The following is a 227765-nucleotide window of genomic DNA, read 5'->3' as shown; positions in this document are numbered from 1 at the left end:
GCACCGCCTACGCCCTGGTCACCCTGGCCAGTGGCTTCGCCATGCTGCGCCTCGGCCCCAGCATCGACTGGGTGGCGCCGCGTCGCTTCGCCCTGGCCGTCCTCCTGGTGCTGCTCGCCGGCATCCTGTTGCTGACGCTGTCCCCCGGGTGGCTGGTCGGGCTACTGGGACTGGGCCTGGTGCGCCTGTGCGGCCAGGGCATGATGAGCCACCTGGGCAATACCCTGGCGGGACGCGAGTTCAGCGTCCTGCGTGGCCGCGCCCTGGGGCTCGCCGGGCTGGGGTTGATGCTCGGCGAGACCCTGCTGCCGCCGCTGGTGGCCACCCTGCTGGTGTGGCTGGGCTGGCGCGAGCTGTGGTGGAGCCTGGCCGCGGGGGTCGCCCTGGCGTGGCTGCTGATGCTGGGTGGCGCTCGCTGGCCGTCGGCACCGCGCTCGCGGCGGGACCGGCAGGCGACCCGCGATGGTCCGCGGCCCTTCCGCGAGGCGCGCTTCTGGCGCTTGCTGCCGCTGCTGATGGTCCTGCCGATCACCATGACCGGGCTATTCATCTATCAGGCGTACCTGACCGAGTCCATGGGCAGCACGCTGGCCATCTACTCCCTGGCCCTGACCGGCATGGGGCTCGCCAAGCTACCCGGGGCGCTGCTCGGCGGCCACTGGGTCGACCGGCTGGGGCCGGTGCGCCTGGCGCGCCTCTACCTGATGCCCTTCGCCCTGGCCCTGCTGCTGGCCATCACCCTGGGGGGCCATCTGGCGGTGTGGGTCCTGATGATGGGGGGTGGCCTGGCGATGGGCGCCCAGGAGTCCATTGCCACCAGCCTGCTGGTGCGGCTCTGGGGCGCCGAGCACCTGGGCCGGGTGCGTGCCACCCTGAGCGCGGCCATGGTGTTCTCCACCGGGATCGCCCCGGCGGTGCTGGGGGTGGCGCTCGACCTGGGCGCCTCCTTCCCCCTGGTACTGGCGGGCATGCTGGCGCTGCTGGTCGGCAGCTGGTGGCTGGCCCAGGGTGTGCTGGCCAGCCCCGAGGCACAGGGACATAGCCCTAGACCTCATGGCGTGTAATGCAAGCCATGAGGTCAAAATATCATGTCTAGACATCCGGGGATGGGGGCGTCGTCCCCGTGGGCCGGTGTCGGTCGAGCCAGCCGGCCAGCAGCCGATCCAGCGACAGGCGCCCTGGGCCGCGCAGCAGCAGGGTCAGCAGGCTGGCCGCCCAGAGGCCATGGGTGACCCAGGCATCGGGGTAGACGAAGGTCTGGATCACCAGCGTCATGGCCAGCAGCCCCGTGGCCGCCAGGCGGGTGGCCAGTCCGGCCCACAGCAGCAGCGACAGGCTGAGCTCGGCGATCGTGGCCAGGTAGGCCGCGAGCACCGGCGGCAGCAGTGGCAGGGCATACTCGTGCTCGAACAGGAAGAAGGTACTCGCGCTGATCGAGAATCCCTCGACCTTGGTCAGGGCCGAGAGGAAGAAGACGCTGCCCAGGACGAGGCGCATCAGCAGGGCCACCAGGTCGAAGGGAACCCGGTCCAGGGTCGGCTCCAGACGGTGGTAGTAGAGTGCCGGGATAAGCAGCAGGACCTTCATGGGGAGTCCTCCGCGGTGGTGATGGCCGGTGTGCCCAGCGCGCCCAGGCCGATCAGGGTGCCGAGGGCCTCGCCGGCGGCCGCCTCGCCCCCGCCCTCGGCCTCGGTGGTGGTCAGCAGCGCCTCACCCAGGAGACTGGCCCCGTCCAGGAGCCCGTAGAGGCGCCGGACGGGCGGCGAGACAGGCGTCAGGTTGGCCTGACCCTGCAGGCGCACCGCCAGCCAGGGCCAGTCGCCGGCCTCGCCGGGGGGAACGGGAACGTCGTCATCCTCGAGGCACCGCCAGAGCGCGGCCACATCGTGGCGGCAGCTCACCAGGCGGGTCGCGGGCCGTGGCGCCAGGATCAGTCCCTCCGGGTCCGGATGACCGGCCAGGTCCTCGGCGGTGACGGGGGCCACCTCACGGGCATGGCTGACGTCCAGCCGGGCCCGTTCGAGGCGGCAGATGTCGCCGACATAGCGGTAGTCGGCCAATGGCGGCAGGCGCTCCAGGAAGTCGGCGAAGCCCCGGCCGTAGTGCATCAGTCGCGGGTCGGTCGGGGGATGGTCGCGGGCATAGTCGCCGGCCGCGGCGGCGAAGTAGCGCACGCCGAGCAGGGTCCGGGTATGCGGGAAGGCCGTGGCCAGGGCCTCGATCAGGCTCTGGCGGATGTTGTTGCGGTAGACATCGACGCCATCGGCTCGGCCGAGCTCGGTGCCCGTCTCGCTCCCGGGCTGGCGCATGGCGGCGATGAAGCGCCGTTGCCATTCGGCGAGGGTCTCCATGGGGCTCTCCTGATCGTCTAATCGTCGACGGCCGCGCAGGCCGCGGCGTCTCGATAGGCCCGGGCCCGTTCGACCTCCTCGAGCCAGCGGGGCAGGCTCGGGACCCGGGTGTCCCACTCGATCAGGGTCGGGAGCCGAGGCACCCGCTGGCCGAGCCGGGCATACAGGGACCAGACCGCATCGCACACCGGACTGCCGTGATCATCGATGCGCAGCGGCGGGTCCACGGCCGTGTCGAGGCTGTGGCCGGCCAGGTGACACTCGCCGATGGCCTGCCACGGCAGGGCCGCCAGGTAGGCCTCGAGGTCGCGGCCGAGGTTGTGGGCGCTGATGTAGGCATTGTTGAGGTCGAGGAGCAGCCCGCAGCCGGTGCGGTCCACCAGCGCGGCGAGGAAGTCGGCCTCGTCGAGGGTGTTCATCTCCAGGCTCACGTAGAGGCTGGGGTTCTCGATCAGCAGGCGACGGCCCAGGGCCTGCTGCACGATGTCGACGTTGCGGGCGACCAGCGCCAGGCTTTCCTCGGTGAGCGGCAGCGGCAGCAGGTCGTTGTAGTAGTCGCCTTCCAGACGGCTCCAGGCCAGGTGCTCGGAGACCAGGGCGGGATCCAGTTCCTCCACCAGCCGGACGAGCCGCGCCAGGTGGGAGGCATCGGGGCGCTCGGCGCTGCCCAGCGACAGGCCCACGCCATGCACCGAGAGCGGATAGGCCTCGGCGATGGCGGCGAGCCGCTCGCGAACCGGCCCCCCGGCACCCATGTAGTTCTCGGCATGCAACTCCAGGAAGTCCACCGGCTGCGGGGAGGCCAGCAGCGCCTCGGCATGCTGGTGCTTGAGGCCGATGCCCACGGTGCCGGAAGCAAGGGGAAGTGGCATGGCGGTCTCCTCGACGGGGCCCGCCAACCGGCGGGCCGGCGGGCGGGTGAAGCCTCAGGGGCGGTCGATCTCGGTCAGGCTGCCGTTGCCGTGGGGCGTCTCGATGCTGGTGCAGGTGCCTTCCGGGACCAGCTTCCAGGCATTGCCCTGGTAGTCCACGGTGGAGGTGCCGGCGCAGGTGGTGCCCGGTCCCGCCTTGCAGTCGTTCTGGCCGGCGAGAGCCACGCCATAGCACTTCTCCATCGCTTCCGAGTCGCCGGCGGCCTGGGCGGCGGCCATGGTGCCGGCCTGGGCCAGGGCGGTGGTGAGGACGGCGGCCATCATGGTGGAACGCTTCATGGTCTTTCTCCTGTGGGTCATCATGGCGGTGGTGCCACCGCGCATCGAGGCGATGCGTCGATATGCCTTGATCAGTCGAGGCGGGTGACGAATGCTTACAGGTAAGGGCGAGAACGTATTCCGGGTGTGCCTGCCCGTGCCGCACTCCCTGCCCATGGAGCCGAAGATGAACCATCCCGACCTGAACATGGCGACCGTCACCGCACGGCTGATGGCGATGCGTGACGCCCTGCGCGAGGAAAGCGCCGACAGTCGCGATGCCCGCGAGACCGTGATGCTGGATCAGTCCTCGGTGGGGCGGTTGTCGCGCATGGATGCCCTCCAGGGCCAGGCGATGGCCAAGGCCGAGGAGGAGCGCCGTCAGCTGACCCTGACGCGCATCGCCTCGGCCCTGGCGCGGATCGAGCGGGGCGAGTACGGAGCATGCATCGCCTGTGGCGAGTGGATCGCGGCCCGGCGCCTGGAGGGAGATCCCGTGGTGTTGAAGTGTATCGATTGTGCCGAATAGTTTGGCGACATCGGCTGCTTTATCCTTCTATGCCAGGGTATCATCTGGATTTTCCCGTTTTCTGTCAGGAGATATATCGATGACCATTAAGCGCCATGACACCAAGGCCCGCATGAGCCGCGCCGTGATCCACAACGGCGTGGCCTACCTGTGCGGCCAGGTCGCCGGCCCCGAGGCCCGTCAGGGCGACATCACCGAGCAGACCGAGAGCATGCTGGCCCGGCTCGACGCCCTGCTCGAGGAGATCGGCTCGGATCGCGAGCACCTGCTCACCGCCACCCTCTACCTCAAGGAAGGCCACGACTTCGCGGCCATGAACGCCGTCTGGGATGCCTGGGTGCCGGAAGACCATGCCCCGGCACGCACCTGCGTCTGTGCGCCGATGCCCGCCGACGAGCTCCGGGTGGAGATCACCGTCACGGCCTTGGTAAAGGGCGGCTAGCTAGCCGGCCCCTTGGCAAGCCGGGGGATCAGATGAGGCTAGCCGCCGTCAGAGGCGTCAGCGACAGCGCCGCTGGTGCGACTATCCGCAGATCCGTGGCATGGGTGCAGAGGCTCAGGGTCCAGTCGTCGTCCTGCCATTGCCAGGCGCGGGGCCCCTGTTCGGCGGTCAGTGTCTCCAGGCGAGTGGCGAGCACCGCGGCCGGCGGCCGCTCGGCGAGACTCGCCAGCTTGAAGAGTGCCTCGTGGAGGGTCCAGGCCCGGTAGAAGGCCGCCGGCGGATCCTCGGCGGCGAGGATGGCCCGACGCACCTCGGGCTCGGGCAGTCGGGCGACCAGCGCCGCCAGGCGCCTGGCATGGCGGGTCCGGGCATGCTCCAGGTCGAGGCCGACGGGACAGTCGGCGAGCCCCGCCACGACCCGGTCGTCGCGATGGCTCAGGGCCGCGTGAAGGCCGGTCGGCAGGGCGGGGTGGCATGGCGGCCCCGAGCCCCGGGGCGACCAGCCGTGCACCGGGCAGTCCAGGCCGCGGCGCCGTGCCAGGCGGCTGAGCAGCTCGCGCCCTCGCCGCGAGGGCGCGTCGCGGTCCCGGCCGGGAGACACCCGCGCTATCACCAGGTGCAGCGTCGGCGCCTCGCGGGGACTCAGCACAGGCCGCCGTTCACGGCGAACACCTGGCGGGTGATGTAGCCCGCCTCGCCGGAGCACAGGAAGCTCACCAGGGCGGCGACCTCGTCGGGGCTGCCGGCCCGGCGCATGGGAATCTGGCCGAGGGTCGCCGCATCCAGCCGCTCCTCGGCCATGCCGGTGTCGATCAGCCCGGGCGCCACGCAGTTCACGGTGATCCCGCGGCTGGCCAGTTCCACGGCCAGGGCCTTGGCCGCGCCGATCAGGCCGGCCTTGGCGGCGCTGTAGTTGACCTGGCCACGGTTGCCCATCAGCCCCGAAACCGACGACATCACCACGATCCGGCCCGGGGCCCGGCGCCGCACCAGCGGCAGGACCAGCGGCTTGACCACGTTGTGGAAGCCGTCGAGGTGGGTGTGCAGAACGCTGTCCCAGGCCTCGTCGGTCATGGCCGCGAAGGTGGCGTCGGCGGCGATCCCGGCGTTGCACACCAGGCCGTAGTAGGCGCCGTGGGCCGCGACGTCGTCCTCCAGGACGCGGCGCGCGGTCTCGCGGTCGGCGACATCGAAGCACAGCAGGCGGGCCCGGCCGCCCGCCCGGCGCACCTGCGCCACCACGGCCTCGGCGTCGGCCGAGGGGCGGCGGGCGTGCACCACCACGTCGAAGCCGTCGCGAGCCAGGCGCAGGGCGATGGCGCGGCCGATGCCGCGGCTGGAGCCGGTAATCAGGATGCTGTCGTTCATGGTGCCTCGTCAGGGGCGGGGCGCGACCCGCGTCGATGGGGTTCGAAGACCTGCAGCCGCCCCTCGGCCAGCGGCTCCCCGGCCGGGTCCAGCACGCGGCCGTGGAACTCGGCGAGGCCATTGTCGGCGCGGAAGTCGAGGGCCACCTCGACCCTGACCCGGCACTCCAGGGCGAAGTGGCCGGCCGGGCAGGCATAGCGACGGCTGCCGACCAGAAAGCCGACCGCCGGGGCCTCGCCGCGGCGCGCCGCCTCGACGCCGGCCCAGGCCGCGACGGCCTGGGCCAGCCACTCGAGGCCCACCCAGCCGGGGATGCCCCGGGGCGTGGCGAAGGGATCGTCGGGCCCGGGGCAAGCCTCGGCGGCGAGGAAACCATCGTCCAGCGCCACCAGCCGCTCGAGCAGGCACATGCCCTGGCGGTGGGGCACGAAGGGCGCGATGGGGCAGGGCAAGTCGGGGAGGTCGGGCATGTCAGTCGTGGCGTCCCAGCAGCAGGGCGGCGTTGTTGCCGCCGAAGGCGAACGAATTGCTCAGGGCCAGGCGTGGCCCGGCGGCGCCGGCGCTGGTCACCAGCGGCAGCGCGGGCAGGTCGGCATCGTAGTGGCCGTCGTAGACGTGGCGCGGCAGGAAGCCGGCGTCGAGGGCCAGCCAGCAGAAGGCCGCCTCCAGGGCGCCGGCGGCGCCCAGGGTATGGCCGGTGAGGGCCTTGGTCGAGCTACAGGCCGGCGGGTGGGGGAACAGCGCGGCGATGGCCGCCGCCTCCATGCGGTCGTTATGCGGGGTCCCGGTGCCGTGGAGGTTGAGGTAGTCGACCTCCTCGGGGCGCCGCCCGGCCTGGGCCAGCGCCTCGCGCATGGCCGCCAGGGCGCCGCCACCGTCGGGCCGCGGCGCCGAGACATGGTAGGCGTCGGCGCTCTCCCCGCTGCCCTCGAGCTGGATGCCGCCCGTGGCGGCCTCGACCACGAACAGGGCCGCCGCCTCCCCCAGGTGGATGCCGTCGCGGTGGCGCGAGAAGGGCTCGCAGGGCCGGTCGCTGACGGCCTCGAGGCTGGCGAAGCCGTTGACGGTGAGCCGGCACAGGCTGTCGGCGCCTCCGGCGATCACCGCGTCGCACTCGCCGGCGAGCAGCAGCCGACGGGCACTGGCCAGGGCCCGGGCCCCGGAGCTGCAGGCGGTGGACAGGGCATAAGCCGGTCCGGCCAGGCCCAGCCGGTCGGCGACGAAGCGTGCCGGCGAGCCCAGCTCCTGCCGGGCATAGCGGAAGCTGTCGGGCAGCGGCCCCTTGCCCGCCCGGGCCAGGGCGGCCTCGGTTTCGGCGATGCCGGAGGTGCTGGTGCCGATCACCACCCCGATGCGGGCTGGGTCATGGGCGGCGAGCACTCGGCGCAGCGGCGCCTCGAGGCGCGCCAGGGCGGCGGCCAGCAGGCGGTTGTTGCGGCTGCGATGCTCCATGGGCCAGTCGTCCGTCGCCGGGAGCGGGTCCACGACGCGGCCCAGCGGCAGCGGCCGGCCCGGGGTGTAGGCGTCGTCGGTGGTCAGCCCCCGGCGCCCCTCGGCCAGCGCCACGCGGATCTCGGCGGGCTCGCTCCCCAGGCTGCAGACGATGGCCGGCGGCGACAGCCGACAGGGCTGCCGTGGCGGGCAGGGGCGTGGACTCATGGCGGGGTATCCTCCAGGGGGGCGATGGTCAGACGGTACTCACCCTGGCGGTCATCCAGCAAGACCCGTTCCGCGTCTCCCAGCCGGGGATCGGCCGGCCGGATCCGCGCGACGAGGGTGCCGTGATGGCGGATCTCGCGGCTGTCGTCGACCCGCTGCGCCGACCAGGGGGAGCCGGCGAAGGCCCGCTGCAGGGCCTCCAGGGGCCACAGGCACCATTCCAGGCGAGCGGCTAGCCAGTCGGCCGGGACCGGCAGCGGGGCCTGCCCGGGGACGGCCGCGTCGCCGCTCTCGTAACGGCTGCCGCGGGCGTCCCGCACCAGGGTGGCCAGGCGCTGGCCGTAGGGGGTGAGCAGCACGGCGCGCAGCCGGTCCGCCTCCAGGCTGATCACCGTGATCAGCGTCCGGGCCTGCTGCGGCTGGGCGTCGGGCGTCAGGGTCAGGCGCCGCTGGATGGGCCCCATGGCGGGCATCGCCGCGAACGCCGGCGAGGGCGGCGGGGAGGGTCGCAGCGCGGCGCAGCCGACCAGCAGCAGGGTCAGCAGCAGCGCCGGCAGCAGTCCCGACGGCGCCTTCACGGGGCTCCCCCGGCAGACGGTCGCCGGTGACCGCAGTGGCGTGCCAGGGCATCCAGGCGCCGCCGCGGTGCCCTGACGAAGGGGTTGTCGCGATCCCAGGCATAGCCGGCCAGCACCCCGCTGATCTGGCTGCGCAGCGAGTCGGGCTGGCGGGGATGGAAGATGATCGCCGGCAGGCGGCCGTCGTACCAGGCCTCGACGAAGGCCCGGAAGGTGGTGATGCCGCGGCGCAGCGGGGTCTCGAAGGCCTCCGCCCAGTCCACCGCCTCGCCGTCCAGCTGGCGGGCGACCAGGGGCGCGGCCATCAGCGCCGAGCGCAGGGCGATGGTGACGCCCGAGGAGAACACCGGGTCGAGGAACTCCCCGGCATTGCCGAGCACGGCGTAGCCGGGGCCATGGAGTCGGCTGGCCGCCGCGGCATAGCCCTGGAGCTCGCCCAGCGGGCGGCGACGCCGCGCGTCCTGGAGCAGGTCCCGCAGGCGGGGCTCGGCGTCCAGCAGTGCCTGCCAGCGCGCCTCGGGCGTGTCGCCGTGGCGGGCCAGGGCCGCGGGGGCGCCGACCACGCCCAGCGAGGCGCGGCCGGCGCTGAAGGGGATCAGCCAGTACCAGATGCCGGCCTCCCGGGGGTGGATCGCGATCAGGATCTTGTCGCGGTCGAAGGCCGGGTCGCGGATGCCATCGGTGAGGTGGGTGAACAGCGCCAGGCGCGGGGCCAGCCGGGGCGGGCGGGCGAGTCCCAGGGCGCGGGCGATGACCCGCCCCGGGCCGCTGGCATCGAGCAGGAAGCGGGCCGTCAGGACCCGGCCCCGGCCGTGCTCGTCGACCCGGGTGAGACGCGGCCGACGGCGGTCCGGGTGGACCGCGGTGACCGTCACGCCGAACTCGACCTCGGCGCCCTGCTCGGCGGCGGCGCGGATCAGTCGCCGGTCGAAGTCGGCGCGTTCGACCTGGTAGGTGTGGCGCCAGCCGGGGCCCTGCCGGTCGCGGAAGTCGACGGTGGCCTCCCGTCCCCGCCAGGTGAAAGCGGCACCGTCCTTGGTCTGGTAGCCGCCGCGTTGGACGCTGTCGAGCAGGCCGGCCCGGGCGAGGTCCTCCATGCACGCCGGCAGCAGGCTCTCGCCCAGGCAGAAGCGCGGGAAATGGTCGCGCTCCAGCACCCGCACCCGGTAGCCTGCGCGGGCCAGCCAGGCGGCGGCCGCCGCCCCGGCGGGGCCGGCGCCGATGATCAGCACGTCCGCGTCGGTGTCAGGGTGTCTCGACATGGGCGGTCTCCATTGGCGAGGCCTCGGCCCCGGGGGCGGCCCAGCGTACCAGCCCCCACACCAGGGCCAGGCCGATCAGGCAGGACAGCCCCAGGTAGTGCAGGGCGGGGGTGGCGCTGAAGGCCAGCAGCCCGAAGGCCAGCAGGCTGGTCAGGGTGGACAGGCTGATGGCCAGCCAGGTGGCCATCCGGCCCTCGGCCTCGGCGCCGAAGATGCCGGCGTCCAGGCCGATGCCCAGCACCAGCAGCAGGCCGAGCTGGCTGAACACGTTCAGCGGGATCCCGGCCAGGGCATAGACCCCGAGGACCCCCAGCACGCCCCCCAGCGGGGGCGTCAGTACCCGCCAGGTGTCTCCACGATAGCGCCAGGCGAGGCCCAGTGCGAGCAGTGCCAGGGCGCCGCCGAGCCAGCCGGCGATCTGGCCGCGCAGCTCGCCGAGCAGCCGGCCCAGGCGGGCGGCGCGGTCCACGTAGGTGACGCCCGGTCGGGCGTCGGCCAGGGCCCGCAGGCGGGCATCCAGCGTCTCGCCAGCGGCACCGGCGGGCAGGTCGGTCAGCAGGAGCAGGGCGGTCACGCCGTCGGCGGTCTCGCCGAGCCACAGGCGCCGCTGGTGACGTCCCGCCGGGGACGCCAGCCAGGCCTCGACGCCCAGCACCGGCACGGCCTCGAGTCGGGCGCGGGCCCTGTCCAGGGTCCGCGGCGGCAGGCCCGCCCGCGCCACCAGCTCGGCCAGCGGCTCGCCATAGAGCCGCCGCACCCGCTTGAGGTCGGCGGCCTGGCGAGCCGGCGAGGGCACGCTGTCGGCGAGGTTGTGGACGGCGAAGTCGGCGCCCTGGTCGCGCCAGCGGTCCAGGATCGCGCCGAGGCGCTCGAGGCGCTCGAGCAGGCGCGGCTCGTCGGCGGCGGTGACCAGCAGGTAGCGGCGGCCGGTGTCGCGGCCCAGCAGCCCCTGGAGGGCGCGCTCCTCGTCCAGCAGGTCGGCCGGCGAGGGGTTGAGCAGGGCCAGGCTGTCGTCGGTGTCGAGTCGCCAGGTGACCAGTCCGACGACCAGCAGCAGGCCGACCAGCGCCAGGCGCGGCGAGAGTCCGCCCCGGGGGCCGGTGCGGTGCCACCAGCCTTGCGCCAGGCGCGCGGTGGTAGGGGACGCGGCGAGGCGCAGGCGGGGTAGCCACAGCACCACGGTGAGCCAGGCGCCGGCCAGCCCCAGGGCGGCGAATACCGCCATCTGGCGCAGGCCCGGCATGGGTGTCAGGGCCTGCGCCAGGTAGGCCACCAGGCTGGAGGCCAGGCCGAGGCCCAGGGCCGGCAGAAGGGGCGACAGCCGGAAGTCCCGGCCCTGGACCGCGCGACGGCACTGCAGGTGCAGGGCGTAGTCGATGGCGATGCCGATCAGGCTGGCGCCGAAGGCCAGGGTCAGCAGGTGCAGCCGTCCGAACAGCAACAGGGTCAGCGGCAGGGCCAGCAGCAGCCCCGTCGCCAGCGGCAGCAGCATCTGGGCGATGGCCCGCGGCGAGCGGAACACGGCCAACAGCACGCCGAGCAGGCCGGCCAGGGCACCCAGGCCGATGGTGGTGATCTCGCTGCGCGCCTGGCGGGCGCCGGCGGCGGCGTGGAAGACCAGCCCCGAGCGGCGCAGCCTCGCCTCGGGATGGTCGGCCCGGAAGGCCTCCAGGGCGGTGGTCAGCGAGCGCTGGGCGGCCAGGTCGTAGGGCGAGGCGGCGAGGTGACCGACCAGCAGGGCCTGGGGCCGGCCGCCGTCGCTCACCGCCAGCAGGCCGTCACGGGCCTGGACCGGGCTGGTGTCGCGGGCCGCCAGCCAGCGGTCCAGCAGGCCGAAGGGGTCGGCGACCGGGTCCGCGGGGGCGGCCGGGGAGAACAGCGCGCGAAGGGCCGGTGCCACCAGGGCCTGGCCACCGTCGGCGTCGATCGCCCGGCGCACCTCCGTGGTGAGCAGGCGGTAGCGGGCCGCGCCGAGGCGCTCGCCGGGGGCCCGGTCGGCCAGGTCGCTGGCCCGCCAGTCGAGGCGGGCGAGCAGTGGGCTCTCGCCGCCGGCGGCCTGCAGGGCTGCGGCCAGGTCCGCGGCCGCCTCCGACAGCGACGGCGCGTCGAGCAGCAGCACGAAGCGCTCGGCGAAGGCCTGGCCCAACTGATCGTCTGCCCGCTCGATCAGCGGCGTGCGGCGATCCTCCGGCAGCATCGCGGTGAGCCGAGTGTCGGCGGGCAGGCCGTCGCGCAGCAGCCACGCCAGCAGCAGGGCGCAGCCCAGCAGCAGACCCCCCCAGAGGGCGGCCAGCAGGCGCCATCGGGCGTCAGGGGGCGGCATCGCCGGCCTCCGCGGCTCGCTGGTCGAAGAGGCGTACCCGTAGCCGGTCGCCGTTGGCCGCGTCCAGCGCCAGCCGCTCCAGGTAGCGGCCGCCGTGCAGGCGGATCTCGTCGATGCGCTGGCGCAGGGCCGCCTGGCGCGGTCGCAGGGTGACCCGCCAGGCGTCGGCGTCGCCGCTCAGGGTCAGGGTGAAGCGTTCCTCGAGGGCCGGCCAGTGGCCCTGCAGCAGGTCGAGGAACAGGGCGGCGGCCTGGGCCTGGCGGCGGTCGTCCGCGCCCACCTCGGGCGGCGATGCGGCCGAGAACTCGAGGCGCTCCTCGACCGGCGTCTCGAGGGTCCACACCACCCGGACGTCGCGCTCGTAACGGAAGTGGCCGGTACTCTCCAACTGGCTGTCGAGGTCGGCCAGGTAACGGGTCTGGACGAAGCGGCCCTCCAGGCCGGGCGTGGCCTCGAGCCGGCGTTGCAGGTCCTCGAGCCCGAAGGCCAGGGCCGTGGCGGGCAGCAGGCACAGCAGCAGGGCGAGCAGGCGGGTCATGGGCGGTCTCCCTGAGGGGCCCCGGCGGGGCCAGGCGGTCATTCCGGGTAGAGGTGCCGGGCGAGGCGGGGCAGGCGCCGGCACAGCCGGCGCAGCTCCGCCTCCAGGGCCCGGTCCTCGCTGAGAAAGGGTACCAGGCGTCGCAAGCGCTCCTGCCAGGCGGCCAGGGCCGGGGGCGGCGCGCAGGCGTCCCGTTCGCGGCGCAGGTCCAGGGCCTGGCCCGCGGCGTGCATCACCCCGGCGACGACCTGTTCGGTCAGGGTGATCACGCGCAGGGCGTCGCGGGCGGCGATGGTGCCCATGCTGACCTTGTCCTGGTTATGGCACTCCGTGGAGCGCGAGAACACGCTGGCCGGCATGGTCAGCTTGAGGGCCTCCGCCGTCCAGGCCGAGACGCCGATCTGCAGCGCCTTGTAGCCATGGTTGAGGGCCAGCCGGTCGGCGGTGGCGCCGCTGAGGTTGGCGGGTAGCCCATGGTTGTAGCGGGGGTCCACGAGCAGCGCGAGCTGGCGGTCGAGCAGGTCGGCCAGGTTGGCCACCAGGGGCTTCAGGGCATCCATGGCGAAGGCCACGTGGCCGCCGTAGAAGTGGCCGCCATGCAGCACCTTGCCGGCCTCGGCGTCGATCAGCGGGTTGTCGTTGGCGCTGTTGAGCTCGCGCTCGAGCTGGTCGTGCAGCCAGGGCAGGGCATCCTCGAGCACGCCGATGACATGGGGGGCACAGCGCGTCGAGTAGCGGTCCTGGAGGCGCGAGGGGTTGCGCGGGGTGACACCGGCGGCGGTCCCGTGGCTCAGGTCGTCGCGCAGGCGCGCGGCGATGCGCTGCTGGCCCGGGTGCGGCTTGGCCGCGAAGAGGTCGGCATCGAAATGGTAGGGGTTGCCGTCGAGGGCCCAGACGCTCATGGCGGTGATGCGGCTGGCCAGGCGCGACAGCCGTTCGGCGCGGCCCCAGGCCAGGGCGGCCAGGGCGGTCATCACCGCGGTGCCGTTCATCAGCGCAAGACCTTCCTTGGGCCGCAGCCGGTAGGGGGCCAGACCCCGCTCGGCGAAGGCGTCGGCGGTGGCCCGACGGCGGCCTCCATCGAACACCTCGCGCTCGCCGCAGAGCACCGCGGCGAGGTAGGACAGCGGGGTGAGGTCGCCGCTGGCGCCCACCGAGCCCTCGGCGGGAATCACCGGGATCACGTCGTGCTCGAGCAGCCAGGCCAGCCGCTCGAGCAGCGCCAGGCTGACCCCCGAGACCCCGCGGCACAGGGACACCAGGCGCACCAGCACCACGGCCCGGGCGGCCTCCACCTCGAGCACCTCGCCCAGACCGCAGCCGTGGAAGGTGTAGAGGTGGCGGGGCAGCTCCTCGTGCAGTTCGGCGGGAACGGCCCGGGTGCAGGCGTCACCGAAGCCGGTGGTGACGCCGTAGATCACCCCGTCCTCCGCCAGCAGCCGGTCGAGGAAGGCGGGGCCGGCGGCGATGCGCTCCCGGAAGGCCGGGGCATCGGAGAGCCGGACCCGGCACCGGCGGTGGGCCACGGCCTCGACGGCCGCGAGCTCGACGTCACGGCCGTCGAGGACCAGGGGCGGAAGGGTTGCATCAGTCATGGGCGTGCCAGAAGGGGAAGAAGTTGAACCATTGCAGGGGATGCTGCCGGCACTGGGCGGCGAGCCAGTCGACATAGCGTTGCATGGCCTGTGGGTACCAGGCCTCGCGCGCTCGGCGGTCGAGCCGCGTGGTGTCGTCGAAGGCGCTGAAGGCGATCCGGTAGGCGGGCCCCTCGCGCAGGCAGCTCAGGGTGTAGACCGGGCAGCGCAGCAGGGCCGCCAGCCGGAACGGGCCCTCCGGGAAGGGGGCCGGCCGGCCCAGGAAGGGCAGGCGACGGGTGCGGCCCCGCTCGGCGAGGGGGATGCGGTCGGCGGCGATGACCACGAAGCCGCCGGCCTGGATGCGCGCCGCCAGCTGCATGGCGGTGGCCGGCGAGATATCGCTGACCTCGACGATGTCCGGGCCTTGCCGGCCCGTGGAGCGGGCCAGCAGGCGGTTGAACTTGCGCGAGTTGCGGGTATGCATCAACTGGGTCACATGGAAGTCCGGTCGGCGCTGGCCCAGGGCGCTGCAGATCTCCAGGTTGCCCAGGTGGGAGACCAGGATCAGCCCGCCCCGGCCGCCGCGGATGGCGGTGTCCAGTCGCGCCTGGTCCTCGGGCGCGATGCACACCGCCGGCGGCAGGCCGCTCCAGGCGTCGACCTTGTCCATCAGCGCCTGGCCGAAGGCCATGAAGTGGCGCAGGCCCAGCAGGCGCGGATGGCGGGGCGGGTGCCCGGCGTGCCCCGGCCAGATGCGGGCCAGGTACTCCCGGGAGGCGCGGCGCGGCAGCGGGTGGCTGAGGTAGTAGTAGAGCACCACCGGGCCCAGCACCAGGCGGAACGGCAGCCGGCCCAGGTGGCGGCGGATCCAGACCATGGCATGCATCCCGGCCAGGGTGCCGCGCTCCTGGATGTGTGCCCAGTGGGTGGTCGTCATGGCGGCGGCCCTCCCGCGCGCCGGCCCCCGACCAGGCGCGGCAGCCGGCGCAGCATGCCGAGCAGCAGGCGCGCATGCATGCCGGCCAGCAGCAGGTTGTCCCGCCACAGCGCATAGTGGGACACGCCGTCCAGCGGGTAGTGCACGCGGACCGGCAGGTTGGCCACCGGCCCGCCGGCCCACAGCCAGCGCACCGGCAGCTCGGTATCGAACTGCATGCGGTCGCCGCAGTCGTGGCGGGCCACCAGTCGGTTGGTGGCCGCCACCGGGAACAGCTTCACCCCGCACATGGTGTCGCGCAGTGACAGCGACAGGGTGCTGAGCCAGACCAGCACATGGGTGGCGTAGCGGCAGTAGAAGCGGTGGCGGGGCACGCTGTCGTCGAAACGAGGATAGCCGAGGCGCAGCTCGCCGGGGGCCTCGGCCAGGCCCGCGAGGAAGGGCGGCAGGTCCTCGGGGGCATGCTGTCCATCGGCGTCCACCTGCAGGGCATGGGTGAAGCCCCGGCGTTGGGCCTCGCACAGCCCGGCCTTGACCGCGGCGCCCTTGCCGCGGTTCTGCGGCAGGCGCAGCAGGAGGGTGTCCGGCTCCCCGGCCAGGCGATCGAGTTCGGCCGCACAGTCCGCGTCGCTGCCGTCGTCCACCAGCAGCAGCGGGACGCCCAGCGGGCGCACGCCGGCACAGGTGGCGCCGATGGCCGCGCCATGGTTGTACACGGGGATCAGCACACAGGGGCGAATCGCCTGCTCAGCCGCCATGACCGACCTCCCCCTGGGCGAGCCGCACCCGGCCGCGGGCATGGCAGCCGCGCCGGCCGGTCAGCGTGAAGGCCAGGCGCAGTCCCTCGGGGGTGGCGTCGAGGGCCAGCTCGAGGGTGGCCCGTTCCCCGGGCAGCAGCGGCTGGGGGAAGCGCAGCCGGGCCAGGTCGCGGAAGTCGCCGGCCAGGGCCAGGTGCTCCTCGGCCATGGCCACCGCCCACTGCACCAGCACCACGCCCGGCACCACCGGCTGGTCGGGGAAGTGACCGGCCAGATAGCACAGCCGCTCGGGCACCTCCAGGGTCACCCGGCAGCGCCCCGGACCCTCCGCCTCGACGCCGAGCCAGCGGGGGCGGCGCGGGTCGTCGAGGTCGCGGAACAGGCGGGCCACTTCGGCCGAGCCCAGCTTGCTCTGGGCATTGGTGGGCCAGGTCGCGACGAAGCGCCAGTGGCGGGGCATCAGCGAGGCGGGATAGGCGGCGGCCAGATCGTCGCGCAGCGCGGCCACCCGGGCGCGCCGCGCGTCGCGACACCAGGGCAGCGCCGAGGGGGCGAGCTGGAGCACGGCCCCCAGGCGATGGGGTCGCCCCGGCAGCGGCAGGGCATGGACCCGCAGGACGTCCGGGTGGCGGGCGAGGCGACGCTCCATGCCGGTGAGCGAGAGCCGCTTGCCGCCCACCTTGACGATGCGGTCGGCCCGCCCCAGCAGGCGGAAGCCCGCCGGCCCGGACGCGATGCGATCCGCCTGGGGCTGCCAGCCGTCGGTCTCGAGAAAGGGGGAGCGCAACCACAGGCCGCCCTGATCATCGGCGCGCACCTCGACGCCGGGCAGGGGCGTCCAGGTCTCGCCGCGATGCTGGTCGCGCCAGGCGATGCCGCCGGTCTCGGAACTGCCGTAGACCTCCTCGACCGGCGCGCAGAGCACCCGGCGGGCGTGGGCGCTGGCCGCGGCGGACAGGGGCGCGCCCGAGGAGTGGACCCGGGCCAGCCGGCCGGCCGCGGCCGGCGGGAGGGCCGTCTCGGGCAGGCGCTCCAGGGGCGGCGGCGCGCTGACCAGCACCGCGCCCGGCGGGGCCCCCGGCGCGTCGGCCAGGCGGCCCAGCCAGGCGCCGAGTGTCTCGGGGGTCCGGCAGGCGGCGCTGGCCAGGGGCGCGCCCTCGCAGAGCGGGCGCAGGATGCCGAACAGCAGGCCGTAGATGTGCTGGTGGCTGACCTGGCTGATCACCAGGCGCCCCTCGAGGGGCCACAGCCGGGCATGGGCCGCCAGCTCGGCGTCGAGCTGGGCGAAGGTCTTGTCGATGCGCCGTGATTCGCCGGTCGACCCCGAGGTGTAGAGCGACAGGGCCCGCCGCGTCGGGTCCACCGATCCCCAGCGGGGCGGGGACGGCGCGGGGTCGGCGACGAGGCCACCGGGGATGTCGCCGAGGGCGGCGCGGCACCGGGAGGAGAGGGTCTGGAGGGTCTCGGGGCGGTCGTCGGCGGGCAGCACGGCGCTGTCGCCGCGCGCCCACAGGGCGATCAGCGCGGCCGCGAAGTCCTGGGGGCTCCGGCAATGCAGCAGCCACTGCTGGCCGGGGGCGGCCAGGCTGTCCAGCCGACGCTGCCAGGCCCCGATGCGACCGTGCAGCTCGGCCCAGGCGATGGGGCGGCCGGCAGCGGCGTCCCAGGCGGCCATCCGCGACGGGGCGACATGGCGCCAGGGCTGGCTCGTCAAGGGGGCGTCACTGAGGGGCCGAGCGGGGTTAGGCACGATGGCGTTTCCTGACACGTTGGCGGGTGCACCACTCGGCGGCGAACAGCGCGATGCCGAGGGCGTAGGCGATGGCTCCATTGTACAGGGTCCAGAGGGCGAGGTCGGCGGCCAGCGCCGTCCACAGCGCCAGGCCGCCGTTGACCAGGAAGAAGCCACACCATATCCCCGTCACGCGCCGGGTATAGCGGACCCCGGCGGCGGAGAGGTGGGGCTCCTGGCGACGGGCGAGACGCTCGACCACGCAGGGGGGCGGCGCAGCGAGGTGGCGAACACCCCCAGCAGCACGGCGTTCACCGCCACCGGCCAGGCCCTGACGCCGAGTTCCGCCCGGCCCAGGGCGATCACCGCCAGGATGGCGAGGCAGAGGGCCAGCGCCCAGCGGCGATGGGCGGCGGGCAGTCGCCAGGCGGCCAGCAGGGCGACCAGCCCCAGCAGGGGGGCGGCTCCCAGGCGGGGCAGCAGGACGAGTACCAGCAACGGCCAGGCCAGCAGGCCGGCGACGGCCAGGGGCGTGGCGAAGGACGGGAGGCGCGAGCGGGACATCGCCGGGAAGGACCGCCGGCCTCAGTTGTCGCGCCGTGCCTCGACCAGGGCGGCCAGGCTTCGCAGGCTGGCGAAGTGGCGGCGGGCCTCCTCGCTCTCGGCCTCGAGCTGGATGCCATAGGTCTTCTGCAGCGCCAGGCCCAGCTCGAGGGCGTCGATGGAGTCCAGGCCCAGGCCCTCGACGAACAGGGGCTCGTCGGGGGCGATATCCTCCGGAGTGGTGTCCTCGAGCTCCAGGGTCTCGATGATCAGCTGCTTGAGTTCGTGTTCCAGTGCGGTCGACATGGGCGGCTCCTTCGTCCGGGAATGGGGGAGGGCGAGACGGGTCAGGGGGCCAGCCGCCAGCTCAGGCGGCGGCCGGGGCAGCACAGCGGGGCCTCGCCCAGCAGCCAGCGGATGACGTCCGTGGGCTGCGGGGCGCGGCAGGGCGCGGCGGCAGTCAGGGGCTCGGGGGTGATGACGCGGCCCGTGGCGGTGCCCAGCCGCATGGCCACCGCGGCCAGCTCGACCTCGGCGGTGCCCGCCCCGCGGAAGCGCTCCGGCACGGGGACGTCGCTGAAGACCACGACGACCGAGCGCTCGCCGGCGGCCAGGTAGCCGCGGGCCTCGCTGAACAGGGCGGCCAGTTCGGCTCCCGAGGCCGCCAGGGCCTGCTGGGGGCGCCGATTGCCCGAGGCGATCGAGTGGACGCCGAGGATGGCATTGTGCACCGAGAGGCCGAAGCGGGTGGGCGAGACCGGCTGGCCGTCGGTGAGCGCCTCGAGCATCTGCAGGGTCCGCTCCCCGTCACCATGGCGCGAGGCATGCACCAGCACCCGGCTGGCCTCCGGGTCCAGCGCGTCGAGCATGTCGCTGACCGCGCGGCCGGGAAGGTTCAGGCGGCGACGCAGCATTGCCGGCACGGCCTTGCCGGCCGGGTGCGCCTCACCCGACAGGCGGGGCTCGTCCGGGCGGGCCTGGCCGGGCCACCAGGCGCGCCACTCCTCCAGAGTCAAAGGCGGTGGGGTCATCGCGGCTCCCTGTCTTGTTCGGCCCGTCTGGGCCGGGAGGTCCTCGTCTACTGTGACCGCCGCAGGGGCCGGATGACTCCGCCCGCGATGCGAGCGGAGGCCCGAGACGCCGGTCTCACTCCCCGCTGCCGGCGGGGAAGCGGGTCGGCTTCAGGCTGTCCTTGATCTTCTTCAGGTGGGGCAGGAAGTCCTCGCCGCGGCGCAGCGTCACGCCGGTGGCCAGGACATCGATCAGCGCCAGCTGGATCATCCGCGAGGTCATCGGCATATAGTGTTCGGTGTCCTCCGGGGCGGTCACCGCCAGGGTCTCGGTGCACTCGTCGGCGAGCGGCGAGTCGGGGGCGGTGATGCCGAGCACGACGGCGCCATTTTCCCGGGCCAGGCGGGCGATGTCCACCAGCTCGCGGGTGCGGCCGGTGTAGGACAGGATCACCACCACGTCGCCGGTGTGGCAGGCGGCGGCGACCATGCGCTGCATCAGCACGTCGATGTAGGCCGACACCGGGATATTGAAGCGGAAGAACTTGTGCAGGGCGTCCTGGGCCACGGCCCCGGAGGCACCCAGCCCGAAGAAGTGCAGCTGCTTGGCCTGGGTCAGGTAGTCGACGACCCGCTCGACCCGGGCGGGATCCACCTCGCGACTGGCGAGGTCGAGGGCGGCGATGGTGGCGCCGAAGATCTTGCCGGTATAGTCGCCGGCGGCGTCGCCGGGCTCCACCGCCTGGCTGACGTAGGGCGTGCCGCCGGCCAGGCTCTGAGCCAGCTTGATCTTGAAGTCCGGATAGCCCTTGGCATCGAAGCTGCGGCAGAAACGGTTCACGGTGGGCTCGCTGACCGAGGCGGCATGCGCCAGACTGGCGATGCTCATGCTGGTGGCGGTACCGGGGTCGGCGAGGATGACGTCGGCGACCTTGCGTTCGGAACGGTTGAGCTCATCGAGTCGGCGGCGGATGCGGTCCAGCAGATCGTGACTGACCATGAGCGAGTGTGTCTCCCTGACGGCGGGGCGCCTCGGGCGCCACCGGTTGAGCCTAGATAGATGTGGTGATTTAACTACATGATGGGGCGCATCCTAGCGCGACCCGAGGGGGTCAAGCCACAGTCGTCGGTAGAGGGCTTGGCATTTAGTAGTAATTTTACAAAATATTTTGGATGCTGGCGCCTCGTTGCGCTAGAATTTTGCTAAGTTAACCAAATGGGGGCGGACATGAGCCAACACAAGCGGCCCGGCGAGGCCCGGACCTCCGGTGATATCGACACGGCAATCGATCTCGCCCTGTTCGGCGCACTCGGCGACCTCTCGCAGCGCAAGCTGTATCCCGCGCTCTACCAGCTCGACCGGGAGGGGCTGCTCGACGAGGGCACTCGCCTGCTCGGCGTGGCGCGTCAGGAAGTCGACGCCGAGGGCTTCCGCAGCAAGGTGGAGACGGCGCTCAAGCGCTACGTCAAGGCGGAGGAGATGGACCGCGCGGTGGTCAAGCGCTTCCTGGCACGCCTCGACTACTGCCAGCTGGATGCCACCCGGCCGGAGGGCTATGCGGCCATCCGCGAGTGGCGACAGGCCGGCAGCGCCCGCCCCCTGGTCGTCTACCTGGCGGTCGGCGCCAGCCTCTACGGCGATATCTGTCGCCACCTGGAGGCCAGCGGCAGCCTCGACGAGCGCAGCCGGGTGGTCGTGGAGAAGCCCATCGGCTTCGACCTGGCCTCCAGCCAGGAGGTCAACGACGCCATCGGCGCCGTCTTCCCCGAGTCGCGGATCTATCGCATCGACCACTACCTGGGCAAGGAGACGGTCCAGAACCTGATCGCGCTGCGCTTCGCCAACCCGCTGTTCGGCACCCAGTGGAACCAGAACCACATCTCGCACGTGGAGATCACCGTGGCCGAGAAGGTCGGCATCGAGGGGCGCTGGGGCTACTTCGACAAGGCCGGCCAGCTGCGCGACATGGTCCAGAACCACCTGCTGCAGCTGGTCTGCCTGATCGCCATGGACCCGCCCGCCAACCTCGACGCCGACGCCATCCGCGACGAGAAGGTCAAGGTGCTCAAGGCGCTCAAGCCCTTCACCGACGAGATGCTGGGCCGCGACGTGGTGCGGGGCCAGTACATCGCCGGCACCACCGACGGGGCGAGCGTGCCGGGCTACCTCGATGAAGACGACGCCAACACCGAAAGCAACACCGAGACCTTCGTGGCGATGAAGACCGGGGTGTCCAACTGGCGTTGGGCGGGGGTGCCGTTCTACCTGCGCACCGGCAAGCGCATGCCGGCCAAGATGTCGCAGATCGTCATCCACTTCCGCCAGCAGCCCCACTACATCTTCGATCCCGACCAGCGCGCCCTGGCGGCCAACAAGCTGGTGATCCGCCTGCAGCCCGAGGAGGGCATCGCGCTGGAGGTGTTGACCAAGGACAGCGGCCTGGACAAGGGCATGCGCCTGCGCAAGGGGCCGCTGCACCTGGACTTCAACAGCGCCTTCGCCAAGTCGCGCATCCCCGATGCCTACGAGCGACTGCTGCTCGAGGTCATGAAGGGCCAGCAGTACCTCTTCGTGCGCCGCGACGAGGTGGAGCACGCCTGGCAATGGTGTGACAGCCTGATCGCCGCCTGGCAGGACGACCAGGCCCCGCGGCGCTATCCTGCCGGTTCCTGGGGGCCGGTGGCCTCGATCGCCATGATCACCCAGGATGGCCGCAGTTGGTACGAGGACTATTGAGATGAGCGATACCCCCATTCCCCGGGAGGCCCTGGCCCGGCAGCTCGCCGAGGCCGTGGCCGAGGCCCTGAGAAGCGACCTGGCCCAGCGCGAGCGGGCCCTGCTGGTGGTGTCCGGCGGCTCGACCCCGGTGCCCTTCTTCCATGCCCTGGCGGCCATGGCGCTGCCCTGGTCGCGCATCGACGTGACCCTGGCCGACGAGCGCTGGGTGGCCGAGACGGCCGACGACAGCAACGCCCGCCTGGTGCGCGAGCACCTGCTCCGGGGCGCCGCCGCCGAGGCCCGCTTCGTGCCGTTGACCAGCGACGCCGCGACTCCCGAGGAGGGGGCGGCCGAGGTGGGCCGGCGCATCGCCGCCCTGGCCTGGCCGGCCAGCGTGGTGATCCTCGGCATGGGCGGCGATGGCCACACGGCCTCGCTGTTCCCGGACAGCCGGGAGCTCGACCTGGCGCTGTCCACCGACGAGCCGGTGGTGGCGGTGCGCACGCCGAGCCAGCCCCAGCCGCGCATCACCCTGAGCGCCGATCGCCTCCACCAGGCCTTCCGCCACTTCCTGCACATCACCGGCGAGGAGAAGCGCGCGGTCCTCGGCCGGGCACTGGCCGGCGACGATACCCGAGCGCTGCCGATCCGCGCCTTCCTGGCCAGCCCCCTGAGCATCCACTGGGCGCCCTGAGCCGCCGACGGACCCGATTCCTGGAGCCACGACATGACCATCGAGAAACAGCTGCCGTCCACCCGTATCACCGAGATCGACAGCATCTGCCTGAAGGCCGAGGTGATCCCGGTCCTGGCGATCCAGCGCGTGGAAGACGCCGTGCCCCTGGCCACCGCCCTGGTCGAGGGCGGCCTCAGCGTGCTGGAGGTCACCCTGCGCACCGACTGCGCCCTGGAGGCCACCCGGCGCATCAAGGAGGCCCTGCCTCATGCCAGCGTCGGCATCGGCACCGTGCTGACCCCGGCCCAGTACCGCCAGGCCGAGCAGGTCGGCGCCGACTTCGTGGTGACCCCGGGCACCACCGAGGCCCTCTACCGCTACGGCGTGAGCAGCCCGGTGCCGATGCTGCCCGGCGTGGCCACGGTGTCGGAGCTGATGATCGGCTGGCAGTTCGGCTATCGCCGCTTCAAGTTCTTCCCCGCCGAGGCCAGCGGCGGCGTCAAGGCGCTCAAGGCCTTCGCCGGCCCGATTCCCGAGGCGCGCTTCTGTCCCACCGGCGGCATCGGTCTGGACAACGCCGACGACTACCTGGCGCTCGGCAACGTGATGTGCGTCGGGGGCTCCTGGCTGACGCCCAAGTCCCTGGTCGAGGCCGAGGACTGGAAGGCCATCCGCCAGCTGGCCCGGGAGGCCGCGGAGCGCTTCCACCACTGAATCACGAGTGAGTCTCTCTCGACAGCCAGTCGCTGTCCTTGCGCCCCGGCCACCCTGGCCGGGGCTTTTTTATCGACATGAGGCAGGAAGTGGCGGCATCGGTGTCCGCTCCGCCTCGACCAGAACCCCCTCACGAGGAATGATCATGACCAACGGCGTTGACGCCTCGCCGAGCCTGCGCTGTCCGGCGCTGCACTTCACGCCTCCCCAGGGCTGGATGAACGACCCCAACGGCTTGGTGTATTTCGCAGGCGAGTATCACCTGTGCTACCAGTACTACCCGGATGATCGGGTCTGGGGCCCCATGCATTGGGGACACGCGGTCAGCTCCGATCTGGTGCATTGGCAGCATCGGCCGGTGGCGTTGGCACCCGACGCCCAGGGAATGTGCTTCTCGGGCAGTGCCATCGTCGACTGGCACGACAACAGCGGCTTGTTCGGCGGCGAACCGGGGTTGCTGGCGTTCTACACCGTGCATCGCGAGACGGCGGGGAATCCCGACGACTACGTTCAGGAACAGTGTCTGGCCTACAGCCGCGACAGCGGGCGGAGCTGGCAGAAGTACCCGGGCAACCCGATCCTTCCCAACCCCGGCCTTCGGGACTTCCGCGACCCCAAGGTGGTCTGGCACGCCCCCTCTCGGCGCTGGGTCATGGCCCTGGCCTGCGGCCAGGTCATACGCTTCTATCTCTCCGACGACCTCCTCGACTGGCGGCTGGCCAGTGAGTTCGGGGACGGTCAGGGGGCACATACCGAGGGCCCCTGGGAATGTCCCGACCTCTTCGAACTGCCCGTCGAAGGCGCGGCGGAGGGTGAGCCCGCGACGCGCTGGGTGCTGGTGGTGGGCGTAGGCGCCGGTGAACAGGACGATTTCGGTTCCTTTACCCAGTACTTCGTCGGTCACTTCGACGGCGAGCGCTTCCATAACGAGAACCCCGCCGACGGCGTGCTGATGATGGACGAGGGGCGTGACTTCTATGCCGTCCAGACCTGGTCGGACGTACCTGACAGCGATGGTCGTCGCCTGGCCATCGCCTGGCTCAATAACTGGCTCTATGCCAACCGGATTCCCGAAGCAGGCTGGCGGGGCACCATGAGCTTCCCCCGCGAGCTCTCCCTCGAGGAGACCGGAGAGGGCATTCGGCTTCGCCAGGCCTTTGCCGCCGAACTTGGCGCGGCCGGCAGGCTGAGCCCTTGGCTGATGGCGAATTCGGCCGACGCACTGACGGTAGGTAACAACGTACTGATAGAGCAGGGCCCTTCGGCGGGCCATGGGTGGCTATCCCTGCAGATGGCCCCGGGCACCATCCTCGAGCTCGACCTTCAGCAAGCTGGCCATATGCTCTTGCGGATCACCCATGACGGTTCGACGTTGCAACTCGAACACTGGCGTGAAGGCCGCAACGGTGACCCCGACTTCGATCGCCGCTTTCCCCATCATCTGACCAGACAACTGATGGCCGGGACGGAGATCGAGCTGGAGTGGCTGGTCGACCGAGGCTCACTGGAACTACTGGTCGATGGCGGTCGGTATGCCTCGACCCATCTAGGTGTCACCGACCCTTGCCTCCAACCGGTGGTGGTACGGCTCGTGGCGGGGAGCGCACGGCTGACGGATGGTCGCTACCATGGCGTCATCGATCCCCTGGAGTAAGCGCATCGCGTCTGCCGGGCCTCCTGCCGGGAGTCTTCGAGCCGCTGCGTGGCGAAGCGACACGCAGCGACCGGAGGCCAGCGGTGGGCTCCCCGGCCCTGTCGCACCGCGCCGTGCTCGTCGTTGGCGTTACGGCCTCTCGGCCCCTTGCCGGCGAAGCGGGAGCGGGGCTCGTCGAGGCCTCAAGTCGATTGCTCTTCCCGGGCTTTCGGATCACTCTTGCCGTTCGGCTGGCTGCCCTCATGCGGGGGTTCTTCCTGGGTCTCGTGCCGCTGAGCGGAGAAGTGAACGCGGACCAGCTCGAGCAGGCCCTGGGTGGAGCCGTCGAAGTCCTGGCTGTGCTCGTCGATGCGCTCGCTGATCTCGCCGGCGATGCGCTTGCCGAGCTGCACGCCCCACTGGTCGAAGGAGTTGATGTTCCAGATCACCCCCTGGACGAACACCTTGTGCTCGTAGAGCGCGATCAGCGCGCCGAGGTTCTTCGGCGTCAGCTCGTCGAGCAGCAGGGTGCTGGAGGGGCGGTTGCCCGGGCAACTGTAGGGGTCGAGGTCGCTGCCGCCCTGGCTGCCCTCCATGAAGGCGTTGGCCTGGGCCAGCATGTTGGTGAGCAGGGCGAAGTGGTGGTCCTCCACCCCGGGCTCGGGCTTCAAGGAGGCGATGAAGTCGATGGGCACGTAGCGGGTGCCCTGGTGGAGCAGCTGGAAGAAGGCGTGCTGGCCGTTGGAGCCGGTCTGGCCCCAGACGATGGGCCCGGTCTTGTAGTCCACCGGGCGGCCGAAGATGTCCACCGACTTGCCGTTGGACTCCATGTCGAGCTGCTGGAGGAAGGCCGGCAGCTGATGCAGGGCCTGGTCGTAGGGCACGATGGCCTGGGTCTCGGCGCCCTGGAAGTTGATGTACCAGATGCCGATCAGCGCCATCAGCACCGGCATGTTGGCGGCGTTGGGCGCGGTCAGGAAGTGCTGGTCCATGGCATAGGCGCCCTCCAGCATCTCCATGAAGCCGTCGAAGCCGATGGCCAGGGCGATGGGCAGGCCGATCGACGACCACATGGAATAGCGCCCCCCGACCCAGGCCCAGAACTCGAAGACGTTCTCCTCGCGGATGCCGAAGGCCATGGCCGCCTGGCGGTTGGTGGAGGCGGCGACGAAGTGGGCGCCGACGTCGGCGTCCTCGCCGGCCTGTTCCAGGAACCAGCGCCGCGCGGTCTTGGCGTTGAGCAGCGTCTCCTGGGTGGAGAAGGTCTTGGTGGAGACGATGAACAGGGTGGTGGCCGGGTCGAGGCGCGACAGCACCTTCTGGATATGGGTGCCGTCGACGTTGGAGACGAAGTGGAAGTTGAGCTCGGGATGGCGGTACTTGAGCAGCGCTCGGCAGGCCATGTTGGGGCCGAGGTCGGAGCCGCCGATGCCGATGTTGACGACGTCCCTGATGCGCTGGCCGCTGTGGCCCTTCCATTCGCCGCTGCGCACCGCCTCGGAGAAGCGCTGGATCTGCTCGCGGGTGCGATGGATCTCGGGCATCACGTCCTGGCCGTCGACCATCAGCGGGCCCTCGCCGAGGTTGCGCAGGGCGGTGTGCAGCACCGGGCGATCCTCGGTGACGTTGATGATGTCGCCGGAGAACATCTGGGCGCGGCGCTGGACCAGGGCCGAGTGGTCGGCGAGCTCGAGGAGCGTGTCGAGCACGGCATCGGAGATGAGGTGCTTGGAGTAGTCGAGGAAGAGCCCGCCGACGCGCAGGCTCATCTTGTCGAAGCGCCGGGGGTCGGCGGCGAAGTAGTCGTGGATGCGGTCGCCGGCGGTGTCGGCCTGCAGGCGCGTCAGCGCCTGCCAGGTGATGCTGCGGGTGAGCTGGAACATGGGATTCTCCTCCGGGGACGGGCGACTCAGGCGCTGGCCTCGACCGCGACCGGCTGGTCGCCGCGCTTGAGCGCGGCATAGCCCAGGCCGGTGATCAGGGCGCCGGCGACGATGGCCGCCAGGTACCACAGTACCGGGGTGATGGCGTTGGGGATCAGCAGCACGAAGATGCCGCCGTGGGGGGCCATCAGCTTGGCGCCGACCAGCATGGACAGGGCCCCGGTCACGGCACCGCCGACCATGCTGGCGGGGATCACTCGCAGCGGGTCCTTGGCGGCGAAGGGAATGGCCCCCTCGGTGATGAAGCAGCAGCCCAGCACCAGGGAGGCCTTGCCGGCCTCGCGCTCAGGCTCGGAGAACTTCGCCTTGGCCACCAGGCTGGCGATGCCCATGCCGATGGCCGGCACCATGCCGGCGGCCATGATCGCCGCCATGGGGGCGTAGGTCTCCGAGGCCAGCAGGCCCACGCCGAAGGTGTAGGCCGCCTTGTTGACCGGCCCGCCGAGATCGAAGCACATCATGGCGCCGAGCAGGATGCCCAGCAGCACGGCATTGGCGGAGCCCATGTTCTCGAGGAAGGTGGTCAGGGCGGAGAGCAGGGCGGCGACCGGCTCGCCGACGATATAGATCATCGTGAGGCCGGTGACCAGGCTGGCCAGCAGCGGAATGATCAGGATCGGCTTGAGCGACTCGACGCTGGCCGGCAGCTTGACGTAGCGGGTCACCGCCTTGGCGGCGTAGCCGGCCAGGAAGCCGGCGAGGATCCCGCCGATGAAGCCGGCGCCGATGTTCGAGGCCAGCATGCCGCCGATCATCCCCGGCGCGATCCCCGGCCGGTCGGCGATGGAGTAGGCAATGTAGCCGGCCAGCACCGGGATCATCAGGGCGAAGGCGGTGCCGCCGCCGATCTCCATCAGCGCCGCGGCCAGCGTCCCTTCCTCCTTGAAGGCCTCGATGCCGAACACGAAGGACAGCGCGATCAGCAGGCCCCCGGCGACCACCATGGGCAGCATGAAGGACACCCCGGTCAGCAGGTGCTTGTAGACGCCCTTCTCCTTGACGCTCTTCTTGCGCTCGCCCTCGCCGGCCCCGCCGCTGGCGGCATCCTCGACCTCGGCCTCGGCCAGCGCCGCCTCGATGGTCGGGCGCGGCTTCTTGAGGGCGTTGCCGGTGGAGGTGCGGTAGACCCGCTTGCCGGCGAAGCGGGTGGGATCGACCTCGATGTCGCAGGCCAGGATCACCACGTCGGCGTCGCGGATCTCGTCGTCGCTGAGCTGGTCCTGGGCACCCACCGAGCCCTGGGTCTCCACGCGGATCGCGTGGCCCAGGGCCCTGCCGGCCTCGGCCAGCGCCTCCGCGGCCATGAAGGTGTGCGCCACCCCGGTCGGGCAGGCGGTGACGGCGACGATGCGGCGGCCGGCGCCGGCCTTGGCGGCGACCGGCGCTTCGGGCTGCGGGGCATAGGGCCGGGCCTCGCGCTCGGCGCGCTCGAGGAAGGCCTTGGGATCGGGCAGGGCCTGGTCGATGGGCGCCCGGTAGAGCCGCTTGCCTTCGAAGCGCTGTGGCGCGGGCACCTGGTCGGCGGCGACCACCACCAGGTCGGCGGCGGCGATGGCCTCGGCATCGGCCGGCTGGACGGGCTCGAGCTCGCCGTGCATTTCCACGTGGGTCTGCCAGCCGAGGCGGCCGGCGGCCTGCTCGAGGCGCCGGGCGGCGAGGAAGGTGGTGGCCATGCCGCTGGGGCAGGCGGTGATGATGATGGCGTTCATGCGAGGGCTCCCCCCGCGTCGAGGCCGGCGAGGCGGTGGACGCGGGTCTGTTGTTGGAGTTGCGGGAAATCCGTGGCGCGGGCGTCGCCCACGCCGACATGACGGACGGATTCGGCGGAAAGCGCGGTGGCCAGCCGCAGCACCGGCTCGGGGGCCAGGCCTTCGAGCACGCCGTGCAGCATGGCGGCCACCAGGGTGTCGCCGGCGCCCACCGTGCTGGCGACCGCCAGGCGCGGGGGCAGGGCCTGCCAGGCGCCGCGGCGGCTGATCCACAGCACCCCGTCCGGGCCGGCGGAGATCAGGGCCTCCTCGATCCCGGCGGCGTGGAGCCGGCGGGCGGCCTCGAGGCGTGCCGCCTCGCTGGTCAGGTCGCGGCCGGCCCAGGCCGCCAGCTCGTGCTCGTTGGGCTTGACCGCGGTGGGGCCGGCGGCGATGGCGGCCGCGAGGGCCTCGCCGCTGGTGTCGACCCACACCGGCAGGTCGGCCCCGCGCAGCCGGGTGACCAGCTCGGCCAGGTCCGCGGGGCCGACCCCCGGCGGCAGGCTGCCGGCCACCACCACGGCCGCAGGGCGCCGCCGGGGATCGCCGGCCAGGTCCTCGAGCCAGGCGAGCAGGCGCTGCCAGGCCTCGGCGTCGATGGCGGCCCCGGGGCCGTTGATGTCGGTGACGCGGCCGTCGGCCTCGGCGAGCTTGGCGTTGATGCGGGTCTCGCCGGGCACCCGCAGGAAGGCGTCCTCCACGCCCAGCGCCTCGAAGGCCCGCAGGAAGGGGCCGTCGTTGTCGGCGCCGAGGAAGCCCGAGACGCACACCTCGTGGCCGAGCGCGACCAGCACCCGGGCCACGTTGACCCCCTTGCCGGCGGCGGTCAGGTGAGTCTCGTGGGTCCGGTTGACCTCGCCGGGCACCAACCGTGGCAGCGCCACCGAGAGGTCCAGGGCCGGGTTCAGGGTCAGGGTCAGGATGCGGGCCATCAGCGGGCCTCCAGGGCGTCGCGTGCCGCCTCGCTGGTGGCCTGGGTCAGGGCGAGCTCGGCCTGGGCCCGGGCCTCTTCGAGGTCGAACTCGCGCAGGCGGGCCTTGACCAGCGGCACCTGGCGGGCGCTGACCGACAGCTCGTCGACGCCGAGGCCGACCAGCACCGGCACGGCGGTGGCGTCGGAGGCCAGCTCGCCGCACACCCCGACCCACTTGCCCTGGGCATGGGCGGCGACCACGGTCATCTCGATCAGCCGCAGCACCGCCGGATGCAGGCCGTCGGCCTGGGCGGAGAGCTCGGGGTGGTCGCGGTCGATGGCCAGGGTGTACTGGGTCAGGTCGTTGGTGCCCACCGAGAAGAAGTCGACCTCGGCGGCCAGGCTGGGGGCCAGCAGGGCGCAGGAGGGCACCTCGATCATCACCCCCAGCTGCAGGTCGGTGGTGCGCTCGCCCGCGGGGATCGCCTCCAGCAGGCGGTCGACGATGGCGCGCACGGCGCGGAACTCGGCGATGTCCTTGACCATCGGCAGCATGATGCGCAGCGGCTGGCCGACGGCGGCCATCAGCAGCGCCTTCAACTGGGTCTCCAGCACCTCGGGGCGGGTCAGCGCCAGGCGGATGCCGCGCAGGCCGAGGAAGGGGTTGGCCTCCTGGGGCACCGGCCAGTAGGGCAGCGGCTTGTCGCCGCCCACGTCGAGGGTGCGGGCCACCAGCGGGCGACCGTCCAGGGCGTCGAGGGCCTCGCGGTACTCGCCGATCTGGGTCTCCAGGTCCGGGACCTGGGCATGGGCCATGAACAGGAACTCGGTGCGCAGCAGGCCGATGCCCTCGGCGCCGCGCTCCACGGCATCGGCGGCGTGGGCGGTGTTGCCCAGGTTGGCGGCCACCTCGACCCGGTGCCCGCAGCGGGTGCGCGCCTCCGCGAAGCGGGCCTCCCAGGCCTCGGCCTCGCGGCGCTGCCGGTCGGCCAGGCGTTGCTCGGCGGTGCGGCGGCGCGCGTCGCCGGGGGCGGGGGTGACGCGACCGCGCTCGCCGTCGAGGATCAGCTCGGTGCCGTTGTCCAGGGTCATCACCCGGGGACCGGCGCCCACCACGGCGGGGATGCCGAGCGCCCGGGCGAGGATGGCGCTGTGGGCGGTGGCCCCGCCGCGGGCGGTGAGCAGGCCGCGCACCCGGCTGGTGTCGAGGCGGGCCACGTCGGAGGGGCCGATGTCATCGGTCACCAGGATATAGGGATGGGCCGGCGGCTCGGGCAACTCGACCCGGCAGAGGATGCCCAGCACCCGGCGGCCCACATCGCGCAGGTCGGCGGCACGCTCGGCGAGCAGGCGGTCGGCGAGCCTCTCCTGGGCGCGGGCCGCGGTGTCGATGGCCTCCCACCAGGCGGCCTCGGCGGAGGCGCCCTCGGCGATGCCCTCCCGGGCGGCCTGGTGCAGTTCCGGGTCGCCGAGCATCTCCTCGTGCATGGAGAGGATCTGTGCCACCTCGCCGCCGCGCGCCTGCTGGACCAGCGCCTCGAGCTGCTCTTCCCCCTCGCGGATCGCCGCGTCGAGGCGGCGGTTCTCGGCGGCGGGCTCGGCGGCGCGGGCCGGGTAGTCGAAGTGCGGCGTGGTCAGCACGAAGGCCGGGGCGATGGCCAGGCCCGGCGACGCCGCCACCGCGGGGTGGGCCTGGTCGGCCGGCAGCGGCTCCGGCGCCGGCGCGTCCTCGTCCGGGGCGACGGCCTCGCGGCTCGCGTCGAAGGGCATGACCTGCTCGCCGAGGCCGCCTTCCACGGCCCGACAGAGCGCCTCCAGGGCGGCGTCGGCTCCCTCGCCCTCGGCGGAGAAGGCCAGTTGCTGGCCGCGCCGGGCGCCGAGGTTGATGATCTTGGTCAGGCTGGTCGCGGAGACGGCCTCGCCACCGCCCTCGGCCAGGCGGACGCGGATCGCGATGCCCTGGGCGCGGGCCTCCTGGACCAGCTGCTTGGCCGGACGGGCATGCAGGCCGTGGGCGTTGAGCACTCGGGCGAGGCGGCTGCTGGCGGTGGCGGACTCGCCGGCGAGGCGCGCCAGCAGGGTGGCGGCATCGGCCTCGTGCAGCGTGCCGCCCGCCTCGCTCTCGAGCAGCGCGAGGATCCGCTCCAGCAGGCCGCGATGGGCCTCGCCCTGGGCGGCCAGGCAGAAGACGCCGGCGACCTCGCCCGCGTCCGTTGCCAGGGCCGTGGCCGGGGTGGCCAGCGACAGCGCCGGCACCTCGACGCCGCGATCGCTGGTCGCCAGCCACAGGCCCTGGCCGAGGGAGCGCGGCGAGGTCTCGGCCAGGGCGGCCACGAACTCGCTGGTCACGCAGCCGGCCTGGCGCAGCCGGGCGGCGCCGGCCAGGGCCAGCTCCTGGTGGTCGCGGGCGGGGAAGCCCAGGCAGAGGGTCTCGGCGTCGAGGCGGGCCTCGACCACCGCCTTCGACAGCAGGCCGGCGACCTCGGCCGGCGTGTCGGCCTCGGCCAGGCGCTCGGCCATGCCGTCCTTGTCCAGCACGTGGGTCAGCTGGCGCAGGATATCCAGGTGTTCGTCGCTCTGGGCGGCGATGGTCACCAGCACGTGGACCCGGTTGCCGTCGTGCCACTCGAGTCCGGCGGGGAACTGCAGCACCCGGACGCCGGTGGCGCGGACATGGCTGCGGCTCTCCGCGGTGCCGTGGGGGATGGCGATGGCGTTGCCGAGGAAGGTGGAGGACTGGGCCTCCCGGTCATAGAGACCATCCCGATAGGCGGGGGCCACCAGCCCTGCCGCGTGCAGTGATTCGGCGGCCTGGTCCAGCGCGGCGCGCCAGTTCTCTGCCTGGCAGCCGAGCAGGATGTCGTCCTGGCTGAGCGTCAACATGGGCGTCTCCGGTTCGTCGAGGGTGCGACGCCGGGGCAATCCTGGGCCCGAAGGGCGTTGCAATCGCGTTTCACTCTAGTCGAGCTCCCTTTGGTGAATCGTGTCACCTGTGCTTAACTGCATGCTGGATCGATTCATCTTGCTTGGCAAGGTCGATCGTCTACGACTTTGGCAGGGGGCAGGCGGGCGGCGGTCCGGCGTAGAATCCCCCCAACATCGCAAGGGGTAGACCATGACACTCGCCGAAATCGCTCGTCTGGCCGGAGTCTCGCGGACCACGGCCAGTTATGTCATCAACGGCCAGGCCGGGGAACGCCGCATCAGCCGGGAAACGGTCGACAGGGTCATGGCGGTGGTGCGCCAGCACCGCTACCGGGTCGATCCCCAGGCGGCGGCGCTGCGGCGCGGCTCCAGCCGCACCCTAGGCCTGATCATTCCCGACCTGGAGAACGCCACCTATGCGCGGCTGGCCAAGCTCATGGAGCGCGGCGCCCGTGAGCAGGGCTACCAGTTGCTGATCGCGGGGTCCGACGACCGCCCCGAGGCCGAACGCGACCTGGCCCTGGCGCTGCGGGCCCAGCGTTGCGAGGTGCTGATCATCGCCAGTTGCCTGTCGATGGAGGATCCCTTCTACGCCGAGCTGCAGGCGGAGGGGTTGCCGGTGGTAGCCGTCGACCGGGGCTTCGACCCGCGCCGCTTCGCCAGCGTGGTCAGCAACGATGCCGAGGCCGCCGACCAGTTGACCCGGTCGGTGCTGGACGCCTCGGTGTCGCGCATCGCCTGGCTGGATGCGGTGCCCTGGCTATCGATCAGCCAGGAGCGCCGCGCCGGCTTCCAGCAGGCCCTCGACGGTCGCGAGCGGGAGGTGATCATGCTGGGCGGGGAGCGCTACGACCGCGCCGAGGGCGCACGGCTGATGCGCGAGCTGCTCGACGAGCACGGTGCGCCGGACGCCCTGGTCACGGCCTCCTACTCGCTGCTCGACGGGGTCCTGGACACCCTGCTGGAGGCCGGGGGGCTGCCGCCCGGGCTGCGCCTGGCCACCTTCGGCGACAGCCGGCTGCTCGACTTCCTGCCGTTGCCGGTCAACTCGGCGGTGCAGGATCACGTGCGCATCGCGGCGGCGACCCTGCGCTGTGCCCTGGCGGCCTCGCGAGGCGACTACCACCCCGGGCGGGAGGTCATCCCGCGCAGCCTGAAGCGGCGCCCGGCCTGAGCCGGGCGTCGGGCCTCAGGCGACGCTAGCGGCGAGGTCGTCGCGGGTGGGCAGGGCGACGTAGGCGCCGGGGCGGGTGACGGCATGGGCGCCGCAGCGGCAGGCGAAGGCCAGCGCCGCCTCGAGGCGATCGCTGTCGCGGTGCCAGCCCTCCTCGAAGCCGTGCTCGGAAAGGCCGGCCAGCAGCCCGCCGATAAAGGCGTCGCCGCCGGCCGTGGTGTCCACCGGCTCCACCGCCGGCGGGGTGACGGCCAGCGACAGCCCGGCGCCCAGGGCGCGCACGTCGCCGCCGCCGTCGGTGATCACGGCGAGCTTGACCCCCGCCGCCAGGCGTTCGGCCAGCCAGTTCGCCTCGGGGTGGTCGCCGCGCAGGAAGTCGAGCTCTTCCCGGGACAGCTTGAGCAGGTCGGCGGCGTCGAGCAGCCGGGTGACCAGGGCGGGGTCCGCGCGGCCCTCGGCCCAGAGATTGTGGCGCAGGTTGGCGTCGACGCTGACCAGGCAGCCGGCCCGGGCGGCCATTTCCGCCATGGCCAGGGTGGTGTCGGCGATGGCCGGCTCGGTGAGGCTGTTGCTGCACAGGTGCAGGATCGCCGGTTCGGCGAAGATCCCCGCCGGCAGGTGCTCGAGCCGGTAGAGCAGGTCGGCGGCGGGCGGCCGGTAGAAGTCGAAGGTCCGCTCGCCGTCGGCATCCCGCGAGACGAAGGCCAGCGCCGTGCGCGCCTCGCGGGTCCGCGCCACCCCGGAGAGGTCGACGCCCTGGGCGGCCAGCTCCACGGCCAGGAAGTCGCCGAAGTGGTCGTCGCCCAGCATGCCCAGGAAGCGGCTGGGCGCCCCCAGGCGCGCGCAGGCCACGGCGACGTTGGCGGGGGCCCCGCCGGCGTAGGGGGTGAAGGTCTCCGGGGTTCCGTCGTCGGCGTCCCCCAGGCGGCTGGAGAGCATGTCGACGAGGGCTTCACCGAAGGCGATTACGGGCAGCATGGTCGTGGTTCCTCATGATAAGTGGGCGGGCTCAGGCCACCTCGTGGCCGCGGGCGGACTCGAGCAGGGCGAACCAGCTGGGGCGATCCAGCGCCAGGTCGGCGTCCCGGCACAGCGTCGCGATGCGCTCGGGCTTGAGGCTGCCGATCACCGGCAGGGGGCGGCCGGGCAGGGCACGCACCCAGGCCAGTGCCAGCCCGGCGGGGCTGACCCCGAAGGCCTCGGCCTGGGACAGCAGCAGGGAACGCGCCGGCCCGGTCAGTACCCGGCCACCGCCCAGCGGCGACCAGGCCATCGGTGCCTGGCCGTCGCCGATCAAGGCATCGTAGCGGCCGTCGAACAGCGGCGCGGCATGATCCAGCGAGAGCTGCAGCTGGTGGGCGACCAGGCGATGCGACATGGCCGCCTGCAGCCGGCGCCAGGCCTCGGGCAGGAAGTTCGAGACCCCGGCGGCGCCGAGCTTGCCGGCGGCGATGGCCTCGTCCAGGGCGCGGCCGGTGGCCTCGGCGTCCATCAGCGGGTCGGGGCGATGAAGCAGGAAGTGGTCCAGCCGCTCCACCCCGAGGCGGGCCAGGGCGTCGTCGATGGCCCGGGTCACGTAGGCCGGCGAGCTGTCGTAGTGCTTGACGGCGAACGGCGAGGCATCGCGCGCGGGCACGACGATGGTGGCCTTGGACACCACTCGCACCCGGCGGGCGAGGCCGGGGCGGGCACGCAGGGCCTGGCCGAAAAGTTGCTCGCCGGCCCGGTCGCCGTAGATGTCGGCGTGGTCGAACCAGCACAGGCCCTGGTCGAGACGGGCCTCGATCCAGTCGGCCAGTACCTCGGGGGCGTGCAGTGCCGGTGACTCGTGCAGGGCCATCATGCCCAGGGCGAAGGGCACGTCGAAGGTCGTGGAGGCGTCGCTCATGCATCACTCGCCAGGGAAAGGGTGGTGCCCAGCAGGTGCTGGGCGCCGGGGACCAGCCACACCGGGTCGAGCCGGGTGTTGGCCGACTCGATGCACAGGAAGTGCCGGCCCGCCTCGGCGGAGGTGTCGTCGGGCAGGGCGTCGCCGGGATGCCAGACCACCGCCGAGTCGCTGCCCTGGCGGGCGACGCGCAGCCGGCGTCGGCCGTCGGCGAGGACCAGCTCGGCATTGCTGTGATAGATGCGGTCCAGGCCGCCGCGCACCCCCAGCTCGCCCTGCTGCTCGCACTCGGCGAAGTCGGCCAGCTTGTCCAGGTAGCGGGCGCCGGCCAGCCCCTCCACGCGACAGGCGTGGGCCTCGGCCACCGCCAGGTAGCTGTGCAGGGCGCCGGTGATCTTCACCGGGGTCTCGCCCACGTGCTCGGTGATCAGCTCGACGTGCAGGCGCTGGGCGTTGGCCTGGATCACCGCTCGGGGGACCAGTTGGGAGTGCAGCCGCTCGACCGGGGAGAGGTGCAGCTCCAGCCCCTCCTCGTGCTCGTCCACGGCCTCGAGGCGCCAGTCGGCCTTGCGCGCCGGGCCGTGCATGGGGCCGGAGCGGTCCGGCGACTCGTCGGCGGTGCGCTCGTCGGCGAACCACGGCCAGCACAGCGGGATGCCGCCCCGGATGGCCCCGGGCAGGGCCTGGGGGGTGGGCGTGACCCACAGCCAGCCGCCGGGGACCAGGCCTTCCGGGGACTGGGTGGCGCCGGCCGCCGGGGCCGGCAGGAAGTGCAGGACCTGGGCGCCCTGGAGCGATACGGCGAGCTCGCCCCAGGGTTCCCTGGCCAGCCAGACCTCGCGGCCGGCCCAGTCGACACGGCGCTGGCCATCGGTGGCGTCCAGCAGGGCGCGCAGGGATGCGGGTATCATTCGACCTCCTCCGTCGAGCTACTCGACCTCTTCATTGTGCAGGGCCTCGGCGGCGCCCAGCAGACCCGTCCAGGGGGCGGTCACCACCTGGACGGGGATATTGCCGGTGTAGGCGCTCATGCGGCCCTTGGCGGCGAAGGCCTCGAGGAAGCGGCTCTCCGGCAGCCAGTCGAGCAGGCGCGGCAGGATGCCGCCGCACAGGTAGACCCCGCCCCGGGCGCCGAGGGTGAGCGCGGCATCGCCGCTGACGTCGCCGAGAATCTTCAGGAAACGCAGCAGGGTATCACGGGCCACGCCGTCGCCGCTGCCGGCCGCCTCGGTGACCTCGGCGGGAGTGGCGTAGCGTGGTGGTGCGCCCTTCAGTGAGCAGTGGGCGAGGTAGAGGTCCAGCAGGCCCTGGCCGCACAGCAGCCGCTCCACCGAGATCCGGCCGTAGCGGTTGCGGAAGTGGCGCAGCAGGTTCTGCTCGCGCTCGTCGGTGGGGGCGAAGGTCACGTGGCCGCCCTCGGTGGGCAGCGGGATCCAGGCGTGCCGGCCGGGAAAGACCCCGGCCACGCCGAGGCCGGTGCCGGGGCCGATCACCAGGCGGGCGGCATGGGGCGCCGCCTCGCCGGCCTGGACGGACACCAGCTGGTCGGCGACGACGTGGGGCACCCCCAGTGCCTGGGCCATGAAGTCGTTGATGATCTTGAACAGCCGCAGGTCCAGGGCCTGCTGGACCTCGGTCCGGGTGAAATCCCAGTGGTTGTTGGTCATCGTCACCCGCTCGCCGTGGACCGGGCAGGCGAAGGCCAGGCAGGCCTCCCGGGGGGCGTCGTCGCCGACGGCGCCGACCCGCGTCAGGTAGTCGCGGATCGCCGCCACCGGGCCGTCGTAATCGGCGCAGGGCAGGCTCTGGATGTCGTGGGGGTCGACGGCGCCCGGCGTCACCAGCGCGAGGCGCGCGTTGGTGCCACCGATATCGCCGATCAGGGCAGGTCGGGTCATGGGTTCGTCTCACGTGTTCCTTGGGGCGCCCGCGGGGGCGCTGCCAGGGGGCCTACCAGGGGTATCGCAGATAGCAGGATCGCTCGGGGCTGAAGCGTCGGCCGGCCCCGGGGTGCCGGACCATTGAGGAGGCGCTGTGAACCCCTCCCTGGGCGCTACCGACGCCCTGCGGCGCTCTCGCATCCTGCGCCGCTTGCAGGGCCGGTGCTGGCCATCCCTGGCCAGCCCGTTCGGAGCCGTGCTCCTCACCCCTGGCGTAGGCCCCCCTCTTCGACTTGTCCCCGGCGCCCCTCGCTATAGGCAACTGCGATATCCCTGTTCTGGCAGTGGCTCAGGCGTCTAGGTCATGGATTAGGCCGGCCTGGCGGGCCAGGTCGTCGGCCTCGAAGCCGCCGAAGACCCCGGCGCCTTCCTCGCCGCGCATCGCCAGGTGGCGGAAGCCGGCGAACAGCTCGCGGCCCAGGCCGACGTGATAGTGATCCAGTTCGGCGACGTATCGTGCGCGATCGGCCCAGGCGTGAGCATCCACCTTGGCCTCCAGGGTGCCGGCGTTGGCGTCCAGGCGCACCACGTCGCCGTCGCGCAGCTTGGCCAGGGGGCCGCCGTCCAGCGCCTCGGGGCTCATGTGGATGGCCGCCGGCACCTTGCCGGAGGCACCGGACATGCGCCCGTCGGTGACGAGGGCCACCTTGTAGCCGCGATCCTGCAGCACGCCGAGGTAGGGGGTCAGCTTGTGCAGCTCGGGCATGCCGTTGGCCTTGGGGCCCTGGAAGCGCACCACGGCGATGACGTCGCGATCCAGCTCGCCGGCCTCGAAGGCGGCCTTCATCTCGTTCTGGTCCTCGAAGAGCTTGACCGGAGCCTCCACCACGCGATGCTCCTCGGCCACCGCCGAGACCTTGATCACGCCGCGGCCCAGGTTGCCGTCGAGCACGGTGAGCCCGCCGGTGGCGGCGAACGGCGCCGCCACGCCACGCAGCACCTCGGTATCGAGGCTCTCCTGGGGGCCCTCGCGCCACACCAGCTTGCCGTCCTCGAGGAAGGGCTCCTGGGTGTAGGCGGTCATGTCGGTACCGAACACCGTGGGGATGTCGCCGTGGATCAGCCCGGCGTCGAGCAGCTCGCGGATCAGGTAGGCCATGCCGCCGGCGGCCTGGAAGTGGTTGATGTCGGCCTGGCCGTTGGGATAGACCTGCATCAGGCTGGGGGTCACCGCGGAGAGGTCGGTGAAGTCCTCCCAGGTCAGGGTGATGCCCGCCGCGGCGGCCATGGCCACCAGGTGCATGGTGTGGTTGGTGGAGCCGCCGGAGGCCAGCAGGCCCACCACGGCGTTGACGATGGCGCGCTCGTCGATCTGCTTGTAGAAGGGACGGTAGTCGCCGCCCGGCTCGGTGTTGCGGACCGCCTGCTCGGTGGCGAAGCGGGTCAGCGCCTCGCGCATCTCGGTGCCCGGGTTGACGAAGGAGGTGCCCGGCAGGTGCAGCCCCATCATCTCCATCATCAGCTGGTTGGAGTTGGCGGTGCCGTAGAAGGTGCAGGTGCCGGGGCTGTGGTAGGACTCGGATTCGGCCTCCAGCAGGTCCTCGCGGCTCGCCTTGCCCTCGGCGAACAGCTGGCGGATGCGCGCCTTCTCCTTGTTGGGCAGGCCGCTGGGCATGGGGCCGGCGGGCACGAACATGGCCGGCAGGTGGCCGAAGCGTGCCGCGGCGATGAACAGCCCCGGGACGATCTTGTCGCACACGCCCAGGTAGAGGGCGGCGTCGAACATGTTGTGGGACAGCCCCACGGCGGTGGCCATGGCGATCACGTCCCGGGAGAACAGCGACAGCTCCATGCCCGGCTGCCCCTGGGTGACGCCGTCGCACATGGCGGGCACGCCGCCGGCGAACTGGGCGGTGGAGCCCATGGCGCGGGCAGCGGCCTTGATGGTCTCCGGGAAGGTCTCCAGCGGCTGGTGGGCCGAGAGCATGTCGTTGTAGGAGGAGATGATGCCCAGGTTCGCCGAGTTCATCAGCTTCAGCGAATTCTTGTCCTCGCTGCCGCAGGCGGCGAAGCCGTGGGCCAGGTTGCCGCAGGAGAGCTCGGCGCGATGCACGCCGCGCTTGTGCTGGTCGGCCATGCGCTCCTCGTAGAGCGCGCGGCGCTCGGCGCTGCGCTCACGGATGCGCTGGGTGACCTGCTGGACGGTGGCGTTGAGTGGCGTGGAAGCTTGAGCCATGGGGCACCTCGGCAAGGGAAAGGATGTTTCTAGTAAGTTTAACAAACTTACCGCCGAATGATCGCGGTTTGTAGCCCTGTGCGGCTATAGTTGTAATTATTTTACTTACCCTAGGCCTCGGCGACGCGACGCCAGTGACCGGCAGGCGGGGTGGCAGGGCGGCAGGGGGTCTGGGCACAATGTAGGCGTTCTGCCGGCATCTTGTCAGCCGGCCCCAGCCGGGAGCCTCCATGAGCCGACTGCGTCTCACCGAGCTGCCCGCCATCGAGGCGGTGGCCGCCGCATCCTGGAACGCCCTGGTGGGCGACGATCACCCCTTCCTGCGCCACGAGTTCCTGCACGCCCTGGAGGCCAGCGGTGCGGTGAGCCCGGCCTCCGGCTGGGTGCCCCGCCACCTGACCCTGTGGCGAGGCGAGACCCTGGTGGGGCTGTTACCGCACTACCACAAGCTCCACTCCTTCGGCGAGTACGTGTTCGACTGGGCCTGGGCCGAGGCCTGGGAGCGGGCCGGCGGACGCTACTATCCCAAGGGGTTGAGTGCGATCCCCTTCACGCCCGCCCCGGGGCCGCGCCTGGCGCTGGCCGCGGACGTCGATCCGCTGGCGGCCCGGCGGCGGCTGGCCGAGGCCTGGGAGACGGGCGAGCTGTCGAGCTGGCACCTGCTGTTCGCCGAGCCGGACGAGGTGGCCGCCTGGCAGGCGGCCTGTCCCGAGCTGATCCCGCGCCACGGCGTGCAGTTCCAGTGGCGGGACCGGGGCTACGGCGACTTCGCGGGTTTCCTCGCCGCCCTGACCTCGAAGCGGCGCAAGGCCATCCGCCGCGAGCGCCGCCGGGTCGCCGAGCAGGGGCTGACCCTGCATCGCCTGGAAGGCGAGGCGATCGGCGACGCCGACCTGGCGCACTTCTTCCGTTGCTACCAGCTCACCTACCGGGAGCGCGGCCGGCACGGCTACCTCAACGCGGAGTTCTTCGCCCGGCTGCGCCGCGCCCTGCCCGAGGCGCTGGTGCTGGTCCAGGCGCGCCTCGAGGGCGCGCCGGTGGCGGCGGCGCTCTGCCTGCAGGGTCGCCGGACCCTGTACGGCCGCTACTGGGGCAGCGAGGTCCTGGCCGACGGCCTGCACTTCGAGGCCTGCTACTACCAGGGCATCGAGCACTGCCTGGCCCGCGGCCTGACCCTCTTCGACCCCGGCACCCAGGGCGAGCACAAGCTGACCCGCGGCTTCGCGCCGCGCCGGCTGACCTCGCTCCACCATATCGCCGACCCCCGCCTGCGCGCCGGGGTGGCACGCTTCTGCGCCGAGGAGCGCGGGCATGTCGAGGCCTATGTCGCGGCTACCCGGGCCGCCCTGCCGTTTCGCGCCACGCCCTGAGCGGGGTGGCGCCGGGCCTCGCCGCGAGGCGAGGGCGCATTCCAGGCGGTTTCGTGGATGAGGCCGGCGGGGGAAGATGGCATACTAGCCGCCATCGAAGACCTGGTGACGGATCCGCCGCATGCTCAAATGGTTGGCCATCGTGCTCATCGCCCTGGTGGCGCTGCTGCAGTATCGCCTGTGGCTAGGTGAAAGCGGCCTGCGCGAGCTGGCCGAGGTGCGCCAGCGGGTCGCTGACCTGGAGGCCGAGAACGCCCCCCTGCGGGCGCGCAACGCCCGGCTCGCCGCCGAGGTGGTCGACCTCAAGACCGGGCTGGATGCCATCGAGGAGCGGGCGCGCAGCGACGTCGGCATGGTGCGCCGCGACGAGCAGTTCTTCTGGGTGCCCGATGCCGGGGGAGGGCAGGCGCCTTGAGCGAGACGCCCTGGCTGGTGGTGCCCGCAGCGGGGCAGGGGCGGCGCATGGGCGCGGACCGCCCCAAGCAGTACCTGCCCCTGGCCGGGGCACCGGTATTGGCCCGCACCCTTGAGCGCCTCCACCGGGCCTTTCCCCGGGCCCGGTTGTGCCTGTGCCTGGATCCCGAGGATGAGCGTTTCGATCCAGCCTGGGTGCCCTTCGCCGACTGGCGGCGGGTCCCCGGAGGCGTCGAGCGGGCCGACTCGGTGGCCAATGCCCTGCTGGCCATCGCCGGGGACGCCGCCGACGAGGACCCGGTGCTGGTGCACGACGTGGCGCGGCCCTGCGTGACCGTCGACGACCTGCGCCGTCTCCACGCGGCGGTGGTCGAGGACGCGGTGGGGGCGCTGCTGGCCGCCCCGGTGGCCGACACCATGAAGCGTGACGACGGCGCCGGCCGGGTCCGCGGCACCGAGCCCCGGGCGGGCCTGTGGCATGCCCAGACGCCCCAGGGGTTTCCCTATGGGCTGCTGCGTCGGGCTCTGGTCGCGGCCGCCGAGCGCGGGGTCGCCGTGACCGACGAGGCCGCGGCGGTGGAGGCCCTGGGCATGGCGCCACGCCTGGTCAGCGCCCGCCGCGACAACCTCAAGATCACCCATCCCGAGGACCTGGTCCTGGCCGAGCTGATCCTCGCCGCCCAGGCCGCTGCCTCTTCCGTTGACCCGGAACCACGCTGAGAGGGGACATACCACATGATGCGAATCGGCCACGGTTTCGATGTGCACCGCTTCGGCGAGGGCGACCACCTGATGATCGGGGGCGTCGCCATCCCCTTCGGCCATGGCTTCATTGCCCACTCCGACGGCGATGTGCTGTTGCACGCGATCTGCGACGCCCTGCTCGGGGCCTGCGCCCTGGGCGACATCGGTCGCCACTTCCCGGATACCGACCCGGCCTGGGCCGGTGCCGACAGCCGAGCCCTGTTGCGCCGGGTGGTGGGGCTGGTCAGTGACGCCGGCTACCGGATCGGCAACCTCGACGCCACGGTGATCGCCCAGGCGCCGCGGCTGGCGGGGCATGTCGCGGCCATGACCGAGAACCTCGTCGCGGACCTGAGCGTGGCCAACGGTGCGGTCAACGTCAAGGCTACCACCACCGAGCGGCTGGGCTTCACCGGTCGCGGCGAAGGCGTCGCCGCCGAAGCGGTGGTGCTGCTGGTCGCCCGGGATACGGCCCATGGCTGAGGCGATCCACTGGCCGCCGCACTGGCCCCGGGTGCTCGACGCCCGCTTCGGGGCGCCGCGCCCGGCCGCCTATCGTGCCCGTCCGGAGGACTTCCGGGTGGAGGAATGCCTCGGTTTCGCCCCCGAGGGGCAGGGCGAGCACCTCTGGCTGTGGGTGGAGAAGCGCGACCTGACCACCGCCATGGTCGCCAAGCAGCTGGCTCGGGCCTGCGAGGTCGCACCACGGCAGGTCGGCTATGCGGGGATGAAGGACCGCGTGGCGGTGACTCGCCAGTGGTTCTCGGTGCACCTGGCCGGTCGCGAGGCACCCGACGACCTGGCGGCGCGGCTGGCGGAGATGCCCCTCGAGCTGCTTCAGGTCACCCGGCACCCGCGCAAGCTCAAGCGCGGCGTGCACCGCGCCAATCGCTTCCGCCTGCGCCTGACCGGCGAGGCCCTGGCCGACCCGGACCTGCCCGCGCGCTGGGACTGGCTGTGCCGCCATGGCGTGCCCAACTACTTCGGCCCCCAGCGCTTCGGCCCCGACGGGCGCAACCTGCAGCGCGCGGTGAGCGTGCTGGCGCGGGGCTGGCGCAAGCGCGATGACCGCGACGGCATGCTGCTCTCGGCGGCGCGCAGCTACCTGTTCAACACCCTGCTCGCCGGGCGCATCGTCGACGGCAGCTGGGCGACTCCCCTGTCGGGGGAGGCGGTGATCCTCGACGGCTCGAGCAGCCAGTTCGTCGCCGAGACCCTCGACGCCAGCCTGGTCGAGCGCGCCGAGCGGCTCGACCTCCATCCCAGCGGCGTGCTCTGGGGCCAGGGGCGTTCGGTGGCCCGGGGCGAGTCGCTGGCCCGGGAGCAGGCCCTGGCCGAGGCCTGCCCCGCGCTCTGCGCGGGGCTCGAGCGGGCCGGCGTGCGCCTGGCGCGCCGGGCGTTGCGCCTGCGCCTGGAGGCCCCGCGACTCGAGCCCGGCGAGGACGAGGTCTGGCTGTCCTTCACCCTGCCGCGGGGCGCCTTCGCCACGGCGGTGCTGCGCGAGCTGGTCGCCCACCCGACCCTGAATTTTCAATCGCCCCCGCGGGGGCCAGAGCAAGGAGCCGCGGATGCGTCGACTGCTGCTGTCCAATGACGACGGGGTCCATGCCCCGGGCCTGCGGGCCCTGCATGATGCCCTCTCTGCCCATGCCCGACTGCGCGTGGTGGCCCCGGACCGCGACAAGAGCGGGGCCAGCAATTCGCTGACCCTGACCCGGCCGCTGGCCCTGAGTGCCCTGGAGAACGGCTTCTACAGCGTCGACGGCACCCCGGCGGACTGCGTCTACCTGGGGGTCAACGGGGTCTGGGAGGAGCGTCCCGACCTGGTGATCTCCGGGATCAACCACGGCGGCAACCTGGGCGATGACGTGCTGTATTCCGGTACCGTGGCCGCGGCCATGGAAGGGCGCAACCTGGGCATGACCGCCATCGCCATGTCGCTGGTGGGCAATCGCCACTTCGACACCGCCGGGCGCGTGGCGGCGAGCCTGGTCGGTGCCGCCGACCAGCTGTCGCTGCCGCCGCGCAGCCTGCTCAACGTCAACGTGCCGGACCTGCCCTGGTCGGAGCTGCGCGGCTTCCGGGTGACCCGGCTCGGCTACCGGGGGCCGGCGGCCCGGCCGCTGGAGATGCGGGACCCGCGGGGGCGCAAGCGCTACTGGATCGCGCCGGTGGGCGAGAACGCCGACGATGGCCCCGATACCGATTTCGCCGCCGTGGAGGCCGGCTTCGTCTCCATTACCCCGCTGCAGACCGACCTGACCCGGCATGCGGCCCGTGACGACGTGCAGGACTGGCTGGATGCGCTCACCTGATCTCCGGGGTGTCGGCATGACATCCCAACGCACCCGCGACCGGATGGCCGAGCGCCTGGCCCGCCAGGGCATCGGCGACCATCGCGTGCTGGAGGTGATGGCCCGCGAGCCACGCCACCTCTTCCTCGACGAGGCCCTGTCCCACCGGGCCTACGAGGACACCTCGCTGCCCATCGGCCATGGCCAGACCCTGTCCCAGCCGTGGATCGTGGCCCGCATGACGGAGCTGGTGATCCAGGAGGCGCCGGGACGGGTGCTGGAGATCGGCACCGGCTCGGGCTACCAGACCCTGGTGCTGTCGCGGCTGGTCACGGAACTCTGGTCGGTGGAGCGGATCAATGCCCTGCACCGTCGTGCCGGGGAGCGGCTGCGGCTGCTCGGGGTGCGCAATGCCTGCCTGCGGCTGGCCGACGGCGGCCACGGATGGCCCGAGGCGGCCCCCTTCGCGGTCATCCTGCTCACCGCCTGTGCCAGTGAGCTGCCGATGCCGCTGCTCGCCCAGCTGGCCGACGGCGGCGTGCTCATCGCTCCCGTGGCGGGCAAGGCCGGCAGCCAGTGGCTGATGCGGGTGCGGCGCCGCGGGGACCAATTCGAGAAACAGCGGCTGGAGCCGGTGCGCTTCGTGCCGCTGCTGGAAGGAGTCATTCGTTGAAGCGTCATCTTGGACTCGTGCTCAAGGGGGCCGGCATGGGCGCCGCCGATGCGGTGCCGGGCGTCTCCGGCGGCACCATCGCCTTCATCACCGGCATCTACGAGGAACTGATCCACACCGTCAAGCAGTTCGGCCCGAGCGCCCTGGGCGCCTGGCGGCGTGGTGGCCTGGCGGGGCTGGCGAGCCACCTCAACCTGGTGTTCCTGCTGCCGCTGCTGGCCGGCATCGCCGTCAGCCTGGTGAGCGTCGCCCACCTGGTGGTGTGGCTGATGGAGGCCCAGCCGCGCCTGCTCGACGGCTTCTTCTTCGGCCTGGTGGCCTCCTCGGCGCTGGTCGTCGGCCGCCATCCCGCCGATTGGCGCTGGTGGCACGTGCTGCCCCTGGTGGCCGGTCTGCTGCTGGCCTATGGCCTGCCGTCCCTGATGCCCCTGGTGGCACGGATCGGCAGCCCCGACCTGGTGCTGGTGGTGGGCGGTGCCATCGCCATCAGTGCGCTGCTGCTGCCGGGGGTCTCCGGCAGCTTCCTGCTGCTGAGCATGGGGCTCTACGGCACCGTGATGGAGGCCATCCGCGGCTTCGACCTGGCGCTGATCGCGACCTTCGGCGGAGGCTGCCTGATCGGCCTGTTCGTCTTCTCGCGGGTGCTGTCCTGGTTGCTGGATCATTTCCACACCGCCACCCTGCAGCTGTTGCTGGGGTTCATCCTCGGCTCGCTGCCGATGCTCTGGCCCTGGCGGGAGCTGGTACGCTACCAGCTCGCCCCGGGTGGCCAGATGATTCCCCTCGATTACCGTTACCTGACCCCGGGCGACTTCAGCGCGGTGACCGGCGAGCCCGCCCAGCTGACAGCCGTGGTGGCCCTGATGCTGACCGGTGCCGCCCTGGTGTGGCTGGTCGGTCGAGCCAATCGCGACGCCGGCGCGCCGGCGCGCCCTGGCGCACTCAAGGACAAGGAGGAAGGCTCCGATGCATAAGGTATTGCTGATTTCCGGGCTGGCCCTGACGCTGGCCGGCTGCGCCGCGTCCCAGCAGCAGGCGCAACCGGTCCGGGTCCAGGATCTGTCCACCGAGCGGGCGACATCCACCCCCGCGGAATATACCGTCCAGGCCGGTGACACCCTCTATGGCATCGCCTGGCGCCACGACATGGACTATCGCGACCTGGCCCGGCTGAACGAGATCGGCCCGCCCTACCGTCTCCAGCCCGGCCAGACCCTGGTGCTGGGCGGCGAGGGCACTGCCGAGGGCGAGGCCGCCGGCACGGCCGGCAGCGCCGGCGCCGTGGCCACCGGACTCGGCGCCAGCGAGGGCGCTGCCGAGGGCGCTGACGAGTCCCTGGACTGGCTGCTGCCCGATGCCCCCGACGACGCCTCGACCGATGCCGGTGGCCAGGCCGCGGTGAGCGGGGAGGCGAGCGTGCAGGCGCCGGCCGAGGCAGGCGGCGACGCCGAGGGCAGCGAAGGGCCCGGGCCGGTCTACGACCCTGAGAGCCCCGGCGCCGACGGGACCCTGAGCGAGGCCGACCGGGCCGAGCGTCGCGACCGGGAGGCTGCGGCGTCGGCCGAGACGACCAGCGACGGCGACGCGCAGCCGGCCGAGGAGGCCACCTCGCAGGACGCGGCACCGGCCGCCGAGGCTGATGCGGGTGCCAGCGTGGCCGGCGAGCCGGAGGCGCCGGCCAGCGAGCCGCGCCGTTACACGCCGGTGGAGGAGGTGCCCTGGCAGTGGCCCGTCGAGGGCGAGGTCGTCGGCACGTTCGGCGAGGGGGGCAGTATCACCGCCGGCATTGATATCGACGGTCAAAAGGGGCAACCTGTCAAGGCAGCCGGTCCCGGCATCGTGGTCTACGCCGGCAGCGGCGTCAGGGGCTACGGCAACCTGATCCTCCTCAAGCACAACGACCAGTTCCTGAGCGCCTATGCCCACAACGACAGCCTGAGGGTGAAGGAGAATGACGTGGTCGAGGCCGGTGAGGTGATCGCCACCATGGGAGACAGCGACGCCGAGGATGTCCGGTTGCACTTCGAGGTGCGCAAGGGCGGCCAGCCGCAGGACCCCTTGGAGTTCTTGCCGAAGCGTTGAATGGATGTGGCGCACAATGACACTTTGCAACGCAAGAGCAGCATACAATTACAAATCTTAACATCGATCGTTGGGGGGCATGATCCGGTGCCCCGTCGCAAACATGGGGTAGCAATCGATGAGCATGCTTGAACGGGACCTTCAGGACGTGGATCTGGACACGGCCGCCGAATCGGACGAGGCCGCCGAGGAGGTCGAGTTGGAGGCGGGCGCGGCCGACGACAGCGACGAGGCCTTCGAGAAGGCGCTGAGCAAGGAAGATCGGCACTACCATCACAGCCTGGACGCCACCCAGATCTACCTCAACGAGATCGGCTTCTCGCCGCTGCTGACGCCCGAAGAGGAGGTTCACTTCGGGCGCCTGGCCCGCAAGGGGGATCCCGCCGGGCGGTCGCGCATGATCGAGTCCAACCTGCGCCTGGTGGTCAAGATCGCGCGACGTTACCTCAACCGCGGCCTGACCCTGCTCGACCTGATCGAGGAGGGCAACCTCGGCCTGATCCGCGCGGTGGAGAAATTCGATCCCGAGCGCGGCTTCCGCTTCTCGACCTACGCCACCTGGTGGATCCGCCAGACCATCGAGCGGGCGCTGATGAACCAGACCCGCACCATCCGTCTGCCCATCCACGTGGTCAAGGAACTCAACATCTACCTGCGGGCGGCCCGCGAGCTGACCCAGAAGCTCGACCACGAGGCCACCGCCGAGGAGATCGCCGACTACCTCGACAAGCCCGTGGAAACCGTCAAGAAGATGATGGGCCTCAACGAGCGGGTCTCCTCGGTGGATTACCCGGTGGGCAGCGAGAGCGACAAGCCGCTGATCGAGACGCTGACCGACGACAACGACCTGGGGCCGGAGTCGACCCTGGTGGACGGTGACGTCAAGCAGCATGTCGACGACTGGCTGGCCGAGCTCACCGACAAGCAGCGCGAGGTGGTGGTGCGCCGCTTCGGCCTGCGCGGGCACGAGGCCTCGACCCTGGAGCAGGTGGGCGAGGAGATCGGCCTGACCCGCGAGCGGGTCCGCCAGATCCAGGTCGAGGCGCTGAAGAAACTCAGGCGCATGCTCGACAAGCAGGGGCTGGACCTGGACGCCATCTTCGAGTAGCGAGGCGTCCCAGCGACGATCACGGAAAGCCAGGACCGCGTCCTGGCTTTCCGCATATAAGGGCGATGCTTTATCTATTCATCGCCTTTTCTGCAGATTTAATATCTGCTTTTTGACAGAATTTTAGCGTATCACGCCATGAAATGGCGATGAATCTGGAGAATAATAGCTGGCCTAGCTTTCCCAGACGATCCTTCCCGGAGTGCCCCATGGCCCGTCCCCTGCGTGCCGATATCGACCTCGACGCCCTGCGCCACAACTACCGCCTGGCCCGTGACCTGGCCCCCCACAGCCAGGCGATGGCGGTGCTCAAGGCCGATGCCTACGGCCACGGCCTGGTGCGCTGCGCCCGGGCCCTGGAGGGGCTCGCGCCGGCCTTTGCCGTGGCCTGCCTCGAGGAAGCGCTGGCACTGCGCGAGGGCGGGATCGAGGCGCCGGTCGTGCTCCTGGAGGGCATCTTCGCGGCCGAGGAGCTGGCGCTGGTCGAGGCCCAGGGGCTGTGGATGGCCGTGCACAGCGACTGGCAGGTGGACGCCCTGCTGGCGTATCGTCCGGCCCGGCCGATCCCGGTCTGGGTCAAGGTGGATTCCGGCATGCATCGCCTGGGCTTTCCCCCCGAGCGCCTGGCCGAGGTCTGGGCGCGGCTCGCCGCGGCCCCCGAGCAGGTCCGTGACCTGCACCTGATGAGCCACTTCGCCACCGCTGACGCCGAGGACGCCGACTACTTCCGCCGGCAGTCGGCGCTGCTCGAGTCCCTCGCCGCCGACCTCGGGGCGCCCACCTGCCTGGCCAACTCCCCGGCGACCCTGGCGCGGCCGGAGAGTCATGGCGCCTGGAACCGTCCCGGGGTCATGCTGTATGGCAGCGACCCGTTGGAGACCCCCAATGCGGCCAGTCGGCGGCTGGCCCCGGTGATGACCCTGCGCTCCGAGATCATCGCCGTGCGCGAGCTGCCCGCGGGCGAGCCGGTGGGGTACGGCGGGCGCTGGTGGACGCCGCGGCCCTCGCGCATCGGCGTGGTGGCCTGCGGCTATGGCGATGGCTACGATCGCCATGCCGTGGACGGCACGCCGGTGCTGGTCGAGGGGCGGCGTACCGGGCTTGCCGGCAAGGTCTCCATGGACATGCTGACCGTGGATCTCACCGATATCCCCGAGGCCGATATCGGCAGCGAGGTGGTGCTGTGGGGGCGCGCCGGCGACGGCAGCGTGCTGTCGGTGGACGAGGTGGCCCGCCACTGCGACACCATCAGCTACACCCTGCTCACCGGGGTGCTGCCGCGGGTCCCCAGGCGGTATCATGGCGGTCAGTCGGGGACAGACCCCGATTGAGAGCCAGCCGATCAGGAGTCTTGCCATGGATAGGAGTCGTCAATGGGGGTCTGTCCCCCAATGAGCCGGCCCAACTTCGCCCATCCCCGCTACTGGTCCACCTGGCTGGCCATTGCCGCCATGCATTTCGGCGCCTGGCTGCCCTGGCGTCTCAAGCTGTGGGTGGGCAAGGCGATCGGCCTGGCCGCCTGGCGGTTCGCCAGGCGGCGTCGGCATATCACCGAGACCAATATCCGGCTGTGTTTCCCGGAGCTCGACGCCGACCGGCAGGCCGCGCTGGTGCGCGAGAGCTTCATCGCCAACGGCATCGGCCTGCTCGAGACGGCCACCGGCTGGTGTCGCGATCCCGAGCACCTGCGCCATCGGGTGACCTTCCAGGGCCAGGAACACATGGCCCGGGCCCAGGGACAGGGCCGGGGAGTGCTGATCATCGGCATCCACTTCTCCACCCTGGACCTGGGCGGTGCCCTGCATTCCCTGTTCTTCCCCGCCGACGCGGTCTATCGGCCCCACGACAACCCGCTGTTCGAACGCTTCATGACCCGGGCCCGCAGCCGGATCTTCGGCCGCGCCATCGATCGTCATGACCTGCGCGGCGTGGTACGCCGGCTCAAGGCGGGCCACAACGTCTGGTACTCGCCGGACCAGGACTTCGGCCGCGATGCCAGCGTGTTCGCGCCCTTCTTCGGCATCGAGGCGGCGACCGTCAAGCTCACCGCCAAGATTGCCCGCATGACCGGGGCCCCGGTCATGCCGCTGATCTTCCATCGCAACCCGGATGATCGCACCTACATCCTGGAGTACCTGCCGCCCCTGGCGGACTTCCCCTCCGGCGACGAGGTGGCCGACGCGACCCGCGTCAACGCCGTCATCGAGGCCGCCATCCGCCGCCATCCCGAGCAGTACCTGTGGCTGCATCGCCGCTTCAAGACCCGGCCCAAAGGCGAGCCGAGACTCTACTCGCGATAGTCGAGGTAGTCAGGAAGCTCGAGGCGATGCTCGCCGCCGTTCAGTCGCGCGCTGATGAAGTCGCGATCCAGCCGATGGTGGGCGGCGTCGGCCAGGGTGCCGATGATTCGGTCGGCATAGGCCTGCAGCAACCGTCGCTCCGCGCCTTCGGCATACAGGGAGAGACTCTTCAATGCCTTGAGCAGGCTCAGGCCGATGGTCACATCGTCCTGCCCGTAATGCAGGATCGGCGTGAATACCCGGTAGATCAGGCTCTCGAAGCTTTCCGCCGGCCAGGTGACGCGTACTCGGTTGTGCTGATCCACCATGGCGTTGCAGGGATCGAAATCCAGCCGACGCCGCAGCAGGTCGGTCAGCTGATTGATGCACAGGCGGGCGGTGCCCGGGTCGTTGATCCCGGGCGACAGCGCCTTGACCGCCATCTCCATCAGCTGTGTCAGGCCGTGCACGTGGATGTCCTCGATCGATTCGCCCTCGCCATACAGCAGATGCGCCAGCAACTCGTCAGCACAGGCGCGGTCGGGTTCGGCAGGCGCATCGACGTACAGCAGCGGGAAGTCGGCCAGGGTGAAGTCCCCCGGGGAGAAATTCAGATGAATTACCCCATCGATGCTGGCGGCAAGCTCGGCGAGCTCGGCAAAGTTGGCGTTCTGGATGAATCCGGTCTGGCGTGAGCGAATCTCGAAACGGTGACACGACGCGGGTGCCGCCGCAGGTAGCGTGTCGGCCACCCGCCTGTAGCTAGGCGATTGCTGACGATGTTTCAGGCTGGCCAGCGAACGGCTCGTGGCCAGATGCAGGCCGGCGACCACCGAGTTGACCTGAACCGTCTGGGAGGCCTTGTGAATGAAGTAGACGAACAGGGCCAGGCAGTGGATGACCATGGCCACTCCCAGATAGGCGGCAAGCGAGCGCCATGTGCCGGGAGAGCCGCTGTTTTCCGGCACCATCAGGAGCATAAGGATGAACAGGATGGTACCCAGATAGTTGCCCAGCACCCATTGATGGTGGCGCTCGGTCACCAGGCCGAAGACCAGTTTGTGGGAAAACTGGCCACCGGCCTGGGAGAGCACCGACATCACCATCGAGAAGCTGAACACCACCAGCGATATCATGCCGGCGATCAGCGTCGAGAGCAGCGTGCGCAAGGTGTCTTTGTCGTTGAAGCGCACGAAGTCTAGCCAGCCGGGCATCGAAATGAATCCTTCGTGCGGCACCACCGCAAGCAATCCCACCAGGAAATAGCCCAGCGCCAGCAGGCTGGGCAGGTAGGCGATACTCTGGCGAAACGCCTTGGTGACCTGCAGCGGGTAGTGGAGCAGAGCGATCATCGAGACATCCTTGCAAGGCGACACGAGCGAGGGTGGACGGAATAGACAGCACCAACCAGCAAGCAAAAGCCCCGCCTGTAAAGACAACAGACGGGGCTAATGCATCAGCATGGCCAGCGAGCCATCAGGCGTCGATACGCTTGTACTTCATGCGGTGTGGGGTGTCGTCGCCCACCCGCTTCCTGTGGTCCGCCTCGTACTCGGTGTAGTTGCCCTCGAAGAACACCACCCGGGAGTCGCCCTCGAAGCCGAGGATGTGGGTGGCGATGCGGTCCAGGAACCAGCGGTCGTGGGAGATCACCAGGGCGCAGCCGGGGAAGGCCAGCAGGGCCTCCTCGAGGGCGCGCAGGGTCTCGATGTCCAGGTCGTTGGAGGGCTCGTCGAGCAGCAGCACGTTGGCGCCCTGCTTGAGGGTCTGGGCCAGTTGCAGGCGGCCACGCTCGCCGCCGGACAGGTCCGACAGGCGCTTCTGCTGGTCGTTGCCCTTGAAGTTGAAGCGGCCCACGTAGGCCCGCGACGACACCTCGTAGCCGTTGATGTTGAGGATGTCCTGGCCGCCGGAGACCGCCTCCCAGACCGTCTGCTTGTCGTCCAGGGCATCGCGCAGCTGCTCGACGTAGGCGATGTCGACGGTCTCGCCCTTGACCACCTCGCCGGCATCGGGCTGCTCGGTGCCGTTGATCAGCTTGAACAGCGTCGACTTGCCGGCGCCGTTACCGCCGACGATGCCGACGATGGCCCCCGGCGGCACGGTGAAGCTGAGGTCCTCGTAGAGCAGCTTGTCATCGAAGCGCTTGGACACGCCGTGGAACTCGATGACCTTGTCTCCCAGGCGCGGACCGGGCGGGATATAGATCTCGTTGGTCTCGTTGCGCTTCTGGAAGTCGCCGGACTGCATCTCCTCGAAGCGATTGAGGCGCGCCTTGCTCTTGGCCTGGCGGCCCTTGGCGTTGCTGCGTACCCATTCGAGCTCGTGCTTGATGGCCTTCTGGCGCGAGGCCTCCTGCTTGGCCTCCCGTTCCAGGCGCTTCTCCTTGGCCTCGAGCCACTGGGAGTAGTTGCCCTCGAAGGGGATGCCCTCGCCGCGGTCGAGCTCGAGGATCCAGCCGGCCACGTTGTCGAGGAAGTAGCGGTCGTGGGTGATGGCCACCACGGTGCCGCTGTAGTCGTGCAGGAAGCGCTCCAGCCAGGCCACGGACTCGGCGTCCAGGTGGTTGGTGGGCTCGTCCAGCAGCAGCATGTCGGGGCTGGAGAGCAGCAGGCGGCACAGCGCCACGCGGCGGCGCTCGCCACCGGAGAGGTGGCTCACCTGGGCCTCCCAGGGCGGCAGGCGCAGGGCCTCGGCGGCGACTTCCAGCTTGCGCTCCAGGTTGTGGGCGTCGGCGGCCTCGATGATGTTCTCGAGCCTGGCCTGCTCGCTGGCCAGGGCGTCGAAGTCGGCGTCCGGCTCGGCATAGGCGGCATAGACGCCGTCGAGCTTCTCCTGGGCCTCCTTGATGGCGCCCAGCGCCTCCTCCACGGTCTCGCGGACGTTCTTGGCGTCGTCGAGCTCGGGTTCCTGGGGCAGGTAGCCGACATTGATGTCCGGCATCGGGCGGGCCTCGCCCTCGAACTCGGTGTCCACCCCGGCCATGATCCGCAGCAGGGTCGACTTGCCGGCGCCGTTGAGGCCCAGCACGCCGATCTTGGCACCCGGGAAGAAGGACAGCGAGATGTCCTTGAGGATCTGCTTCTTGGGGGGCACGACCTTGCCCACCCGATTCATGGTGTAGACGTAAGATCCTGTTGCGCCTGTCTTGTTACCTTTAGACAATGGAATTTCCTCTAAGATTTTGATATTAATGGAATTATGTGTTTTCCCCGTTGGGAAGCATTGTAACTTAATGTTTGAAGAGAATCAATAAAGTGCTAGTTAAAATAGTGTAACGTTTCAAGGGGAGCTCATGGAATTATCAATCAAAGAAAGCAAGCTGGATAATGAGACCAGAGTCAAGCTGTTGCTTCAAGACTCTGTGCCGGTTTACTGGCCTTGCCTATACGTCCTCAAAAAAATGCGGGTTCGGTCGCCCAATACTCAACAGCGTTTTCTCAGTGATCTGCTAGTTTTCTTTGCTTGGTTAAAGTCTGAGAACATCGACCTTGAGGCGCGTTTGATGCAGCGGCCTAAGCCTAAGTACCTGAGCGAATCCGAGTTGGCAAGGTTTTCCAATCAAACGCATTGGACAAAAGATACGCTGAATAAATTGTTTAGTGGCATCCGCCTCCACCGTACAGCGTATCGACAAGTGGGCGCGCCTCAGGCTGAATCCCGTTTGATAACTGCCAAGAATTACCTTTCTTTCCTCTATGAGGCGTTGGGCCATCCAGATGATCGTCTCATCCAAGTCTCCTGGATGGTAAAACGGATTGATCTCATTATTAAAGAGTCTAGACCTGCTTGGAAGCGAAGGCCGATGGAGCCTAAAGGTATGACGCTTGAACAGGAAGAAGAGATGTTGAATAAGTTGCACCCTGATTCAGTTGAGAGCCCATGGCCGAAGTCTGAGGCCCTCCGATTGCGTAATTACCTGATCGTGCTGCTTCTCTTCAGTCTAGGTATCCGGCGGAGTGAGATGCTGGGTATTAAGTTGGCTGATATTGACTACCGTCATAACCGTATTAAGATTGCTCACCGCCCAAATGACCCGGATGATCCGCGTGCATCAGAACCGGGTGTTAAGACAAATGAGCGCAAGCTCCCAGCTCCTGAGCCACTCATGGCGATGATCAATCGGTACATTGAGAAACATCGGAACTATAAACGAGCCAAAACCCATCCCTACTTGTTGCTAGCACATGGCAAGGGAGAAGGGGCGCCGCTCTCGATCAAGTCTGTCGACGCAGTTTTTAATACCGCGAAGAAGAAGTTTCCTGTGCTGAAGGGAGTCACGCCCCATACGCTACGGCATCACGACGTTTATAGAACTGTTAAGACGGTTGCTGATCAGACCAAGGATCTTCCAATTGAGGATAGAATGCAGAAGGAGCGTCGAGTGCTCACTTACAAATACGGGTGGTCAGATACCTCTTACATGCCCAACCTTTACGGTCAAAAATACTACCAAGAAGAGGCTGATAAAGCGATGGAGGCGCGAAACGAGAAACTACTACATAGCAGCTCGCCAGGAAATAATGAGGGCGAAAAGTGATATTAACGACCCCGACTAAAAACAACATTGACGTGTGGCTGCACCAGGAGATGATAGCGATGGGCGGCGGTGCATTCAAACCTGCAGACGATTGGTGGCGACCTGATCCGACCGCTCAGTCAGCTAATATCGCAGAAGCGAAGTTCGCTGTACCAGAGGCGATGCGTTCGTGGCTTGCTGCAGCGTTAGCGTATTACGCCAAGGACAATTCGGCCAGAACCTTAAAGCAACTGGCATATGTACTCGGTCGGTGTGCTGATTTGGGTGTGGATGTGCTGGACGAAGCTGATGCCATCGCTATTCGCAATAGACTTGGTAAATCCGAATTTTCTGTATTGCGTGTATTTCTTAAGCGGTGGCGGGAAGAATATTTGCTCGCCGTCTGCCCGAGTGAACAGGTCATCAAGGCTCTCTATGCACTAAAGCCAAAAAATACCAGCGGACCTTGCCCGGTAGAAAGTATGAACCCAGTAAAGGGACCTTTCACAGTGCGGGAGACACAGGCTCTGTTTGATTGGTCAAATGATGCTTATGCCAATGGTCGAATTTCTATCGAGAGATTTTTGTACATCCGCCTTTTGATCGCTACAGGCGCTCGTAGTCGTCAGTTACAGCAATTGGTGTTTGGGGATCTCCATAATGCTAGCGAGGGTCCGTTGCTGCGGATTCCAAAGGCCAAGCAGAAGGGTTTTGAATACCGCAATAGCTTTCAAACGTGTAAGTTGGCCAAAGACCTGTACAGTTTGCTTGTTAGTTACCAAAGCCTTACACTTAACTGTTTGCAGGCCGATCGACCAGGAGTGGACTGGGAAAAGGCATTGCCTCACGTACCTATTTTTCGGTCGAAAGGCAAAAAGTTTGTACACACCGTGATCATTAACGACCCTGACCTTCACCTCCTCGAAGCCGGTCCACAGGAAAAATTCCACAAGCACGATGGTTCAATGAAGGCACTCCTTTATGGGCTTGAAACTGATCCGGCGTTTCCAATCTCAGAGCGCACAGGTGAACGAATACACTTGGGACCACACCGATTTCGATACACGCTTGGAACAGATATGAGTCGGATGGGATTTAGCCAGCATACTGTCGCCCTTGCACTCGGTCACAAGTCGATTCGCAGTGTTTCTAGGTATATCAAAGTATCACCTGAGATGGGTAAGCGAATCGATGACAAGATGAAGAAGGAATTGTCGCTGGTTGTTAACGCCTTTAAAGGAAAATTAGTTGAGAGTGCGGCTGAAGCAGTCAATGGTTCTTACCCCAACAAGACAATTCGTGGTCAATCGAGTGGTATTGCCACATGCGGTGCATCAGGGGGCTGCCACTTAGACGCCCCTGTGGCGTGCTATACGTGCTCGAAGTTTCAACCGTGGATCGAGGGACCCCATGAGGAAGTCCTAGAGCGCCTAAAACTACGGCAACAGAGAGCAATTGATGCAGCTGGTCAGGACAGTAACGTGGCAATGAGTTTTGATGGTCCTATCCTCGCCGTGATGCAGGTTATTCATCAAGTAAATGCTAAAAGAAAAAATAGAAAGGGGGAAAATAATGAATAATGTTGTCCCTTTCGTTCCGAAGGCAGGGCTCGCGGCAAAAGCGGCATTGCGTGAATTTGTTTACTGGGCAAAATCGCAAATCCACTTGTACGATGAACCCCTTGATCCTGTCCAATGGGAGGCAGAGAGTTGGCATCGCTGGGGCCTGAAGAATACTGCGTGCTCGAGGCTTGGGAAGAGGTCAGAGACACTTCACCCTGAATTTATTGATTATGTAAAAGCGATGCTGTTCGATGAAAGGGCCGTCAGGCTCAGGAAGGATAGCTATCTATTAAATGCATTACGTTGCCTTGAAATAGCCCTTCTTGATATCATTGGTAAAGCCGATGTAACTTCTGCCAATTCTTCGGTATTTGATAGGGCATGTGCTATTTCACAGGACTATAATTCGCTTGGCACGGCTTACAAAACTTCGCTGCAACTTAGGCGTATTCATGGTCATCTTCAATCATCAGGTATGGTAGCTAAGCCTTTCATCTGGGACCCACAGATAAAGGAGCCTGCACAAACTCTTAAAAAAAATGCAGAAGATGCGAGAAAGAAACTTCCGAGTGAAGCATCACTGATCGCACTTGGAGAGATTTTTCACAGCAAACCTGGGTTGCCGCTAGATATCATGACCACCTCGGCCGTGGCAATTATGCTCTCCCAGCCTTCTCGTGTTGGAGAGCTTAAATATGTTAAAAAAGATTGTTTCTTCTCTGAGAAAGATTCTCAAGGTCGTAAGCAGTTGTACATGCTTTGGCACTCAAATAAAGGTTTTGGACCAAACAAAAAGCCAATACCAGATAGTATGGTTGATATCTGTAAAGAGGCGGTGAGTCGTGTTGTTGAGATCACCCAAGAGGCACGTGACTACGCCAAGTGGTTGGAAGAGAATCCAGAGTCATTTCCACCCCATGCAGGTGTACCAAATAGAAACATTGATGAACCGCTATCCTTGCAAGAAGTATGCGATTCCTTAATGCTTTCAACAAAAAACCATCCCCCAAGAAATGTATTTAAGAATTTCTTAAATAAGATCATTGCCAGTAAAGTGATATCAGCCAAAGCCCAGAGAGTCGCGCAAGGGCTTCTCGCCGGCTATGATACCAGCAAAGGTACTCGACTTTACGTGAATGGAAGGCTGGCTGGTTTCGAGTTCAACGATACATGGGTAGTTACCCTTCGAACACTCAATGTGTTGGTGCGAGAAAAGTACCTTTCTAAGCACTTCCCCTATACAGATGCCAAGAGGGTTGTCAAATGGAGAGATGCTTTATTCTGCTTCAGAACGGGGGCCTTTACAGCGGCTCAAGATCATCCGCAAAAGCCCTTCGGTCTCATAGGATGTTGTAGTCACCGACTGAATACACAGCTCTCAGGAAGTCAAAAAAATACGCAATCTATTTTTAATCGCCACGGCTATGTAGATGTGAAGGTCAACAGCCATGCGTTTCGCCATCTACTTAACACAGGGGCTCAGTGTTCAGGCTTGTCACAAGAACTGATAGCGCGTTGGTCGGGTCGCATTGATGTTACACAGAACAGGGTCTACAATCACATGTCGATTGAGGAAAAGACCGCTGAGGTAGAGACGTTTACGCCGCAGCTTTCGGCTACAAACGTTCAACTTCTAGCCTCACTCAAGACAAATGCCCCGATCAGCATGAGAGACCTTGGAGATGAGAGTGATCGAATTGTCCATATCACTGAGTTTGGGGTCTGTATACATGACTACGCCCAAGAGCCCTGCGCTAAGTTTAATAATTGTCTGACCTGTGGGGAACATGTGTGCGTGAAGGGTGATGAGACAAAGCTGGCGAACCTAAAAGATGAGAGAGAGCATCTACGAATAAGCCTTGTGGCTTTCCGTAATGAGGCTGATAGTGGCACATATGGTGCCAACACCTGGCTTCAAACCACAATGGAGAAAATGGAACGTTGTGAACAATTGATCCGAGTGTTGGAGGACCCCGATATTGAGGATGGAGCGATTATTAGAGGGGTTGAAAATGGGTGGACGTCAGGTCGTAATGCATTAGCGATGCGAGACGAGTTGGTTGAAGAAAATGCTAACTTCATCGAAACTGATTCTGCGGACGACAAAGTGGATGAGCTGGAACGACTTTTGGGACTGGGAGACTAATCATGGCAAGGCTGTCTGTGGAAGACGTTGCACGTATTGAGGCGATGATACGTGACTGGCGAAGTAGTAAGTTGACGTGGCAACTTGTCATTATAGCATGCAAAAATGAGCTGGGCATAGAGACCACTCGAAAAACTCTACTGACTCGTGATGGCATCAAGACTGCGATGCGTTTGCGAAAAGCGGAGCTGAAAGTCCCGTCTCAAGCAACACGCCAGTTCACTGACATTGATAGGGCGAATGATCGAATTGCTCGCCTAACACAGCGGGTAGCGGAGCTAGAGAAAGCGCAGGAAGCCCTGATCGATCAGTTTGCCCGTTGGGCATACAATGCCGACGCGCACGGGTTAAACGAAGCTGTTTTAAATCAGCCCATTCCTAAGCCTCACCGCTAATAGCGCTCAATACTATGTGTCTCTTATCTCAAGAGCTGCCTCCAAATGACTTTAATCTCCTCTACTTTTTGCTACAACTCCGACCTCATCGGTGGCTCGGTGATGTTCCGCGAAAGCCGCCTCGTGGCGGAGCTGCTGCTGGCACGAGTCGACGACGTGGCCTGGAAGGCAGCCGTTTTTGATGAGAATTGGCTCCAAAAGGTGCAGCCGGCCACAGCTAAGCGCATGGCCTAGGCATCCGCAAGCGCCTGAGAGACTTCCTCGCCGTTCTGGCAGGTGCTATGCGAGGGGGATCCGCAACTGTCCACCGAGGTGGGGTTCTGCGCGGCGCTGGCCCGCAACTTGCTGCTGGTGGAGTTCTTAAAGACGGTGGTCGCCGATACCTTCGCGACGCAGGCCGAGTGGCTTGAGCCCTACCAGTGGGACGACTTCCTGGCCGACCGCGCCTTACCCGATTCGGTCATTGCCGGCTGGACTGCCCCCTCTAGACGAAAGATGGCGCAGGTAGTCTTTCGTATGCTATCCGAAGTAGGCTTGCTTGAGAGTGCCCTCAGCCCCAGGCTGAGATCACTCATGCTGCGGTCCGAGGTGGTGGATCTGTGGGAGCGGCATCACTTGATTCGGCTGTTGGACTGCCTGAGTGCCCTGGGCCCGCGGTGATCCGCAAGGTGTACGGGGTGGCGGTAGCGTGCCTGAGAGTCCGCCATCGTCAGCACAGGCCGGGGCACGTAGAATGGCAGCGAGGGGGATCGGCGGCGTCAGCAAGGTGCTGGAGCATGACTTCCACCTATATGTGGTCGACCTGCAGAACGCCGACGTGCTGCGTGACCTCGCCCAGGCCAGCCTGGTGCCCTTCTCGTCAGGGCTGCTGGGAAAGCCCACTCAGAGCCAGATGGTGGAGCTGGAGGATAGAGGCTAGCTAGCCCGTGGAGAGCTTGGCCGAGTGCCTGCAGCTGGCCTTCGACACCGGCGGCAAGCGCGTCACCCTGCCCATAGTCAGCGGCGTGGACATCCCGACCATCCCCGCGAGCTATGCACCAACTTCCACACCAGCTTCTACACAGAGCCGGTTGATGCGGTGGTTAATGCGCTGGGGGTGGAGTGAGCGCAGCACCGCTGCCAGGAAACTCCTGAGAAGAGGACACACCGATGACCATGCCATGCGAGCGGACGCGCGCAGTGATTCAGGCCAGAGAGTTTCTGTTGGAGCTCAGCCAGGACGTTTCCCTCCCCGAGTCCCTCCGCTGGGAGGCCAAGCGGTTGCTGCGGCATTACCCCTCGCGGAGAGAGATGCTCGGCGCTGGCCAACTGGAGGAGCACCTTACCGAGGGGACGATATTCCAACCCCCGAGCTGATCCAGAGCCCCCTCAGCCAGGCCATCACCCGCGACGGCCACACCCTGAAAGTCGATATCTACCGCCTGGAAGACGAAACCGAGTGGCTGCTGGAAGTCGTCAACAAGTATGGCACTTCCCATGTCTGGGACGACCGCTTCGCTACTGATCAGGCTGCCCTGGATGCGGTACATGCCACCATCGATGAGGAAGGCATCGGCGCCTTCCTGGACTGATCCCGACACCTGGCAGAAGAGAGCCCGCAGATTGAGCCGCTCCATAGGCTACCCTGATACCCAACGCACGAATACAGGTAGCCACTCCATGACACAGCCAACACATCACCCTACAGACCCTTTGGAGCGGATCTTCGCCTATCGGGCCATCGACCTCCGCGACCGCTTCCCCCAGCCCCTGGAGACCTTCCGCGAGGCGCTGGAGTGCTTGCAGAGCGACCGCTCCTACATGGCCGCCATGAGTGGCGAGATAATCGCCTACCTGCGTGGGGGCTACTCCTTGACTGTTCCGGACCACTTTTTCCTGCGCCGCAGCTCTGGTATCGATGCCTCACTCGTGCCGCCAGAAGAAAACGACGCTGTATGTGAGGAGGTTGAAGCCTGGCTCCGAACTACACTCGCCGCTCACGAGAAAGACCTGCCCGAGGCAGTCCCATTGGAAGACCGTCCCTACTCGCTCGATCAGCTCCTACAACAGTGCGATCTTCAAGCCCCAGAGCTCGGAGAGCTTAAGGAGTGGCATGATGCGCCTGACGTCGGACGCGAGATTCTGGATGGACCTAGCGAGATAGATATCTGGAAAGCCGCTGAGAGATTGCTTGAGGGCCGAGAAGGTGCCGAACGCTGGATGACTAGTCCAGAAATTGCTCTTCGAGGCCGCACGCCAGCAGACGTAATGGTTGAAGAGCCTCAACAAGTTTATGACCTGATCATGCGACTGGAGTATGGGGTGTGTACGTGAGGGCAAGTCCGTTAACGACCGGGGTGGTCATCACTCAGTAGCTTGGCACATCGCCAGCTCATGAGAAATCGCCATTAATGACGGACAACACTCGGCCTATTGCATACCGCGCTGCAGTAGGGTCAACGGTAGCGGTCTCAATCAGAGAACGCTCATCAAACAGTGGCATACGACGGCGGATCCACTCACGACACATTCGTGGTCCATACAAAATCCCCAGGTAGTAATGTAGGCGCGTTAGCTCCAGGATGCGCTCGCGCTGCTCGACCGAGAGCGGGGGGAAGGGCATACTGCCCAGGAGTGCGATTACCTCGGCATCGCTCAGTCGCCAATCATCCGAGATTTCCGCCAAGAGCATCATAAAGGCACGATCGGCTGTATCGTCGAGATCCACAACGGGCGTGAATGGGGCATCGAACCGACGAACGCTGCCCTTAAGGGCTTTAAGTGGATCGCTGCGCTTCTTCCTCGGGGCCTTCATGCCTCCTTGAGTCGCGGAAAGATGTAGGAATCACGTTGCTCAGCTCTATGAAGCTTTGGCTACAAAGTATACACGCAATTGTAGCCGCTTACGTAGCGATGCATCGGAAAAACTCACTTGAGCGACCATAACTTTGATACGGGAAGTATATGGGTGGTTCATATGGAAGCAGTGGCCGATGCAGTCTGCTTAACCAGAAAAGTCGCGGCCCTGACCTTACCGGTACAACTTCATCTCCATTGCAGAATTGCTCATTTCGAATTCCGAAAGAATCATATGAGAGAATTTTTATCGTATTGCCGATAAAAAAACTATTTAGCCTATGCTGATGATGGGGTGCGACAGCTATCGACCCAGGCTGTGTGAAAACGTGGTGGCCGCTATACTTTGCCGAGGTCCGCTGAGGAAATGGCGATGAAGCGATTCGTGGTAGGAGAGGCCCGAGACCAAGGCACTTTGTTTCCTGCACTTTTGGATGACTTCATCGCAGAAGATAACCCGGTCCGTGCCATTGAGGCATTCGTTGAGGGGCTCGACCTCAGAGGCCTTGGTTTCAAGGGTGTCGATCCGCACGCAACGGGGCGGCCAGCCTACCATCCCGCTGTTCTTCTGAAACTCTACATCTACGGCTACCTCAATCGCCTCCAGTCAAGTCGCCGCCTGGAGCGTGAGACGCAGCGCAACGTCGAGCTGATGTGGCTGACTGAGCGCCTGACACCGGACTTCAAGACGATCGCGGATTTCCGCAAGGATAATGGCGAGGCCATTCGTCGGGTCTGTCGAGAGTTCATCGTGCTTTGCCGACGCCTGGAGCTTTTCTCCCAAGCTATCGTGGCCATCGACGGTAGCAAGTTCAAGGCCGTGAACAACCGTGACCGTAATTTCACAGCGGCCAAGATGAAGCGGCGCCTTGAGCAGATCGAAGAAAGCTTCGAACGATACCTCACCCAGCTTGACGCAGCCGATCGCGAGGAGCCTGCACTGGCAGAGGCCAAGACCGCACACCTGAAGGAGAAAATCAGAAAGCTGAGGGAAGAAACCTCACGATTACAGTCGGTTGAGGTGGAGCGGCTACGGTCTCCCGATCAGCAAACTTCCTTGACGGACCCGGATGCTCGGTCCATGGCCACCAGTGGCAGAGGGACAGGGGTTGTGGGATACAACGTGCAGGCCGCTGTTGATAGCCAGCACCATTTGATTGTGGCCCACGAGGTGACCAACATCGGCCATGATCGTAGTCAGTTGGCCAACATGGCCAAGCAAGCTCGTGAGGCCACTGGCATCAAGGAGCTCGAAGTCGTAGCCGACAGGGGCTACTACAAGGGCGAGGAAATTCTGGCCTGCCACAAGGAACGCATCACTACCTATCTACCCAAGCCAGTGACATCGCCAAGCCAGGCCAAGGGGCTTTTTGCTAAAGACGCTTTTCGCTACTCCTCTGAAAGCAATGAATATATCTGTCCTGCGGGGCAGAGACTAATATGGCGGTTTCAAACTGAGGAAAAGGGGCAGACGCTGCATTGCTACTGGAGCTCGGCATGTGGAAGCTGCTCCATAAAGGAGAAATGTACGACTGGAAAGGAGAGGAGGATCAAACGTTGGGAGCACGAAGATGTGCTTGAAGCAGCGCAGTCACGCCTCGATTGGCATCCAGAAATGATGCGTCTAAGGCGACAAACGGTAGAGCATCCGTTCGGGACGTTGAAGGCTTGGATGGGATCGACGCATTTCCTGACAAGGCGGCTTAAAAATGTGAGCACGGAAATGAGTCTTCATGTGTTGGCTTACAATCTGAAGCGTGTCATGAGCATCTTGGGTGTCAACGAGTTAATGCGGGCTGCACGGGCGTAATCAGCCCGTTTTCCCTATGTTTTCAAGGGGTGTAAAACGCGACAGTGGTGCTTTTGGTGATGCAATCATTCCGATATGTCGCGACAGCATTAGACAGCCATCATCGAAGCAGTGGCTCAGAAAGGCTCACCGGGCAGCTGAGGGGGGCGATTTTTGATTCAGACAAGCTTTTTTCTGTTTTCACACGGCCTGGACCCAAAGCTGACGTGCCGACAAAGGTGGCCAGCACATTCATCGATGTGACGCGGTATGTATGATGATTGGTGTTATACAGCTAAGCTATACTTGATATTTCGATTTTTCAGTGGGTTAGTGAGAAAACGACGTGCGAGATAAAAGTGTTGCGCGCTTACGCGTTAAAGTTGACATGCGTGCGTGGAATCTGATGCCTTTTAAGTTACAAATAGGAGTTCAAGTGATGCAGGAAGCATGGATAAACGAGATAGAGGGCGTTGGGCAGGCTGAGATTAATGAGGTCCGCGGGATCAAGGAATGCAATGGCGTATTCATTCCTTCTTCATTTGGAAAGCTGATGGCCGCGGAACTTGAAGGTGGAGCACGCTTTAAGGGCATTGTTATTGAAAACGGCCAAAAAACACTTCGCGAATTCCCTATCATAATAACAAAACTTACTTCAGACCACTCGGGACAACGTGCCATCTTTAAAGCAACAGGTAACCCTAGTAGTGAGTGATAAACTTAACAAGCAACGGCAGCAAGGCACACCTGGTGCAGGTAGCGCATCGCGGACCGCTGCATATGGACGTTGGGCATAAGAATATGGCAGATACGCTAATACCACTGACCACGGAGATGCACGATGAAACTTTAGAACAAATGGAACTGTTCCGACTAAAGTTTCGAGAGCTCTGGAAAAATTGGGAGTCATTAAAGAATCAGGGGGTTGTGCTTGGCGGCGGATTTACAAAGCATGGAGATGGTAAGGTGTCGGGACAAGGGTGCGGCGTCGAAGTGCACCGGTTAAAGGGTTTCTACTTGGATTTCCGTTTCTTTTGGGGTCAGAAGGAGACCACGGAATATTTCAAGATATCCTCGCTTCTTGGTAAGCACTGTACAGATGGCCGGCTGCATAAGTGCCTTAAGTGCAACAAAGAGCAGTGGAGAAATGCGGGGTTCCTGCATGAATGGCACGGCATCAAGTCAGACGAAATGATAGATGTCTTGTTCAATGGAGAATTATTCCATAGCAACCCTTCCAAACGTGAACGGATGCGGCAGATTCAAATATTGATGAGCAATGATCTTGCGCATCTTTGTTTAGTGCATAGTCTGTATGATCGGATGTGTGTAATAAGAAACATTAACTGGATCATTCAGCCATTGGCTGCTGACTGCCAGATGGTCCGAGTTCCAGCGGAGTATGCCCAACGAAACCATGCAGCCGACGCTCATGCCTCGAGCGAATGATGGTGAACATTTTTGTAGAATGCGATGAAGGTCCGCTCTGCAGAATGAGGAATGTTAGTCTATGCTGATAAATAGAATTCGGCAGCTGGCGACCCAAAGCAGGCATTGTGAAACTCATAAGATTAAGGCAGTCAGGGTAAGTTGTTGTAATTAATAAGTCGTTCGGGGTGGCTGGTAATTGAGTATTTCAAATGCTGCCCAAGCAAAGCAAGTGTAAGTATCTGTCAGTTAGGAAAATCAATCTGCCTAGTTGCTAGTCAGTGTTGGGTTTGAAGTAGGTTTTTTCGCGACGATTAAAAGAAAAATAAAGGTAAGTCCATAAAAAGTTAAATTGTAAGAAAATATTTTAAGAGGCTGGTTGTGAATATCCAGGGAACAGCATTAGAAGATAAGTTGTGGGGCGCTCTTAGGCTATGCCAGCAGGAGAGTGTGAAGACGGCATTTGGTTATCTTTCAAAACCAAAATCTGAAAAGTCATGTTTGCTGAGCCTTCCTACCGGTGCCGGTAAAAGTGGTGTTATAGCCACCATCTCACATTTTTCTGAAAATAACAGCATCCTAGTTCTTTGTCATAGAAGAGCTGTTTGTGATCAATTGTACAGAGAAATCAAGAAGGGTTTTTTTGACAAAATATGGCCAGATCATAGCTTGGTGTTGAAGGAAGTTTTCAATAAAGTGGATGACACATCAAAAAATGGTATTTATGTGTCAACCTTCCAAAAGCTTCAAACCATGTCGGATGAGAAGTTCGAGGCACTAAAAAGAAATATTGATGTGCTAGTGGTTGATGAAGGACATTCTGAGCCTTCTCCCGTTTGGAGTCATATCTCCAGAAGTCTTGAAAAATATAAGATTATTATCACGGCAACACCTTACCGAAATGACCTATTTCAATTCGATATCGATCCAAAGTCGAGTTATATATTTACCTTTAAAAAGGCGTTGAATGATGGCGTCCTACGAGACCCAGTGTTCTCTACGATTAATGAGGCTCAAGTTTTAGATGCTGTTTCTCAAAGGTTAGTCGATCAAAAAGGTACAGTATGTATTGTTAAGTGTGATACGGGTGCAGAAGTTGAACGATACTATGGGTTGTTGAGTCGGAAGTTTAAAACGCTGGCCATACATGATTCTTTTAAGGGGGGTGATAATGAAAACCTGAAATCTTCAGTTCCAAGAAAGGTTGCAGAGCAAGACTGGCAGGTTCTTGTCCATCAAAGGAAGTTAGATGAAGGAGTCGATATACCACACGCTAAAACCTTGGTTTTAACCTATCCCGTATCTAGCGGAAGGGAACTTGTTCAAACTGTTGGTAGAGTCGTTCGTATTTATGATAACTATATTCCTAATGTCATTGAGATTGACACTGGCTCGAACGAAAAGTTGTGGAATAATTATCGTAAATTTGATGAGTCCATCGCGGATAGAAAATCATCTCATAAGTTTCTTAAGTCATTAAACACAGCGTCATTGATTGATAGTTATTTAGAGGCTTTTCCGGAATATAGCTATTTCGATTCCTCCTTCAAGAAGAGGTTTAATCTTAAGGAGTTTGACCCGGAAAGCTCCTTGAATATTCCACTGGCTTCGGTATGTTTTGTAAAAAAAAGCAGTGAGTTTACCTTGCCGGCCATGATGGATGAAATGTATTGGCAATACACAAAGGAAGGTGATCTGGTTGAAAGGAGAGAGGATTGTTGTGGTGCGGAAATATTGCTCTCAGTGAGCTTTAATAATTCAAAGCTTTTAAAATACGAGTTGTTTTTTCAGCCTTCATTTGAGGTTTTGGTAGTAAGAGAGCTTGATGATTTGGTTGCCATATATGATAGCAGGAGCCAAAAATATAGCTATAGAAAAGAGCTGGGTTTAGGGGCCGCTGTGAATGTTGATGAGCTTCTTAAGATGGCAAGTAGAGAGGAGCGTACTAGAACAAAAGAAGCTCATACTATTGCGATAACAAGCGCAGAAACAAAACCTGCAGGCATGTCAATGAAAAGTGGTGATTTGGAAAAAACCATTACTGATCAAGCGCATTCCACTTATGCATTCACTACACTTAAAGTGGATAATATAGGGCAAGATAATAAAAGAAGGAGTAGTTACTATTTGGGTATGGGGTCGGGGAGGGTTTCAGATCAGAAGGTTAGAAACTTTTCTTTGCCAAGGCTCATGGAGTGGATAGATGATGCTCATAAAGTAATGAATTCTACTAGAGCTTTAAAGAGCAGCTTTCTTAATTCTTTTTCTAAGCCTGTATACGAAATTCCTGAAAATGATCCAGTGTCAATACTGTTTGATTTTTCTCATTTTGATACAGATGTTGAGGTTTTTTCGGGTTCAAGTCAATATTCAATAGGTCCTGGGTTTCAGTATGCTGAGTATAATGGTGGGGTTGATCTAATTGGGTCTGGGGATCGTTATTTGGTTTTTTATGATGAAAAGGAAGAGCGGCTTAAATTTGAAGGTAATGAGTCTGTTGTCTGCCCTCAATATCAAAAATCATGGCTTGAGATTTTAAATGGAGTAAAAATAAAGGCTCTGTATCCCAATGGCTTGACCTATGCTGATGGGAATTTCTTTAGGGTGAGACTTCCTTCTCAGTTGGATGGGAAAATATCTGAAACTAAACTAGGTGGGGCGCTGATACCGCTCAGCGAGTTGAGTTCTTCCAATCTAAGTGAAAAGGATTCTGGTAACGTCCAAAGTGATGAGTTCAGCCAATATTCTATCTTTTACTTTATTGATAAATTGAAGTTTGTTAGTAGTGTTGGGTTTAGTCCCGATAATTGTGGGCCATTTTATCAATACATACCAAATGTGGATTTGATTCTCTGTTCTGACATGGGGGTCGAACACTCAGATTTTGTTCTTTCATCTTCAGATAAGTTAGTGTTTGTTCACGTTAAATGTGGAGATTCAGAGAATCCAGGGTCGGCTGCTGGTTCTATTGCTGAAGTTGGTGGGCAAGCAATTAAGAATATTGAGCATGCGGTGTCGCATGATTTAGAACTGAAGCCGGGGAATTATACTAATCTCCTAAGTCACTGGCCGACCGTGAATAGCAATCCTTTTCTTCAAGAAAGGGTTCGGCTCTATGATAGGAAGAGGTTTGATAACCCTCAAGATGATCAGAATGTTAGAGAGGGAAAGGTGGCTGAAGTGCAAAAGTGTATTGCCAGTCGACGGCGGTCATCAGCTGTAAGAAAAGAAATTTGGATTGTTGTTGGTAATGGGTTTTCAAAAAAACACTTTGTTCAACAGTTTGAGGGTGGAAGCCCAGCAGCACCAACTTCATTGCAGGCCTATCAGTTGCTGGATAGCTGGATGTCAACAGCTGCAGGCTTAGATATTGAAGTAAAGTTTTTTGTTTCACCTTAGGGTATGGGAAGTAGAGCTGGGCAGAAGGATTGCTGTTTGAAACATATCCACTGCTGATCGTGAGCGAACATCAAACTTGGGTTAAATATTAAATAGGGGAGCCGATGCCTATCAACTCCCCAACCCACTCACCCGCATCACCCGCCGCTGCGCCGCGTCCATCAACTGGCCGCGGCCGGTTTCCACCAGCGTCAGCCAGTGGCGGGGCGGGTGATGCCGGTGTAGACCAGCTCCCGGGTGAGGATGGGGTTCGGCGCGTCGGGCAGCACCAGGGCGGCGTGGGTGAACTCCGAGCCCTGGGACTTGTGCACCGTCATCGCGTGCACCGTCTCCACTGATTGCAGGCGCGAGGGCAGTACCCACTTGATGCGCTCGCTGCCGTCGCTGGCGGGGAAGGCCATCCGCAGCAGGCTGCCCCTGTCATCGTGTGAGGCAGGCGAGGGATACATCGGGCCTGTCCCCGAGGTAGCTTCTAAGCTATCAGGGCGTCTTCATGACTGGCAGAGCCGCCAATGAACGATAACCGCTACAGGATCAGGGTGATGCGTCGCGAAGAGGTGGACCTCGCGATGGAATGGGCCGCACAGGAAGGCTGGAATCCCGGGCTTCACGATGCCGACTGCTATTTTGCCGCCGACCCGAAGGGTTTCCTCATCGGCCTGCTGGGCGATGAGCCCATCGCCACCCTCTCTGTGATCAAATACGACGACGCCTTCGGTTTTCTCGGCTTCTATATCGTCAAGCCGGAATACCGCGGGCAAGGGTATGGGCTTCAACTCTGGAAGGCGGGCATCGACTATCTCCAAGGCCACAACATAGGCCTTGATGGCGTCGTCGATCAGCAGGAAAACTACCGGAAATCCGGTTTCACGCTGGCCTATCGCAACATCCGCTACGAGGGAACGGGGGGCGGCAAGGCTCCCCGGCAGGCGGGCATTGTCGAGCTATCTAGCCTGCCTTTCGAGACCCTTGCCGCCTATGACCGGCCCTTTTTCCCTGCCAACAGGGAACAGTTCACACGCGCCTGGATTAGCCAGCCTGATGGTCATGCGCTTGGCGTGATGCAGGATGACAGGCTGGCTGGTTATGGGGTCATCCGGCAATGCCGGAACGGGTACAAGGTCGGCCCCCTGTTGGCGGACAGCCCGGCATTGGCCGAGTCGCTTTTTCTCGCCTTGAAGGCCCACACGAAGCCATCGGACCCCGTTTTTCTTGATGTGCCAGCCGTCAACCCAGCGGCGGTGGCATTGGCCGAGAAGCATGGCATGAGGGTGTCGTTTGAAACCGCCCGAATGTACCGAGGGGAGATCCCCGACCTGCCGTTAGCTCGCCTCTTTGGCGTGGCGTCTTTTGAAATCGGGTGAGCGCGTTGGCGCGGCTTCCAACCTTCCCGAGCAAGAGGGGGCCTTCAGACCCCCAGCCCACTCACCCGTATCACTCGCCGCAGCGCCGCGTCCATCAGCTGGCCGCGGCCGGTTTCCACCAGCGTTAGCCAGTGGCGGGCGTGGGTGATGCCGGTGTAGACCAGCTCCCGGGTGAGGATGGGGTTCGGCGTGTCGGGCAGCACCAAAGCGGCGTGGGTGAACTCCGAGCCCTGGGACTTGTGCACCGTCATCGCGTGAGAATAATTGGTGCCTGTCCCCGATTGTCCCGTGTCCCCGATTGTCCCGTGAGAATAATTGGTGCCTGTCCCCGATTGTCCCCGATTGTCCGAAAAGGGTGATCTATGGAAACAGCATGTGGATCAAGCGGCTGCATATTACGATAATGCTGGCGGTTTGAATAAGAACCCTCTTACAGTATCAAGGGCTCTAGAGAGTTCCTGGGATTCTGGCCTTTGGTCTGAAGCACTGCAGGATCTTGTAGATGAAATGCTATCAACTTAGGCCAGTAAGCTAACAGTCGGCTGCACTGCGACCGATTTTCCGCCGCTTCGCGGCCCCAAACCGGCGCGTGAGGCGGGCATTATACATCAGGAAAATCTCAATAGCCGCTCTTGGCCGAATGGGAAGCTTTAGCCTACGCTGATGGGAAAGGTGCGGCATCTGACGACCCAAAGCTGACATGGAAGAAAATGCTGCTGACTCGTTCATTGGTGTTATGCATTCGGCGCGATAATCAGTGTGTAAAGGAAATATGAAGAAAGTCGACGAGCGAAACGACAAAAAAATCAAGAGAATTCTGTCGGAAAATCCTCACCTTTCCTATGCTGAAGCCACTCGCGTACTTTTGATGAGGAAGGAAGAGCGCCGTAAAAATAAGCTCGCTAGTGCGCGCACGAAGAAGAATGCTAAAAATGGGAAAAAAGGTACTAAGAGAGATGCGATGTATCAGGTGTTAGGTGGTGGTTTTGAAACAAATCGGCGAAAACATTAAATGGCAGCTTATATCCCACATAACCAAGCGCAGCACTACGCTGCCTACGGACGCTCGCAAGCTCGCGCCGGTGTGCGCGGCGTTATAGGTAATTCTCTATGGATATGAAAATGTTCCAAGAGGAAATTGAAAAGCTAGGAAAGCTAAAGGGGAGCCATGCCTCTTTCTTTAATTGGCATAGAAATGAGAGTCTGTCCCCGAATATGTGTCTGCCGCGCGACGGCGCTTCTGAAGCCGGGTCTCATGGGTCTCATGGGTTTCAGAGCTTGAAGAAATATTTGTGTCTACTTTTGATCAGTAATAGGAATTAGCAGTGGCTTATTACGATTTTAAAAACCTTAGCTTTGCTGATTTTGAGGACCTATCTCGTGATTTAATTGGTAAAGAGCTAGGTGTGAGGTTTGAAGCATTCTCCGAAGGCCCAGATGGCGGAATGGATGGGCGGCACTCTAAAGGCTCAAATCTAACAGTCCTACAGGCAAAACATTATTCAAGTTCTCCGTTCTCGACCTTGAAAAGTAGGATGAGGCGTGAGAGGGAGGCAATTAACAAGCTAAATGCCTCTAGGTACATTTTGGTTACCTCTCACCCTTTATCTCCAATGAAGAAGACTAAATTAGTAGAGGCTTTAGGTGAAGATAATATTGCTGAAAGTGATATTTTTGGTCCAGAGGATTTAAACGCATTAATAAGAAAATTCCCAGATGTAGAAAAGTCACACATAAAGTTATGGTTAGCGAGTGCCTCGGTACTCGAACAAATCATTCATTCAGCTTCTCACGTTTATAACAACCTAACTATAGGAGAAATAGAGGATAAGCTAAAAGTTTATGCACCTAACCCAAGTTTAGGTGAGGGGCAGAAGATACTTGAGAGAAACCATGTTCTCATTATTTCTGGACCTCCCGGTGTAGGTAAAACAACTTTGGCCGAAATGCTTTCATTTGCTTATATTTCTGAGGGTTGGGAGCTAAAAGCCATTCGTTTTCTTGATGATGGATTTTCATCAATAGATGATGCTAAAAAGCAAATATTTATTTTCGATGATTTTCTAGGCCGGGTGGCATTAAATAAACATGCCCTTTCACAAAAGGATTCAGATTTATATAAGTTTTTAACCCGAATTAGAAAATCAGCAAATGCAAGATTTGTCCTCACAACTAGAGCATACATATTTGAAGAAGCTAGGCGTAGCTCTGAGCATTTGGCAAGCCCAGTACTTGATATAAGCAAATATACACTTGATGTTGGGATTTATACTCGCCATATTAAAGCTAGAATTCTATACAATCATCTAGTGGTTTCTCAAGTGCCCAGGCAATACATATCAGCTCTTCTTAGGGATGGGGTGATTAAAAAAGTAGTCGATCATAAAAACTATAATCCAAGAATTATTGAGTGGATGACAGATGAAACAAGATTTGTAGATATTGCTCCAGACGAATACCCCAAATATTTTCTTGATGCGTTAGATAATCCTCAGCGACTGTGGGATACGGCTTTTCGAGACCATCTTACCAAACGATGCCAACACCTCCTTTTAGCTTTGTTTTTCTGCTCTGAATACGGGGTTTCTACTGACGATTTAGAAGCGGTGTATAACGGTCTGCACGCTCGCTTGTCTATGAAGTATGGAGAATCTTACGGCCCAAAAGACTTTGAGGAATCATTAAAAATATTGGAAGGTAGTTTTATTTCCATCAGCAATAGAAAAGTTTCGTTTATTAACCCTTCGCTTAAGGACTATTTGTCAGAATATTTAATGGATCCAACTTTAATATCTGAATTTCCACCTTGTGCTGTACGTACCGATTGGGCCAGTGCTTTATGGTCATTTGGAAAGAAATTACTTAATAGTGGTGAGTATCAACTAACAACATATTCCATCTCTTTTAGGGATGTAGCAAAAATGTTTTTAGAACTTCCTGTGTGGAAGCGGGAAGAAACAAGTATTGGCTACAGCATAAGTATAGCAGGCCTTTCTAATACGGATAGAATCCTATTATTGCTGGAATGGTGGCAGGTAACAAAATGCCAGGAATTTTCGAGCTATGCGTTATTTTTATCTTATAACCCAGTTGACGGCTTAAGTCCATGGAGAGATGGGGATGAAGCTGTAGAGCTTATATACAAACTAAGGGATGGTGATTATTATAAAGAACTTTCTTGTGCGGATGAATTGGCTGATGCTTTAGAATCCTCTTTCAAGTTAATGCTTGAACAATCCCTGGCTTCTGATGACTTAGAAAGAATATCTGACACAATTGATGAATGGGGATGCCACTTGAGCGCTGACGTGAACGATGTGTTCTTAGAGTTAATACAAAGGGAGTTTGACGATGTGTCCGAGATTGTTTCAGATATTGATTCTGAATCAACATTGCAAGATCACATTGAGATGCTTAAAAAGCTAGGAGAACGAAGAGGGATTGAGGGTTCAGATATCGATAAGGCAATCGAGGTTGTAGATTCACGCATTTTAGAAGTTCAAGAGGAAGAGGCGGAGTTAGAGGCCCATGCCCCGACATTGGGCAATAGAAAAGAAGGTTTGTATCAATTTGATGATGCAGCACTTCTTAATCTATTTAAGCCTTTATTAGATGTGGAGTAATAATTTCCGCTTTTGGCTGCATCCTTAACTTCAGGCTATACCAGATAGGTCTGGTGCAGCAACTGACGACCCAAAGCTGACATAATCACAACTATAGAGGAGGTCGATTGAGTGCCGTTTCAAACGCTTTCCCTCAAGCTACAACACTGCTACGGAATCCAAAGTTTGGATGAGATTCTTGAAGCAGACAAGAACGGGACGTTCGCCATTTATGCAGCGAACGGCACGATGAAGACATCGCTTTCAAGGACGTTCCAAGACCTTGCATCCGGAAGACTCCCGTCTGATGAAATGTACCCGGATCGGGAAACGATTTGCGAGGTTAGAACTGAGTCAGGAACCTCACTTGATGCCGACCAGATTGTTGTGATACCGCCCTACACGGAATCATTTGGCCAGACGGCAAGGGTGTCGACCCTCCTCGTCAATCCGCAGCTTCGAGATCGGTATCAGACTATTGAGGTCGACCTGGCCGAAAAGGTCGAGTGCTTCATTAAGGACATGCAATCCACCTGTGGAAAACGGAAGGGGGTTGAGGAAGAAATCTCAAGCACCTTCATGGGGGGGAAGACGAATGCCCTGCTTGATGCCCTCTGTAGAGTCAAGGATGAAGTCGGCGAGTCTGATGACGCCCCGTTCTCGGAGATTCCATACTCTGACTTGTTCAACGACAAGGTGAAGGAGCTACTCGGAAAAACCGAAGTCCAAGAGCTCTTGAAGGATTATGTGGCTAGACTCAACACCTTGCTGGATGAATCCCAGTTCTTCAGTCGGGATACTTTTTCGTACTACGGTGCGGAGCAAGTGGCGTTCGCTCTGGACAAGCATGGTTTCTTTGAAGCGAACCATGCAGTTGAATTACGTTCCGAAACGGCTGAGGGCGAACCTACGACGCGGATTGCGTCAAAGGAGGACCTTGCGCAACTAGTGCAAGCCGAGAAGGATAGAATTTCCGATGACGAAGGCCTTAAGCAAAAGTATGACCGTATCGGAAAACTTCTGGAGGCAAATGACCAGGTCAGAAAATTCAAGGCCTGCCTCGATTGCCACCCCGAGATTGTTCCGATGCTGGCCAACTATCAACAGTTGAAGCAAGAAGTTTGGCTCTCATACTTTGTCGCGAACAAGGACTCCTTCCAGGCGCTGGTAAATGCCTACGAAGCGGCCAGAGTCGAACGAACCGAGATTCAAGAACAGGCCAAGCAGGAGCAAACGCAATGGGAATACGTTATTGATGTTTTTAATCAGCGATTCTCCGTTCCTTTCCGTCTAGAAGCGAAGAACCGCGTGGATCTCGTGCTTGGCAAAGTCAATGCTATGGAGCTGGGTTTCAAGTTCCAAGAGGCTGCAGCGGCGCCGGTCGACGTTGAGCGTGATGTGCTTCTGAAGGCATTGAGTCAGGGGGAGCGACGAGCAATGTATCTCCTAGATGTGTTGTTCGAAGTGGAAGCTCGGCGCAAGGAAAACATGCCGACCCTATTCGTCTTCGATGACGTTGCCGATTCGTTTGATTACAAGAATAAGTATGCCATCGTTCGCTACTTGGAAGAAATCAGAGAATGGTCTGAAGCCAGGGCAATCATTCTTACGCACAATTTTGACTTTTTGCGGTCCGTGAACGGAAGCGTTGTGGCTAGGAGCCGCTGCAAGATCGCTATGAAGGGAAGCGATGGAATCCGCCTCGCGCAAATCGAGGGGTTGAACAACATCTTCGTTAAGGATTGGAAAGTGCACTTCGAAGAAGACGCACTGAAGCGCCTCGCATCAATCCCTTTTATGCGAAATCTAGTCGAATACACGAGCGGCGAGGGAAGTGAGAATTATGCACTTCTCACGGCGCTTCTGCATTGGAAAGACGGGACAGACAAAGTAATCAATGCGCAATTGGATAACGTCTACAATGAATTATTTGACGCGGACGTTGCGTGGCCAGAGCCGAACAAACCCGTATGGGGCCTCATCCTAGAAACGGCGGATTATTGCATAGGGGCCGGCGAGGGAATGAACTTCCCCAACAAGGTGGTCTTGGCCATGGCATGCCGACTCTTAGCTGACAAGCACATGCTCGCGGTTCTTGGGGAAAACCAGGGGATCAACCTCGACAGGAACCAGACACGGCGCTTGTTCAACGCGTTTCGAGACGAGCATGGTGTGACCCACGAATCCTATGATCCCTTGCATAGGACAGTCCTAATCACGCCAGAGCATCTACACCTGAACGCCTTCATGTATGAGCCACTGATCGACATTGCCGAAGACGACCTGCGCCAGCTGTACCGTGATCTCAAGGACTTGGATGTTTGATTGGCTGCACGAATGCGATCCGAGTCCTCTGCGATGGGCTACTGGCAGTCCAACCCTAGGGAGGGTATGCGTTTCCGCTAACAAATCGCTCAACAGGACCTCGTGTCGCTCAGCGCGTTATCTCAACCGTCAGCTGCCACAAATCGTCTGCTTATGGCCGAAACTAGCTATCCGTAAGTAATTGGGTGCGTGTATTTTTTCAGACAAGCGGGGTAAAGTAGAATGTCCCTAAGGTATTTGTGCGTCTAAGTGAACGCACCTGAGAACAGCTTAATTTCATTCAACTATGCGAGGTCACAGGTGTCGAGCTACTTCAAATACAAGCCTCTGAATTTGGATGCGGCTGGGAGGTTAGACGAAAGGTCTATCCAGAATGTAATTGAGCCAATTGCGGAAAGTTACTTCTACCTTCCGGCAAGGACGCTGCTCAATGATCCAAATGAAGGGATTTTTAACAATCAACTTCAGGATGGTATTAATACCTTTCTTCAAAGTGTGACAGCATTCGGAGAACGTGCCGAGTTATCAAGGTCTCTATATGACGCAGCTCGACAAATTGTGCAATCTACAGACAATAGCGGTGTTTTTTCCCTATCGAAGAACCCTGTTGACGAGCTTATGTGGTCTCACTACGGTAATAGTCATTGCGGTCTTGTAATTGAATATGATCTTGACCTTCTCAAGCGGTTCGCACCTAAAGGTCACATACACTGCTTCGATGTTTGCTACAAGGAACATCCGCCAACCTTAGATCTGAGGTGCCTGCTACAAAATGCTGATGAAGTTGTAAGAGCGATGCTTGGGCACAAGTCGCCCCGTTGGTGTAATGAGGAGGAGTTTCGCGTTCTTCTGGATAACCTTAATGGTCAAGTCCCTCACGACTTTCGAGCTGTAAGAAGTATTACTTTTGGCCTAAACGTAAGTGGAGAAGTTAGAGCGAAAATCTACGAGATGACCAAGAAACGGGTGCCTAAATTCTTTGAAGTCATTCGGGTTCATGGGTCTTATCGGTTTGAGAAAAAATTACTGGAAGAATTTTCGGGAAACAATCCTACCATAAAAAACCCTTCCATTGACTGGAGTAGGTGCTTTGAAAAAGTAGATCAGGAATACAAAGAAAAAGCCATTAGAATAGCCCAGGAAATAGTGAGCAGTGATCCGCACTTCAAAGAGTTAATCCTAGCTGAGCTTTCAACGGTAGACCCCTCTCAGGCAGTTGTGCAATACGAGGTTGAGCACAGTATGGAGCTATCGCCGTGCTCAAAGTATACCAATGAATATTTCCCCTTGTGGAAGTACACCCTATATTCGTTGAGGCCTGAGCGCGGGCCCTTGGATGACGAGACACTGTAATTCAGAGGTCCAGATCATGGATACCGTATAACCGGGTCGTGCAACCGGCCGCCTTCGGCGGCGGCTGACGGCCCGGTCCATTATATATCAGGGTGTTCTCAACGTCCGTTCTTGGCCGAGAGCAGTACCCTCACTTCGGCACAGTGATTAAGTGATGTGCATCACCATTCGGAGTATAGATGGCAGGGAGACGGTCGTCAGAGTGGAGATGATGAACCGTGACCTATCCTAAGATAATGGAATACGTAGCCCAGAAGGTACAGGCATGAGACACGCAACCACACACGATTCCACAAACCCTGCCTTGGCCAGGGTCGGCCTTAAGACTGCCGTGTTAATTCTAGAAAAGTGGGGTGCGGCCAACGAGCAGGGATCCGCTATCCTGGGTATCGATTTGGATACCTACGTCAGGGTAGCAGAGCAGGATGTCGTTGGAGATATCTGCCTCGAAGAGGAGCAGCTGACCCGCATCAGTATGATTTTGAACCTTCATGCCACGCTGCGAGTGGTGTTCGATAATCCCCACAATTGCTACGGTTTCATGGGAATGGCCAATCACAATGGCTTTTTCAATGGCCGTTCCCCATTGGAGGTCATGGCCCAGGGGGATTTTCGTTCACTCGATGAGACCTATCGGCGCATCCTAGCCATGCCGGGTTCCTGGTAGGCAAACGGAAATCATCAACCTGGGTTGTCGAGATTGCATGGGCAGTAGTGGCGATATGTCGTAGTGATTCCCCCGCCATAGCTGCACTGGATATAGTGCAGCCATCAGGAGGATTAGGATGAGCGACGACAACCCGATCAAGTAATGGACTGCCAAGCGTAAGGCCGCCGTGGCCCTTGACGAGGTGTCCATGGGCTGGGAATGGCTGGGGGAGCCCAACGAAGGACGCTGCCACCTGTTCATGAACTTCGAGGTGTACCCCCTGGCCGATCCCTCTTGGCAATGTTGAGTATTCCACCAGTATTGATCAAGAAGCTACGAAACGCATTGGCGGAAAAGGATTATCATGTTTTATCGGAAATCCGATAATTGCCGCTAATCGATGCTTCGCATCGGCCACCAGATGGCCACTTCTAGTCCTCGATGAGAGGAGAGCCTGGTGCCAGGTTGCTTTGCTCGTCGGTAAGGAAAGCTTCGCCTCAGGCTCTGCCCGTGCTGGCCGGTGGATCTACGAGGACGAGCCTCTCGGGGCAGAGGGATGAGCCGCATATGCCCCCTTGTAGCTCACGACATGAGCGAATAATACCCGTATTTCGACACAATCCACATAGCTAGGGGCCGATAGCAGCTGCCACGTGAATATTGCTCCAGCTCGGCCTGGTTCACCGGCTCGTCCTTTTCGCTGGACCCCGCTTCGTTCAGGGCTGTCTCGGTGGCACTGGTCCTGCGCTTTCCCCGTCGGCACACTCGCGCTCGCGCCAAGGTCGGCTCGTGCCTCTCCCGGCGTGAGCGCTGCCCAGCCGTCCAGCGCTCACCCATAGTTGCTTCAGCGAGCCTCCTCCCCTTGATGCCATCCGCCGTGCCGATAGCCCTATGCCAGCCATGTCGAGCCCCGGCCGCTTTGCTATCGTGTGGGTGATGCATGGCCAGGAGGGCGAGGCATGCGGAATCCCAGGCAGAAGTGGAAGGCCTATCAGCTGCACGAGTGGGGCTGGTCGCTGGAGGAGATTGCCACTGCCTTCCAGGTGAAGCCTGACACAGCGGCGAGTTGGATCGACCATGGACCGGAGGCCTACCGCGAACTCCACCCCTGGCACGAGGGGCTGCCCACCCGGTTGGCGAACTACCTCAAGGCCATGGGGCTGCATTCCCGCGAGGAAGTGCAGCACGCTTTCCAGCGTGGGCAACTCTATGCGGGTGTCGAGAACGGGCTGGGGGAGATGAGGTACCGGGAGATCATCGACTGGCTGGGAGCCGATGAGTCACCCTCGCACTGGCAAGCGCCGCCGCCGCTCGTGCTCGACCTGTCGCCGCGGGCGCACCAGGTGCTCCGCTACCTGGCCCGGCGCCGCGGCGTATCGCGGGATGACATCATCGAGCGCCTGGTGCTGGAGGCTGCCGGCGACCTGGAAGACTGATCAGCCGGACACTGCGGCCAACCACGCCTTGCCCTCCGAACTCCCCTCACAGAACGAGCGATACACCTCCCCCAACGGAAACACCAGATGATCACCGACTTTCGAGGGGGCATCACATCGGCAGAACAGGATGGTTTCGGCGCCATCCCGATCATAGGCATCGAGCTTACCCAGCTTGCCGTTCCTCTTACTCTGTTCGAGCGTGTGGTAGGTGACTTGGGCAACCACCGGCTGGCCTGTGGGCGAGAGGCCGAAGATGTCGACATCCGGCATGGTGCGACCGATCGGGGCGAGTGTGGATTGCAACACTGGCAGCCCTGCCTCGGCGGCGGCCGACGTCCGCAAGAACTCCATGCACATCACTTCCTGAAGGTCGGGCGTCAGGCTGTCCACGCCTCCAGAGGACTCCCCTTCGAGAAGGGCTTGCACGCGCTTGTTTATCTTGTGCCATTGGCAGATCGTTCCCTGACGAGGTTGAACCGTCGACAGCGGCAGGCTCTCTGTGGCGGAGAGATTGATCACCTTGTCGAGCCGAATCACCTTGAGCACAGCTTCGCGACCCTGGAGACTGTGCTTCTTCCCCCACGTCCCTCGCAGTAGTTGGATCTGACTGCCGGGCCGGACGACGCCAAGCTTGGCGCCAGGTATGCCACGGTAGGTAGAGTAGACATAGCCGCCCTCATCCCCGAGGTTCTTCAAGATGGACAGGCTGCTCCGGCCACTGCTGACGTAGTCCTCAGGGTCGAGACTGGCGTTATCTTCTTCGAGTAGGCTGCCATGCCGGTCGTGGGGGTAATGGATTCCGGCATACTGCTCATCCCACATATGCTTGAGCATTGCCTGGTCGATATCGAGTTCAGAGCTGTGGCGGATGAAATAGGTCTTCATGTGTTTCCCTGTGCGGCCCATCGGAGTTCCCTGGTCCGCCAATCATGGCACATGTATATTTCGCTTATATAGTAACCGGCCTTGGGAATTCGGTTGTGTGGTCGAAGAGGAGAGACGGCATGTGCGGACGCTTCGCCCTGTTCAGCCGGCCACCGGCCGTGTCACGGTGGCTCGGCCTGCCTGAGCCTGAGGCGGCCTGGCAGCCCCGCTACAACATCTCCCCCGGCACCTGGATCGCCGGAATCTGCCGCCCCGAGCCCGACGCCGAGCCGCGCTTCGACCGCCTGTGGTGGGGCTACCGGCCCCACTGGGCCGGCCAGAGTGGCCCGGAGCCGATCAACGCCCGTGCCGAGCGGCTGGACACGTCGAAGTACTTCCGCGGCGCCTTCCACAAACACCGCTGCCTGATCCCCGCCGATGGCTGGTACGAGTGGAAGCCGGCGGAGGGCGGCAAGCAACCGTATTTCCTTTGTCGCGAGGACCGGCAGCCGCTGTTTCTGGGCGCGATCTGGGAGCGCTATGCGGATGAGACGGCCTGCTGCGCGATCATCACCGAGCCCGCTCGCGGCATCGCCCGTGACATCCACGATCGCATGCCCCTGGTGCTCGATGACGACAGCCTCGCCGCCTGGCTCGACCCGGCGTTGACCGAGCGCGAGGCCATCCGCTCGGCGGTGCACCATCTCGACGCCGGGACGCTCACAGTCTGGCCGGTGTCGACCCGCGTGAACCGTGTCGCCCACGAGGGTGCCGATCTCATCGAGCCCGTGACCCTCTAGCGCATCGACGGCCTCTTGGCATGCCCGACACGAGAGACAACCTGCCCCCCGTCTCGCTGGGGCGTCTCGATATCAGTGATTGCCCACTTGCCTGGTCCGAAGCGATTGATCTTCCCCGACGCCATCGCCACCATGGCGATTTTGCATGGAGGCAGGATGCGCATTCGATGGCTCGTGACGCTGGTCGTCATGACCCCGCCGGCCGCGCCGGCCGATGTTCTCATCGGCAGCTGGAACATCGAGCATTTGGGGTGGAACAACGACAAGGCCTTCCCCGAGGTGGCGCACGTCGCCAATCACTTCGATCTCCTGGCGATCCAGGAACTGATGGACACCTCGGCCCTGGCACGCCTGGAGTCGACCCTCGAGGCGGTGTCCGGCGAGGCGTGGTCGTCGATGGCCAGCCAGGAGCTGGGCCGGAGTTCCTACACCGAGCACTATGGCTTCCTGTGGCGCGAGAGCGAGGTGGCCTACGCGGACGGCGCGGTGGTCTTCCTCGACCACGGCGATGTCTTCAGCCGCGAGCCCTACTCAGCCCGCTTCCGTGACCGCGACACCGACCTGGTCTTCACCGCCGCCACCGTCCATGTGGTCTACGGCGACAGTGTCGGCGACCGCTTGCCTGAGATCGACGCCCTGGCCGACTACTGGGACTGGCTGGGCGAGACCTTCCCGGACACGCCGCGTCTGCTGATGGGCGACTTCAACCTGGCGCCGGATCATGACGGTTGGGCGCCGCTGCGTGAACGCGGCGCCCAGCCGGCGATCACCGCGGGACGCACGACCCTAGCCACTACTATCGGCGAGTACGCCAACCTCTACGACAATCTGTGGTACGACGCCGAGCGCCTGAGCCCCAGCGGCCACGGCATCCTGCGCTTCCCGGATCTGCTGCCGCTGGACCATGACACGGCCCGCGAGCGCATCTCGGACCATGTCCCGGTGTACCTCGGTCTCGGCGGGGCCGATCTGACGCCGATCCGCGCTGCGGCCGGCCGCCAGGCGACGAGGGAGAGCCCGCGCTGCATCAGTCTCAACGACAGCGTCGCCACCACCCTGGAGCGACTGCCGCATGTGGGGCCAGCGCGAGCCGACGCCATCATCGCCGGTCGCCCCTGGGATTCCCCCGACGACCTCACGGCCATCCGCGGCATCGGTGGCGAGCGACTCGCTGACATCCGCGGCAGCGGCTTGCTCTGCAGTGGATGAGACGGGTCGACGCCTGGGACTCGGCGATGATCCACAGCTGCCGTCGTCGATCGCGCGCGGCAGGCGGCGCTGGCGTGTCCTATGCGATGCGGAGCCGGCGGGTATGGCCCCCTGAGCCGCGCATGCCAGGCCTGACAGTGGGGCTCCAGACGCCATCGGCCCGCCGGCCCTCGATCTGGGGGCTTTTTCGGCTTGCAGGATGTGTTTGCGGCTCGGATACTGTATGTATATATAGTATTCGCAGGAGCATATGGCATGTCATTGACCCTGGACACTCCCGCCGGCGTGCTCGGCCACGCCGCAGCCAACGCCGGCGGCAACACCCAGCCGCTGCTCGGCAGCCGCGTCAGGGCGGGCTTCCCTAGCCCCGCCGATGATCACCTCGATACCGACATCGACCTGCACACCCATGTGGTCAAGCGACCGGCGGCGACCTTCTTCGTGCGCGCCGAGGGCGATTCCATGCGCGGTGACGGCATCCACCACGGCGACCTGCTGGTGGTCGACCGCAGCCTGGAGCCGTGTCCGGGCCGGGTAGTGATCATCGCCCTGGACGGCGAACTGACCGTCAAGCGCCTCGAGAAAGTGGGACAGCGCTACTATCTGGTCGCGGCCAACCCGAGTTTCCGGCCGATGCCGCTGGAGGGCCGAGAAGCCCATGTCTGGGGCGTGGTCACCCACGTCGTCCACGCGTTACCGGGCGCGCCGGCATGATCGCCCTGGTCGACTGCAACAACTTCTACGTCAGCTGCGAGCGGGTCTTCGATCCCCGGCTCGAAGGGCGCTCGGTCGGCGTGCTCTCCAACAACGACGGCTGTATCGTCGCCCGCAGTAACGAGCTCAAGAGCCTGGGTGTCGAAATGGGCGCGGCCATGCACCTGCTGCCACCGCACATCCGCCGCCAGGCCGTGCTGCTGTCCAGCAACTACGCGCTATACGGCGACATGAGCCGGCGGGTGACGCAGACGCTCGGCGAGTTCTCGCCGCATGTCGAGGTCTACTCCATCGACGAGAGCTTCGTCGGCTTCCAGGGCTTCGACCCAGCCACGCTGGAAGAACGCGGCCAGCGCCTGCGCGAGACGGTGAAGCAGTGGACGGGGATTCCGGTGTCGGTGGGCCTTGCACCGACCCGGGTGCTGGCCAAGGTGGCCAACCGGGCGGCCAAGAAGATTCCCGCCTACGAGGGCGTTTGCCTGCTGGATGCTGACGGGCCCGCCACGCGGTCGCTGCTTCACGAACTGCCCGTGACCGAGCTCTGGGGCGTGGCCGGGCGCACCGGTGAGCGCCTGGCCCTGATGGGCATCGAAACCGCCTGGCAGCTGCACGAGGCCGACCCCAAGCGGATCCGTCGCGCCTTCTCGGTAGTTTCGGAGCGCATCGTCTGGGAGCTGCGCGGCCACCCCGCTGTCACGGTCGATGACATGGCCGTGCCGAAGCAGCAGATCATGGTCTCGCGCTCCTTCGGGCGCCTGACCGGCGATCCCGCCGATCTGCGTGAAGCCGTTCGGCAGCACGCCGCCCGCGCCGGGGAGAAGCTGCGCCGCCAGGGCAGCGTGACCAGCGCGGTGATGGTGTTCGTGCGCACCAATCCCTTCCAGCCGAGCCAGCCCCAGTACCGCAACAGCGTCGTGGTGCCCCTGGCGCGGCCCTGCGACGACACCCGAGACATCGCCCACGCCGCCGCCCGCGGCCTCGCCGCCATCTACCTCCCGGGCTACCGCTATCAGAAGGTCGGCGTGATGCTGCTCGACCTCACCGCCGACGCCCACCGCCAGCTTTCGCTGGATGAGACCCCACAGAGTGAGTCCGAGCGCATCCGCCGTCAGTGCTTGATGGCTACCGTCGACAAACTGAATCGTGAGCTGGGGAGGGACAAGGTGAGACTAGGGTTACCTAGGCAAGACAATGCCTGGGGGCTACGGTGTGAAAGGAGGTCGCCGAGGTACACGACGCGCTGGAGCGAGCTGGTCAGGGTGAAATCTTGAGGGAACGTATGCAACTTAGCCAGCGTAGAATCTCATGCGGGATGCAGCCAAAGGAGGCGCTTTAGCGTGCGATCCATGACAGCTGACGACCCTAAGCGGCCATGCCGGTAAAGGCAGCGAGCACGTTCATTGGGGATATGCAGCATGCACGGTGATTGTTGTTATACTGCCGAGCTATACTTAATGTCTATAAATTTCAATAGGATGAGACATGTTCGAGCGCGCAGGATAACATTGTTGAACGCGCGTGCGCCTTCAAGTGGAATATCAAGCGCGCGGCCTAATACCTGTTAGATTTTGAGGATACAAAAGGAACAATATGTCTATAGATAAACCATGGAAATCATTACGGGCTTTACAAGAGCCCTTTAACGATGCATTCAACTACCGATCAAGAAAAGAAAAGGAGTTATTTAACAAAGTATTTCTGATTACTGACTCTTTGGAAAGGTGCTTGAGCCCTTCAACATATTTCTTGATGGGAGAGAAGGGAGCCGGGAAAACAGCATATGCTGTTTATTTAGAAAACAACGCTCTAGATAATAATAAATGTCAAGTAACTACGATGACAGAAACGCAGTATGCGAGATTTATAAATTTAAAAAAAGCTGGGAAGCTTGAGTATAGTGACTACGCCAATACATGGCGATCAATGTTACTTTTTCTTGTTGGCCATCTTGTTATAAATAAGTCTAAAGGTATCTTTTCACGGATAACCGGTAAATATAATAATCTCGAAAAAAGTATCGAAATGTGGACAAAGAATGCGCTTAACCCTGAGATAGAAAGCGCGTTTGAGGCGATTACGAGCGATAAGTTTGATCTAGAATTAGGTCAAAAAGGTGTTGCTAAGGCGGGTGCGTCGGAAGCGTTAAGCGAGACCGAAAAAACCCCAAGGTTAAAACACCACCTTTTAGAGACAGAGATGGAATTAAAATCCGCCATTTCGTCTCTTAAGTTAAAAGATAATCATGTGCTTTTCGTTGACGGGATTGATTATCGACCTGAAAGAGTATCATACAGAGAATATCTAGAATGTATAAAAGGATTATCTGAAGCCGCGTGGCAACTCAATACGGAGTTCTTTAATGGCATTAGGGATTCAAAGGGGCGCATTAAAATAGTACTTCTCGTTCGCCCGGATGTGTTTCACGCACTTAATGTTTATAACTCTAACTCTAGGCTTCAAGATAATACTGTTTACTTAGATTGGGCCACAAATGAGAAAGAATATAAGGGTTCCCCGCTTTTTGAGGTAAGTGGGAGATATTTCTCTAGGCAACAGACATTTGAATCTTCACCTGAAGATGCATGGAATAACTATTATAGGGATCAGGACCTCGGTGGCCTCGTTTTTAAGAAATTGTTAAGGCAGACTTTCCAAAAGCCTCGTGACATTCTCACGTTTATAAAAATCACGAGGGAGATTCAGATATCCGCAGGCAAAGGGGATTGGTCAGTCTTTCAGGATGGCTTTCACGCTAACGCTAGGTTTACAAGAGCTTTTTCGGATTATTTGCTTGGGGAAGCAAGAAATTATTCTGCATTCTATATGACGCAGGAAGACTTCAGGATATATTTGAAATTTTTCCATTATTTAAATGGAAAGGCCCGGTTCTCATTTGATGAGTTTGATGAAGCTTATAACGAATTTCACAAGTGGGCTAAAGGTGAGAAAATTCGAGCTAAAGAATATTTGCACGATTCAGAATCACTCTTGCAGTTCTTTTATGATGTAAATATCATTGGGTATTCCGAAGAGACAGAAGATTCTGGCGAGGGCTACTACCATTGGTCTTATAGAGAACGATCGCCAAACAATATAGCTCCCAAGGTTAAAGCGGCAAATAAATTAATGATAAACCCTGGTATTGCAAAAGCTTTGGATATAGGAAAAGCTTTTTCCCAGAAAAAGGCGAAACCTCAAAATCCAAGAAAAAGAAAGCCAAAAAATACGAGCAATCGGCGCTATATTAAAAGCAAGAAATCTAACCAATAGGTGAAGCCGACCGGTACTCCGCTGCGCTCCGTCCCGGCGGTTTACCACGGCGTTAAAGCTCAAGGAGTAATTCGAGAATGAAGTCATTTTTAAGCTGGTCAGGAAGGAAAAGTCATGAGGTCGCAATGGCATTTTCTGATTGGCTGCCATGTGTTATTCAAGCTGTAGATCCATGGGTCTCCTCTGAAGATATTGATCGCGGATCAATTTGGTTGAATGAAATATTTGAACAACTTAAAGATACTAATTTTGGTTTAGTTTTCGTTACAAAGGAGAATCAGAACAAACCTTGGCTGCTCTTTGAGTCTGGTGCCTTATCGAAGGGGTTAACGGAAAATAGAGTATGTACTGTATTAATCGACCTTCAAGTTCGCGATATAGATTCTAGCTCACCTATTAAGCACCTAAATCATACAACACTGGAAAAACAAGATGTTCTGAAGTTACTAAAGACAATCAATAAGCATTTAGATCAAGGGAAAATACAGGAAGATCGGCTTGAAAAATCTTTTGATGCGCTTTGGCCGTCACTGGAGTCAAAGATCTCAGAGATAATTGACTTTGATCCGGAAGATAAAGATCCTGCTCGAGAAGATAAGGATGTGTTGAATGATATTCTCGAAAATGTGTTAAGCATAAATAGAAGGGTATCCCGGGGAGTGCTCCGTGGATCAGGAAGGCATATCGAAAAGCATCACGCCGAGATACTACTCAAAAGACTTCTAAAAATGGACATGGACAGAGGAGATATTGAAGAGGCTATGGAGGATGTCGTGCCTAGCCACTGGATTCGTCAAAAGTTAGATGAAATCTTTGGCCCCGAAGATGAGTAACGGCCAAAAGCTTTAACAAGGCATTGCACCGGACAAGCCGGTGAATGCAGCGTTGGACGACACCGTATAGGCCACGCGTCGGCCACTCCGAGGCGTGTGGTGGATTCATGGCACTCGGATGAAAGATCTGGCGTAAAGATGGATCCCACGAATGAGGGTCGCACTGATAACGGAGTAGAGAATATGCCGAACACACATACAGCACTTAGAGTTGCGGGGGCCTGGCTGGCGATCGCGTCTTTCCTGCTTGTTGCGGCACTCATTGTGCACGGCCCCCTCGCCCACGATCTCAGCGACCAGATGAAAGAGATCGCCGACGGGGCAACAACGTGGTCGGCGATCCATTGGGTGTCGGCCGCTTCCTTATCCCTATTTGCGGTGACGGGGCTGATCGTCCTGAGCTCCGGGTCACGCCTGGCCGCAAGTGGGTGGACCATGACGGCCTGGGCGGTGTTGACCGTGAGCGCTCTCTGGACCATGACAACTGCCGTGGCTGAAGCGACTGTAGTGACCAATGCCGCAGTATCCGGAACCAAGGAGATTTTCGAGGCATGGTGGGCCTTTGCCGAAGGCAAGGCGTCGGGAATTGCGTTCTTAGCGCTATCGATCGTCGTGATCTCGGGAAACGAGGCTCAAAGTTCCGAACGAGTCGTACCAGCGTGGTCCGCCTGGATTGCCATGATTTCGGGGGTTGCGTCCTTCGCTGGCTGGGCCCTGGGGAGGTGGTTCGGGGTAGACTTCGGGAACCTCCTCTGGGTGGTCTCCTCAGTTGTCATGAGTATGTGGACCCTCTGGTTCGGCTTTGCATTGATGCGCTCTCGGACTGACGCCCAACAAGACGCTCCAACCGACACGCCAAAGCCGCGCGGCTGAGCTTCATCGTTGAATTCTCACCACCAACTAGCTAAGTGGTCGTTTTTCATGGAAGAAATAAGATTCGAAAAACCACGAGAAGAATTCGAACATCGTATTTTTCCCAGTCGCCTAGAAGATGACCCCAATGTGTTGTTTCACGGGACCTGCGAAAGTTTTGCACGATCAATTAAGGATCACGGTTTCCGGTCGCAAAGCGAACTCAAATCCAGCTCGTTTTCGAGGCATTCTGCCGTTCCTCTTGGTTATGCTTGCCAGGAAAGAGGTAATGGATTGAGGGGCATAATTTTCGCGGCCAGGTTTAAGGGTTTAGACATGCCGGGAATCAGGCAGGAAGGAGATATTGTGTACCTTGATAATCCTGCGGCTGAGTACGAGATTGTTGCATACTGCTATGTTCCCGAGGACTACCAGCACCTTTAATTTAACAATTCGCGTAAGGCGGACGTCCCCTACGGGCCGCCGCTTCGCTCCGCGTTAGGCTAAAGGAGACAGAGTGCCATACGAGCCAACAGAAAGAAAAAATCCTAGACAGCTTACTATCGAACAGCATTTCCACACTGCTCATGCGATTTCGCTGTTTTACGATTCTGACAAAAAGGTGGAAGTAAAGCTTCTCCAGTCAGGAGAGCTAGTGAGGAGGCATAAAAGGGCTAAAATATTTTGTACCAAACGCATGTGGGATCAACGTGCAGAGAAAGGCTACTTGGTTCCAATAGAAGACGCTTTCCACGAAGAGATTGACAATATAAAAAGTTACACGGAAAGAAATCATGAAGCGATTTCTCGCTACTGTCTTCTATGGCGCTTTAGACACGAATATCATCTGAGCAATCCTCCAGATGGTTTGCTGAATGGGATTTCAGGATCGATGCTAACCAAACAGCAGGAAGAAAATTTAGAAAGCAAGTGGGGCAGCTTTGTAAGAGATGGCGGAGTTGTCCCTTCTAGGTTTACATCTGGCGTGCAAATACAAATGAGACTGGATAGCAGCTGGCATACATGCAGCCACTTCAAGTGGGGCCTCATAGAGGCGAAAGATGGCGAATTTATAGTGGCTGATGGCTACAGTGACTTCGCATTCATTCCCATCTCGCCGAAATTCGCTTTTTGGGCGGGAGAAAGGGACCAGAAGATCAGCAGGCAGCAGCTCGCGGAGGTTAATAGAGAATCAATTGCTAGGGCCAAGGAGTTCTACTTCGCCCGAAAAATTGGCGCTTGCCCTGTTGCCTAACAAGCGCGTCAAATGCGACGCTCGTACCTTGCGCGCTTTACGCGGGCGTTATGTTTCTCTAAAGCATCGGATGCCGCGATGGAATTAACATGGTTACAAGTTATTGATACGGCGGTTAAAATTGGCCTTGGAGCTTTGATTTCAGGCGGAGCCACCTTTTTTACGCTCATAAAAAGCCAACAACATGAAGATCGAAAGGAAGCGAAGGCGAATTTTTATAGGCTGCAGGAAGAGAAGAAAACAAAATGCGTAGATCTGTTGGCCAAGTCACAAGAGCTGATTCAGCAGCATCTTTATAGTACTTGCGCTCCCGGTTCTGATTCCTACGGCGACTATCTCCGTGCATTTAACGAAGTCCAGATAATTTCAAGTGACCCCATACGAGTGGCAGCATTCAACATGGTCTCTGACGTTCAGGCATTCATTTTCCTGAACAAAAATAATCAGGAATTAGAGTTGGTTGACAGAATGGTTGCGTCTGCCCGGGAAAAAGTATTTGTTTTCCAAAAGGTAGCCCAGCAAGAAGTGACCAAACCCTATGAAAAAACATAACAAGTCATTGCAGTTCGTTCCGGCCATAACGGGACTCCACCGGACGGCCTTTTCTCCGCTTCGCTACGCAAAGGCCGCCGCTGAATATTGGCGTTACATGAGGACTCTCCGAAAGTCCGCTTCTGGCCGTTAGCTGGCCTACATAATGTGGTCGTTTTTCTTTATACGCAGCGACCGCCTCTCCATGAGGCCCTGGAGGGGCGGTTTTTCGTAAAGAAATTCCGTAAACCTGTCTACGTACAGAAAAGGTCCGAATTTCGAACGACGGCAGCCGGTTCACTTCGCGGTAAGGGCGGCTGCGCACTGTCCGGGTTTCAGTGACTGGGCTCGGAGCGGCGATCGGGGGCGATCCTGCATCGAGCATGGCCTAGCGTCCCCCTGGGCGGGGTGAATGTCCGGGTTTCGGCTAGAAACCAAATAGTCTGCGGTAATCGTGCCATGGTAGGCTACCAAGGGATCAAGAAAATAGGGGAGCAGGAGCATGAAAAATATTGGGTCGATTGTTATGTATGGCCTGGTTGCATTTTTGGTTTTTTCATTCCTCTCAGAGGGTAGTAGCGAAAGCAGTAGCGAAGGGGAGGCTGAGGTATCCCAAGAAAGTAAAAGGGAAATCGAGTATTCCGAGGATGCGGCGATGGGGGATTACTCGAAAGAAGGAGTGTGCAAAGCTGCTGTAGGAGCAATGTTCTTTCACAGCCCCTCTATAATGAAAGCGTCCCGTGTAAATGACGAAGTTTATAAAGTCAGCTACCGTCGCCCAAATGATAACAGCTTATGGGAGTATAAGTGTCAGACTGAAGGAAATAGAGTCTACTGGGGAGGGTATGATGGCCGGTGGAGAACCCATGAGCTAGATTCTGTAGTTCTCTTTGGGGCTTCTGGAGGAGGGCTTACCATTCAAGAGAATCATGCTGATGGTAGCACTTCGGTGACTCAGTTTAAAAAGGACAGAGACGGATCAATCAGGGAGGTAGACTCCTAGAGCCATCAACTAAGAAGCCCCGCTGTTGGCGGGGCTTAGTTGTAGATCGCTACCCATTTCATGATACACCTCGTGCGTTAGGGTGGGCGACTATTTCTTAAACATCACTTCAACTATGTCACTCTTTTTCACTCCATCTTTTCAGTCTTATATTCAATGGTTTCATTCTTATCTCAAGCTCAATGAATGAAGATTTTCTTGACTCACCTGAAGTTTCACCGCTTCCGGTAAGCTTTGCGAATAGAAGTGAACCGAGAAAGTTTCCTACCGCATTTTTGATTACCTCTACTAATGTTTCCATTTTTTCTCCTTTTCAGATGGAATCTGAAAGGAGGGTTCTCCTCTGAAGACAGAGCTGATTTAAATCACAATGCTTCTCCTCCTATGGGATTGCCCTTTCCTTTCGTTAGCCTTTACCATGCTCTTACCAAAGAGCATCCACTACAATTTATCATGAAACTTACGTTTGTAAACCCTTAAAGGGTAAATTTTCCGACTTTTTTTATCATCGTTTTTTATAGTTATTTCTTTCAGTCTGATGGATCTAATGAGTAGGCAGTAGGGGGGTACATGGTTGTCATGTTCGGCTTTTTAAACGATAAAAATCGTTAATAATAGACAGGATTACGCGGCTTCTCTTGCGCTTTCGACCCTCATGTTCGACCACGCATTGACGTTCTCCCGCCCCCTTAGCTGGCCGCCGCGGTGTAGTCCGCTATCTAACCCTGGCATGACTGCCAGATTGAAGCATTTTGTAAAGGAAACGAAGGTTTCTTTTCCACAGTGCCTTGGGGGGGCAGAGAAAACAAACTTTCCTGCTCCAATGCAGAAGGGCACCGGCAACAATGTCCGCTTCTGGCCGATAGGACAATTTTAACCAACGCTGATGGACAGTTTCAGGCATCTAGCGACCCTATTTGGACGTCACGGCCTAGGTAGAGCATGAGCCAAAACCCGGACTTCAACTACAGCGGGATGATGAGCCTTTCATCCAGGTTCTATTATGTCTAAGATAACCTAGGGGTGAGCTGCGTAGCTAAGGGGACTTGATGGTGCGTCAAGGAGACAGCAAGGCCTGTAGATTGTTCGTGACAGGAGCTCTGCTGATGCAGGGACTCCTCTCGGGCATTGCCGTTGGGCAGGCCGAACCCGAACTGCAAGGCACGGTAGTCTTCGCCGGCTCCGCGACCTACCCCCCGTTCCAGTGGCTCGACCATCAGGGTCAAACGAAGGGATTCGTCATCGACTTACAGGAAAGCATGTCGCAGCGTGGCGGTGTTGACGTCGAGCATCGGTTGATGGAATGGGAAAGCGCCTTGAATGCCATCGATACCGGCGCAGCTGACGCCGTCGCGCTCTTCGCCTCGGAAGCGCGTAGCCAACGCTTCGACTTTACGGAGCCTTTCTATTATCTGTCCCACGGCATTTTTTCCCATGCCGAGGGTGAGCGTTTCGGCAGCCTGGCGGAGCTGGAGGGACACCGGGTCGCCGTGGTGGTCGGGAGCTATGCTGCAGAGCGCCTCGCTGAGAAGCACAAGGGGGTGCACCTGATCCCGGTCAACACCGAACACGCCTGCGTGGTGGCGGTGCAGGCGCGGGAGGCGGAGGCCTGTGTGGAAGCCACCCATACCTCACGGCGCCACGCAGCCGAGCTGGACGTGCACCAGACGAGCGCGCCCTTCTGGCCTCAGCCTTATGTCTTCGGTGTCCGCAAGGGCAACGCCGAGCTGCTGGCCTGGTTGAACCATCAGCTGGCCATGATCCAGACAGATGGCACTTACTATGATATTTATCAACGCTGGCTACCCGAGCTGGAGTGGCAGAAGCCGAGTCTCACCGACAGACTGCGCACCTTCGTCTGGGTGGTAACGCCTCTCTTCTTGCTTGCCCTTATCGGCCTTTCCTTTTCCTGGTATCTGAAACGCCAAGTGTCCCACCGTACCCGCCGACTGTCGGTAGAGCTGGAGGCCCGAAGCCAGCTCGAGGCGGAGCTTCGCTATCAGGCGGGACATGACACTCTCACAGGGCTGCCCAACCATACGGCCTTCATTGATGGCCTGGAACGACGCCTCCGGGACGAGCGTGACTGGGTTCCGACGGTCATCCTGCTACGCCTGCTGAACCTTGAGCAACTGACCAGCATCCTTGGCTATCGCTTAGGTCATGAGTTGCTACTACAAGGTTTTTCTCATCACTTGGAAAAGTTGAACTTCGCGCAAGTCAGTCACTTTGGCTCGGGCGTCTTCGCCATCCTATGCCAGCATGGCATGCCTCACGAGGACATCGCCGAGCTCATGAGCGAGTCGTTCGAGATCGATACGATTCAAATCGATGCACAGGTCGTGATGGGGATCAGTGAAAGCCGGACCACCGATGACGAAATGAGCCCGCGTGAGGCAGAGGAGCTGGTTCGCCGTGCTATGACGGCCTTCTCGTCGGCGGCGAGGACCGACAAGTCATGGTGTGTCTATAGCCCTCAGCTGGAGCCCAACCCCGACGACTTGATTTTGCTGCGAGACTTTCGACGCCATGGCACCCGTGACATGTTCTTGCTTTATCAGCCCAAGCTGGACCTGGCAAGTGGGCATATCCGGGAGGCAGAAGCGCTGATCCGCTGGCATCATCCTCAACTAGGGGTGGTGTCCCCGGGGCACTTCATTCCCCTGCTAGAGGAGACCGGCCTGATTACGCAGGTCACCCACTGGGTCATCGAGGAGGCGGTCCGGGAGATCAAGCATTGTCGCACCTACGATGCCGCATTCAGCGTCAGCGTCAATATTTCCCCTCGAGACCTGATGGAGGGGGGCACTCTGGTGGACTTTATCGAGGGGCGAGCGCCCCCCAGGCCCCCGCACAGCCTCTGCCTTGAGATCACCGAGACCGGTGTCATCAGCGACCAGGACTATGTCCAGGAGGTCATCGCCGAACTCCATGCGGCCAACATCCGTTGCGCCGTGGATGACTTCGGCACGGGTTACGCGTCCTTGTCCTACCTGAGCAAATTTTCCGTGGATGAAGTGAAGCTCGATCGTAGTTTCATCAGCAACATGCTGGAGAACGAGCGGCATCATGCCATCGTTGCTTCCACGATTGCCCTTGCCCACAAGCTGGGTCTCAAGGTCACGGCGGAAGGCGTGGAAGACATGGTTACCCTTCAGGCTCTGGCCGATATGGGGTGTGATACCGCTCAAGGCTATGTGATCTCTAGACCAATTACGGAAACGGAGCTCTACCGGCTTATGGGCCGTCGCCTCTTCAACAAAACCCTGCAATTCGCTGATACGTAGCATGGCCAAGATTCAGATCGACTACACCAAGACTCAAGTTTCTAAGTGCTCCATGTCATCTTTCGACCCCAAAGCTGTCATGACAGAAAATGTAATCAGTGATTTCAGTTCATCATAAATTGAGCGATCTTAAAAATATGGTTGGGGGTGTTAAGTTTTGAGACAGGTTGCCATTGCTATAGAAACAACTGGTGATGACCCGAAAGACGGGCACAGAATCGTTGAGATAGGATGTGTTGAACTCGTTAACGAACGGATAACAGGTCGACATTACCATGAATACATAAATCCAGAACGCACTATAGATGAATCTGCCATTCAAAGGCATGGTATAGTTGACGAGCTTCTAGTAGGGAAGCCAGTTTTTTCCGATATTTTAAATGCATTCCTTGATTTCGTCGGATATGACGAGGTGGTCACATATGACGCAGGTTTTTTTCTTTCGTTTATTCATCATGAGATCTCGTTGTCTAACGTTGCTAATAAAAATAATGATGGTTTAAACAATGACATTGTAGACATTCTTCTTGTTGGAAACGAAAGGCATCCAAAGCAAAATAATAGCTTGCGAGAACTCTGCCAAAGATATTACGTGAAAACCTCTAAAAATGAGCATGCTGGAGCATTATTTAGGGCTGAGTTGATCGCAGATCTATTGCTTGCTCTCATAAGTGAAAGCACTAAGAAGATAACGTCAGACCTTACGCGATATGAAGAAGGTGAAAATCTCGTTGTTGTAGAAACATTCCCAGAATTCGATGAAGCAATTGACGGCATTAGCAAGACGGCTTTATGTAGAGGCGTTTCTAATCATGAGTATCCTCTGCTTCCCTCTCTTTTCCGGCATGTAGATGTTGAATCGGCAGATGTTCGCGAACATAATCTGATGTGGGTTTTTAAAACTCATGCAAAACCATATCTAAGCAGTAACCCAGAGAATGAAATCGAGTGGCTCACGATTGCTCAGCATCACGGCCTTCCTACAAGGTAGTTAGATTGGAGTCTAAGCCCACTTGTTGCATGTTTTTTTGCTGTCCAAAGTCTAACTGGATCCGATGCGGCAATTTATGTTTACGATGTGGGTCGGTTTAGGAAAGAGGAAGAACTCGACGCTTCAAAATTAACGGACATTGTTGCATTCTTCCCCTCTCACGCAACTAAAAGGGTAACGTCTCAGTCGGGGATGTTTACAATCCATCCTACCAGCAATATGAAGCTTGAGTCTCCGTCAATCAAAAAAATCGTCATCCCTGCTGAGCGGAAAAAATATTTTTTGGAAAAGCTCATAAAATATGGAATTCACCCGGGCACGATTTTTCCAGACCTTGATGGGCTTTCAAGCTATTTAAGTTACTTGAACGGTTACAAGTGAAGTTCATGATAGCGAAGTGGGAGTAATCGAGGACGTACCCATATTTGCTATATCAGCGATCGCTGGATGTCAGCTTATGGCCGGATGGGGAAGTTTAGGCTACGCTCATGACAAGGGTCGTCGGTTGACGACCCTCAGCAGATTTCCCGGAGAATGGTGCCGGCAAGTTTATTAGTTTTCTACTAACCAAGTTGGATTTAGTATCTGTTATTCTCAGAGGGGTACGGATGAAAGGGTGCGCGTTTATTGACTTGAGCGTACCAGAAGGACAACTCCATAATAGAGCGTGCGATCTGATCACTATTATGCTGACGCCGCCAGGTCAAGACGGCTGTCTAGACTCAGCTTTCGGAGGTGATCGCTAATGGCCAATATCCTATATGTACGTATCAAGTCCGACCTGGAGCGCAGTGAGTTTGAACGACGACTCCTTGAGAGACGCCCTCGTTTTCAGGAGGTGCCAGGACTTCTTCAGAAAGTGTATGGACGGGATCCAGAGACAGGAGATGTATGCGGAATCTATTTCTTCGACAGCGCCGAGTCACTCTCACAATTCAAGGACTCCGATCTTGCCAAAAGCATTCCTCAGGCCTACGAGGCAGTCGATGTCCGCAGGGAGGTCTATGACGTTCTATATTCGTTGAGGCCTGAGCGCGGGCCCTTGGATGACGAGACACTGTAATTCAGAGGTCCAGATCACGGATACCGTATAACCGGGTCGTGCAACCGGCCGCCTTCGGCGGCGGCTGACGGCCCGGTCCATTATATATCAGGGTGTTCTCAACGTCCGTTCTTGGCCGAAAGCGGCCCTGCCACCATACTTTCGGTTGGCAGGGCATAAGCTGGGTTAATCTTCCGTTCTCATCAACCACTCCTCGACGGTCTCAGCGCCGTGCTCATCTTTCCACGCCTTCAGCGTTTTCTGGTTGCCGCCGCGTGTCTCTACGACTTCTCCGGTGTTAGGGTTCTTGTAGATCTTCAGCTTGCGCTTAGCACGGCCAGTGCTCATGGTACTAGAGGCCTTGGTAGCGGACTGCTGCGGATCTAGGAGCTTGATGACTTCTGCAGCTGATTTGTCGAACTCACGCATCAGAGCCTCAAGTTTTTCTTTGAACTGAATCTCGACCTTGAGGCGATCATCATTCTTGAGCCTGTCCAGCTCTTCCTGAAGTTGCTTGAGCTGCTGTTCCTTGTGCATATAGCTGGTGAGAATAGACATGTAATTCCTTGTGCTGGTGAATGATAATCGTGATTATGGTGCCAACTTTAGATTTAATCAATGTATAGTAGGGCTCCTAATCGCCTAAGGGCGATGGCTTGCACTCGACCTTGTGAGACTGATCCAGACGATAAAACCCGAACAGATGGAAATCAGCCTGCCTTCATTGGCGGTGACATGGGCAGTGCAGGCTGGCTCGGAGAATATTGACAGCGTGGTAGTGTGGGCTGAGCAAGATCACTCATGAGTATCATTTTGATTAGTGGAAAAGACTCAATGCCACGGATATCCTACGGCTACCAAATGTGGCTCGTGTCGACCGATAGCAGATCCTACGATGGCTGCACGCTCCTCATTACCGCTTTAGGGAATTATGTTGAAAGGGTGTTTTGTAACCTTTTGGTGCCAGATGAGCGCAATACGTTACAGAATGTCGATGCTGTTAGGCTAGGTGTCGAGATGTGTAGCCCCCTGGTGTCAGGTACCAAGGGGGCTCTGGGCCAGCAGGTCATGTGGGTGACAAAATTCCATCAGTATTTCCGGGACATTGCGCCATGGAATCTCACTAGTGTTGGAGGTTCGGGATTGCAGGAATCGGTGGCCCTCGATGATAGTGGCCGGGAGGGGGAAAGGCCAGGGGCGAGGAAGCGAGGCCCTCGACCCTCAGGCCTTACTCCTCTTCATCGAGGGCCCAGTCGTCCTCGATGGCACGTCTCAGGCGACGTTCCTCCAGCAGGCCCTCCAGGCGCCGTCGGGCGCGCAGCTGTTCGGCGCGGCTGGCCGGGCGGGCACGGCGATAGTCGTCGTCATTGACGGCGTCGTCGTGGTCGTCCTCGTCGTAGATGTCGTCGTGAAGGGATTCGGGGCGCATGCGAAGTCCTCCCATGGCCAGGTGCCGCTCGCGGCGAGCGACGCTCCAAGCATTGCCCCGCGCGTCGCGAGGCCTCATCCGGCGCCGGTTGGCGGGCGCCTGACGGCTATATAAGACGGGAAACGCGAAAGCGCAACCCCCTGGCGGGCTTTTTACGCGCGGGGGAGGAGGGCGGGGAGGCGGCTCAGGACAGGCCGTGTTCGGCCTTCAGGCGCTCGAGTTCCTGCTGGGCCTCGACGCGCTCGGTGACGTCCTTCTGCACGCCGATGTAGTAGGTCAGGTTGTCGTCCTCGTCATAGAGGGGCGTGATCGAGAGCTCGTTGTAGAACAGGGTGCCGTCCTTGCGGTAGTTGCGCAGCACCTCGCGGCAGGGGCGGCCCTCCTTGAGCGCCTTGCGGATGATGGCCAGCGCCGGCTGGTCGCGGTCCTCGTTCTGCAGGAAGCGACAGTCGCGGTAGAGGATCTCGTCGGCGCTGTAGCCGGTCAGGCGCTCGAAGCCCTGGTTGACGTAGATGAGGATGTTCTCGTCGCCTTCCTGCTCGGCGACCACGATGCCATCCGCCGAGGCATCGACGATGCGTTCGAGCAGTTCCGGGCTGATCAAGGGGGATCGTTTCATCAGGGCGTTCCTGTCGCGGTGCCTGTCATGGTGCCGGCCGGTGTCGCCGGCTCCCTGTTGCGAAACAGCATGGCCAGCCGGACGCGAGATTTCAACGCCCGGCGCGGCGCTATTCCACCTCGGGCAGTCGTCGGGCGCTGGCGGCGGCGGCCAGGCCCGTGGCCGCCAGCACCGCCAGCAGGGCCGCGGTGCCGAGCCACTGGGCCAGGGCGCCGACCAGGCCGCCCACCGCCAGCATCAGCACCCCGGTCAGGGTGTTCGACAGCGCCACGTAGAGCGCCCGGTCCTCGGCTCCGGCCATGTCGACGAGATAGGTCTTGCGCCCCAGGCGTACCCCGGAGTGCACGATCACCAGCAGCGCATAGACCAGCGCATAGGGCCAGACGGTCTGGGTCCAGGCCGCCGGCCACCAGGCGAAGAGCGCCCCCAGCAGGCAGCAGGCCGCGGTCCCGAGCCCGCTGTCACGCATCACCGTACGGCTCGAGGCATCGGCGCGCTTGCCCCAGATGGGGCTGGCCAGCATGCCGGCCACCCCGGAGACGACGATCAGCACGCCCAGGCCGCCGAGGACCGCACCGCTCTGCTGCTGGCCGAGCAGGGCGACATAGGGCAGGGCCAGGGCGCTGGCGAGCAACAGCGCCCGGGACAGGTTGAAGTGCAGGAAGGCAGGGTCCTCGCGCAGCAGCCGCAGGCCGGTGCGGATCGCCGTCCAGGCGTTCCCGCCGCCCTCGACGGCGCCGGGGGTCTCCCGGATGCGGGCCGCACACAGCGCGTTGACGGACCAGCCCAGGACGGCGACCACCAGCAGGCTGGCCAGGACCAGCTCCCCGGGGCGGTCCTCGAACAGCATCAGCACGCCGCCGGCGGCGAGCGTCGCGGCGCCGGCCACGCTGCCGCTCCAGCCCATCAGGGTGCCGCGGCGCTGCTTGGCGATGGTCTTGCCCATCACGTCCTTGGTGGCGATCGATGACAGGCCGCGGGCCAGCGACAGCGCCACCAGCACGCCGAGCACCAGGGCCCCGCCGAGGCTGCCGCCGCCGACCAGGGCCAGCAGGGCCAGGGCCGCGGCGGCCAGGGCCTGGAGGAGGCCGCCTGTGACCCACACCCACTTGCGGATCGGTCGGCCGCGGATCAGGCCCGCCACGAACAGCTGGGGCAGCAGGGCCCCGGCCTCGCGGATGGGCACCAGCAGGCCGACCATCCACAGCGGCGCCCCGATCACCCCGAGCAGCCAGGGCAGCACCAGCCGGGCACTGGCGAGCTCGTCGGCAAGCTTGTTGCCCAGTGCGGCCCCGAGGTGCAGGAAGAAGTTGCGCGGCTGCTCCCGGCAGGCCTCGTCGGGGATGTCCCGGCACATCCGGCTGTCCTCGTCGCCGGTGAGCCACTCGTAGAGGCGGGACTGGCTGATCTCGGGCTGGGCCATCGAACCTCCCTGGCGGTATCATGGCCCGATCATTCTTGCGACAGGCGAGGGCCCATGTCACGCATCCGGATTCACTATTGCACCCAGTGCCAGTGGTTGCTGCGCAGCGCCTGGTACGCCCAGGAACTGCTCTCCACCTTCGGCGAGGACCTGGACGAGGTGGCCCTGGTGCCGTCCCACGGCGGCGAGTTCGAGATCTTCTGCGACGACGAGAGCCTCTGGGAGCGCAAGCGCGACGGCGGCTTCCCGGACATCAAGGCCCTCAAGCAGGGGGTCCGCGACCGCCTCGATCCCGCCCGGGATCTGGGCCATATCGATCGATAAGGTTGCGGGCTGCGCATCCCCAAGGCTATCCAGCTAGTCGGGGCTGATCCGTCAACAGGTCTACGAGGGGCGCTGTGACCCCCCCTGGGCGCTACCGACGCCATCCTTGGCGTAGGACCCCCTCTATGATCTGTCCCCGGACCCCCTCGCCAGACCCAACTGCGCTTGCCCTGTGCGCATCCCGGGATGGCGTGAACGAGGGAAGGGACTGAAACGAGGAAAGGGAGTTGTCATGACACCGGATCGCCGCGCAATATGCTTCGGGCTGGGGGCCGTGGGCCTGTGGTCCACGGTGGCCACCGCCTTCAAGGTGGCGCTGCAGCACATGACGCCGCTGGAGCTGATGTGGATCGCCTCGCTGGTCTCCTGGGCGCTGATCGGCGCCCTGGTGGTCCGCCGTGGGCTGCTCGGCGAGGCCCTGGGCCGGGGCTGGCGTACCGCCGCCTGGGCGGGGCTGATGAACCCGGTGGCCTACTACCTGGTGCTGTTCGCCGCCTACGATCGCCTGCCCGGCCAGGAGGCCATGGCGCTCAACTACACGTGGGCCCTGGCCATGGCCCTGCTGGCCGTGCCCATCCTCGGCCAGCGGCTGACCCGCATGGACATCCTGGCGGGCCTGATCGCCTATTCGGGGGTCTGGGTCATCGCCACCCGCGGCCGGGTCCTCGACGTGGCCTTCGCCGATCCGCTGGGGGTCGGCCTGGCGCTGGTCTCGACCCTGCTGTGGGCGCTCTACTGGCTGCTCAATGCCCGGGATCACCGCTCCCCGCTGGTGGCCCAGTGGCAGAACTTCAGCGTCGGGGTGCCGGTCCTCACCGCCCTGGTGGTACTGGGACCGGGCCTCCAGTGGGTCGGCGGCACGGGGCTGGCGGCCGGTATCTATGTGGGACTCTTCGAGATGGGGATCGCCTTCGTGCTCTGGCAGCTGGCGGTGCATACGGTATCGCGCACGGCCAAGGTCTCGAACCTGATCTTCCTCTCCCCGCCGGTGTCGCTGGTGTTGCTGTACGTCATCGTCGGCGAGCCGATCCTGCCCTCGACCCTGGTCGGGCTGGTGCTGATCCTCGGCGGCCTGGGCCTGCAGCAGTGGCAGAAGGCCCCGGCCACCCCGGTCGACGCTCAGTCCTGACGCGCGGCCAGTTCGATGCCCTGCGCACGCAGCAGCGGGGCCAGCCTCGGCCAGACGTTGTCGAGCAGGGCCGGCTGGGCCTCAGCGGTGGGATGGAGGCCGTCGGCCTGCATCAGCTCCTCCTCCAGGGCCACGCCCTGGAGGAGGAAGGGCACCAGCGGGACGCCGTAGCGGTCCGCCAGCCGACGGTAGACGCCGGTGAAGGCATCGCGGTAGGCCGGGCCGTAATTGGGCGGGATGTCGATGCCGAGCAGCAGCACCTCGGCCCCGGCGGCCCGGCTCGCCTCGATCATGGCCGCCAGGTTGGCGCGCATCTGCCCCGGAGGCAGGCCGCGCAGGCCGTCGTTGCCGCCGAGCTCGAGCAGAACAATAGCCGGGGCATGCTGTCGCAGCAGCTCGGGGAGGCGCGTCGCCCCGCCCCGCGTGGTTTCCCCGCTGATACTGGCGTTGACCACCCGGGCCTCGCCCGCCAGCCGTGTCGCCAGTAGGCTGACCCAACCGGCCTGGCGCTCGATGCCGTAGGCGGCGCTGAGGCTGTCACCCATCACCAGCAGCACCGGGCGCTCCGCGGCCTGGAGGGGGCCGGCCAGCAGCAGGATCAGCCACAGCAGGCCCAGTGCCGTGTGATGTCGACCAACAGGGAAGCGCTTCGTCATGTCCAATTCCTTTCCGGCGGATGCCTCGCCCATCCTACACGCCGCCCACCTCACCAAGCGGGTCGAGAGTGGCGAGCGCTCGCTGACCATTCTGAGTGATCTCGACCTCTCGGTGTTCCCCGGCGAGAGCGTGGCGATCCTCGGCCAGAGCGGGGCGGGCAAGTCGACCCTGCTCGGCCTGCTGGCCGGGCTCGACGCCCCCAGCGGCGGCGAGCTCCGGCTGTTCGGCGCCTCCCTGGCCGAGCTCGACGAGGACGGCCGAGCCCGGCTGCGCGCCGGGCGCGTCGGCTTCGTGTTCCAGAACTTCCAGCTGTTGCCGACCCTCACGGCGCTGGAGAACGTGCTGCTGCCCCTGGAACTGTCGGGGGACGGCGAGGCGCCGGCCCGGGCCCGCGAGTGGCTCGACCGGGTGGGCCTCGGCGAGCGCCTGGACCACCTGCCCAAGCAGCTCTCCGGCGGCGAGCAGCAGCGGGTGGCGCTGGCCCGGGCCTTCGTCACCGGCGCTGAGCTGGTCTTCGCCGACGAGCCCACCGGCAACCTCGACCCGGCCACCGGGGAGCGGATCATCGACACCCTCTTCGCCCTCAATCGCGAGGCCGGCACCACCCTGGTGCTGGTCACCCATGACCACGCCCTGGCGCGGCGCTGCGATCGTTGCCTGCACCTGGTGGCGGGGCGCCTCGCCGAGGGCGACCCGGCGGAGGTCGCGCCATGAGCGGCCGGGCCTCCGGCGCCATGGGCCTCGCCTGGCGCGGCCTGCGGCGCGACCTGCGGGCCGGCGACGTCAGGGCGCTGTTCCTGGCGTTGGTGCTGGCGGTGGCCGCGGCGACCATGATCGGCTTCTTCCTCGATCGCCTGGAGCGCGGCCTGACCCGCCAGGCCGGCCAGCTGCTCGGCGGCGACCTGGTGCTCGAGCAGTCCCGGCCCTTCGACGCCGCGCTGCGCGCGACCCTGGAGGAGGCCGGGCTCGCGCTCTCCGACCAGGTCGACATGGTGTCCATGGTCAGTCGCGGCGAGGCCTTCCAGCCGGCGAGCCTCAAGGCGGTGGACGACGCCTACCCCCACTACGGCGTGTCCCGGGTGGACCGCGGCGAGGGCGTCGAGGCCCTGGCCCGCGGGCCGCTGCGCGGGCGGGTCTGGGTCGCCCCGCGGCTGGCGCTGCTCCTCGACCTCGCCCCCGGCGACCGCCTGCGGGTCGGTCGGGTCACCCTCGCGGTGGGCGGCATCATCGAGCGCGAGGCCGATCCCTCGGCGGGCTTCGGCAGCTTCAATCCGCGGCTGATGATGCACGTCGACGACCTGCCGGCCACCGGCCTGGTGCAGCCGGGGTCGCGCATCGAGTACGAGATCCTGGCCGCCGGCCCCGCCGAGGCCGTGGCCGGGCTCGATCCGCTGCTCGAGCGGTTGCGCCGCGACGGCGTCGAGGTGCGCGACGTGCGCCGGGATCGCCCCCGGCTGGGCAGTGCCCTGGCGCGGGCCGACCGCTACCTGAGCCTGGCCGGCCTGGCGGCGGTGCTGCTGGCCGGGGTGGCCGTGGCCATGGCCACCCGCCGCTACGTCGAGCGCCACCTGGACACCGCGGCCCTGCTGCGCTGCTTCGGGGCCAGCCAGCGGACCCTGGTGCGGCTGTTCGCGCTCCAGCTGCTGTGGCTGGCGTTGGCGGCCTCGGCCCTCGGGGCGCTGCTGGGCCTGGCTGGCCAGGCGGCCCTGCTGGCCCTGCTCACCGCGGTGATGCCGGTCGAGCTGCCGCCCCCGGGGCTCACCCCGCTGTGGCTCGGCGGGCTCACGGCGCTGGCCGTGCTGGGCGGCTTCGCCGGGCCGACCCTGCTCCGGCTGCGCCGGGTCAGTGCACTGAAGGTGCTGCGTCGGGAGCTGGATCCGCTGCCGCCCTCGGCCTGGCTGGTGGTGGGGGTGGCCGCGGCGGTGTTCGGGGCCCTGCTGTGGCTGTATTCCGGCGATCCTGGCCTATCCCTGGCCCTGCTGGTGGGCGGCGGCCTGGCGCTGGTGGCGCTGTGGGGCCTCGGCGGCGGCCTGCTGGCCCTGCTGCTGCGCTTCTGCGCCCGGCTGCCCCAGCGGGGCGGCGAGGGCGCCTGGCAGGCGCTGCGCCTGGGGGGGCGACAGCTGGCCCGGCGGCGCCGCTCCAGCCTGGGCCAACTGCTGGCCTTCGCCGTGGCCTTCTTCGCCATGGCGATGATCGCCCTGGTGCGCGGCGACCTGCTCAGCGCCTGGCAGGCCCAGTTGCCCGAGGACACCCCCAACCACTTCGCCATCAACATCCAGCCCGGCGAGCGGGAGGCCTTCGAGACGGCCCTGGCGGGGGCCACCGAGGCCCGCACCGCCCTCTATCCCATGGTGCGCGGACGCATCACCGCCATCGACGGCCGCCCGCCCCGGGAGGCCGTGCCCGAGGAAGCCCGGGGCGACAACGCCCTGCGCCGCGAGCTCAACCTGACCTGGCGCGAGACCCTGCCGGAGGGCAACCGGCTGGTGGCCGGCGAGTGGTTCGCGGCACCCCCGCCCGCGGCCCGCCAGGGCTGGTTCTCGGCCGTCGAGGCCGACGGCCGGACCCCATCGGTGCCGATCTCGCTGGAGAGCGGGCTCGCCGAGCGGCTGGGGCTGGCACTGGGCGATACCCTGACCTTCAGCATCGGCAGCGACACCATCGTCGGCGAGGTGACGAGCCTGCGCGATCTGGACTGGGACAGCTTCCGGCCCAACTTCTACGTGATCTTCCCCCCCGGCGTGCTGGAGCGTTTCGGCCACAGCTACATCACCGCCTTCCACCTCGACGGCCGCGATCGGGAGACCCTGCGTCGGCTGGTGAACGAGTTCCCGGCGGTCACCCTGCTCGACGTGGAGGCGATCCTCGCCCGGGTCCGCGAGGTGCTGACTCAGGTGACCCGGGCCGTGGAGCTGGTGCTCGGCTTCGTGCTCCTGGCGGGCATCAGCGTGCTCTACGCGGCGCTGACCGCCAGCCTCCCGGTGCGCGCCCACGAGGCCGGCCTGCTGCGGGTGTTCGGCGCCGGCAATCGGCTGCTGTCCCGCGTCCAGGGCGCCGAGTTCGCCCTGCTGGGCCTGGCCAGTGGCCTGCTCGCCGCGCTGCTGGCCGAGCTCGCCGTGGCCGGCCTCTACTGGGGCTGGCTGGATCTCGTCCCGCGGGTACACTGGGGGCTATGGGCCTGGTTGCCCCTGGGCGGCGCCCTCACGGTCGGCGTGATCGGCCACCTGCTGTCCCGGGGCCTGCGCCGCCAGGCACCGGCGGCGAGCCTCGGCCTGCTGGGGGAGACCTGACGCCGGCAGGAATCACCGGGCCAGGGAGGAGGGATGAAGGAAGCGCTGCGCCACCGACGAGATGTTCGTCCATACTCATGACGTCGGCGGCGGCTGGGCGCTGATCGACGCCAACGACAAGCGCCGCGCCCGCCACGCCGTGCTCGACCACGTCAAGGCCCTGCTCGAACGCCGCTTCGCGGCGCCCGAGCGAGGGGCGCCCGGAGGGCGCATCGCATCATCGATCACAGAGGAGGTGACAGTCATGTCCACCACGCTGACCCGGGGCGCGGCGCTGGCCGCGCTGCTCCTGGGGCTGTCCGGCCCGGCCCTGGCCGATGCCGAGCGGCTCGAGGCCGACCTGCGCGCGCTGTTCGCCGACACGCCCGGCGAGCTGTCCATCGGCGAGGTCTCCGATAGCCTGCTGGGCGGCAGCACCACCGCCGAGGACCTGGTCTTCGTCGGCGATAACGGCGACCGGCTGCGGCTCGATCGCTACACGGTCGAGGGCGACTACGACCGGCCCGACGAGGTGGTGATGGAAGGCCTGCGCCTCGAGGCCCAGAACGACGAGCCGGGCGTCATCAGCGCCGAGCGGCTGGTGGTCGGCGAGCCCTCCCGGCCGCTGCTGGCCCTGCACGACCTGCCGCTGGACGGCGAGCTCGCGGCCGCCGAGCTGACCATCGACGGCCTGGCGATGAGCCGCGAGACGCCGCGCACTCGGGTCGAGGGGGGCAAGGAGGTCTTCCTCGGCACGGCCACCGGGCGGCTGACCATCGAGCACCTGTATGCCACCGAGCTCTCTCGCCAGGCCATCGGCCGCCTGGAGATGACCGGCATCCGTGGCAGCGGGGAGCAACTGGAGGACATCGGCGACGGCCACTTCTCGCTGGCGTCTATCAGCCTGGCGGGGCTGCGCGGGCTCGACCGGGAGCAGGAGGAGCGGACCCTCGAGCGACTGGAGCTCAGCGACCTGAGCATCGAGGCCGAGCGGCTGGTGGCGACCCTCGAGCGCCTGCGTCTCGACGGCGACATGACCGACGGCGGGGGCGGGATGTGGCTCGAGTCCCTCGAGCTCGACCTGGCGCGGATGGTCGAGCTGGCCCCGGAGAACGAGCAGACCCAGCTGCGCATGGCCAGCAACGTGCTCACCGGCGGCAGCGGCCGGCTGACGGTCGATGCCGCCTTCGACGGCGAGTGGCAGACCGTCGGGCCCGAGAGCCTGTTGACCGGCGAGAGCCGGATCACCGCCGGCGATGCCTTCCGCTGGACCATCGATACCGAGCTGCCGGTGCGCCTGCCCGAGGGGGTCGAGCCGTCGACCTACCTGGCCGAGATGAACAGCCTCGAGGGCGTCACCCTGCTCGGCGGCGAGATCGAGACGACCCTGACCGAGCTCGGCCTGTTCGGGCGCATGCCGGCGGTGATGGCGGCCAGCCGGGGCGTCAGCGAGGCCGACTTCCTGGCCCAGGCGCGGACCCAGGCCAAGGGCTTCGGGACCATGCTCGGGGCGGAGTTCGGGGCCATCCTCGACGGCGTGGTGGACATGATGGAGGGCAAGGCCAGCGAGCTGGTGATCCATCTCTCCCTGCCGGCGGAGACCGGCATGGACAAGCTCGCCGACGACCCGCTGATGCTGCCGAGCAAGCTGTCGATGCGCGTGGAGACGCACTGACCCTTCAGTATTTCTGAAGCTCGCATGAGAAATGATGGGGCGCACCATGACGGGCTTTCATGTGAAAGCCGTCATGGGCTGGGGTATCATGACGTCCTTCGATTCTCCCGTGATGCGAGGTTTCCCGCCGATGTTCAGCCGTGATATGCAGATTGCCGGTTTCGATGACGCCCTGTTCGATGCGATGCAGAAGGAAAGCGCGCGTCAGGAAGCGCACATCGAGCTGATCGCCTCCGAGAACTACGCCAGTCCCCGGGTGATGGAGGCCCAGGGCAGCCAACTGACCAACAAGTACGCGGAAGGCTATCCCGGCAAGCGCTACTATGGCGGTTGCGAATACGTCGACATCGTCGAGCAGCTGGCCATCGACTACGCCAAGCAGCTGTTCGGCGCCTCCTACGCCAACGTCCAGCCCCATTCCGGCTCCCAGGCCAACGGCGCCGTCTTCCAGGCGCTGGTCAAGCCGGGCGACACCGTGCTGGGCATGAGCCTGGACGCCGGCGGCCACCTGACCCACGGCGCCAAGCCGAACTTCTCCGGCAAGCACTACAACGCCGTGCAGTACGGTATCGACGAGAACGGTCGCATCGACTACGACGAGGTCGCCAAGCTGGCCCGCGAGCACCAGCCGAAGATGATCATCGCCGGCTTCTCGGCCTACTCCCAGATCATCGACTGGGCGAAGTTCCGCGAGATCGCCGACGAGGTGGGCGCCTACCTGCTGGTCGACATGGCGCATGTCGCCGGCCTGGTGGCCGCCGGGGTCTATCCGAGCCCGCTGTCCCACGCCCACGTGGTCACCACCACCACCCACAAGACCCTGCGCGGCCCGCGTGGCGGCCTGATCCTCTCCAGCGAGGGCGACGCCGACATCGAGAAGAAGCTGCAGGCCGCGGTCTTCCCGGGCATCCAGGGCGGTCCCCTGGAGCATGTCATCGCCGCCAAGGCGATCTGCTTCAAGGAGGCCATGGCGCCCGAGTTCAAGGCCTACCAGCAGCAGGTGGTCACCAACGCCCAGACCATGGCCGGCGTGTTCATCGAGCGCGGCTTCGACATCGTCTCCGGCGGCACCGAGGACCATCTCTTCCTGCTGTCGCTGGTCAAGCAGGGCCTGACCGGCAAGGACGCGGACGCCGCCCTGGGCCGTGCCCATATCACCGTCAACAAGAATGCCGTGCCCGGCGACCCGCAGAGCCCCTTCGTGACCTCCGGCCTGCGCATCGGCACCCCGGCGGTCACTACCCGCGGCTTCGGCGAGACCGAGTGCCACGACCTGGCCGGCTGGATCTGCGATATCCTCGACGTGATGGCTGAGGGCTCCGACACCGCCGCCATCGAGGCCGAGGTGAAGGGCAAGGTCGAGGCCGTCTGCGCCCGCTTCCCCGTCTACCGCTGAGCCGCGTCGGGCGCTGCCCGGCCGCTGTCCGACACGACGCCCCGTCCCGGCTTGCCCGGGACGGGGCGTCGTGCGTTCCGCGCCAGGGCCAGGACGGGGCCGCTGTTCGAGGTCCGGGCGTCGAGGGGGCGGGCTTCCCGACAGGTTGAGGCGCCTCTCCCCGGGCTTCGTTATGCTGACAGCGGGAAACCACCACATCGTGAGGAGGGGGCATGTCGACGCTGACGTTTCTGGGGGCGGTGGGCGAGGTGACCGGTTCGCGCTACCTGCTGGAGGTGGATGGCGAGCCGCGCCCGCACCGGCTGCTGCTGGAGTGCGGCATGCATCAGGGCGGCCGCGATGTCGAGGGGGCCAATGCCGTGCCGTTCGGGCGTCTGGCCACGGAGCTCGAGGCGGTGGTGCTGTCCCACGGCCACCTGGACCATGCCGGCCTGCTGCCCAAGCTGGTGCGGGAGGGCTACCGCGGGCCGATCCATTGCACCGCCGACACCGCCGAGCTGCTCGAGATCATGCTGGTCGACGCCGCCTTCGTGATGGCCAAGGACGTGGAATGGGAGAACCGCTGGCGGGGGCGGGCCGGCAAGCCGGCCATCGAGCCGCTCTACGACGAGGACGATGTCGCGCTGACGCTGTCGCTCTGCGAGCCTCACCGCTTCGGCCGGCCGGTGGCATTGCCCGGCGGCGTGACCCTGGTCTTCCGCGATGCCGGGCATATCCTGGGGTCGGCCATCGTCGAACTGGCCATCCCCTCCGGCGGTCAGCAGCGCCGGTTGGTGTTCTCCGGCGATCTCGGCAATCCCGATTCGGTGCTGATGAAGCACCCCGAGAAGGTCTATGACGCCGACCTGGTGTTGATGGAGAGCACCTACGGTGACCACGACCATCGGCCCCTGGCGGAGACCCTCGAGGAGTTCGCCCAGGTGCTGGAGGAGGCCCACCGGGACGGCGGCAATGTGCTGATCCCGGCCTTCGCCGTGGGCCGCACCCAGGAGATCCTCTACCACCTCAGCGTGCTCTATCACCAGGGGCGGCTGCGCCAGCAGATGGTCTTCCTCGACAGCCCCATGGCGATCCGCGTCACCGAGCTCTATGCCCGCAAACGTAAATCGCTCGACCCCGAGGACCTCGAGGTGCTCAACGTCGCCGCCCACGGCGATCCCGGACAGTACCTGCCGATCCTGCGCCTGACCCGCACCGTGGAGGAATCCATGGCCATCAACCGCATCCATGGCGGTGCCGTCATCATCGCCGGCGCCGGCATGTGCAACGGCGGGCGCATCGTCCATCATTTCCGCTACAACCTCGAACGCTCCAGCACCCGGCTGGTCATCGTCGGCTTCCAGGCCGAGGGAACCCTGGGCCGGGAGATCGTCGACGGCGCCGAGCGGGTCCGGGTGCTCGGCGAGGACCTGGCCGTCAAGGCCCGGGTACATACCCTGGGGGGCTTCTCGGCCCATGCCGGCCAGAGCGATCTGATCGGCTGGGCCGGCGCTTTCCATGGCCAGCCGCGCTTCTACCTGGTGCATGGCGAACCCCAGGCCTCGCAGGCGCTGAAGACGGTGCTGGCCGCAAGTGGCATCGAGGCCGAGATCCCGGTCTACCGTCAGCGCATCGAGCTCTAGTCCCCGACACACTGCCCCGCCCCAGACGCCATGGTGGGGCAACTATCCTGGTGGTAGGGCGGTCCCCCGCCCTCCGTGACCCGCCTGCACATGCCGCTTCGCGGGGCGGATGGGGGCGTGGACGGAAGCCCGTGCCCGCCCCTGCAGTCGGTTCCCCCCGACATGGCGCGGGAGAGTGGCGGCTCGGCTTTTAATGAAAAATAGTTCTTATGTTATAACAAACAATCCGTTCATGATGAGGTCATATCCGCACAAGCGTGACGCTCCGACCCCGCGTCTCCCACAGTTTCGCTGCCAACGGAGGCACACCATGTCCCAGCAGCCCATCGTCGAGGCCTTCTTCGACGAGCCCAGCAACACCTTCAGCTATGTGGTCCGCGACCCGGACTCGACGGCCTGCGCGATCCTCGACTCGGTGCTCGACTTCGACTACGCGGCCGGGCGCACCGACGTCCGTTCCGCCGACGCGATCATCGCCTACGTGCGTGAGGAGGGGCTCACGGTCGAGTGGGTGCTCGAGACCCACATGCACGCCGACCACCTCTCGGCGGCGCCCTACCTGCACGAGAAGCTCGGCGGCATGACCGGCATCGGTGGGCGCATCACCGAGGTGCAGGAGATCTTCGGCAAGGCCTTCAATGCCGGCGCCGAGTTCGCCCGGGACGGCAGCCAGTTCGACCGCCTCTTCGAGGAGGGCGACACCTTCGCCATCGGCGGCCTGGAGGCGCGGGTGCTGCACACGCCGGGCCACACCCCGGCCTGCCTGACCTACGTGATCGGTGATGCCGCCTTCGTCGGCGACACCCTCTTCATGCCCGACTACGGCACGGCGCGCTGCGACTTCCCCGGCGGCGATGCCCGCACCCTCTACCGCTCCATCCAGAAGGTGCTGGCTCTGCCCGGCGAGACCCGGCTCTTCCTGTGCCACGACTACAAGGCCCCGGACCGCGAGGAGTACCAGCACGAGACCAGCGTGGACGAGCAGCGCACCCACAACGTCCATGTCCACGACGGCATCGGCGAGGACGACTTCGTGAAGATGCGCACCCAGCGCGACGCCACCCTGGGCATGCCGCGGCTGATCCTGCCCTCGGTGCAGGTCAACATGCGCGCCGGCCGGATGCCGCCCGCCGAGGACAACGGCCAGGTGTACCTCAAGGTACCGATCAACCGTTTCTGACCCCGAGGAAGAGACGTCGATGAAGATTCAGCGACTCGAGCTGGGTCGCGAGACCTGCAAACCCCACCACTAAGGGAGACAAGACGCCTTGGATATCACGGCAAGCCTGCACGGCCTGGTCGGCGGCGTGCTGATCGGGCTCTCGGCCACCTGGCTGATGGTCACCATCGGCCGCATCGCCGGCGTCAGCGGCATCATCGGCACCCTGGTCACCGCCAGGCCCCGCGGCGACAGCGCCTGGCGCCTGACCTTCCTGCTGGGCCTGATCTCGGGGCCCCTGGCGCTGGCGCTCGCCGGCGGCGAGCTGGGTAACGTCCTCGGCCGGCCCGGCGCGGTCATCGGCGAGCCCGCCGGCGGCGTTGGCCTGATGCTCCTGGCCGGTTTGCTGGTGGGCGTGGGCACCGGCATCGGCAGCGGCTGCACCAGCGGCCACGGGGTGTGCGGCCTGGCCCGGCTGTCGCCGCGCTCCCTGGCGGCCACCCTGACCTTCCTGGTGGCGGCGATCGTCACCGTCTTCGTGGTCCGGCACCTGATCGGGGGTGGCGCATGAGACCCCTGATGGGCTATATCGCCGGGCTGCTGTTCGGCCTCGGCCTGGCCGTGTCCGGCATGACCGACCCGGCCCGGGTGCTGGGGTTCCTGGATCTTTTCGGGGCCTGGGACCCGACGCTGATGTTCGTGCTCGGCGGCGCGGTGGTCACCAACTTCGTCGGCTACCGCCTGGCCCTGCGCCGGCCCAACCCGCTGTTCGCCGCGGCCTTCCAGCTGCCCACGCGGCGCGACCTGGACGGCCGGCTGATCGGCGGGGCGACGCTGTTCGGCATCGGCTGGGGGCTGTCCGGCTACTGTCCCGGTCCGGCCTTCGCCTCCGTGGTCGGCATCACCTGGCCACTGGCCGCCATGCTCGCGGCCATGGTGGCGGGCTGGTTTCTGGCCCGGGCCTTGCCACCGCAGGGCTGAAGAGGTTCGCGTGGTAGCGCGACGTCGGGCGCCCGAGTGTCGGAGGCACCTTCGGCTTATCCTACCTGCAGCAAGCGGCAGGGCCGGCGTCGTAGGTCGGGTAGGCGAGCCGGCGAGCGCACCCGGCAGATCGCGTCAGGGCCGCGGGCCCAGGATCTCGGCCAGGCGTTCCTCGGAGGGCATTCCCTGGGCGGTCCGCAGGCGGTCGTCGACCCGGTAGACGAGCCCCGGCGTGGCCACCAGGCCGAGCCGCTCCATGAGGGTGTGGTTCTCCTGCAGCGCCAGCTCCCAGCGGCGGGGCAGGGCGTCGAGTGGCTCGACCGGCGTGCCCGCCTCATGGGCCGCCAGCGCCGCGGACGGGTCGTCGGCGGCCAGCAGCGAGATGGCCAGGCGCGGGCTGTCGCGTTCGAGGATGCCGACCATGACATGGCGCAATTGCACCTCGCCGGCCTCGACCCAGGGGCGGGCGGCCTGGAAGAACTGCCGACAGTAGGGACAGTTGGGGTCGGTGAAGACATAGACGATCCGCTCGGCGTCGTCACGGCCGTCGAGGATCCAGGCGCTGTCGGCCAGCGAGGCCCAGGTCTCGGCATCCTGCGGGCCATGCACCAGCCGTTCCAGCGGGGCGGCGGAGAGGTTGTTGCCCTCGGCATCCACCAGGTTGCCCACCACGGCATGTTCGCCGTCGGCGGTGACGAAGACGGTCATCGCCTGGCCGTTGGCGCTGGCCGCATAGCCGTCGAGCCCGCCCGGGGCCGCAAAACGACCATGGACCGTCAGCCCCTGGGCCTCCAGGGCCGCGAGCGGTGCCGGGCGCTCCTCGGCGGCGGCAGCGAGAGGCAAGAGCAGGGCGGCGGGCAGCAGGGCGCGGGACAGGGGCGGCATGGGGATCCTCCTTGAACGGGTGACCCCATGGAGACAGCCTCCGGCCCCGGGGGTTCGCTGGGCGTCAGGGCTCCAAACCCGTTACAATACGGCGACACCGTTTCCTGCCACGTCGGATACCCGCTATGCATTGCCCCTTCTGCGGCGCCCATGACACCCGCGTGACCGATTCCCGGCTGGTCGCCGAGGGCGATCAGGTGCGCCGCCGGCGCCAGTGTGCGGCCTGCGGGGAGCGCTTCACCACCTACGAGACCGCCGAGCTGGTGATGCCCCGGGTCATCAAGGCCGACGGCTCCCGCGAGCTGTTCGACGAGGCCAAGCTGCGCGCCGGCATGCTGCGCGCCCTGGAGAAGCGACCGGTCAGCGCCGAGTCCATCGAGGCCGCCGTGGAGCGCATCCGCCAGACGCTGCGGGCCCGCGGCGAGCGCGAGGTCCAGGCCCGGGACGTCGGCGAGGAGGTGATGCATGCCCTGAAGCGGCTCGACCAGGTGGCCTATATCCGCTTCGCCTCGGTCTACCGGCGCTTCCAGGACATCGACGAGTTCCGGGCCGAGATCGATCGACTCGCCCAGGAGCCGAGCTTCCGTCCCGACGAGCCGGGGCACTCATGACGGCGCCGCGGACCCCCGAGGCCTGGATGGCCCGCGCCCTGGTGCTGGCGCGTCGAGGCCTCTACACCACCGATCCCAACCCCCGGGTGGGCTGCGTGCTGGTCAAGGGCGACCGGCGGGTGGGCGAGGGCTGGCACCAGCGGGCCGGTGAGCCCCATGCCGAGATCCATGCCCTGCGCGCCGCCGGCGAGGCGGCCCGGGGGGCCACCGCCTACGTCACCCTCGAGCCCTGCTCCCACCAGGGCCGCACCGGCCCCTGCGCCGTGGCGCTGGTGGAGGCCGGCGTGGCACGGGTGGTGGTGGCCATGCAGGACCCCAATCCCCATGTGGCCGGTCGAGGCATCGCACGACTGCGCGAGGCCGGCATCGAGGTCGAGGTCGGCCTGCTCGAGGCGCAGGCGCGGGCCCTCAACCCCGGCTTCATCGCCCGCATGGCCCGTGGTCGGCCCTTCGTGCGGCTGAAGATGGCCATGAGCCTCGACGGCCGCACCGCCATGCGTTCCGGCGAGTCGCAGTGGATCACCGGCCCCTGGGCGCGGCGTGAGGTGCAGCGGCTGCGCGCCCGCTCCAGCGCGGTGATGACCGGCGTGGAATCGGTGATCTTCGACAACTCCCGGCTCACGGTGCGTGCCGACCAGCTCGAGCTGCCCCAGGGCGAGGCCATCGCCGCCCGCCAGCCGCTGCGGGTGGTGGTGGACTCTCGGCTGCGCCTGCCCGAGGCCGCCGCCTGCCTGCGCGAGCCGGGCCGTACCCTGGTGGCGACTCTCGAGGGGCAAGACGTCGAGCGCCGGGCCCGCCTCGAGGCCGCCGGCGCCGAGGTGCTGCCGCTGCCCGAGGCCGCCGGCGGCCGGGTCGACCTGGCGGCGCTGCTCGCCCACCTGGCCGGGCAGGAGGCCGTCAACGAGGTGCTGCTGGAGACCGGCGCGACGCTCGCCGGGGCCATGCTGGATGCCGAACTGGTCGACGAGATGCAGCTGTTCGTGGCCCCGACGCTGCTCGGCGGCGAGGCCCGGCCGCTGTTCGCCCTGCCGGGGCTGGAGCGCATGGAGCAGCAGCGCCCGCTGGAAATCCTCGATATCCGTGCCGTGGGCCGGGACTGGCGCATCACCGCCCGGCCGCGCCGGGACGCCTGAGGCCGCCGACCCGCGCGTCGCGAGGGGCTCGCCCCGCCCCGGCACCGGTCCACCACCACGACATGCGGCTGTCCGCGAGCGGCCGGGCACGCGCCTCGGGTGCGATCCACTGGCGCCGGACGCCGCACCACGGTACCCTGACGCGGTTTCGAGGTGGGCGACGCCCCACGGCGACCCGGTCGTCGTCAGGGCGCGACAGCCGCCACGCAGAATCAATGGAGATTCCATGGAGCACTCCTCCTCCGGGGGCCTGGCCCCCATCGCCGAGCTGATCGAGGATATCCGCCAGGGGCGGATGGTGATCCTGATGGACGACGAGGATCGCGAGAACGAAGGCGACATCATCATGGCCGCCGAGAAGGTCGAGGCCGAGCACATCAACTTCATGGCGCGTCACGCCCGGGGACTGATCTGCCTGCCGATGACCCGCGAGCGCTGCGAGCGGCTGCAGCTGCCGCTGATGGTCCGCGACAACGGTTCCGGCTTCGGCACCAAGTTCACGCTGTCCATCGAGGCCGCCGAGGGGGTGAGCACCGGGATCTCGGCCGCCGACCGGGCGCGCACCGTGCAGGCCGCGGTGTCCCGGGACGCCAGGGCGGAGGACATCGTCCAGCCCGGCCACATCTTCCCGCTGATGGCCGAGCCGGGCGGGGTGCTGCGTCGCGCCGGCCACACCGAGGCGGCCTGTGACCTGGCGGCCCTGGCAGGCCTGGATCCGAGCGGCGTGATCTGCGAGGTGATGAGCGACGACGGCAGCATGGCCCGCCGCCCCGAGCTCGAGCGCTTTGCCCGCGAGCATGGCCTGAAGATGGGCACCATCGCCGACCTGATCCACTATCGCATCCACAACGAGCAGACCGTCGAGCCCCGGGAATCGATGCCGGTCCAGACGCCCCATGGCGAGCTGACCCTGCACGTCTTCCGCGATCGCATCCAGGGCGCCCACCACCTGGCCCTGGTCAAGGGCCACCCGCACCCCGAGGCGCTGACCACGGTGCGCGTGCACCTGGCCAACGTGATGCGTGATCTGCTCTCGCTGCAGAAGGGCGAGGGGGGCAGCTGGGCCGCCCACGAGGCCGTGGCCGAGGTGGCCCGCGCCGAGCATGGTGTCTTCGTGCTGCTCGACGACGGCCGTCCCCGCCAGGACCTCCAGGACCTGCTCGACCTGTTCCTGGAGCGTCGCCGCGCGCCGCGCACCACCGAGTCCGACGGTGCCGGCAACTACCTCACCATCGGGACCGGCTCGCAGATCCTGCGCGACCTGGGGGTGGGGCGCATGCGCCTGCTCAGCTCACCCTGGAAGTTCTCGGCGCTCTCCGGCTTCGACCTGGAAGTCGTCGAACGGGTCGAGCCCGGCCAGTCGTTCGTCGCCGAGGATGACGCCGACGCCTGAGTGACCGTCACCGACACATTGACATGACGCCGCCCGTCGCGGCGTCATGTGGATTCCGTACCACCGGGTTCAGCAGGAAACAGACCATGCAACCGATTTCCCAAGTCGAAGGCAGCTTCGTCGACGTCGATGGCCGCTACGTGATCGTGGTGGGCCGCTTCAATCATCATGTGGTGGACAGCTTGGTGGAAGGCGCCGTGGACAGCCTGGTGCGGCACGGCGTGGATGCCGAGAACATCGATATCGTCCACACCCCCGGCGCCTGGGAACTGCCGCTGGCGATCAAGCGCGTGCTCCGGGTGGCGCGGCCCGAGGCGGTGATCGCCCTGGGCGCGGTGATCCGCGGCGGCACCCCGCACTTCGAGCACGTGGCCGGCGAGTGCAACTCGGCGATGAGCCGCCTGCAGCTGGAGTTCGATACCCCGGTGGCCAACGGCGTGCTGACCGTCAATTCCATCGAGCAGGCCATCGAGCGGGCCGGCACCAAGGCCGGCAACAAGGGCACCGAGGCGGCCATGGCGGCCATGGAGATGGTCTCGCTGCTGCGCTGCTTCGGCGACGACACCACCGGGGGTGAGCGATGAGCGAGCAGCGCCGGGCGCCGTCGAAGGCCCAGCAGTCCCGCCATGCGGCCCGCGAGCTCGCGGTTCAGGGGCTCTACCAGTGGCAGCTGACGGGCAAGTCGATCGCCATGGTGGAGGCGGAGTTCCGCAGCCAGGTGGCCGACGACGACCTGGAGGACCACGAGAACTGGCACAAGGTCATGGAGATCGCCGACCTGGCGCTCTTCCATGACCTGCTGCACGGCGTGGTGCGCCATCGCGAGGAACTGGACCGGGCCATCGCCCCGCTGCTCGACCGCCGCCTCGAGGACCTGGATGCCATCGAGCGCGCCATCCTGCGCCTGGGCGCCTACGAGCTCGCCAAGCGCCTCGAGGTACCCTACCGGGCGGTGATCAACGAGGGCGTCGAGCTGGCCAAGTCCTTCGGCGCCACCGAGGGGCACAAGTATGTCAACGGCATTCTCGACAAGCTCGCCGCGAGGCTGCGGTCCGCCGAGGTCTCCGCGCGCCGACGCTGAAGACGATGCCCCGGATGCGCAGTGAATTCGAGCTGATCGCCCGCTACCTGGCCCCCGCCCCGGCCCCCGCCGCGGCGGGGGTGGCCCTGGGGGTGGGCGACGACTGTGCCCTGCTGGCGCCGACCGCGGGCGAGCGCCTGGCGGTGAGCGTCGATACCTCGGTGGCCGGCGTGCACTTCCCCGCGGATGCCCCGCCCGGTGCCGTGGGCCACCGGGCGCTGGCGGTCAGCCTGAGCGACCTGGCCGCCATGGGAGCCCGGGGCCGCTGGTGCCTGATGTCGCTGACCCTGCCCACGGCCGACGACGCTTGGGTGGCCGCCTTCGCGGGCGGTTTCCACGCCCTCTGCGAGGCCTGCGGGGTCAGCCTGGCGGGGGGCGACGTGACCCGTGGCGAGCTGGCCGTGGGGGTCACGGTGATGGGCGAGGTGCCGCCGGCCGAGGCCCTGACCCGCGCCGGTGCCCGGCCCGGCGAGTGGCTGGCCGTGACCGGCGCGCTGGGTGGGGGCGCCGGGGGCCTGCAGCGCTGGCAGGCCGGCGAGCGTGACCTCGATCACCCCCTGCTCCGCCGCTACCTGTACCCCCTGCCGCGCCTGGCGGCCGGCCTGGCCCTGCGCGGCCTGGCCACCTCGGCCATCGACATCTCCGACGGCCTGCTGGCCGACCTCGGCCACCTGCGCGAGGCCTCCGGCATCGGCGCCGAGCTGTGGCCGGCCAGCCTGCCACTCGCCGAGGGGCTGGTCGAGGCGCTGGGCGAGGCCGCGGCCCGGCACGCCGCCCTGGGCGGCGGCGACGACTACGAGCTGCTGGTCAGCCTGCCCCCCGAGCGCCTCGACGAGGCTCGAGCGAGGCTGGCGGCCCTCGAGTTGCCCCTGACGGTCATCGGCCGTGTCACCGCGGCCTCCGGGATCACCGGCGTCGAGGCCGCGGGCGTGTCCGGCTGGCAGCACTTTCCAGGAGACACGCCATGAACCGTGCCCCCCAGAGCGTCTGGCACCGCCCGGTCCACTTCCTCGCCTTCGGCTTCGGCAGCGGTGCCGTGCCCTTCGCTCCCGGCACCTTCGGGACCCTGGCGGCGATCCCCTTCTACTGGCTGATGTCCGAGCTGCCCCTGGGCTGGTACCTGATGGTGGTGGCCATCACCTTCGTGTGGGGCGTGTGGCTGTGCGAGAAGAGTTCCCGGGACCTCGGGGTCCACGACCATTCCGGCATCGTCTGGGACGAGTTCGTCGGCTATTGGCTGACCATGACCGCTGTGCCCTTCTCCTGGGAGGCCGCCCTGTGGGGGTTCGTGGTCTTTCGGGTCTTCGATGTCTTCAAGCCCTGGCCGATCCGCTGGGCGGATCGGCGGGTCGCCGGCGGCTTCGGGATCATGATCGATGACGTCCTGGCCGCCGTCTACGGTTGGAGTACCATGCACCTGTGGTTCTGGCTGCACTGAGCCGCGTCGGCGGGCCGGGACCGCCCAGTCGCGACAGGACGTCGGCCCCGGGACAAGGAGTGAAGGATGCGCAAGGAGCGCCTGATCGCGCCGGTGCTGGCGGTGGTGGCCCTGGCCTGGGCCGTGGCCCAGACCGTGGCCGGTCTGCTCTTCGAGCGTGAACTGGCTCGCGCCGTCGAGGACCTGCAGGCCAGGGGAGAGCTGTCGATCCGTCGCAGCGACGTCGAGCGAGGCTGGCTCGCCTCCCAGGGGGTGCTGCACCTGTCGCCGCTGTTCGGCGATGCCTGGCACGTCGATGTCGTCTACCGGGCTCGTCATGGGGTGCTCGGTACCCGCCTGGACGGGACCCTCGCGCCCCACATGGCGCCGGCGGGCGAGCCCCTCTTCGGTGCCGTGGAGGCCTCGCCGCCGCGCTGGGAGGCCCGCTATCACGTCCTTTCGGGGACCTTCGACGGCGCCCTGGTGCTCTCGCCGCTGGTCTTCCATCAGCAGGGGCGAACCCTGTCCCTGCAGGAGACACGCCTCGCCTTCCAGGGGGGCTTCGGCGACTGGCGGTTGCGCGCGCGGCTGCCCTCGCTGCGCCTCGACGACGGCGAGGCGCAGCTGCAGGCGGGGCCGGTGACCCTGGAAAGCCGCTACGCCTATACCGAAGGCGCCTATCATTTCACCCAGCAGGACCTGCTCAAGGTCGAGGGGCTGCGCTGGCACTCGCCGGGCCTGGTGCTCGACGCCGACGAGATCAGACTGCACAGCAAGACCGTGCTCGACGAGCAGGAACTGCGGATCCGCAGCGAGCTGACCCTCGGCGAGGTGCATTCCGCCGACCAGGTATTGCTGACCGGCGGGGTGACCGCCGAGCTGTCGCGGATCAACGCCGACGCCTTGCGCGAGCTGCTGGATGGGCTGCGGCGCGAGGCGGCACGGGGCTCCACCGATGCCACGGGGCGGGAAGTGCTGGCCGATCTCGCGCCGTCGCTGCGCGGCCTGCTCGCCGACTCGCCGCGGCTCGACCTCCTCGATGCCGACCTGGACAGCCCGATGCTGGGGCTGGCCCTGGAAGGGGAAGGCACGCTGATCTTCGATGCCCGCAACCTGGCGGCGCTGGACCCGCTGGCGCTGGCGTCACCGGCTGAGCGGGCCGAATGGCGGACCCGTCTCGACGGCGACTTCCTGTGGCGCCAGGTGCCGCCCGTGGTGGCGTTGTGGCTGGGGCTGCCCCTGGACACGCGGGAACTGCAGATCGACGTGGTGCGCGGCGAGGTGCGACTCAACGGTCGGCCCCTGCCACCGGTCCTCGAACGCCTGCTATGACTTGAAGTTCGGCATCGGTGCCCGCATCCCGGAGACACCACCGGGCGAGATGTCCCGTCCCTTCAGGATTGAGGTACGCATGAGCGAAGACGATCAGCGCTTTGAACAGGGTGGCCTGGACTGGATCCAGGCCGACGCCGAGGACGACCACGCCCCCGAGCTCGACGAGCGGGGCGGTCATGCAGTGGTGCCGGCCAGCGACACGCTGCCCGAGCGGGTCTACCTGCTGCCGATCCACAATCGTCCCTTCTTTCCCGCCCAGGTGCAGCCACTGGTGATCAACCGCGAGCGCTGGGAGGAGACCATCCGCCGGGTCGGCAATACGCCGCACCAGATGGTGGGGCTGGCCTTCGTCGGCGAGACCGGAGTGGATGAACTCGGCTACGACGACTTCCCGGAAGTCGGCACCGCCGTCAAGGTGCACAAGCTGCAGGGCGAGGACGCCCAGTTGCAGTTCATCGCCCAGGGCATGCGGCGCTTCCGCATCCAGCGCTGGCTGTCCCGGACGCCGCCCTACCTGGTGGAGGTGAGCTATCCCCGCGAGCCGGTCGACGCCGAGGACGACGAGACCCGGGCCTACGCCATGGCGCTGATCAACGGCATCAAGGAGCTGTTGCCGATCAACCCGCTCTACGGCGAGGAGCTCAAGCACTATCTCAACCGCTTCAGCCCCCATGAGCCGGGCCCCCTGACCGACTTCGCCGCGGCCATCACCTCGGCCAAGGGCCCCGAGCTGCAGGACGTGCTGGCGACCCTGCCGGTCATGGAGCGCATGCAGAAGGTCCTGCCGCTGCTGCGCAAGGAGATCGACGTCGCCCAGTTGCAGAGCGAGATCAGCGAGCAGGTCAATGCCCAGATGCAGGAGCGCCAGCGGGAGTTCTTCCTGCGCGAGCAGCTCAAGGTCATCCAGCGCGAGCTGGGCATCTCCAAGGACGACCGCGAGAACGACGTCGACACCTTCCGTGCCCGCCTCGAGGACAAGGTCGTGCCGGAGCGGGTCATGGAACGCATCGACGACGAACTCGACAAGCTCTCGGTGCTGGAGACCGGCTCGCCGGAGTACGGCACCACCCGTCACTACCTGGACTGGCTGACCTCGCTGCCCTGGGGCGTGACCAGCGACGACCAGCTCGACCTGGGCCATGCCCGTGAGATCCTCGATCGCGACCATGACGGCCTCAAGGACGTCAAGGAGCGCATCGTCGAGTTTCTCGCCGAGGGCACCTTCAAGGGGGACGTGGGGGGCTCCATCCTGCTGCTGGTGGGGCCGCCGGGCGTCGGCAAGACCTCGGTGGGTCGTTCCATCGCCGAGGCCCTGGGCCGCCAGTTCTACCGCTTCTCGGTGGGCGGCATGCGCGACGAGGCCGAGATCAAGGGCCACCGCCGCACCTATGTCGGTGCCATGCCGGGCAAGCTGGTCCAGGCCATCAAGGAGGTTGACGTCGAGAACCCGGTGATCATGCTCGACGAGATCGACAAGATGGGCCAGTCCTTCCAGGGCGACCCGGCCTCGGCGCTGCTCGAGGTGCTCGACCCGGAACAGAACGTCGACTTCCTCGACCACTACCTGGACGTGCGGCTGGACCTCTCCAAGGTGCTCTTCGTGTGCACCGCCAACACCCTGGACTCGATTCCCCCGGCACTGCTCGACCGCATGGAGCAGATCCGCCTCTCCGGCTACATCGCCGAGGAGAAGATGGCCATCGCCAGGCACCACCTCTGGCCCAAGCTGCTCGAGCGCGACCGCATCCCCAGGAAGCGCATCAACCTCACCGAGGCGGCGCTGCGCCAGGTCATCGAGGGCTATGCCCGGGAGGCCGGGGTGCGCCAGCTCGAGAAGCAGCTGCATCGCATCGTTCGCAAGGCGGCGGTCAAGCTGCTGGAGAACGGCCAGCAGGCGGTCAAGGTCTCGGTGAAGAACCTGGAGGACTTCCTCGGCGCGCCCACCTTCCGCAAGGAGAAGGTGATGAAGGGCGAAGGCGTGGTCACCGGCCTGGCCTGGACGGCCATGGGCGGGGCGACCCTGTCGGTGGAGGCCGGCAAGGTCCACGCCCTGGACCGCGGCTTCAAGCTCACCGGCCAGCTGGGCGATGTCATGAAGGAGTCGGCCAACATCGCCTACAGCTACGTGCTGGGGCATCTCGGTGAGTACGGCGCCGATGCGGACTTCTTCGACTCGGCCTTCGTGCACCTGCACGTGCCGGAGGGGGCGACGCCCAAGGACGGCCCCTCCGCCGGGGTGACCATCACCACCGCGTTGCTGTCGCTGGCCAAGCACCGGTCCATCGACCGGCCACTGGCCATGACCGGCGAGCTGACCCTGACCGGCCAGGTACTGCCGGTGGGCGGCATCCGCGAGAAGGTGATCGCCGCCCGGCGCAGCGAGATCTTCGAGGTGATCCTGCCCGAGGCCAACCGCCGCGACTACGAGGAACTGCCCGACTACCTCCGCGAGGGCATGACCGTGCACTTCGCCGGGCGCTATCGGGACGTGGCCAAGGTGGTGTTCGGTTAGCGAGGGGCAAGGGGCAAGGATCGAGGCGCGAGGGGTGAGGAGATGGCGTGCCCCTCGCAGATCTGTCGACGTATCGGCCCCGAGCCGGTCATGCGAAGGCTGCCACGTGCCCGTCAATTCCTCCGGGCGCACCCGCCGATGGCATAATGGCGGGTGCGCCGTCTTATTGCCCGAACACCTTTTTCCCGAATCACAGGAATGCCCATGCCTCCCAAGGTTCATGCCGCCGGCCTGGCGCTGGCAGGCCTGCTGGCCAGCGGCGCGGCCCAGGCCGGCGAGACCCTCACCGTCTACACCTACGACTCCTTCGTCTCCGAGTGGGGCCCTGGCCCCGGCATCGAGGCGGCCTTCGAGGCCCGCTGCGGCGACTGCGACCTCGAGTTCGTGGCCCTGCCCGGCGGCGTCGACATCCTCCAGCGCCTGCGCCTCGAAGGGCGGGGCACCGCCGCCGACGTGGTGCTGGGCCTCGACATGAACCTGATGGCCGAGGCCCGGGCGCTGGACCTGCTGGCGCCCCACGGCGTCGACACGGCACCCCTCGACCTGCCCATCGAGTGGGACGACGCCACCTTCCTGCCCTACGACTGGGGGCATTTCGCCTTCGTCTACGACACCGAGCAGCTCGAGACGCCGCCCGGCAGCTTCGAGGCGTTGCTCGAGGCCCCCGAGGAGGTCCAGGTGATCCTCCAGGACCCGCGCACCAGTGTCACCGGCCAGGGCCTGATGCTGTGGATCAAGCACCTCTACGGCGAGCGGGCCCCGGAGATCTGGGCCCGCCTCGACGAGCGGGTGCTGACCGTGACCAACGGCTGGAGCCAGGCCTACTTCTCGCTGTTCATGAACGGCGAGGCGCCCATGGTGCTGTCCTACGCCACTTCGCCGGCCTACCACATGGGCGTGGAGGGCAGCGACCGCTACCAGGCGGCCGAGTTCGAGGAGGGGCACTACCTGCAGGTCGAGACCGCGGCCATGGTGGCGAGCACCGAGCAACCGGCACTCGCCCGGGACTTCCTGGCGTTCGTGCTGACCCCGGATTTCCAGCGCCATATCCCGCTGGGCAACGTCATGAATCCGGCCATCGACCTGGGCGAGGCGCTGCCGGCGGTATTCGACCGACTGATCGCCCCCGAGAGCCTGACCTTCACTCCCGAGGAGGTTCGCGAGCATCGCCGCGAGTGGATCCGTGAGTGGCTGAACGCCGTCGCCCGGTGAGGCCGGTGTCGCGCTGGGCGACGCTGTCGCGCTGGCCGCTGGGCTGGGGAGGCACCGCCCTGGTCGCGGTGGTCGGCCTGGGGGGCGGCAGCCTCGGGGCGCTGCTGTGGCAGGCCCGCGAGCTGCACCTGGCGCTGCTCTGGCAGGAGCCCTGGCTCGCCGCCGTGCTGCGTTTCACCCTGTGGCAGGCGAGCCTGTCGACGCTGCTGGCCATCGGCCTGGCGGTGCCGGTGGCCCTGGCGCTGGCCCGGCGTCCCCGCTTCCCCGGGCGGCGCCTGCTGCTGCGGGCCATGGAGCTGTCGCTGGTGCTGCCCAGCCTGATCGCGCTGTTCGGCCTGGTGGCCGTGCATGGCCGCCGAGGCTGGCTGGCGCCGCTGCGCGACGCCCTGGGCGTCCTGCCGGAGGACACCCTCTACGGGTTGTCCGGCATCGTGCTGGCCCATGTGTTCTACAACCTGCCGCTGGCGGCCCGGCTGATGCTGCAGGCCCTGGAGGAGGCGCCGACGGCTCAATGGCGCCTCGCCGGCCAGCTGGGACTGACGCGAGGCGCCCTGTGGCGCGCCCTGGAATGGCCGCGCCTCGCCCCTCTGCTGCCGCGCCTGGCGGCACTGGTCTTCACCCTGTGCTTCACCAGCTTCGCCATCGTCATGACCCTGGGCGGCGGCCCGCGTTCCTCGACCCTGGAGGTCGCCCTCTACCAGGCCATGAAGTTCGACCACGACCTGGCGCTTGCGGCGCTGCTGGCCCTGACCCAGCTGACCATCTGCCTGACGCTGTGGCTCCTCGCGCTGTCCCGGGGCGGCCCCCCGTCGCTGGCGGTGGGCGCCGTGCCGGATCAGGCTCATGGCCGCTGGTGGCGGCGCGATGCCGCCGGGCTCTCGCGACTCACCGATGCCTTCTGGCTCACCGGGCTCGCCGCGCTGCTGTTGCCGCCGCTGGCGGCGGTGCTGGTGGCCGGGGTCGGGGGGCTGCCCGACCTGCCCCGAGGGACGAGTCTCGCGCCCGCCGCCCTGCGCAGCCTGGTCATGGCCCTGGGCGCCGGCCTCGGCGCCCTGGCCCTGGCCGTGGCGCTGCTCTCGGGCAGCCACTGGCTGCGGGCGCGTCGCCATCCCCTCGGCGCGGCGGTCATGGAGGGCGGCGGCCAGCTGATCCTGGTGATCCCGGCGCTGGTGCTCGGCACCGGCCTGTTCCTGCTGCTGCGTCCGCGGCTCGGCAGCGGCTGGGAGGGCTACGGCCTGGTGGTGCTGGTCAATGCCTTCATGGCGCTGCCCTTCGCCATGCAGGTGGTGCGCGGGGCCATCCCGGGCCTTTCCGCCGCGGAGCAGCGCCTGGCCGACCAGTTCGGCGTGCGCGGCCGGGCCCGGCTGCGCTGGCTGGCCTGGCCGCGGCTGCGGCGCCCGCTGGCCCTGGCCCTGGCCTACGCGATGACGCTGTCGCTCGGCGATTTCAGCGTCATCGCGCTGTTCGGCAGCCCCGCGGCGCCGACCCTGCCGATGCTGCTGTTCCAGCAACTGGGCGGCTACCGCTGGCAGGGCGCGGCCGCCACCGCCATGCTGCTGCTCGCCCTGGTGGTGGCGATCTTCGCCCTGCTGGATCGAGTGACCCGGCGGCTCCCGCGCCACCCCTGGCCCCATTCCTCGTCCCACGAGACCCGCGATGCTCGACTGCCGTGACCTGACCTTCCACTACACCCGCTGCGATCCCGGGGAGATCCCCGACTTCTGCTTCACCTTCCGGCTGGCGCCGGGCGAGTGCCTGGCCGTGGAGGGCCCCTCGGGGTCGGGCAAGAGCACCCTGCTCGGCCTGCTGGCGGGGTTCCTGGAGCCCGGCGGGGGGCGTCTGACCTGGCGGGGGCGCGACCTGCTGGCGTGCCCGCCCTGGGAGCGTGGCATCACCACGGTCTTCCAGGATCACAACCTCTTCGATCACCTGCCGGTGTGGATCAACGTGGGCCTCGGCCTGGCCCCGGACATGAAGCTCTCCCGGGCCCAGCAGGGGCGGGTCCTCGCCGGGCTCGCCGAGGTGGGCCTCGAGGGGCTCCAGGACCGGCTGCCCGGGGAGCTGTCCGGCGGCCAGCGCCAGCGGGTGGCCCTGCTGCGAGCCCTGCTGCGGGGCTCGCCGCTGTTGCTGCTCGACGAGCCCTTCACCGGCCTCGACGAGGCCACCCGCCAGGGCCTCTGGGCGCTGGTGCGCCGCCAGCAGGCCGAGGGCGTGGCGGTGCTGCTGGTCAGCCACGATCGCGACGACATCGAGGCCCTGGCCGATCGGCGCTCTCGGCTGGCCGGCGGGCGGCTGGTCGCCGAGGGCCGCTAGCCGACGGCCGGTCGCGCACGGCGGGGCCCGCAGGTCCTCGGCACTGGCCTGGCGCCCGGGGCCATGACAGAATCGGGCGGACTGGACACCAAGATCGCCCGGGCCCCTGCTGCGTCGACATCCGCAGGGCCACGGGTGGCAGGCATCATCAAGAGGACACCATGCCCGAGTATCGTTCCCGCACCACCACCGCCGGCCGCAACATGGCCGGCGCCCGCGCCCTGTGGCGTGCCACCGGCATGAAGGATGACGACTTTCACAAGCCGATCATCGCCGTGGCCAACTCCTTCACCCAGTTCGTGCCGGGCCATGTGCACCTCAAGGACATGGGCCAGCTGGTGGCCCGGGAGATCGAGAAGGCCGGCGGGGTGGCCAAGGAGTTCAACACCATCGCCGTGGACGACGGCATCGCCATGGGCCACGACGGCATGCTCTACTCGCTGCCGAGCCGCGACATCATCGCCGACAGCGTCGAGTACATGGTCAACGCCCACTGCGCCGACGCCATGGTGTGCATCTCCAACTGCGACAAGATCACCCCGGGGATGCTGATGGCCGCCATGCGCCTCAACATCCCGGTGATCTTCGTCTCCGGCGGCCCCATGGAGGCGGGCAAGACCAAGCTGCTCGACCACGGCCTCGACCTGGTCGATGCCATGGTCATGGCCGCCGACGACAGCGTGGACGACGAGACCCTCAACGAGGTCGAGCGCAGCGCTTGCCCGACCTGCGGCAGCTGCTCGGGGATGTTCACCGCCAATTCCATGAACTGCCTCACCGAGGCGCTGGGCCTGGCGCTGCCCGGCAACGGCACCGTGGTGGCCACCCACGCCGATCGTCGCCGGCTGTTCGAGACCGCCGGCCATCGCATCGTCGAGCTGGCCAAGCGCTACTACGAGGGCGACGAGGCCCACCTGCTGCCGCGGGCCATCGGCGCCAAGGCGGCGTTCAAGAACGCCATGACCCTGGACATCGCCATGGGCGGCTCCACCAACACCATCCTGCACCTGCTGGCGGCGGCCCGGGAGGCGGAGATCGATTTCGACATGACCGATATCGATCGCCTGTCCCGGGAGGTGCCGCAGCTGTGCAAGGTGGCCCCCAATACCCAGAAGTACCATATCGAGGACGTCCATCGGGCCGGCGGCATCATGGCGATCCTCGGCGAGCTCGATCGTGCCGGGGTGCTGGATACCCGGGTGCCGACGGTCTACGGCGACAGCCTGGCCGCGGCCCTGGAGGAGTGGGACATCATGCGCTCGCCGAGCGCCGAGGTGGTGGAGTTCTACCGCGCCGGCCCCGGCGGCGTGCCCACCCAGGTGGCCTTCTCCCAGAGCGCCCGCTGGCCGAGTCTCGATGGCGACCGGGCCACGGGCTGCATCCGTGACCTCGAGCATGCCTTCTCCCGGGAAGGCGGCCTCGCCGTGCTCCAGGGCAACATCGCCCGTGACGGCTGCGTGGTGAAGACCGCCGGCGTCGACGACGCCATCCTGGTCTTCGAGGGGCCCGCCCATGTGGTGGAGTCCCAGGACCAGGCGGTGGAGCACATCCTCGACGGACAGGTGAAGGAAGGCGAGGTGGTGGTCATCCGCTACGAGGGCCCCAAGGGCGGGCCGGGCATGCAGGAGATGCTCTACCCGACCTCGTACCTGAAGTCCAAGGGCCTGGGCAAGGCCTGTGCCCTGCTCACCGACGGGCGTTTCTCCGGCGGTACCTCGGGGCTGTCCATCGGTCACGTCTCGCCGGAGGCCGCCGCGGGCGGGGCCATCGGCCTGGTGGAGAGCGGCGATATCATCCGCATCGACATCCCGGGCCGGGCCATCGACGTCAAGCTCTCCGACGAGGAGCTCGAACAGCGCCGCCAGGCCCAGGAGGCCCGCGGCCGTGACGCCTGGAAGCCGAGCATCCAGCGTGACCGCAAGGTCTCGGCGGCGCTCAAGGCCTATGCGCTGCTGGCCACTTCCGCCGACAAGGGTGCGGTGCGCGACCTGACCAAGCTCGATTGATGCATGACGAGCGCAGGGCCATTGCAGCTGGCTATGACGAAGGCCTGTCCGCCGGATCGGCCCCGAGCGACACGGCTGACTGCGATCGCCCTGATGACGGCCGCCCCGGGGCACCGGGGCGGATGATTCGATTCGCTTCAGCAGGGAAGCCGTCTAGATGAAGACCCAGACCCTCAACGTCGGCCTGATCGGCTTCGGCATGGCCGGCAGGACCTTTCACGCCCCCCTCATCCAGGCCGCCCCGGGGCTCGAGCTCACCGCCATCGTCTCCAGCGATACGGACGGGGTGCAGGCGGCCTATCCGGAGGTGACGGCCCACGCCAAGGTGGCGTCGCTGTTCGCCGATCGTGACATCGACCTGGTGGTGATCGCCACGCCGAACGAGACCCACTTCCCGCTGGCCAAGGCGGCCCTGGCCAAGGGCAAGCACGTGGTGCTCGACAAGCCCTTCGCGGTCTCCCTGGCCGAGGCCCGGCAACTCAAGTCCCAGGCCGACAATGCGGATCGGCTGCTCAGCGTCTTCCACAATCGCCGCTGGGACAGTGACTTCCTGACCCTCAAGGCGCTGCTCGACGAGCAGCGTCTGGGCCGGGTGGTCGAGGTGGAGTCACGCTTCGACCGTTTCCGGCCCGTGGTGCCCGATCGCTGGCGGGAGCAGCACCGTCCCGGCAGCGGTATCTGGTACGACCTGGGGCCGCATCTGCTGGACCAGGCCCGGGCGCTGTTCGGCATGCCCCGTGCGATCCTCCTGGAGCTGGCCTCGTTGCGCGACGGTGCCGAGATCGACGACGACTTCCTGGCGGTGCTGGAGTACGACCGGCTGCGTGTGACCCTCAGGGCCAGTACCCTGGTGGCCGAGCCCACGCCGCGTCTGCGGGTGAATGGCACCCGGGGAAGCTTCGTCAAGTACGGCCTCGATCCCCAGGAGGACTGGCTCAAGGAGGGCGAAAGCCCCCAGCCGGCCTGGGGAATCGACCCGTCCCCGGGGCGCCTGACCGTGAACGAGGGGGAGGGCGACGAGGTGGTGCTCGCCCATCACGAGCTCGAGAGCGTCCCCGGCGACTATCGGGCCTACTACGACGGCATTGCCCGGACCCTGCTGCGGGGCACCCCGCCGCCGGTGACCGCCGAGGAGGCGCTGGAGGTGATGACCCTGCTCGAGGCCGGCCTGGACAGCTACCGCCAGGGGCGCTGGGTCAAGCTCAAGGAGGGGGGCAGCCTGCCGCGCCGGCTCCACGCCAAGGGGTAGCCGTCGCATGTCGCCCGGCCCTTGCCGATCACGGAGGCGGGCGGCTCCTTACCAGAGCGTGGGCTCGCTGGCCTCGCTGCGCAGCTTGTCGCGGGCGATGAACAGCGCCGCGATGGCCCGGGCCTCGTGGAAGTCCTCCCGGGCCAGCAGGGCGGATATTTCGTCCAGGGCATGGGTCTCGACGATCAGCGGCTCGGGCTCGTCCCCCGGCAGCCGCTTGGGGTAGAGGTCGCTGGCCAGCACCACCTGCATGCGATGGCGCATGTAGTTGGGCGCCAGGGTCAGCTCCACCAGCGGCTCGATGCGATGGGCCCCGAAACCGCATTCCTCCATCAGCTCGCGGTTGGCCGCGGTGACGAGGTCCTCCCCCGGGTCCACCAGCCCCTTGGGCAGCGTCAGGGCATAGTCCTCGACCCCCGCGGCATATTCGCGGATCAGCAGCACGTGCTCGGGGTCGGGCATGGCCACGATCATCACCGCCCCGACGCCCCGGCCGGTGCCGCCCAGTCGCTCGAAGGTCCGTTCGGCGCCGTTGGCGAAGCGCAGCTCCATCTCCTCGACGTGGAACAGCCGACTGCGGGCGACGCTGCGCCGGGCCAGGACATGGGGCTTGGAGGGATGGTGGTCGGACATGGCGTCTCCGGTGGGTCGGGTAGAACCGTCGCATCAAGGTGTTTCTGGTGGGGCTGATTCGGCGGCAGGTCTGCGAGGAGGCGCTGTGGACCCTTCCCTGGGCGCTACCGACGCCCTGCGGCGCTCTCGCGTCCCGCTTCGCTTGCAGGACCGGTGCTGGCCATCCATGGCCAGCCCGTTCTAAGCCGTGCTCCTCACCCATGGCGTAGGACCTCCTCTTCGACCTGTCCCCGACGCCCCTTCTCATATCCAGCAGTGGTTGCCTTGGTCGGTCGGGCGGCGGAATGCGTGCATGGCGTCGATTGGTTACACTATCACGTCTTCCCCCTTCGTAGACGTCACTGGCCTGCCCTGACGAGGAGCCAAGATGATCGACTGGCGCGCCATCGACACCGTCCTGCTGGACATGGACGGCACCCTGCTGGACCTGCATTTCGACAGCCACTTCTGGCTCGAGCACCTGCCGCGTCGCTATGTGGAACTGCACCGCCTCGACGAGGCCACCCAGGAGGAGGTCCGCGCACGGATCATCCGCGAGCAGGGCACCCTCAACTGGTACAGCCTGGCCTACTGGAGCCGTGAACTGGGCGTCGATATCCTGGCGCTCAAGCGGGAGGTGCAGCACCTGATCGGCCTGCGCAGCGACGCCCTGGACTTCCTGCGCTGGCTCAAGCAGGCGCACCCGCGGGTGGTGCTGGCCACCAATGCCGACCGCGAGAGCCTGGCCCTGAAGCTGCCGCTGACCGGCCTCGAGGACTTCGTGGACGCCATCGTCTCCTCGGCCGACCTGGGCGTGCCCAAGGAGGCCCAGGAGTTCTGGTTCGCCCACCAGGAGGTGGAGTCCTTCGACCCGGCCCGGACGCTGTTCATCGACGACAATCCCTCGGTGCTGGAGAGCGCCCGGGAATTCGGTATCCGCCACCTGCTGGGCATCAAGCAGCCCGACAGCCAGCGCCCCGAGAAGGAGCTCGAGGAGTTCATCGCCCTCGAGCGCTTCGCCGCCATCCTGCCCGACAACCTGCCGCCCCGGAGGCCGCGGGGATGACTAGCGTCAGGCTCGACAAGTGGCTGTGGGCGGCTCGCTTCTTCAAGACCCGTCAGCTGGCCAAGAAGGCCATCGAGGGTGGCAAGGTCCACTACAACGGCGCCCGAGCCAAGACCAGCAAGGCCGTCGAGGTCGGCGCGCTGATTCGTCTTCCCCAGGGCTGGGATGTCTGGGAAGTCGAGGTGCTGGCCCTCTCCGAGCAGCGCCGTGGGGCCCCCGAGGCTCGCGAGCTGTATCGCGAGACGCCGGAGAGCGAGGCCCGCCGCACCCGGGAAGCCGAGAATCGCCGCCAGGCCAACCAGGCCATGCGGCACCCCCTGAAGCGCCCGGACAAGAAGCAGCGTCGCGAGATCAAGCGCTTCATGCGGGGAGATGACGCCTGAGGGGAGGGGTAAGGCGTGAGGGGTATGGCGTAAGGGGATTCCCCCACGCTTGACTCATCGCCCTTCTCCCTTCACTCCTAACCCTTTGCCCCTCACTCCTTACCCAATATCAGGCAAGTATCATGAGTGACCAGATCCAGCGTTTTCTCTTCGAGCGCACCAACGTGCGTGGCGAGATCGTCACCCTCGAGCAGGCCCATGCCGAAGTGATGGAACGCCATGACTACCCGCCGGCGGTGACCCGCCAGCTGGGCGAGCTGCTGGCCGCCGTGGCCCTGCTGACCGAGACCATCAAGCTCGACGGCACCATGAGCATCGAGGTGCGCGGCAAGGGGCCGCTGTCGATGCTGATGGCCGAGTCCAACCCGGGCGGCGAGCTGCGCGCCATCGCCCGGCTCGACGAGGAGGCGTCGTTGCCCGCCGAGGACGCCGGTTTCGCCGAGCTGCTCGGCGAGGGGCGGATCACCATCACCCTGGACCCCAGGGAAGGGCGACGCTACCAGGGGGTCGTCGCCCTGCAGCAGGACAGCCTGGCGGGCTGTCTCGAGGACTATTTCAGCCAGTCGGAACAGCTGCCGACCCGGCTGTGGCTGGCCGACGACGGCCGATGCGCCGGCGGCCTGCTGCTGCAGCGCCTGCCCGACGAGTCGCTGAACCAGGACGACGATGCCTGGGACCGCACGGTCCAGCTGGCCGCCACCCTCACGCCCGCGGAGATGCTCGAGGTCGACCAGCGGGAGCTGCTGCATCGTCTCTACCATGAGGAGACGGTGCGCGTCTTCGAGCCCAAGGCCCTGCGCTTCGCCTGCAGCTGCTCCCGGGAGCGGATCGCCGGCGCGTTGCTGACCCTGGGCGACGAGGAACTGCGCGATATCCTGGCCGAGCAGGGCGGTATCGCGACCCAGTGCCACTTCTGCCATACCCGCTACGAGTTCACCGTTGCCGAGGTGGAGGCCATGCTCGACGATCCCGAGGGGCCGCCGCCGACCCTGCACTGAGCCTGGCGGTGGCGGCGAAGAGGACCATTCGCGTCGTCAATGGCGCTGATGTAGTAGTAAAACTACAAGAACGTCCGGCAACGTCAGCGTTTCCCGGCGCACGGGTTTTTGTCATAATGCGCGCGTCTCATCCACGACCGGTCGCCGCCGACGAGACGGGTAACCGCATGCGGCGTGCCGGGGATGAACGACCATTGCGTCAAGGACGCCCGGCAAACGAGAGAGAATCGGCCCTCGAGGCCCAGGAATCGACATGACCACGACTCAAGCTGCTTCCCAGGCGGCAAGCCCGCAGTCCGCCACCGCCCACGTCAACCTCAGTAGCGCCGAGCTGATCGAGCGCGCCGTGGCCAATGGCGAGGGTCACCTGGCGGCCCAGGGCGCCTTGGTGGTGAACACCGGCCAGCGCACCGGTCGCTCCCCCAAGGACCGCTTCATCGTCGACGAGCCGTCCACCCGCGACGCGATCGACTGGGGCAGCGTCAACCAGCCGTTCGATGCCGCCCGGTTCGATGCCCTCTGGACCCGCGTCGAGGCCTACCTGACCGGCAGCGAGCACTATGTCTCCGAGCTGCACGTGGGCAGCGACCCGACCCACTACCAGCCGGTGCGTGTCAACACCGAGACGGCCTGGCACAACCTCTTCGGTCGGACCATGTTCGTGCGTCCCGAGGTCTACAATCCCTCGGCCAAGGACGAATGGACCATCCTCAATGCCCCCCATTTCGCCTGTGACCCGGCCCGGGACGGCACCCACTCCGACGGCTGCGTGATCCTCGACTTCGCCCAGCGCCGGGTGCTGATCGCCGGCATGCGCTACGCCGGCGAGATGAAGAAGGCCATGTTCTCGGTACAGAACTTCCTGCTGCCGGCCGCCGACGTGCTGCCCATGCACTGCAGCGCCAACGTCGGCGAGGACGGCGAGACCACCCTGTTCTTCGGCCTGTCCGGCACCGGCAAGACCACCCTGTCCGCCGACCCGTCACGCTTCCTGATCGGCGATGACGAGCATGGCTGGGGCCCGGGCACCGTCTTCAACATCGAGGGCGGCTGCTACGCCAAGTGCATCGACCTCTCCGAGAAGAACGAGCCGGTGATCTGGAACGCCATCAAGTTCGGCACCGTGCTGGAGAACGTGGTCCTCGACGAGCGTCGCGTGCCCGACTACGCCGACGACAGCCTGACCCAGAACTCCCGGGCGGCCTACCCACTGGAGCACGTCGACAAGCGCGTCCCCGAGAACCGTGCCGGCGAGCCCAACGCCATCGTCTTCCTGACCTGCGACATGAGCGGCGTGCTGCCGCCGGTGTCGGTGCTCTCCAAGGAGGCCGCGGCCTACCACTTCCTGTCGGGCTATACCGCCAAGGTGGGGTCCACCGAGATGGGCTCCTCCAGCGGCCTGGAGGCGACCTTCTCCACCTGCTTCGGTGCGCCCTTCTTCCCGCGCCCGGCCCGCGAGTATGCCGACCTGCTGATCAAGCGCGTGGCCGCGCAGGACGCCCAGGTCTACCTGGTCAACACCGGCTGGACCGGTGGCGCCTATGGCGAGGGCGGCTCGCGCTTCTCCATCCCCACCACCCGTGCCATCATCGGCGCCATCCAGAGCGGCGTGCTGCGCGACATCGAGACCCGCCATGTCGAGGGCCTGAACCTGGACGTGCCGACCGCCGTGCCGGGCGTCGACTCGCGCCTGCTCGACCCCCGCGAGACCTGGGAAGACAAGGCCGCCTACGACCGTCACCTGCGTGAGCTGGCCGGCAAGTTCGTCGACAACTTCAGGAAGTTCGACGGCGTCAGCGAGGCCATCGTCAAGGCCGGGCCCCGCCTGAGCTGAGGCGCGTCGGGGGAGAACCCCTGCGCCCGAGACCTGTCCGAGAGGGGGAAGCCGAGGCTTCCCCCTCTCGTGTCGGTGTTTGCGGTGTAAGGATCGCAAGGTGAGCACGACACAGGGGCACCCCGTCGACGGGAGAGAGACCATGAAACGACGCAAGTTCCTGGGACTGCTGGGGGTCGGGGGGCTGTCCGGCCTGGTGCCCGGCCTGGCCAGCGCCCGCCCCAAGCTGGATCTGGCCCCGGCCCCCGGGCTCGAGCCCCTCGAGTTGACCGAAGCCGAATGGCGCGAGCGGCTCGGCGAGGCACGTTTCGAGATCCTGCGCGAGAATGGCACCGAACCGGCGTTCTCCAGTCCCCTGGACAAGGAGACGCGGGACGGGGAGTACCGCTGCGCCGGTTGCGACCTCGTGCTGTTCACCAGCACCATGAAGTACGACTCCGGCACCGGCTGGCCGAGCTTCTTCGAGCATGTCGAGGGGCACCTGCTCACCGAGCTGGACCTGGTCATGCTGATCCCGCGCACCGAGTATCACTGCGCCCGCTGCGGCGGCCACCAGGGGCATGTCTTCGAGGACGGGCCGCCACCCAGCGGCCTGCGCTGGTGCAACAACGGCCTGGCGCTCACCTTCGTCCCCGCCTGAACCGGCTTCGCCGGCTCAGGCCGAAGCCGCATCTTTCGCCTCCCGGCGCAGCCGGCGTTGTGGTACCTTGACGCGACTTCTGCCCCCTGAACGTCAAGGATTTCATGGACGCACAAGCCAAGATCATCGATCGTCTCGCCGAGGAACTCGGCGTTCGCGCCCCACAGGTGGCGGCTACCGTGGAGCTGCTCGACGGCGGCGCCACCGTTCCCTTCATCGCCCGCTACCGCAAGGAAGTCACCGGCGGGCTGGACGACACCCAACTGCGCTCCCTCCATGAGCGCCTGGGCTACCTCCGCGAGCTGGAGGAGCGCCGCGAGGCGGTGCTGGCCAGCATCGACGAGCAGGGCAAGCTGACGCCCGAGCTGGCCAGGAGCATCCGGGCCGCCGAGACCAAGCAGCGCCTGGAAGACCTCTACCTGCCCTTCAAGAAGAAGCGCCGCACCAAGGCGCAGATCGCCCGGGAGGCCGGCCTCGAGCCGCTGGCCGAGGCACTGCTGGCCGATCCCTCCCGGGACCCCGAACGGGAGGCGGAGGCATACCTGCGAGCGGCGGAAGGCGATATCCCGGCCATCGAGGACGCCAAGGCGGCCCTGGACGGCGCCAAGCAGATCCTCATGGAGCGCTTCGCCGAGGAGGCCGAGCTGGTCGGCCGACTGCGCGAGCGGTTGTGGAGCGAGGGCGAGCTCAGTGCCCGGGTCATCGGCGGCAAGGAGCAGGAGGGGGCCAAGTTCTCCGACTACTTCGAGCACGACGAGAAGCTCGCCAGGACGCCCTCCCACCGCGCGCTGGCCATGTTCCGTGGCCGCAACGAGGGCGTGCTGGCGCTGACCATCCGCCTGCCCGGCGAGGACGAGTTCAAGGTGCACCCCGCCCAGCTGGCGATCGCCAGGCACTTCGCCATCGAGGACCGGGGCCGGCCCGCCGACAGGTGGCTGGCCGAGGTGGTGCGCTGGACCTGGCGGGTCAAGCTCTACACCCACCTCGAGACCGAGCTGATGGGCCGGCTGCGCGAGCGCGCCGAGCTCGAGGCCATCGAGGTCTTCGCCGCCAACCTCAAGGACCTGCTGCTGGCCGCGCCGGCGGGGCCCCAGGCCACCCTGGCCATCGACCCGGGCCTGCGCACCGGCTGCAAGGTGGCGGTGGTGGATGCCACCGGCCAGTTCCTGGCCCAGTCCACCATCTATCCCCATGCGCCCCGCAACCAGTGGCGGGAATCGCTGGCCGAACTCGCCCGCCTGGTGGACAAGCACGCGGTGACGCTGATCGCCGTCGGTAACGGTACCGCCAGCCGCGAGACCGACAAGCTGGCCGGCGACCTGGTCAAGGCCATGGCCGACAGCCGACGGCTGTCCAAGGTGATGGTCAGCGAGGCCGGCGCCTCGGTCTACTCGGCCTCGGAATACGCCTCCCGGGAGCTGCCGGACCTGGACGTGACCATCCGTGGGGCGGTGTCCATCGCGCGGCGCCTGCAGGACCCGCTGGCCGAGCTGGTCAAGATCGAGCCCAAGTCCATCGGCGTCGGCCAGTACCAGCACGATGTCTCCCAGGTGCAGCTGTCGCGCAGCCTGGAGGCGGTGATCGAGGACTGCGTCAATGCCGTGGGGGTGGATCTCAACACCGCCTCCTCGGCGTTGCTGTCCCGGGTGGCCGGCCTCAACGCCGGGCTCGCCGAGAACATCGTCGCCCGCCGCGATGCCGAGGGCGCCTTCGTCAGCCGCCGCCAGCTGCTCGACGTCAGCCGCCTCGGGCCCAAGACCTACGAGCAGTGTGCCGGCTTCCTGCGCATCATGGGCGGCGACAACCCGCTGGATGCCAGCGCCGTGCACCCCGAGGCCTACCCGCTGGTGGAGCGCATCGCCGAGCGCAGCGGTCGTCCGTTGGCCGGCCTGATCGGCGACAGCGCCACCCTCAAGGCGCTCAAGCCGGCGGAGTTCGCCGACGAGCGCTTCGGCGTGCCCACCGTCAGCGACATCCTCAAGGAGCTCGACAAGCCCGGCCGGGACCCGCGTCCCGAGTTCCGCGCCGCCGAGTTCCGCGAGGGCGTTGAGACACTCAAGGACCTGGAGCCGGGCATGGTGCTCGAGGGCAGCGTGACCAACGTCACCCACTTCGGTGCCTTCGTCGACATCGGCGTCCATCAGGACGGCCTGGTGCACATCTCGGCGCTGTCCGACAAGTTCGTCGAGGACCCGCGCTCGGTGGTCAAGGCCGGCGATATCGTCAAGGTCAAGGTGATGAGCGTCGACCTCGCGCGTGCCCGCATCGGCCTGTCCATGCGTCTCCACGACCAGCCGGGCGAACAGGCCGGCGAGCGGCCGCGCCAGGGCAAGGCGACGCGCAAGGGCGCCGGCCGCGACGGCGGCTCGCCGAAGAAGGGGCAGGGCGGCCAGGGCGACGGCCAGCTCGGCGCCCTCGGGGCGGCACTGCTCAAGGCCAAGCGCGACCGCTAGCTGCGGGCGCCAAGCCAGAGGCTCGACGCTCGCAGCTCGAAACCCTTAGCCGACTTACCTTGAATCGCCGGCTTCGGGCACCATAATCTGAGGTTTTGCGGGTGCCGTGGTGCCCGAACCGCCAACCGGGAAGCCGGTCCCTCTTCCGGCCGGCTTCCACGACATGGGGTGTTCACCTTGTCCGAAACGCTTTCCCCCCTCATCGCACGACTCGGCCGCCTGGCCGGTCAGGGCCGCCTCGGCCGCCTGCGCCGCGGCATCGAGAAGGAAGGGCTGCGCGTCGATGCCGCGGGGCGTATCGCCCAGACCCCGCATCCCGCCGAGCTGGGCTCCAAGCTGACGCATCCGCACATCACCACGGACTACTCCGAGGCGCTGCTCGAGTACATCACGCCGGTCTACTGCCGCCCGGAGGATGCCCTGGACTTCCTCGCCGACCTGCATCGCTTCAGCTATCGCCACCTGGGCGAGGAACTGATCTGGCCGGCCAGCATGCCGGCCCGGCTCGACGGCAACGACAGCGTGCCGATCGCCGACTACGGCGCCTCCAACGTGGGGCGGATGAAGCACGTCTACCGGCGGGGCCTGGACGTGCGCTATGGCCGCATCATGCAGGCCATCGCCGGGGTGCACTATAATGTCTCGCTGCCCGACGACTTCTTCGCCCGGTTGCGCGAGCTCGACGGCGAGGGCGAGACCGCCATGCAGGACTATCGCTCCTCGCGCTACTTCGGGCTGATTCGCAACTTCCGCCGTCACAGCTGGCTGCTGCTCTACCTGTTCGGCGCCTCGCCGGCGGTGGATCGCAGCTTCCTGCCCGAGGGCCGGGTGCCGGAGGGGCTGCGCCCCCATGGCCGGGACACCCTGGTCGCGCCCCATGCCACCAGCCTGCGCATGTCCGACCTGGGCTACCAGAACAAGGTGCAGTCGCAGCTCAAGATCTGCTTCAACTCGCTGTCCAACTACGTCAACACCCTGCGCCATGCCATCTCGACCCCCTGGCCGGACTACCAGGCCAGGGGCGTGCGGGACGGCGACACCTGGCACCAGCTCAACGCCAACATCCTGCAGATCGAGAACGAGTACTACAGCGACATCCGTCCCAAGCGGGTGGCGCGTCACGACGAGACGCCGAGCCAGGCCCTGGAGGCGCGGGGCGTGGAGTATATCGAGGTGCGCTGCCTCGACCTCGACCCCTTCGATGCCTTGGGCATCGACGCCACCCAGAGCCGCTTCCTCGATACCTTCCTGATGTGGTGCCTGCTGGCGGAGAGTCCCTGGATCTCCGACGAGGAGTGTGAGCACCTGGACGACAACCGGCGCCTGGTGGTGTCCCGGGGCCGTGACCCCGAACTGCGCCTGGACCATCACGGCCGCAAGCGCGGCATCGCCGACTGGGGCGGCGAGATCTTCGCCGAGCTCGAGGGCGTCGCCGGGCTGCTCGACCGCATGGAGGAGGGCACGCCCCACGCCGAGGCCATCGCTGCGCTGGCGCCGCGCCTCGAGGATCCCGCGCTGACGCCCTCCGGCCGCCTGCTGGCCCGGCTGGAGGCGAGCGGCGAGGAGTTCGTCGAGGTGGTGCTGGACCTGGCCCGGACCCAGGCCGCCCGGTTGCGCGAGGAGCCCATCGACCGGGCCCGGGAGGCGCTGTTCGACCAGCTGGTAGAGACCTCCCACCAGCAGCAGGGCGACATCGAGGACGCCGACATCGACGGCTTCGGTGACTTCCTGGCCCATTACTTCGAGCAGGCCCGGGAATCCCGGGCCCTGTCGCCGCTGCGCGTGGGAGGGCAGCCATGATCGAGGAAGTGCGTGACTGGAGCGTCCGGCGCTGGAGCCTGCTGGGCCTGGGCTTCAGCGTGCTGATGATGGCCGTGGCCCTGGGCCTCGAGCACCTGGCAGGCCTCGAGCCCTGCCCGCTGTGCATCTTCCAGCGCATGGCGGTGATCGCCGCCGGCCTGGTATTCGCCGTGGCGGCCCTGCACGACCCCGGCGGCCGTATCGGCGCGGCGCTCTACGGGCTGGCCTCGCTGCTCGCGGTGGGCACCGGCATCGGCCTGGCCGGGCGCCACCTGTGGCTGCAGTCGCTGCCGGCGGATCAGGTGCCGTCCTGCGGGCCCGGGCTCGACTACATGATGGAGATCCTGCCCCTGCAGCAGGTGGTCGCCACGGTCCTGACCGGCTCCGGCGAGTGTGCCGAGATCGGCGCGACCCTCCTGGGCCTGTCCCTGCCGGGCTGGACCCTGATCGGCTTCCTGGTGCTCGGCCTGGTGCCGCTGGGCCTCCTGGCCCGCGCCCTGCGGCGACGTCGGGGCTATCGTTGGCCGGGGCTGACGGAGCGGGATTGACAGCGACCCCGCCAGGGAGGACGCTGAGGCTCCGGGTCGGGTCGTCGGGGTGCCCGAGGCGGGGTTCAACGAGCGAGGGAGGCATCATGCTGGAAGACTGCAAGAGCGCACAGGAACGCTGGGGTGGCGTGCATCAGCTGATCGACCGCTGGCTCGACGAGCGCCGCGAGCTGCTGGTCCAGTTCATCGAGCTCAAGGAGGCCTGCGACGCCGACCTGGAGGCGGTGACCAAGGCGCGCATCGATGGCTTCAGCGAACTGCTGATGGACTACATCAGCGCCGGGCACTTCGAGGTCTACCCCCAGCTCAAGGCCGAGGCCGAGGCCTTCGAGGATGCCTCGGCGCTGACCCTCGCCGAGCGACTGCTGGAACGCCTCGGCATGTCCACCGAACTGGTGCTGGCCTTCGACGAGGACTACGCGAGCCCGGTCCGCTGCCAGCACTACCTCAAGCGGTTGCCGGCCTGGCTCGACCGCCTGGCCAAGGGGTTGACCGAGCGCTTCTCCCTGGAGGATCAGCTGATCGCCCGGCTGCATGCCGCCCATGCGCCCCAGCATCGGGCGTCCAGCGAGGCCTGACCCGCCGTCGCTGCTGTTGCAAATAGCGGTATTGCTCGGGGCTGATCCGTCGACAAGCCCCGGGGTGCCGGACCCTCGAGGAGGCGCTATGAATGCCTCCCTGTACGCTACCGGCGCCCTGCGGCGCTCTCGCGTCCCGCTCCGCTTGCAGGTCCGGTGCTGACCATCCATGGCCAGCCCGTTCGGAGCCGTGCTCCTCACCCCAGGCGCAGGACCTCCTCTTCGGCTTGTCCCCGGCGCCCCTCGTCAGACCCAACTGCGATAGCCCTGGGCTAGTCGCAGGTCGAATTGAGTTTTGTGCACTGCAGGCATACCATTTTGTCGGTTCGACTCCCGGCCGCGGCGGGCATGCCGTCCGCCGGGCCCATCCTCACGGCGACAACCCGCGCGTTGAAAACCCAAGGAGCCACGATGAAAGACCCCGTCCGTATTGCCATTACCGGTGCCGCCGGCCAGATCAGCTACTCTCTGGCCTTCCGCATCGCCTCCGGCGACATGCTGGGCAAGGACCAGCCGGTCATCCTGCAGCTGCTCGAGATTCCGCCGGCCATGGACGCCCTCAACGGCGTGGTCATGGAGCTCAACGACTGTGCCTTCCCGCTGGTGCAGGACATCGTCGCCTCCGACGATCCCAATGTCGCCTTCAAGGACGCCGACTTCGCCCTGCTGGTCGGCGCCCGTCCGCGCGGTCCGGGCATGGAGCGCAAGGACCTGCTCGAGGCCAATGCCGCGATCTTCTCCGTGCAGGGCAAGGCGCTGAACGACAACGCCAGCCGCGACGTGCGCGTGCTGGTGGTCGGCAACCCCGCCAACACCAATGCCCTGATCGCCTCCTGCAACGCGCCGGACCTGGATCCGGGCCAGTTCACCGCGATGATGCGCCTGGACCACAACCGCGCCAAGACCCAGCTGGCCCAGAAGACCGGCAAGCATGTCACCGACGTCGAGTCGATGATCGTCTGGGGCAACCACAGCGCGACCCAGTACCCGGATCTGGCCCACTGCAAGGTGGCCGGCCGGCCGGCCCTGGAGCTGGTCGAGCGCGACTGGTACGAGAACGACTTCATTCCCACCGTGCAGCAGCGCGGCGCCGCCATCATCAAGGCACGCGGTGCCTCCTCCGCGGCCTCCGCGGCCTCCGCCGCCATCGACCACATGCGTGACTGGGCGCTCGGCACCGACGAGGTGGTGAGCATGGGAATTCCCGCCGATGGCAGCTACGGTGTCGAGCCGGGCATCATGTATTCCTATCCGGTGGTCTGCCAGAACGGCAAGTACGAGATCGTCCAGGGCCTGGAGGTCGACGACTTCAGCCGTGACCGGATGAATGCCACCGAGACCGAGCTGCGCGAGGAGCGGGCCGCCGTCGAGCATCTGCTTGGGTAAGCTTGAAGCCTGAAGCTTGAAGAGCGGCGCTATGCGCCTGGAAGAAAAAACGGAAACCCCGCTCAGGTGACGCCTGGCGGGGTTTTCTTATGGCTTCCAGCTTCCAGCTTCCAGCTTCCAGCTCCCGACGAAGTCGGGGATCAGCCCCGCAGGCTGATGATGCGCCAGCCCCGGGCCTCGGCCGCCTCGCGCAGCGTCGCGTCCGGGTCCACCGCCACCGGATGGTCGACGAGCTCGAGCAGCGGCAGGTCGTTGTGGGAGTCGCTGTAGAACCAGGCATCGGCGAGCGACAGCTCGCGACCGTCGAGCCACTGCTCGAGGCGCGTGACCTTGCCCTCCCGGTAGCTGGGCACGCCGCTGACCCGGCCGGTGTAGCGGCCCTCGACCATCTCCGGTTCCACGGCGATCAGTTCCTCCACCCCCAGCCGCTCGGCAATGGGGCCGGTGATGAAGCGGTTGGTGGCGGTGATGATCAGCAGGGTGTCCCCCCGGGAGCGATGCCGGGCGATCAGCTCCTCGCCCCGGGGCAGGATGTTCGGCTCGATCTTGCTGGCCATGAACTGCTGGTGCCAGGCGGCCAGCTGTTCCGGGGTGTTCTCGGCCAGCGGCCTGAGCGCCACGGCCAGGAACTCGGCCATGTCGAGGGTGCCGGCCTCGTAGTCCGCCATGAAGCGGTCGTTGGCCGCCTTGTAGGCCACCGGGTCCACGGCGCCCTGCTCGAGCAGGAACTCGCCCCAGGCATGGTCGCTGTCGATCGAGAGCAGGGTGTTGTCCAGGTCGAAGATGGCGAGGCTCACGGCATTCCTCTTGGTGATGGGTCATGGGAGTGGCAGCGAAGCCGCGATTATGGCAGAAGCCCGCCATGGCTTCGAGCGTGGCGCCAATGGCGTATTGATACGTTTCATGGCCTTGTGGAAGAATGAATCCAATACTGGATTCATAAGGTGAAGTCCGTGATCGACGCTGACGGCTTTCGCCCCAATGTTGGCATCATCATCGCCAACGACCAGGGGCAGCTGCTTTGGGCGCGTCGGGTTGGGCAGAATGCGTGGCAGTTTCCCCAGGGAGGCATCAAGGCGAACGAGACACCGCAACAGGCACTGTTTCGCGAATTGCACGAGGAAATCGGCCTGACGGCCGAGGACGTCGAGGTGCTTGCCTGTACCCGGGGCTGGTTGCGTTACCGCCTGCCGCGACGCATGGTACGAACCCACTCACGGCCGGTGTGTATCGGTCAGAAACAGAAATGGTTCCTGCTCAGGATCCGCTGTGGCGAGACCCGGATCTGCATGGATGGCGGTCCGGCCAAACCGGAGTTCGATGGCTGGCGCTGGGTCAGCTACTGGTACCCCCTCGGCCAGGTGGTGCCTTTCAAGCGCGAGGTCTATCGCCGCGCCTTGCGCGAACTGTCGCCGCGGGCGCAGCGCCTGGCCCTGGGGCATGGTTGACGCCCCGAGACGTGTCGGAGGGCGACTCCTCCGGCGACACCCTCAGCGAGGCAAACAATAATGGACAGCAAGACGCCGATGCTCGAGGTGTTACGACGCATCATCCTGGAGGTCAACGGGGCCCGCAATCTGGACGCGGCCCTGTCGACCATGGTGCGCCGCATTCGCAAGGCCATGCGCACCGACGTATGTTCCTTCTACCTCTTCGATCCCGATCTCGATCAGTTGATGCTGATGGAGACCATCGGCCTGCGCACCCAGGCGGTCGGCCACGTGGCCCTGCCGGTGGGGGAGGGGCTGGTGGGGCTGGTGGCCCAGCGCGAGGAACCGATCAATCTCGAGAACGCCCAGGCGCATCCGCGCTTCCGCTACTTCGAGGCGACCGGCGAGGAACGCTATTCGAGCTTCCTGGGCGTCCCGATCATCCACCAGCGCCGCATGCTCGGCGTGCTGGTGGTCCAGCAGTCCGATAAGCGGCGCTACGACGAGTCCGACGAGGCCTTCCTGGTCACCATGGCCGCCCAGCTCGCCGGTGTGCTGGCCCATGCCCTGGCCACCGGCAACCTGACCCGGCCGACCCTGCCCGGCGGGCAGGCGACCTTCACCGGGGTGGCGTCCTCGCCGGGCATGGCCATCGGCGAGGCGGTGGTGATCGCGCCGCCGGCGGACCTGGACAGCGTGCCGGACCTGATCCCCACCGACGAGGATTACGAGGTCGCACGCCTCAAGGAGGCGATCGGCCGGGTTCGCGACGAGATCCGCTCGGCCGGCGAGCGCCTGGCCAACCGCATCTCGGTCCAGGAGCTGGCGCTGTTCGATGTCTACCAGCAGATGCTGGGCGAGGCGGCGCTGTCCCAGGAGGTGGTCAGGCGCATCCGCGAGGGCCAGTGGGCCCCCGGGGCCTTGGCCGACGTGGTGCGTCGCCACGTCCAGTACCTGGAGCGGGTGGACGACAACTACCTGCGCGAGCGGGCAGCCGATATCCGCGATCTGGGCCGGCGCGTACTGGCCCACCTCCAGGAGGAGGCGTCGTCGCGGCCCAGCGTCTACCCGGAAAGCACCATCCTGGTGGGTGACGAGATCAGCGTGGCCACGCTCGGCGAGGTGCCCCGCGAACGACTCGCCGGGCTCGTCTCGGTGCGTGGCTCCAGTACCTCCCATGTGGCCATCGTGGCCCGGGCCATGGGCATCCCTACCGTGCTGGGCATGGTCGACCTGCCGTTGCCCCGGCTCAACGGGGCCCGGGTGGTGCTGGATGGCCATCGCGGCCGGCTCTTCGTGCGCCCCGGGGAGGAACTCGAGAGCCACTACCAGAGCCTGATCGACGAGGAGCAGGCACTGGCCGAGGTTCTCGAGCACGAGCAGGACCTGCCCAGCCGTACCCCCGACGGCCACGACATGCCATTGATGGTCAACACCGGCCTGGCGGTGGACGCGGTGGCCTCGCTCAAGTCGCGCATCGCCGGGGTGGGACTCTATCGCACCGAAGTGCCCTTCATGATCACCGAGCGCTTCCCCGGCGAGCAGGAGCAGACCCGGCTGTATCGCGAGCAGCTGGAGGGCTTCGCGCCCCTGCCGGTGGTGATGCGGACCCTGGATATCGGCGGCGACAAGGACCTGCCCTACTTTCCCATCGAGGAGGCCAACCCCTTCCTCGGCTGGCGGGGCATCCGGGTGACCCTGGACCATCCCGAGGTACTGATGGTGCAGCTGCGGGCCATGCTGCGGGCCTCCCAGGGGCTCGACAACCTGCAGGTGCTGTGGCCCATGGTCACCAACGTCGACGAGGTCGACGACGCCCTGCGCCTGCTCGACCGGGCCATCCGCGAGCTGGGCGAGGACGGCATCGAGGTGTCGCGTCCGCGGGTGGGCGTGATGATCGAGGTGCCGGCGACGCTCTACCAACTGGAGGCCCTGTCGCAGCGGGTGGACTTCTTCTCGGTGGGCAGCAACGACCTCACCCAGTACCTGCTGGCGGTGGACCGCAACAATCCCCGGGTGTCCGAACTCTATGATGCCTGCCATCCCGCCGTGCTCTCGGCCATGGCGCGCCTTGCGGGCGAGGCGCGGGCGCTGGGGGTGCCGACCTCGGTGTGCGGCGAGCTGGCCGGCGACCCGGCCGGGGCGCTGCTGCTGATGGGCATGGGCTTCGACTCCCTGTCGATGAACGCGCCCAGCCTGCCCAAGGTGCGCGCGGCGATCCGTCGCGTCTCCCAGGCGGCGGCCCGGGAGCTGGTGGAGCAGACCCTGAAGCTCGACTCCCCGGCGGCGGTGGGGCGCCACCTCGAGGCCCGCATGGGAGAATGGCAACTGCGTCACCTGATGCCGCCCCAGGACGACTGAACTCGCGCGCGGGGTCAGGCCGGGGGCGGGGTGTCGAGCTCGATGACGTTCTCGCCGAGGCGGGCCCCCAGGGGGCCGAAGCGTCGCTCGCCGATCGCGAGGTGCCCGTCGGCATGCCAGGCCAGCCAGCTGCTGGCCCGGGTGCCGTAGTCCTCGCCGCGGATGAAGGCGGCCGAGAGGCGACGCTCCAGCGCCAGGCCGACCCCGGTATCGGGCAGCTGGCGGTCGTCGGCGGGGTGAGGGTCGGCGAGGCCGCGCAGGGCATCCTCGGGAAAGCGGCCGTGGTGCAGGCTGGCCGCCAGTCCCTGGCGGGCCTGGATCAGCTTCGGCCAGGGGGTGTCCAGGTCGGCGTTGGACAGGCCGTGCAGGCCGGCGGGCACCCGGCTCAGCACGACGCTGTCCCGCCCGCGGTGCAGGTGCCAGAGACGCCGGCCATCCCCGGCGAGCAGGTTGAAGCCGGCATAGGCGCGGGCCTCGCCGTCGGCGAGGCGGGCCAGCCAGGCCGGCAGGTCCGGGCACTGCAAGGCCTCGCGCACCAGCTCACCGCGGCTCGGTGCGCCGCGCGGCACGCCCAGCCCGGGATCGCGCACGTTGGTGACCGCGGCGAAGCGACCGCGGCGATGCACGGCCAGCCAGGTGCCGCCGGCCTCCAGGTCGCGGCCGCCCACGATCCCGGGGGCATCGTCCCAGGGAGCCAGCGCCGCCGACGGGCGGGCATGGAACTCGTCACGGTTGGCGACCAGGCGCAGCGGGATGGCCTCGCCGGGCCGGTGGTCGAAGGCGATCAGGCACATGGCCGCCAGCCTAGCCTGCCCCCGAGCCCGAGGAAAGGGCCTGCCATGACAGCGCCCCCTCCCGCGGCGTACACTCCCTGACTCTTGATCGACCCGGCACAGGGATGACAATGCGAGTCGAGCCCCCCAAGGAGCTTAACTGGACAAGGCTGGTCCGGCCGATCCTCTGGCCGGTCCTCATGGCGCAGGCAGCGCTGGTCGCGCTGTGCCTGGCCATCGGCCTGAGCGGCTGGTGGCTGATGCCGTCCCAGGCCTCCTGGAGCGCCACCTTCTGGCTGCTGCTGGCGTTGCTGGTGGGCAGCGGCCTCAACGTGGCGGTGTTTCTCACCCTGCTGAGGCAGCGTCTGCGCGCCGGTGAGGAGCGTGTCGAGGCCGCGCTGGGCCGCATGGCGGATGCCCTGGACGCCGGGGAGGGCGAGGCGCCGGACGCGGCCGAACGCCTCGGGGATCCCCAGGCCACGCTCGTCGAGCGGCTGGACGCCCTGGCCCGGTGCCTCCAGGGCCAGGTCGATCGCTGGCGCTGCGAGCTGGATGCCCGGCGCGGGGCCGAGCGCCGGCTCGCCGATGACCTCGAGGCCCTGCGGGGGCGCCTGGCACGCCTGGCCACGGGGCGCGAGCGGGCCCGCGAGGAATCCCGGCTGAAGTCCGACTACCTGAACCATCTGCAGCAGGTGCTGACGCCGCTGATGGCCTCCGTCGGCGAGGTGCTGGCCAGCGACCTGTTCCGGCGCGATGCCAGCGAGGCCGAACGGGCGGCGGTCCAGGGGCTGCACGAGCGCCTGGCCGATACCGCGGTGCTGCTCGAGAACCTCGGCGGGACCCCGGCGTCCGTCAACGAGCCGGCCCGCGGACGGGTGCTGATCGTCGACGATGGTCCCGTGAACCTGATGCTCGCCCAGCAGGTGCTAGAGCGCCAGGGGCTGCAGGTCTGCACCGCCACCAGCGGGGCCGAGGCCCTGACCTGCCTGGACAAGCAGGCCTACGACCTGGTGTTCATGGATATCTACATGGCCGACATGGACGGCGTGGAGACCTGCCGGACCTGGCGGACCCGCGAGGTCGACCATCCGGAACGCCCGCGCAGCGTGGTGGTGGCCCTCACCGCCAATGCTGGGGATGCCGACCGTCGTCGCTTCCGGGCGGCGGGGATGGACGACTACCTGGCCAAGCCCTATCGTCCCCAGGACCTGCTCGAGACGGTGAAGCGCTGGCTGCCCGGTGTCCTCGGCACGGGGGAGCGGGCGTGAGCGGGGGATCGCTGCTGCTCGGCTATCTGCTGCTGGGTGGGGTGGCCGGCACCCTGGCGGGGCTCTTCGGCATCGGGGGCGGGCTGGTCATCGTGCCGGCCCTGGTGATGGCCTTCGGCCTGCAGGGCGTGATCCCCGAGGTCAGCATGCACCTGGCCGTCGGGACCTCGCTGGCGACCATCGTCGTCACCGGGGCTTCCTCCGCCTGGGGGCACCATCGCCGAGGCAGCATCCATCGGGACTGGTTCCTGGCCCTGCTGCCGGGGCTGATGCTGGGCGCCATCGCCGGGGTCTTCGTCGCCGGCCGCCTCTCCGGCGGGCTGCTCGGCCTGCTGTTCGGGGGCTTCGTCCTGCTGGTCGCCGCCCGGATGGCGCTGGGGCGTGGCCCCAGGCCCGGTGACCTGCAGCCGGGGCGCGGCATCATGGGGCTGGCCGGTGCGGTGATCGGCGGTGTCTCGGCGCTGTTCGGCATCGGCGGCGGCACCCTGAGCGTGCCCTGGTTGACCCGCTGCGGGGCCTCGATGACCCAGGCGGTGGGCACGTCCTCGGCCTGCGGCCTGCCCATCGCCCTGTTCGGCGCCCTGACCTTCATCGGCGTGGGCTGGGGCGAGCCGCGTCTGCCGCCGGGGGCGCTCGGCTACGTGATGTGGCCCGCCTTCCTGGGCATCGTGCTCGCCAGTGTGCCCTGCGCGCGTCTGGGGGTGCGGCTGGCCCACTGGCTCCCGGCCCGGGTGCTGCGCCTGGCCTTCGCCGCCCTGCTGGCGGGGGTGGGGCTGACCTTCCTGATATGATCCGGGCTTCGGGCTGCGGGCCTGTTTCTTACGCCTTACCCCTTACGCTTACACCCTTTCCGCTTCGTTCGAGGATTTCATGCTGACCTATCCGACCATCGACCCCGTGGCCATCTCCCTCGGCCCGCTCCAGGTGCACTGGTACGGGCTGATGTACGTCATCGGCTTCATCGCCGCCTGGTTCCTGGGGCGGCGGCGCGCCCCGCGCATCGGCCTCGATGGCGACGATGTGGGCGACATGATCTTCTATGCCGCCCTCGGCGTGGTGCTGGGGGGGCGCCTGGGCTATGCGCTCTTCTACGGCATGGAGCAGTGGCTGGCCGATCCGCTGTGGATCTTCCGGGTCTGGGACGGGGGCATGAGCTTCCATGGCGGCCTGGTCGGCGTGCTGCTGGCGGCGCTGTATTTCGCCCGCAAGAAGCGCCTGGCCTTCTTCACCCTCACCGACTTCGTCGCGCCGCTGGTGCCGATCGGCCTGGGCGCCGGGCGGATCGGCAACTTCATCAACCATGAGCTGCCCGGGCGGGTCACCGAGTTGCCCTGGGGGATGGCGTTTCCCGGCCTGGGGCCGGAGCCGCGCCATCCCTCGTCGCTCTACGAGGCCCTGCTCGAGGGCGTGGTGCTGTTCGTGGTGCTGTGGTGGGTCTCGTCCCGGCCGCGGCGCCGGGGCCTGGTTTCGGGGCTCTTCCTGACCCTCTACGGCGTCTTTCGCTTCGCCGTGGAGTTCGTCCGCCGGCCGGATCCCCAGCTCGGCTTCATCGCCTTCGACTGGCTGACCATGGGCATGCTGCTGTCGCTGCCGATGATCGTCGCCGGGCTGGCGCTGATCGCCTGGTCCCGTCGCCAGCCCATCCCCTGACGGGGAAGATGCCGCTTCGCGGCTTGAAGAAGGATGAGCGTCGCTTCGCTCCTGGAGGCTTGAAGAACCTCGCAGTTTGACACGGTGAGGGGCGCCGGGGGCAGGTCGAAGAGGGGGTCCTACGCCAGGGATGGCGTCGGTAGCGCCCAGGGAAGGGTTCACAGCGCCCCCTCGTAGACCTGCCGACGGACCAGCCCCGAGTGGTACCTCTATCTGCGATAACCCTGCGTATTCCGTCTTGGGGCGGTGAGGGCCCCTGTGTAGAATGGGCGATCCATTTCCCAGCCTCTCGAAGCCCCGTGACCGATACGACCCTGCCTGCCCTGGAGCAACCCTACCTCGACCTCATGCGCACCGTGCTCGACCGTGGCGTGGAGCGCGATGACCGCACCGGTGTCGGCACCCGCTCGCTGTTCGGCCACCAGATGCGCTTCGACCTCTCCCGGGGCTTCCCGCTGGTCACCACCAAGAAGCTCCACCTGCGCTCGATCATCCACGAGCTGCTGTGGTTCCTGTCCGGTGACACCAACATCGCCTACCTCAGGGCCAACGGCGTGAGAATCTGGGACGAGTGGGCCGACGAGAACGGCGACCTGGGCCCGGTCTATGGCTACCAGTGGCGCAGCTGGCCGGCCCCCGGCGGCGGCCATGTGGACCAGATCGAGGGCCTGCTGGAGCAGCTGCGCACCAACCCCCGCTCGCGGCGGCTGATCGTCTCGGCCTGGAACCCGGCGCTGGTGGACGAGATGGCCCTGCCGCCCTGTCACTGCCTGTTCCAGTTCTACGTGGCCGAGGGGCGCCTGTCCTGCCAGCTCTACCAGCGCAGCGCCGACATCTTCCTCGGCGTGCCCTTCAACATCGCCAGCTATGCGCTGCTGACGCGGATGATCGCCCAGGTGGCGGGGCTCGCGCCCGGCGACTTCGTGCACACCCTCGGCGACGCGCATCTCTACCTGAACCACCTGGAGCAGGCCGAGGAACAGCTGTCGCGCACGCCCCGGCCGGCGCCACAGCTGGTGCTCGACCCGACGGTCGACGATCTCTTCGCCTTCCGCTTCGAGCACATCGCCATCGAGGACTACGACCCGCATCCCCATATCAAGGCACAGGTGGCCGTATGAACGACGACACGCTCATCCCCGTGGCGATGATCGCGGCCATGTCCGCCAACCGCGTCATCGGCGTCGACAACCAGCTGCCCTGGTACCTGCCGGAGGACCTCAAGTTCTTCAAGCGCATGACCCAGGCCAAGCCCCTGGTCATGGGGCGCAAGACCTATCAATCCATCGGGCGACCGCTCCCCGGCCGGCTCAATATCGTGGTGACCCGCGACCCCGACTTCCGCCCCGAGGGGGTGCGGGTCTGCCACGACCTGGACGCGGCGCTGACGCTGGCCGACCGGCAGGCGACCATCGACGGTGTCGACGAGATCATGGTGATGGGCGGCGGCGAGATCTATGCCCAGGCCCTGCCGTATGCCAGCCGTCTCTACCTCACCGAGGTGGCGGTCGAGATCGAGGGAGACGCGCGCTTTCCCGAGCTCGACCAGGACGAATGGCAGGAGTGCCAGCGCGTCCCCGGCACGCCCGCCGAGGGCCAGCCGGCCTATGACTTCGTGCAGTATCGCCGGCGGGGTTTGCCAGACACCTCGTCGTGACACAGACTGACGATTGGTGGCGCGGCGCCATGGGCTCCTCCCTGGCCGCCGCCGCCCCTTCGGCAAGGTGCACTTGGAGGATCAGGAGTTGATCGAGGAACGCCCATTTCGCCTGATGGCGGCGCTCGAGGGTCGCGCCGATGCCCTGCTGGGCGCACTGCGTGAGACCCGCGTGCAGCAGGACGCGCTGCGCACCCGACTGGCCGAGCTGGAACAGCGCCGCGTCAGTCTCGAGGCGCGCAATGCGGAGCTGGCGGCCGAGGTGCGCGAGGAGGCGGCGCAGCGCCAGGCCCTGGTGAGCCGGCTGGAAGCGCTCGAGCAGCGCCTGGTCGACGCGGAGGCCGCGCGACTCGAGCTGGAGGAAGAGAACCGCGAGCTCGACGAACAGAACCGCGAGCTGGAAGACCACAATCACCGCCTGCAGGAACGCCTGGCCAGCGGCCAGCCGGTACCGGCCTTCCAGCGCCAGGGGCGCCAGGCCCGGGGGCTCTCCGCACTCATCGGCCATCATCGGGCCTCGCCGGCCGCGCCGTCCGACGCGCCCCACGACACGGCCGATGCCCCCTCACCGTCCGCTGCCGCGCCAGGTGCGCCGGCCACGGACGCCGGCTCCCCCGCGACGACGCCCCAGTCCGACCTGCCCATCGCGGAGGCGCCGTCTCCCCAGGCGCTGCTGGCGCAGTGGTATCGACGCTACGAGGCCGCCTTCTTCAAGGGCCACACGCGGCCCCTCAAGGTCGGCATCCACGAGGACCTGGCCGCCCTGGAGCCCTGGCCGGAGAAGCTGGTGAGGCGTGCCCTGGCCTGTTACGTCAACCTGCCTCGCTACCTCAAGTCGGTCCGTGAGGGGGCCGAGCGCATCGATCTCGACGGCGCACCGGCTGGCCGGGTCGATGCCGGCGCCGCCGAACACGCCCACAAGAAGCTCGAGCGCCTCCAGGCCGACCGCCCGCCCAGGGGCAAGGCCGGCAAGCGCCGTGCCGCCAAGCCGCGCGCCCGCGCCAACGAGGCGGCCCCGACCCCCGGCGCCGCATCCACGTCCGCGGCGCGTCCCGAGCCGTCCCCGTCGGCCCCCGCCGGCAGCGACCCGGCCGTCGACGAGCCCGACGACCGCCGCCTGCAGCGCAAGCTGGGCGAACTGATGGCCCGCCACAACGCCCGCTGAGACGGGCGCCTGCCGAGCGTTGAGGGCCGGCAGCGGCTTTCAGCGCACTCTGACTTGAAAGCGTCATATCAGCGGGGCATGATAAGTCCGCTCATCGCTACCATGCGTTTCGGTCTGTGGTGACGTCAGGGGCCTCGAGCCCCGGAGCGTGCCACATCCCGGCCCGGTAGCGGCGGCAGGTCCGCCGGGAGGGCGCCCTGGCCGCCATCGTAGGGGAAATCGCCGCCAGCGGGGATTGTGACGAAGGAAAACAGTGTTTTTTTCTTGTTGCGCTCCCGCGAATCACGGTATAGAGTTCCACGTGCGAGCATTGGACTATAACAAGGCGTTGCCGTGGTCAGGCTCGCTGACTGCCACCTCCCGTGAGGGACAGGGCAGCAACGAGAACCGGCACCAAGACCGGCATGCCAACTGCACTGACTCACCAAAGAGCAGGCAGCAACGATCGAAACAGCAAGCTAGTCAAAAGGATTATCGCAATGAAAAAGACACTGTTAGCGACTGCCATCGCCGGTGCCATGGCCGCCTCCGGCGCCCAGGCCGCCACCGTCTACAACCAGGACGGCACCAAGCTCGACCTGTACGGCAACATCCAGATCGGCTACGTCAACCAAGACACCGGTTCCGGCGACAACGACGACGCCGACCAGATCTTCGACAACGGTTCCACCTTCGGCTTCGCCGCCGAGCACGTCATCTACGACGGCCTGACCGGCTACCTGAAGCTCGAGTTCGACGACTTCCAGGCCGACGAGATGAAGGTTGCCGGCCGCGATTCCGGCGACCAGGCCTATGTGGGCCTGAAGGGCAACTTCGGTGATGCCCGCCTCGGTTCCTACGATCCGCTGATCGACGACTGGATCCAGGACCCGCTGACCAACAACGAGTTCTTCGACGCCTCCGACTCCAACAGCGAGATCGTCGACTTCTACGGCACCGACGACCGCGAAGGCGACAAGGTGACCTACACCTCGCCGTCCTTCGGTGGCCTGCAGTTCGCCGTGGGTACCCAGTACAAGGGTGAAGCGGAAGAGAGCGGTGTCCTGCCCTTCGATGACGGCATGGGTGGCGTTGATTTTGAAAACGTTGAGACCGAAAGCAATGCGTCCTTCTTCGGTGGCGCCAAGTACACCGTGGGTGGCTTCTCCATCGCCGCCGTCTACGACGACCTGGGCATCTACGATGCTACCGGCAGCGAAACGGGTAACGAATTCGAAGCCGGCGACCAGTACGGCATCACCGGCCAGTACACCTGGAACACCCTGCGCGTGGCCCTGAAGCTCGAGCGTTTCGAAGCCGACAACGAGAACTTCGACGACGTCAACTTCTACGGCCTGGGCGCCCGCTACGGCTACGGCATGGGCGACATCTACGCCGCCTACCAGTACGTCGATGTGGGTGGTGACGACTTCGGCACCACCTTCGAGGATGCCGCCACCAGTGGCGACTTCCCGAACGAGGAAAACGACGACAGCTACAACGAGGTCATCGTCGGTGGCACCTACAACATCTCCGACGCCATGTACACCTGGGCCGAAGTGGCCATGTACGATCGCGAAGACGACGAAGGTGACGGCGGCGCCGTGGGTGTGACCTACCTGTTCTAAGCCCGACCGCGGGTGTATCCTGCGACAAGGGTAGAACAACGAAAGCCGATCCCCCGGGATCGGCTTTTTTCATTGGCCATGAACGAACGCAAGCGAGGTTCCATGAAACAGCCGATAGTGACGGCCGGCCTGCTGGCGCTGACCCTGGCGGCCGCGCCGGTCGCCGCCGACAGCGTGATGGAGGAGCGATTCCGCGAGGAGGGGCGTCAGCTCGACCTGACCGGCTTCTTCCAGGCCGAGACCGATGCCCACAGCCGCCGCTTCCTGTTCGGCGGCGCCAACGCCCACGACTTCTCCGTGACCGAGGCCGGGACCTACCTCTTCGAGAGCGAGGTCACCGCCGGTTACTCCGAGGACTACCGCATCGCCGCCGTCCTCGAGGACGCCCAGGGGCGGGTGATCGCCCGCCGCGAGGCGCTGGGGCAGAACGGCGGCCTGGCGTTGCGCCAGCGCCTCGAGCCCGGTGACTATGTGCTGCGCGTGGAGGCCCAGCGCTTCGGCACCCGCGGCAAGGCCGGGGATGGCTATTCCATCGACATCGTGGGCCTCGACGCGCAGGGACAGCGCCTGGCGGAGGGCGTCAGCGACGGCGAGGGCATCTTCTTCACCGGCGACAAGCGCGAGGGGGCTCGCTCGGTGTTCGTGAGGGGCGATGACGCCGTGGCCACCCTGGGCGGTTCGACGGAGACGGCTGCGGAGGCCGGCGATGCCGCGGCCACCGCGGCGGCATCGACCTCGGCCGCCGCCGGCGCGTCGGCCACGGCGACCGGTGCCGCGGCCTCCCAGGCAACGCGCGATCGGGCCGAGGACGAGCCGGCGGCTCAGCCCGCCTCACAACAGGGCTACGAGACCATCGTCACCGACGTGAAGATCCGCGCCCGGGGCGAGGTGCTGACCTTCGAGATGGCCGAGCGGGGTCGCGTGGCGATCACCACCTCCACCTATCCGACGGGCTACGAGGACACCTACCGCATCGCCCTCGAGGTGCTGGACGCCTCCGGCCGGGTCGTGGCCGAAGGCGCCGGTCAGGGCTTCGATGGCGACGTGGACCTCGAGACCACGCTGTCGCCGGGGCGCTACCGGATCCGCGTCCAGGGCCAGAAGTTCGGCTCGGCCCACTCCGGGGTCAACAACTACGAGCTGCGTGTCGAACGCAGCCGCTGACCGCCAAGCGCGGCACTCGGAAAAGCGGGGCCCGCCCGAGCGGGCCCCGCGGAGGGCCGTGCCACCAGCGCCGGCTCAGCTGGCCTGCTGTTCCTCCAGCATCATCTGGATCAGCTCCTGCAGCTCCTGGACCTGCTGTTCCAGGGCGTCGACGCGATCCTCGTCGGCGGCCGCTTCCGCCTTCTGGTTGATCTCCTCCATGTGTTTCTCGATGGCAGCCGAGTCCATGGCATAAGCGGCACCGCCCATCATCAGCATGGCCAGTAAGCCGGCAGTCAGAGTCTTGATGTTCATGAGGCACCTTTCGGTCGGTGGGGGGATCCGGGACCCGTTGACGGGTCCTGATTGCTTAGTGCCTCCACCATTGCCCTCCTTACAACGGGGGTGTCGCAGGTGTGTCCGAAATGTGATGCCGCGGGCGTGGTCGGCCGCCGTTGATCGTCGACGATGGGGTGGGGTGCGATCCCTACGTCCGCAGGCATGGAGTCTCTCGCTGTCGCCCAGCCGACGAGGCTCGACCCGCGAGGTTCGACCCGCAAGGCTCTCGGCGAGCCTCTGGAGGGTCAAGGCATGTCAGTCGGTGCCGGGCGTCACCCGTCAGGGAGCGGGGAAGCGTCAGACATATGCGATCCATGGCGTACGATGTTCGCCCTGGCCAGGGGCGTCATCGCCACCGCCCGGCAGGTGGGCGACACAACCCTGGCGATTCGGCCATGCTACGGGGATGTTAGGATCAGCAAGGACTGATAGATTCATGGTACCCCCTGGCCCCGAGGTGGCGCGTGCTTTTACACCCCGCCACGCACATGAATGAATAAGCTGCTTTCACTGAAGGGACGCCTGCTGTCGGGACTGGTCATGACCTGGCTGGTGGTCCTGGCCCTGCTGCTCGGCTTCGGCTGGCAGTCGGGAGAGTCGCTGCTCGAGGCGTCCAACCGGGCCCATCTGCGTTACGAGGCGCGCCTGATCGCCGATGAGCTGACGGATCAGGTCGAGACCCGTCTGCAGGCCCTGCAGCGACTGGCAGGGAGCCTCCAGGCACAGCAGCGGCAGGGGGCGTCCCGGCTCGGCGACGCGCTGCGGGGCAATGACGCCCTGCTGGAGTGGTTCGATGGCCTGCTGGTGGCCGATGCCGAGGGGGCCATCCAGGCCGCCTGGCCCCATCGCCGCCGGCTCCGGGGCGTCGAGATCGCCGACCGCGACTACTTCCGTAGCGTGCGGGCCTTCCGGCGTCCGCATGTCAGCGAGCCCATCCGGGGCAAGGCGAGTGGAGCGCCCCAGGTGCTGTTCGCGGTGCCACGGCTGGACGAGGCAGGGCGCTTCCAGGGGCTCGTGGGCGGGATCGTCAGGTTGGACAGCGGTCTCTCCGGGCGGCTGGATCGACTGCGACTGGGGCAGGAGGGCTTCGCGACGGTGATCAGCGCCTCCGGCACCTTCCTCTCCCATCCCGATAGGGAGCACATCTTTACCGACGTGCCGGGCGCGGCGTTCAATCCGCTGCTGGATCTGGCCCTCGACGGCTGGGAAGGGGAGGGCCAGGGGCCGTTGCTGTCCGGGGGCGACGCCTACCACGCCTACCGCCAGATCTGGCCCGCCGACTGGGTCGTTGGCGTCGCCTTGCCGCGTGATCAGGTGATGGCCCCCCTCCAGCGCTGGCTGGAGCGCCTGGGCGGGAAGGCCCTGCTGGTCGCGGCCCTGATGCTGCCGCTGATGAGCTGGCTACTGTGGCTCGCGCTGCGTCCCCTCTTCCAACTCGAGCGCCAGATCGCGGCCGTGGGGGAAGGCCGGCGAAGCCGGGTGGCGCTGTCCACCCGGATGCAGGAGCTCCGCCGGGTCGCCGATACCTTCAATCGCGTCGAGGTGGAACGCGGCAAGGCCCTGGCACAGCTCAAGGATCGCCAGGCCTTCCTCGATGCCATCCTGGCCTCGTCGCCCGTGGGGATGTTCGTGACCGATACGGCGGGCAACATCGCCTTCATGAACCCCGCCCTGGTCGAGCTGACCGGCCCTGTCGAGGCCCAGCAGCGTCGGGGGGAGTGGCTGGGACATATCCATCGCGACGATCGCCAGTCCGCCCTGGACCTGTGGCATTACAGCATGGTGAGCGGTGAGGACTTCCTCCAGCAGTTTCGCTACTACCGCAAGGGCGGCGACCTGCTGTGGCTGGAGGTCCATGCCAGCCGGGTGACGACCGATGGGAAGGCCCTCGGCTTCGTGGGCACGGTGAAGGATATCACCGAGCGCCGCGAGGAAGAGGCCCTGCGCCAGTGGGAGGCCGAGCATGACCCGCTGACCGGCCTGCTCAACCGTCGCGGCTTCGAGCGCCGTCTCGAGGAGGCCCTGGCCGATTGCCGCAAGACCGGCACGTCCTCGGTGCTGATCCTCTTCGACCTGGATCACTTCAAGCCCATCAATGACCAGGGCGGGCATGCCCTGGGCGACGAGATGCTGCGCCGCATCGCCCAGGTGGTGGCCCGGGAGGTGCGGCAGAGTGACCATGTGGCCCGCCAGGGCGGCGACGAGTTCGCCGTCCTGCTGCCCAGCTGCACCCACGCCCAGGCGTCGAGGATCGCCGAGTCGTTGCGTGAGGCGGTGCGCGATATCATCGTGAGACATCGGGGGCAGGAATACCGGGTCACCTTGAGCCTCGGGGTGGCCAGCCTCGAGGAGACGGACCAGCGCATCGCCGAGGTGATCGGGCGCGCCGACGCCGCCAGCTATGCGGCCAAGCGCCAGGGACGGGATCGGGTGGTGGTCCATCCGGCGCTGGCCTGAGGGAAAGATGGCGCCCTCTGCAGGATTCGAACCTGCGACCTGCCGCTTAGGAGCACTATGATAGGCGGTTTGGATTTGTTTGGACTTGTTCGGATCTGTTCAGTAATTCCACCGTAAATCAGTTTGTTATGTGATAAATATGTCCTTTTGTGTCTCATGCTGTACCACCCTATACTGTGTTTCATGTGGGGGCGCATGTGGGGGCGCAACGCCGATTGCGGCCCCGGACAGGACACGGGAGGGCGCATGGCAGGGAAATCTCAGAATCCCATCACTACGGACCGTCAGGTTGCCGCGTTCATGCTCCCCGAGGGCAGGAACAAGGCACGTCGCGCCGTGAGCAACCGTGGCATTGGTGGGCTGGCGCTCGAGGCCCGCACCACACGCGAGGCTAAGACATGGGTATTCCGCTTTCGGTTGGCGGGTAATGCGGTGGAGATGGCGCTGGGCCGTTATCCGGGCATGTCTCTGGCAGAAGCGCGCGAGAAGCACCGCGACGCCGCGAAGCTGGTAGAGAAAGGAATCGACCCGCGCAAGCATCGGAAAGCCGAGAAAGCCCGCAACGAAGCGGCTTGGACCATGGGTCATGCCTTCGAACGCTGGATCGTCTTCTATGAGCAAACGCCGGGCCGCGGCAAGCGGCTGCCGACCCCCAAGACCGTGGGGCAGCACAAGGGGCGCTGGCGCCGCCACCTGGCTCCCCGTCTGGCCGACGCTTACGTGCGAGACGTAACCCGACGCCAGGTCATCGAGGTCTTGGAGGACGTGGTAGCTAAGGCGCCGGTGGAGGGCCGCCATTGCCTGAACCTGCTGCGCGGGCTGCTGGATTACTGCGAGGACCGAGAGCAGGTCGAGGAGAACCCCATTGCCAATCTGACGCCGGCCAAGGTGGGCGCCAGCGGTGGCACTCCACGCAACCGCCATCTTTCCCTGCCGGAGCTTCGCGCCCTATGGCAGGCCCTCGAAGACGCGCGACACAGACCCGAGGGGCTAGCCTCTACGGCGTGGATGTCGGCGACCACCGCTAACGTTCTGCGGTTGTTGATCCTTACCGGGTGTCGCCGCTCGGAGGCTGCGTTGATGCGTTGGGAAGAGATCAAGCGCGATACCTGGACCATTCCCGCCGAGCGTGCGAAATCGCGCCGGGCACATCGCGTGTATCTCACCCCACTGGCGCTGGAGATCCTGGCCGAACAGCGCCAGCATACGGACAGCCAGTTTGTGTTCCCGTCAGTCAGTGATTCCGGCAAGCCCGTGCATCCCGACAGCCTGTCGACCGTCGTGGCTCGGCTGCAGGGTCGGAGTCGAAAGGAACACGACACGACCGCCCCCCTTTACCACTTGCCCCCCTTCACGGTGCACGATCTTCGGCGTAGCGCCGCGACCCGTTGGACGGAGGATCTGCTGGCCGAGCCATTGCTCGTGGAGCAGATGCTGGCCCATGCCCCGCCCAAGCTGGTGGCTACATACAACCACGCCGCCCGTTGGCCGGCTCAAGTCGATGTGTGGAAGCGGTGGGGCGAGTTGGTAGCCGACCGGGTAGCCCAAAATCCTGGCAGCAATGTTGTTCCGATGCAGGGCAGGTAGTCGAAACACCGCGCGGGTTAACTCTCTGAGTTGCTAAGGTTTTTATTTTGTTAGCGTGTAAACTTTCAACCAAAGGTTGAATCTAAGTATCTGACACAAAAGGGGAAATCATAAGTTTCCGCTTGCGCCAGCTAGTCCCGCCCCGCTACCGTTCGACTCAAGGGCCGCAATTTCTGCGCCCCTGAGAATGCGGAGGCTACGCAATGAAAGAGTTTCTGACGGATAGGGAGGTGGCTCAGTGGGCCGGCCTGGGACGCACGACCATTTGGAGGCTTGTAGGCCAGGGGCGCTTCCCTCGTCCCGTGAAGCCGGCCCCCGGCGCGACTCGCTGGCGCCGTAAGGACTTGGACCGATGGGCTGCTTCGCTGTCAGAGGAGGATCGGGCATGACGGCCGAGACCCGACAGCACGCCAAGCGCACTGTTTGGGCTGCCGAACTGGCAGGCAAGCGCGCCGAAGAACTGAGCCTGACAGAGCGAATCCGCGCGCAGACCCTGGCCGCCAATGACCTGGCTATGGCGTTGGACAGCGCCGCCCTTGTGGTGGCGGGATCGCCCGCCGAGGAGCGCGCAGTATACGACTTTGCCGAGTCGTGGGGCCGCTACCGGCTGTCGCCGGATGATAGCCAGGAGATGGTTGACGCTTGGGGTGACGCGATGGAAGCCGCGAAGGTCCTATTCCGTTCGCCGGACTTCGCGATTATCCCGCGGCCTGAAGCCAAAACGCCCGGCACCACCCTGAAGGGCTAGCCGAGCGTTTTAGTGTGTGTCCTAGCGGTTCAAGGCGGAGAGTTTGCCGACCCGATGCCTTGACCATGACCCGCACCAGCTCTGGCCACGGGACATTTGAAGCGTAACCGACCGACGGCAGCCATTCAACCTCAAGTTGACAGTGCTGGCCGCCATAATGGGCCATCCCGCGGCCTTGCTGGTGCCTCCGACCGGAGGTACTCGCGATGGCTACCATCGTTCCCCCTTCGCCTCGGCAGCGTCGGTTGCTGCTGGCGTTATCCCGCGGTCCTGTCAGCCGGGAGGATGCTGACCGGATCGTTCCGGCTCCCAACGGGCCGCATTACATCGCCACCCTTCGCCAGGCGTATGGGCTGTCGCTGCCGTGCGCTCGCATCCCCTGCGTGACGGTCGACGGTGACCCGTCGTGGAGAGGCATTTATCAGCCGACTCCCGAGGATCGTCGGCGCATCGCCGCCGTCCTGTCTGCCGAAACGCCCGAGGTGCGCGCATGAATACCCACGAGATCCTGAATGCAACTCCGCGGCAGCGGCGTTTGTTGTTGGCCCTGGCCCGCCGGTCGCCCGTCAGTCGTGCAGCTGCCGGCCGCATCGCTTCGGGTTCCGGCGCTGCCGACTTCATCGACTCTACCTGCAGCCGCTTCGGCTTGGCACTCGAGTTGAACGACCCCCAGCAGGGCTATGCCCTCGAGGAGCGTCAGCGCCGTCAGTTGGCCCGTTGTATGAACCGAGAATCGCTCGAGCGGTTCTATGCGGCATTGCCCGATGACTGGATGGGCCGCTATCCCGGCTTTCTTCGCGGAGACCCGTCGAGTGTAGCCCGGCTGTTGGGCGACATGCCCGCGAACACCCGTCCCGGCTTCTGCGTCCTGACCTATGAGCGGATCGCCTTTTTCCGGTGCCGGGAGGCGAGGCCGGCCATGCTGCATGAGCTGCTGAAGACCGTGAACGCCGCGACCCCGGCACGGTTGGCGCGGGCGGCCGGCGGCCGGGATGCCGTCGAGGAGATGCTTCGGTTTGCCGCCGAGCGCGGGGCGTGCTCTTGTGGGGCTGCGGGAGCCCCCCGGCCTGGTCGGAAAAGCCTGGGACGGATTGAAGGGAGATCGCGCATGTCTGACCGGGAGTTTTTCCAAGCCGTGACGCCTCGGAGGTGTCACCGCCATATCCCCGGTTTGCTGGCCGGGAGTACCTGGGCCGCCAATGCGTTGTGGCAAACCATCGGCACCGCCGCGGTGGTCGACCTGTCCACCGAGGCCTACCGGGCAGGGGTGGTTCCGGCCGCTTTGCGTGGCCTGCTGTCGGTAGCCTGCCGGGTAGGTACGGCCCGCTTGTGCCGGGAAGCCGGGGGACGGGACGGCCTGACGGATATGCTTCGGGCCGCTGACGTCCCGACCCCCTGCGAGGCTAGGTTCCGCGTGTATCGGGGGCAAGCCGGATTGACGGTTGAGGAGGCCCGCCAGCGGATGCACTGGACCCCCTACTATTCCGTAGCTTGTGCGTTCGCGTGGCGCCGGGGGCGCCAAATGAGGCAGGCGCCGACGGTCATTGCCGCGGAGCTGTCGCCGGAGTCTGCGTTCCTGCTGCCAGCTGCTGACCTGAGCGCCGTCGGAGACCTCGGGGCCTACCCCTACGAAACCTTCGTGCCTGTTGCTCCCCTGCGGGCGGAGTGCGTAGGTAACCCGGCACAGTACGAGCGGGAGGCGATTTCCTTGCTGCTGGAATCTCTGGGCAGGTTCCCCGATGTCGTCAAGCGCATGTGGCAGGAAAGCCGGGAGGAAGTCGTATGACCACGGCTAACGTTATCCCCCTGCACCCCGGCCGCTCGACTATCGACCCGGAAGCCTTGGGGCTGCCCGCTGCGTTCCTCAAGGCGGAGTTCTGTAGCGGGGTCGGGCAGTACCACAGCCCCAATGCCAAGCGTAACCCGCGCCCGCTCGAGACCATCACCGGGGCTGCGGTGGTTGCCATGCTGGGCGCTCCCCAGCACGTCGACAAGGCTCATTCCCGCTGGGCTATCTTCTCGCCGGTGCTGTCACGCCGGGTAGAGGACCAGCGCCAGCACGGGGAGTTCTTCGCGTTGTGGGCCGACTTGGACAGTAACCCGCCGGAATTGCAGGAGGCCGCCGACCGGCTGTCCGATAGCCTGAGTGCCACGGTTCTGGCGTATACCAGCGCCAGCGCGACCCGGGGGCAGCAGAAAGCGCGGCTGCTTGTGCCTCTGGCCGCCCCGTGTCCCGGGGATCGCTTCGAGGCATGCCAACGCATCCTGAACGACCGACTCGAGACCCTGGGCATCGCCCCCGACCGGGCCGCCGAGCGGGCCAATCAGGTCTGCTACCTCCCTAACGCCGGCCAGTTCTACGCCGCGACCTCCGGGGAGGACGTGCTGGCGCTGGGCGGCGGGTTCGACTGGCGAGACGCTTTCGCCGAGGAAGTGGCCGCCCACGACACGGCCGAGGCCGAACGCCGGGAGGACCTGGAGCGCCGGCAGGCGGAGGCGCGGGCCAAGCTGGCCGAGCGTCAGGCAACCGGCCAGGCTAGCCCCATCGCTGCTTATAACGCCGCCCACCCGCTGCGGCTGGTGCTGGAGGCCTACGGCTACCGGCAGTATGGCGCCCGCTGGTTATCCCCCCTGTCAGAGTCGGGGACGCCGGGCGTGACCATCACCAAGGACGGCGCCCGCTGGCATACCGCCCACGAGAGCGACCGGGAGGCCGGTCTGTCGGATTGGGGAGATGCCTTCGACCTGCTGACCTTCTGGGAGCATGGTGGCGACCAAGACGCTGCCCTGCGTGCCGTGGGCGCCATGATGACCACGGATGACGGGCGTACCCTGACCGAGTTCAATCAGGATCGTTACCGCGAAAGCCGGCGGACCGATGCCCTGGAGGCGTTCGAGGACCTGGGCGAGCTCGAAGATGAAGGGGAACCGGAATCCGGTCCCAAGCGCCAGCATCGTGCATTCGGATTCGTCCCGGTTGGCGAGCTGGTCACTGACCTTCGCCCTGTGTCCTGGCTGGTGCGGGGCTATCTGGAAGCCGACTCGCTGGGGCTGGTCTATGGGGAGCCGGGCCACGGGAAGTCCTTTCTCGCCATCGACCTGGCTGCCAGCATCGCAACGGGGCTCCCCTGGCATGGGGCCGAGACCACGCCGGGTGCCGTGTTCTATATCGCCGGGGAAGGCCATAACGGGCTAGGCCGCCGCTTCAAGGCATGGGAACTCAAGCGCGGGACTAGCCTCGCGGGTGTGCCGTTGTACGCGTCGAAGCGCGCCGCCCCGCTGGATGACAAGGCGAGCGCCGCCGAGGTGCTGCGCGTCGTCGATGCCATGGCCGAGGATGCCGGGCAGGTTCCGGCCCTTATCGTGGTGGACACCCTGGCCCGGTGCTTCGGGGGTGACGAGAACAGCGCGACCGACATCGGCGCTTTCGTCGCCAACCTGGATGCCTTGCGCCATCACTGGCGGGCTACCGTGCTGGTCGTCCACCACAGCGGCAAGGACGCCACGCGGGGTGCGCGCGGATCTACCGCCCTTCGGGGGGCCGTGGATGCGGAATACAAGGTGGCCAAGGACCCCGCCGGTACGGTGACCCTGGAAGCCACCAAGATGAAGGATGCCGACACGCCCGAACGCCGGGCCTTCCGGCTGGCGCCGGTCAAGTTGCCGGTTGTCGAGGGAGACGGGACGGAGGTTTGGTCCTGCGCGCCCGTGTCGACCGAGGCACGGATGGGCGGGCCGAAGCGACCGACCGGGAAGCACCAGCAACGGGCGCTGAATGCCCTGGGCGACCTGGCTGCTTTTCCGGAAGACGGGGAGGAGGGCACCCCGGTGGCCGTGGAGGCCTGGCGCCAGGCAGCGGCTCGCGATGGCACGGATCGCCGCCGGTTCGGTGAAGCGATGGAACGGTTAGCCGACCTTGGGTGGATCATCACCGAAAACGGCGGAGAAACGGTCCGCCTGCTGTACTTACCCTGACTCGCCGAGGCGCCGTCTGGAGCGCGCCGGTTTTCCGGCCCCTATAGGGGGGCCGGACAACCCGGCAGGAGGCGCCAACCGGAGAAACCGGACGGAAACCGGACACTTTCCGGACAGGAACCGGACAAATGCGTCCGGTTTTCAAAACCGGCACCCACGCCTGGCTAGTCCCTCCCGATAATGCGTCGCGGGTCCTTCCTGGACGCCTTCTAGCCCGCGAGGGGCGCCGAGCGCGGTGAGCGAGAGTTTTCGGAATTTTCCCTATTTTCCTCCGCAAATCGCTAATTCAACTATTTGTTGATTAAGGAAATTCGCGAATTCGGGTTTTTCCGGGATTCGGGCTGTGCCATATCTGTAAATACCTAGGCCGGGCCGCGGGAGAAACCCACGACTTCCCGGCAGGAGTGACTATCGCAACCACGGAGGATGCCAGGATGGCCGACAAGCACAGCACCAACGACCACGCCGAGATCCGGGCCGACCTGCTGGGCACCCTGAAAGGCTATGTTGACCGCTACCAGCGCCAGCACGGTTTCCGGCCGCCCACGGTGGCCATTGGTCGCGCGGAGTGGTCGTTGCTCGGGTGCCCCGATATGGCCGCTGGGGTTCGCATTCTGCCGACGGGGGATGAAACACGTCTTGTGTTTGCTTCAGCAGACTAAGCTAAATGAGAAAGTCTTAACTTGGGCAGGGGGTAGGGTATGAAGTATGTCGGGGTGGTAACCGTCGCCATAATCGCTGCAAGTCTTTCCACTAGCTTGGCTGCGGGTGATTGGTACTTGAAGAATGGCCAGTTGGTCTGCACGACCCAATCCGCTTACCGGGAGCAGGTCCAGTATCTGTCACATGGTGTCCAGGGGGCAGTGCCAGGGTGTGGGGTAACGGAAAAACGGTATCGAGTGGTCCCGCTAGACATCAACATCGTCGCGCCGAGCAGGGTACGAATAATCGACAGGCGGGCGAATGTTTGGGTTGATGCAGGCAGCGCCATCGAAATGATCCGAGAATAGGGCGCCGCTCACCCGGAGGGTTGGCGTAGGGAGCAGACCGAAGCCGGCCTATACCGTGTCCCATGTGGGGGCGCATGTGGGGGCGCGGAGCGGGCATCCATTACGCGAAGGGGAGGGCGGTGGCGTAACATATTGAAAATTCTGGCGCCCTCTGCAGGATTCGAACCTGCGACCTGCCGCTTAGGAGGCGGCTGCTCTATCCTGCTGAGCTAAGAGGGCGAAACGAGCGATAGTATAAGCGTCTGAACCGGCGAGATAAACCCGCAGGCGTCCCGCCCGTGAGCCGGCACCGCTTAGCGGGTAGAATGGTCGTCAGCCCTTGTCCGGATGCCCCCATGCCCGAGATCTCCCCCTACCTGTCCGCGGTGGGCGACCGCCATTTCGACGGCCTCGCCGACAAGTTCGCCGGCAGCCTGTATGGCGGGTTGCGTGGCGAACTGCGCCTCGCCCTGCTCGACCGGCTGCTGCCCGAGATGCTGGACTTGCAGGCGCAGCCGGTGCTGGAGGTGGGCGGTGGCCTGGGACAGCTGGCCGCCTGGTTGAACGACCGAGGCCACCCCGTCACCCTCACCGAACCCGCCGGCGAGATGCTGGACCGGGCCGCCGAGCACCTCGCCGACCGGCCGGTGCCTCGCCATCGGCTACCGCTCCAGTCGCTGCCGGTGGAACTGCCCGGCCCCTGGCCGCTGGTCACCTGCCATGCCGTGCTCGAGTGGCTCGCGGACCCGCGGGCGGCCCTGGCGACCCTGGCCGGGCTGATGGCGCCGGGGGGGCAGCTCTCGCTGATGGTCTTCAACCGCGATGCCCTGCGCCTGTCCAACGTGGTCAAGGGCAACCTGCAGAAGGCCCTGGACGACCGGCTGGAGGGCCAGGGGCGCCGCCGACGCCTGACCCCCATCTCGCCGCTGACCCATGGGCAGGTCGTCGCCTGGGCCGGGGAGGCGGGCCTGTGCGTGTCGCAGGTGGCCGGGGTGCGCGTCTTCCACGATTACCTTCGTGCGCCGCCGGAGACGGCGGCGGATCGCCAGGCCCTGCTCGAACTGGAGTGGCGCTACAGCCGCGTCGACCCCCATTGGCGGCTGGGTCGCTACCTGCTCTATACCCTGATTCGCCCCGAGGAGCCCGTTTCATGAGTGCCGAGACCCCCGTCTGCCAACTGCTGGAACGCCAGGACGCCGACTATCGCGGCTGGCTGTGGGTGGCCCCGCCCCGGGACGACTGGCTGGAGGGCGGCGAGGGGCGAGTGCTCGCCGCCGACCAGGCGGTGCTGTCCGCCTGGCGGGCGCGGGGGCGGCCGGCCGGCTCGCCCTTCGAGGCGGACGTGCCGACCCCGCCGGGGGTGGTGCTGTTCTGGCCCAAGGCCCATGCCCTGGGCGAGTGGTGGCTGCTGTGGCTGTGCGCCCACCTGCCGGCGGGCACCCCGCTACAGGTGGTGGGGGAGCACCAGGGCGGCATCAAGCGGGTGCTCAAGGTCCTGGCGGCCCTGGGGCTCGGCTGCCGAAAGGTCGACAGCGCCCGGCGCTGCACGCTCTTCGAGTCCCGCCTCGATCGGGTCGGTCTCGACCCGGAGGCGGCCTGGACGTCCTTCGAGGCCGAGGGGCTGCAGCTGGCCAGCCACCCGGGCGTCTTCGGCCACGGCAAGCTCGATGAGGGCACCCGGTTGTTGCTGTCGCGGTTGCCCGAGGCGCTGCCCGAGACGGGCCGGGTGCTGGACATGGGCTGCGGGGACGGCATCCTGGCCGGCTGGCTGGCCCGGCGGGGGCTGGCGATGACCGCGGTGGACGTCAACGGCTTCGCCGTGGAGGCGACCCGGCGCAGCCTGGAGGCCAATGCCCTGGACGGTGAGGTGAGGGCGGGGGATGTCTTCGCGGGGCTCGAGGGGCGACGCTTCGACGCCATCGTCAGCAACCCGCCCTTCCACCAGGAGCGAGCCGTGGACTACGGCCCCGCCGGCCGGCTGATCCGCGAGGCGCCCGAGCACCTGGTGCCGGGCGGCCGGCTGGTGCTGGTGGCCAACGCCTTCCTGCCCTATCCGGATCTGCTGGAGCGGGCCTTCGGCGGTTTCGAGATCCTCGCCGACGACCGCCGCTTCCGGGTCTACAGCGCCAGGACCTGAGGCGTCCCGTCGGCCAATAAGGAGGGCATGCCGGTCGGGCCGGCATGCCCCGCGGCAGCCGCAGGAAGCGGCCGCCGGGTGAGTGGCGATTATTCGGCCATCGTCTCGCCTTCCATGCCGGTGCCTTCGTCCCCGCCTTCCATGCTGGTCTTGGCGGCCTTGAATTCCTCCTCGCTGAGGGCGCCATCGCCATCGGCATCCGCGGCCTCGAAGTCCAGGCCGGTCACGTCCGTGGCCTCCTCGGCGCTGAGGGCGCCATCGCCATTGGCATCCAGCTCTGTAAACTTGTCTGTGCCTTCGGCGATAGCAACACCGCTACCGAAGAGCAGGGCAATGGCCAGCAGCATCGATCTCAGGGTCAGTGTCTTCATGGTGCTCCTCCTGATCGTTCAGTGGACACGCTTTGGTTCATGCCACGAGCCGGGAGGCTCGCTTATCCAGTATTAGGCCATTTCCGTGCCACGCGCGGATTAATTTCTTGGTTCACAAAGACTTATTGCACGCGTCATGCGCAGGGTGTCGCGGGGCGGCGGCAGGGGATATCGATAGAGCGTCTCTTGTTGGAGACATGAATTCTCGCCCGGCGCCAAGCGCTTGATTCACCTGGCAGGGGAGTGTCGCCGAATCGCGGCAGGCACGCACGAGGTCGGCGAGGCGGCAGCGGCGATGCACTGCCCTAGGGCTGGCGGTAGTCGATCGCGGTGATCAGGTAGGTGGTCTCGCCGCCCGGGGCGGCCACCGTGGCCTCGTCGTCGAGCCCCTTGCCGAGCAGCGCCTTGGCCAGGGGGGCGTCGACGCTGATCCAGTGCCGGGTGGTGTCGGTCTCGTCGTGGCCGACGATGCGCAGGTGCAGCTCCTCGCCATCCTCGTCCTCGAGCGTCACGAAGGCGCCGAAGAACACTCGTCCGGTATCGGCGGGCAACCGGTCCACCACCTGGAGCTCGTCCAGGCGCTTGGTCAGGTAGCGGATCCGGGCGATCACCCGGTTCAGCTCCTTCTTGTTGTAGGTGTAGTCGGCGTTCTCGCTGCGATCGCCCAGGGCGGCCGCCTCGCCGACCTTGGCCGAGAGGGTGGGGCGCTTGACCCGCGAGAGGTGGTCGAGGATGCCCCGCAGGCGCTCGGCGCCCTCGGCGGTGATCAGGTTGCTCTTGGGCTCCTGGCGCGGGTCCTTGGCGGGGTCGCGCCAGCGCGTCATGTTGCGGCCTTTCATCCACGCCTCCCCTGGGTCGAAGAGTCGCAACATACGCCATTCCGGCGCGACTCGGCAACCGCGGCGGGCTGGCGAATAATTCAAACGTTCGTTACATTTCCGTGAGGTGCTCCCGCCCATGACCACAACGCCGAGGAAACCGCCATGTCGAGACGCCAACTGCTGGCCGCCACCGTCTGCCTGGGCCTGGCCGCCGCCCCCGTCGCCGAGGCGCTGGCCTGGGAGGACGGTGTCTTCTCGCTGAAGCAGCGCTGGGAGCATGTCACCACCGCCATGGAGGCGACGCGTCGCGAGGACGCCCTGTCGGCCCTGGCCGAGGAGTCCGCTGCCCTCGCCGAGGCCCATCCCGAGGCCAGCGAGGTGCTGGTCTGGCGCGGCATCATCCTGGCCTCCCTGGCCCGGGAGGCCGGCGGCCTGTCCGCCCTGGGCGCCGCCAAGGCGGCGCGCCGGGTGCTCGAGCGCGCCGTGGCGCTGGACCCCGCGGGCCATCGTGGCTCGGCCTACGTGACCCTGGGGGCCCTCTATGATCGGGCTCCCGGATGGCCGGTGGCCTTCGGCGACGAGGAGACCGCCGAGGCGATGTTCCGCAAGGCCCTGGCGATCCGCCCCGAGGGCATCGACGTCAATACCTACTACGCGGCCTTCCTGGAAGCGGAGGGGCGCGAGTCGGAGGCCCTGGCCCATGCGCGCCGCGCGGTGGCGGGCCAGGCCCGGGCGGGACGCGAGGCCTCCGACGAGGCGCTGCGCGACCGGGCCAGGGCCATGGTCGCCCGCCTCCAGGACTGATCCGCCTCGACATGCGGCCGCGGCACCAGGCGCCGAGGTCTGCTTCGGTCGGCGCTCGGTGACGGTTGGCAGCCTCCCCTGCGGTCATGATAATGGGGCATTCGCGAACACGGAGGCCCGCATGTCGCAGACCGATCACGCCAACCCGCCCGATGACCTGGCGGCCGCGCCCTTCGACGCCGAGGACGTGGAACTGCTCGAGCGACGCTGCCTCCACCGGGGGTTCTTTCGCCTGGAGGAGCTGCACCTGCGCCACCGTCTCTTCGAGGGCGGCTGGAGCGGGGCGATGGTTCGCGAGGTGCATCAGCGCCACGACGCCGTGGGGGTATTGCTCTACGATGTCGAGAGGGATGCGGTGGCGCTGGTGGAGCAGTTTCGTGCCGGCGCCCTGGATGACCCCGATTCGCCCTGGAAGCTCGAGATCGTCGCGGGGCTGGTGGAGCGCGGCGAGAGCCTGGCCGAGGTGGCCCGTCGCGAGGCCGAGGAAGAAGCCGGCTGCCGGGTGGGGGAGTTGATCGAGCTGCACACCTACTACCCCAGCCCCGGCGCCTGCAATGAGCGGGTCACCCTGTTCTGCGGCCTGATCGACAGCCGAGGGCTGGGCGGCATCCACGGCCTCGACGAGGAGCACGAGGACATCCGCGTCCACGTGCTCTCGTTCCAACGGGCCTGGGAACTCCTGCTGGCCGGGCGACTCGACAATGCCATGTGCCTGATCGCCTTCCACTGGTTGGCGGCGCAGCGGGCCTCACTGAGAGCAAGGAGGTAGCGTGTCGAGAAGTGCCTACGTCACCGACCTGAGGACCCTCCAGGGGGAGTGCACCGCCAACTATGTGCGGTTGATCCGCCTGCTGGGGGATCTCGAGGCCGGCGAGAGTCGCGAGGTGGAACTGGTCAACCAGGGGCGCCGCCTCGGTGCCCTGTGCCTCAAGGTCCAGGAGCGGGCCCCCTACACCAGTATCATCCGGGTCTCCCAGCATGGGGTCCTCGACGCACTGATCGACACGCCCCGCATGCGGGTCCACCTCTATCATGACGTGCGCATGGCGGAGGTCACCGACTTCCAGCGCCAGCGCCACTTCGATGGCCGCTATCGCTATCCCAACGCCCGCATGCACCAGCCCGACGAGAAGCTCCAGCTCAACCGTTTCCTCGGCGAGTGGCTCGACCACGGCCTGGCCCATGGCCACTCCCTGGACCTGCCGGAACTACCCTGAGGAGCCCAGTAGCCTGATGCGTCTCATCCAGGTCACCGATTGTCATCTGCATGCCGACCCCCTGGCGCGCTCGCGCACCGGCATCCCCCATCGCCAGTTCGAGCGGGTGGTGGTGGCGGCCGCGCGCCTGCGCCCCGATGCGGTGCTGGTCACCGGTGACGTCAGTCAGGACGAGACGGCGGCCTCCTATGCCCTGGCCGAGCGGGTCCTGGCCCGCTTCGACTGTCCCTGGTTCTGGCTGCCCGGCAACCACGACGCGCCGGATCCGATGGCCGAGTGCCGTCCCTTCCACGCCAGCCTCGACCTCGAGGACTGGCGTGTCCTGTTGCTGGATACCCAGGTGGTCGGCCAGGAGGCCGGCGAACTCGGCGAGGCGCGCCTGGCGGCCTTCGCCGAGCGTCTCGCCGACGACGACCGGCCGACCCTGGTGGCCATGCACCACCCGCCCCTGGCCGTCGGCTCGGCCTGGCTCGATGCGCTGGGGCTGGTCGACGCCGAGGCCTTCTGGCGTACCCTCGCCGGCCACGAGTGCGTCCAGGCGGTACTCTGCGGCCATATCCACCAGGCCTTCGTCGGGCATGGCCCGGTCGGGGTCCCGGTCTACGCCTGCCCCTCCACCAGCGACCAGTTCCTGCCCGGCAGCGAGACCTTCGCCGTCGACGAGGCGTCCCGCCCCGGCTTTCGCGTGGTCGACCTGCACGGCGGCGAACTCGCCACCTGGGTGGAGCGGGTCGAGCTCTAATATCTCTTTATCATATAAAAAGATAGATATTAATTCTTTTACGTTATTATCGTCATGACGATACCCTCTGCCGCATGATCCCAATCCGCCCATGTCATGCGAGGTAGCCGGGCCATGAACAGTCTTCATGCACCGACACGCGATAGTGCCGTCACGGCCGAGGGCAGCAGTGCCGCTGCCGGCCTGACGCCGCGGCGGCTGACCCATCTGCAGCAGCTGGAAGCCGAGTCCATCCACATCATCCGCGAGGTGGCGGCCGAGTTCTCCAACCCGGTGATGCTCTATTCCATCGGCAAGGACTCCTCGGTGATGCTGCACCTGGCGCGCAAGGCCTTCTATCCCGGGCCGCCGCCGTTCCCGCTGATGCACGTCAACACCACCTGGAAGTTCCGCGAGATGATCGAGTTCCGCGACCGCATGGCCGCGGAATCCGGCATGGAGCTGATCGAGCACATCAACCAGGAAGGCGTCGAGGCGGGCATCAACCCCTTCGAGCATGGCTCCAGCGGCTACACCGACGTGATGAAGACCCAGTCGCTCAAGCAGGCGCTGGACAAGTACGGCTTCGATGCCGCCTTCGGCGGCGCGCGCCGCGACGAGGAGGCCAGCCGCGCCAAGGAGCGCGTGTTCTCCTTCCGCGACAAGCATCACCGCTGGGATCCCAAGAACCAGCGTCCCGAGCTGTGGAACCTCTACAACGCCCGGGTCAACAAGGGCGAGTCGATCCGCGCCTTCCCGCTCTCCAACTGGACCGAGCTGGACATCTGGCAGTACATCTACCTCGAGTCGATCCCCATCGTGCCGCTGTACTTCTCCGCGCCGCGTCCGGTGGTGGAGCGCGACGGCATGCAGATCATGGTCGACGACGACCGCCTGCCGCTCGAGGAGGGCGAGGTGCCGGAAGAGAAGTGGGTGCGCTTCCGCACGCTCGGCTGCTACCCGCTGACCGGCGCGGTGGAGTCCAGGGCCACCACCCTGCCCGAGATCATCCAGGAGATGCTGCTGACCCGCACCAGCGAGCGCAGCGGCCGCGCCATCGACCACGACCAGGCCGGCTCGATGGAGAAGAAGAAGCGCGAGGGGTACTTCTAACATGTCACATCAATCGACACTGATCGCCGACAACATCGAGCAGTACCTGCACGAGCACGAGAACAAGGACCTGCTGCGCTTCATCACCTGCGGCAGCGTCGACGACGGCAAGTCGACCCTGATCGGCCGGCTGCTGCACGACTCCAAGATGATCTTCGACGACCAACTGGCGGCCATCACCCAGGCGTCGAAGAAGAGCGGCACCACCGGCGAGGAGGTGGACCTGGCGCTGCTGGTCGATGGCCTGCAGTCCGAGCGGGAGCAGGGCATCACCATCGACGTGGCCTATCGCTTCTTCTCCACCGACAAGCGCAAGTTCATCATCGCCGACACCCCGGGGCACGAGCAGTACACCCGCAACATGGCCACCGGGGCGTCCACCGCCGGGCTGGCGGTGATCCTGATCGACGCCCGCTACGGCGTGCAGACCCAGACCAAGCGGCACAGCTTCATCGCCGACCTGGTGGGCATCCGCCACCTGGTGATCGCGGTCAACAAGATGGACCTGGTGGAGTACAGCCAGGCGCGCTTCGACGAGATCGCCGCCGAGTATCGCGCCTTCGCCGAGCAGCTGGGCGCCGACGACATCCGCTTCGTGCCGCTCTCGGCGCTGAAGGGCGACAACGTGGTCAACAAGAGCGAGGCGATGGGCTGGTACGACGGCCCGGCGCTGCTCGAGCTGCTCGAGAGCGTCGAGGTGCGGGCCGACCACAACCTCACCGATCTGCGCCTGCCGGTGCAGTACGTGAACCGGCCGAACCTGGACTTCCGCGGCTATGCCGGGACCCTGGAAGCGGGCATCCTGCGCCCCGGCCAGGCGATCAAGGTGCTGCCCTCGGGCAAGACCTCGACGGTCGAGCGCATCGTCACCTTCGACGGCGACCTGGACGATGCCTATCCGGGCCAGGCGATCACCGTGACGCTGGAGGACGAGATCGATATCTCCCGCGGCGACTGGATCGTGGCCGCCGACGCCGAGGTGACCGAGGCCGCGGCCTTCGATGCCGACGTCGTGTGGATGAGCGAGCAGGCCCTGGAGCCGGGCCGCCAGGTCGACATCCGCCTCGCCGGGCGCTCGGTGCCCGGGCGGGTCGAGACCATCCACTATCAGGTGGACGTCAACACCCTGGAGCGGCATCAGGCCGAGCGCCTCGAGCTCAACGCCATCGCCCGCTGCCGGGTGGCGCTGACCGGCGAGGTGCCGATCGACGCCTACGAGCGCAGCCCGGGCACCGGCAGCTTCATCGTCATCGACCGGCTGTCCAACATCACCGTGGGCGCGGGCATGATCCGCGGTGCGGCCGACGCCGGCACCGAGGTGGCGCCGGGCGAGGTCGACTGGGCCGGCTTCGAGGTCGAGCTCAACGCCCTGGTGCGCAAGTACTTCCCGCACTGGGAGGCCAAGGACGTTCGCGAGTTGCTGAAGTAGCGATCGGCCCTGGCCGCCAGCGCGGGCCCGGCGACCCCTGGTCGCCGGGCCCGCTGCGTTTCATCGACGGGTCGCGTGGCGGGGAAACCGGTGCTGCCAGGCTGGGTCCAATGTCGCATCTCCGCTGGTGGAGTCTTCGCCGATGATCCTGTTGGCCATCGTCCTGTTGCTGGCCCTCTTCCTGCTGCCGAACCTCTGGGCCCGGTGGGTGCTCAGGCGTCATGGCGCGCCGCGGGACGACTACCCCGGCACCGGGGGCGAGCTGGCCGAGCACCTGCTCAGGCGACTCGGCATCGAGGGGGTGAGGGTGGAGATGACCGAGGGCGGTGACCACTACGACCCCCGGGCCCGACGGGTGCGGCTCGCACGGGAGCACTACGCGGGGCGCTCGCTCACCGCGGTGACGGTGGCGGCCCATGAGGTGGGGCATGCCATCCAGCACCATCAGGGCTATGCGCCGCTGGCGGCGCGCACCCGACTGGTCCAGTTGGCCCAGCGGGCCGAGAAGCTCGGCGCCCTGCTGATGATGGCGGCGCCGGTGCTGCTGGTGGTCACCCGGATGCCCGGCGGCACCCTGCTGATGGTGCTGGCGGCGGTGATCAGCTTCGGCACCGCGGCCCTGGTGCACCTGATCACCCTGCCGGTGGAGTGGGACGCCAGCTTCCAGCGTGCCCTGCCGCTGCTCGAGGACTACATCCCGGCCTACGACATGTCCGGTGCCCGTCATGTGCTTACCGCCTGCGCCTTCACCTATGTGGCCGCGTCCCTGGCCAGTCTGCTCAACCTGGGGCGGTGGCTGGCGATCCTGCGGCGTTGACTTTTCCAATGATGGCGATGTTGCCATGGCCTGTGTCGCTCCGGAGGGGGCAGGGGAGGTTCCTCGAGACGAAAAAGCCGCTGCGGGAGCGGCTTCGTAGGTTCCGTTCTGGTCGAGGTGCCCAGATCCGGGGCTCAGGCCTTCTTGAGCATCCTGTATCCCCCCAGCAGGATGACGGCGCCCACCACGGCCGTGATGAAGCTGCCCAGGCTGAAGTCGCCCATGGACCCCATGCCGACCATGGAGCCCAGCCAGCCGCCCACGAAGGCACCGGCGATGCCGATCAGGATGGTGACGATGATGCCGCCCGGATCCCTGCCCGGCATGATCCATTTGGCGATGATGCCGGCGATCAGGCCGAACAGGATCCACGATAGAATGCCCATGCTTGCGCTCCTTGCTTGGCTGCCGGGAACCCCGAGTCTGCCACAGTCCCCGCCCGTGGTGCAGGCGCCATGCCGAACGGAAAGACGCTCGAGCGATGTGCCGGACCACGGCGTGGGCGGGGGCGATGCTCGGCCGTGGCTAAACGCTCAACGCGGCCGGTTGGCGACCAGCACCGCCCGGCGCGGGGCGGGGTACCCCTCGCGGGTCCTGGTCGGGTCGTCGGGGTCGAGGAAGTCGGCCAGCGACTGGAAGGTCATCCAGTCGGTGGCGCGCTGCTCGTCCAGGGAGGTGTCGGCCTCGTCCACCACGCGGATGTTGTCGAAGCCGCAGCGCTCGAGCCAGCCACACAGGGCGGCGGAGGAGGGCAGGAAGTAGACGTTGGGCATGGCCGCATAGCGTTCCCCGGGCAGCAGCACCGTGGTGGCGTCGCCCTCCACCACCAGGGTCTCCAGCACCAGCTCGCCGCCGGGACGCAGCGCGGCCTTGAGCTGCAGCAGGTGCTCGAGCGGCGAGGGGCGATGGTAGAGCACGCCCATGGAGAAGACGCTGTCGAAGAAGGCCAGGTCCTCGGGCACCTCCTCGATGCCCACCGGCAGGAAATGCACCACGCCGCCGTCGGCATCGCCGACGAAGTGGCGCACCGCCTGGAACTGCCAGTAGAAGCGCGGCGAGGGATCGATCACCAGCACGAAGGCGGCCCCGCTGCCGGCCATGCGCCAGGCGTGGTAGCCGTTGCCGCCGCCCACGTCGAGCACCCGCCGGCCGGTCAGCGGCGCCAGGTGAGGCGCCACCCGTCGCCATTTCCAGTCGGAGCGCCATTCGGTGTCGATGTGCACCCCGCCGAGCCGATAGGGCCCCTTGCGCCAGGGCGCCAGGACCCGCAGCAGGTTCTCGCTCTGACGGCGTCGCGAGGCGTCGAGTTCGACGTCCACCGTCACGCTGTCGGCGTCCAGGTGCACCCGACGTGTCTCGGGCAGCCTCGGCAGCTTGGCCACGGCCTTCTCCCAGGCCGGCAGGTCGCCGTAGCGTTGGCGGTCCAGGCCCCGGGCCAGCTGCTCGGGAAGGCGTGCCAGCCAGGTGTCCAGGCCCTGGTCGACGAAGGCGTGGTAGAGGTCTCGGTGGGGTGTGGTGCTCATGGCTTTCCTAGAAGGTGGACCAGCCGCTGGCCTCCATCAGGCGGTAGCGCCAGTAGCGCCAGAGGGTGGCATCGTCGTGCTCGGGGAAAGGGCGGCTGTGGAGTTCGCCGTGCCGATTATGCCAGTAGCGGGCGAAGCTTTCCCGCGCCTGGCGAATCACCGGATGGTCGTTGCGGGCCTCCAGTTGGATATTGGCCTCGAAGTTGTGGTCGTCGAGGCTGCGACGGCTGAGATTGGCCGAGCCGATCAGCAGGGTGGCTGGGCGCCCGCCACCGTGGCGCAGCAGCCACTTGCCGTGGGCATGGGACCGGGCGTTGCCGTTCCAGCGGATGGCCAGCCCCGCACGGGCCAGCTCTCGGGCCGTCTGGCGGTTGGGGATGCCGGGGCTGGCGCGGCCGAAATGGCTCTCATTGGGGTCGAGCAGCAGGCGTAGCGTCACGCCGCGACGATGCGCGGCGAGCAGGGCGTGGATCACTCGGCGGTGGGCCAGGTAATAGGCGCATAGCTCGAGCGTCTCGCCGGGCCGCGCCTTGCGGACGATCGTCAGCAGGGCGTCGCGGATGGCCCCCTCGGTGAGCAGTCGCAGGCGGGGCAGGGCGGGGGCAGGGTCGGCGGGAGGCGGCGCGGGGCAGCGTGGCGTGCCGATGAGCCCGGAGCGGCGCGCCAGGGCCAGCTCGCTGTGCAGCAGGTCCAGGGCCGCGGGTCCGGACAGGCGCAGGGCGGCGTTGCGGTAGTCGCGGCTGTCGCTGTCGGCGTTGGCCGAGCTCACCACCGCCTGCCAGCCGTCGCCGTGGTCGACCACCAGGGTCTTGCGGTGGTTGGCGTGGAGGTTGAGCAGCGACAGGTAGCTGCGCAGGGTGACGCGTCCGGCCCCCAGGGGATTGGGGAGCCAGCCGCCTCGCGGCGAGTTGCCGAGCGGGCGGAACAGGCCGCGCCACAGGGCCGTCCAGCCGGGGTTGGGATCGCGTCCCGGGGTCAGGTCGCAGATGACCGTCCGGATCCCGGCCTGGCGCAGCGCCTCGAGCTGGGGGGCGGGGCATCCGCCATAGCAGTGATTGATGGGGTCGACCAGGACCACCGTCTCGAGCCCCGGCACCTGGGTCTTGCGGCGGATCAGGGCCTGGCAGAGCGAGCGTCCCACGGGGCCGTCGTCGAGCATGAAGAGGTCGACCACCACCAGACGGCGGGCCTGGTCGATCAACCGTTGCCACTCGGCGAAGATGGTCTGGTGGCGCTGCAGCTGCCCCCGAGCATCGAGGAAGGCCTCGTCGAGCAGCAGGGCGAGTGCCTCGGCGCGGCGCCAGGAGCCGCGCACGTGCAGGCCCTGGGGCAGCGGCTTGCGACTGTGCCACCAGGCGGTGGCCAGCCAGGCGGTGGCCAGCCAGGCGGTGACGGCGGCCAGCAGCAGGCCGCCGAGCCATACGCTCATGCATCCTCCCGGGAGTCTGTCGGATTCGGCCGATCGTCACGCAAGACACGGGTCGGCGTTGCGTCCGACAGGCTCCTCGCCTCGCCGGTGCGGGTCACTCCTTGAAGGCGATCAGCGAGGCGAAGTTGAGGTACTGGAACCAGGTCAGCGAACGGGCGAAGCCGGCCCGCGCCAGGCGCGCGTGGTGGGCGGCCAGGGTGTCCGGCATCAGCACGTTCTCCAGGGCGGTGCGCTTCTGGCTGATCTCCAGCTCGCTGTAGCCGTTGGCCCGCTTGAAGTCGTGGTAGCGTTCCACCAGCCAGGCGTTGTCCTGCTCGTCCTCGGCGACGACCTTCTCCGAGAGCACCAGCACGCCACCGGGCTCGAGCGCCTCGAAGAGGCGGGCGATGACGGCGTCGCGATCCCCCGGGGCGAGGAACTGCAGGGTGAAGTTGAGCAGGATCATGCCCGAGGCCCGGTAGTCGAGGTCGCGGATATCGCCCTCGACCACCGACATGGCGTGCTCGGGACATTCGGCGCCCAGTGTCTCCCCGGCCCGCTCGACCATGGCCGGCGAGAGGTCGACCCCGGTGTAGCGGAAGGCCTCCGGCGGCAGCTGGCCGGCCAGTGCCAGCCCGGCGGCCCCCAGCGAGCAGCCCAGGTCGTAGACATGGCCGCCGTGGCGCAGGTGGCGCCGGGCCAGCGGGCCCAGCATGGCCAGGATCTGGCCGTAGCCGGGCACCGAGCGGCGAATCATGTCGGGGAAGCAGGCCACCACCCGCTCGTCGAACGAAAAGCGCGCCACCCGGTCCAGGGGTGTGGAAAAGATGGCGTCACGGTAAGATGCGTCACTCATAGGCAGGGAATCATGGGCTGGAAGCCCGCCATTCTACGCTCCCCTGTTGTCGGCTGCACGACAGGATGTCCAGGAGGAATTCCATGAGCCATACCCCCATCGACCAGCAGCGGGCCTGGTGTGCCCTGGCCGAGCATGCCGCCGGCATGAGACGCCGGCACCTGCGCGACCTCTTCGTCGAGCAGCCGGGCCGCTTCGAGACCTTCAGCCGCAGCGCGGCCGGCCTGACCCTCGATCTCTCCAAGCAGCGCTGGACCGGCCAGACCCTCGACCTGCTGCTCGACCTGGCCCGGGACGCCGGGGTCCCCGAGGCGATCCGCGGCCTGCTGGCCGGCGAACGCGTCAACCGCAGCGAGGACCGTCCGGCCCTGCACACCGCCCTGCGCCTGCCCGCCGAGGCCCGCCTCGAGGTCGACGGCGAGGACCTGGTGCCCTCGGTGCATGCCACCCTGGAGCGCATGGCCACCATGGTCGAGCGCTTTCACGCCGGCCAGTGGCGGGGCGCCACCGGCAAGCCGATCCGCGACGTGGTCAACCTCGGCGTCGGCGGCTCCGACCTGGGGCCGCTGATGGTCACCCACGCCTTGGCCGACTACCGTCCCGAGGGCGTCCACCGTATCGACGTGCACTTCGCCTCGACCATGGACGGCTCGCAGCTGGCCGACTACCTGACCCGGCTCAACCCCGAAACCACGCTGTTCGTGCTGTCGTCCAAGTCCTTCACTACCATCGACACCCTGTCCAATGCCCGCACCGCGCGGGACTGGCTCAAGTCGCGGCTGCTGGGTGCCGCCGGCGAGGAGGGCGTCGACGAGGCGCTGGTGATGCGCCAGCACTTCATCGGTGTCTCGGCGAGCCCCGAGAAGATGGCCGAGTGGGGCATCGCCGACGACCACCAGCTGGAGTTCTGGGAGTGGGTCGGCGGCCGCTACTCGCTGTGGGGCGCCATCGGCCTGCCCATCGCCCTGGTGGTGGGCATGGCGCAGTTCCGTGGCCTGCTGGCCGGCGCGCATGCCATGGATCGCCACTTCAGCGAGGCGGCGCTCGCCGACAACCTGCCCGTGCTGCTGGCGCTCGCCGGCATCTGGAACGTCAACTTCCTGGATATCCGTGCCCACTCGATCCTGCCCTATGACGGCCGCCTCGAGTATTTCGCCGCCTACCTCGAGCAGCTGGAGATGGAGTCCAACGGCAAGTCGGTGACCCACGATGGCGACCAGGTCGGCTATTCCACCTGCCCGGTGCTGTGGGGGCAGCTCGGCCCCAACGCCCAGCACGCCTTCTACCAGCTGCTCCACCAGGGCACCCAGGCCGTGGAGTGCGACTTCATCGCCCCCCGGGTGCGCTACGACGACGTGCCCGATCCGGCCACCCGCGATCACCTGATGGGGCAGCACCGCCTGACGCTGGCCAACTGCTTCGCCCAGTCGCGGGTGCTGATGCTCGGCGACGATGCCATCGAGGAGGACGGGCCGCGGCCGGAGTACAAGCACTACCGGGGCAACCAGCCGTCCAGCACCCTGCTGCTCGACCGCCTGACCCCCGAGACCCTGGGGGCGTTGATCGCCCTCTACGAGCACAAGGTGTTCGTCCAGGCGACCATCTGGGACATCAATCCCTTCGACCAGTGGGGGGTGGAGCTGGGCAAGAAGATCGCCGGCGAGACCCAGCACACCCTGGAGCATCGCACCGGCCTCGAGGGCATGGACGACTCCACCCGCGGCCTGATCGAGGCGGTCTGGTCGGCCGAGGCGGAGCATGGCCGATGAGGCCAGCGCGATCGGGGCGATCCATCGGGCTGGCCATATATACAGGGGTTCGGGTATGCTGAGTCCCGCCTGCCCGCGCGTGCCGACCACCGGGGTCCTCTACCTCCACGGCTTCAACAGCGGCAGCGCCTCCCCCAAGGCGGCGTTGATGCGGGAGGCCTGCGTTGACCTCGGGCTGCCCTGTGCCACCCCGGACCTGCCGCACCGCCCCGACCAGGCGCTGGACGCGGCGACGGCCCGCCTGGCCGAGCTGGGCGAGTACCCGCTGGTGGTGGGCAGCTCCATGGGCGGCTTCCTGGCGACGGTGCTCGCCGAGCGCCACGACCTGCCCGGGGTGCTGGTCAACCCGGCGGTGGCTCCCGGGCGCCTGGTGGCGGACTGGGTCGGCGAGGCCTTCGTCAATCCCTACAGCGGCGAGCGCTTCCTGGTCGAGGAGGCCCACCGGCGAGCGCTGGCGGCGATGACGCCCGAGCGCATCGTGCCGGGGCGTTACCTGCTGCTGCTGGGCACCGCGGACGAGACTCTCGAGGCCGGCGACGCCTTCGCCTTCTACCAGGGGGCCAGGACCGTGCTGCACCCGGGCGGCGATCACGGCTTCGCCGCCCTGGCCGACTACCTGCCGGCGATCCTGGCCCAGGGCGGCCATGCCCTGGCCCCCGGCCGGGTGGCGGCGCGGGACTGAACGCCGGGGGCAGGCAATGGAATCATGCACAGCAACCGGATGACGTCATGACACAATACAGCGCCAGCTCCATCGAGGTGCTTGCCGGGCTCGAGCCGGTGCGCAAGCGCCCCGGCATGTACACCGATACCTCGCGGCCCAACCACATGGTCCAGGAGGTCATCGACAACAGCGTGGACGAGGCGCTGGCCGGCCATGCCCGAGCCATCGGCGTGCGACTCTTCGAGGACGGGGGCGTCGAGGTCAGCGACGACGGTCGTGGCATGCCCATCGACACCCACCCGGAACACGGCGTCTCCGGGGTCGAGTTGATCATGACCAAGCTGCATGCCGGCGGGAAGTTCTCGGCCTCGAGCTACCGCTTCTCCGGCGGCCTGCACGGGGTCGGCGTCTCGGTGGTCAATGCCCTGTCCCGGCGCCTCGAGGTGGAGGTGCTCAAGGGCGGGGAACGCCACGGCATGGCCTTCGAGCACGGCGAGAAGGCCTCGCCCCTGGAAGTGATCGGCTCGGCCGCCAAGCGCGCCACAGGCACCGTGGTGCGCTTCTGGCCGGAGCCCGGCTACTTCGACTCGCCGAAGCTGTCGCTGTCCCGGCTCAAGCACCTGCTGCGGGCCAAGGCGGTGCTCTGCCCGGGACTCGAGGTCACCCTCGTCGAGCCCGACGGTACCCAGAGCGTCTGGCAGTTCGAGGATGGCCTGCGCGACTACCTGGCCCAGACCACCGACGGTTTCGAGGTGCTGCCCGCGGCCCCCTTCGTCGGGCACTTCGCCGACGACGAGCATGGCGTGGACTGGGCCATCCAGTGGCTGCCCGAGGGCGGCGAGCCGCTGCTCGAGAGCTACGTCAACCTGATCCCCACGCCCCAGGGCGGCACCCACGTCAACGGCCTGCGCTCGGGGCTGCTGGAGGCCCTGCGCGAGTTCTGCGAGTACAGAAGCCTCTTGCCGCGGGGCGTCAAGCTCACCGCCGAGGATCTCTGGGAGCGGGTCGCCTACGTGCTCTCGGTGAAGATGCTCGACCCCCAGTTCGCTGGCCAGACCAAGGAACGGCTGTCGTCGCGGACCGTGGCCGGCTTCGTCTCGGGGGTGGTCAAGGATGCCTTCTCGCTGTGGCTCAACCATCACGTCGACCAGGGCGAGGCCCTGGCGGACCTGGTGATCAGCGCCGCCCAGCGCCGCCAGAAGAGTGCCAAGAAGGTGGCGCGCAAGAAGGTCACCTCGGGGCCGGCGCTGCCCGGCAAGCTGGCCGACTGCTCGGGCCAGGACCCGGCCGGCAGCGAGCTGTTCCTGGTGGAGGGGGACAGCGCCGGCGGCAGCGCCAAGCAGGCTCGCAACCGCGAGACACAGGCGATCCTGCCGCTGCGCGGCAAGATCCTCAACACCTGGGAGGTCGAGTCCCACGACATCTACGGCTCCCAGGAGGTCCACGACATCGCCGTGGCCGTGGGCATGGACCCGGGCAGCGACGACCTCTCCAAGCTGCGCTACCACAAGATCTGCATCCTGGCCGATGCCGACTCCGACGGCCTGCACATCGCCACCCTGCTGTGCGCGCTCTTCGTGCGGCACTTCCCGGCCCTGGTGGACGCCGGCCATGTGTTCGTGGCGATGCCGCCGCTGTACCGCATCGACCTGGGCAAGGAGGTCTTCTACGCCCTCGACGAGAGCGAGAAGGCCGCCATCCTGCGCCAGCTCGAGGGCCGGCGCGGCACCCCCAACGTCCAGCGCTTCAAGGGCCTCGGCGAGATGAGCCCGCTGCAGCTGCGCGAGACCACCATGGCTCCCGAGACCCGCCGGCTGGTGCAGCTGACCCGCGAGGCCGGCGACGGCACCCTGGAGATGATGGACATGCTGCTGGCCAAGAAGCGTTCCGCCGACCGCAAGAGCTGGCTGGAGGACTACGGCAATCTCGCCGAAATAGAGGTCTGACCCGGCTTCGCCGGGAGCTGTAAGCCGTAAGCTTGAAGCTGGAAGAAATACCGAGGCGAGCGGCGCCGGGGACAGCCCGCAGCGGAGGTCCTATGCCATGGATGGCATCGGTAGCGCCCAGGGAAGGGTTTACAGCGCCTCCGCCCAGGGCGGTTGCCGGATAGGCCGCGATTCGAAGCCGCGGACTCCGATGAGTTTTCAGTGGGACAATCCCCAAACGATTCCACGATCGTGAATAAGGTCAAATTGCCATGACCATGGATATCCAGGTGGCGGAGGGCGACGTCGAGCGCCTGTCCCTTCGCGAGTACACCGAGAAGGCGTACCTCGACTACTCGATGTACGTCATCCTCGACCGGGCGTTGCCGCACATCGGCGACGGCATGAAGCCGGTCCAGCGGCGCATCGTCTACGCCATGCGCGAGCTGGCGCTCTCGGCCAGCGCCAAGTACAAGAAGTCGGCGCGCACCGTCGGCGATGTGCTGGGCAAGTTCCACCCCCACGGCGACAGCGCCTGCTACGAGGCCATGGTGCTGATGGCCCAGCCGTTCAGCTACCGCTATCCGCTGGTGGACGGCCAGGGCAACTGGGGCAGCCCCGACGACCCCAAGTCCTTCGCCGCCATGCGCTACACCGAGGCGCGGCTGTCCAAGTTCGCCGAGGTGCTGCTCGCCGAGCTCGGCCAGGGCACCGTGGACTGGACCCCCAACTTCGACGGCACCATGCAGGAACCGGTGGTGCTGCCGGCGCGGCTGCCCCATGTGCTGCTCAACGGCGGCACCGGCATCGCCGTGGGCATGGCCACCGACATCCCGCCGCACAACGTGGGCGAGGTGGTCGAGGCCACCTGCCACCTGCTGCGCCACCCCGAGGCCACCACCTCCGACCTGATGGGCTACCTGCCGGGGCCGGACTTTCCCACCGAGGCCGAGATCATTACCCCGCGGGCCGAGCTGCGCAAGGTCTACGAGGCCGGCCGCGGCTCGGTGAAGATGCGCGCCCGCTATACCCGGGAGGAGGGCAACGTGGTGATCACCGCGCTGCCCTACCAGGTCAGCGGCGCCAAGGTGCTCGAGCAGATCGCCGGCCAGATGCAGGCCAAGAAGCTGCCCATGGTCGCCGACCTGCGCGACGAGTCGACCCATGAGGAGCCCACCCGGCTGGTGATCGAGCCGCGCTCCAACCGGGTCGACATCGAGGCGCTGATGGCGCACCTGTTCGCCACCACCGACCTCGAGAAGAACGCCCGCATCAACATGAACGTGATCGGCCTGGACGGCCGGCCGCGGGTGCTGCCGCTGCCCGAGCTGCTCGGCGAGTGGCTGCGCTTCCGCCGCAGCACCGTGCGCCGGCGCCTCGAGCATCGCCTGGGCAGGGTCCAGGATCGCCTGCACATCCTCGAGGGCCTGCTCGCCGCCTACCTCAACATCGACGAGGTGATCCGCATCATCCGCGAGGAGGACGAGCCCAAGGCCGCGCTGATCGAGGCCTTCGGCCTCAGCGAGCGCCAGGCCGAGGCGATCCTCGAGCTGCGCCTGCGCCACCTGGCCAAGCTCGAGGAGATGAAGATCCGCGGCGAGCAGGACGACCTCGAGGCCGAGCGCGCGCGCCTGGAGGAACTGCTGGGCTCCGAGGCCGCGCTCACCGACCTGATCGAGGAGGAGCTGCGCGCCGCCGCCGAGGACTACGGCGACCCGCGGCGCTCGCCGCTGGTCGAGCGCGAGGAGTCACGGGCGCTCTCCGAGGTCGAGCTCGTCGGTGCCGACCCGGTCACCGTGGTGCTCTCCGAGAAGGGCTGGATCCGCAGCGCCAAGGGTCATGACATCGACCCCGCGGGGCTGTCCTACAAGGCCGGCGATCGCTTCCACCTCGCCGCCCGCGGCAAGACCAACCAGCCGCTGGTGCTGCTCGACGACACCGGGCGCGCCTATAGCCTGACCGCCCACAACCTGCCCAGCGCCAGGAGCCAGGGCGAACCGGTCACCGGGCGGGTCAACGTCGCGGCCGGGGCGCACATGGCCGGTGTCCTGCTGGGCCCGCCGGCCACCCGCTACCTGCTGGCCTCGGACGGCGGCTACGGCTTCGTCGCTCGCCTCGAGGCCCTGACCGGCAAGAACAAGTCGGGCAAGGCCGTGCTCTCGGTGCCCAAGGGCTGCAGCGTGGTACCGCCGCTGGTCGTCCCCGAGGGTGACGGCGTGAGCGTGGCGGCGGTGTCCAACGAGGGCCGCCTGCTGGTCTTCCCGCTGGACCAGCTGCCGGAGCTCGCCAAGGGCAAGGGCAACAAGATGCTCGATATCCCCGGGGCCCGGGCCGCCCGCCGCGAGGAGTTCCTCCGCGATCTGGCGCTGCTGGCCCCCGGCCAGGCGCTGGTGGTGCACGCCGGCAAGCGCAAGCTGACACTGAAGGCCGCCGATCTCGACTACTATCGGGGGGAGCGCGGTCGCCGCGGCAGCAAGCTGCCCCGTGGCCTGCAGAAGGTCGATCGATTGGAAAGCTTGAAGCCGGAAGCTTGAAGCTTGAAGAAAACCCGGCTCGGCGCTGGAAAACGGCACACTTCCGGCTTCCAGCTTCCAGCTTCGAGCTTCTAGCTATCGGGGTTGCAATGACTAGACGACTGTTGATCCGCGCGACCGGTACCGCCAGGCCCGGTCAGCTCGCCGGCCTGGGCAAGGCCCTGGCCCAGAGCGGCGCGCGGCTGCTGGACATCAACCAGAGCGTGACCTTCGGCATCCTCTCGCTGGAGGCCCTGGTGGGGCTCGACCGCGACGCCGACCTCGAGGGGGCGCTGGCCGCCGCCGGGGACAGCCTCGGCCTGGATGTCCAGGCGGTCCAGGTCAGTGCCGAGGACTACCACCGCTGGAGCGTGCAGGCCAGCCAGCCGCGCCTGATCCTGACCCTGCTGGCGCCGCACCTGCCGGCGGGGATCCTCGCCGAGGTGGGGGCCCTGACCGCCGAGCAGGACCTCACCGTGGAGCTGATCCATCGTCTCTCCGGTCGCGAGCCCCTGGACGGCGGCGTCCCCGGCGAGCATGACGCCATCCAGGGCGCCTGCGTCGAGTGCTGGCTGCGCGGCGAGGACATCGATCTCGAGACCCTGCGCGAGAAGGCCCTGGCGCTGGGCGCGGCGCACGGCGTCGACATCGCCCTGCAGGAGGATTCCATCTGGCGCCGTCATCGTCGCCTGGTGTGCTTCGACATGGACTCGACGCTGATCCAGGCCGAGGTCATCGACGAGCTGGCGCGCCGCCACGGGGTCTATGACGAGGTGGCCGAGATCACCGGACGGGCCATGCGCGGCGAGCTGGACTTCCAGCAGAGCTTCCGCGAGCGCATGAGCAAGCTGCGTGGCCTCGACGAGTCGGTGCTCGCCGAGATCGCCGAGGAGCTGCCGCTGATGGACGGCCTGGAGCGGCTGATGCATCACCTCAAGCGCCTGGGCTATCGCACCGCCATCCTCTCCGGCGGCTTCACCTACTTCGCCCGCCACCTTCAGGAAAGGCTCGGCTTCGACGAGGTGCATGCCAACGAACTGGTCATCGAGGACGGCAAGGTGACCGGCGAGGTCCGCGAGCCGATCGTCGATGCCGACCGCAAGGCACTGCTGCTGCACGAGATCGCCGCGCGCGAAGGGCTGACCATGGAACAGACCATCGCCGTGGGCGACGGCGCCAACGACCTCAAGATGCTGGCCGCGGCCGGCCTCGGCATCGCCTTCCGGGCCAAGCCGCTGGTCCGCCAGCAGGCTCGGCACTCGATCTCGACCCTGGGCCTCGATGCGGTGCTCTACCTGATTGGCTACCGGCAAGGTGACCTGGAGGCGCCGTGAGACGGTTTTTGCTGGCACCGCGAGGCCTGTCGGGGTAGCGTCGGGGCACACCAACAAGACCAAGGAACGCGCCATGACCCAGCTTCGCTATACTCCGGAACTGCTCGACGAGCTCAACGTGCTCGGCCTGTTCAGCCCGGTCAACCACCAGGAGGGCATCAAGGTGCACTCGAGCGCCGAGCCGTCGATGATCGCCGCCACCCAGCGGCTGTTTCGCAAGGGCTTGGTCACCCAGGCCGATGGCGGCTACCTGACCGTCCTGGGCCAGGAGGCGGCCGATCATGCCCGCGACCTGCTGACCCTGCTCGACGCGGCGGAGGTAACCACCTGAGCCCGCTCCGACAGGCCCGGAGGTAGAGGCTAGTCGGAGCCCGTGGCGGGGCCAGCGTGGCAGGGGAATCGCAGCTAAACTCAGCGAGGAGCGCCGGGGACAGGTCGAAGAGGGGGTCCTACGCCAGGGATGGCGTCGGTAGCGCCCAGGGAAGGGTTCACAGCGCCCCCTCGGAGACCTGTCCCCGGGGTAGTCCCGAGCGGCACGGTTAACTGCAATAGCCCTGGCCGGCGAGGGGGGAAAGTTGACAAGCCGCGCCCGGCCTGATTCTCTAGGCACATGAACATGACATCGTACGACCTCGTTCTCGACCTACGACTACTAGCCCGCCACTGAGCGCGCCGGGTGATGCCGTGTGCATCGCCCACCTGTCACGGTCGAATCGAGGTTGTCACATGTCCACCACCGTCCCTGCCATTGCCATGACCATCGTCCCCATCCCCGGGTCTCGCGCTGTCCGCCGTACGGGCGCGATGCCGATGGTCGATACCGTACACCGCGACGACGCCCCGCCTGCCCCCCGGCAGGCGGGGCGTCGTCGTTTCTGACTGCCGCCGGAGAACGCCACCATGATGCTCGACAACCCTTCTGCCAAGTACCGTCCTTTCGTGGCCATCGACCTGCCCGACCGGCAGTGGCCCAACCGGCGCATCGAGACGCCGCCCCAGTGGTGTGCCGTCGACCTGCGTGACGGCAACCAGGCGCTGATCGACCCGATGGACCTGGAGCGCAAGCAGCGCTTCTTCGATCTGCTGGTGAAGATCGGCTTCAAGCAGATCGAGGTGGGTTTCCCCTCGGCCTCCCAGACCGACTTCGACTTCGTGCGCTCGCTGATCGACAACGACAAGGTCCCGGACGACGTGCACATCCAGGTGCTGACCCAGGCCCGCCCGCACCTGATCGATCGCACCTTCGAGGCCCTGAAGGGCGCGAAGAACGCCATCGTCCACGTCTACAACGCCACCGACCCGGTGTTCCGCCGCGTGGTGTTCAACGTCAACCAGGCCGAGTGCATCCAGATCGCGGTGGACGCCACCACGCGGATCCGCGAGCACATGGTGGCGGCGCCGGAGACGAACTGGACCTTCCAGTACTCCCCGGAGCTGTTCTCCACCACCGAGATGGACTTCGCCGTGGAGATCGTCGACGCCGTGGAGGCCACCTACGGCGGCAGCGCCGACAAGCCGATGATCGTCAACCTGCCGGCCACCGTGGAGTGCGCGACCCCCAACAACTACGCCGACCAGATCGAGTGGTTCTGCCGCCACGTCCAGAACCGTGACCACCTGATCGTCAGCCTGCACCCCCATAACGATCGGGGTACCGGGGTGGCCGCGGCGGAACTGGCCGTGATGGCCGGCGCCGACCGGGTCGAGGGTTGCCTGTTCGGCAACGGCGAGCGCACCGGCAACGTCGATCTCGTCACCCTGGCCATGAACCTCTACACCCAGGGCGTCCACCCGGGGCTCGACTTCTCCAACATCACGCCGATCATGCGCGAGGTGGAGTACTGCAACCAGCTGCCGGTGCACCCCCGCCATCCCTATGTGGGCGACCTGGTGTTCACCGCCTTCTCCGGCTCCCACCAGGACGCCATCAAGAAGGGCATGGCGGCGCGCCGCGAGAATCCGGACGGCGTCTGGGAGGTGCCCTACCTGCCCATCGACCCGCTCGACGTGGGCCGCAGCTACGAGGCGGTGATCCGCGTCAACAGCCAGTCCGGCAAGGGCGGCATCTCCTACCTGCTGGAGCAGGAGCACGGCATCGAGCTGCCGCGCCGGCTGTCGATCGAGTTCAGCCAGGTGGTGCAGGAGGTCGCCGATCGGCTGGGCAAGGAGATCACCTCCGAGATGATCTACCAGGCCTTCGTCGACGAGTATCTCGAGCAGCGCGAGCCCTTCGCCCTGATCAGCCACCGCATGGCCTCCGAGCCGGACAGCCCGACCGTGTCCCTGGAGGCCACCATCGAGGAGCGTGGCCAGCGGCGCACCATCCAGGGCCAGGGCAACGGCCCGCTGGCGGCCTTCATCAAGGCCCTGGCCGCCGAGGGACATGACGTGGAGATCATCGACTACCACGAGCACTCCCGTGGCCAGGGCGCCGATGCCGAGGCCATCGCCTACGTGGAGGTGCGCGTCGGCGGCGAGGCGGTGTTCGGCGTGGGTACCGACGAGAGCATCACCAGCGCCTCCATCAAGGGCGTGATGAGCGCCATCAACCGCAAGCTCTCCACCGAGGCCCCGGCGCCGAACGTCACGGCCGCTACCTTAGCTTGAAGCTGGAAGCCTGAAGAAAGAACAACCCCATCGAGTCGTCCCGGTGGGGTTGCTTCAGTCTGGCCCCCTACCATGCTGGTCTTCCAGCTTCCAGCTTCCAGCTTCCAGCTTCCAGCTTCCAGCTTTGAGCTTTGAGCTTTGAGCTTTGAGCTTTGAGCTAGAGCGGCGTCTTGCTCGCCTCGCCGGGAATCTCCCGGACCAGCCGCGGCATCAGGAAGCCCGGCAGCACCTTCCTGAGGTCCGCGACCAGCTCGCGGGCCTCATCGTCGGGGACGTCGAAGTGGGCGGCGCCGGCCACCGGGTCCAGCACGTGCAGGTAGTAGGGCAGCACGTCCGCCTCGAAGAGACGCTCGGACAGCTCGGCGAGGGTGTCGACGTCGTCGTTGACGCCGCGCAGCAGCACGCTCTGGTTGAGCAGGGTCACGCCGGCCTCGCGCAGCCGCCGGCAGGCGTCGATCACCGCGTCGTCGATCTCCTGGGCGTGGTTGATATGCAGCACCATGACCGTCTGCAGGCGGGTGCCGCCGAGCCACTCGAGCAGGGCCGCGTCGATGCGGTCGGGGATCACCACCGGCAGGCGGGTGTGGATGCGCAGGCGTCGGAGATGGGGAATGGCCTCGAGGCGGGCGACCAGCCAGGCCAGCTGGCGGTCGCTGGCCGCCAGGGGATCGCCGCCGGAGAGGATGGCCTCGCGGATGGAGGCATCGCCGCGCAGGTACTCGAGGGTCTCGTCCCACTGGCGCCGGGAGGGCGCGTTCTCCTCGTAGGGGAAATGGCGGCGGAAGCAGTAGCGGCAGTTTACCGCGCAGGCGGGGCTGGCGATCAGCAGCACCCGGCCGGCGTACTTGTGGATCAGGCCGCGCCTGGGGGTATGCTCGGCCTCCTCCAGGGGATCGGCGACATAGCCGGGCGCGGTCTCGGCCTCCGCGTCGAGCGGCAGCACCTGGCGCAGCAGCGGGTCATGCGGGTCGCCGGGGCGAATGCGCGCCAGGTAGGCCTCGGGCACGCGCACCGCGAAGAGCCCGTGGCCGGTCTCGGCCCCGGGCCACCAGGCCGGCGCCAGGTCCAGTCGCCGGCACAGCTCCCGGGGGGTGCGGACGGCACCGCTGAGCTGCGCCTGCCAGTGGCCGCCGGCGGCCTCGGGCGCCTGACGCTGCAAAGGGACGGGGCTTCGGGTTATCATGCGACACACCAGTCAATGCGGGCGAGGGCGAGGCCCTCGACGAAGATCATCTTGCATCGCGCGCCCCCGGTCACGGCCGGCGGCGCGCTCGAATATGGGTAAAGCAACATGGCGAACTATTCTACCAACGAATTCAAGGGCGGTCTGAAGGTCATGCTGGACGGTGACCCCTGCACCATCGTCGAGAACGAATTCGTCAAGCCGGGCAAGGGCCAGGCCTTCAACCGCGTCAAGCTGCGCAACCTGATGACCGGCCGGGTCTGGGAGCGGACCTTCAAGTCCGGCGAATCCCTGGAGGGCGCCGACGTCCTCGAGCTGGAGATGGAATACCTCTACAACGACGGCGAGATGTGGTACTTCATGCTCACCGACGGCTCCTTCGAGCAGTACCCGGTGGAGAAGAAGGCCCTGGGCGACACCGAGAAGTGGCTCAAGGAGCAGGTCGCCTACACCGTGACCCTGTGGAACGACAACGTCATCAACGTGACTCCGCCGAACTTCATCGAGCTCGAGGTCACCGAGACCGATCCGGGGCTCAAGGGCGATACTGCCCAGGGCGGCTCCAAGCCGGCGACCCTGTCCTCCGGCGCCGTGGTGCGCGTGCCGCTGTTCATCAACGAGGGCGAAGTGCTGAAGGTGGATACGCGCTCCGGCGAGTACGTCTCCCGCGCCTGAAGTGCGGCCCTTCCTGCGCTCGCTCATACGGCGTTGAATCCCGAGACGGCTTGCTCATTTAGCGCTGCTAAACTCCGCCGCCTTCCTCGGGATTCGCCTTGTCTGAGCATCGCTCGGAGAGGGCTAAAGCTGGGCTGACACGGTTCCAAGGCCACGCCAGCGGCGTGGCCTTGGCGGTTCTGGAGGTCGGAACATGACAGACGACTGGCGACCCACCGCCGAGATCGCGACCCTGCGCGAGCGGGTGCGGCTGATCGGCGAGGTCCGGGCCTTCTTCGCCGAACGCGGCGTGTGGGAGGTGGAGACGCCGGTGCTCGGCCACGGCGGCAGCACCGACGTACACCTGGCCTCGCTTTCCTGCGAGGCGACCACCCCGGCGGGCCGGGAGCGGCTCTGGCTGCAGACCTCGCCGGAGTTCCACATGAAGCGCCTGCTGGCCGCCGGCAGTGGGCCCATTTTCCAGATCGCCCGCAGCTTCCGCGACGGCGAGGTGGGCAGGCGTCACAACCTCGAGTTCAGCATGCTGGAGTGGTACCGCCCGGGACTGGACCTGGACGGGTTGATCGAGGAAACCGTGGCCCTGATCCGCCGCATCCTGCCGGGCGATCCCGGGCCCGTGCGCCGTCGTCGTTACCGCGAGCTGTTCCGCGAGACCCTGGCCCTCGACCCCTTCAGCGAGCCCCTCGAGGCCCTGCGTCGCCTGGCCGAAGGCAAGGGGGGGCTCGACATGGCGGAGGCGTCCCGGGACGACTGCCTGGATCTGCTGATCAGCCTCGAAATCGAACCGCATCTTGGACGAGACGGTATCGACGTGGTGGTCGACTACCCGGCCAGCCAGGTGGCCCTGGCCCGACGCCACCGTGACGCCGAGGACGGCCAGTGGGTGGCCTCGCGCTTCGAGGTCTACCGGGACGGCCTGGAGCTCGCCAACGGCTACGACGAGCTGACCGACGCCGAGGAGCAGCGTACGCGCTTCATCGAGGACAACGCCGCCCGCCGCGCCCAGGGCCTGCCCGAGGTGGACGTCGACGAGCGCCTGCTGGCGGCGCTCGAGGCCGGGATGCCCGCCGGCAGCGGGGTGGCGCTGGGCCTCGACCGGCTGATCCAGCTGGCCCTGGGCAAGCCCAGCGTGGCCGAGGTGATGGCCTTCGCCACCCCAAGAGCCTAGCCCTATTCCATGGCTCTGGCCGTCAGGACGGGCTCGAGACCTCTTCCTGGCGAGGCGTGGCATCCCGCTTCTCGTCGAAGGCGCCCAGCCGCTGGCCCATGCGCACCTTGCCCTCCACCTCGAGAGGGTCGAAGGCGACCGGCTCGGCGAAGGCCATCACCACCGTGGAGCCGAGCTTGAAGCGGCCCATCTCCTCGCCCTTCTCCAGGCGCACCGGGGTGTCGAAGCGGAGGCGCTGCACGCCGCCTCGGGGCAGGGGCGTGATCTGGCCGGCCCACACCGTCTCGATGGCGGCGACGATCATGGCGCCGACCAGCACCAGGGCCATGGGGCCGTGCGCGGTGTCGAAGTGGCAGACCAGCCGCTCGTTCCGGGCGAAAAGGTTGGGCACGTGATGGGTGGTGGCGGCGTTCACCGAGAACAGCCGGCCGGGCACGTAGACCATCTCGCGCAGGGTCCCACCGAGCGGCATATGCACGCGATGGTAGTCGCTCGGCGAGAGGTAGACGGTGGCGAAGCTGCCGTCGTGGAAGCGCCCGGCGGCCTCGAGGTCACCGCCCAGCAGGTCGGCGGCGGTGAAGTCGTGGCGCTTGGCCTGGATCAGCCGGCCATGGCCGATGGCCCCGAACTGCGAGAGGGTGCCATCGGCGGGGGAGACCAGCCCCTCGTCGATGGGCCTGGCGCCGTCCTTCAGCGGCCGGGTGAAGAAGGCGTTGAAGCTCGGGTAGGCGCCGGGGTCGGACTCGTGGGCCTCGCCCATGTCGACCTTGAACTGGCGGATAAAGGCGCGGATGGCGAGGTCCTTGACCCAGGGCACTCGGCAGTCGGCGAGGCGACCCACCAGGCGGGAGAGCAGGTGATGGGGCAGCGGGTACTGGATCAGGGCAAACAGCTTGGCTAGGGTCACGAAGGGGGCGTTCCGGTTGATGTGTCGTAGATCAAGTGTTGAGCTTGAAGAGCGGCGCTTCGCGCCTGGAAGCTTGAAGCCGGAAGTAAACCCTCTGGCCTGAGGACGGGTTGCAACATGCTGTCTTCCAGCTTCCAGCTTCCAGCTTCCAGCTTCCAGCTTCCGGCTTACGGCTTCTCAATCGGGGTGTCGTCGCGGTTGCCCCATTCCTGCCAGGAGCCGGCATAGCCGCGCATCCTCTCGAAGCCCAGCGCCTTGCCCACCAGCCAGGTGAAGCCGCTGCGGTGGTGGCTCTGGCAGTGGGTGACCACTTCCATGTCCGGGGTCAGGCCCAGGGCCTCGAGTTCGGTGATCAGCTCCGCATAGTCGCGCAGGCGCAGGTCGCGGTCCTTGTCCATGGCGTCGACCCAGTCGAGGTTGACCGCCCCGGGGATATGGCCGAGCCGCTTGTTGCTGCCCTTCTCGCCGTCGTATTCGGCCCGGGAGCGGGCATCCCAGACGGCGAAGCCCTTCTCGCCCAGCCGTTCGACGAGCTCGGCCCGCTCGATGGCCACCTCGGGATGGAGGATCTCGGCCTCGTAGTCACTGGGCGTCGGCGTGATGGTCTCGGTGGACAGCGGCAGGCCGGCCCCGCGCCAGGCGTGCAGGCCGCCGTTGAGGTAGGAGTAGCGGGTATGGCCGATCAGCTCCAGCGTCCACAGCAGCCGGCCGGCCCAGCCGCCGCCCTCGTCGTCGTAGGCCACCACGTGGGTGTCCCGGGTCAGGCCCAGTGACGAGAACAGCCGCGACAGGGCGGCCTCGTCGGGCACCTCGTTGGGCACCGCGCCCTCACCGCGCAGCAGGCGCTTGAAGTCCAGGAAGACGGCGCCCGGCACATGGCCCTGTTCATGGCTCTCGGCCTTCAGCGGCACGTCGATGACCAGCAGGGAAGGGGCGTCCAGGTGCTCGGCGAGCTGCTCGGGCTCGACGATCAGCGGCAGCAGGTTGGCTTCGGAACTCATGGCGCTCTCCTCACTCGGGATATTTCGTCTTTATCTCAAGTCTCGTCGAGACTGTCGACGATGCGTCGGTAGCTGGCGAAGCGGTCGGCATGGATCCTGCCCTCATCCACGGCCTCGATCAGCGCGCAGCCCGGCTCCTGGCGGTGACGACAGTCGCGGAAGCGACAGTGCCCGAGCAGGTCGCGGAACTCGATGAAGCCCTCGGCCACCTGGCCCTCGTCCAGATGGATCAGGCCGAACTCGCGGATCCCCGGGGAGTCGATCAGCGCGCCGTCCGCCGCCGGCCCCTGGAAAGCGCCGGCGGCGGGGCGAGGGAGGACGTAGAGCCGTGCCGTGGTGGTGGTATGCCGTCCCTTGCGCGAGTCCTCGGACAGCGCCCCGATGCGCAGCTGCGCGTCGGGCAGCAGGCGGTCGATGAGCGAGGACTTGCCCACCCCGCTCTGGCCGACGAACACCGAGGTGCGCCCGGCGAGGCGCGCATGCAGGGCGTCGAGGCCGTCCGCCCGGGCGGTGGTGGTGGTGACCACCGGGTAGCCGAGGGCCTCGTAGCGCGCCAGCAGCGCGCGCAGGGGGCCGCCCTGGGTCGGCAGCAGGTCGATCTTGTTGAGCACCAGCACCGGGGCGATCCCGGTGGCCTCGGCGGCCACCAGGTAGCGGTCGATCAGGTTGGCATGGGGCTCGGGCTCCACGGCGAAGACGATCAGGATCTGGTCGATGTTGGCGGCCACCGGCTTGAGCTGGCCTCGGGCATCGGGGCGCTCCAGCACGCTGTCGCGCACCCCGCGGGCCACTACCACGCCGCTGCCGTCCTGGCCGGCTCGCCAGATTACCCGGTCGCCGGTGACCAGGCCCTCCAGGTTGGCGCGCAGGTGGCAGCGCACCGGCTCCCCGCCGACGGCGGGGGCCACCTCCAGGCTGCGCCCGAAGTGGGCGGTCACCCGGCCCTGCCGTTCGGGGCCGTATTCTCCGGCGGCGAGCTTCTCGGTGTCCTGGTCGCCACGCTTCTCGGCGCGCCTGGCCCGCTCCGCCTGGATCTTCTCGATGCGCCAGCGCTGCTGGCGGCTCAACTTGCGTTTGCTCATGATGGCCCGAAGGTCGGTACAATGGCGGCATTGTACTCACCAACGGGCCCGGCTGTCGTCAGCCATCCGCCCCCGCAAGGAAGGCCCCATGTCCGCGACACAAGACACTCAGGACCCGCGCGCCCAGCGCCTGGTATGGATCGACCTGGAGATGACCGGGCTCGACCCCAATCGCGAGCGCATCATCGAGGTGGCCACCCTGGTCACCGACGCCGACCTCAACGTCGTGGCCGAGGGCCCGGTGCTCGCCGTGCACCAGTCCGACGGCCTGCTCGAGGCCATGGACGACTGGAACCAGAAGACTCACGGCGCCTCGGGACTGGTCAAGCGGGTCAAGGAGAGCCGCATGGATACCGCCGAGGCCGAGCGCCGGACGCTCGCCTTCCTCAACGAGCATGTCGCGCCCGGCGCCTCGCCCATGTGCGGCAACAGCGTGCATCAGGACCGCCGTTTCCTGGAGCGCGAGATGCCCGAGCTGCTGGCCTTCTTCCACTACCGCAACCTGGATGTCTCGACACTGAAGGAGCTGGCCAAGCGCTGGAATCCCGGGGCCCTGGTCGGCTTCAGCAAGCGCAACGTCCACCTGGCCATGGACGACATCAGGGAGTCCATCGCCGAGCTGGCCCACTACCGGCGGACCTTCCTGCGCCTGGAGGACGATGCCAGCGACGAAGAGGAATGAGCCCGGACGCCGTCCGGGAGCCGGAAGAACGCCCGCTTCGCGGACGTAAGCCGGAAGCTTGAAGGAACCCCCGGGCTCGGGGGCTGGAAACCATATGCTGTTTTCCAGCTTCCAGCTATCAGCTTACGGCTATCAGCCGTTGCCGCTTCTCCCGCTGGCGCTCGAGCGCCCAACGCACATGCTCGCGGACCAGGTCCGAGGGATAGGGCAGGCGGGCGCGCAGGGCGGCCTCCACGGCCTCGCTCCAGGGGGCGTTGCCGAGCCCCACGGCCAGGTTGCGCAGCCAGCGCTCGTAGCCGATCCGCCGGATGGGGCTGCCGGCGGTCTTGTCCAGGAACTCCTCCTCGCTCCAGGCGAACAGCGTGGTGAGGTCGGCCCGGTCCAGGTCGTGGCGGGGGGCGAAGTCGTCCTCCGGGCTGGCCCGGGTGAAGCGGGTGAAGGGGCAGACCAGCTGGCAGTCGTCGCAGCCGAACACCCGATTGCCCATGGCGGCGCGGAACTCCTCGGGAATGGGCCCGAACAGCTCGATGGTGTGGTAGGAGAGGCAGCGCCTGGCATCGACGACCTTGTCCTCGACGATGGCGTCGGTGGGGCAGGCCGTGCGGCAGGCGCTGCAACTGCCGCAGTGCTCGGCCTCGAAGGGGGCGTCCACCGGCAGCGGCAGGTCGGTGTAGAGCTCGCCGAGGAAGAACAGCGAGCCGGCCTTGGGATTGAGCAGCATGGCGTTCTTGCCGACCCAGCCGAGGCCGGCCTTTCGGGCCAGGGCCCGCTCCATCACCGGGGCGGAATCCACGAAGGCCCGGTAGCCGAAGGGGCCGGCCTCCGCCTCGATCCACTTGGCCAGCGTCGCCAGGCGCTTGCGCATCAGCTTGTGGTAGTCGCGCCCCACCGCGTAGCGGGAGACGTAGGCCTTCTCCGGTCGGGCGAGCATCCTGGTCGTCTCCACCTCGGCGGGCAGGTAGTCCAGGCGCACGCTGATCACCCGCACCGTGCCCGGCACCAGTTCCTCGGGGCGCGTGCGCTTGGTGCCATGCCTGGCCATGAAGCCCATCTCGCCATGGTGGCCGGCGTCGAGCCAGCGCTGCAGGCGCGCCTCGTCCTCGGCCAGGTCGACGTCGGTGATGCCCACCTGCTGGAAGCCGAGTTCGCGGCCCCAGGTCTTGATCAGCTCGGCCAGGTGATGCAGGTCGGGTGCGTCGCCGGCGGGAGACGGCTGGGTCATGATCGAGAAAACACCATGCAGGAAAGCGCCGCGACGCTTGGCGTCGGGCGGCGGAAGACGACACACTCATGGTAAAGCATCGCGTTCAGGGGAGACAGCGCATGGCCGGGCCGTCGCAGGACCGATATCTCGAGGGATTTCCCCTCTACCGGGCCGAACAGGTCCGCGAGCTGGACCGACGTACCATTGCCGCCGGCATCGAGGGCTTCGCCCTGATGCAGCGGGCCGCCGCCGCGGCCTGGCGGGTGCTGCGCGAGGCCTGGCCCCGGGCGCGCTCGCTCAGTGTGCTGTGTGGCGGCGGCAACAACGGTGGTGACGGCCATGTGCTGGCGGCCCTGGCCGCCGCCGAGGGCCTCGCGGTCCAGCGCGTGCTCCTGAAGCCCGTCGAGGCGCTCTCTGGCGATGCCCGCCGGGCGGCGGACATGGCCACGGCCGCCGGCGTCGGCATCGAACCCTGGCGGCCGGGCCTGGCGCTCGGCGGCGAGGTGCTGGTGGATGCGCTGCTTGGCACCGGGCTCGCCGGCGAGGTGCGCGGTGATATGCGCGACGCCATCGCCGCGGTCAACGCCGCGGGGCGTCCGGTGCTGGCCATCGACATCCCCTCCGGGCTGCACGCCGACACCGGCGCCGAGCTCGGTATCGCGGTGCGTGCCGAGAGGACGGTGACCTTCATCGGTGACAAGCTGGGCCTGCACACCGGCCGCGCCCCGGCGCTGACCGGCGAGGTGAGCGTTCGCGACCTCGACGCCCCCCGAGATGCGACGGCGGACATGACGCCGGCGGCCCATCTGCTCGACCGCTCGATGATCGCCGCGGCACTGCCGCCGCGTCCCCGGGACGCTCACAAGGGCGGGGCGGGCCATGCCCTGGTGCTGGGCGGCGCCCCGGGCTTCGGCGGGGCGGCCCTGCTGGCCGCCGAGCATGCCGCGCGCCTGGGCGCCGGCAAGGTGAGCCTGGCCACGGCGCCGGAGCACGTGACCGCGAGCCTGGTGCGCCGCCCCGAGGTGATGGTCCACGGCGTGCGCGGGGCCGCCGACCTCGGCGAGCTGCCCCGCCGGGCCGACGTGCTGGTGGTGGGGCCGGGCCTGGGGCAGGGCAGCTGGGGCCAGGCCATGCTCCAGGCGGCCCTCGCCGCCGCGAGCCCGCTGGTGGTGGATGCCGACGGCCTCAACCTGCTGGCCTCGCGTTTTCCCGGCCAGCGGCGCGACGACTGGATCCTGACCCCGCATCCCGGCGAGGCCGGGCGCCTGCTGGACATCACTCCCGCCGAGGTGGAGGCCGACCGGCCGGCGGCGGCGCTAGCCCTGCAGCGCCGCTTCGGCGGCGTGGTGGTGCTCAAGGGCGCCGGCAGCCTGGTGGCGGGCCCGTCCGGCCTGGCGGTCTGCCCCTACGGCAACCCCGGCATGGCCTGCGGCGGCATGGGCGATGCGCTTTCCGGCATCCTGGGGGCGCTGCTGGCGCAAGGAGTGGCCATCGAGCTCGCCGCCCGCCTCGGTGTGATGATCCACGCCCTGGCCGCCGACATGGCGGCCGACGAGGGGGGAGAGCGTGGCCTGCTGGCCGGCGATCTGGCATCCTGTGCGCGAATTCTGGTCAACCCGACGATGGGCGAAGACGATGCAGTTGCGACTCGATGACGAAGACCGCCAGGTGGCCTTCGGCGAATCCCTGGGGCGGGCCCTGATGGGGCGGGGTCGCCTGCACCTCGACGGCGAGCTGGGGGCCGGCAAGACGACCCTCACCCGTGGCATCCTGCGCGCCTATGGCCACCGCGGCGCGGTGAAGAGCCCCACCTATACCCTGGTGGAGCCCTACGAGCTGGCGTCCGCCCGGGTCAATCACTTCGACCTCTATCGTCTGGGCGACCCCGAGGAGCTGGAGTTCATCGGCGGTCGCGACCTGCTGGCCGAGGATGCCCTGTGCGTGATCGAGTGGCCGGCCCGGGGCGAGGGCTGGCTGCCCACGCCGGACCTGGTGGTGCGCCTGGAAGTGGCCGACCACGGTCGCCGGGGCTGCCTCACCGCCCACAGCGACCATGGTCGCCGGGTCCTGGCGCGTCTGGCCGCCGACCCGGAGATGGCGGACTGCTACCTCGCCAGGGAGGGTGACGACGTCTCATGAGGAAGGGAAGCCTGTGTTCCCGGCTGCTCGGCTGGCTCTGGCCGCTGGCACTGCTCGCCCCGGGCGCGGCCGAGGCGGCCAGCGTCGACAACCTGCGCCTCTGGGCGGCGCCGGATCATGCCCGCCTGGTCTTCGACCTCTCCGCCCCGGCCGAGGCGGAGGTCTTTCCCCTGGACGATCCGCGGCGGCTGGTCATCGACCTGCAAGACAGCCGGCTCAACGCCGACCTCTCGCGGCTCGACCTCGAGGGCAGCGCCATCCGCGAGGTGCGCAGTGGCATCCGCGACGGTGATGACCTGCGGGTGGTGCTGGAGCTGTCCCGGGCGATCGAGCCGCGCCACTTCACCCTGGCCCCCAACGAGCAGTACGGCCATCGCCTGGTGGTGGACCTCGAGTATCCTGGCGAGAGCGCCGTCGAGGACCCCATCGACCCCATCGAGGCGATGATCCGCGAGCAGGAGATCGCCGCGGACCGGGCTCAGGCCGAGGCCGTGGCCGAGGGGCGCGACCCGTCCTCGGTGGCGCCGGTGCTGGAGCCCGCCCAGCCCCATCCCAAGCGTGACATCATCGTCGCGGTCGATGCCGGGCATGGCGGCGAGGATCCCGGCGCCATCGGTCCCCGCGGCACCCGCGAGAAGGACGTGGTGCTGGAGATGGCCGAGCGTCTGGCGCGCCGGATCAACGCGGCCGAGGGCTTCAAGGCGGTGATGATCCGTGACGGCGACTACTACGTGGGGTTGCGTCAGCGGACCCGTATCGCCCGGGAGCAGAAGGCCGACTTCTTCGTCTCGATCCACGCCGACGCCTTCAACAGCCCGCGGCCCCACGGCAGCTCCGTCTACGCGCTCTCCCAGAGCGGCGCCACCTCCGAGACCGCCCAGTGGCTGGCCGCCAGCGAGAACCGCGCGGACCTGATCGGCGGGGTGGACGGCAACCTCTCGCTGGACGACAAGGACGAGGTGCTGCGCGGTGTGCTGCTCGACCTGACCATGACCGCCACCCTCAATGACTCCCTGACCCTCGGCGGCCAGGTGCTCGACCGGTTGGGACGGGTCAACGACCTGCACAAGTCCCGTGTCGAGCAGGCCGGTTTCGTGGTGCTCAAGTCGCCGGACATCCCCTCGCTGCTGGTGGAGACCGGCTTCATCTCCAACCCCGACGAGGAGCGCCGGTTGCGTGATCCGGACTACCAGGCGCGGATGATGGATGCGGTATTCGGCGGCATCCGCGCCCATTTCCATCGCAACCCGCCCCCGGCCAGCCTGCTGGCCTGGCAGCGCGACCATGGCCGTGATACCGCCGGCAACGAGTACCGCATCCAGCCCGGGGATACCCTCTCCGAGATCGCCGCGCGCCACGGGGTCCCGGTGGCCCAGCTGCGCCAGGCCAATGAGCTCAGCGGCGACGTCATCCGGGTCGGGCAGGTGCTGCGGATACCCCGCTCTTGAGCTGGAAGCTTGAAGAGCGGCGCTGCGCGCCTGGAAGCTGGAAGAGGGTGGAGAAGGCGAATTTCCGTGGCAAGCTGTTCTTTCAGCTTCCAGCTCGAGTGGAGTGATATGCCAGACAGCCAACACATCCGGATCCTCGATCCGCGGCTGGCCAACCAGATCGCCGCCGGCGAGGTGGTCGAGCGCCCGGCCTCGGTGGTCAAGGAACTGATCGAGAACGCCATCGACGCCGGCAGCCGGCGCATCGAGGTGGAGCTCGAGGCCGGCGGCGCGCGCCTGATCCGGGTGCGCGACGACGGCGGCGGCATCGGCGAGGACGACCTGCCGCTGGCGCTGTCGCGCCACGCCACCAGCAAGATCGCCTCTCTCGAGGACCTCGAGGGGGTGGCCAGCCTGGGCTTTCGCGGCGAGGCCCTGGCCTCGATCAGCTCGGTCTCGCGGCTGGAGCTGATGTCCAACGTCGCGGAGGACCCCACCGGCGGCTGGCGGGTGGTGGTGGAGGGGCGCCGCATGGAGCCGCGGGTCTCGCCCTCGCCGCATCCCCAGGGCACCTCGGTGACGGTGCGCGACCTGTTCTTCAATACCCCGGCGCGGCGCAAGTTCCTGCGCACCGAGAAGACCGAGTTCGGCCACGTCGAGGAGGCCTTCCGCCGTCAGGCCCTGTCGCGGCTGGATATCGGCTGGGTGCTGCGCCACAACCAGAAGACCGTTCACCAGCTGCGTCCCGGCGATGACCTGGTCGGCCACGAGCGGCGCCTCCAGGCGCTGCTCGGCAAGGCCTTCCTGGAGAATGCCCTGCACCTCGACCTGGAGGTCGGCGGGCTGCGCCTGTGGGGCTGGGTGGGCCTGCCCACCCATTCGCGGGCCCAGGCCGACCAGCAGTACTTCTTCGTCAATGGCCGGGTGGTCCGCGACCGGCTGGTGGCCCACGCCATCCGCCAGGCCTATCGGGACGTGCTCTTCCATGGCCGGCATCCGGTGTTCGTGCTCTACCTCGAGGTCGACCCCACGGTGGTGGACGTCAACGTCCATCCCACCAAGCATGAGGTGCGCTTCCGCGATGGGCGCATGGTCCACGACTTCCTGTTCTCCAGCCTGCACCGGGCGCTGGGCGAGGCAAGGGCCGGGGCTGCGCCGGAGGGTGAGGCGGCCGACGAGGAGCGGGTAGCAGGCCAGGACGGGGCGGTCGTGTCCGAGACCGGTGAGGTGCGCGAGACCGCGCCCCAGCCCGCCTGGCAGCAGCAGCCCATGGCCCTGCCGGGCCGCGAGGAGGGCGCGGAGCGGCCGACCTCCGATCGGGTGCGGGCCTTCATGGAGGGCTACCGGGCCCTGCATCCCGACCACGAGGACAGCCTGCTGACGCCCCAGCCGGCCGCCCCCGGGGCCGGCGGGGCCGCCGCCGACGTGGCGCTGGCCGAGCGCCGGGCGCAGTCCCGGTTCCAGCCCGAGGCCGTCCAGCCGCGCCCGGCGATGCCGGCGGCGGACGATACCCGGGCCCCGCCCTTGGGCTATGCCGTGGCCCAGCTGCACGGCATCTATATCCTCTCCCAGACCGAACGGGGCCTGGTGGTGGTGGACATGCATGCCGCCCACGAGCGCATCGTCTATGAGCGCATGAAGACCCAGGTCCACGGTGGGGCGCTCGAGGCCCAGCCGCTGCTGGTGCCGGTGTCGCTGGCCGCCAGCGCCGCCGAGGTGGCCACCGCCGAGGCCGAGCGCGAGGCCTTCTCGCGCCTCGGGGTGGAGCTCGACGTGGCCGGCCCCGAGACGCTGCTGGTGCGTCAGGTGCCGACCCTGCTGGTCGATGCCGACGTGGAGCCGCTGATCCGCGACATGCTCGGCGACCTGGAGCGCTACGGCCGTTCCGACCGGCTCGAGGCCCATATCAACGAGCTGCTGGCCACCATGGCCTGCCACGGCAGCGTGCGCGCCAACCGCCAGCTGACCCAGGAGGAGATGAACGCCCTGCTGCGCGACATGGAGCGCACCGAGCGCAGTGGCCAGTGCAACCATGGCCGGCCGACCTGGACCGAGATGAGCATGAAGGAGTTGGACCGCCTCTTCCTGCGCGGCCAGTGACGGGATGTCTGCAAGCTATTGCGCTCGGCCATGTGGCGTTGACACCAGCCCCGTAGGTTGGATAAGCCGAAGGCGCATCCAACGAAGTGGCGCCGCTGGCGGTGGGGCGTCGGGTGTGCTCGCCAGTTCGCTTGCCCGAACTACGTCGCTGCCGCCGGATAAGCGTCTCCATCCCGAGTCAAGAAATGCCTGAGAACCCAATGCCAGATTCTCGCCCTCCCGCCATCTTCCTGATGGGCCCCACCGCCGCCGGCAAGACCGATCTCGCCATCGAACTGCACGAGCGGCTGGGCTGCGAGCTGATCAGCGTCGACTCGGCGATGGTCTACCGCGGCATGGACATCGGCAGTGCCAAGCCGTCCGCGGAGGAGCTGGCCCGGGCCCCGCACCGGCTGATCGACATCCGTGACCCGGCCGAGCCCTACTCGGCGGCGGAGTTCCGCGAGGACGCCCGCCGCGAGATGTCGGCCATTACCGCCGCCGGTCGGGTGCCGCTGCTGGTGGGGGGGACCATGATGTACTTCCAGCGGCTCCAGCAGGGCGTGGCCAACCTGCCCTCGGCGGATCCGGCGGTGCGCGCCGCGCTGGCGCGCGACGCCGAGCGCCTGGGCCTGGCCGGCCTCCATGCGGAACTGGCTCGGGTCGATCCGGCCGCCGCCGCGCGCATCCACCCCAACGATCCCCAGCGCCTGATGCGGGCCCTCGAGGTCTATCGGGTCAGTGGCCGGTCGCTCACCGAGCTCTGGGAGGCACAGCGCCCGGAAACCTTTCCCTGGCGTACGCTGTCGATAGGGCTTACCCCTGCCGACCGAGGCGTGCTTCACGAGCGTATCGCGCAGCGCTTCGATGCCATGCTCGACGCGGGCTTCCTCGACGAGCTGGCGGGTCTCCGGGCTCGCGGTGACCTGCACCCGTGGCTGCCCTCGATGAAGAGCGTGGGCTATCGTCAGGGGTGGGAGTACCTGGATGGCCTCGTCGACCGGGAGACGTTTCGCCACCGGGGCATCGTCGCCACCCGCCAGCTGGCCAAGCGACAGCTGACCTGGATGCGGCGCTGGCCCGGGCTTCACCGGGTCGACGCCCTGGGTGACGATCCCCTCGGCGAGGTCCTGAAACTGGTGCGCGAATTCGGTAGTTAGCGTAAGATGAGCGTTTCGAGTGGCCGTTTGAACGGGCCCGTCGGTCAACCCGTGTCGTCCCCTCCAGGGGCGAGCACCTAAAATACCAACCATCCCAGAGACAACTCACGGAGAGCAACATGTCCAAAGGGCAGTCCCTTCAAGATCCGTACCTGAACATCCTGCGCAAGGAGCGCATTCCGGTATCGATCTTCCTGGTCAACGGCATCAAGCTGCAGGGACAGATCGAATCCTTCGACCAGTTCGTGATCCTGCTGCGCAACACCGTCAGCCAGATGGTCTACAAGCATGCCATCTCCACGGTGGTGCCGTCGCGCAACGTGCGCCTGCCGGCCCCTGACGCCCCGGCGCCGTCGGACAGCAACGCGTGAGGTATTGATTGTTTTTTGAACGACCCGACGCCGGAGAGACGGCGGTACTCGTCCATGTCGACTTCCAGGACGAGCAGGAACGCGAGGACCCCGGTGAGTTCCTCGAGCTCGTGCGCTCGGCCGGCGCGGAGCCGGCGACTCTGCTCAGCGGCAGCCGCGGGCGGCCCGACCCGCGGTCCTTCATCGGCTCGGGCAAGGTCGAGGAGCTCCGCGAGGCCCTGGCGGTCCATGATGCCGAGCTGGTGATCTTCAACCATGCCCTGAGCCCCTCCCAGGAGCGCAACCTCGAGCAGTCGCTCAAGTGTCGCGTGCTCGATCGTACCGGCCTGATCCTCGACATCTTCGCCCAGCGGGCGCGGACCCACGAGGGCAAGCTGCAGGTGGAGCTGGCCCAGCTGGAGTACATGTCGACCCGGCTGGTGCGCGGCTGGACCCACCTGGAGCGGCAGAAGGGCGGCATCGGCCTGCGCGGCCCGGGGGAGACCCAGCTCGAGACCGACCGTCGGCTGCTGCGCGGCCGCATCAAGGCGATCCACAAGCGTCTCGACAAGGTGCGCAGCCAGCGCAGCCAGAACCGTCGGGCCCGTTCCCGAGCCGAGATCCCCAGTGTCTCCCTGGTCGGCTATACCAACGCCGGCAAGTCGACGCTATTCAACGCCCTGACCGCCTCGAGGGTCTATGCGGCCGACCAGCTCTTCGCTACCCTCGACCCGACGCTGCGGCGCCTGGAGGTCGAGGACGTGGGACCGGTGGTGCTGGCCGACACCGTGGGCTTCATCCGGCACCTGCCCCACAAGCTGGTGGAGGCCTTTCAGGCCACCCTGCAGGAAGCCGCCGAGGCGAGCCTGCTGGTCCACGTGATCGACGCGGCCGACCCGGACCGCGAACTCAACGTCGACCAGGTGGAAGGCGTGCTGGACGAGATCGGCGCCCTGGACGTGCCGACCCTCAAGGTGATGAACAAGATCGATCTGCTCGATAGCGCCCCGCGCATCGAGCGCGACGGCGAGGGGCGCCCCGAGGTGGTGTGGCTCTCCGCCCAGCAGGACCGGGGGCTCGAGCTGCTCGAACAGGCGCTCTCCGAGTGCCTGGCCGACGACATCATCGACTTCGACGTCACCCTGGCCCCGGAGCAGGGCAGGCTGCGGGCCGGGCTGCACGAGCTGGGGGCGGTGCGCGAGGAACGCTTCGACGACCAGGGACGCACCCTGCTGGAGGTTCGCCTGCCGCGGCGTGACTTCCTGCAACTGATGGCGCGCCTCGGCGAGCGGGCCGACGACTACCTGCCCGAGGCGCTGCAGGATCGCCCCGTATGGGAACAATGAGTCGCCTTCGGGCGCCGGCCGCTGCCGTCAGGCAACGGGCAGCGCCACAAGGATCGCAACCGATGCCCACCGCCCGGGGACCGCGCGGTGGAACGCAACGCATAGTGGAGACGACGTATTATGGCCTGGAATGAGCCCGGTGGCGGCAACCAGCACGACCCCTGGAGCGGGGGAGGGCGCCGTGGCGGCAACGGCGGTGGAGGCAAGGGCGGTGGCAACCAGGGACCACCCGACCTCGACGAGGCCCTGAAGAAGTTTCAGGACAAGCTCAACAGCATGCTGGGCGGTCGCGGCAAGCGCGGCGGCAGCGGCGGGTCGGGGGGCAGCGGCAAGCCGCGCAACGCCTTCGCCTTGCCGGGGCTGCTGCTGATCGTGGCGCTCGCCATCTGGGCGGCCTCCGGGTTCTACCTGGTCGACCAGTCGGAGCGTGGCGTGGTGCTGCGCTTCGGCGAGTTCCAGGAAGTGGTCACCCCGGGCCTGCAGTGGAACCCGCCGCTGATCGATGACGTGCGCATGGTCAACGTGACCCGGGTGCGTTCGATCACCCAGACCCAGTCGATGCTGACCCAGGACGAGAACATCGTCTCCGTCGAGATGTCGGCCCAGTATCAGGTCGCCGATCCCCGCGGCTATGTGCTCAACGTGCGCAACCCCGAGTTGTCGCTGGAGAACGCCCTGGACTCCGCCTTGCGCCACGTGGTCGGTGGCACCGACATGATCGACATCCTGACCTCCGGCCGCGAGATTCTCGGCACCGCGGTGGCCAGCCGGTTGCAGTCCTACCTGGACAGCTACGGCACCGGCATCCGCCTGCAGACGCTGAACGTCGAGTCCACCTCGCCGCCCGACGCGGTGCAGGATGCCTTCGACGACGTCATCCGCGCCCGCGAGGACCGCCAGCGCACCATCAACCAGGCCATGGCCTATGCCAACGCCGTGATCCCGGCCGCTCAGGGCCAGGCCCAGCGTCTGGTCGAGCAGGGCCAGGGCTACCGCGAGTCCGTGGTGGCCGAGGCCCAGGGCCAGGCCAACCGCTTCAACGCGCTGCTGACCCAGTACCAGGAGGCGCCGGCGATCATGCGCGAGCGCCTCTACCTCGATACCATTTCCGAGGTCTATGGCGAGACGTCCAAGGTCATGGTGGACGTGGACGGGGACAGCCCGCTGATGGTGCTGCCCATGGACCGTCTGACCTCCGGCACTACCGGGGCCGCCGGCAGCCAGGACGACAGCGACGAGGCGTCGCTGGATCCCCAGCTCCTCGAGCGCCTGAGGGCCTCCCAGTCCGACAACGACAGCAGTAGCAACTCCAGCAGCAACGGAATCCGCAGGGAGGGCCGTTAATCATGATCAACAACCGATCCCTGCTCATCGTCGGCGGCCTGGCCGCCGCGGCCTGGCTGGCCAGCAACAGCCTCTACGTGGTCGACGAGACCGAACGGGCGGTGAAGCTGCGCTTCGGCGAGATCATCGAGGAGAATATCCAGCCGGGGCTGCACGTCAAGATCCCGATCACTCAGACGATCCGCAAGTTCGACACCCGGGTGCTGACCCTGGACACCGACCCCAGTCGCTACCTGACCCTCGAGCAGAAGGCGGTGATCGTCGACTCCTATGTGCAGTGGCAGGTGGTCAATCCGACCCGCTACTACGAGGCCACGGCCGGCGACGAGCTGCAGGCGGTGCGGCTGATCCAGCCGCGGGTCGACGAGAGCCTGCGCAACGAGTTCGGTCGCCTGAATCTCACTCAGATCATCTCCGAGAGGCGCGATGATCTGATGACCGGGCCCACCCAGGATCTCGACAAGCTGATGCGCGAGGAACTCGGCGTGGCCATCCTCGACATCCGCGTCAAGCGCATCGACCTGCCCGAGGATGTTTCCTCCGCCGTGTATGAGCGCATGCGCTCCGAACGCGAGCGCCAGGCCCGCGAGTGGCGCGCCCAGGGGCAGGAAGAGGCGGAGCGCATCCGCGCCAACGCCGACCGCCGCCGGCAGGTGCTGCTGGCCCAGGCCCGTGCCCGCTCAGAGACGCTGCGTGGCGAGGGCGACGCCGAGGCGGCGGCGATCTTCTCCGAGGCCTACGGCAAGGACGAGGAGTTCTTCTCCTTCTGGCGCAGCCTCGAGGGCTACCGGTCGAGCTTCCAGGGCGACGGCAACATGTTGGTGCTGGATCCCTCCAGTGACTTCTTCCAGTACCTCAAGAGCCCCAGGCCCCAGTCCGGCCAGTGACGGCCCTGGGGGCGGCCCGTGCCGCCCCAGGGCTATCGCAGTTGAGTCTGATGAGGGGCGCCGGGGACAGGTCGTAGAGGGGGTCCTACGCCAAGGATGGCGTCGGTAGCGCCCAGGGAGGGGTTCACAGCGCCCCCTCGTAGACCTGTCGACGGATCAGCCCCGAGCGGCAACGCTATCTGCGATAGCCCTGCGTGCCGCCCCCCATGGGGTTCATCCCGCCCCCAAACGTGATAGACTCCTGTAACCGGGCGTGGCCCGGTTTTTTTGTGGCCTCTCCACTCCCGGCAATCTCCCTCCGGCGCCCCTGCCACGTCATGCCGCGAGGCTTGCCGAAGGCCAATCACCGTCTTGCAGGAAGAACGACATGACCATCGCTGACCGCTGGCTGCTGCCCGACGGCATGGACGAGGTACTGCCGCCCCAAGCCAGCCGCATGGAGGAGCTGCGTCGGGCGTTGCTCGACCTCTATCACCGCTGGGGCTACGATCAGGTGATGCCGCCCCCCGTGGAGTTCCTGGACTCCCTGCTCACCGGTACCGGCACCGAGCTGGATCTGCAGACCTTCAAGCTGACCGACCAGATGACCGGGCGCATGATGGGCGTCAGCGCCGACGTGACGCCCCAGGTGGCGCGCATGGATGCCCACTCCCTCAAGCGTCAGGGGCCGGTGCGGCTGTGCTACTGCACCACCGTGCTGCGTGCCAAGGCCGACCAGTACCAGGGCGGTCGCAGTCCGGTGCAGGTGGGGGTCGAGCTGTTCGGCCATGCCGGACTGGAGGCCGACGTGGAGATCCTGCGCCTGGCGCTGGCCAGCCTGCAGGCCGCCGGGGCCGGCGAGGTCCACCTGGCGATCGGTCATATCGGCATCTACCGCAGCCTGGTGCAGGCCGCCGACCTGGCCCCCGAACAGGAGAAGGCGGTGTTCGAGGCCCTCGAGCTCAAGTCGCCCGGGGCACTGGCCGCCCAGGTCGAGGCCAGCGTGGCGGACCCGGCGCTGGCGGCCATGCTGCGCGCCCTGGGCGAGCTGCATGGCGGCCCCGAGGTGCTCGACGAGGCCCGCGAGGCCTTCGCCGAGGCGCCCCAGGCGGTGGGGGCGGCGCTGGACCAGCTGCGGACCCTCTATCGGGGCGTGGCCGCCGAGCATCCCGAGGTCGACCTCTACTTCGACCTGGCCGAGCTGCGTGGCTACCAGTACCACACCGGGATGATGTTCGCGGCCTTCGTGCCCGGCTATGGCCAGGCGCTGGCCAAGGGCGGCCGCTACGATGACACCGGGCGCGCCTTCGGTCGGGCCCGGCCGGCCACCGGCTTCTCCCTGGAGCTCAAGCTGCTGGCCTCCCTGGTGCCCAGCGAGCCGCGTCACGATGGCATCTGGGCGCCGGTCGAGGGGGACGGCCTGGCCGAGGCCATCAATGCCCTGCGTCAGCAGGGCGAGCGGGTCGTCCAGGCGCTGCCGGGACAGCGTACCGGCCCCGCGGAACATCGCTGCCATCGACGCCTGGTCCAGGCCGACGGCGGCTGGCAGGTGGCGCCGCTGGCGCCGTCCACCGATCAGGCCTGAGCGGTCAGGCAGACACGATATCGACACCGGCCCGACAGCCGGCGGCGCAGCAACGAGAGACGAGAGCACTATGGGCAAGAACGTAGTCGTACTGGGCACCCAGTGGGGTGACGAAGGCAAGGGCAAGGTGGTCGATCTGCTCACCGAATCCGCCGATGCGGTGGTGCGCTTCCAGGGCGGTCACAACGCCGGACATACCCTGGTCATCGATGGCGAGAAGACCGTCCTGCACCTGATCCCCTCCGGCATCCTGCGTAACGACAAGACCTGCGTGATCGGCAATGGCGTGGTGCTGTCGCCGGAAGCGCTGATCGAGGAGATCCGCGAGCTGGAGGCCAAGGGCGTGCCGGTCCGCGAGCGCCTGCGCCTGTCGCCGGCTTGCCCGCTGATCCTGCCCTACCACGTGCGTCTCGACCAGGCCCGCGAGAAGGCCCGCGGCGTGGCCAAGATCGGCACCACCGGCCGCGGCATCGGCCCGGCCTACGAGGACAAGGTGGCCCGTCGCGGCCTGCGCCTGGGCGACATGCTGCACCGCGAGCGCTTCGCCTCGAAGCTCGGCGAGGTGCTGGACTACCACAACTTCGTGCTGACCCAGTACCACGGCGAGCCCGCGGTGGACTTCCAGCAGGTCCTCGACGACGCCATGGCCATGGCCGAGGAGCTGCGGCCGATGGTCTGCGATACCGTCAGCCTGGTCCATGACGTGCGCAAGGCCGGTGACAACATCCTCTTCGAGGGGGCCCAGGGCTCGCTGCTGGACATCGATCACGGCACCTATCCCTTCGTCACCAGCTCCAACACCACCGCCGGCGGGACCGCCACCGGGTCCGGCGTCGGTCCGCTGTACCTGGACTACGTGCTGGGCATCACCAAGGCCTATACCACCCGGGTGGGCTCCGGTCCCTTCCCCACCGAGCTGTTCGACGAGCATGGCCGCCACCTGGCCGAGAAGGGCCACGAGTTCGGCGCCACCACCGGCCGGGCGCGTCGCTGCGGCTGGTTCGATGCCGTGGCCCTGCGCCATGCCGTGCAGATCAACTCCGTGTCGGGGATCTGCCTGACCAAGCTCGACGTGCTCGACGGCCTGGAGAACATCCGCGTCTGCGTGGGCTATCGCAGCAAGGATGGCGACGTGCTGGACACCCCGGTGGACTCCGAAGGCTACGAGGCCGTCGAGCCGGTCTACCAGGACCTGCCCGGCTGGAGCGAGTCGACCCTGGGCGCCAAGCGCGTCGAGGACCTGCCGGCCAATGCCCGCGCCTACATCAGCTTCCTCGAGGAGCAGGTGGGGACCTCCATCGACATCATCTCCACCGGGCCGGACCGCAACGAGACCATCGTGCTGCGCAATCCCTTCGGCGGCTGAGCCGTCCGCCCCGTGCCCAGACGACAACAGGCCGGCAGGTGACTGCCGGCCTGTTGCGTTTTGGGGGAAGGGGAGCGGCGCGGCTCCCCCGGTTCTCAGCTCCTGGCGGAGGCCTGCTGCAGGGCGTCCATGGCGGCCTCGTCGGACAGCAGGTCGTGCAGCGTCTGGGCGGCCATCTCGCTGTCGCCGTCCATCACCTCGTTGAGCCACAGCATGGCCTGCTCGCGGTTGGCGTTCTCCAGGCCGTTGGCCGTCAGGTAGGCCTTGGCCAGCGCCAGGCGCGCGGTCTCGTGCCCCTGGCGGGCGGCGGCCAGCAGGTAGTCGGCCCCCTGGCGACGATCCATCTCGAGGCTGTCGCCGCGCAGCAGCTCCCGGCCCAGGGTGGCCTGGGCACCGGCATGGCCCTGCTCGGCGGCCTGCTCGAGCAGGCGCCGACCCCGGGCGGGGTCCGGGCTCATGCCGTTGTCGCCGCGCACCAGGGCCGTGCCGAGCAGGGTCTGGGCCGAGAGGTTGCCCGCCTCGCTGGCCCGGCCGAGCCAGGTCTTGGCCTGAGCCGGGTCGACGGCCACGCCCTTGCCTTCCAGGTAGGCCTCGCCCAGCAGCTGGGCGGCGTAGTCATCGCCGGCCTCGGCGGCACTGCGCAGCAGCTCGAGCCCGCGCTGGGTGTCCTGGGCAACATGCTCGCCCTTGAGCAGCGCCTCGGCCAAGGCGAGACGTGCCCCGCCATGGCCGTTGGCGGCGGCCTGCTCGAGCAGGCGCATGCCCCGCTCGGGATCGGCGGGCAGCCCCCGGCCGATGAGCAGGATCTCGCCCAGGTCGGCGCGGGCGCCGGCATGGCCGCTGGCGGCCGCGCTTTGCAGGTAGCGGGCACCCTTGGCCGCGTCACGCTGGACGCCCTGGCCCTCGAGGTACATGCGGCCCAGGTCGGCGCTCGCGCCGGGGTGTCCCTCGGAGGCGGCACGCTGCAGCCAGATGCGCGCCTGGCGCAGGTTCTGCTGGACCCCCCGACCGGTGAGGAAGGCCTCACCGAGGCTGGCCATGGAGCCGGGATGGCCAGCCTCGGCGGCCTCGACCAGTGCCTCGATGTCGCCGGCCTCGCCCTGGTCGTAGCGCAGCTGTGCCAGGGCATCTTCGGCCGACGAGTGGCCGGCATCCCGGGCCCGGGTCAGCCACTGCCTGGCCTGCTGGAGATCGCGAGGCACGCCCTCGCCCTTGCGGTAGGCACGGCCCATCACCACCATGGCGTAGGCGTCACCCTTGCGGGCCGCCTGTTCCAGCAGGGCCAGGCCACGGGACGGACGGCGCTCCTTGAGGGTGCCCTCGAGGTAGCCCTGGCCGAGGGCGGTCATGGCGGAGACGTCGCCGCTCTCCACCGCCCGGGTCAGCAGCTCCTCCGCCTTGGACGGATGGTAGGGCACAACCTCGCCCTCCAGGTAGGCCTCGCCGAGCATGCGCAGGGCGGCGGTCTGCCCCTGGTCGGCGGCCTCCTCGAGCAGCGTGACGGCCTTCTGGCCGTCCGCCGGCACGCCGCGTCCCTCCAGGTAGAGCGCCCCCAGTTGCTGGGTGGCGTAGGGATGACCCAGCTGGTGGCCACGCTTCAGGTAGTCGAGGGCGACCAGCGGCTGGCTGCTCACGGTCGTGTCATCGAGGTGGTAGGCGCCGAGCAACGCCAGGGCCAGGCCATCGCCCTGGGCGGCGGCCTCCTCGAGCAGTTCGACGCCGCGCTGTGGGTGGGCGGGCAGGCCCTCGCCGTGCAGCAGGGCGCGGCCCAGGGTGACCTTGGCGTCGACCGAGTCCTGGGCGATGGCCGCGCTCAGCCAGTGCTGGGCCTGGTCGGGACGCCGGGGGATGCCATTGCCCTCCAGCAGCGCCTTGCCGAGGGTCTCCATGGCGCCGACGTCGCCGTTCTGGGCGGCCTTCTCGAGCATGGTCAGGCCCTGGCGCGGGTTGTCGCCCTCCAGCAGGGCGCGACCGGCCTGGCTCAGGGCGTCCGAATCGCCGGCGTTGGCGGCCTTGGTCAGCCACTCCATGCGCCGCTGGGGCTGGTCGCCCAGCAGGCCGTCCGCCGTGTACAGGCCGGCGAGCTTGGCCATGGCGTCGACGTCGCCGTTACCGGCGCGCCGTTCCAGGGCCTCGGCATAGCGCTGGGCGTATTGCTGGGCCTGGCTCGGATCCTCCTTCAGCCAGCCCCCGCGGCGGTGAGCCTCGGCGAGGGCCTGTAGGGCCTCCTCGTTGCCGGCCTCGGCGGCCTTGCGGTATAGCGTGGATGCCAGCGCCGGGTCGGCATTGACGCCCTGACCGCCTTCGGCGAGAAGCTCGGCTAGGGCGACCTCGGCCCGCGGTCCGACCTCTTCCTCCATGGCCTGCTGGAGCAGGTGGTAGGCGAGCACGTCGTTACGCTCGACCCCCGCGCCCTCGCGGTACAGCTTGGCCAGGTTCAGGGAGGCATGGCCGAGGATGTAGGAGGGGGTCTTGATGGCCTCGGCATAGAGATTGGCCGCGCGGGTCGGGTCGGGTTCCACGCCCTTGCCCTGGTCGAAGATCTTGCCCATCTCGTAGTAGGCCTGGGGCAGGCCCTGCTGCATCAGCGACTCGATCTGGGCGATGGCTTCAAAGGGCTTGCCGGCCTCGATCAGCTGGTTGGCCTTCTCCACCTTGTTCTTGTGCATCCATTCCAGGTTGCGTGGCTGGCCGCCATCGAACCAGTCCTCGTACTGGGCGGGGACGGGGCCGCTGACATGGGGGGCGGGCTGCTGGAGCGCGGCACAGCCACTCAGCCAGACCAGCAGGCCGGCCGAGGCGGCCAGTCGCAGCCCGGGAGACTGGCCGGTGCGGGTAAGTGTGGGTGTGGTCTTGGTCATGATATCGGTCTGCCTCGAAGTAATGGATGGGGGCGGCCGGGAGCGATCACTCCACTCCCAGGCCCTTGAACGCGGCGTCCTCGCGCTGCTTTTCATCCATGACGATATTCCGCTGTGCATCGGGCTCCATGAAGTAGAGCGTTATGTAACCACCGGCACTGCGGTTGTAGATGGGCCGCACCCGGCGGATGAACTCGGCGATCTGCGGGTCGTGGTAGCGGGTCTGGTAGATTTCCATCCAGGAGAAGTACTGGTTGTCCTTGAGAAAGCCGGTGTACTGCTCAAGGGGGGCCATGTCGCCCAGGGCGGCGGGGTTCTCGAAGATCTCCAGGGCGAAGTCGACGGCCTCGTGGATGGTGTTGCCCTCGATCTCAAGCTCGAAGATGTCGTAGCCCTGGCGCGCGATGACCTGCATGTTGGTGACCAGGTAGAGCACGGCATAGTTCTGGTAGTGCGTCGCGCGCCGCCCGCGAGCCACCTCCATGGGCAGGGCGCCCTCCTCGGTGAGGTCGTGCAGCGCGGAATAGATGGCGCTGACACCGAAGCGGAACAGCTCGTTGTCCTCGGTCAGCACGCCGACCATGGTGGCGTAGAGGGCGCGGCGGTAGAAGTGGTTGTTGCAGCAGCTGTTGCCCGGCTGTCCCTGGATGTCCGAATGCTGGTGGGCCAGGTCGTTGAGCCAGGTCTCGATGCGTTGGCGTTCCTCCTGCATGCCCTCGAGCTCGGGACGGACCACCGAGTAGGCCATGGCGGCCGCGAAGATCATCGATTCGGTGGCGAACCAGGCCTGGGGCTCCATGGAGTCGTAGTAGAAGTTGGTCAGCGCCTCGTCCTGGGCCCACTTGTCGAGGAAGCGCACCAGGCACTCGGCGTAGTAGTCGTCGCCGGTGGCCACGTAGCTGCCGGCGAGCAGGGAGACGTTGTCCTCGAACTGGAAGAGGGGCTCCGAGGCCAGCTCCCATTCCTCGGGGCTGGGGTAGTAACCCGGGATCCGCATACGCGTGTCGATGGGCTTGTACTCCATCAGCTGCTCGCAGCTGGTGCCCGTCGACAGCTGGTCGATTTCCTGCAGCAGGATGGGGTTGTCGACGTCCTCGAGCAGCGCCATGCGCGCCTCGACATCGAAGTACGAGGCATCCGGCGCCGTCACCTTGTACTCGGAGAGGTCGAGCTCGGCTCGCTCCTCGAGCGTCATCGCCTGGGCCGCGGGGGTCCCTGCCGCGCCCAGGCCGCACAGGGCCAGGGAAAGCCCCGAGAGCAGACGCTGGGGCAGGGCGGCGCGGCGAAGGCCGGTGAACTGGGTCATGGGCATCGGAGCTCCTTGTGAAGCGGTGTCGGGACGGGCCGTCGGCACGGCCCGTCGGGTCGGTCAGGATCGGGGCGCGTAGAAGCGGAAGCCGGCGAAGTCGGCATGCTGGTCACGGGGCGTGCGCCAGTCCTCGCCATGTCCACCGAAGAAGGTGGAGAACATCAGGCCGTCGATGGTCACCGCCTCGCTGGTGCGATAGGTGATTCTCCGCTGCTCGAGGATCGGTCGACCGTCCACCCAAACGCGGGCCACGCCGTTGTCCTGGCCGGGGTCGTTGAGGATGATCTCCTGCTCGAGGGTGACCCACTGCCCGGTAGGGAAGCTCCACAGGCCCCGGCCCACCGACTTGCCGTATTCCTTGTCCTGGTTGACGGCGTACTCGTAGAGTTCGCCCTGGCCGTTCTCGCGCCACATGTAGCGCATCGAGAAGCCGTTCTCGCCGTTGGCCTCCTCGCCGCCGCTGGGGGCTTCGCCGCCGAACAGGCCGGGCAGCTTGCCGCCCTTGACGAAGTCGAAGCCCGGCTCGAAGCGGACCCGGTATTGCAGGCAGGCGCGTTCCGCCCCGGCCAGGGCGTCCGGCGCGGCATAGAAGCCGGCGCCCCCCTTCTCGGTATCGCCGGGGGACGAGGTGCCCTCTGGGTAACGAATCCGCAGGCCGGGCTCGTCGAGGCCGGTCTCGCCGGCCGAGAGCAATGCGACGTTGTCTTCGGTGCCCCAGTCCTTCTGGGTGCCGAAGCCGTCACGCACGGCGGACTTGGCATCCTCGGCCTGCGGCGCGGGCGCGGGAGAGGCGACCAGCGGATAGCGGGTCGAGCAGGCCGCCTCGCTGGGTATCGACAGGTTGTTGCCTTCATCACTCTTGGCCATGGCCGGTGCGGCCAGGCCGGGAAGCAGGGCCGCCATCAGCATGGCGAGGTGACGCTTACCGTTCGGAAGGGTGTCGTGAGACATGTCGGGCTCCGGTCGGGGCCGCCCGACGGGCGGCTGTGGTCATGAGCTAACGTATGGTACGGACGGGCTCAGCCCGATTGGCTGAGGTTGCCGCTGGTCTGGGCTTCCTGCTCGTCGCCGGTGAACAGGCCGAAGATGCCACCGAACAGCTGGCCAACGGCGCGCCCGCCCTGCCAGATCCACTCGGCGGTGGTGCCGATCAGCGGGGCCTCGGTGAAGCGAACATCGACCGGGGTGCCGACGGCGTCGGCCGGCAGCGGCTTCTCCGGCACCAGCAGCACGCTGGCCACGTTCTGCTGCTGACGCACCCAGTTGGGGAAGCCGGCACGCGGCTGGCGCTCGATGTCGAGGGCCACGCTGCGTACCCGGGCACTGATCGGCCCCGAGGTGTGCGGCAGCGAGATGTAGGCCTTCTGGTTGGGATCGATGTTGTCGATGTCGTCCATGTGCACCAGGGCCTCGACCATGATGTCGTTCTCCCCGGTACGGATGAGCGTCATGATCTTTTCGCTCTCGTTGATGTAGGTCCCGTCGGAACTGCTCAGGGCCCAGGCCACCAGGCAGTTGCAGGGGCTGTAGATCTCGTTCTGGGACTGACGGGCCTCGAGGGCGGTGATGCGCGAGTTCTGGAAGTCCCGGGCCGTCTCGAACTGGTCGATGCGGGCCTGGGCGATCTCCGGCGACACCGTCTCGAAGCTCACCGACTCGCCGTTGGCCGGCTTGGCGGAGTTGGCCAGGCTGACCTGGTTGGCGCCGGAGTCGATGTTGTTCTGCAGGTTCTCGATCAGCTTGCTGTTGTAGTTCTGGGCCGCCTTGGCCAGGATCAGGTCAGATTCCAGGTCGACGTTCTTGACGCTGGTCAGCTTGGCGTCGCGCTCCACTCGGTCGCCGGCCTGGAGGTCGTGGGCCTGGAGGATGCCCGGCCCCGGCGCCCGGATATCGATGCGCGGTGCCGTCACCGCGGCGAAGCTCGGCTCGATCAGCATGAAGTTGCGATAGGCCGTGGCGGCCGCCACCAGGGCCAGCACGCCGAAGGCCATGAACAGCGCCACATAGCGCCCCAGCGGCTTGGGCGGGCGCTGGGCGGATTGGGGGGCGGACATGCCCGCCTCGTTCCGGCGCTTGCGCGGCGTCTGGGGGTCCTCGCCGGCCATCAAGCCTTCCACGTCGACCTCGCGGCCGCTCAGGCTCGCGCGGATCACCCGGCGCAGGAGCTCGAGGTGGCCCGGGGAGATGTCGGTGATCTCGAAGCCCGCGGTATGACTGCGTCCCTGTGCCGTCGCCGTGCAATGCCGGCACTCGGCGGACACGGGGATGGTCAATTCGGCGCCGCCCGCCAGGATCAGCAGCGAGGCCTTGATCCGGGCCCCGCTGCGGAGGGGGCGCTCGCTGTGGATCGCGAAGCCGCCCTGGGAGAGGTCGACCCCGTCGAAGAGGGTGCCGTCCTCCATCTTGACCTGGAAGGTCCGCGCCACGCGGATATAGCGCCGCTCGTCACGGCGTTCGTGGGCGATGCCCACGCCGGGTGTCTGCGGGCGCTGCCGGGCCTGATTGTTCTCCTGGGGGGCCGGCGAGTCATCTCGCTGGCCCCCCAGTGTGGGTTCGCTGCGTTCGTGATTATCGGCGTAATAGTCGGTCATGGGTGTCTCCTAGAGAGTTCTCCTGGCTCCTGCCTGCGTGCTCAGGAGCGGCCGGGTTGCACTCTGATGTTCAGGTCGACGAGGGGGACGGTCCGGTCGTCTAGCTCGAGGACGCAGCCCGGCGACGCGCCGCAGGTCTCGATCCCGCTGCCGTCGAGGGGACGACCACTGGCGTCGCGGATATGTCGGGCCAGCGCGGGGCTGATGTCCAGCGTGGTCGTCTGGCCACCGGCGGCCCCCGTCAGGCGCTCGGTTCTCATGCGGTCGGTGGTGGCCACGATCTCGAGCAGGCCCTCGTCCAGCTGCAGGCGCTCCGGCGGCAGCATGACGGTGCCGCTGGGTGACCCATCGGCGAGCGTCATGGCCATCCAGCGGTTGGCCGTCCCCATGTTCGGCGTCGTGCTCGAGGCCTGCGCCTCGCTGGGGGCCGGGCCCTGCAGGATGGCCATGGCGGTGCGATCGGGAGGCTGCAGCACGCCGGTGGCCAGCAGCAGCACGTAGAGCATCACGGCGACGAAGAAACCATGCAGCACGTGACCCATGCGCCGCTGTCGACTGACGGCGACGGGGTCGCTGGGCTCGCCGGCGGAGATCCCCTGGCGCGACCATTTCTGGCGATTGAAGCGAAAGCTGACATAGGTCTTGAGCAGGGCCCCGAAGACCTGGTTGTAGTAGATCAGCGGGATCCACAGCAGGCTGAAGCGGCCGCGCTGCCAGGCCAGGATCAGCGTCGAGATGCTGCGCGTGAACAGGATCCACAGCGCATAGGCGAAGATGAACGACGGGCGCACGAACAGGGTCACCAGGATCACCACCATGGGGCCGATCAGGGTCGTCCACATGGAGAGCCGCTGGTCGACCAGGCTCCACCAGGTGAAGATGCCCATCGGGCGCGGGCCCAGGGCGATCGCCCGGCCGCTGGTGCGCAGCATGTTGCCGTACCAGCGACGCATCAGGTCGGTGGTCGACTTGAAGAAGCGCCGACGATCCGGCAGCTCCTCGAACCCGGAGACGTAGACATCCGGCAGGTAGAGCATCCGCCAGCCGTTCTTGAGCAGCCAGTACCAGGTCGACTTGTCGTCCCCCGAGAGGAACTTGAAGTTGCCGAAGCGCCAGTGCTCCACATGGTCGTTCTCCACCAGCTCGATGAAGCTCGGCTGCGTGGCCAGGTCGAGGCGGAAGGCGCTGTAGCGGCCGGTCAGTACCAGCAGGCGCCGCGATACCGACAGCGAGCTCATGACCAGGTGACGCTGGGCATAGCGCAGGTCGTACCATTCCTTGGTGACGTCACCGCCGGTCACGATGGCACTGTTGTTGGTGGTCAGCGCCCCCAGGTCCTCGTTGGTCTTGAAGAAGGACAGGGAGCGCGACAGGGTGCCCGGCTCCAGCAGGATGTCGCCATCCATCGAGACCAGCAGGGCGTCCGGCGCCGGCGCGCGACGCGAGATGGCGCGCAGCACCTCCGCCATCGCGGAGCGCTTGCCGTCGCCCTTCTGGAACATGTAGCGGAGCTCGACGTTGTCCGGCCAGCCGAGGTCTTCCATCACATGGGTGATGATGTCGACGTCGGTGCGGTCGGACAGCGAGGCGAAGATCGTCGTCGGCACCCCGTAGTCCCGGACCTCGCGCACCAGCCCTTCGTAGACTTGATAGCTGACATCGGGGTCGATGCGAAACGAGGTACACAGCACGTACAGCTCGCTGGGCTTGGCGGTGTCCCCCGCGGCATCCGCCGCGGCCCTCAGCCGCGGAAAGATGCGCCGGTTGTACCACACCGAGCGCAGGGCCTGGACGATCCACCAGGAGTAGCGCCAGGCGCCGACGGCTCCGATGGCGAAGAAGAAGCTCTTCGACGCCGGGGAAAAGACCTCCGACGGCAGCTCGGTGAGCAGCACCACCAGCAGGGCCAGCAGCAGTAGCAGGGCGGTCAGCTCCGTCGCCTTGCTGGCGACGGAAGTGTGGTCTGGGAGCTTCGACATGTCGCTGCCTCTCAGGAGACGACGGGACGGACGGAGGCGCCTCGGCCGATGGCGTAGTAGGTGAGGCCAGCCTCCTGGGCGCTCTGGGGCGAGAAGAGGTTGCGGCCATCGACCACCACCGGCTCGATCAGCCGCTCGCGCAGCTTGACGAAGTCGACGGTGCGGAAGGCCTTCCACTCGGTGCAGATGACCAGGGCATGGGCGCCCTCGAGGGTCTCGTCACGATGCTCGGTGACGTCCAGGTCGTTGCGGTTGCCATAGATGCGCAGGCACTCCTCGGCGGCCTCGGGGTCATAGGCTTGCACCCGGGCACCGGCCTGCCACAGGGCCTCCATCAGGGCGCGGCTGGGCGCCTCGCGCATGTCGTCGGTGTTGGGCTTGAAGGCCAGGCCCCACAGCGCGATGGTCTTGCCGGCCAGGTCGCCGTTGAAGGCCTGGCTGAGCATCTCGAACAGGCGGCTCTTCTGGCGCGCGTTGACCTGCTCGACGGCGGTGATCAGCTCGGCGGGGTAACCGGCCGCCTCGGCGGTGTGGGCCAGCGCCTTGACGTCCTTGGGGAAGCAGGAGCCACCGTAGCCGCAGCCCGGGTAGATGAAGTGGTAGCCGATCCGCGGGTCGCTGCCGATGCCGTGGCGTACCTCCTCGATGTCGGCGCCCAGGCGCTCGGAGAGGTTGGCGATCTCGTTGATGAAGCTGATCTTGGTGGCCAGCATGGCATTGGCGGCGTACTTGGTCAGTTCGGCGCTGCGCACGCCCATGAACATCAACTTGTCCCGCTGGCGGTTGTAGGGGCCGTAGCACTCGCGCATGACCTTGCGGACGCGCTCGGACTCGGTGCCCACCACGATGCGTGCGCCGCGCGAGAAGTCCTCGATGGCGGCGCCTTCCTTGAGGAACTCGGGGTTGGAGCAGACGTCGAACTCGAGGTCCACGCCACGCGCCTCGAGGGTCGCGGCGACGGTCCGCTCGACCTTGCTGGCGGTCCCCACCGGCACCGTCGACTTGTCGACGATGATGCGGTACTCGGTCATGTGGGTGGCGATGGTCTCGGCGACCTTGAGCACATGCGTCAGGTCGGCACTGCCGTCCTCGTCGGAGGGCGTGCCCACGGCGATGAACTGGAGCAGACCGAAATCGACCGCCGCCTTGGCATCATTGGTGAAGTGCAGCCGACCCTCCTCCAGATTCTGGTGGATCAGCGTCTCGAGGCCCGGCTCGTAGATCGGCACCTCGCCCTGGCTGAGGCGGGCCACCTTCTCGGCGTCCACATCGACGCACATCACCTCGTGGCCGACCTCGGCGAGGCAGGCGCCAGTGACGAGTCCTACATATCCGGAACCGAAGATGGTGATCTTCATGGGCGTCGTCGCTCCTTGTCTTGGGCTTGAACGTTCTGCGTTGCCTCGTGTCTCGATGGGCAACGAGGAGTGAATGCAAACGTGTGTATGCCGGTAAGTAGAGCAATAATCGCGCCAATAAAAAAAATCCTTTATCTATCAGTCAATTATAAGTTGAGTTGATGAAGCGTGATCGCCAGGGAGGGGCCGGAGGGGATGAAATCTGTCGCCTCTAGGCAACAGCTTGGGCTTTGGTTCAGGGGCGAGGCGAGATTCCGGGGGGCCAAAACCGGTGGGAAGGGAGGGCGCCATGCCGGGACGCCGCTCTCGCCGCAAGGCCCGCCAGATAGGGGCCGGGGGGCTGGCCGGGGGAAGGCGCGGGGGCCACCGACAGGAGGCCGGTCGACGCCCGGCAACACCGGGTGTAGCGAACCGTCGACATCGTCTGCTGTCGGGCGACACCCGGTGTAGCGAGCCGTCGACACCGGCCCCGGAACGTGACGGCCCGCCGCCGGTCCTCGTCGACGCGTGGCAGGCCAACAACGCGAAAGGCGGCCCGCGGGCCGCCTTTCGTGGGTGTCGAGACTATGGGTCGACGGTCAGACGCTCCTGGGCTCGCTCATCAGGCCCTTGACGATGGCGTAGCAGGCCGCCAGCAGGACCAGGGTGAACGGCAGGCCGGTGGTGATCACCGCCGTCTGCAGTGCCGTCAGGCCGCCGCCCAGCAGCAGGGCGATGGCGACGGCACCCTCGATGATCGCCCAGAAGATGCGCTGCGGCTTGGGCGCGTCCACCTTGCCGCCGGCGGTGATGGAGTCGATCACCAGCGACCCGGAGTCCGAGGAGGTGATGAAGAACACCATCACCAGCACGATGGCCACGAAGGAGGTGATCGCGGTCAGCGGCAGCTGGCCGAGCATCTGGAAGAGCTGCAGCTCGAGGGCTGCCTCCCGGACGCCTTCGAAGCCCTGGTTGACGGCCTGGTCGATGGCGGTGCCGCCGAAGGAGGTCATCCACAGCACCGAGACGATGGACGGCACCAACAGCACGGCGACCAGGAACTCGCGCACGGTGCGGCCGCGGGAGACCCGGGCGATGAACATGCCGACGAAGGGCGACCAGGCGATCCACCAGGCCCAGTAGAAGGCCGTCCAGCCCTGGGAGAAGTTGGCGTCTTCACGCCCGAAGGGGTTGGAGAGCGCCGGGAGGTTCACGGCGTAGGAGACCAGGTTCTCGAAGAAGCCGGTGGCGATCATCAGGGTCGGGCCGACGGCGATCACGAAGGCCAGCAGCAGGAAGGCCAGTATCATGTTGAACTGGGAAAGGCGCTGTACCCCCTTCTCGACGCCGAGCACCACCGAGCACAGCGCCACCGCGGTGATGCCCATGATCAGCAGCACCATGGTGGTGTTGGTGGCGGGCACGCCGAACAGGTAGCCGAGCCCCGCGGTGGCCTGGGTGGCACCCAGCCCCAGGGAGGTGGCCAGACCGAACAGGGTGGCGAACACCGCCAGAATGTCGATGACATGGCCCGGCCAGCCCCAGACGCGCTCACCCAGGATGGGGTAGAAGATCGAGCGCATGGTCAGCGGTAGCCCCTTGTTGTAGGAGAACAGCGCCAGCGCGAGTGCTACCACCGCGTAGATGCCCCAGGGATGCAGGCCCCAGTGGAAGATGGTGGCGGCCATGCCCAGCGAGATGGCGCCCTCCTGGTTGCCGGCGGCCGCGCCCAGCGGCGACCAGTCGGTGCGCACCCCGCCTTCCACGGTGGTGCCGCCCATGGCGGTGTCGAAGTGCGTGATCGGCTCGGAGACACCGTAGAACATCAGGCCGATGCCCATGCCGGCGGCGAACAGCATGGAGAACCAGCCGAGGTAGCTGAAGTCCGGGGTGGCGTGGGCACCGCCGATCCGAACCTTCCCGAGCGGGGTGAAGATCAACACGATGGACAACACTACGAAGATGTTGGCCGCCAGCAGGAAGAACCATGCCAGGTTCCCGGTGAGGAAGCTGAACATGGCATTGAAGATCGGTTCCACCTGGTCCTGCAGGGCCAGGGTGATGATCACGAAGAACAGGATCACCAGCGAGGAGAAGGTGAAGACCTTGCCATGCAGGTCGAGCTTGATCCCCATGGCGCTGGCGGTGATGTTGTCCTGGCCGATCACGTAGTCGGTATCGATGAGGTTGGCCGGGCCTTCGGGGGCGGGTATGCCCTCGGAAGGCGCGGTCGCCTCTGGAGCTTTGTGGTTGTTCGTCACGATAGACTCTCCTTGTAGACGTCGATGTGCGAAGTGTAGGCGTCAATCCTGCTGGGGGCGCACCAGGAAGACCGAAGCCTTGGTGTGGGTGGCGACCTTGCCGCCATGGGAAGGGATGACGACGTCCAGGTGCTTCGGCGGATGGGTCGGCATGATCACCAGGTCGGCACCGACCTCGTCGATGGCATCGATCAGCACATCGTCCAGGTCGGCGATGGGGTCCGGGGTGGTGATCACCCTGGCGCTGACCGGCTGGCCGTGCACCTTGGCCCGCTCCTGGGCGAAGGCCTCCAGCTTCTGCTGGTATTCCTCCGGGTTGTGCGCCACTCTGCCCGGGACCGTGGCGGTGACGGCCACATAGCAGACCTCGGCGCCGTAGTGCCTGGCCTGGTCCGCCACCACCTGAAGCGATGGTTCGATCACATCGAAGTGCGCCAGGTCCACTGGCACCATTATCTTCTTGTACATGCCTGCGCTCCTCCTGCGTATGGTATCGACTGGCTCTTCTGACCAGTGTGGCCTGTTGAGCTCCATGAAGCTTGTCGCGCTTTCAACGGATTACGCCAAAAATCGGGACCTGAAATCGCCACTTTCCGGTGGTGCGTCATCGACGAGCGAACGGACTCGACGCATTCGGATAACGCATTCTAATCATTCGATGAATCTCTGATAACCGTAAATTTGATATCCATATGGCGTGCCGATTGCTTGTCTCGACGCGTCGCCATCATGCCAAGGGGCGATCTCGGGCGTTGACCCGTTACCCCGCGTTGAAGACGGTGGCGCGCTACCAACCCTGAGAAGGAGAGGCCGCAGGGATGGTGATGAGACCGGGAGTTTTGAATAGTTTTTTCTGATTCTCTTTACATTATAAATATATTTTAACTAATCAGATGGTGCTCCTAAGGTGGTCGACACGACAACAAGGAGACCTCCCATGACCGAGTTTGCTGTTGAAAGAGTGGAAATCGATACGCTTGTCGTTGGCGGCGGTCAGGCGGGTGTGGCCATGAGCGAACACCTGGGCAATCTCGGGGTGCCGCACCTGGTGCTGGAGCGCGATCGTATCGCCGAAGCCTGGCGCACCAGCCGCTGGGACTCGCTGGTGGCCAACGGTCCGGCCTGGCACGACCGCTTCCCGGGCATGGAGTTCGATGACGTCGATGCCGATGCCTTCGCCTCCAAGGAGCGGGTGGCGGCCTACTTCGAGGCCTACGCGGGCAAGATCGGCGCGCCCATCCGCACCGGTGTGGAGGTCCGCAAGGTCGAACGCAACGAGGGCCGGCCGGGGTTCACCGTCGAGACCTCCGAGGGCGTGATCGAGGCCCATCGCGTGGTGGCGGCTACGGGGCCTTTTCAGCGCCCCGTGATTCCGCCAATCGCGCCCGACGACGAGCGCCTCGTGCAGATCCATTCGTCGGCGTACCGCAACCCCCGGCAGCTGCCCGAGGGCGCCGTGCTGGTGGTCGGCGCTGGGTCGTCGGGGGTGCAGATTGCCGAGGAACTGCAGCGCAGCGGCAAGCGCGTCTACCTCTCGGTGGGGCCCCACGACCGCCCGCCGCGCGCCTATCGCGGGCGTGACTTCTGCTGGTGGCTGGGCGTGCTCGGCGAGTGGGACGCCGAGGTCATGAAGCCGGGCACCGAGCATGTCACCATCGCCGTGAGCGGGGCGAACGGCGGCAAGACGATCGACTTCCGTGAACTGGCGCACCAGGGCATGACGCTGGTCGGCCGGACGCAGGCCTTCAAGGACGGCGTGGCGACCTTCGAGGCCGACCTGGCCGACAACCTGGCACGCGGCGATGCGAACTACCTGGCGATGCTGGATGCCGCGGACGACTACGCCGCCCGCAATGGCCTCGACTTGCCGGAAGAGCCCGAAGCACGCCGCATTCCTCCCGACCCGGCATGCGTGACCGAGCCGGTTCGCGAGCTGGACCTGAATGATGCCGGCGTGACCGCCATCGTCTGGGCCACCGGCTTCACGGTGGACTACGACTGGCTCGCCGTCGACGCCTTCGACGAGCACGGCAAGCCGCAGCATCAGCGCGGCGTGTCCAGCGAGCCGGGCGTCTACTTCGTGGGCCTGCCCTGGCTGTCGCGGCGCGGCTCCAGCTTCATCTGGGGCGTCTGGCACGATGCCAAGCACATCGCCGACCACATCGCCACCCAGCGCAAGTACCTGGCCTACCACGAAACCGCCCAGCGCCAGGAAACGCACACCCCAGCCGAGCCATCCATCGACGATACCAGCGCAGAGAGGGTCAGCTGATGCCGACGCACACGCGAATCCGCATGTTCAACACCCAGGAAACGTACCCCAACCAGGCGTTGGACAACGATCTCTGTCAGGCGGTGAAGGCGGGCAACACCGTCTATGTCCGTGGTCAGGTCGGCACCGACTTCGAGGGGCGGCTGGTCGGTTTGGGTGACCCGCGGGTCCAGGCCGAGCAGGCCATGAAGAACGTCAAGCGGCTGCTCGAGGAGGCCGGCTCCGACCTCAGCCATATCGTCAAGACCACCACCTACCTCACCGATCCGCGTTTCCGCGAGCCGGTCTATCGCGAGGTGGGCAATTGGCTCAAGGGCGTCTTCCCGATCTCCACCGGCCTGGTGGTGGCCGGCCTCGCCCAGCCCGAATGGCTGATGGAGATCGACGTCATCGCCGTCATTCCCGACGAGGAGGCCAACTCATGACCTTTTCCATCGCCGGCTTCTGTCGCGAGACCGGGCAGATCGGCACCGCCATCAGCTCCTCGAGCATCTGCGTGGCCAGCCGCTGCCCCTTCATCGCCCCCGGCAAGGGGGCGGTGTTGACCCAGAACGTGACCAACCCCGCGCTGGGTCAGTTGGGCGTGCGGCTGCTCGAGGCAGGGCTCGGCGCCGAGGCCGTGCTGGCACGACTCCGCGAGCACGAGGATTACCCCGAGTGGCGCCAGCTGCAGGTCCTCGACGGCGAGGGCCGCAGCGCCGTGCACAGTGGCGTCGAGACCCTGGGCATCCACGCCACCCGGCAGGGCCGGGACTGCGTGGCGGGCGGCAACATGCTCGCCGACACGGGCGTGATCGATGCCATGGTCGCGGCCTTCGAAGCCGATGACGGCGAACTCGCCGAGCGCCTGATGGCCGCCATGGACGCGGGCCTGGCCGCGGGTGGCGAGATGGGGCCGGTGTTCTCGGCGGGGCTCAAGGTCACCGACCGGGCCAGCTGGCCGGTGGTCGACCTGAGAGTCGACTGGCACATTGCACCGCTGGCCGAGCTGCGCATGATCTGGGAGCATTATCTGCCGCAGCGTGACGCCTATGTGCTGCGGGCGGTGCGCCCCGACGAGTCGCCGTCCTACGGCGTGCCGGGCGACGAGCGCTGATATCACCCTGACCAGACCGCCCGCGCTGGACAAGACTAGGGGCGCCGTGGACAGGCCGAAGAGGAGGTCCTACGCCAGGGATGGCGTCGCTAGCGCCCATGGAAGGGTTTACAGCGCCTCCTCGAAGGCCTGTCGACGGATCAGCCCCGAGCCGGTGCGATCATCATGGCTGTCTTTTTCCTTCCCTGACCATTCGGGTGTTCCCATGTCCCAGGATTCCGTCGTCGACCTGCTCGCCGAGCTGGTGGCCTTCGACACCACCAGCCACCGTTCCAACCTGCCGCTGATCGCCTTCATCGAGGATTATCTGGGCCGCCACGGCGTGGCCTCGCGTCGCGTGACCGATGATAGCGGCGAGAAGGCCAACCTCTATGCCACCATCGGCCCGCTGGCTCGCCCCGGGGTGATGCTCTCCGGTCACACCGATACCGTGCCGGTCACCGGCCAGGCCTGGAGCGTCGATCCGTTCCGGCTGACCGCCGAGGGCGAGCGCCTGTACGGCCGTGGCACCGCCGACATGAAGGGCTTCCTGGCCGCGGTGCTCGCCGCGGTGCCCGCCCTGGTCGAGGCCGACCTCGCCGTGCCCGTGCACCTGGCGTTCTCCCACGACGAGGAGGTGGGCTGCCTGGGGGTGCGCACCCTGCTCGCCGACCTGGCCCACCAGCCGGTGCGGCCGGCGGCCTGCCTGGTCGGCGAGCCGACCTCCATGCGCCTCGCCACCGCCCACAAGGGCAAGCTCGCGGTACGGCTGCACGTGCGCGGCAAGGCCTGCCATTCCGGCATGGCCCCCCAGGGCGTCAATGCCATCCATGCCGCCGCCCGGCTGGTGACCTGGGTCGAAGAGACGGCTGCCGCCAAGGCCATTCGAGGGCCCTTCGACGCGCGCTTCGCGATTCCCCATACCACCCTCCAGGTGGGCACCATCCAGGGCGGTGCGGCGCTGAATATCGTGCCCCAGGATTGCTGTCTGGACATCGAGATCCGCAACGTCGCCGAGGACGATCCCGAGGCGATGCTCGGCGAGCTGATGGCCCTGGCCGCCTCGCTGGAGGCCGAGATGCGCGAGACGCATCCTGAGGCCAGCATTCGGCTGGAGCGCCTCAGCGACTATCCCGGCCTGTCGATGGCCGACGACGCGGCCCTGGTGGCCTTCATCCTGGCGCTGCTCGACGAGCGGACCCTGGAACGCATCGGCTACGGCACCGAAGGGGGGCTTTTCCAGCGCGAGTTGGGGATCCCGACCCTGGTCTGCGGGCCCGGCAGCATGGCCCAGGGCCATCAGCCCGACGAGTTCGTGACCCGCGACCAGCTGGCCCGCTGCGAGGCCTTCCTGGCCCGGCTGATCGAGGCCCTCTCGGGGCCCGAGGCGCGGCGGCGCCTGGCCGCCGGCGAGCTGCCGGTCGCCGACCCGGCGTGATGCGTTGTGCCTTGCCCCCGTGGCGGCGAGGCAATGACCCGACCGTCAGGGCGCCTTGCCGCGCTGAGAGCGGACGAGACGCACAAAGGTGGCGCCTGATATGCTGACGGGGCTCGCCCCGCGCCCGTCGCGGGGCGCCTGTTCGTCAGCGGCGGAAACGACCCGATGCGTCCATTCACCCTCAAGCAGCTGCGCTACTTCGTGGTCGCCGGCGAGCTCTCCAGCGTCACCCAGGCGGCCCGCAAGCTGCACGTCTCCCAGCCCTCGATCTCCGCGGCCATCCAGCAGATCGAGGAGATCACCGGCCTGCAGCTGTTCGTGCGGCATCATGCCCAGGGCCTGTCGCTGACGCCCTCGGGCAAGCAGCTGCTGATTCGGGCACGCCAGCTGTTGCGCGATGCCGAGGGACTGGAGAAGTACGCCCTCTCGCTGGGCGAGGAGATCGGCGGCGAATTGCGGCTGGTGGCCTTTCCCACCTTCGCGCCGGTCTTCCTGCCACAGCTGCTGCGGCGCTACGCCGACCGGCACCCGGGGGTGAGCCTCTACTGCGACGAGATGAACCAGGTCGATGTCGTGCGCGGCCTGAGCCAGGGGGACTACGAGCTGGCCTTCACCTACGATCTCCAGGTCCCCGAGGAGATCGACTTCACGCCGCTCTATCGCTTTCCCCCCTATGCCGTGGTCGCCGCCGATCATCCCCTGAGCCTGCGCGACAGCATCGGCCTCGCCGAGCTGGTGGCCTATCCCATGGTGCTGCTCGACTGGCCGCTGAGCCGCGAGTACTTCCTGTCGATCTTCACTCGTCATGGCCTGTCGCCGTCCGTGGCCCATCGCGCCAAGTCCATGGACATGCTGCGCGGCCTGGTGGCCAACGGCTTCGGCTTCTCGCTGTTCAACACCCCCCTGACCGCCCTCGAGTCGCTCGACGGCGGGCGCCTGACGGCCCTGCCCCTGGAGGACGAGGCCCAGCCGCTCTCCATGGGCATCGCCTGCCTGCGCGGGCTGCGCCTGAGCCCCGCCGCCGAGGCCATGCATCGCCTGGCCCAGGACAGCGAGGCGCGAGGTGACGTCTTCGAACGCCTGGGCACGAGCACGGGACTGGCGGC

Annotated in this window: 201 protein-coding genes, 1 tRNA gene and 3 pseudogenes (2 of these 205 only partly in view); 138 read left to right on the top strand and 67 right to left on the bottom strand. The window is 66.3% G+C overall.

The features are described from left to right. A protein-coding gene (locus tag OCT48_RS14975) for an MFS transporter (protein ID WP_263589929.1) crosses the window boundary here: on the top strand, nucleotides 1-1064 show its 3' portion. The gene continues 151 nt to the left of window position 1, outside the view; 1064 of the gene's 1215 nt are visible here — the last part of the coding sequence; its start codon lies off the left edge, out of view; its stop codon occupies nucleotides 1062-1064. Nucleotides 1065-1092: 28 nt separating this feature from the next. Here OCT48_RS14975 and OCT48_RS14970 read toward each other — a convergent pair whose 3' ends face one another. From OCT48_RS14970 to OCT48_RS14955, 4 genes are read right to left on the bottom strand one after another with little or no spacing between them, the layout of a single operon-like run. Then, nucleotides 1093-1587, bottom strand: coding sequence for a DoxX family protein (locus OCT48_RS14970; protein WP_263589928.1), 495 nt, complete (start codon nucleotides 1585-1587; stop codon nucleotides 1093-1095). Continuing rightward, nucleotides 1584-2351: a DNA-binding domain-containing protein gene (locus tag OCT48_RS14965; protein WP_263589927.1), complete on the bottom strand. Its 768-nt coding sequence runs from the start codon at nucleotides 2349-2351 to the stop codon at nucleotides 1584-1586. Before OCT48_RS14965 ends, OCT48_RS14970 begins: the two co-directional genes overlap by 4 nt. Nucleotides 2352-2368: 17 nt before the next feature. Next, on the bottom strand, nucleotides 2369-3223 hold the full coding sequence (locus OCT48_RS14960) for a DUF692 domain-containing protein (protein WP_263589926.1): 855 nt from the start codon (nucleotides 3221-3223) through the stop codon (nucleotides 2369-2371). 54 nt (nucleotides 3224-3277) lie between these two features. Then, nucleotides 3278-3562: a DUF2282 domain-containing protein gene (locus OCT48_RS14955; RefSeq protein WP_263589925.1), complete on the bottom strand. Its 285-nt coding sequence runs from the start codon at nucleotides 3560-3562 to the stop codon at nucleotides 3278-3280. A 91-nt stretch (nucleotides 3563-3653) separates the two neighbouring features. Here OCT48_RS14955 and OCT48_RS14950 point away from each other — a divergent pair, with 91 nt between their 5' ends. Continuing rightward, nucleotides 3654-4070, top strand: a complete 417-nt coding sequence (locus OCT48_RS14950; RefSeq protein ID WP_263589924.1) for a TraR/DksA family transcriptional regulator — start codon at nucleotides 3654-3656, stop codon at nucleotides 4068-4070. Between the two features lie 79 nt (nucleotides 4071-4149). After that, entirely contained in the window at nucleotides 4150-4512 is a 363-nt protein-coding gene (locus tag OCT48_RS14945; protein WP_263589923.1) for a RidA family protein, read from the top strand. A 28-nt stretch (nucleotides 4513-4540) separates the two neighbouring features. Here OCT48_RS14945 and OCT48_RS14940 read toward each other — a convergent pair whose 3' ends face one another. From OCT48_RS14940 to OCT48_RS14860, 17 genes are all read right to left on the bottom strand, one after another. After that, entirely contained in the window at nucleotides 4541-5161 is a 621-nt protein-coding gene (locus OCT48_RS14940; RefSeq protein WP_263589922.1) for a 4'-phosphopantetheinyl transferase superfamily protein, read from the bottom strand. Beyond that, a complete protein-coding gene (gene fabG, locus OCT48_RS14935; protein WP_263589921.1) occupies nucleotides 5155-5880 on the bottom strand; it encodes a 3-oxoacyl-ACP reductase FabG in 726 nt (241 codons plus the stop codon). The genes OCT48_RS14940 and fabG overlap by 7 nt, the downstream gene beginning before the upstream one ends. Then, nucleotides 5877-6350: a hypothetical protein gene (locus OCT48_RS14930; RefSeq protein ID WP_263589920.1), complete on the bottom strand. Its 474-nt coding sequence runs from the start codon at nucleotides 6348-6350 to the stop codon at nucleotides 5877-5879. Before OCT48_RS14930 ends, fabG begins: the two co-directional genes overlap by 4 nt. 1 nt (nucleotide 6351) lies before the next feature. Beyond that, nucleotides 6352-7539: a beta-ketoacyl-ACP synthase gene (locus tag OCT48_RS14925; RefSeq protein ID WP_263589919.1), complete on the bottom strand. Its 1188-nt coding sequence runs from the start codon at nucleotides 7537-7539 to the stop codon at nucleotides 6352-6354. Then, nucleotides 7536-8117 (bottom strand): DUF3261 domain-containing protein, encoded by a 582-nt coding sequence (locus OCT48_RS14920; protein WP_263589918.1) that lies wholly within the window; start codon nucleotides 8115-8117, stop codon nucleotides 7536-7538. The genes OCT48_RS14925 and OCT48_RS14920 overlap by 4 nt, the downstream gene beginning before the upstream one ends. Continuing rightward, a complete protein-coding gene (locus OCT48_RS14915) occupies nucleotides 8114-9379 on the bottom strand; it encodes an NAD(P)/FAD-dependent oxidoreductase (RefSeq protein ID WP_263589917.1) in 1266 nt (421 codons plus the stop codon). Before OCT48_RS14915 ends, OCT48_RS14920 begins: the two co-directional genes overlap by 4 nt. Then, a complete protein-coding gene (locus tag OCT48_RS14910) occupies nucleotides 9363-11702 on the bottom strand; it encodes an MMPL family transporter (RefSeq protein WP_263589916.1) in 2340 nt (779 codons plus the stop codon). The genes OCT48_RS14915 and OCT48_RS14910 overlap by 17 nt, the downstream gene beginning before the upstream one ends. Further along, on the bottom strand, nucleotides 11689-12240 hold the full coding sequence (locus OCT48_RS14905; protein WP_263589915.1) for an outer membrane lipoprotein carrier protein LolA: 552 nt from the start codon (nucleotides 12238-12240) through the stop codon (nucleotides 11689-11691). The genes OCT48_RS14910 and OCT48_RS14905 overlap by 14 nt, the downstream gene beginning before the upstream one ends. 38 nt (nucleotides 12241-12278) lie before the next feature. Then, the gene (locus OCT48_RS14900; RefSeq protein ID WP_263589914.1) at nucleotides 12279-13835 is read right to left on the bottom strand and encodes an HAL/PAL/TAL family ammonia-lyase; all 1557 of its coding nucleotides are present in this window, start codon (nucleotides 13833-13835) and stop codon (nucleotides 12279-12281) included. Continuing rightward, nucleotides 13828-14754: a glycosyl transferase gene (locus OCT48_RS14895; protein ID WP_263589913.1), complete on the bottom strand. Its 927-nt coding sequence runs from the start codon at nucleotides 14752-14754 to the stop codon at nucleotides 13828-13830. Before OCT48_RS14895 ends, OCT48_RS14900 begins: the two co-directional genes overlap by 8 nt. Next, entirely contained in the window at nucleotides 14751-15512 is a 762-nt protein-coding gene (locus OCT48_RS14890; RefSeq protein ID WP_263589912.1) for a glycosyltransferase family 2 protein, read from the bottom strand. The genes OCT48_RS14895 and OCT48_RS14890 overlap by 4 nt, the downstream gene beginning before the upstream one ends. Then, complete coding sequence (locus OCT48_RS14885) at nucleotides 15502-17262, bottom strand: AMP-binding protein (RefSeq protein ID WP_263589911.1); 1761 nt, start codon at nucleotides 17260-17262, stop codon at nucleotides 15502-15504. Before OCT48_RS14885 ends, OCT48_RS14890 begins: the two co-directional genes overlap by 11 nt. Beyond that, nucleotides 17255-17437 (bottom strand): hypothetical protein, encoded by a 183-nt coding sequence (locus tag OCT48_RS14880; RefSeq protein ID WP_263589910.1) that lies wholly within the window; start codon nucleotides 17435-17437, stop codon nucleotides 17255-17257. Before OCT48_RS14880 ends, OCT48_RS14885 begins: the two co-directional genes overlap by 8 nt. Continuing rightward, on the bottom strand, nucleotides 17434-17808 hold the full coding sequence (locus OCT48_RS14875) for a hypothetical protein (protein WP_263589909.1): 375 nt from the start codon (nucleotides 17806-17808) through the stop codon (nucleotides 17434-17436). The genes OCT48_RS14880 and OCT48_RS14875 overlap by 4 nt, the downstream gene beginning before the upstream one ends. A gap of 21 nt (nucleotides 17809-17829) precedes the next feature. Further along, nucleotides 17830-18093, bottom strand: a complete 264-nt coding sequence (locus OCT48_RS14870; protein WP_263589908.1) for a phosphopantetheine-binding protein — start codon at nucleotides 18091-18093, stop codon at nucleotides 17830-17832. 41 nt (nucleotides 18094-18134) lie between these two features. Next, complete coding sequence (locus OCT48_RS14865) at nucleotides 18135-18818, bottom strand: beta-ketoacyl synthase chain length factor (RefSeq protein ID WP_263589907.1); 684 nt, start codon at nucleotides 18816-18818, stop codon at nucleotides 18135-18137. A gap of 115 nt (nucleotides 18819-18933) precedes the next feature. Next, nucleotides 18934-19797 (bottom strand): MurR/RpiR family transcriptional regulator, encoded by an 864-nt coding sequence (locus tag OCT48_RS14860; protein ID WP_263589906.1) that lies wholly within the window; start codon nucleotides 19795-19797, stop codon nucleotides 18934-18936. A 228-nt stretch (nucleotides 19798-20025) separates the two neighbouring features. Here OCT48_RS14860 and zwf point away from each other — a divergent pair, with 228 nt between their 5' ends. From zwf to OCT48_RS14840, 4 genes are all read left to right on the top strand, one after another. Next, on the top strand, nucleotides 20026-21534 hold the full coding sequence (zwf, locus tag OCT48_RS14855; protein WP_263589905.1) for a glucose-6-phosphate dehydrogenase: 1509 nt from the start codon (nucleotides 20026-20028) through the stop codon (nucleotides 21532-21534). A 1-nt stretch (nucleotide 21535) separates the two neighbouring features. Beyond that, on the top strand, nucleotides 21536-22210 hold the full coding sequence (pgl, locus tag OCT48_RS14850) for a 6-phosphogluconolactonase (RefSeq protein WP_263589904.1): 675 nt from the start codon (nucleotides 21536-21538) through the stop codon (nucleotides 22208-22210). Between the two features lie 33 nt (nucleotides 22211-22243). After that, nucleotides 22244-22906, top strand: a complete 663-nt coding sequence (locus OCT48_RS14845; protein WP_263589903.1) for a bifunctional 4-hydroxy-2-oxoglutarate aldolase/2-dehydro-3-deoxy-phosphogluconate aldolase — start codon at nucleotides 22244-22246, stop codon at nucleotides 22904-22906. Between the two features lie 145 nt (nucleotides 22907-23051). Beyond that, on the top strand, nucleotides 23052-24560 hold the full coding sequence (locus OCT48_RS14840) for a glycoside hydrolase family 32 protein (protein WP_263589902.1): 1509 nt from the start codon (nucleotides 23052-23054) through the stop codon (nucleotides 24558-24560). Nucleotides 24561-24742: 182 nt separating this feature from the next. Here the strand turns inward: OCT48_RS14840 and pgi (OCT48_RS14835) are convergent, their stop codons facing one another. The 4 genes from pgi (OCT48_RS14835) to ptsP (OCT48_RS14820) are packed head-to-tail and all read right to left on the bottom strand — an operon-like array spanning nucleotide 24743 to nucleotide 32026. Continuing rightward, a complete protein-coding gene (gene pgi / locus OCT48_RS14835) occupies nucleotides 24743-26422 on the bottom strand; it encodes a glucose-6-phosphate isomerase (RefSeq protein WP_263589901.1) in 1680 nt (559 codons plus the stop codon). A 26-nt stretch (nucleotides 26423-26448) separates the two neighbouring features. After that, a complete protein-coding gene (locus OCT48_RS14830) occupies nucleotides 26449-28191 on the bottom strand; it encodes a PTS fructose-like transporter subunit IIB (protein WP_263589900.1) in 1743 nt (580 codons plus the stop codon). Next, the gene (gene pfkB, locus OCT48_RS14825; protein ID WP_263589899.1) at nucleotides 28188-29162 is read right to left on the bottom strand and encodes a 1-phosphofructokinase; all 975 of its coding nucleotides are present in this window, start codon (nucleotides 29160-29162) and stop codon (nucleotides 28188-28190) included. The genes OCT48_RS14830 and pfkB overlap by 4 nt, the downstream gene beginning before the upstream one ends. Next, on the bottom strand, nucleotides 29162-32026 hold the full coding sequence (gene ptsP / locus OCT48_RS14820) for a phosphoenolpyruvate--protein phosphotransferase (protein ID WP_263589898.1): 2865 nt from the start codon (nucleotides 32024-32026) through the stop codon (nucleotides 29162-29164). Before ptsP (OCT48_RS14820) ends, pfkB begins: the two co-directional genes overlap by 1 nt. 232 nt (nucleotides 32027-32258) lie before the next feature. On the opposite strand from ptsP (OCT48_RS14820), the gene cra reads away from it, so the two are divergent. Continuing rightward, on the top strand, nucleotides 32259-33242 hold the full coding sequence (cra, locus tag OCT48_RS14815; RefSeq protein WP_263589897.1) for a catabolite repressor/activator: 984 nt from the start codon (nucleotides 32259-32261) through the stop codon (nucleotides 33240-33242). 15 nt (nucleotides 33243-33257) lie between these two features. Here cra and OCT48_RS14810 read toward each other — a convergent pair whose 3' ends face one another. The 5 genes from OCT48_RS14810 to edd form a co-directional block, all read right to left on the bottom strand. Further along, nucleotides 33258-34220 (bottom strand): carbohydrate kinase family protein, encoded by a 963-nt coding sequence (locus OCT48_RS14810; protein ID WP_263589896.1) that lies wholly within the window; start codon nucleotides 34218-34220, stop codon nucleotides 33258-33260. A 31-nt stretch (nucleotides 34221-34251) separates the two neighbouring features. After that, nucleotides 34252-35130, bottom strand: coding sequence for an aldo/keto reductase (locus OCT48_RS14805; protein WP_263589895.1), 879 nt, complete (start codon nucleotides 35128-35130; stop codon nucleotides 34252-34254). Beyond that, nucleotides 35127-36041, bottom strand: a complete 915-nt coding sequence (locus tag OCT48_RS14800; protein ID WP_263589894.1) for a D-hexose-6-phosphate mutarotase — start codon at nucleotides 36039-36041, stop codon at nucleotides 35127-35129. The genes OCT48_RS14805 and OCT48_RS14800 overlap by 4 nt, the downstream gene beginning before the upstream one ends. A gap of 18 nt (nucleotides 36042-36059) precedes the next feature. Next, the gene (glk, locus tag OCT48_RS14795) at nucleotides 36060-37028 is read right to left on the bottom strand and encodes a glucokinase (RefSeq protein ID WP_263589893.1); all 969 of its coding nucleotides are present in this window, start codon (nucleotides 37026-37028) and stop codon (nucleotides 36060-36062) included. A gap of 331 nt (nucleotides 37029-37359) precedes the next feature. Next, complete coding sequence (gene edd, locus OCT48_RS14790) at nucleotides 37360-39246, bottom strand: phosphogluconate dehydratase (protein ID WP_263589892.1); 1887 nt, start codon at nucleotides 39244-39246, stop codon at nucleotides 37360-37362. Nucleotides 39247-39476: 230 nt separating this feature from the next. Between edd and OCT48_RS14785 the strand changes: the two genes are divergently transcribed. From OCT48_RS14785 to lpxL, 12 genes are all read left to right on the top strand, one after another. After that, entirely contained in the window at nucleotides 39477-40616 is a 1140-nt protein-coding gene (locus OCT48_RS14785) for a GNAT family N-acetyltransferase (RefSeq protein WP_263589891.1), read from the top strand. Between the two features lie 121 nt (nucleotides 40617-40737). Beyond that, entirely contained in the window at nucleotides 40738-41031 is a 294-nt protein-coding gene (ftsB, locus tag OCT48_RS14780; protein WP_263589890.1) for a cell division protein FtsB, read from the top strand. Further along, nucleotides 41028-41750, top strand: a complete 723-nt coding sequence (gene ispD, locus OCT48_RS14775) for a 2-C-methyl-D-erythritol 4-phosphate cytidylyltransferase (RefSeq protein WP_263589889.1) — start codon at nucleotides 41028-41030, stop codon at nucleotides 41748-41750. Before ftsB ends, ispD begins: the two co-directional genes overlap by 4 nt. Nucleotides 41751-41768: 18 nt before the next feature. After that, a complete protein-coding gene (gene ispF, locus OCT48_RS14770; protein WP_318152617.1) occupies nucleotides 41769-42257 on the top strand; it encodes a 2-C-methyl-D-erythritol 2,4-cyclodiphosphate synthase in 489 nt (162 codons plus the stop codon). Further along, complete coding sequence (gene truD / locus OCT48_RS14765; RefSeq protein WP_263589887.1) at nucleotides 42250-43368, top strand: tRNA pseudouridine(13) synthase TruD; 1119 nt, start codon at nucleotides 42250-42252, stop codon at nucleotides 43366-43368. Before ispF ends, truD begins: the two co-directional genes overlap by 8 nt. Then, nucleotides 43343-44089, top strand: coding sequence for a 5'/3'-nucleotidase SurE (surE, locus tag OCT48_RS14760; protein ID WP_263589886.1), 747 nt, complete (start codon nucleotides 43343-43345; stop codon nucleotides 44087-44089). The genes truD and surE overlap by 26 nt, the downstream gene beginning before the upstream one ends. Before the next feature lie 16 nt (nucleotides 44090-44105). Further along, nucleotides 44106-44741, top strand: a complete 636-nt coding sequence (locus OCT48_RS14755; RefSeq protein ID WP_412031015.1) for a protein-L-isoaspartate(D-aspartate) O-methyltransferase — start codon at nucleotides 44106-44108, stop codon at nucleotides 44739-44741. Then, entirely contained in the window at nucleotides 44738-45715 is a 978-nt protein-coding gene (locus OCT48_RS14750) for a DUF368 domain-containing protein (RefSeq protein WP_263589884.1), read from the top strand. The genes OCT48_RS14755 and OCT48_RS14750 overlap by 4 nt, the downstream gene beginning before the upstream one ends. Then, on the top strand, nucleotides 45708-46823 hold the full coding sequence (locus tag OCT48_RS14745) for a peptidoglycan DD-metalloendopeptidase family protein (protein ID WP_263589883.1): 1116 nt from the start codon (nucleotides 45708-45710) through the stop codon (nucleotides 46821-46823). Before OCT48_RS14750 ends, OCT48_RS14745 begins: the two co-directional genes overlap by 8 nt. Before the next feature lie 118 nt (nucleotides 46824-46941). Then, nucleotides 46942-47931 carry an RNA polymerase sigma factor RpoS gene (gene rpoS / locus OCT48_RS14740; RefSeq protein WP_263589882.1) on the top strand — a complete coding sequence of 330 codons (990 nt, stop codon included), beginning with the start codon at nucleotides 46942-46944 and terminating at the stop codon, nucleotides 47929-47931. 209 nt (nucleotides 47932-48140) lie between these two features. Further along, complete coding sequence (alr, locus tag OCT48_RS14735) at nucleotides 48141-49262, top strand: alanine racemase (RefSeq protein WP_263589881.1); 1122 nt, start codon at nucleotides 48141-48143, stop codon at nucleotides 49260-49262. Between the two features lie 42 nt (nucleotides 49263-49304). Beyond that, nucleotides 49305-50231 carry an LpxL/LpxP family Kdo(2)-lipid IV(A) lauroyl/palmitoleoyl acyltransferase gene (gene lpxL / locus OCT48_RS14730; protein WP_412031014.1) on the top strand — a complete coding sequence of 309 codons (927 nt, stop codon included), beginning with the start codon at nucleotides 49305-49307 and terminating at the stop codon, nucleotides 50229-50231. Here lpxL and OCT48_RS14725 read toward each other — a convergent pair. Beyond that, nucleotides 50219-51562, bottom strand: a complete 1344-nt coding sequence (locus OCT48_RS14725; protein ID WP_263589880.1) for a DUF2254 domain-containing protein — start codon at nucleotides 51560-51562, stop codon at nucleotides 50219-50221. The genes lpxL and OCT48_RS14725 overlap by 13 nt on opposite strands. A gap of 124 nt (nucleotides 51563-51686) precedes the next feature. Further along, a complete protein-coding gene (gene ettA, locus OCT48_RS14720) occupies nucleotides 51687-53375 on the bottom strand; it encodes an energy-dependent translational throttle protein EttA (protein WP_263589879.1) in 1689 nt (562 codons plus the stop codon). 130 nt (nucleotides 53376-53505) lie between these two features. Between ettA and OCT48_RS14715 the strand changes: the two genes are divergently transcribed. The 8 genes and pseudogenes from OCT48_RS14715 to OCT48_RS14680 all read left to right on the top strand — a co-directional run bounded on the left by OCT48_RS14715 (nucleotide 53506) and on the right by OCT48_RS14680 (nucleotide 61145). Beyond that, nucleotides 53506-54750, top strand: coding sequence for a tyrosine-type recombinase/integrase (locus OCT48_RS14715; RefSeq protein WP_263589878.1), 1245 nt, complete (start codon nucleotides 53506-53508; stop codon nucleotides 54748-54750). Next, nucleotides 54747-56309 (top strand): site-specific integrase, encoded by a 1563-nt coding sequence (locus OCT48_RS14710; RefSeq protein WP_263589877.1) that lies wholly within the window; start codon nucleotides 54747-54749, stop codon nucleotides 56307-56309. Before OCT48_RS14715 ends, OCT48_RS14710 begins: the two co-directional genes overlap by 4 nt. After that, the gene (locus tag OCT48_RS14705) at nucleotides 56302-58437 is read left to right on the top strand and encodes a hypothetical protein (RefSeq protein ID WP_263589876.1); all 2136 of its coding nucleotides are present in this window, start codon (nucleotides 56302-56304) and stop codon (nucleotides 58435-58437) included. The genes OCT48_RS14710 and OCT48_RS14705 overlap by 8 nt, the downstream gene beginning before the upstream one ends. Before the next feature lie 2 nt (nucleotides 58438-58439). Continuing rightward, on the top strand, nucleotides 58440-58832 hold the full coding sequence (locus tag OCT48_RS14700; protein WP_263589875.1) for a hypothetical protein: 393 nt from the start codon (nucleotides 58440-58442) through the stop codon (nucleotides 58830-58832). A 45-nt stretch (nucleotides 58833-58877) separates the two neighbouring features. After that, nucleotides 58878-59492: pseudogene (locus OCT48_RS14695) on the top strand (BrxA family protein). A gap of 73 nt (nucleotides 59493-59565) precedes the next feature. After that, nucleotides 59566-59751, top strand: coding sequence for a hypothetical protein (locus OCT48_RS14690; protein WP_263589874.1), 186 nt, complete (start codon nucleotides 59566-59568; stop codon nucleotides 59749-59751). Between the two features lie 230 nt (nucleotides 59752-59981). Beyond that, a complete protein-coding gene (locus tag OCT48_RS19540) occupies nucleotides 59982-60188 on the top strand; it encodes a BPSL0761 family protein (RefSeq protein WP_318152517.1) in 207 nt (68 codons plus the stop codon). A gap of 303 nt (nucleotides 60189-60491) precedes the next feature. Beyond that, complete coding sequence (locus OCT48_RS14680; RefSeq protein WP_263589872.1) at nucleotides 60492-61145, top strand: antitoxin Xre/MbcA/ParS toxin-binding domain-containing protein; 654 nt, start codon at nucleotides 60492-60494, stop codon at nucleotides 61143-61145. A gap of 58 nt (nucleotides 61146-61203) precedes the next feature. On the opposite strand, the gene OCT48_RS14675 is transcribed toward OCT48_RS14680, so the two are convergent. Continuing rightward, entirely contained in the window at nucleotides 61204-61626 is a 423-nt protein-coding gene (locus OCT48_RS14675) for a hypothetical protein (protein ID WP_263589871.1), read from the bottom strand. A gap of 414 nt (nucleotides 61627-62040) precedes the next feature. Here OCT48_RS14675 and OCT48_RS14670 point away from each other — a divergent pair, with 414 nt between their 5' ends. The 4 genes from OCT48_RS14670 (at nucleotide 62041) to OCT48_RS14655 (ending at nucleotide 68283) form a co-directional block, all read left to right on the top strand. After that, nucleotides 62041-63477: an IS1182 family transposase gene (locus OCT48_RS14670; protein ID WP_263589870.1), complete on the top strand. Its 1437-nt coding sequence runs from the start codon at nucleotides 62041-62043 to the stop codon at nucleotides 63475-63477. Between the two features lie 418 nt (nucleotides 63478-63895). Further along, the gene (locus OCT48_RS14665; RefSeq protein WP_263589869.1) at nucleotides 63896-64171 is read left to right on the top strand and encodes a hypothetical protein; all 276 of its coding nucleotides are present in this window, start codon (nucleotides 63896-63898) and stop codon (nucleotides 64169-64171) included. An 86-nt stretch (nucleotides 64172-64257) separates the two neighbouring features. After that, nucleotides 64258-64905 (top strand): hypothetical protein, encoded by a 648-nt coding sequence (locus OCT48_RS14660; protein ID WP_263589868.1) that lies wholly within the window; start codon nucleotides 64258-64260, stop codon nucleotides 64903-64905. A 360-nt stretch (nucleotides 64906-65265) separates the two neighbouring features. Continuing rightward, complete coding sequence (locus tag OCT48_RS14655) at nucleotides 65266-68283, top strand: DEAD/DEAH box helicase (RefSeq protein ID WP_263589867.1); 3018 nt, start codon at nucleotides 65266-65268, stop codon at nucleotides 68281-68283. A 111-nt stretch (nucleotides 68284-68394) separates the two neighbouring features. Here OCT48_RS14655 and OCT48_RS14650 read toward each other — a convergent pair. Then, nucleotides 68395-68696, bottom strand: a pseudogene (locus OCT48_RS14650) (ATP-binding domain-containing protein); the annotation flags it as partial. A gap of 99 nt (nucleotides 68697-68795) precedes the next feature. Here OCT48_RS14650 and OCT48_RS14645 point away from each other — a divergent pair. Further along, complete coding sequence (locus tag OCT48_RS14645) at nucleotides 68796-69647, top strand: GNAT family N-acetyltransferase (RefSeq protein ID WP_263589866.1); 852 nt, start codon at nucleotides 68796-68798, stop codon at nucleotides 69645-69647. Nucleotides 69648-69691: 44 nt separating this feature from the next. Here the strand turns inward: OCT48_RS14645 and OCT48_RS14640 are convergent. Continuing rightward, nucleotides 69692-69901: pseudogene (locus OCT48_RS14640) on the bottom strand (ATP-binding domain-containing protein); the annotation flags it as partial. A gap of 518 nt (nucleotides 69902-70419) precedes the next feature. Between OCT48_RS14640 and OCT48_RS14635 the strand changes: the two are divergent. The 6 genes from OCT48_RS14635 to OCT48_RS14610 all read left to right on the top strand — a co-directional run bounded on the left by OCT48_RS14635 (nucleotide 70420) and on the right by OCT48_RS14610 (nucleotide 79012). After that, complete coding sequence (locus OCT48_RS14635) at nucleotides 70420-70659, top strand: hypothetical protein (protein WP_263589864.1); 240 nt, start codon at nucleotides 70420-70422, stop codon at nucleotides 70657-70659. Between the two features lie 313 nt (nucleotides 70660-70972). Next, nucleotides 70973-73270 carry a restriction endonuclease gene (locus OCT48_RS14630; RefSeq protein ID WP_263589863.1) on the top strand — a complete coding sequence of 766 codons (2298 nt, stop codon included), beginning with the start codon at nucleotides 70973-70975 and terminating at the stop codon, nucleotides 73268-73270. Nucleotides 73271-73381: 111 nt separating this feature from the next. Next, complete coding sequence (locus OCT48_RS14625) at nucleotides 73382-75574, top strand: AAA family ATPase (protein WP_263589862.1); 2193 nt, start codon at nucleotides 73382-73384, stop codon at nucleotides 75572-75574. A gap of 300 nt (nucleotides 75575-75874) precedes the next feature. Further along, nucleotides 75875-76927, top strand: a complete 1053-nt coding sequence (locus OCT48_RS14620; RefSeq protein WP_263589861.1) for a DUF2971 domain-containing protein — start codon at nucleotides 75875-75877, stop codon at nucleotides 76925-76927. Between the two features lie 265 nt (nucleotides 76928-77192). Then, nucleotides 77193-77594: a hypothetical protein gene (locus OCT48_RS14615; RefSeq protein ID WP_263589860.1), complete on the top strand. Its 402-nt coding sequence runs from the start codon at nucleotides 77193-77195 to the stop codon at nucleotides 77592-77594. Nucleotides 77595-78535: 941 nt separating this feature from the next. Then, entirely contained in the window at nucleotides 78536-79012 is a 477-nt protein-coding gene (locus tag OCT48_RS14610) for a hypothetical protein (protein ID WP_263589859.1), read from the top strand. Here the strand turns inward: OCT48_RS14610 and OCT48_RS14605 are convergent, their stop codons facing one another. Next, complete coding sequence (locus OCT48_RS14605; protein WP_263589858.1) at nucleotides 79013-79900, bottom strand: hypothetical protein; 888 nt, start codon at nucleotides 79898-79900, stop codon at nucleotides 79013-79015. A gap of 119 nt (nucleotides 79901-80019) precedes the next feature. Between OCT48_RS14605 and OCT48_RS14600 the strand changes: the two genes are divergently transcribed. From OCT48_RS14600 to OCT48_RS14555, 10 genes are all read left to right on the top strand, one after another. Further along, on the top strand, nucleotides 80020-80679 hold the full coding sequence (locus tag OCT48_RS14600; protein WP_263589857.1) for an SOS response-associated peptidase: 660 nt from the start codon (nucleotides 80020-80022) through the stop codon (nucleotides 80677-80679). A gap of 156 nt (nucleotides 80680-80835) precedes the next feature. Continuing rightward, the gene (locus OCT48_RS14595) at nucleotides 80836-81888 is read left to right on the top strand and encodes an endonuclease/exonuclease/phosphatase family protein (protein ID WP_263589856.1); all 1053 of its coding nucleotides are present in this window, start codon (nucleotides 80836-80838) and stop codon (nucleotides 81886-81888) included. Between the two features lie 255 nt (nucleotides 81889-82143). After that, on the top strand, nucleotides 82144-82602 hold the full coding sequence (locus tag OCT48_RS14590) for a LexA family protein (protein WP_263589855.1): 459 nt from the start codon (nucleotides 82144-82146) through the stop codon (nucleotides 82600-82602). Beyond that, nucleotides 82599-83873 carry a Y-family DNA polymerase gene (locus OCT48_RS14585; RefSeq protein ID WP_263589854.1) on the top strand — a complete coding sequence of 425 codons (1275 nt, stop codon included), beginning with the start codon at nucleotides 82599-82601 and terminating at the stop codon, nucleotides 83871-83873. Before OCT48_RS14590 ends, OCT48_RS14585 begins: the two co-directional genes overlap by 4 nt. Nucleotides 83874-84192: 319 nt before the next feature. Next, nucleotides 84193-85872 (top strand): P-loop ATPase, Sll1717 family, encoded by a 1680-nt coding sequence (locus OCT48_RS14580; RefSeq protein ID WP_263589853.1) that lies wholly within the window; start codon nucleotides 84193-84195, stop codon nucleotides 85870-85872. Nucleotides 85873-85949: 77 nt separating this feature from the next. After that, the gene (locus OCT48_RS14575) at nucleotides 85950-86705 is read left to right on the top strand and encodes a hypothetical protein (protein WP_263589852.1); all 756 of its coding nucleotides are present in this window, start codon (nucleotides 85950-85952) and stop codon (nucleotides 86703-86705) included. Between the two features lie 183 nt (nucleotides 86706-86888). Beyond that, nucleotides 86889-87578 carry a hypothetical protein gene (locus OCT48_RS14570; protein ID WP_263589851.1) on the top strand — a complete coding sequence of 230 codons (690 nt, stop codon included), beginning with the start codon at nucleotides 86889-86891 and terminating at the stop codon, nucleotides 87576-87578. 496 nt (nucleotides 87579-88074) lie between these two features. Beyond that, the gene (locus tag OCT48_RS14565) at nucleotides 88075-88812 is read left to right on the top strand and encodes a hypothetical protein (RefSeq protein ID WP_263589850.1); all 738 of its coding nucleotides are present in this window, start codon (nucleotides 88075-88077) and stop codon (nucleotides 88810-88812) included. A gap of 78 nt (nucleotides 88813-88890) precedes the next feature. Beyond that, nucleotides 88891-89364 (top strand): peptidase M14, encoded by a 474-nt coding sequence (locus OCT48_RS14560; protein ID WP_263589849.1) that lies wholly within the window; start codon nucleotides 88891-88893, stop codon nucleotides 89362-89364. 481 nt (nucleotides 89365-89845) lie between these two features. Further along, nucleotides 89846-90346 (top strand): hypothetical protein, encoded by a 501-nt coding sequence (locus OCT48_RS14555; protein WP_263589848.1) that lies wholly within the window; start codon nucleotides 89846-89848, stop codon nucleotides 90344-90346. Between the two features lie 118 nt (nucleotides 90347-90464). Here the strand turns inward: OCT48_RS14555 and OCT48_RS14550 are convergent, their stop codons facing one another. Further along, nucleotides 90465-90647, bottom strand: coding sequence for a hypothetical protein (locus OCT48_RS14550; protein ID WP_263589847.1), 183 nt, complete (start codon nucleotides 90645-90647; stop codon nucleotides 90465-90467). Between the two features lie 805 nt (nucleotides 90648-91452). On the opposite strand from OCT48_RS14550, the gene OCT48_RS14545 reads away from it, so the two are divergent. The 3 genes from OCT48_RS14545 to OCT48_RS19625 all read left to right on the top strand — a co-directional run bounded on the left by OCT48_RS14545 (nucleotide 91453) and on the right by OCT48_RS19625 (nucleotide 95687). Continuing rightward, nucleotides 91453-93633 carry a putative bifunctional diguanylate cyclase/phosphodiesterase gene (locus OCT48_RS14545; RefSeq protein ID WP_263589846.1) on the top strand — a complete coding sequence of 727 codons (2181 nt, stop codon included), beginning with the start codon at nucleotides 91453-91455 and terminating at the stop codon, nucleotides 93631-93633. Between the two features lie 157 nt (nucleotides 93634-93790). Further along, the gene (locus OCT48_RS14540; RefSeq protein ID WP_263589845.1) at nucleotides 93791-94624 is read left to right on the top strand and encodes an exonuclease domain-containing protein; all 834 of its coding nucleotides are present in this window, start codon (nucleotides 93791-93793) and stop codon (nucleotides 94622-94624) included. A gap of 745 nt (nucleotides 94625-95369) precedes the next feature. Then, nucleotides 95370-95687 (top strand): YdhR family protein, encoded by a 318-nt coding sequence (locus OCT48_RS19625; RefSeq protein ID WP_183385274.1) that lies wholly within the window; start codon nucleotides 95370-95372, stop codon nucleotides 95685-95687. 165 nt (nucleotides 95688-95852) lie between these two features. Here OCT48_RS19625 and OCT48_RS14535 read toward each other — a convergent pair whose 3' ends face one another. From OCT48_RS14535 to OCT48_RS14520, 4 genes are all read right to left on the bottom strand, one after another. Further along, nucleotides 95853-96224, bottom strand: a complete 372-nt coding sequence (locus OCT48_RS14535) for a histone-like nucleoid-structuring protein, MvaT/MvaU family (protein ID WP_263589844.1) — start codon at nucleotides 96222-96224, stop codon at nucleotides 95853-95855. 670 nt (nucleotides 96225-96894) lie between these two features. Then, entirely contained in the window at nucleotides 96895-97095 is a 201-nt protein-coding gene (locus tag OCT48_RS14530) for a PA3496 family putative envelope integrity protein (RefSeq protein WP_263589843.1), read from the bottom strand. Between the two features lie 184 nt (nucleotides 97096-97279). Further along, nucleotides 97280-97714 (bottom strand): PAS domain S-box protein, encoded by a 435-nt coding sequence (locus OCT48_RS14525; RefSeq protein WP_263589842.1) that lies wholly within the window; start codon nucleotides 97712-97714, stop codon nucleotides 97280-97282. A gap of 109 nt (nucleotides 97715-97823) precedes the next feature. Beyond that, nucleotides 97824-99137 carry an MFS transporter gene (locus OCT48_RS14520; protein WP_263589841.1) on the bottom strand — a complete coding sequence of 438 codons (1314 nt, stop codon included), beginning with the start codon at nucleotides 99135-99137 and terminating at the stop codon, nucleotides 97824-97826. A 54-nt stretch (nucleotides 99138-99191) separates the two neighbouring features. On the opposite strand from OCT48_RS14520, the gene OCT48_RS14515 reads away from it, so the two are divergent. Together OCT48_RS14515 and OCT48_RS14510 are read left to right on the top strand one after the other, a co-directional pair. Continuing rightward, nucleotides 99192-99461, top strand: coding sequence for a SelT/SelW/SelH family protein (locus tag OCT48_RS14515; protein WP_263589840.1), 270 nt, complete (start codon nucleotides 99192-99194; stop codon nucleotides 99459-99461). 232 nt (nucleotides 99462-99693) lie between these two features. Then, nucleotides 99694-100590 (top strand): DMT family transporter, encoded by an 897-nt coding sequence (locus tag OCT48_RS14510; RefSeq protein WP_263589839.1) that lies wholly within the window; start codon nucleotides 99694-99696, stop codon nucleotides 100588-100590. Here OCT48_RS14510 and OCT48_RS14505 read toward each other — a convergent pair. Next, on the bottom strand, nucleotides 100581-101246 hold the full coding sequence (locus OCT48_RS14505) for an arylesterase (protein WP_263589838.1): 666 nt from the start codon (nucleotides 101244-101246) through the stop codon (nucleotides 100581-100583). The two genes, OCT48_RS14510 and OCT48_RS14505, sit on opposite strands and share 10 nt — an antisense overlap. On the opposite strand from OCT48_RS14505, the gene OCT48_RS14500 reads away from it, so the two are divergent. The 8 genes from OCT48_RS14500 (at nucleotide 101245) to OCT48_RS14465 (ending at nucleotide 111349) form a co-directional block, all read left to right on the top strand. After that, nucleotides 101245-101961, top strand: coding sequence for an ABC transporter ATP-binding protein (locus tag OCT48_RS14500; protein WP_263589837.1), 717 nt, complete (start codon nucleotides 101245-101247; stop codon nucleotides 101959-101961). The two genes, OCT48_RS14505 and OCT48_RS14500, sit on opposite strands and share 2 nt — an antisense overlap. Continuing rightward, a complete protein-coding gene (locus OCT48_RS14495; protein WP_263589836.1) occupies nucleotides 101958-104537 on the top strand; it encodes an ABC transporter permease in 2580 nt (859 codons plus the stop codon). Before OCT48_RS14500 ends, OCT48_RS14495 begins: the two co-directional genes overlap by 4 nt. A 61-nt stretch (nucleotides 104538-104598) precedes the next feature. Further along, nucleotides 104599-106191, top strand: a complete 1593-nt coding sequence (locus tag OCT48_RS14490; RefSeq protein WP_263589835.1) for a hypothetical protein — start codon at nucleotides 104599-104601, stop codon at nucleotides 106189-106191. Between the two features lie 130 nt (nucleotides 106192-106321). Next, nucleotides 106322-107587: a serine hydroxymethyltransferase gene (glyA, locus tag OCT48_RS14485; RefSeq protein ID WP_263589834.1), complete on the top strand. Its 1266-nt coding sequence runs from the start codon at nucleotides 106322-106324 to the stop codon at nucleotides 107585-107587. Nucleotides 107588-107799: 212 nt separating this feature from the next. Beyond that, the gene (locus OCT48_RS14480; RefSeq protein ID WP_263589833.1) at nucleotides 107800-109209 is read left to right on the top strand and encodes an MBL fold metallo-hydrolase RNA specificity domain-containing protein; all 1410 of its coding nucleotides are present in this window, start codon (nucleotides 107800-107802) and stop codon (nucleotides 109207-109209) included. A gap of 310 nt (nucleotides 109210-109519) precedes the next feature. Continuing rightward, complete coding sequence (locus OCT48_RS14475; RefSeq protein ID WP_263589832.1) at nucleotides 109520-110389, top strand: MBL fold metallo-hydrolase; 870 nt, start codon at nucleotides 109520-109522, stop codon at nucleotides 110387-110389. 88 nt (nucleotides 110390-110477) lie between these two features. After that, complete coding sequence (locus OCT48_RS14470) at nucleotides 110478-110939, top strand: YeeE/YedE family protein (protein WP_263589831.1); 462 nt, start codon at nucleotides 110478-110480, stop codon at nucleotides 110937-110939. Continuing rightward, entirely contained in the window at nucleotides 110936-111349 is a 414-nt protein-coding gene (locus OCT48_RS14465) for a DUF6691 family protein (protein WP_263589830.1), read from the top strand. The genes OCT48_RS14470 and OCT48_RS14465 overlap by 4 nt, the downstream gene beginning before the upstream one ends. A gap of 135 nt (nucleotides 111350-111484) precedes the next feature. Here OCT48_RS14465 and dsbG read toward each other — a convergent pair whose 3' ends face one another. After that, nucleotides 111485-112234 carry a thiol:disulfide interchange protein DsbG gene (gene dsbG, locus OCT48_RS14460; RefSeq protein WP_263589829.1) on the bottom strand — a complete coding sequence of 250 codons (750 nt, stop codon included), beginning with the start codon at nucleotides 112232-112234 and terminating at the stop codon, nucleotides 111485-111487. A 125-nt stretch (nucleotides 112235-112359) separates the two neighbouring features. Here dsbG and nrdR point away from each other — a divergent pair, with 125 nt between their 5' ends. The 14 genes from nrdR to OCT48_RS14390 all read left to right on the top strand — a co-directional run bounded on the left by nrdR (nucleotide 112360) and on the right by OCT48_RS14390 (nucleotide 128496). Further along, nucleotides 112360-112845: a transcriptional regulator NrdR gene (nrdR, locus tag OCT48_RS14455; RefSeq protein WP_263589828.1), complete on the top strand. Its 486-nt coding sequence runs from the start codon at nucleotides 112360-112362 to the stop codon at nucleotides 112843-112845. Continuing rightward, nucleotides 112842-113978, top strand: a complete 1137-nt coding sequence (ribD, locus tag OCT48_RS14450; RefSeq protein WP_263589827.1) for a bifunctional diaminohydroxyphosphoribosylaminopyrimidine deaminase/5-amino-6-(5-phosphoribosylamino)uracil reductase RibD — start codon at nucleotides 112842-112844, stop codon at nucleotides 113976-113978. Before nrdR ends, ribD begins: the two co-directional genes overlap by 4 nt. A 226-nt stretch (nucleotides 113979-114204) precedes the next feature. Further along, complete coding sequence (ribBA, locus tag OCT48_RS14445) at nucleotides 114205-115371, top strand: bifunctional 3,4-dihydroxy-2-butanone-4-phosphate synthase/GTP cyclohydrolase II (RefSeq protein ID WP_263589826.1); 1167 nt, start codon at nucleotides 114205-114207, stop codon at nucleotides 115369-115371. Between the two features lie 86 nt (nucleotides 115372-115457). Beyond that, nucleotides 115458-115955: a 6,7-dimethyl-8-ribityllumazine synthase gene (gene ribE / locus OCT48_RS14440; RefSeq protein ID WP_263589825.1), complete on the top strand. Its 498-nt coding sequence runs from the start codon at nucleotides 115458-115460 to the stop codon at nucleotides 115953-115955. Further along, nucleotides 115952-116452 carry a transcription antitermination factor NusB gene (nusB, locus tag OCT48_RS14435; protein WP_263589824.1) on the top strand — a complete coding sequence of 167 codons (501 nt, stop codon included), beginning with the start codon at nucleotides 115952-115954 and terminating at the stop codon, nucleotides 116450-116452. Before ribE ends, nusB begins: the two co-directional genes overlap by 4 nt. 14 nt (nucleotides 116453-116466) lie before the next feature. Next, nucleotides 116467-117420, top strand: coding sequence for a thiamine-phosphate kinase (gene thiL / locus OCT48_RS14430; RefSeq protein WP_263589823.1), 954 nt, complete (start codon nucleotides 116467-116469; stop codon nucleotides 117418-117420). Further along, on the top strand, nucleotides 117417-117890 hold the full coding sequence (locus OCT48_RS14425; RefSeq protein WP_126480339.1) for a phosphatidylglycerophosphatase A: 474 nt from the start codon (nucleotides 117417-117419) through the stop codon (nucleotides 117888-117890). Before thiL ends, OCT48_RS14425 begins: the two co-directional genes overlap by 4 nt. A 66-nt stretch (nucleotides 117891-117956) precedes the next feature. Next, the gene (locus OCT48_RS14420; RefSeq protein ID WP_263589822.1) at nucleotides 117957-119201 is read left to right on the top strand and encodes a YdgA family protein; all 1245 of its coding nucleotides are present in this window, start codon (nucleotides 117957-117959) and stop codon (nucleotides 119199-119201) included. Nucleotides 119202-119280: 79 nt separating this feature from the next. Further along, complete coding sequence (lon, locus tag OCT48_RS14415) at nucleotides 119281-121716, top strand: endopeptidase La (protein ID WP_263589821.1); 2436 nt, start codon at nucleotides 119281-119283, stop codon at nucleotides 121714-121716. A gap of 204 nt (nucleotides 121717-121920) precedes the next feature. Then, on the top strand, nucleotides 121921-122928 hold the full coding sequence (gene thiB, locus OCT48_RS14410; protein ID WP_263589820.1) for a thiamine ABC transporter substrate binding subunit: 1008 nt from the start codon (nucleotides 121921-121923) through the stop codon (nucleotides 122926-122928). Next, nucleotides 122904-124601, top strand: coding sequence for a thiamine/thiamine pyrophosphate ABC transporter permease (gene thiP, locus OCT48_RS14405; protein WP_263589819.1), 1698 nt, complete (start codon nucleotides 122904-122906; stop codon nucleotides 124599-124601). Before thiB ends, thiP begins: the two co-directional genes overlap by 25 nt. Next, nucleotides 124585-125241, top strand: coding sequence for an ATP-binding cassette domain-containing protein (locus OCT48_RS14400; RefSeq protein WP_263589818.1), 657 nt, complete (start codon nucleotides 124585-124587; stop codon nucleotides 125239-125241). The genes thiP and OCT48_RS14400 overlap by 17 nt, the downstream gene beginning before the upstream one ends. Before the next feature lie 161 nt (nucleotides 125242-125402). Then, nucleotides 125403-127247, top strand: a complete 1845-nt coding sequence (gene ilvD, locus OCT48_RS14395) for a dihydroxy-acid dehydratase (protein WP_263589817.1) — start codon at nucleotides 125403-125405, stop codon at nucleotides 127245-127247. A 157-nt stretch (nucleotides 127248-127404) separates the two neighbouring features. Beyond that, entirely contained in the window at nucleotides 127405-128496 is a 1092-nt protein-coding gene (locus OCT48_RS14390; protein ID WP_263589816.1) for an oxidoreductase, read from the top strand. Nucleotides 128497-128544: 48 nt separating this feature from the next. Here the strand turns inward: OCT48_RS14390 and nudE are convergent, their stop codons facing one another. Continuing rightward, nucleotides 128545-129129 carry an ADP compounds hydrolase NudE gene (gene nudE / locus OCT48_RS14385; RefSeq protein ID WP_263589815.1) on the bottom strand — a complete coding sequence of 195 codons (585 nt, stop codon included), beginning with the start codon at nucleotides 129127-129129 and terminating at the stop codon, nucleotides 128545-128547. 367 nt (nucleotides 129130-129496) lie between these two features. Between nudE and yrfG the strand changes: the two genes are divergently transcribed. The 10 genes from yrfG to OCT48_RS14335 all read left to right on the top strand — a co-directional run bounded on the left by yrfG (nucleotide 129497) and on the right by OCT48_RS14335 (nucleotide 140794). Next, nucleotides 129497-130174: a GMP/IMP nucleotidase gene (gene yrfG / locus OCT48_RS14380; RefSeq protein ID WP_263589814.1), complete on the top strand. Its 678-nt coding sequence runs from the start codon at nucleotides 129497-129499 to the stop codon at nucleotides 130172-130174. Continuing rightward, nucleotides 130171-130557 carry an RNA-binding S4 domain-containing protein gene (locus OCT48_RS14375; protein WP_263589813.1) on the top strand — a complete coding sequence of 129 codons (387 nt, stop codon included), beginning with the start codon at nucleotides 130171-130173 and terminating at the stop codon, nucleotides 130555-130557. The genes yrfG and OCT48_RS14375 overlap by 4 nt, the downstream gene beginning before the upstream one ends. 122 nt (nucleotides 130558-130679) lie before the next feature. Continuing rightward, entirely contained in the window at nucleotides 130680-131555 is an 876-nt protein-coding gene (hslO, locus tag OCT48_RS14370; protein WP_263589812.1) for an Hsp33 family molecular chaperone HslO, read from the top strand. A gap of 253 nt (nucleotides 131556-131808) precedes the next feature. After that, a complete protein-coding gene (locus tag OCT48_RS14365) occupies nucleotides 131809-133389 on the top strand; it encodes a phosphoenolpyruvate carboxykinase (RefSeq protein WP_263589811.1) in 1581 nt (526 codons plus the stop codon). A gap of 142 nt (nucleotides 133390-133531) precedes the next feature. Next, complete coding sequence (gene msrB / locus OCT48_RS14360; RefSeq protein WP_263589810.1) at nucleotides 133532-134029, top strand: peptide-methionine (R)-S-oxide reductase MsrB; 498 nt, start codon at nucleotides 133532-133534, stop codon at nucleotides 134027-134029. 104 nt (nucleotides 134030-134133) lie between these two features. Continuing rightward, on the top strand, nucleotides 134134-136482 hold the full coding sequence (locus OCT48_RS14355; protein ID WP_263589809.1) for a Tex family protein: 2349 nt from the start codon (nucleotides 134134-134136) through the stop codon (nucleotides 136480-136482). Nucleotides 136483-136650: 168 nt separating this feature from the next. After that, nucleotides 136651-138282, top strand: coding sequence for a glutamate--cysteine ligase (gshA, locus tag OCT48_RS14350; RefSeq protein ID WP_412031013.1), 1632 nt, complete (start codon nucleotides 136651-136653; stop codon nucleotides 138280-138282). Next, nucleotides 138279-138830 carry a disulfide bond formation protein B gene (locus tag OCT48_RS14345; RefSeq protein WP_263589807.1) on the top strand — a complete coding sequence of 184 codons (552 nt, stop codon included), beginning with the start codon at nucleotides 138279-138281 and terminating at the stop codon, nucleotides 138828-138830. Before gshA ends, OCT48_RS14345 begins: the two co-directional genes overlap by 4 nt. Before the next feature lie 86 nt (nucleotides 138831-138916). Next, nucleotides 138917-139408 (top strand): sigma D regulator, encoded by a 492-nt coding sequence (gene rsd / locus OCT48_RS14340; RefSeq protein WP_263589806.1) that lies wholly within the window; start codon nucleotides 138917-138919, stop codon nucleotides 139406-139408. Nucleotides 139409-139819: 411 nt separating this feature from the next. Continuing rightward, complete coding sequence (locus OCT48_RS14335) at nucleotides 139820-140794, top strand: malate dehydrogenase (RefSeq protein WP_263589805.1); 975 nt, start codon at nucleotides 139820-139822, stop codon at nucleotides 140792-140794. Nucleotides 140795-140934: 140 nt separating this feature from the next. On the opposite strand, the gene OCT48_RS14330 is transcribed toward OCT48_RS14335, so the two are convergent. Then, nucleotides 140935-141591, bottom strand: coding sequence for an HAD family hydrolase (locus tag OCT48_RS14330; RefSeq protein ID WP_263589804.1), 657 nt, complete (start codon nucleotides 141589-141591; stop codon nucleotides 140935-140937). Nucleotides 141592-141747: 156 nt separating this feature from the next. Here OCT48_RS14330 and OCT48_RS14325 point away from each other — a divergent pair, with 156 nt between their 5' ends. Both OCT48_RS14325 and ptsP (OCT48_RS14320) read left to right on the top strand, forming a co-directional pair. Further along, nucleotides 141748-142242, top strand: a complete 495-nt coding sequence (locus tag OCT48_RS14325; RefSeq protein ID WP_126480377.1) for an RNA pyrophosphohydrolase — start codon at nucleotides 141748-141750, stop codon at nucleotides 142240-142242. A 78-nt stretch (nucleotides 142243-142320) separates the two neighbouring features. Next, nucleotides 142321-144585, top strand: coding sequence for a phosphoenolpyruvate--protein phosphotransferase (ptsP, locus tag OCT48_RS14320; RefSeq protein WP_263592629.1), 2265 nt, complete (start codon nucleotides 142321-142323; stop codon nucleotides 144583-144585). A gap of 14 nt (nucleotides 144586-144599) precedes the next feature. Here the strand turns inward: ptsP (OCT48_RS14320) and OCT48_RS14315 are convergent, their stop codons facing one another. Next, nucleotides 144600-145379 (bottom strand): NRDE family protein, encoded by a 780-nt coding sequence (locus OCT48_RS14315; RefSeq protein ID WP_263589803.1) that lies wholly within the window; start codon nucleotides 145377-145379, stop codon nucleotides 144600-144602. Between the two features lie 179 nt (nucleotides 145380-145558). Between OCT48_RS14315 and OCT48_RS14310 the strand changes: the two genes are divergently transcribed. From OCT48_RS14310 to OCT48_RS14275, 8 genes are all read left to right on the top strand, one after another. Continuing rightward, nucleotides 145559-146626: a response regulator gene (locus OCT48_RS14310; protein WP_263589802.1), complete on the top strand. Its 1068-nt coding sequence runs from the start codon at nucleotides 145559-145561 to the stop codon at nucleotides 146624-146626. After that, nucleotides 146623-147417 carry a sulfite exporter TauE/SafE family protein gene (locus OCT48_RS14305; RefSeq protein WP_263589801.1) on the top strand — a complete coding sequence of 265 codons (795 nt, stop codon included), beginning with the start codon at nucleotides 146623-146625 and terminating at the stop codon, nucleotides 147415-147417. The genes OCT48_RS14310 and OCT48_RS14305 overlap by 4 nt, the downstream gene beginning before the upstream one ends. A 79-nt stretch (nucleotides 147418-147496) precedes the next feature. Next, the gene (gene lgt / locus OCT48_RS14300) at nucleotides 147497-148276 is read left to right on the top strand and encodes a prolipoprotein diacylglyceryl transferase (RefSeq protein ID WP_263589800.1); all 780 of its coding nucleotides are present in this window, start codon (nucleotides 147497-147499) and stop codon (nucleotides 148274-148276) included. 347 nt (nucleotides 148277-148623) lie between these two features. Then, nucleotides 148624-149397 carry a thymidylate synthase gene (locus OCT48_RS14295; protein WP_263592628.1) on the top strand — a complete coding sequence of 258 codons (774 nt, stop codon included), beginning with the start codon at nucleotides 148624-148626 and terminating at the stop codon, nucleotides 149395-149397. After that, nucleotides 149394-149933, top strand: coding sequence for a dihydrofolate reductase (locus OCT48_RS14290; RefSeq protein ID WP_263589799.1), 540 nt, complete (start codon nucleotides 149394-149396; stop codon nucleotides 149931-149933). The genes OCT48_RS14295 and OCT48_RS14290 overlap by 4 nt, the downstream gene beginning before the upstream one ends. An 88-nt stretch (nucleotides 149934-150021) precedes the next feature. After that, nucleotides 150022-151098, top strand: a complete 1077-nt coding sequence (locus tag OCT48_RS14285) for a ProQ/FINO family protein (RefSeq protein WP_263589798.1) — start codon at nucleotides 150022-150024, stop codon at nucleotides 151096-151098. A 479-nt stretch (nucleotides 151099-151577) separates the two neighbouring features. Next, complete coding sequence (locus tag OCT48_RS14280) at nucleotides 151578-152705, top strand: porin (RefSeq protein WP_263589797.1); 1128 nt, start codon at nucleotides 151578-151580, stop codon at nucleotides 152703-152705. Nucleotides 152706-152807: 102 nt separating this feature from the next. Next, nucleotides 152808-153869 carry a hypothetical protein gene (locus tag OCT48_RS14275; RefSeq protein WP_263589796.1) on the top strand — a complete coding sequence of 354 codons (1062 nt, stop codon included), beginning with the start codon at nucleotides 152808-152810 and terminating at the stop codon, nucleotides 153867-153869. A gap of 75 nt (nucleotides 153870-153944) precedes the next feature. Here the strand turns inward: OCT48_RS14275 and OCT48_RS14270 are convergent, their stop codons facing one another. Continuing rightward, on the bottom strand, nucleotides 153945-154163 hold the full coding sequence (locus OCT48_RS14270; RefSeq protein ID WP_263589795.1) for a hypothetical protein: 219 nt from the start codon (nucleotides 154161-154163) through the stop codon (nucleotides 153945-153947). Between the two features lie 516 nt (nucleotides 154164-154679). On the opposite strand from OCT48_RS14270, the gene OCT48_RS14265 reads away from it, so the two are divergent. The 7 genes from OCT48_RS14265 to OCT48_RS14240 all read left to right on the top strand — a co-directional run bounded on the left by OCT48_RS14265 (nucleotide 154680) and on the right by OCT48_RS14240 (nucleotide 163616). Then, nucleotides 154680-156644, top strand: a complete 1965-nt coding sequence (locus OCT48_RS14265; RefSeq protein WP_263589794.1) for a diguanylate cyclase — start codon at nucleotides 154680-154682, stop codon at nucleotides 156642-156644. Between the two features lie 246 nt (nucleotides 156645-156890). Then, nucleotides 156891-158231, top strand: a complete 1341-nt coding sequence (locus tag OCT48_RS14260) for a tyrosine-type recombinase/integrase (protein ID WP_263589793.1) — start codon at nucleotides 156891-156893, stop codon at nucleotides 158229-158231. A gap of 203 nt (nucleotides 158232-158434) precedes the next feature. Continuing rightward, nucleotides 158435-158620 carry a helix-turn-helix transcriptional regulator gene (locus tag OCT48_RS19620; RefSeq protein WP_412031012.1) on the top strand — a complete coding sequence of 62 codons (186 nt, stop codon included), beginning with the start codon at nucleotides 158435-158437 and terminating at the stop codon, nucleotides 158618-158620. Further along, entirely contained in the window at nucleotides 158617-158979 is a 363-nt protein-coding gene (locus OCT48_RS14255) for a hypothetical protein (protein WP_263589792.1), read from the top strand. Before OCT48_RS19620 ends, OCT48_RS14255 begins: the two co-directional genes overlap by 4 nt. A gap of 490 nt (nucleotides 158980-159469) precedes the next feature. Further along, entirely contained in the window at nucleotides 159470-160765 is a 1296-nt protein-coding gene (locus tag OCT48_RS14250; RefSeq protein WP_263589791.1) for a hypothetical protein, read from the top strand. Next, nucleotides 160762-162954, top strand: coding sequence for a helicase RepA family protein (locus OCT48_RS14245; RefSeq protein WP_263589790.1), 2193 nt, complete (start codon nucleotides 160762-160764; stop codon nucleotides 162952-162954). The genes OCT48_RS14250 and OCT48_RS14245 overlap by 4 nt, the downstream gene beginning before the upstream one ends. 434 nt (nucleotides 162955-163388) lie before the next feature. Continuing rightward, the gene (locus OCT48_RS14240; protein ID WP_263589789.1) at nucleotides 163389-163616 is read left to right on the top strand and encodes a hypothetical protein; all 228 of its coding nucleotides are present in this window, start codon (nucleotides 163389-163391) and stop codon (nucleotides 163614-163616) included. Between the two features lie 490 nt (nucleotides 163617-164106). Here the strand turns inward: OCT48_RS14240 and OCT48_RS14235 are convergent. After that, a tRNA-Arg gene (locus tag OCT48_RS14235) sits at nucleotides 164107-164183 on the bottom strand. 116 nt (nucleotides 164184-164299) lie between these two features. Between OCT48_RS14235 and OCT48_RS14230 the strand changes: the two genes are divergently transcribed. Further along, nucleotides 164300-165097 (top strand): methyltransferase domain-containing protein, encoded by a 798-nt coding sequence (locus OCT48_RS14230; protein ID WP_263589788.1) that lies wholly within the window; start codon nucleotides 164300-164302, stop codon nucleotides 165095-165097. Next, nucleotides 165094-166080: a methyltransferase gene (locus OCT48_RS14225; RefSeq protein WP_263589787.1), complete on the top strand. Its 987-nt coding sequence runs from the start codon at nucleotides 165094-165096 to the stop codon at nucleotides 166078-166080. The genes OCT48_RS14230 and OCT48_RS14225 overlap by 4 nt, the downstream gene beginning before the upstream one ends. An 89-nt stretch (nucleotides 166081-166169) precedes the next feature. Here OCT48_RS14225 and OCT48_RS14220 read toward each other — a convergent pair whose 3' ends face one another. Both OCT48_RS14220 and greB read right to left on the bottom strand, forming a co-directional pair. Then, the gene (locus OCT48_RS14220; RefSeq protein WP_263589786.1) at nucleotides 166170-166451 is read right to left on the bottom strand and encodes a hypothetical protein; all 282 of its coding nucleotides are present in this window, start codon (nucleotides 166449-166451) and stop codon (nucleotides 166170-166172) included. 305 nt (nucleotides 166452-166756) lie between these two features. Then, nucleotides 166757-167290, bottom strand: a complete 534-nt coding sequence (gene greB / locus OCT48_RS14215; RefSeq protein WP_263589785.1) for a transcription elongation factor GreB — start codon at nucleotides 167288-167290, stop codon at nucleotides 166757-166759. Nucleotides 167291-167434: 144 nt separating this feature from the next. Between greB and OCT48_RS14210 the strand changes: the two genes are divergently transcribed. The 7 genes from OCT48_RS14210 to OCT48_RS14180 all read left to right on the top strand — a co-directional run bounded on the left by OCT48_RS14210 (nucleotide 167435) and on the right by OCT48_RS14180 (nucleotide 173373). Next, nucleotides 167435-168076: a hypothetical protein gene (locus OCT48_RS14210; protein ID WP_263589784.1), complete on the top strand. Its 642-nt coding sequence runs from the start codon at nucleotides 167435-167437 to the stop codon at nucleotides 168074-168076. A gap of 121 nt (nucleotides 168077-168197) precedes the next feature. After that, a complete protein-coding gene (locus tag OCT48_RS14205) occupies nucleotides 168198-168845 on the top strand; it encodes an NUDIX domain-containing protein (protein ID WP_263589783.1) in 648 nt (215 codons plus the stop codon). Nucleotide 168846: 1 nt separating this feature from the next. After that, nucleotides 168847-169293 (top strand): DUF1249 domain-containing protein, encoded by a 447-nt coding sequence (locus OCT48_RS14200; protein ID WP_263589782.1) that lies wholly within the window; start codon nucleotides 168847-168849, stop codon nucleotides 169291-169293. A 16-nt stretch (nucleotides 169294-169309) separates the two neighbouring features. After that, complete coding sequence (locus tag OCT48_RS14195) at nucleotides 169310-170035, top strand: metallophosphoesterase (RefSeq protein WP_263589781.1); 726 nt, start codon at nucleotides 169310-169312, stop codon at nucleotides 170033-170035. 114 nt (nucleotides 170036-170149) lie between these two features. Continuing rightward, a complete protein-coding gene (gene cysD, locus OCT48_RS14190) occupies nucleotides 170150-171127 on the top strand; it encodes a sulfate adenylyltransferase subunit CysD (protein ID WP_412031011.1) in 978 nt (325 codons plus the stop codon). Nucleotide 171128: 1 nt separating this feature from the next. Further along, nucleotides 171129-172556 carry a sulfate adenylyltransferase subunit CysN gene (gene cysN, locus OCT48_RS14185; RefSeq protein WP_263589780.1) on the top strand — a complete coding sequence of 476 codons (1428 nt, stop codon included), beginning with the start codon at nucleotides 171129-171131 and terminating at the stop codon, nucleotides 172554-172556. Nucleotides 172557-172698: 142 nt separating this feature from the next. Then, the gene (locus OCT48_RS14180; protein ID WP_263589779.1) at nucleotides 172699-173373 is read left to right on the top strand and encodes a zinc metallopeptidase; all 675 of its coding nucleotides are present in this window, start codon (nucleotides 172699-172701) and stop codon (nucleotides 173371-173373) included. A 134-nt stretch (nucleotides 173374-173507) separates the two neighbouring features. Here OCT48_RS14180 and OCT48_RS14175 read toward each other — a convergent pair whose 3' ends face one another. The 4 genes from OCT48_RS14175 to cmoA form a co-directional block, all read right to left on the bottom strand. Beyond that, nucleotides 173508-173759, bottom strand: a complete 252-nt coding sequence (locus OCT48_RS14175) for a GlsB/YeaQ/YmgE family stress response membrane protein (RefSeq protein ID WP_263589778.1) — start codon at nucleotides 173757-173759, stop codon at nucleotides 173508-173510. A 147-nt stretch (nucleotides 173760-173906) separates the two neighbouring features. Beyond that, nucleotides 173907-174896 (bottom strand): tRNA 5-methoxyuridine(34)/uridine 5-oxyacetic acid(34) synthase CmoB, encoded by a 990-nt coding sequence (gene cmoB, locus OCT48_RS14170; protein WP_263589777.1) that lies wholly within the window; start codon nucleotides 174894-174896, stop codon nucleotides 173907-173909. Nucleotides 174897-174903: 7 nt separating this feature from the next. Continuing rightward, nucleotides 174904-176325, bottom strand: coding sequence for a phospholipase D-like domain-containing protein (locus tag OCT48_RS14165; RefSeq protein WP_263589776.1), 1422 nt, complete (start codon nucleotides 176323-176325; stop codon nucleotides 174904-174906). A gap of 94 nt (nucleotides 176326-176419) precedes the next feature. Then, nucleotides 176420-177160, bottom strand: coding sequence for a carboxy-S-adenosyl-L-methionine synthase CmoA (gene cmoA, locus OCT48_RS14160; RefSeq protein ID WP_263589775.1), 741 nt, complete (start codon nucleotides 177158-177160; stop codon nucleotides 176420-176422). A gap of 83 nt (nucleotides 177161-177243) precedes the next feature. Here cmoA and pgi (OCT48_RS14155) point away from each other — a divergent pair, with 83 nt between their 5' ends. The 7 genes from pgi (OCT48_RS14155) to leuA all read left to right on the top strand — a co-directional run bounded on the left by pgi (OCT48_RS14155) (nucleotide 177244) and on the right by leuA (nucleotide 187972). Continuing rightward, on the top strand, nucleotides 177244-178929 hold the full coding sequence (pgi, locus tag OCT48_RS14155) for a glucose-6-phosphate isomerase (protein ID WP_263589774.1): 1686 nt from the start codon (nucleotides 177244-177246) through the stop codon (nucleotides 178927-178929). A 55-nt stretch (nucleotides 178930-178984) separates the two neighbouring features. Continuing rightward, nucleotides 178985-179611: a YqiA/YcfP family alpha/beta fold hydrolase gene (locus tag OCT48_RS14150; RefSeq protein WP_263589773.1), complete on the top strand. Its 627-nt coding sequence runs from the start codon at nucleotides 178985-178987 to the stop codon at nucleotides 179609-179611. Nucleotides 179612-179658: 47 nt separating this feature from the next. Then, nucleotides 179659-181539, top strand: coding sequence for a DNA topoisomerase IV subunit B (parE, locus tag OCT48_RS14145; protein WP_263589772.1), 1881 nt, complete (start codon nucleotides 179659-179661; stop codon nucleotides 181537-181539). A 251-nt stretch (nucleotides 181540-181790) separates the two neighbouring features. Continuing rightward, entirely contained in the window at nucleotides 181791-184052 is a 2262-nt protein-coding gene (parC, locus tag OCT48_RS14140) for a DNA topoisomerase IV subunit A (protein WP_263589771.1), read from the top strand. A gap of 89 nt (nucleotides 184053-184141) precedes the next feature. After that, complete coding sequence (gene serB, locus OCT48_RS14135; RefSeq protein WP_263589770.1) at nucleotides 184142-185365, top strand: phosphoserine phosphatase SerB; 1224 nt, start codon at nucleotides 184142-184144, stop codon at nucleotides 185363-185365. Nucleotides 185366-185438: 73 nt separating this feature from the next. Beyond that, on the top strand, nucleotides 185439-185696 hold the full coding sequence (locus OCT48_RS14130; protein ID WP_263589769.1) for a TIGR02647 family protein: 258 nt from the start codon (nucleotides 185439-185441) through the stop codon (nucleotides 185694-185696). Nucleotides 185697-186265: 569 nt separating this feature from the next. Beyond that, nucleotides 186266-187972 (top strand): 2-isopropylmalate synthase, encoded by a 1707-nt coding sequence (gene leuA, locus OCT48_RS14125; protein ID WP_263589768.1) that lies wholly within the window; start codon nucleotides 186266-186268, stop codon nucleotides 187970-187972. A 157-nt stretch (nucleotides 187973-188129) separates the two neighbouring features. Here the strand turns inward: leuA and epmB are convergent, their stop codons facing one another. After that, nucleotides 188130-189155, bottom strand: a complete 1026-nt coding sequence (gene epmB / locus OCT48_RS14120; RefSeq protein WP_263589767.1) for an EF-P beta-lysylation protein EpmB — start codon at nucleotides 189153-189155, stop codon at nucleotides 188130-188132. A 108-nt stretch (nucleotides 189156-189263) separates the two neighbouring features. Here epmB and efp point away from each other — a divergent pair, with 108 nt between their 5' ends. Then, complete coding sequence (gene efp / locus OCT48_RS14115; RefSeq protein WP_263589766.1) at nucleotides 189264-189830, top strand: elongation factor P; 567 nt, start codon at nucleotides 189264-189266, stop codon at nucleotides 189828-189830. A 193-nt stretch (nucleotides 189831-190023) separates the two neighbouring features. Beyond that, entirely contained in the window at nucleotides 190024-190998 is a 975-nt protein-coding gene (gene epmA, locus OCT48_RS14110) for an EF-P lysine aminoacylase EpmA (protein WP_263589765.1), read from the top strand. Between the two features lie 22 nt (nucleotides 190999-191020). On the opposite strand, the gene asd is transcribed toward epmA, so the two are convergent. From asd to rsgA, 3 genes are all read right to left on the bottom strand, one after another. Further along, on the bottom strand, nucleotides 191021-191905 hold the full coding sequence (asd, locus tag OCT48_RS14105; RefSeq protein ID WP_263589764.1) for an archaetidylserine decarboxylase: 885 nt from the start codon (nucleotides 191903-191905) through the stop codon (nucleotides 191021-191023). Between the two features lie 167 nt (nucleotides 191906-192072). Then, the gene (locus OCT48_RS14100) at nucleotides 192073-192906 is read right to left on the bottom strand and encodes a sulfurtransferase (RefSeq protein ID WP_263589763.1); all 834 of its coding nucleotides are present in this window, start codon (nucleotides 192904-192906) and stop codon (nucleotides 192073-192075) included. A 35-nt stretch (nucleotides 192907-192941) separates the two neighbouring features. Beyond that, the gene (gene rsgA, locus OCT48_RS14095; protein ID WP_263589762.1) at nucleotides 192942-193988 is read right to left on the bottom strand and encodes a small ribosomal subunit biogenesis GTPase RsgA; all 1047 of its coding nucleotides are present in this window, start codon (nucleotides 193986-193988) and stop codon (nucleotides 192942-192944) included. Between the two features lie 88 nt (nucleotides 193989-194076). Between rsgA and orn the strand changes: the two genes are divergently transcribed. Continuing rightward, on the top strand, nucleotides 194077-194670 hold the full coding sequence (gene orn / locus OCT48_RS14090) for an oligoribonuclease (RefSeq protein ID WP_263589761.1): 594 nt from the start codon (nucleotides 194077-194079) through the stop codon (nucleotides 194668-194670). A gap of 118 nt (nucleotides 194671-194788) precedes the next feature. On the opposite strand, the gene queG is transcribed toward orn, so the two are convergent. Next, entirely contained in the window at nucleotides 194789-195892 is a 1104-nt protein-coding gene (queG, locus tag OCT48_RS14085) for a tRNA epoxyqueuosine(34) reductase QueG (RefSeq protein WP_263589760.1), read from the bottom strand. 101 nt (nucleotides 195893-195993) lie between these two features. On the opposite strand from queG, the gene OCT48_RS14080 reads away from it, so the two are divergent. The 11 genes from OCT48_RS14080 (at nucleotide 195994) to OCT48_RS14030 (ending at nucleotide 209536) form a co-directional block, all read left to right on the top strand. Next, nucleotides 195994-197529, top strand: a complete 1536-nt coding sequence (locus OCT48_RS14080; protein ID WP_263589759.1) for an NAD(P)H-hydrate dehydratase — start codon at nucleotides 195994-195996, stop codon at nucleotides 197527-197529. After that, entirely contained in the window at nucleotides 197510-198013 is a 504-nt protein-coding gene (tsaE, locus tag OCT48_RS14075) for a tRNA (adenosine(37)-N6)-threonylcarbamoyltransferase complex ATPase subunit type 1 TsaE (RefSeq protein ID WP_263589758.1), read from the top strand. The genes OCT48_RS14080 and tsaE overlap by 20 nt, the downstream gene beginning before the upstream one ends. Beyond that, nucleotides 198010-199461: an N-acetylmuramoyl-L-alanine amidase gene (locus tag OCT48_RS14070; RefSeq protein ID WP_263589757.1), complete on the top strand. Its 1452-nt coding sequence runs from the start codon at nucleotides 198010-198012 to the stop codon at nucleotides 199459-199461. The genes tsaE and OCT48_RS14070 overlap by 4 nt, the downstream gene beginning before the upstream one ends. A 108-nt stretch (nucleotides 199462-199569) precedes the next feature. Continuing rightward, nucleotides 199570-201540: a DNA mismatch repair endonuclease MutL gene (mutL, locus tag OCT48_RS14065; protein ID WP_263589756.1), complete on the top strand. Its 1971-nt coding sequence runs from the start codon at nucleotides 199570-199572 to the stop codon at nucleotides 201538-201540. A 200-nt stretch (nucleotides 201541-201740) separates the two neighbouring features. Further along, nucleotides 201741-202679 (top strand): tRNA (adenosine(37)-N6)-dimethylallyltransferase MiaA, encoded by a 939-nt coding sequence (gene miaA, locus OCT48_RS14060; RefSeq protein WP_263589755.1) that lies wholly within the window; start codon nucleotides 201741-201743, stop codon nucleotides 202677-202679. Nucleotides 202680-202798: 119 nt separating this feature from the next. Continuing rightward, entirely contained in the window at nucleotides 202799-203050 is a 252-nt protein-coding gene (gene hfq, locus OCT48_RS14055) for an RNA chaperone Hfq (RefSeq protein WP_126485610.1), read from the top strand. A gap of 8 nt (nucleotides 203051-203058) precedes the next feature. Next, nucleotides 203059-204375, top strand: coding sequence for a ribosome rescue GTPase HflX (hflX, locus tag OCT48_RS14050; protein WP_263589754.1), 1317 nt, complete (start codon nucleotides 203059-203061; stop codon nucleotides 204373-204375). 120 nt (nucleotides 204376-204495) lie between these two features. Beyond that, complete coding sequence (gene hflK, locus OCT48_RS14045) at nucleotides 204496-205719, top strand: FtsH protease activity modulator HflK (RefSeq protein WP_263589753.1); 1224 nt, start codon at nucleotides 204496-204498, stop codon at nucleotides 205717-205719. Nucleotides 205720-205721: 2 nt separating this feature from the next. Beyond that, the gene (hflC, locus tag OCT48_RS14040; RefSeq protein WP_263589752.1) at nucleotides 205722-206606 is read left to right on the top strand and encodes a protease modulator HflC; all 885 of its coding nucleotides are present in this window, start codon (nucleotides 205722-205724) and stop codon (nucleotides 206604-206606) included. Nucleotides 206607-206973: 367 nt separating this feature from the next. Next, a complete protein-coding gene (locus tag OCT48_RS14035; RefSeq protein ID WP_263589751.1) occupies nucleotides 206974-208170 on the top strand; it encodes an ATP phosphoribosyltransferase regulatory subunit in 1197 nt (398 codons plus the stop codon). 70 nt (nucleotides 208171-208240) lie between these two features. After that, nucleotides 208241-209536 carry an adenylosuccinate synthase gene (locus OCT48_RS14030; RefSeq protein WP_263589750.1) on the top strand — a complete coding sequence of 432 codons (1296 nt, stop codon included), beginning with the start codon at nucleotides 208241-208243 and terminating at the stop codon, nucleotides 209534-209536. A gap of 95 nt (nucleotides 209537-209631) precedes the next feature. On the opposite strand, the gene OCT48_RS14025 is transcribed toward OCT48_RS14030, so the two are convergent. From OCT48_RS14025 to OCT48_RS13990, 8 genes are all read right to left on the bottom strand, one after another. Next, the gene (locus OCT48_RS14025; protein ID WP_263589749.1) at nucleotides 209632-212397 is read right to left on the bottom strand and encodes a tetratricopeptide repeat protein; all 2766 of its coding nucleotides are present in this window, start codon (nucleotides 212395-212397) and stop codon (nucleotides 209632-209634) included. 46 nt (nucleotides 212398-212443) lie between these two features. Beyond that, nucleotides 212444-213703 carry an alginate lyase family protein gene (locus OCT48_RS14020; protein ID WP_263589748.1) on the bottom strand — a complete coding sequence of 420 codons (1260 nt, stop codon included), beginning with the start codon at nucleotides 213701-213703 and terminating at the stop codon, nucleotides 212444-212446. Nucleotides 213704-213766: 63 nt separating this feature from the next. Further along, nucleotides 213767-214657: a polysaccharide lyase gene (locus OCT48_RS14015; protein ID WP_263589747.1), complete on the bottom strand. Its 891-nt coding sequence runs from the start codon at nucleotides 214655-214657 to the stop codon at nucleotides 213767-213769. Nucleotides 214658-214725: 68 nt separating this feature from the next. Then, entirely contained in the window at nucleotides 214726-216297 is a 1572-nt protein-coding gene (locus tag OCT48_RS14010) for a PilZ domain-containing protein (protein ID WP_263589746.1), read from the bottom strand. A gap of 41 nt (nucleotides 216298-216338) precedes the next feature. Continuing rightward, nucleotides 216339-218276 carry a glycosyltransferase family 2 protein gene (locus OCT48_RS14005; protein WP_263589745.1) on the bottom strand — a complete coding sequence of 646 codons (1938 nt, stop codon included), beginning with the start codon at nucleotides 218274-218276 and terminating at the stop codon, nucleotides 216339-216341. 11 nt (nucleotides 218277-218287) lie between these two features. After that, nucleotides 218288-219634, bottom strand: a complete 1347-nt coding sequence (locus OCT48_RS14000; protein ID WP_263589744.1) for a UDP-glucose dehydrogenase family protein — start codon at nucleotides 219632-219634, stop codon at nucleotides 218288-218290. A gap of 578 nt (nucleotides 219635-220212) precedes the next feature. Then, nucleotides 220213-221874, bottom strand: a complete 1662-nt coding sequence (locus OCT48_RS13995; protein WP_263589743.1) for a BCCT family transporter — start codon at nucleotides 221872-221874, stop codon at nucleotides 220213-220215. Nucleotides 221875-221916: 42 nt separating this feature from the next. After that, complete coding sequence (locus OCT48_RS13990; protein WP_263589742.1) at nucleotides 221917-222342, bottom strand: universal stress protein; 426 nt, start codon at nucleotides 222340-222342, stop codon at nucleotides 221917-221919. Between the two features lie 469 nt (nucleotides 222343-222811). On the opposite strand from OCT48_RS13990, the gene OCT48_RS13985 reads away from it, so the two are divergent. The 5 genes from OCT48_RS13985 to OCT48_RS13965 form a co-directional block, all read left to right on the top strand. Further along, nucleotides 222812-224146 (top strand): flavin-containing monooxygenase, encoded by a 1335-nt coding sequence (locus OCT48_RS13985; RefSeq protein WP_263589741.1) that lies wholly within the window; start codon nucleotides 222812-222814, stop codon nucleotides 224144-224146. Beyond that, nucleotides 224146-224571, top strand: a complete 426-nt coding sequence (locus OCT48_RS13980) for a RidA family protein (RefSeq protein WP_263589740.1) — start codon at nucleotides 224146-224148, stop codon at nucleotides 224569-224571. Before OCT48_RS13985 ends, OCT48_RS13980 begins: the two co-directional genes overlap by 1 nt. Continuing rightward, nucleotides 224568-225242, top strand: coding sequence for a DUF1028 domain-containing protein (locus tag OCT48_RS13975; protein WP_263589739.1), 675 nt, complete (start codon nucleotides 224568-224570; stop codon nucleotides 225240-225242). Before OCT48_RS13980 ends, OCT48_RS13975 begins: the two co-directional genes overlap by 4 nt. Nucleotides 225243-225447: 205 nt before the next feature. Further along, complete coding sequence (argE, locus tag OCT48_RS13970; RefSeq protein WP_263589738.1) at nucleotides 225448-226659, top strand: acetylornithine deacetylase; 1212 nt, start codon at nucleotides 225448-225450, stop codon at nucleotides 226657-226659. A gap of 165 nt (nucleotides 226660-226824) precedes the next feature. Continuing rightward, nucleotides 226825-227765 carry the 5' portion of a LysR family transcriptional regulator gene (locus OCT48_RS13965; protein WP_263589737.1) on the top strand. The gene runs 10 nt beyond the window's last position, so only the first 941 of its 951 coding nucleotides appear in the window; it begins with the start codon at nucleotides 226825-226827; its stop codon lies beyond the right edge, outside the window.

It is taken from the genome of Halomonas sp. M4R1S46 (genome assembly GCF_025725685.1).
GTDB lineage: Bacteria > Pseudomonadota > Gammaproteobacteria > Pseudomonadales > Halomonadaceae > Halomonas.
The sequence above is the reverse complement of the archived record's forward strand: the minus strand, read 5'-3'. Positions and strand labels throughout refer to the sequence as shown.

What these genes read in the sequence shown, in the direction of transcription:
- OCT48_RS14970 (WP_263589928.1), bottom strand. Translation starts at nt 1,587, where the DNA reads ATGAAGGTCCTGCTGCTTATCCCGGCACTCTACTACCACCGTCTGGAG.
- OCT48_RS14965 (WP_263589927.1), bottom strand. Translation starts at nt 2,351, where the DNA reads ATGGAGACCCTCGCCGAATGGCAACGGCGCTTCATCGCCGCCATGCGC.
- OCT48_RS14960 (WP_263589926.1), bottom strand. Translation starts at nt 3,223, where the DNA reads ATGCCACTTCCCCTTGCTTCCGGCACCGTGGGCATCGGCCTCAAGCAC.
- OCT48_RS14955 (WP_263589925.1), bottom strand. Translation starts at nt 3,562, where the DNA reads ATGAAGCGTTCCACCATGATGGCCGCCGTCCTCACCACCGCCCTGGCC.
- OCT48_RS14950 (WP_263589924.1), top strand. Translation starts at nt 3,654, where the DNA reads ATGCTTACAGGTAAGGGCGAGAACGTATTCCGGGTGTGCCTGCCCGTG.
- OCT48_RS14945 (WP_263589923.1), top strand. Translation starts at nt 4,150, where the DNA reads ATGACCATTAAGCGCCATGACACCAAGGCCCGCATGAGCCGCGCCGTG.
- fabG (WP_263589921.1), bottom strand. Translation starts at nt 5,880, where the DNA reads ATGAACGACAGCATCCTGATTACCGGCTCCAGCCGCGGCATCGGCCGC.
- OCT48_RS14930 (WP_263589920.1), bottom strand. Translation starts at nt 6,350, where the DNA reads ATGCCCGACCTCCCCGACTTGCCCTGCCCCATCGCGCCCTTCGTGCCC.
- OCT48_RS14925 (WP_263589919.1), bottom strand. Translation starts at nt 7,539, where the DNA reads ATGAGTCCACGCCCCTGCCCGCCACGGCAGCCCTGTCGGCTGTCGCCG.
- OCT48_RS14915 (WP_263589917.1), bottom strand. Translation starts at nt 9,379, where the DNA reads ATGTCGAGACACCCTGACACCGACGCGGACGTGCTGATCATCGGCGCC.
- OCT48_RS14910 (WP_263589916.1), bottom strand. Translation starts at nt 11,702, where the DNA reads ATGCCGCCCCCTGACGCCCGATGGCGCCTGCTGGCCGCCCTCTGGGGG.
- OCT48_RS14905 (WP_263589915.1), bottom strand. Translation starts at nt 12,240, where the DNA reads ATGACCCGCCTGCTCGCCCTGCTGCTGTGCCTGCTGCCCGCCACGGCC.
- OCT48_RS14900 (WP_263589914.1), bottom strand. Translation starts at nt 13,835, where the DNA reads ATGACTGATGCAACCCTTCCGCCCCTGGTCCTCGACGGCCGTGACGTC.
- OCT48_RS14895 (WP_263589913.1), bottom strand. Translation starts at nt 14,754, where the DNA reads ATGACGACCACCCACTGGGCACACATCCAGGAGCGCGGCACCCTGGCC.
- OCT48_RS14890 (WP_263589912.1), bottom strand. Translation starts at nt 15,512, where the DNA reads ATGGCGGCTGAGCAGGCGATTCGCCCCTGTGTGCTGATCCCCGTGTAC.
- OCT48_RS14875 (WP_263589909.1), bottom strand. Translation starts at nt 17,808, where the DNA reads ATGTCCCGCTCGCGCCTCCCGTCCTTCGCCACGCCCCTGGCCGTCGCC.
- OCT48_RS14870 (WP_263589908.1), bottom strand. Translation starts at nt 18,093, where the DNA reads ATGTCGACCGCACTGGAACACGAACTCAAGCAGCTGATCATCGAGACC.
- OCT48_RS14865 (WP_263589907.1), bottom strand. Translation starts at nt 18,818, where the DNA reads ATGACCCCACCGCCTTTGACTCTGGAGGAGTGGCGCGCCTGGTGGCCC.
- OCT48_RS14860 (WP_263589906.1), bottom strand. Translation starts at nt 19,797, where the DNA reads ATGGTCAGTCACGATCTGCTGGACCGCATCCGCCGCCGACTCGATGAG.
- zwf (WP_263589905.1), top strand. Translation starts at nt 20,026, where the DNA reads ATGAGCCAACACAAGCGGCCCGGCGAGGCCCGGACCTCCGGTGATATC.
- pgl (WP_263589904.1), top strand. Translation starts at nt 21,536, where the DNA reads ATGAGCGATACCCCCATTCCCCGGGAGGCCCTGGCCCGGCAGCTCGCC.
- OCT48_RS14845 (WP_263589903.1), top strand. Translation starts at nt 22,244, where the DNA reads ATGACCATCGAGAAACAGCTGCCGTCCACCCGTATCACCGAGATCGAC.
- OCT48_RS14840 (WP_263589902.1), top strand. Translation starts at nt 23,052, where the DNA reads ATGACCAACGGCGTTGACGCCTCGCCGAGCCTGCGCTGTCCGGCGCTG.
- pgi (WP_263589901.1), bottom strand. Translation starts at nt 26,422, where the DNA reads ATGTTCCAGCTCACCCGCAGCATCACCTGGCAGGCGCTGACGCGCCTG.
- OCT48_RS14830 (WP_263589900.1), bottom strand. Translation starts at nt 28,191, where the DNA reads ATGAACGCCATCATCATCACCGCCTGCCCCAGCGGCATGGCCACCACC.
- pfkB (WP_263589899.1), bottom strand. Translation starts at nt 29,162, where the DNA reads ATGGCCCGCATCCTGACCCTGACCCTGAACCCGGCCCTGGACCTCTCG.
- ptsP (WP_263589898.1), bottom strand. Translation starts at nt 32,026, where the DNA reads ATGTTGACGCTCAGCCAGGACGACATCCTGCTCGGCTGCCAGGCAGAG.
- cra (WP_263589897.1), top strand. Translation starts at nt 32,259, where the DNA reads ATGACACTCGCCGAAATCGCTCGTCTGGCCGGAGTCTCGCGGACCACG.
- OCT48_RS14810 (WP_263589896.1), bottom strand. Translation starts at nt 34,220, where the DNA reads ATGCTGCCCGTAATCGCCTTCGGTGAAGCCCTCGTCGACATGCTCTCC.
- OCT48_RS14805 (WP_263589895.1), bottom strand. Translation starts at nt 35,130, where the DNA reads ATGAGCGACGCCTCCACGACCTTCGACGTGCCCTTCGCCCTGGGCATG.
- OCT48_RS14800 (WP_263589894.1), bottom strand. Translation starts at nt 36,041, where the DNA reads ATGATACCCGCATCCCTGCGCGCCCTGCTGGACGCCACCGATGGCCAG.
- glk (WP_263589893.1), bottom strand. Translation starts at nt 37,028, where the DNA reads ATGACCCGACCTGCCCTGATCGGCGATATCGGTGGCACCAACGCGCGC.
- edd (WP_263589892.1), bottom strand. Translation starts at nt 39,246, where the DNA reads ATGGCTCAAGCTTCCACGCCACTCAACGCCACCGTCCAGCAGGTCACC.
- OCT48_RS14785 (WP_263589891.1), top strand. Translation starts at nt 39,477, where the DNA reads ATGAGCCGACTGCGTCTCACCGAGCTGCCCGCCATCGAGGCGGTGGCC.
- ftsB (WP_263589890.1), top strand. Translation starts at nt 40,738, where the DNA reads ATGCTCAAATGGTTGGCCATCGTGCTCATCGCCCTGGTGGCGCTGCTG.
- ispF (WP_318152617.1), top strand. Translation starts at nt 41,769, where the DNA reads ATGCGAATCGGCCACGGTTTCGATGTGCACCGCTTCGGCGAGGGCGAC.
- truD (WP_263589887.1), top strand. Translation starts at nt 42,250, where the DNA reads ATGGCTGAGGCGATCCACTGGCCGCCGCACTGGCCCCGGGTGCTCGAC.
- surE (WP_263589886.1), top strand. Translation starts at nt 43,343, where the DNA reads ATGCGTCGACTGCTGCTGTCCAATGACGACGGGGTCCATGCCCCGGGC.
- OCT48_RS14755 (WP_412031015.1), top strand. Translation starts at nt 44,106, where the DNA reads ATGACATCCCAACGCACCCGCGACCGGATGGCCGAGCGCCTGGCCCGC.
- OCT48_RS14745 (WP_263589883.1), top strand. Translation starts at nt 45,708, where the DNA reads ATGCATAAGGTATTGCTGATTTCCGGGCTGGCCCTGACGCTGGCCGGC.
- rpoS (WP_263589882.1), top strand. Translation starts at nt 46,942, where the DNA reads ATGAGCATGCTTGAACGGGACCTTCAGGACGTGGATCTGGACACGGCC.
- alr (WP_263589881.1), top strand. Translation starts at nt 48,141, where the DNA reads ATGGCCCGTCCCCTGCGTGCCGATATCGACCTCGACGCCCTGCGCCAC.
- lpxL (WP_412031014.1), top strand. Translation starts at nt 49,305, where the DNA reads ATGGGGGTCTGTCCCCCAATGAGCCGGCCCAACTTCGCCCATCCCCGC.
- OCT48_RS14725 (WP_263589880.1), bottom strand. Translation starts at nt 51,562, where the DNA reads ATGATCGCTCTGCTCCACTACCCGCTGCAGGTCACCAAGGCGTTTCGC.
- OCT48_RS14715 (WP_263589878.1), top strand. Translation starts at nt 53,506, where the DNA reads ATGGAATTATCAATCAAAGAAAGCAAGCTGGATAATGAGACCAGAGTC.
- OCT48_RS14705 (WP_263589876.1), top strand. Translation starts at nt 56,302, where the DNA reads ATGAATAATGTTGTCCCTTTCGTTCCGAAGGCAGGGCTCGCGGCAAAA.
- OCT48_RS14700 (WP_263589875.1), top strand. Translation starts at nt 58,440, where the DNA reads ATGGCAAGGCTGTCTGTGGAAGACGTTGCACGTATTGAGGCGATGATA.
- OCT48_RS14690 (WP_263589874.1), top strand. Translation starts at nt 59,566, where the DNA reads ATGGCAGCGAGGGGGATCGGCGGCGTCAGCAAGGTGCTGGAGCATGAC.
- OCT48_RS19540 (WP_318152517.1), top strand. Translation starts at nt 59,982, where the DNA reads ATGACCATGCCATGCGAGCGGACGCGCGCAGTGATTCAGGCCAGAGAG.
- OCT48_RS14680 (WP_263589872.1), top strand. Translation starts at nt 60,492, where the DNA reads ATGACACAGCCAACACATCACCCTACAGACCCTTTGGAGCGGATCTTC.
- OCT48_RS14675 (WP_263589871.1), bottom strand. Translation starts at nt 61,626, where the DNA reads ATGAAGGCCCCGAGGAAGAAGCGCAGCGATCCACTTAAAGCCCTTAAG.
- OCT48_RS14670 (WP_263589870.1), top strand. Translation starts at nt 62,041, where the DNA reads ATGAAGCGATTCGTGGTAGGAGAGGCCCGAGACCAAGGCACTTTGTTT.
- OCT48_RS14665 (WP_263589869.1), top strand. Translation starts at nt 63,896, where the DNA reads ATGCAGGAAGCATGGATAAACGAGATAGAGGGCGTTGGGCAGGCTGAG.
- OCT48_RS14660 (WP_263589868.1), top strand. Translation starts at nt 64,258, where the DNA reads ATGGCAGATACGCTAATACCACTGACCACGGAGATGCACGATGAAACT.
- OCT48_RS14645 (WP_263589866.1), top strand. Translation starts at nt 68,796, where the DNA reads ATGAACGATAACCGCTACAGGATCAGGGTGATGCGTCGCGAAGAGGTG.
- OCT48_RS14635 (WP_263589864.1), top strand. Translation starts at nt 70,420, where the DNA reads ATGAAGAAAGTCGACGAGCGAAACGACAAAAAAATCAAGAGAATTCTG.
- OCT48_RS14615 (WP_263589860.1), top strand. Translation starts at nt 77,193, where the DNA reads ATGAGACACGCAACCACACACGATTCCACAAACCCTGCCTTGGCCAGG.
- OCT48_RS14610 (WP_263589859.1), top strand. Translation starts at nt 78,536, where the DNA reads ATGCGGAATCCCAGGCAGAAGTGGAAGGCCTATCAGCTGCACGAGTGG.
- OCT48_RS14605 (WP_263589858.1), bottom strand. Translation starts at nt 79,900, where the DNA reads ATGAAGACCTATTTCATCCGCCACAGCTCTGAACTCGATATCGACCAG.
- OCT48_RS14600 (WP_263589857.1), top strand. Translation starts at nt 80,020, where the DNA reads ATGTGCGGACGCTTCGCCCTGTTCAGCCGGCCACCGGCCGTGTCACGG.
- OCT48_RS14595 (WP_263589856.1), top strand. Translation starts at nt 80,836, where the DNA reads ATGCGCATTCGATGGCTCGTGACGCTGGTCGTCATGACCCCGCCGGCC.
- OCT48_RS14590 (WP_263589855.1), top strand. Translation starts at nt 82,144, where the DNA reads ATGTCATTGACCCTGGACACTCCCGCCGGCGTGCTCGGCCACGCCGCA.
- OCT48_RS14585 (WP_263589854.1), top strand. Translation starts at nt 82,599, where the DNA reads ATGATCGCCCTGGTCGACTGCAACAACTTCTACGTCAGCTGCGAGCGG.
- OCT48_RS14580 (WP_263589853.1), top strand. Translation starts at nt 84,193, where the DNA reads ATGTCTATAGATAAACCATGGAAATCATTACGGGCTTTACAAGAGCCC.
- OCT48_RS14575 (WP_263589852.1), top strand. Translation starts at nt 85,950, where the DNA reads ATGAAGTCATTTTTAAGCTGGTCAGGAAGGAAAAGTCATGAGGTCGCA.
- OCT48_RS14570 (WP_263589851.1), top strand. Translation starts at nt 86,889, where the DNA reads ATGCCGAACACACATACAGCACTTAGAGTTGCGGGGGCCTGGCTGGCG.
- OCT48_RS14560 (WP_263589849.1), top strand. Translation starts at nt 88,891, where the DNA reads ATGGAATTAACATGGTTACAAGTTATTGATACGGCGGTTAAAATTGGC.
- OCT48_RS14555 (WP_263589848.1), top strand. Translation starts at nt 89,846, where the DNA reads ATGAAAAATATTGGGTCGATTGTTATGTATGGCCTGGTTGCATTTTTG.
- OCT48_RS14550 (WP_263589847.1), bottom strand. Translation starts at nt 90,647, where the DNA reads ATGGAAACATTAGTAGAGGTAATCAAAAATGCGGTAGGAAACTTTCTC.
- OCT48_RS14545 (WP_263589846.1), top strand. Translation starts at nt 91,453, where the DNA reads ATGCAGGGACTCCTCTCGGGCATTGCCGTTGGGCAGGCCGAACCCGAA.
- OCT48_RS19625 (WP_183385274.1), top strand. Translation starts at nt 95,370, where the DNA reads ATGGCCAATATCCTATATGTACGTATCAAGTCCGACCTGGAGCGCAGT.
- OCT48_RS14535 (WP_263589844.1), bottom strand. Translation starts at nt 96,224, where the DNA reads ATGTCTATTCTCACCAGCTATATGCACAAGGAACAGCAGCTCAAGCAA.
- OCT48_RS14530 (WP_263589843.1), bottom strand. Translation starts at nt 97,095, where the DNA reads ATGCGCCCCGAATCCCTTCACGACGACATCTACGACGAGGACGACCAC.
- OCT48_RS14525 (WP_263589842.1), bottom strand. Translation starts at nt 97,714, where the DNA reads ATGAAACGATCCCCCTTGATCAGCCCGGAACTGCTCGAACGCATCGTC.
- OCT48_RS14520 (WP_263589841.1), bottom strand. Translation starts at nt 99,137, where the DNA reads ATGGCCCAGCCCGAGATCAGCCAGTCCCGCCTCTACGAGTGGCTCACC.
- OCT48_RS14515 (WP_263589840.1), top strand. Translation starts at nt 99,192, where the DNA reads ATGTCACGCATCCGGATTCACTATTGCACCCAGTGCCAGTGGTTGCTG.
- OCT48_RS14510 (WP_263589839.1), top strand. Translation starts at nt 99,694, where the DNA reads ATGACACCGGATCGCCGCGCAATATGCTTCGGGCTGGGGGCCGTGGGC.
- OCT48_RS14500 (WP_263589837.1), top strand. Translation starts at nt 101,245, where the DNA reads ATGTCCAATTCCTTTCCGGCGGATGCCTCGCCCATCCTACACGCCGCC.
- OCT48_RS14505 (WP_263589838.1), bottom strand. Translation starts at nt 101,246, where the DNA reads ATGACGAAGCGCTTCCCTGTTGGTCGACATCACACGGCACTGGGCCTG.
- OCT48_RS14495 (WP_263589836.1), top strand. Translation starts at nt 101,958, where the DNA reads ATGAGCGGCCGGGCCTCCGGCGCCATGGGCCTCGCCTGGCGCGGCCTG.
- OCT48_RS14490 (WP_263589835.1), top strand. Translation starts at nt 104,599, where the DNA reads ATGTTCGTCCATACTCATGACGTCGGCGGCGGCTGGGCGCTGATCGAC.
- glyA (WP_263589834.1), top strand. Translation starts at nt 106,322, where the DNA reads ATGTTCAGCCGTGATATGCAGATTGCCGGTTTCGATGACGCCCTGTTC.
- OCT48_RS14480 (WP_263589833.1), top strand. Translation starts at nt 107,800, where the DNA reads ATGTCGACGCTGACGTTTCTGGGGGCGGTGGGCGAGGTGACCGGTTCG.
- OCT48_RS14475 (WP_263589832.1), top strand. Translation starts at nt 109,520, where the DNA reads ATGTCCCAGCAGCCCATCGTCGAGGCCTTCTTCGACGAGCCCAGCAAC.
- OCT48_RS14465 (WP_263589830.1), top strand. Translation starts at nt 110,936, where the DNA reads ATGAGACCCCTGATGGGCTATATCGCCGGGCTGCTGTTCGGCCTCGGC.
- dsbG (WP_263589829.1), bottom strand. Translation starts at nt 112,234, where the DNA reads ATGCCGCCCCTGTCCCGCGCCCTGCTGCCCGCCGCCCTGCTCTTGCCT.
- nrdR (WP_263589828.1), top strand. Translation starts at nt 112,360, where the DNA reads ATGCATTGCCCCTTCTGCGGCGCCCATGACACCCGCGTGACCGATTCC.
- ribD (WP_263589827.1), top strand. Translation starts at nt 112,842, where the DNA reads ATGACGGCGCCGCGGACCCCCGAGGCCTGGATGGCCCGCGCCCTGGTG.
- ribBA (WP_263589826.1), top strand. Translation starts at nt 114,205, where the DNA reads ATGGAGCACTCCTCCTCCGGGGGCCTGGCCCCCATCGCCGAGCTGATC.
- ribE (WP_263589825.1), top strand. Translation starts at nt 115,458, where the DNA reads ATGCAACCGATTTCCCAAGTCGAAGGCAGCTTCGTCGACGTCGATGGC.
- nusB (WP_263589824.1), top strand. Translation starts at nt 115,952, where the DNA reads ATGAGCGAGCAGCGCCGGGCGCCGTCGAAGGCCCAGCAGTCCCGCCAT.
- thiL (WP_263589823.1), top strand. Translation starts at nt 116,467, where the DNA reads ATGCGCAGTGAATTCGAGCTGATCGCCCGCTACCTGGCCCCCGCCCCG.
- OCT48_RS14425 (WP_126480339.1), top strand. Translation starts at nt 117,417, where the DNA reads ATGAACCGTGCCCCCCAGAGCGTCTGGCACCGCCCGGTCCACTTCCTC.
- OCT48_RS14420 (WP_263589822.1), top strand. Translation starts at nt 117,957, where the DNA reads ATGCGCAAGGAGCGCCTGATCGCGCCGGTGCTGGCGGTGGTGGCCCTG.
- lon (WP_263589821.1), top strand. Translation starts at nt 119,281, where the DNA reads ATGAGCGAAGACGATCAGCGCTTTGAACAGGGTGGCCTGGACTGGATC.
- thiB (WP_263589820.1), top strand. Translation starts at nt 121,921, where the DNA reads ATGCCTCCCAAGGTTCATGCCGCCGGCCTGGCGCTGGCAGGCCTGCTG.
- OCT48_RS14400 (WP_263589818.1), top strand. Translation starts at nt 124,585, where the DNA reads ATGCTCGACTGCCGTGACCTGACCTTCCACTACACCCGCTGCGATCCC.
- ilvD (WP_263589817.1), top strand. Translation starts at nt 125,403, where the DNA reads ATGCCCGAGTATCGTTCCCGCACCACCACCGCCGGCCGCAACATGGCC.
- OCT48_RS14390 (WP_263589816.1), top strand. Translation starts at nt 127,405, where the DNA reads ATGAAGACCCAGACCCTCAACGTCGGCCTGATCGGCTTCGGCATGGCC.
- nudE (WP_263589815.1), bottom strand. Translation starts at nt 129,129, where the DNA reads ATGTCCGACCACCATCCCTCCAAGCCCCATGTCCTGGCCCGGCGCAGC.
- yrfG (WP_263589814.1), top strand. Translation starts at nt 129,497, where the DNA reads ATGATCGACTGGCGCGCCATCGACACCGTCCTGCTGGACATGGACGGC.
- OCT48_RS14375 (WP_263589813.1), top strand. Translation starts at nt 130,171, where the DNA reads ATGACTAGCGTCAGGCTCGACAAGTGGCTGTGGGCGGCTCGCTTCTTC.
- hslO (WP_263589812.1), top strand. Translation starts at nt 130,680, where the DNA reads ATGAGTGACCAGATCCAGCGTTTTCTCTTCGAGCGCACCAACGTGCGT.
- OCT48_RS14365 (WP_263589811.1), top strand. Translation starts at nt 131,809, where the DNA reads ATGACCACGACTCAAGCTGCTTCCCAGGCGGCAAGCCCGCAGTCCGCC.
- msrB (WP_263589810.1), top strand. Translation starts at nt 133,532, where the DNA reads ATGAAACGACGCAAGTTCCTGGGACTGCTGGGGGTCGGGGGGCTGTCC.
- OCT48_RS14355 (WP_263589809.1), top strand. Translation starts at nt 134,134, where the DNA reads ATGGACGCACAAGCCAAGATCATCGATCGTCTCGCCGAGGAACTCGGC.
- OCT48_RS14345 (WP_263589807.1), top strand. Translation starts at nt 138,279, where the DNA reads ATGATCGAGGAAGTGCGTGACTGGAGCGTCCGGCGCTGGAGCCTGCTG.
- rsd (WP_263589806.1), top strand. Translation starts at nt 138,917, where the DNA reads ATGCTGGAAGACTGCAAGAGCGCACAGGAACGCTGGGGTGGCGTGCAT.
- OCT48_RS14335 (WP_263589805.1), top strand. Translation starts at nt 139,820, where the DNA reads ATGAAAGACCCCGTCCGTATTGCCATTACCGGTGCCGCCGGCCAGATC.
- ptsP (WP_263592629.1), top strand. Translation starts at nt 142,321, where the DNA reads ATGCTCGAGGTGTTACGACGCATCATCCTGGAGGTCAACGGGGCCCGC.
- OCT48_RS14315 (WP_263589803.1), bottom strand. Translation starts at nt 145,379, where the DNA reads ATGTGCCTGATCGCCTTCGACCACCGGCCCGGCGAGGCCATCCCGCTG.
- OCT48_RS14310 (WP_263589802.1), top strand. Translation starts at nt 145,559, where the DNA reads ATGGCGCAGGCAGCGCTGGTCGCGCTGTGCCTGGCCATCGGCCTGAGC.
- lgt (WP_263589800.1), top strand. Translation starts at nt 147,497, where the DNA reads ATGCTGACCTATCCGACCATCGACCCCGTGGCCATCTCCCTCGGCCCG.
- OCT48_RS14295 (WP_263592628.1), top strand. Translation starts at nt 148,624, where the DNA reads ATGCGCACCGTGCTCGACCGTGGCGTGGAGCGCGATGACCGCACCGGT.
- OCT48_RS14290 (WP_263589799.1), top strand. Translation starts at nt 149,394, where the DNA reads ATGAACGACGACACGCTCATCCCCGTGGCGATGATCGCGGCCATGTCC.
- OCT48_RS14280 (WP_263589797.1), top strand. Translation starts at nt 151,578, where the DNA reads ATGAAAAAGACACTGTTAGCGACTGCCATCGCCGGTGCCATGGCCGCC.
- OCT48_RS14275 (WP_263589796.1), top strand. Translation starts at nt 152,808, where the DNA reads ATGAAACAGCCGATAGTGACGGCCGGCCTGCTGGCGCTGACCCTGGCG.
- OCT48_RS14270 (WP_263589795.1), bottom strand. Translation starts at nt 154,163, where the DNA reads ATGAACATCAAGACTCTGACTGCCGGCTTACTGGCCATGCTGATGATG.
- OCT48_RS14265 (WP_263589794.1), top strand. Translation starts at nt 154,680, where the DNA reads ATGAATAAGCTGCTTTCACTGAAGGGACGCCTGCTGTCGGGACTGGTC.
- OCT48_RS14260 (WP_263589793.1), top strand. Translation starts at nt 156,891, where the DNA reads ATGGCAGGGAAATCTCAGAATCCCATCACTACGGACCGTCAGGTTGCC.
- OCT48_RS19620 (WP_412031012.1), top strand. Translation starts at nt 158,435, where the DNA reads ATGAAAGAGTTTCTGACGGATAGGGAGGTGGCTCAGTGGGCCGGCCTG.
- OCT48_RS14255 (WP_263589792.1), top strand. Translation starts at nt 158,617, where the DNA reads ATGACGGCCGAGACCCGACAGCACGCCAAGCGCACTGTTTGGGCTGCC.
- OCT48_RS14250 (WP_263589791.1), top strand. Translation starts at nt 159,470, where the DNA reads ATGAATACCCACGAGATCCTGAATGCAACTCCGCGGCAGCGGCGTTTG.
- OCT48_RS14245 (WP_263589790.1), top strand. Translation starts at nt 160,762, where the DNA reads ATGACCACGGCTAACGTTATCCCCCTGCACCCCGGCCGCTCGACTATC.
- OCT48_RS14240 (WP_263589789.1), top strand. Translation starts at nt 163,389, where the DNA reads ATGGCCGACAAGCACAGCACCAACGACCACGCCGAGATCCGGGCCGAC.
- OCT48_RS14230 (WP_263589788.1), top strand. Translation starts at nt 164,300, where the DNA reads ATGCCCGAGATCTCCCCCTACCTGTCCGCGGTGGGCGACCGCCATTTC.
- OCT48_RS14225 (WP_263589787.1), top strand. Translation starts at nt 165,094, where the DNA reads ATGAGTGCCGAGACCCCCGTCTGCCAACTGCTGGAACGCCAGGACGCC.
- OCT48_RS14220 (WP_263589786.1), bottom strand. Translation starts at nt 166,451, where the DNA reads ATGAAGACACTGACCCTGAGATCGATGCTGCTGGCCATTGCCCTGCTC.
- greB (WP_263589785.1), bottom strand. Translation starts at nt 167,290, where the DNA reads ATGAAAGGCCGCAACATGACGCGCTGGCGCGACCCCGCCAAGGACCCG.
- OCT48_RS14210 (WP_263589784.1), top strand. Translation starts at nt 167,435, where the DNA reads ATGTCGAGACGCCAACTGCTGGCCGCCACCGTCTGCCTGGGCCTGGCC.
- OCT48_RS14205 (WP_263589783.1), top strand. Translation starts at nt 168,198, where the DNA reads ATGTCGCAGACCGATCACGCCAACCCGCCCGATGACCTGGCGGCCGCG.
- OCT48_RS14195 (WP_263589781.1), top strand. Translation starts at nt 169,310, where the DNA reads ATGCGTCTCATCCAGGTCACCGATTGTCATCTGCATGCCGACCCCCTG.
- cysD (WP_412031011.1), top strand. Translation starts at nt 170,150, where the DNA reads ATGAACAGTCTTCATGCACCGACACGCGATAGTGCCGTCACGGCCGAG.
- cysN (WP_263589780.1), top strand. Translation starts at nt 171,129, where the DNA reads ATGTCACATCAATCGACACTGATCGCCGACAACATCGAGCAGTACCTG.
- OCT48_RS14180 (WP_263589779.1), top strand. Translation starts at nt 172,699, where the DNA reads ATGATCCTGTTGGCCATCGTCCTGTTGCTGGCCCTCTTCCTGCTGCCG.
- OCT48_RS14175 (WP_263589778.1), bottom strand. Translation starts at nt 173,759, where the DNA reads ATGGGCATTCTATCGTGGATCCTGTTCGGCCTGATCGCCGGCATCATC.
- cmoB (WP_263589777.1), bottom strand. Translation starts at nt 174,896, where the DNA reads ATGAGCACCACACCCCACCGAGACCTCTACCACGCCTTCGTCGACCAG.
- OCT48_RS14165 (WP_263589776.1), bottom strand. Translation starts at nt 176,325, where the DNA reads ATGAGCGTATGGCTCGGCGGCCTGCTGCTGGCCGCCGTCACCGCCTGG.
- cmoA (WP_263589775.1), bottom strand. Translation starts at nt 177,160, where the DNA reads ATGAGTGACGCATCTTACCGTGACGCCATCTTTTCCACACCCCTGGAC.
- pgi (WP_263589774.1), top strand. Translation starts at nt 177,244, where the DNA reads ATGAGCCATACCCCCATCGACCAGCAGCGGGCCTGGTGTGCCCTGGCC.
- OCT48_RS14150 (WP_263589773.1), top strand. Translation starts at nt 178,985, where the DNA reads ATGCTGAGTCCCGCCTGCCCGCGCGTGCCGACCACCGGGGTCCTCTAC.
- parE (WP_263589772.1), top strand. Translation starts at nt 179,659, where the DNA reads ATGACACAATACAGCGCCAGCTCCATCGAGGTGCTTGCCGGGCTCGAG.
- parC (WP_263589771.1), top strand. Translation starts at nt 181,791, where the DNA reads ATGACCATGGATATCCAGGTGGCGGAGGGCGACGTCGAGCGCCTGTCC.
- serB (WP_263589770.1), top strand. Translation starts at nt 184,142, where the DNA reads ATGACTAGACGACTGTTGATCCGCGCGACCGGTACCGCCAGGCCCGGT.
- OCT48_RS14130 (WP_263589769.1), top strand. Translation starts at nt 185,439, where the DNA reads ATGACCCAGCTTCGCTATACTCCGGAACTGCTCGACGAGCTCAACGTG.
- leuA (WP_263589768.1), top strand. Translation starts at nt 186,266, where the DNA reads ATGATGCTCGACAACCCTTCTGCCAAGTACCGTCCTTTCGTGGCCATC.
- epmB (WP_263589767.1), bottom strand. Translation starts at nt 189,155, where the DNA reads ATGATAACCCGAAGCCCCGTCCCTTTGCAGCGTCAGGCGCCCGAGGCC.
- efp (WP_263589766.1), top strand. Translation starts at nt 189,264, where the DNA reads ATGGCGAACTATTCTACCAACGAATTCAAGGGCGGTCTGAAGGTCATG.
- epmA (WP_263589765.1), top strand. Translation starts at nt 190,024, where the DNA reads ATGACAGACGACTGGCGACCCACCGCCGAGATCGCGACCCTGCGCGAG.
- OCT48_RS14100 (WP_263589763.1), bottom strand. Translation starts at nt 192,906, where the DNA reads ATGAGTTCCGAAGCCAACCTGCTGCCGCTGATCGTCGAGCCCGAGCAG.
- rsgA (WP_263589762.1), bottom strand. Translation starts at nt 193,988, where the DNA reads ATGAGCAAACGCAAGTTGAGCCGCCAGCAGCGCTGGCGCATCGAGAAG.
- orn (WP_263589761.1), top strand. Translation starts at nt 194,077, where the DNA reads ATGTCCGCGACACAAGACACTCAGGACCCGCGCGCCCAGCGCCTGGTA.
- queG (WP_263589760.1), bottom strand. Translation starts at nt 195,892, where the DNA reads ATGACCCAGCCGTCTCCCGCCGGCGACGCACCCGACCTGCATCACCTG.
- OCT48_RS14080 (WP_263589759.1), top strand. Translation starts at nt 195,994, where the DNA reads ATGGCCGGGCCGTCGCAGGACCGATATCTCGAGGGATTTCCCCTCTAC.
- tsaE (WP_263589758.1), top strand. Translation starts at nt 197,510, where the DNA reads ATGCAGTTGCGACTCGATGACGAAGACCGCCAGGTGGCCTTCGGCGAA.
- OCT48_RS14070 (WP_263589757.1), top strand. Translation starts at nt 198,010, where the DNA reads ATGAGGAAGGGAAGCCTGTGTTCCCGGCTGCTCGGCTGGCTCTGGCCG.
- mutL (WP_263589756.1), top strand. Translation starts at nt 199,570, where the DNA reads ATGCCAGACAGCCAACACATCCGGATCCTCGATCCGCGGCTGGCCAAC.
- miaA (WP_263589755.1), top strand. Translation starts at nt 201,741, where the DNA reads ATGCCAGATTCTCGCCCTCCCGCCATCTTCCTGATGGGCCCCACCGCC.
- hfq (WP_126485610.1), top strand. Translation starts at nt 202,799, where the DNA reads ATGTCCAAAGGGCAGTCCCTTCAAGATCCGTACCTGAACATCCTGCGC.
- hflK (WP_263589753.1), top strand. Translation starts at nt 204,496, where the DNA reads ATGGCCTGGAATGAGCCCGGTGGCGGCAACCAGCACGACCCCTGGAGC.
- hflC (WP_263589752.1), top strand. Translation starts at nt 205,722, where the DNA reads ATGATCAACAACCGATCCCTGCTCATCGTCGGCGGCCTGGCCGCCGCG.
- OCT48_RS14035 (WP_263589751.1), top strand. Translation starts at nt 206,974, where the DNA reads ATGACCATCGCTGACCGCTGGCTGCTGCCCGACGGCATGGACGAGGTA.
- OCT48_RS14030 (WP_263589750.1), top strand. Translation starts at nt 208,241, where the DNA reads ATGGGCAAGAACGTAGTCGTACTGGGCACCCAGTGGGGTGACGAAGGC.
- OCT48_RS14025 (WP_263589749.1), bottom strand. Translation starts at nt 212,397, where the DNA reads ATGACCAAGACCACACCCACACTTACCCGCACCGGCCAGTCTCCCGGG.
- OCT48_RS14020 (WP_263589748.1), bottom strand. Translation starts at nt 213,703, where the DNA reads ATGACCCAGTTCACCGGCCTTCGCCGCGCCGCCCTGCCCCAGCGTCTG.
- OCT48_RS14015 (WP_263589747.1), bottom strand. Translation starts at nt 214,657, where the DNA reads ATGTCTCACGACACCCTTCCGAACGGTAAGCGTCACCTCGCCATGCTG.
- OCT48_RS14010 (WP_263589746.1), bottom strand. Translation starts at nt 216,297, where the DNA reads ATGACCGACTATTACGCCGATAATCACGAACGCAGCGAACCCACACTG.
- OCT48_RS14005 (WP_263589745.1), bottom strand. Translation starts at nt 218,276, where the DNA reads ATGTCGAAGCTCCCAGACCACACTTCCGTCGCCAGCAAGGCGACGGAG.
- OCT48_RS14000 (WP_263589744.1), bottom strand. Translation starts at nt 219,634, where the DNA reads ATGAAGATCACCATCTTCGGTTCCGGATATGTAGGACTCGTCACTGGC.
- OCT48_RS13990 (WP_263589742.1), bottom strand. Translation starts at nt 222,342, where the DNA reads ATGTACAAGAAGATAATGGTGCCAGTGGACCTGGCGCACTTCGATGTG.
- OCT48_RS13985 (WP_263589741.1), top strand. Translation starts at nt 222,812, where the DNA reads ATGACCGAGTTTGCTGTTGAAAGAGTGGAAATCGATACGCTTGTCGTT.
- OCT48_RS13980 (WP_263589740.1), top strand. Translation starts at nt 224,146, where the DNA reads ATGCCGACGCACACGCGAATCCGCATGTTCAACACCCAGGAAACGTAC.
- OCT48_RS13975 (WP_263589739.1), top strand. Translation starts at nt 224,568, where the DNA reads ATGACCTTTTCCATCGCCGGCTTCTGTCGCGAGACCGGGCAGATCGGC.
- argE (WP_263589738.1), top strand. Translation starts at nt 225,448, where the DNA reads ATGTCCCAGGATTCCGTCGTCGACCTGCTCGCCGAGCTGGTGGCCTTC.